This window comes from Pseudomonas sp. BIGb0164 (assembly GCF_024810135.1).
GTDB lineage: Bacteria > Pseudomonadota > Gammaproteobacteria > Pseudomonadales > Pseudomonadaceae > Aquipseudomonas.
The window spans coordinates 115,344-346,029 of sequence record NZ_JANUEA010000008.1 but is presented as its reverse complement, the minus strand read 5'-3'; the positions used below and the strand labels follow the sequence as shown (position 1 = coordinate 346,029).

Annotated in this window: 203 protein-coding genes, 1 tRNA gene and 5 pseudogenes (1 of these 209 running past the window's edge); 82 read left to right on the top strand and 127 right to left on the bottom strand. The window is 62.2% G+C overall.

Annotated features, from left to right (window positions below; genetic code table 11):
• The 3 genes in view from gspL to gspG are tightly spaced (at most 8 nt apart) and all read right to left on the bottom strand, a layout consistent with a single transcriptional unit that may run on beyond the window.
• Positions 1-850, bottom strand: partial view of a type II secretion system protein GspL gene (gene gspL, locus M2394_RS22280; RefSeq protein WP_259174609.1) — the 5' portion only. The gene continues 221 nt to the left of window position 1, outside the view; the window shows 850 of its 1,071 coding nt (coding positions 1-850); it begins with the start codon at positions 848-850; its stop codon lies off the left edge, out of view.
• Entirely contained in the window at positions 847-1,737 is an 891-nt protein-coding gene (gene gspK / locus M2394_RS22275; RefSeq protein WP_259174608.1) for a type II secretion system minor pseudopilin GspK, read from the bottom strand. The genes gspL and gspK overlap by 4 nt, the downstream gene beginning before the upstream one ends.
• A gap of 8 nt (positions 1,738-1,745) precedes the next feature.
• Positions 1,746-2,195: a type II secretion system major pseudopilin GspG gene (gspG, locus tag M2394_RS22270; protein WP_259174607.1), complete on the bottom strand. Its 450-nt coding sequence runs from the start codon at positions 2,193-2,195 to the stop codon at positions 1,746-1,748.
• Positions 2,196-2,343: 148 nt separating this feature from the next.
• Here gspG and gspI point away from each other — a divergent pair, with 148 nt between their 5' ends.
• On the top strand, positions 2,344-2,709 hold the full coding sequence (gspI, locus tag M2394_RS22265) for a type II secretion system minor pseudopilin GspI (protein WP_176997719.1): 366 nt from the start codon (positions 2,344-2,346) through the stop codon (positions 2,707-2,709).
• Here gspI and M2394_RS22260 read toward each other — a convergent pair.
• Complete coding sequence (locus M2394_RS22260) at positions 2,696-3,127, bottom strand: type II secretion system protein N (RefSeq protein WP_259174606.1); 432 nt, start codon at positions 3,125-3,127, stop codon at positions 2,696-2,698. The genes gspI and M2394_RS22260 overlap by 14 nt on opposite strands.
• 93 nt (positions 3,128-3,220) lie before the next feature.
• Here M2394_RS22260 and gspH point away from each other — a divergent pair, with 93 nt between their 5' ends.
• Positions 3,221-3,673, top strand: a complete 453-nt coding sequence (gspH, locus tag M2394_RS22255) for a type II secretion system minor pseudopilin GspH (protein ID WP_259174605.1) — start codon at positions 3,221-3,223, stop codon at positions 3,671-3,673.
• Positions 3,670-4,281 (top strand): type II secretion system protein GspJ, encoded by a 612-nt coding sequence (locus M2394_RS22250; RefSeq protein WP_259174604.1) that lies wholly within the window; start codon positions 3,670-3,672, stop codon positions 4,279-4,281. Before gspH ends, M2394_RS22250 begins: the two co-directional genes overlap by 4 nt.
• Before the next feature lie 6 nt (positions 4,282-4,287).
• Here the strand turns inward: M2394_RS22250 and M2394_RS22245 are convergent, their stop codons facing one another.
• Genes M2394_RS22245 through M2394_RS22235 form a run of 3 tightly spaced genes read right to left on the bottom strand, consistent with a single transcriptional unit; the run spans position 4,288 to position 6,438 of the window.
• On the bottom strand, positions 4,288-5,214 hold the full coding sequence (locus tag M2394_RS22245; RefSeq protein WP_259174603.1) for a FecR domain-containing protein: 927 nt from the start codon (positions 5,212-5,214) through the stop codon (positions 4,288-4,290).
• A 37-nt stretch (positions 5,215-5,251) separates the two neighbouring features.
• Positions 5,252-5,797 (bottom strand): RNA polymerase sigma factor, encoded by a 546-nt coding sequence (locus M2394_RS22240; RefSeq protein ID WP_176997714.1) that lies wholly within the window; start codon positions 5,795-5,797, stop codon positions 5,252-5,254.
• Complete coding sequence (locus M2394_RS22235; RefSeq protein WP_259174602.1) at positions 5,794-6,438, bottom strand: secretin and TonB N-terminal domain-containing protein; 645 nt, start codon at positions 6,436-6,438, stop codon at positions 5,794-5,796. The genes M2394_RS22240 and M2394_RS22235 overlap by 4 nt, the downstream gene beginning before the upstream one ends.
• Before the next feature lie 216 nt (positions 6,439-6,654).
• Between M2394_RS22235 and M2394_RS22230 the strand changes: the two genes are divergently transcribed.
• Positions 6,655-6,966: a hypothetical protein gene (locus M2394_RS22230; protein ID WP_259174601.1), complete on the top strand. Its 312-nt coding sequence runs from the start codon at positions 6,655-6,657 to the stop codon at positions 6,964-6,966.
• 3 nt (positions 6,967-6,969) lie between these two features.
• Here the strand turns inward: M2394_RS22230 and M2394_RS22225 are convergent, their stop codons facing one another.
• The 3 genes from M2394_RS22225 to M2394_RS22215 are packed head-to-tail and all read right to left on the bottom strand — an operon-like array spanning position 6,970 to position 11,055.
• A complete protein-coding gene (locus M2394_RS22225) occupies positions 6,970-8,298 on the bottom strand; it encodes an MFS transporter (protein ID WP_259174600.1) in 1,329 nt (442 codons plus the stop codon).
• A 42-nt stretch (positions 8,299-8,340) separates the two neighbouring features.
• Positions 8,341-9,873 carry a class I adenylate-forming enzyme family protein gene (locus tag M2394_RS22220; protein ID WP_259174599.1) on the bottom strand — a complete coding sequence of 511 codons (1,533 nt, stop codon included), beginning with the start codon at positions 9,871-9,873 and terminating at the stop codon, positions 8,341-8,343.
• A 3-nt stretch (positions 9,874-9,876) separates the two neighbouring features.
• Positions 9,877-11,055 (bottom strand): acetyl-CoA acetyltransferase, encoded by a 1,179-nt coding sequence (locus tag M2394_RS22215; protein ID WP_178919708.1) that lies wholly within the window; start codon positions 11,053-11,055, stop codon positions 9,877-9,879.
• Positions 11,056-11,185: 130 nt separating this feature from the next.
• Between M2394_RS22215 and M2394_RS22210 the strand changes: the two genes are divergently transcribed.
• Entirely contained in the window at positions 11,186-11,758 is a 573-nt protein-coding gene (locus M2394_RS22210; RefSeq protein ID WP_178919707.1) for a LuxR C-terminal-related transcriptional regulator, read from the top strand.
• 12 nt (positions 11,759-11,770) lie between these two features.
• Here the strand turns inward: M2394_RS22210 and M2394_RS22205 are convergent, their stop codons facing one another.
• A complete protein-coding gene (locus M2394_RS22205; protein WP_259174598.1) occupies positions 11,771-12,271 on the bottom strand; it encodes a hypothetical protein in 501 nt (166 codons plus the stop codon).
• A gap of 148 nt (positions 12,272-12,419) precedes the next feature.
• Between M2394_RS22205 and M2394_RS22200 the strand changes: the two genes are divergently transcribed.
• Together M2394_RS22200 and M2394_RS22195 are read left to right on the top strand one after the other, a co-directional pair.
• Positions 12,420-14,018: an SMEK domain-containing protein gene (locus tag M2394_RS22200; RefSeq protein WP_259174597.1), complete on the top strand. Its 1,599-nt coding sequence runs from the start codon at positions 12,420-12,422 to the stop codon at positions 14,016-14,018.
• Between the two features lie 27 nt (positions 14,019-14,045).
• A pseudogene (locus M2394_RS22195) lies at positions 14,046-14,192 on the top strand (hypothetical protein); the annotation flags it as partial.
• Here the strand turns inward: M2394_RS22195 and M2394_RS22190 are convergent.
• On the bottom strand, positions 14,189-15,256 hold the full coding sequence (locus M2394_RS22190) for an NAD(P)-dependent alcohol dehydrogenase (RefSeq protein ID WP_259174596.1): 1,068 nt from the start codon (positions 15,254-15,256) through the stop codon (positions 14,189-14,191). The pseudogene M2394_RS22195 and the gene M2394_RS22190 overlap by 4 nt on opposite strands.
• Positions 15,257-15,405: 149 nt before the next feature.
• On the opposite strand from M2394_RS22190, the gene M2394_RS22185 reads away from it, so the two are divergent.
• Positions 15,406-16,224: an alpha/beta fold hydrolase gene (locus M2394_RS22185; RefSeq protein WP_259174595.1), complete on the top strand. Its 819-nt coding sequence runs from the start codon at positions 15,406-15,408 to the stop codon at positions 16,222-16,224.
• A 153-nt stretch (positions 16,225-16,377) separates the two neighbouring features.
• Here M2394_RS22185 and M2394_RS22180 read toward each other — a convergent pair whose 3' ends face one another.
• Positions 16,378-17,253, bottom strand: a complete 876-nt coding sequence (locus M2394_RS22180; protein WP_259174594.1) for a LysR family transcriptional regulator — start codon at positions 17,251-17,253, stop codon at positions 16,378-16,380.
• Between the two features lie 160 nt (positions 17,254-17,413).
• On the opposite strand from M2394_RS22180, the gene M2394_RS22175 reads away from it, so the two are divergent.
• Positions 17,414-18,412, top strand: a complete 999-nt coding sequence (locus M2394_RS22175; RefSeq protein ID WP_259174593.1) for an NAD(P)H-quinone oxidoreductase — start codon at positions 17,414-17,416, stop codon at positions 18,410-18,412.
• A gap of 127 nt (positions 18,413-18,539) precedes the next feature.
• On the opposite strand, the gene M2394_RS22170 is transcribed toward M2394_RS22175, so the two are convergent.
• Positions 18,540-19,661 carry an alkene reductase gene (locus M2394_RS22170; RefSeq protein ID WP_259174591.1) on the bottom strand — a complete coding sequence of 374 codons (1,122 nt, stop codon included), beginning with the start codon at positions 19,659-19,661 and terminating at the stop codon, positions 18,540-18,542.
• A 79-nt stretch (positions 19,662-19,740) separates the two neighbouring features.
• On the bottom strand, positions 19,741-20,418 hold the full coding sequence (locus M2394_RS22165) for a type 1 glutamine amidotransferase domain-containing protein (protein ID WP_259174590.1): 678 nt from the start codon (positions 20,416-20,418) through the stop codon (positions 19,741-19,743).
• Positions 20,419-20,578: 160 nt separating this feature from the next.
• Between M2394_RS22165 and M2394_RS22160 the strand changes: the two genes are divergently transcribed.
• Positions 20,579-21,511, top strand: coding sequence for a GlxA family transcriptional regulator (locus M2394_RS22160; RefSeq protein ID WP_178919699.1), 933 nt, complete (start codon positions 20,579-20,581; stop codon positions 21,509-21,511).
• A 5-nt stretch (positions 21,512-21,516) separates the two neighbouring features.
• Here M2394_RS22160 and M2394_RS22155 read toward each other — a convergent pair whose 3' ends face one another.
• From M2394_RS22155 to M2394_RS22140, 4 genes are all read right to left on the bottom strand, one after another.
• Positions 21,517-21,783, bottom strand: coding sequence for a hypothetical protein (locus M2394_RS22155; RefSeq protein ID WP_256732825.1), 267 nt, complete (start codon positions 21,781-21,783; stop codon positions 21,517-21,519).
• 80 nt (positions 21,784-21,863) lie between these two features.
• Positions 21,864-23,285, bottom strand: a complete 1,422-nt coding sequence (locus tag M2394_RS22150; RefSeq protein ID WP_259174589.1) for an aldehyde dehydrogenase family protein — start codon at positions 23,283-23,285, stop codon at positions 21,864-21,866.
• Complete coding sequence (locus tag M2394_RS22145; RefSeq protein WP_259174588.1) at positions 23,282-24,577, bottom strand: aminotransferase class III-fold pyridoxal phosphate-dependent enzyme; 1,296 nt, start codon at positions 24,575-24,577, stop codon at positions 23,282-23,284. Before M2394_RS22145 ends, M2394_RS22150 begins: the two co-directional genes overlap by 4 nt.
• 12 nt (positions 24,578-24,589) lie before the next feature.
• On the bottom strand, positions 24,590-26,095 hold the full coding sequence (locus M2394_RS22140) for a serine hydrolase (RefSeq protein WP_259174587.1): 1,506 nt from the start codon (positions 26,093-26,095) through the stop codon (positions 24,590-24,592).
• Positions 26,096-26,236: 141 nt separating this feature from the next.
• Between M2394_RS22140 and M2394_RS22135 the strand changes: the two genes are divergently transcribed.
• Entirely contained in the window at positions 26,237-27,115 is an 879-nt protein-coding gene (locus M2394_RS22135) for an FCD domain-containing protein (protein WP_178919695.1), read from the top strand.
• Positions 27,116-27,261: 146 nt separating this feature from the next.
• Here the strand turns inward: M2394_RS22135 and M2394_RS22130 are convergent, their stop codons facing one another.
• From M2394_RS22130 to M2394_RS22105, 6 genes are all read right to left on the bottom strand, one after another.
• On the bottom strand, positions 27,262-28,545 hold the full coding sequence (locus M2394_RS22130) for an OprD family porin (protein WP_259174586.1): 1,284 nt from the start codon (positions 28,543-28,545) through the stop codon (positions 27,262-27,264).
• Between the two features lie 111 nt (positions 28,546-28,656).
• The gene (locus M2394_RS22125; RefSeq protein WP_259174585.1) at positions 28,657-30,285 is read right to left on the bottom strand and encodes an ABC transporter ATP-binding protein; all 1,629 of its coding nucleotides are present in this window, start codon (positions 30,283-30,285) and stop codon (positions 28,657-28,659) included.
• Between the two features lie 2 nt (positions 30,286-30,287).
• Entirely contained in the window at positions 30,288-31,142 is an 855-nt protein-coding gene (locus M2394_RS22120) for an ABC transporter permease (protein ID WP_178919692.1), read from the bottom strand.
• Positions 31,139-32,080: an ABC transporter permease gene (locus tag M2394_RS22115; RefSeq protein ID WP_259174584.1), complete on the bottom strand. Its 942-nt coding sequence runs from the start codon at positions 32,078-32,080 to the stop codon at positions 31,139-31,141. The genes M2394_RS22120 and M2394_RS22115 overlap by 4 nt, the downstream gene beginning before the upstream one ends.
• Before the next feature lie 12 nt (positions 32,081-32,092).
• Positions 32,093-33,649 (bottom strand): ABC transporter substrate-binding protein, encoded by a 1,557-nt coding sequence (locus tag M2394_RS22110; RefSeq protein ID WP_178919690.1) that lies wholly within the window; start codon positions 33,647-33,649, stop codon positions 32,093-32,095.
• 275 nt (positions 33,650-33,924) lie between these two features.
• Positions 33,925-34,431 (bottom strand): GNAT family N-acetyltransferase, encoded by a 507-nt coding sequence (locus M2394_RS22105; protein ID WP_178919689.1) that lies wholly within the window; start codon positions 34,429-34,431, stop codon positions 33,925-33,927.
• A 287-nt stretch (positions 34,432-34,718) separates the two neighbouring features.
• Here M2394_RS22105 and M2394_RS22100 point away from each other — a divergent pair, with 287 nt between their 5' ends.
• A complete protein-coding gene (locus M2394_RS22100) occupies positions 34,719-35,591 on the top strand; it encodes an undecaprenyl-diphosphate phosphatase (protein ID WP_178919688.1) in 873 nt (290 codons plus the stop codon).
• 19 nt (positions 35,592-35,610) lie between these two features.
• On the opposite strand, the gene M2394_RS22095 is transcribed toward M2394_RS22100, so the two are convergent.
• The 5 genes from M2394_RS22095 to M2394_RS22075 form a co-directional block, all read right to left on the bottom strand.
• Entirely contained in the window at positions 35,611-36,561 is a 951-nt protein-coding gene (locus M2394_RS22095) for a Dyp-type peroxidase (RefSeq protein WP_259174583.1), read from the bottom strand.
• 89 nt (positions 36,562-36,650) lie between these two features.
• The gene (locus M2394_RS22090) at positions 36,651-37,475 is read right to left on the bottom strand and encodes a sugar phosphate isomerase/epimerase (RefSeq protein ID WP_259174582.1); all 825 of its coding nucleotides are present in this window, start codon (positions 37,473-37,475) and stop codon (positions 36,651-36,653) included.
• 1 nt (position 37,476) lies between these two features.
• Positions 37,477-38,676 carry an NAD(P)/FAD-dependent oxidoreductase gene (locus M2394_RS22085; RefSeq protein WP_259174581.1) on the bottom strand — a complete coding sequence of 400 codons (1,200 nt, stop codon included), beginning with the start codon at positions 38,674-38,676 and terminating at the stop codon, positions 37,477-37,479.
• 2 nt (positions 38,677-38,678) lie between these two features.
• The gene (locus tag M2394_RS22080; RefSeq protein WP_178919684.1) at positions 38,679-38,999 is read right to left on the bottom strand and encodes a MocE family 2Fe-2S type ferredoxin; all 321 of its coding nucleotides are present in this window, start codon (positions 38,997-38,999) and stop codon (positions 38,679-38,681) included.
• 79 nt (positions 39,000-39,078) lie between these two features.
• Complete coding sequence (locus M2394_RS22075) at positions 39,079-40,167, bottom strand: fatty acid desaturase family protein (RefSeq protein ID WP_259174580.1); 1,089 nt, start codon at positions 40,165-40,167, stop codon at positions 39,079-39,081.
• A 241-nt stretch (positions 40,168-40,408) separates the two neighbouring features.
• On the opposite strand from M2394_RS22075, the gene M2394_RS22070 reads away from it, so the two are divergent.
• The gene (locus tag M2394_RS22070; protein WP_259174579.1) at positions 40,409-41,452 is read left to right on the top strand and encodes a LacI family DNA-binding transcriptional regulator; all 1,044 of its coding nucleotides are present in this window, start codon (positions 40,409-40,411) and stop codon (positions 41,450-41,452) included.
• On the opposite strand, the gene rtcA is transcribed toward M2394_RS22070, so the two are convergent.
• From rtcA to M2394_RS22055, 3 genes are read right to left on the bottom strand one after another with little or no spacing between them, the layout of a single operon-like run.
• Positions 41,449-42,462 (bottom strand): RNA 3'-terminal phosphate cyclase, encoded by a 1,014-nt coding sequence (gene rtcA / locus M2394_RS22065; protein ID WP_259174578.1) that lies wholly within the window; start codon positions 42,460-42,462, stop codon positions 41,449-41,451. The two genes, M2394_RS22070 and rtcA, sit on opposite strands and share 4 nt — an antisense overlap.
• Positions 42,463-42,473: 11 nt before the next feature.
• Positions 42,474-43,262 (bottom strand): nucleotidyltransferase domain-containing protein, encoded by a 789-nt coding sequence (locus M2394_RS22060; RefSeq protein WP_178919680.1) that lies wholly within the window; start codon positions 43,260-43,262, stop codon positions 42,474-42,476.
• 13 nt (positions 43,263-43,275) lie between these two features.
• Positions 43,276-44,502 carry an RtcB family protein gene (locus M2394_RS22055; protein WP_259174577.1) on the bottom strand — a complete coding sequence of 409 codons (1,227 nt, stop codon included), beginning with the start codon at positions 44,500-44,502 and terminating at the stop codon, positions 43,276-43,278.
• Between the two features lie 213 nt (positions 44,503-44,715).
• On the opposite strand from M2394_RS22055, the gene rtcR reads away from it, so the two are divergent.
• Positions 44,716-46,299: an RNA repair transcriptional activator RtcR gene (rtcR, locus tag M2394_RS22050; RefSeq protein WP_259174576.1), complete on the top strand. Its 1,584-nt coding sequence runs from the start codon at positions 44,716-44,718 to the stop codon at positions 46,297-46,299.
• 74 nt (positions 46,300-46,373) lie between these two features.
• On the opposite strand, the gene M2394_RS22045 is transcribed toward rtcR, so the two are convergent.
• Entirely contained in the window at positions 46,374-48,347 is a 1,974-nt protein-coding gene (locus tag M2394_RS22045; protein ID WP_259174575.1) for a sigma-54-dependent Fis family transcriptional regulator, read from the bottom strand.
• Positions 48,348-48,531: 184 nt separating this feature from the next.
• On the opposite strand from M2394_RS22045, the gene M2394_RS22040 reads away from it, so the two are divergent.
• From M2394_RS22040 to M2394_RS22020, 5 genes are all read left to right on the top strand, one after another.
• Entirely contained in the window at positions 48,532-49,551 is a 1,020-nt protein-coding gene (locus M2394_RS22040) for a Gfo/Idh/MocA family oxidoreductase (protein WP_178919677.1), read from the top strand.
• Complete coding sequence (locus tag M2394_RS22035; RefSeq protein WP_259174574.1) at positions 49,548-50,327, top strand: TIM barrel protein; 780 nt, start codon at positions 49,548-49,550, stop codon at positions 50,325-50,327. The genes M2394_RS22040 and M2394_RS22035 overlap by 4 nt, the downstream gene beginning before the upstream one ends.
• 19 nt (positions 50,328-50,346) lie before the next feature.
• Positions 50,347-51,273 carry a sugar ABC transporter substrate-binding protein gene (locus tag M2394_RS22030; RefSeq protein WP_259174573.1) on the top strand — a complete coding sequence of 309 codons (927 nt, stop codon included), beginning with the start codon at positions 50,347-50,349 and terminating at the stop codon, positions 51,271-51,273.
• Between the two features lie 99 nt (positions 51,274-51,372).
• Positions 51,373-52,215 (top strand): oxidoreductase, encoded by an 843-nt coding sequence (locus M2394_RS22025; protein WP_178919674.1) that lies wholly within the window; start codon positions 51,373-51,375, stop codon positions 52,213-52,215.
• Between the two features lie 173 nt (positions 52,216-52,388).
• Positions 52,389-53,081, top strand: a complete 693-nt coding sequence (locus M2394_RS22020) for a GNAT family N-acetyltransferase (protein ID WP_259174572.1) — start codon at positions 52,389-52,391, stop codon at positions 53,079-53,081.
• Here the strand turns inward: M2394_RS22020 and yghU are convergent.
• The 4 genes from yghU to M2394_RS22000 are packed head-to-tail and all read right to left on the bottom strand — an operon-like array spanning position 53,078 to position 59,705.
• Positions 53,078-53,914 carry a glutathione-dependent disulfide-bond oxidoreductase gene (gene yghU / locus M2394_RS22015; protein WP_259174571.1) on the bottom strand — a complete coding sequence of 279 codons (837 nt, stop codon included), beginning with the start codon at positions 53,912-53,914 and terminating at the stop codon, positions 53,078-53,080. The genes M2394_RS22020 and yghU overlap by 4 nt on opposite strands.
• A 2-nt stretch (positions 53,915-53,916) precedes the next feature.
• Positions 53,917-55,362: an efflux transporter outer membrane subunit gene (locus M2394_RS22010; protein ID WP_259174570.1), complete on the bottom strand. Its 1,446-nt coding sequence runs from the start codon at positions 55,360-55,362 to the stop codon at positions 53,917-53,919.
• The gene (locus M2394_RS22005) at positions 55,355-56,524 is read right to left on the bottom strand and encodes an efflux RND transporter periplasmic adaptor subunit (protein ID WP_259174569.1); all 1,170 of its coding nucleotides are present in this window, start codon (positions 56,522-56,524) and stop codon (positions 55,355-55,357) included. Before M2394_RS22005 ends, M2394_RS22010 begins: the two co-directional genes overlap by 8 nt.
• Before the next feature lies 1 nt (position 56,525).
• Complete coding sequence (locus M2394_RS22000; RefSeq protein ID WP_178919669.1) at positions 56,526-59,705, bottom strand: efflux RND transporter permease subunit; 3,180 nt, start codon at positions 59,703-59,705, stop codon at positions 56,526-56,528.
• A 273-nt stretch (positions 59,706-59,978) separates the two neighbouring features.
• On the opposite strand from M2394_RS22000, the gene M2394_RS21995 reads away from it, so the two are divergent.
• Positions 59,979-60,449 (top strand): MarR family winged helix-turn-helix transcriptional regulator, encoded by a 471-nt coding sequence (locus M2394_RS21995; protein WP_218646961.1) that lies wholly within the window; start codon positions 59,979-59,981, stop codon positions 60,447-60,449.
• On the opposite strand, the gene M2394_RS21990 is transcribed toward M2394_RS21995, so the two are convergent.
• The 4 genes from M2394_RS21990 to M2394_RS21975 form a co-directional block, all read right to left on the bottom strand.
• Positions 60,446-61,546: an agmatine/peptidylarginine deiminase gene (locus M2394_RS21990; RefSeq protein WP_259174566.1), complete on the bottom strand. Its 1,101-nt coding sequence runs from the start codon at positions 61,544-61,546 to the stop codon at positions 60,446-60,448. The two genes, M2394_RS21995 and M2394_RS21990, sit on opposite strands and share 4 nt — an antisense overlap.
• 183 nt (positions 61,547-61,729) lie before the next feature.
• Positions 61,730-62,806 carry an extracellular solute-binding protein gene (locus M2394_RS21985; protein WP_259174565.1) on the bottom strand — a complete coding sequence of 359 codons (1,077 nt, stop codon included), beginning with the start codon at positions 62,804-62,806 and terminating at the stop codon, positions 61,730-61,732.
• Positions 62,803-63,684 (bottom strand): N-carbamoylputrescine amidase, encoded by an 882-nt coding sequence (aguB, locus tag M2394_RS21980; RefSeq protein WP_259174564.1) that lies wholly within the window; start codon positions 63,682-63,684, stop codon positions 62,803-62,805. The genes M2394_RS21985 and aguB overlap by 4 nt, the downstream gene beginning before the upstream one ends.
• Positions 63,681-64,730, bottom strand: a complete 1,050-nt coding sequence (locus M2394_RS21975; RefSeq protein ID WP_259174562.1) for an agmatine/peptidylarginine deiminase — start codon at positions 64,728-64,730, stop codon at positions 63,681-63,683. The genes aguB and M2394_RS21975 overlap by 4 nt, the downstream gene beginning before the upstream one ends.
• A gap of 134 nt (positions 64,731-64,864) precedes the next feature.
• Between M2394_RS21975 and M2394_RS21970 the strand changes: the two genes are divergently transcribed.
• Complete coding sequence (locus M2394_RS21970; RefSeq protein WP_259174561.1) at positions 64,865-65,722, top strand: LysR substrate-binding domain-containing protein; 858 nt, start codon at positions 64,865-64,867, stop codon at positions 65,720-65,722.
• 1 nt (position 65,723) lies between these two features.
• Here the strand turns inward: M2394_RS21970 and M2394_RS21965 are convergent, their stop codons facing one another.
• The gene (locus tag M2394_RS21965) at positions 65,724-66,950 is read right to left on the bottom strand and encodes an MFS transporter (protein ID WP_259174559.1); all 1,227 of its coding nucleotides are present in this window, start codon (positions 66,948-66,950) and stop codon (positions 65,724-65,726) included.
• Between the two features lie 65 nt (positions 66,951-67,015).
• On the opposite strand from M2394_RS21965, the gene M2394_RS21960 reads away from it, so the two are divergent.
• From M2394_RS21960 to M2394_RS21950, 3 genes are read left to right on the top strand one after another with little or no spacing between them, the layout of a single operon-like run.
• A complete protein-coding gene (locus M2394_RS21960; RefSeq protein ID WP_259174626.1) occupies positions 67,016-68,014 on the top strand; it encodes an AraC family transcriptional regulator in 999 nt (332 codons plus the stop codon).
• Positions 68,011-68,544, top strand: coding sequence for a G/U mismatch-specific DNA glycosylase (gene mug, locus M2394_RS21955; protein WP_259174558.1), 534 nt, complete (start codon positions 68,011-68,013; stop codon positions 68,542-68,544). Before M2394_RS21960 ends, mug begins: the two co-directional genes overlap by 4 nt.
• 28 nt (positions 68,545-68,572) lie before the next feature.
• Entirely contained in the window at positions 68,573-69,169 is a 597-nt protein-coding gene (locus tag M2394_RS21950; protein ID WP_259174557.1) for a glutathione S-transferase family protein, read from the top strand.
• Between the two features lie 134 nt (positions 69,170-69,303).
• Here the strand turns inward: M2394_RS21950 and M2394_RS21945 are convergent, their stop codons facing one another.
• Positions 69,304-70,071, bottom strand: coding sequence for an SDR family NAD(P)-dependent oxidoreductase (locus tag M2394_RS21945; protein ID WP_259174556.1), 768 nt, complete (start codon positions 70,069-70,071; stop codon positions 69,304-69,306).
• Positions 70,072-70,208: 137 nt separating this feature from the next.
• On the opposite strand from M2394_RS21945, the gene M2394_RS21940 reads away from it, so the two are divergent.
• Positions 70,209-71,357: an aldose epimerase family protein gene (locus M2394_RS21940; protein WP_178919659.1), complete on the top strand. Its 1,149-nt coding sequence runs from the start codon at positions 70,209-70,211 to the stop codon at positions 71,355-71,357.
• A 116-nt stretch (positions 71,358-71,473) separates the two neighbouring features.
• Here M2394_RS21940 and araH read toward each other — a convergent pair whose 3' ends face one another.
• From araH to M2394_RS21905, 7 genes are read right to left on the bottom strand one after another with little or no spacing between them, the layout of a single operon-like run.
• Entirely contained in the window at positions 71,474-72,442 is a 969-nt protein-coding gene (araH, locus tag M2394_RS21935) for an L-arabinose ABC transporter permease AraH (RefSeq protein WP_178919658.1), read from the bottom strand.
• A gap of 9 nt (positions 72,443-72,451) precedes the next feature.
• Positions 72,452-73,954: an L-arabinose ABC transporter ATP-binding protein AraG gene (gene araG, locus M2394_RS21930; RefSeq protein ID WP_259174555.1), complete on the bottom strand. Its 1,503-nt coding sequence runs from the start codon at positions 73,952-73,954 to the stop codon at positions 72,452-72,454.
• The gene (locus M2394_RS21925; protein ID WP_178919657.1) at positions 73,951-74,955 is read right to left on the bottom strand and encodes a substrate-binding domain-containing protein; all 1,005 of its coding nucleotides are present in this window, start codon (positions 74,953-74,955) and stop codon (positions 73,951-73,953) included. The genes araG and M2394_RS21925 overlap by 4 nt, the downstream gene beginning before the upstream one ends.
• 36 nt (positions 74,956-74,991) lie before the next feature.
• Positions 74,992-75,855, bottom strand: coding sequence for an SMP-30/gluconolactonase/LRE family protein (locus M2394_RS21920; RefSeq protein ID WP_259174554.1), 864 nt, complete (start codon positions 75,853-75,855; stop codon positions 74,992-74,994).
• 36 nt (positions 75,856-75,891) lie between these two features.
• A complete protein-coding gene (locus tag M2394_RS21915; protein WP_259174553.1) occupies positions 75,892-77,472 on the bottom strand; it encodes an aldehyde dehydrogenase (NADP(+)) in 1,581 nt (526 codons plus the stop codon).
• An 11-nt stretch (positions 77,473-77,483) separates the two neighbouring features.
• The gene (araD1, locus tag M2394_RS21910; protein WP_259174552.1) at positions 77,484-78,473 is read right to left on the bottom strand and encodes an AraD1 family protein; all 990 of its coding nucleotides are present in this window, start codon (positions 78,471-78,473) and stop codon (positions 77,484-77,486) included.
• Positions 78,474-78,488: 15 nt separating this feature from the next.
• Complete coding sequence (locus M2394_RS21905; RefSeq protein ID WP_178919653.1) at positions 78,489-79,811, bottom strand: MFS transporter; 1,323 nt, start codon at positions 79,809-79,811, stop codon at positions 78,489-78,491.
• 192 nt (positions 79,812-80,003) lie between these two features.
• On the opposite strand from M2394_RS21905, the gene M2394_RS21900 reads away from it, so the two are divergent.
• Together M2394_RS21900 and M2394_RS21895 are read left to right on the top strand one after the other, a co-directional pair.
• Positions 80,004-81,740 (top strand): IlvD/Edd family dehydratase, encoded by a 1,737-nt coding sequence (locus M2394_RS21900; RefSeq protein ID WP_259174550.1) that lies wholly within the window; start codon positions 80,004-80,006, stop codon positions 81,738-81,740.
• Positions 81,741-81,788: 48 nt separating this feature from the next.
• Positions 81,789-82,511 carry a FadR/GntR family transcriptional regulator gene (locus tag M2394_RS21895; RefSeq protein WP_178919651.1) on the top strand — a complete coding sequence of 241 codons (723 nt, stop codon included), beginning with the start codon at positions 81,789-81,791 and terminating at the stop codon, positions 82,509-82,511.
• 171 nt (positions 82,512-82,682) lie between these two features.
• Here the strand turns inward: M2394_RS21895 and M2394_RS21890 are convergent, their stop codons facing one another.
• Entirely contained in the window at positions 82,683-84,800 is a 2,118-nt protein-coding gene (locus tag M2394_RS21890; RefSeq protein ID WP_259174548.1) for a TonB-dependent siderophore receptor, read from the bottom strand.
• A gap of 176 nt (positions 84,801-84,976) precedes the next feature.
• Here M2394_RS21890 and M2394_RS21885 point away from each other — a divergent pair, with 176 nt between their 5' ends.
• The 4 genes and pseudogenes from M2394_RS21885 to M2394_RS30535 form a co-directional block, all read left to right on the top strand.
• Entirely contained in the window at positions 84,977-85,666 is a 690-nt protein-coding gene (locus M2394_RS21885) for an SOS response-associated peptidase family protein (protein WP_259174547.1), read from the top strand.
• An 83-nt stretch (positions 85,667-85,749) separates the two neighbouring features.
• Positions 85,750-86,640, top strand: a complete 891-nt coding sequence (locus tag M2394_RS21880; protein ID WP_178919649.1) for a bestrophin family protein — start codon at positions 85,750-85,752, stop codon at positions 86,638-86,640.
• A 144-nt stretch (positions 86,641-86,784) separates the two neighbouring features.
• Positions 86,785-87,864 (top strand): annotated as a pseudogene (locus M2394_RS30540) (cache domain-containing protein); the annotation flags it as partial.
• 321 nt (positions 87,865-88,185) lie between these two features.
• A pseudogene (locus tag M2394_RS30535) lies at positions 88,186-88,728 on the top strand (methyl-accepting chemotaxis protein); the annotation flags it as partial.
• Between the two features lie 54 nt (positions 88,729-88,782).
• On the opposite strand, the gene M2394_RS21870 reads toward M2394_RS30535, so the two are convergent.
• Complete coding sequence (locus M2394_RS21870) at positions 88,783-90,153, bottom strand: APC family permease (protein WP_259174545.1); 1,371 nt, start codon at positions 90,151-90,153, stop codon at positions 88,783-88,785.
• Between the two features lie 138 nt (positions 90,154-90,291).
• Between M2394_RS21870 and M2394_RS21865 the strand changes: the two genes are divergently transcribed.
• From M2394_RS21865 to M2394_RS21830, 8 genes are all read left to right on the top strand, one after another.
• Positions 90,292-91,050, top strand: a complete 759-nt coding sequence (locus tag M2394_RS21865; RefSeq protein WP_259174544.1) for an autoinducer binding domain-containing protein — start codon at positions 90,292-90,294, stop codon at positions 91,048-91,050.
• An 81-nt stretch (positions 91,051-91,131) separates the two neighbouring features.
• The gene (locus M2394_RS21860) at positions 91,132-92,028 is read left to right on the top strand and encodes a proline iminopeptidase-family hydrolase (RefSeq protein WP_259174543.1); all 897 of its coding nucleotides are present in this window, start codon (positions 91,132-91,134) and stop codon (positions 92,026-92,028) included.
• Positions 92,029-92,238: 210 nt separating this feature from the next.
• Entirely contained in the window at positions 92,239-93,693 is a 1,455-nt protein-coding gene (locus M2394_RS21855) for a toxin-antitoxin system YwqK family antitoxin (protein WP_259174542.1), read from the top strand.
• Between the two features lie 24 nt (positions 93,694-93,717).
• The gene (locus M2394_RS21850) at positions 93,718-94,146 is read left to right on the top strand and encodes a DUF1810 domain-containing protein (RefSeq protein ID WP_259174541.1); all 429 of its coding nucleotides are present in this window, start codon (positions 93,718-93,720) and stop codon (positions 94,144-94,146) included.
• On the top strand, positions 94,133-94,618 hold the full coding sequence (locus M2394_RS21845; protein WP_259174540.1) for a hypothetical protein: 486 nt from the start codon (positions 94,133-94,135) through the stop codon (positions 94,616-94,618). The genes M2394_RS21850 and M2394_RS21845 overlap by 14 nt, the downstream gene beginning before the upstream one ends.
• Positions 94,619-94,640: 22 nt before the next feature.
• Positions 94,641-95,402 (top strand): NAD-dependent deacylase, encoded by a 762-nt coding sequence (locus tag M2394_RS21840; RefSeq protein ID WP_259174539.1) that lies wholly within the window; start codon positions 94,641-94,643, stop codon positions 95,400-95,402.
• A 200-nt stretch (positions 95,403-95,602) separates the two neighbouring features.
• Positions 95,603-98,011 carry a glucose/quinate/shikimate family membrane-bound PQQ-dependent dehydrogenase gene (locus M2394_RS21835; protein WP_259174538.1) on the top strand — a complete coding sequence of 803 codons (2,409 nt, stop codon included), beginning with the start codon at positions 95,603-95,605 and terminating at the stop codon, positions 98,009-98,011.
• 58 nt (positions 98,012-98,069) lie between these two features.
• Positions 98,070-99,335, top strand: a complete 1,266-nt coding sequence (locus M2394_RS21830; protein ID WP_259174537.1) for a carbohydrate porin — start codon at positions 98,070-98,072, stop codon at positions 99,333-99,335.
• 6 nt (positions 99,336-99,341) lie between these two features.
• On the opposite strand, the gene M2394_RS21825 is transcribed toward M2394_RS21830, so the two are convergent.
• The 11 genes from M2394_RS21825 to M2394_RS21775 all read right to left on the bottom strand — a co-directional run bounded on the left by M2394_RS21825 (position 99,342) and on the right by M2394_RS21775 (position 112,995).
• Positions 99,342-100,361, bottom strand: a complete 1,020-nt coding sequence (locus M2394_RS21825) for a fimbrial protein (RefSeq protein WP_259174536.1) — start codon at positions 100,359-100,361, stop codon at positions 99,342-99,344.
• Positions 100,358-101,083: a molecular chaperone gene (locus tag M2394_RS21820; protein WP_259174534.1), complete on the bottom strand. Its 726-nt coding sequence runs from the start codon at positions 101,081-101,083 to the stop codon at positions 100,358-100,360. The genes M2394_RS21825 and M2394_RS21820 overlap by 4 nt, the downstream gene beginning before the upstream one ends.
• 34 nt (positions 101,084-101,117) lie before the next feature.
• Positions 101,118-103,550: a fimbria/pilus outer membrane usher protein gene (locus tag M2394_RS21815; protein ID WP_259174532.1), complete on the bottom strand. Its 2,433-nt coding sequence runs from the start codon at positions 103,548-103,550 to the stop codon at positions 101,118-101,120.
• A 253-nt stretch (positions 103,551-103,803) separates the two neighbouring features.
• Positions 103,804-104,337: a fimbrial protein gene (locus M2394_RS21810; RefSeq protein ID WP_176997650.1), complete on the bottom strand. Its 534-nt coding sequence runs from the start codon at positions 104,335-104,337 to the stop codon at positions 103,804-103,806.
• Positions 104,338-104,642: 305 nt separating this feature from the next.
• Positions 104,643-107,153 carry a fimbria/pilus outer membrane usher protein gene (locus M2394_RS21805; protein WP_259174531.1) on the bottom strand — a complete coding sequence of 837 codons (2,511 nt, stop codon included), beginning with the start codon at positions 107,151-107,153 and terminating at the stop codon, positions 104,643-104,645.
• Positions 107,154-107,231: 78 nt separating this feature from the next.
• Entirely contained in the window at positions 107,232-107,972 is a 741-nt protein-coding gene (locus tag M2394_RS21800) for a molecular chaperone (RefSeq protein WP_178925893.1), read from the bottom strand.
• A 54-nt stretch (positions 107,973-108,026) separates the two neighbouring features.
• Positions 108,027-108,575, bottom strand: coding sequence for a fimbrial protein (locus tag M2394_RS21795; protein ID WP_178925894.1), 549 nt, complete (start codon positions 108,573-108,575; stop codon positions 108,027-108,029).
• Positions 108,576-108,834: 259 nt separating this feature from the next.
• The gene (locus M2394_RS21790; protein ID WP_259174530.1) at positions 108,835-109,899 is read right to left on the bottom strand and encodes a fimbrial protein; all 1,065 of its coding nucleotides are present in this window, start codon (positions 109,897-109,899) and stop codon (positions 108,835-108,837) included.
• Positions 109,900-110,054: 155 nt separating this feature from the next.
• On the bottom strand, positions 110,055-111,113 hold the full coding sequence (locus tag M2394_RS21785; RefSeq protein ID WP_259174529.1) for a fimbrial protein: 1,059 nt from the start codon (positions 111,111-111,113) through the stop codon (positions 110,055-110,057).
• Between the two features lie 172 nt (positions 111,114-111,285).
• The gene (locus M2394_RS21780) at positions 111,286-111,912 is read right to left on the bottom strand and encodes a response regulator transcription factor (protein ID WP_178925896.1); all 627 of its coding nucleotides are present in this window, start codon (positions 111,910-111,912) and stop codon (positions 111,286-111,288) included.
• 288 nt (positions 111,913-112,200) lie between these two features.
• A complete protein-coding gene (locus M2394_RS21775; protein ID WP_178925897.1) occupies positions 112,201-112,995 on the bottom strand; it encodes an SDR family oxidoreductase in 795 nt (264 codons plus the stop codon).
• A 123-nt stretch (positions 112,996-113,118) separates the two neighbouring features.
• On the opposite strand from M2394_RS21775, the gene M2394_RS21770 reads away from it, so the two are divergent.
• Complete coding sequence (locus M2394_RS21770; RefSeq protein WP_259174528.1) at positions 113,119-114,045, top strand: GlxA family transcriptional regulator; 927 nt, start codon at positions 113,119-113,121, stop codon at positions 114,043-114,045.
• Between the two features lie 285 nt (positions 114,046-114,330).
• On the opposite strand, the gene M2394_RS21765 is transcribed toward M2394_RS21770, so the two are convergent.
• Positions 114,331-116,865 (bottom strand): hypothetical protein, encoded by a 2,535-nt coding sequence (locus M2394_RS21765; protein ID WP_259174527.1) that lies wholly within the window; start codon positions 116,863-116,865, stop codon positions 114,331-114,333.
• A gap of 332 nt (positions 116,866-117,197) precedes the next feature.
• Positions 117,198-118,697, bottom strand: a complete 1,500-nt coding sequence (locus tag M2394_RS21760) for a CoA-acylating methylmalonate-semialdehyde dehydrogenase (protein ID WP_259174526.1) — start codon at positions 118,695-118,697, stop codon at positions 117,198-117,200.
• A gap of 109 nt (positions 118,698-118,806) precedes the next feature.
• Between M2394_RS21760 and M2394_RS21755 the strand changes: the two genes are divergently transcribed.
• From M2394_RS21755 to M2394_RS21670, 18 genes are all read left to right on the top strand, one after another.
• Positions 118,807-119,751, top strand: coding sequence for a LysR family transcriptional regulator (locus M2394_RS21755; protein WP_178925902.1), 945 nt, complete (start codon positions 118,807-118,809; stop codon positions 119,749-119,751).
• A gap of 491 nt (positions 119,752-120,242) precedes the next feature.
• On the top strand, positions 120,243-122,114 hold the full coding sequence (locus tag M2394_RS21750) for a 3-dehydroquinate synthase (protein ID WP_259174525.1): 1,872 nt from the start codon (positions 120,243-120,245) through the stop codon (positions 122,112-122,114).
• Entirely contained in the window at positions 122,111-122,995 is an 885-nt protein-coding gene (locus M2394_RS21745; protein ID WP_259174524.1) for a UbiA family prenyltransferase, read from the top strand. The genes M2394_RS21750 and M2394_RS21745 overlap by 4 nt, the downstream gene beginning before the upstream one ends.
• On the top strand, positions 122,992-123,675 hold the full coding sequence (locus M2394_RS21740) for an EboA domain-containing protein (RefSeq protein WP_178925905.1): 684 nt from the start codon (positions 122,992-122,994) through the stop codon (positions 123,673-123,675). The genes M2394_RS21745 and M2394_RS21740 overlap by 4 nt, the downstream gene beginning before the upstream one ends.
• Before the next feature lie 39 nt (positions 123,676-123,714).
• Complete coding sequence (locus tag M2394_RS21735) at positions 123,715-124,599, top strand: TatD family hydrolase (RefSeq protein WP_176997635.1); 885 nt, start codon at positions 123,715-123,717, stop codon at positions 124,597-124,599.
• Positions 124,596-125,816 (top strand): metabolite traffic protein EboE, encoded by a 1,221-nt coding sequence (gene eboE / locus M2394_RS21730; RefSeq protein WP_259174522.1) that lies wholly within the window; start codon positions 124,596-124,598, stop codon positions 125,814-125,816. The genes M2394_RS21735 and eboE overlap by 4 nt, the downstream gene beginning before the upstream one ends.
• The gene (locus M2394_RS21725; protein ID WP_259174521.1) at positions 125,806-127,251 is read left to right on the top strand and encodes an alkaline phosphatase family protein; all 1,446 of its coding nucleotides are present in this window, start codon (positions 125,806-125,808) and stop codon (positions 127,249-127,251) included. The genes eboE and M2394_RS21725 overlap by 11 nt, the downstream gene beginning before the upstream one ends.
• Entirely contained in the window at positions 127,221-128,360 is a 1,140-nt protein-coding gene (locus M2394_RS21720; RefSeq protein WP_259174520.1) for a hypothetical protein, read from the top strand. The genes M2394_RS21725 and M2394_RS21720 overlap by 31 nt, the downstream gene beginning before the upstream one ends.
• A 10-nt stretch (positions 128,361-128,370) precedes the next feature.
• Positions 128,371-130,734, top strand: a complete 2,364-nt coding sequence (locus M2394_RS21715; RefSeq protein ID WP_259174519.1) for a hypothetical protein — start codon at positions 128,371-128,373, stop codon at positions 130,732-130,734.
• A 62-nt stretch (positions 130,735-130,796) separates the two neighbouring features.
• Positions 130,797-131,714, top strand: a complete 918-nt coding sequence (locus M2394_RS21710) for a hypothetical protein (protein ID WP_259174518.1) — start codon at positions 130,797-130,799, stop codon at positions 131,712-131,714.
• 26 nt (positions 131,715-131,740) lie between these two features.
• Positions 131,741-132,991: a hypothetical protein gene (locus M2394_RS21705; protein ID WP_259174517.1), complete on the top strand. Its 1,251-nt coding sequence runs from the start codon at positions 131,741-131,743 to the stop codon at positions 132,989-132,991.
• A gap of 3 nt (positions 132,992-132,994) precedes the next feature.
• Complete coding sequence (locus tag M2394_RS21700) at positions 132,995-134,803, top strand: hypothetical protein (protein WP_259174516.1); 1,809 nt, start codon at positions 132,995-132,997, stop codon at positions 134,801-134,803.
• 12 nt (positions 134,804-134,815) lie between these two features.
• Complete coding sequence (locus tag M2394_RS21695) at positions 134,816-135,865, top strand: hypothetical protein (RefSeq protein WP_259174515.1); 1,050 nt, start codon at positions 134,816-134,818, stop codon at positions 135,863-135,865.
• A gap of 320 nt (positions 135,866-136,185) precedes the next feature.
• Positions 136,186-138,618 (top strand): TonB-dependent siderophore receptor, encoded by a 2,433-nt coding sequence (locus tag M2394_RS21690; RefSeq protein ID WP_178920818.1) that lies wholly within the window; start codon positions 136,186-136,188, stop codon positions 138,616-138,618.
• Between the two features lie 27 nt (positions 138,619-138,645).
• Complete coding sequence (locus M2394_RS21685) at positions 138,646-140,277, top strand: ABC transporter substrate-binding protein (RefSeq protein WP_259174514.1); 1,632 nt, start codon at positions 138,646-138,648, stop codon at positions 140,275-140,277.
• Positions 140,274-141,224, top strand: coding sequence for an ABC transporter permease (locus M2394_RS21680; protein WP_259174513.1), 951 nt, complete (start codon positions 140,274-140,276; stop codon positions 141,222-141,224). Before M2394_RS21685 ends, M2394_RS21680 begins: the two co-directional genes overlap by 4 nt.
• Positions 141,225-141,227: 3 nt before the next feature.
• Positions 141,228-142,121: an ABC transporter permease gene (locus M2394_RS21675; protein WP_178920821.1), complete on the top strand. Its 894-nt coding sequence runs from the start codon at positions 141,228-141,230 to the stop codon at positions 142,119-142,121.
• Entirely contained in the window at positions 142,118-143,776 is a 1,659-nt protein-coding gene (locus M2394_RS21670) for an ABC transporter ATP-binding protein (protein WP_259174511.1), read from the top strand. The genes M2394_RS21675 and M2394_RS21670 overlap by 4 nt, the downstream gene beginning before the upstream one ends.
• A gap of 89 nt (positions 143,777-143,865) precedes the next feature.
• Here M2394_RS21670 and M2394_RS21665 read toward each other — a convergent pair whose 3' ends face one another.
• From M2394_RS21665 to M2394_RS21655, 3 genes are read right to left on the bottom strand one after another with little or no spacing between them, the layout of a single operon-like run.
• A complete protein-coding gene (locus M2394_RS21665) occupies positions 143,866-145,266 on the bottom strand; it encodes an efflux transporter outer membrane subunit (protein ID WP_259174510.1) in 1,401 nt (466 codons plus the stop codon).
• Between the two features lies 1 nt (position 145,267).
• Positions 145,268-146,821: an MDR family MFS transporter gene (locus tag M2394_RS21660; RefSeq protein WP_259174509.1), complete on the bottom strand. Its 1,554-nt coding sequence runs from the start codon at positions 146,819-146,821 to the stop codon at positions 145,268-145,270.
• Entirely contained in the window at positions 146,811-147,905 is a 1,095-nt protein-coding gene (locus M2394_RS21655) for an HlyD family secretion protein (protein WP_259174508.1), read from the bottom strand. Before M2394_RS21655 ends, M2394_RS21660 begins: the two co-directional genes overlap by 11 nt.
• 136 nt (positions 147,906-148,041) lie before the next feature.
• Here M2394_RS21655 and M2394_RS21650 point away from each other — a divergent pair, with 136 nt between their 5' ends.
• Positions 148,042-148,956 carry a LysR family transcriptional regulator gene (locus M2394_RS21650; protein WP_178926033.1) on the top strand — a complete coding sequence of 305 codons (915 nt, stop codon included), beginning with the start codon at positions 148,042-148,044 and terminating at the stop codon, positions 148,954-148,956.
• A gap of 81 nt (positions 148,957-149,037) precedes the next feature.
• Here the strand turns inward: M2394_RS21650 and M2394_RS21645 are convergent, their stop codons facing one another.
• The 13 genes from M2394_RS21645 to M2394_RS21585 form a co-directional block, all read right to left on the bottom strand.
• The gene (locus M2394_RS21645; RefSeq protein WP_259174507.1) at positions 149,038-149,913 is read right to left on the bottom strand and encodes a DMT family transporter; all 876 of its coding nucleotides are present in this window, start codon (positions 149,911-149,913) and stop codon (positions 149,038-149,040) included.
• A 114-nt stretch (positions 149,914-150,027) separates the two neighbouring features.
• Complete coding sequence (locus M2394_RS21640) at positions 150,028-151,524, bottom strand: aldehyde dehydrogenase (RefSeq protein WP_178925745.1); 1,497 nt, start codon at positions 151,522-151,524, stop codon at positions 150,028-150,030.
• Positions 151,524-152,426: a dihydrodipicolinate synthase family protein gene (locus M2394_RS21635; RefSeq protein WP_178925746.1), complete on the bottom strand. Its 903-nt coding sequence runs from the start codon at positions 152,424-152,426 to the stop codon at positions 151,524-151,526. The genes M2394_RS21640 and M2394_RS21635 overlap by 1 nt, the downstream gene beginning before the upstream one ends.
• A gap of 37 nt (positions 152,427-152,463) precedes the next feature.
• Positions 152,464-153,795 carry an MFS transporter gene (locus M2394_RS21630; protein ID WP_259174505.1) on the bottom strand — a complete coding sequence of 444 codons (1,332 nt, stop codon included), beginning with the start codon at positions 153,793-153,795 and terminating at the stop codon, positions 152,464-152,466.
• A gap of 161 nt (positions 153,796-153,956) precedes the next feature.
• The gene (locus tag M2394_RS21625; RefSeq protein ID WP_259174503.1) at positions 153,957-155,276 is read right to left on the bottom strand and encodes an FAD-binding oxidoreductase; all 1,320 of its coding nucleotides are present in this window, start codon (positions 155,274-155,276) and stop codon (positions 153,957-153,959) included.
• A gap of 82 nt (positions 155,277-155,358) precedes the next feature.
• The gene (locus M2394_RS21620) at positions 155,359-156,081 is read right to left on the bottom strand and encodes a GntR family transcriptional regulator (protein WP_178925749.1); all 723 of its coding nucleotides are present in this window, start codon (positions 156,079-156,081) and stop codon (positions 155,359-155,361) included.
• 138 nt (positions 156,082-156,219) lie between these two features.
• Positions 156,220-157,233 (bottom strand): GlxA family transcriptional regulator, encoded by a 1,014-nt coding sequence (locus tag M2394_RS21615; protein WP_259174625.1) that lies wholly within the window; start codon positions 157,231-157,233, stop codon positions 156,220-156,222.
• Between the two features lies 1 nt (position 157,234).
• Positions 157,235-158,080 (bottom strand): proline/glycine betaine ABC transporter permease, encoded by an 846-nt coding sequence (locus M2394_RS21610; RefSeq protein WP_259174501.1) that lies wholly within the window; start codon positions 158,078-158,080, stop codon positions 157,235-157,237.
• Positions 158,077-158,925, bottom strand: a complete 849-nt coding sequence (locus tag M2394_RS21605; protein ID WP_178924122.1) for a proline/glycine betaine ABC transporter permease — start codon at positions 158,923-158,925, stop codon at positions 158,077-158,079. The genes M2394_RS21610 and M2394_RS21605 overlap by 4 nt, the downstream gene beginning before the upstream one ends.
• Positions 158,922-160,034: a glycine betaine/L-proline ABC transporter ATP-binding protein gene (locus M2394_RS21600; protein WP_178924120.1), complete on the bottom strand. Its 1,113-nt coding sequence runs from the start codon at positions 160,032-160,034 to the stop codon at positions 158,922-158,924. Before M2394_RS21600 ends, M2394_RS21605 begins: the two co-directional genes overlap by 4 nt.
• Before the next feature lie 89 nt (positions 160,035-160,123).
• A complete protein-coding gene (locus M2394_RS21595) occupies positions 160,124-160,972 on the bottom strand; it encodes a glycine betaine ABC transporter substrate-binding protein (protein WP_178924118.1) in 849 nt (282 codons plus the stop codon).
• A gap of 352 nt (positions 160,973-161,324) precedes the next feature.
• Positions 161,325-161,753 carry a tetratricopeptide repeat protein gene (locus M2394_RS21590; protein ID WP_259174499.1) on the bottom strand — a complete coding sequence of 143 codons (429 nt, stop codon included), beginning with the start codon at positions 161,751-161,753 and terminating at the stop codon, positions 161,325-161,327.
• A 48-nt stretch (positions 161,754-161,801) separates the two neighbouring features.
• Positions 161,802-162,404 (bottom strand): TetR/AcrR family transcriptional regulator, encoded by a 603-nt coding sequence (locus tag M2394_RS21585; protein WP_259174498.1) that lies wholly within the window; start codon positions 162,402-162,404, stop codon positions 161,802-161,804.
• A gap of 102 nt (positions 162,405-162,506) precedes the next feature.
• Between M2394_RS21585 and M2394_RS21580 the strand changes: the two genes are divergently transcribed.
• From M2394_RS21580 to M2394_RS21550, 7 genes are all read left to right on the top strand, one after another.
• Positions 162,507-163,247 carry an SDR family NAD(P)-dependent oxidoreductase gene (locus M2394_RS21580; protein ID WP_259174497.1) on the top strand — a complete coding sequence of 247 codons (741 nt, stop codon included), beginning with the start codon at positions 162,507-162,509 and terminating at the stop codon, positions 163,245-163,247.
• Between the two features lie 374 nt (positions 163,248-163,621).
• On the top strand, positions 163,622-163,771 hold the full coding sequence (locus tag M2394_RS21575; RefSeq protein WP_178924110.1) for a hypothetical protein: 150 nt from the start codon (positions 163,622-163,624) through the stop codon (positions 163,769-163,771).
• Between the two features lie 88 nt (positions 163,772-163,859).
• Positions 163,860-164,177 carry a transcriptional regulator gene (locus M2394_RS21570; protein ID WP_259174496.1) on the top strand — a complete coding sequence of 106 codons (318 nt, stop codon included), beginning with the start codon at positions 163,860-163,862 and terminating at the stop codon, positions 164,175-164,177.
• An 80-nt stretch (positions 164,178-164,257) separates the two neighbouring features.
• On the top strand, positions 164,258-164,779 hold the full coding sequence (locus tag M2394_RS21565) for a helix-turn-helix domain-containing protein (protein WP_259174495.1): 522 nt from the start codon (positions 164,258-164,260) through the stop codon (positions 164,777-164,779).
• A gap of 22 nt (positions 164,780-164,801) precedes the next feature.
• Positions 164,802-165,911 (top strand): HlyD family secretion protein, encoded by a 1,110-nt coding sequence (locus M2394_RS21560; RefSeq protein WP_259174493.1) that lies wholly within the window; start codon positions 164,802-164,804, stop codon positions 165,909-165,911.
• Positions 165,908-167,473 carry a DHA2 family efflux MFS transporter permease subunit gene (locus M2394_RS21555; protein ID WP_178924105.1) on the top strand — a complete coding sequence of 522 codons (1,566 nt, stop codon included), beginning with the start codon at positions 165,908-165,910 and terminating at the stop codon, positions 167,471-167,473. Before M2394_RS21560 ends, M2394_RS21555 begins: the two co-directional genes overlap by 4 nt.
• A gap of 93 nt (positions 167,474-167,566) precedes the next feature.
• Positions 167,567-168,028, top strand: coding sequence for a PaaI family thioesterase (locus M2394_RS21550; protein WP_259174492.1), 462 nt, complete (start codon positions 167,567-167,569; stop codon positions 168,026-168,028).
• 89 nt (positions 168,029-168,117) lie between these two features.
• Here M2394_RS21550 and M2394_RS21545 read toward each other — a convergent pair whose 3' ends face one another.
• Complete coding sequence (locus tag M2394_RS21545; RefSeq protein WP_259174491.1) at positions 168,118-168,960, bottom strand: SDR family oxidoreductase; 843 nt, start codon at positions 168,958-168,960, stop codon at positions 168,118-168,120.
• Positions 168,961-169,084: 124 nt separating this feature from the next.
• Between M2394_RS21545 and M2394_RS21540 the strand changes: the two genes are divergently transcribed.
• Complete coding sequence (locus tag M2394_RS21540) at positions 169,085-170,050, top strand: AraC family transcriptional regulator (protein ID WP_259174490.1); 966 nt, start codon at positions 169,085-169,087, stop codon at positions 170,048-170,050.
• Positions 170,051-170,148: 98 nt separating this feature from the next.
• Here the strand turns inward: M2394_RS21540 and M2394_RS21535 are convergent, their stop codons facing one another.
• From M2394_RS21535 to M2394_RS21505, 7 genes are all read right to left on the bottom strand, one after another.
• A complete protein-coding gene (locus M2394_RS21535) occupies positions 170,149-170,478 on the bottom strand; it encodes a hypothetical protein (protein ID WP_178924099.1) in 330 nt (109 codons plus the stop codon).
• Between the two features lie 21 nt (positions 170,479-170,499).
• Positions 170,500-171,846 (bottom strand): dihydroorotase, encoded by a 1,347-nt coding sequence (locus M2394_RS21530; protein WP_259174489.1) that lies wholly within the window; start codon positions 171,844-171,846, stop codon positions 170,500-170,502.
• Positions 171,843-173,099, bottom strand: a complete 1,257-nt coding sequence (locus M2394_RS21525; RefSeq protein WP_259174488.1) for a Zn-dependent hydrolase — start codon at positions 173,097-173,099, stop codon at positions 171,843-171,845. The genes M2394_RS21530 and M2394_RS21525 overlap by 4 nt, the downstream gene beginning before the upstream one ends.
• Positions 173,096-174,031: a dihydroorotate dehydrogenase gene (locus M2394_RS21520; protein ID WP_178924093.1), complete on the bottom strand. Its 936-nt coding sequence runs from the start codon at positions 174,029-174,031 to the stop codon at positions 173,096-173,098. Before M2394_RS21520 ends, M2394_RS21525 begins: the two co-directional genes overlap by 4 nt.
• Complete coding sequence (locus M2394_RS21515) at positions 174,028-174,861, bottom strand: dihydroorotate dehydrogenase electron transfer subunit (RefSeq protein ID WP_259174487.1); 834 nt, start codon at positions 174,859-174,861, stop codon at positions 174,028-174,030. The genes M2394_RS21520 and M2394_RS21515 overlap by 4 nt, the downstream gene beginning before the upstream one ends.
• A gap of 196 nt (positions 174,862-175,057) precedes the next feature.
• A complete protein-coding gene (locus tag M2394_RS21510) occupies positions 175,058-176,320 on the bottom strand; it encodes an MFS transporter (RefSeq protein ID WP_259174486.1) in 1,263 nt (420 codons plus the stop codon).
• Positions 176,321-176,505: 185 nt separating this feature from the next.
• Positions 176,506-177,366: a hypothetical protein gene (locus M2394_RS21505; RefSeq protein ID WP_259174484.1), complete on the bottom strand. Its 861-nt coding sequence runs from the start codon at positions 177,364-177,366 to the stop codon at positions 176,506-176,508.
• 348 nt (positions 177,367-177,714) lie between these two features.
• Between M2394_RS21505 and M2394_RS21500 the strand changes: the two genes are divergently transcribed.
• A complete protein-coding gene (locus M2394_RS21500; RefSeq protein ID WP_178924087.1) occupies positions 177,715-178,590 on the top strand; it encodes a helix-turn-helix domain-containing protein in 876 nt (291 codons plus the stop codon).
• A 213-nt stretch (positions 178,591-178,803) separates the two neighbouring features.
• Here the strand turns inward: M2394_RS21500 and M2394_RS21495 are convergent, their stop codons facing one another.
• A complete protein-coding gene (locus tag M2394_RS21495) occupies positions 178,804-179,100 on the bottom strand; it encodes a hypothetical protein (RefSeq protein WP_259174482.1) in 297 nt (98 codons plus the stop codon).
• Between the two features lie 313 nt (positions 179,101-179,413).
• On the opposite strand from M2394_RS21495, the gene M2394_RS21490 reads away from it, so the two are divergent.
• Both M2394_RS21490 and M2394_RS21485 read left to right on the top strand, forming a co-directional pair.
• Entirely contained in the window at positions 179,414-179,743 is a 330-nt protein-coding gene (locus M2394_RS21490; RefSeq protein ID WP_259174481.1) for a hypothetical protein, read from the top strand.
• Positions 179,744-179,756: 13 nt separating this feature from the next.
• A complete protein-coding gene (locus tag M2394_RS21485; protein WP_259174480.1) occupies positions 179,757-180,485 on the top strand; it encodes a hypothetical protein in 729 nt (242 codons plus the stop codon).
• A 217-nt stretch (positions 180,486-180,702) separates the two neighbouring features.
• Here the strand turns inward: M2394_RS21485 and M2394_RS21480 are convergent.
• The 7 genes and pseudogenes from M2394_RS21480 to M2394_RS21450 form a co-directional block, all read right to left on the bottom strand.
• A pseudogene (locus M2394_RS21480) lies at positions 180,703-182,415 on the bottom strand (tyrosine-type recombinase/integrase).
• Between the two features lie 236 nt (positions 182,416-182,651).
• Positions 182,652-182,727 (bottom strand) — tRNA-Gly (locus M2394_RS21475).
• A 60-nt stretch (positions 182,728-182,787) separates the two neighbouring features.
• Positions 182,788-183,348, bottom strand: coding sequence for a CDP-diacylglycerol--glycerol-3-phosphate 3-phosphatidyltransferase (gene pgsA, locus M2394_RS21470; protein WP_105700203.1), 561 nt, complete (start codon positions 183,346-183,348; stop codon positions 182,788-182,790).
• 32 nt (positions 183,349-183,380) lie between these two features.
• Positions 183,381-185,204: an excinuclease ABC subunit UvrC gene (gene uvrC, locus M2394_RS21465; RefSeq protein ID WP_259174479.1), complete on the bottom strand. Its 1,824-nt coding sequence runs from the start codon at positions 185,202-185,204 to the stop codon at positions 183,381-183,383.
• 1 nt (position 185,205) lies between these two features.
• Entirely contained in the window at positions 185,206-185,847 is a 642-nt protein-coding gene (gene uvrY, locus M2394_RS21460; RefSeq protein ID WP_003190387.1) for a UvrY/SirA/GacA family response regulator transcription factor, read from the bottom strand.
• 176 nt (positions 185,848-186,023) lie between these two features.
• On the bottom strand, positions 186,024-186,464 hold the full coding sequence (locus tag M2394_RS21455; protein WP_178924077.1) for a GNAT family N-acetyltransferase: 441 nt from the start codon (positions 186,462-186,464) through the stop codon (positions 186,024-186,026).
• Positions 186,465-186,466: 2 nt separating this feature from the next.
• Positions 186,467-187,216 carry a carbon-nitrogen hydrolase family protein gene (locus M2394_RS21450; RefSeq protein ID WP_259174477.1) on the bottom strand — a complete coding sequence of 250 codons (750 nt, stop codon included), beginning with the start codon at positions 187,214-187,216 and terminating at the stop codon, positions 186,467-186,469.
• 610 nt (positions 187,217-187,826) lie between these two features.
• Here M2394_RS21450 and M2394_RS21445 point away from each other — a divergent pair.
• Positions 187,827-188,894 carry a 3-deoxy-7-phosphoheptulonate synthase gene (locus tag M2394_RS21445; RefSeq protein ID WP_259174476.1) on the top strand — a complete coding sequence of 356 codons (1,068 nt, stop codon included), beginning with the start codon at positions 187,827-187,829 and terminating at the stop codon, positions 188,892-188,894.
• Positions 188,895-188,990: 96 nt separating this feature from the next.
• Here M2394_RS21445 and M2394_RS21440 read toward each other — a convergent pair whose 3' ends face one another.
• The 11 genes from M2394_RS21440 to M2394_RS21390 form a co-directional block, all read right to left on the bottom strand.
• Entirely contained in the window at positions 188,991-189,692 is a 702-nt protein-coding gene (locus M2394_RS21440; protein WP_259174475.1) for an NAD(P)H-dependent oxidoreductase, read from the bottom strand.
• Between the two features lie 9 nt (positions 189,693-189,701).
• Complete coding sequence (locus M2394_RS21435; protein ID WP_259174474.1) at positions 189,702-191,321, bottom strand: ABC transporter ATP-binding protein; 1,620 nt, start codon at positions 191,319-191,321, stop codon at positions 189,702-189,704.
• 2 nt (positions 191,322-191,323) lie between these two features.
• Complete coding sequence (locus M2394_RS21430; protein WP_259174473.1) at positions 191,324-192,151, bottom strand: ABC transporter permease; 828 nt, start codon at positions 192,149-192,151, stop codon at positions 191,324-191,326.
• 3 nt (positions 192,152-192,154) lie between these two features.
• The gene (locus tag M2394_RS21425) at positions 192,155-193,114 is read right to left on the bottom strand and encodes an ABC transporter permease (protein WP_178924065.1); all 960 of its coding nucleotides are present in this window, start codon (positions 193,112-193,114) and stop codon (positions 192,155-192,157) included.
• Between the two features lie 159 nt (positions 193,115-193,273).
• Positions 193,274-194,860, bottom strand: a complete 1,587-nt coding sequence (locus M2394_RS21420; RefSeq protein ID WP_178924063.1) for an ABC transporter substrate-binding protein — start codon at positions 194,858-194,860, stop codon at positions 193,274-193,276.
• Between the two features lie 19 nt (positions 194,861-194,879).
• The gene (locus M2394_RS21415) at positions 194,880-196,487 is read right to left on the bottom strand and encodes a 5-guanidino-2-oxopentanoate decarboxylase (protein WP_259174472.1); all 1,608 of its coding nucleotides are present in this window, start codon (positions 196,485-196,487) and stop codon (positions 194,880-194,882) included.
• A complete protein-coding gene (locus M2394_RS21410; RefSeq protein ID WP_259174471.1) occupies positions 196,480-198,585 on the bottom strand; it encodes an acetate--CoA ligase family protein in 2,106 nt (701 codons plus the stop codon). The genes M2394_RS21415 and M2394_RS21410 overlap by 8 nt, the downstream gene beginning before the upstream one ends.
• Before the next feature lie 18 nt (positions 198,586-198,603).
• On the bottom strand, positions 198,604-199,764 hold the full coding sequence (locus M2394_RS21405) for an acyl-CoA dehydrogenase family protein (protein ID WP_259174470.1): 1,161 nt from the start codon (positions 199,762-199,764) through the stop codon (positions 198,604-198,606).
• A gap of 27 nt (positions 199,765-199,791) precedes the next feature.
• Positions 199,792-200,583 carry an enoyl-CoA hydratase/isomerase family protein gene (locus M2394_RS21400; protein WP_259174469.1) on the bottom strand — a complete coding sequence of 264 codons (792 nt, stop codon included), beginning with the start codon at positions 200,581-200,583 and terminating at the stop codon, positions 199,792-199,794.
• 148 nt (positions 200,584-200,731) lie between these two features.
• Positions 200,732-201,370, bottom strand: coding sequence for a TetR family transcriptional regulator C-terminal domain-containing protein (locus M2394_RS21395; RefSeq protein ID WP_178924053.1), 639 nt, complete (start codon positions 201,368-201,370; stop codon positions 200,732-200,734).
• Between the two features lie 41 nt (positions 201,371-201,411).
• Positions 201,412-202,170, bottom strand: coding sequence for a class II aldolase/adducin family protein (locus M2394_RS21390; protein ID WP_178924052.1), 759 nt, complete (start codon positions 202,168-202,170; stop codon positions 201,412-201,414).
• Between the two features lie 164 nt (positions 202,171-202,334).
• Between M2394_RS21390 and M2394_RS21385 the strand changes: the two genes are divergently transcribed.
• From M2394_RS21385 to M2394_RS21370, 4 genes are all read left to right on the top strand, one after another.
• Positions 202,335-204,290 (top strand): FAD-dependent oxidoreductase, encoded by a 1,956-nt coding sequence (locus M2394_RS21385; protein WP_259174467.1) that lies wholly within the window; start codon positions 202,335-202,337, stop codon positions 204,288-204,290.
• Positions 204,278-204,856 (top strand): cupin domain-containing protein, encoded by a 579-nt coding sequence (locus M2394_RS21380; RefSeq protein WP_178924048.1) that lies wholly within the window; start codon positions 204,278-204,280, stop codon positions 204,854-204,856. The genes M2394_RS21385 and M2394_RS21380 overlap by 13 nt, the downstream gene beginning before the upstream one ends.
• A 122-nt stretch (positions 204,857-204,978) precedes the next feature.
• Positions 204,979-205,179, top strand: a complete 201-nt coding sequence (locus M2394_RS21375; protein WP_178924047.1) for a hypothetical protein — start codon at positions 204,979-204,981, stop codon at positions 205,177-205,179.
• Complete coding sequence (locus M2394_RS21370; RefSeq protein ID WP_259174466.1) at positions 205,167-205,994, top strand: hypothetical protein; 828 nt, start codon at positions 205,167-205,169, stop codon at positions 205,992-205,994. Before M2394_RS21375 ends, M2394_RS21370 begins: the two co-directional genes overlap by 13 nt.
• Positions 205,995-206,010: 16 nt before the next feature.
• On the opposite strand, the gene M2394_RS21365 is transcribed toward M2394_RS21370, so the two are convergent.
• The 3 genes from M2394_RS21365 to M2394_RS21355 form a co-directional block, all read right to left on the bottom strand.
• Positions 206,011-206,763: an outer membrane protein gene (locus M2394_RS21365; RefSeq protein WP_259174465.1), complete on the bottom strand. Its 753-nt coding sequence runs from the start codon at positions 206,761-206,763 to the stop codon at positions 206,011-206,013.
• A gap of 126 nt (positions 206,764-206,889) precedes the next feature.
• Positions 206,890-207,486 (bottom strand): DUF3455 domain-containing protein, encoded by a 597-nt coding sequence (locus tag M2394_RS21360; protein WP_259174464.1) that lies wholly within the window; start codon positions 207,484-207,486, stop codon positions 206,890-206,892.
• Between the two features lie 112 nt (positions 207,487-207,598).
• The gene (locus M2394_RS21355; RefSeq protein WP_178924041.1) at positions 207,599-208,297 is read right to left on the bottom strand and encodes a hypothetical protein; all 699 of its coding nucleotides are present in this window, start codon (positions 208,295-208,297) and stop codon (positions 207,599-207,601) included.
• A gap of 284 nt (positions 208,298-208,581) precedes the next feature.
• On the opposite strand from M2394_RS21355, the gene M2394_RS21350 reads away from it, so the two are divergent.
• Genes M2394_RS21350 through M2394_RS21335 form a run of 4 tightly spaced genes read left to right on the top strand, consistent with a single transcriptional unit; the run spans position 208,582 to position 212,601 of the window.
• On the top strand, positions 208,582-209,430 hold the full coding sequence (locus tag M2394_RS21350; protein WP_178924040.1) for a hypothetical protein: 849 nt from the start codon (positions 208,582-208,584) through the stop codon (positions 209,428-209,430).
• A gap of 30 nt (positions 209,431-209,460) precedes the next feature.
• A complete protein-coding gene (locus M2394_RS21345; RefSeq protein WP_178924038.1) occupies positions 209,461-210,339 on the top strand; it encodes a DUF3365 domain-containing protein in 879 nt (292 codons plus the stop codon).
• A gap of 10 nt (positions 210,340-210,349) precedes the next feature.
• A complete protein-coding gene (locus M2394_RS21340) occupies positions 210,350-211,789 on the top strand; it encodes a serine/threonine-protein kinase (RefSeq protein WP_259174462.1) in 1,440 nt (479 codons plus the stop codon).
• Positions 211,786-212,601 (top strand): PP2C family serine/threonine-protein phosphatase, encoded by an 816-nt coding sequence (locus tag M2394_RS21335; protein WP_178924034.1) that lies wholly within the window; start codon positions 211,786-211,788, stop codon positions 212,599-212,601. Before M2394_RS21340 ends, M2394_RS21335 begins: the two co-directional genes overlap by 4 nt.
• A 6-nt stretch (positions 212,602-212,607) precedes the next feature.
• On the opposite strand, the gene M2394_RS21330 is transcribed toward M2394_RS21335, so the two are convergent.
• Complete coding sequence (locus tag M2394_RS21330) at positions 212,608-213,003, bottom strand: carboxymuconolactone decarboxylase family protein (RefSeq protein WP_178924032.1); 396 nt, start codon at positions 213,001-213,003, stop codon at positions 212,608-212,610.
• Positions 213,004-213,238: 235 nt separating this feature from the next.
• On the opposite strand from M2394_RS21330, the gene dkgB reads away from it, so the two are divergent.
• The gene (gene dkgB, locus M2394_RS21325; RefSeq protein WP_178924031.1) at positions 213,239-214,057 is read left to right on the top strand and encodes a 2,5-didehydrogluconate reductase DkgB; all 819 of its coding nucleotides are present in this window, start codon (positions 213,239-213,241) and stop codon (positions 214,055-214,057) included.
• On the opposite strand, the gene M2394_RS21320 is transcribed toward dkgB, so the two are convergent.
• From M2394_RS21320 to M2394_RS21295, 6 genes and pseudogenes are all read right to left on the bottom strand, one after another.
• The gene (locus tag M2394_RS21320; protein WP_178924029.1) at positions 214,054-214,476 is read right to left on the bottom strand and encodes a chemotaxis protein CheY; all 423 of its coding nucleotides are present in this window, start codon (positions 214,474-214,476) and stop codon (positions 214,054-214,056) included. The genes dkgB and M2394_RS21320 overlap by 4 nt on opposite strands.
• 134 nt (positions 214,477-214,610) lie before the next feature.
• On the bottom strand, positions 214,611-218,219 hold the full coding sequence (locus tag M2394_RS21315) for a transporter substrate-binding domain-containing protein (RefSeq protein WP_259174460.1): 3,609 nt from the start codon (positions 218,217-218,219) through the stop codon (positions 214,611-214,613).
• 6 nt (positions 218,220-218,225) lie between these two features.
• Positions 218,226-218,852: a response regulator transcription factor gene (locus M2394_RS21310; RefSeq protein ID WP_178924027.1), complete on the bottom strand. Its 627-nt coding sequence runs from the start codon at positions 218,850-218,852 to the stop codon at positions 218,226-218,228.
• 300 nt (positions 218,853-219,152) lie between these two features.
• Entirely contained in the window at positions 219,153-219,869 is a 717-nt protein-coding gene (locus M2394_RS21305) for an MgtC/SapB family protein (protein WP_176997577.1), read from the bottom strand.
• Positions 219,870-220,451: 582 nt separating this feature from the next.
• Positions 220,452-220,583: pseudogene (locus M2394_RS21300) on the bottom strand (GNAT family N-acetyltransferase); the annotation flags it as partial.
• A 21-nt stretch (positions 220,584-220,604) separates the two neighbouring features.
• On the bottom strand, positions 220,605-220,949 hold the full coding sequence (locus M2394_RS21295; protein ID WP_178924025.1) for an FKBP-type peptidyl-prolyl cis-trans isomerase: 345 nt from the start codon (positions 220,947-220,949) through the stop codon (positions 220,605-220,607).
• A gap of 209 nt (positions 220,950-221,158) precedes the next feature.
• Here M2394_RS21295 and M2394_RS21290 point away from each other — a divergent pair, with 209 nt between their 5' ends.
• Positions 221,159-222,046, top strand: a complete 888-nt coding sequence (locus M2394_RS21290; protein WP_259174458.1) for a nitrilase family protein — start codon at positions 221,159-221,161, stop codon at positions 222,044-222,046.
• A 36-nt stretch (positions 222,047-222,082) separates the two neighbouring features.
• Here M2394_RS21290 and M2394_RS21285 read toward each other — a convergent pair whose 3' ends face one another.
• From M2394_RS21285 to M2394_RS21250, 8 genes are all read right to left on the bottom strand, one after another.
• Positions 222,083-222,703: a hypothetical protein gene (locus M2394_RS21285; protein ID WP_178924021.1), complete on the bottom strand. Its 621-nt coding sequence runs from the start codon at positions 222,701-222,703 to the stop codon at positions 222,083-222,085.
• Positions 222,704-222,844: 141 nt separating this feature from the next.
• Positions 222,845-223,306 carry a RidA family protein gene (locus M2394_RS21280; protein WP_259174457.1) on the bottom strand — a complete coding sequence of 154 codons (462 nt, stop codon included), beginning with the start codon at positions 223,304-223,306 and terminating at the stop codon, positions 222,845-222,847.
• Positions 223,303-224,187: a PhzF family phenazine biosynthesis protein gene (locus tag M2394_RS21275; protein ID WP_178924017.1), complete on the bottom strand. Its 885-nt coding sequence runs from the start codon at positions 224,185-224,187 to the stop codon at positions 223,303-223,305. The genes M2394_RS21280 and M2394_RS21275 overlap by 4 nt, the downstream gene beginning before the upstream one ends.
• On the bottom strand, positions 224,184-225,224 hold the full coding sequence (locus tag M2394_RS21270) for an ABC transporter substrate-binding protein (protein WP_259174456.1): 1,041 nt from the start codon (positions 225,222-225,224) through the stop codon (positions 224,184-224,186). The genes M2394_RS21275 and M2394_RS21270 overlap by 4 nt, the downstream gene beginning before the upstream one ends.
• 25 nt (positions 225,225-225,249) lie before the next feature.
• Positions 225,250-226,014, bottom strand: coding sequence for an ABC transporter permease (locus M2394_RS21265; protein WP_178924013.1), 765 nt, complete (start codon positions 226,012-226,014; stop codon positions 225,250-225,252).
• Entirely contained in the window at positions 226,011-226,829 is an 819-nt protein-coding gene (locus M2394_RS21260) for an ABC transporter ATP-binding protein (protein ID WP_259174455.1), read from the bottom strand. Before M2394_RS21260 ends, M2394_RS21265 begins: the two co-directional genes overlap by 4 nt.
• Positions 226,830-227,088: 259 nt before the next feature.
• Positions 227,089-227,892: an AraC family transcriptional regulator gene (locus M2394_RS21255; RefSeq protein ID WP_178924009.1), complete on the bottom strand. Its 804-nt coding sequence runs from the start codon at positions 227,890-227,892 to the stop codon at positions 227,089-227,091.
• A gap of 85 nt (positions 227,893-227,977) precedes the next feature.
• Entirely contained in the window at positions 227,978-228,946 is a 969-nt protein-coding gene (locus M2394_RS21250; protein WP_259174454.1) for a hypothetical protein, read from the bottom strand.
• 176 nt (positions 228,947-229,122) lie between these two features.
• Here M2394_RS21250 and M2394_RS21245 point away from each other — a divergent pair, with 176 nt between their 5' ends.
• On the top strand, positions 229,123-230,613 hold the full coding sequence (locus tag M2394_RS21245) for a helix-turn-helix transcriptional regulator (RefSeq protein WP_178924005.1): 1,491 nt from the start codon (positions 229,123-229,125) through the stop codon (positions 230,611-230,613).
• Positions 230,614-230,686: the final 73 nt, after the last annotated feature.

Sequence of the window (230,686 nt, the reverse complement as noted above, 5' to 3'; positions counted from 1 at the left end):
CCAGTTGCAACAGGCTGCTGAAGCGCTGGCCCGGCTCGCCCGCCGCACCGCTCTGCCGTGCGGCCAATTGCTGGCGGGCCTGCTGCAAGGGGTTGAGCACCACGGGCAATTCGGGGAATGCCTGGCGCACTTGCTGGCTGAGCATTGCCTTGATCTGTTGGCCTTCATCCGCCTGGCGGGCAGCGTACAGGTTCAGGCCAATCGTCCAGATCGCAGCGGCCACGCCAAGGCAGGCCAACGCCCTGCCCCATCCCACGGTAGACGGTGGGCTCAGGCGGCCCTGCAAGCCCCACGCCGGTGTGGCACCGCTCCAGCGCTGCGCCGCATCGACCCACTGCACGTCCAGCGCCGGCTGCCCCAAGGGATGCACCGTGCCCTGTTGCAGGGTGTCACGCGTCAACAGATACCCATCTTCCAGCACCGACGTGCCCACCGGCAGCGCATAAGGCGCCGGGTACACGCCGCGCAGCTTGAGCTGCGCCTGAGCCAGCACCTGGCTCAAGCGCTGCAAGCCGTCCTTGGGCACCCAGGCCACCTGCACGCGACCGTCGCTTTCACGTGGGCCGTGAGCGACTTGCATCTGCTCCACCGGGCCGAGGATCAATGCCTGCGCCACGCAAGCCACGGCGGCCTGGGTTTTAGCCGCCGGCAATGGCGGCAGTTCCAAGCCAGTCAGCAAGCTGTCACGCGGGTGCAGGAAACAGTCGACGGCCTGGCGCTGCTTGCCCAATTGCGCCAGGCGCTCCTGGCCTTCACTCACCACCACGCCCCGCTCCACCCAGGCAAAGGTCACCGGGCTGTCGGCGCTCAGTTGATCGAGGGGTGGCAAGCCAATGCGCAAACGCTTCATACGCCCACCCGCGACCAGATCACCCGGGGCTGGCGGTCTTCAGGGCGATGCAGCAAGGCATCGAGTGTCACCCGTCGCTGCTCGCGTCGCGCCTGGCCCTGCAGGCGGAACCACTCGCTGGTAATGCCCACTTCCACCGAATCCACCGCCACCTGGGGCAGGTGCAGGCGATTGACGAAATCCCCGCGATTGATAAACCAGCGCCCACTATCCCGCTCAGCCACCAGCCCCTGGGCCTGGGACAAACTCAGCTGAGGGACCACCGCGCTGAGTACTTCGGCGCTGGCGGTGTTGCCGTTGACCCAGGTATTGCCGGGCAGCACGCTGATAAACGCCTGCAGACGCTGCAGCAGCAGCGGGTCCAGGCCTTCCAGGCCACTGAGGTCATCGAGGCTGCGCAGCACCGGGTACTGGGCGGGCAGTGCGTCGTCCCCCATGCGTCTGTCATAGGAGCCAATCACCCGTTGGCTGATGCGCCGGCTCAGGCTCGGGTCGACGCCGATCAGGCGGCACAGCCGTTCGAAACGCTGCAGTTGCTCGACGTCCACCTGCTGGCGGTTGACCAGGTTGCGCAGGTTGAACTTGCCTTGTTCATCGGCCAGTCGCCCTTCAAATGCACCGCCCTGGGCGCGTGCCCACGGCTGGTCTAGGCGGGTCAGCACGTCTTTCTGGCGAGCGTCCCACAACAGGCGACGGCTCTGCTCCAGCCCGCCCTGCAACAGCCACTGGCCCTGGATGCGCAGCTGTTCGGCTTCCAGGCTGCGGGTGAACACGGTCTGGCGCGTGAGCATGCTGCCGGCGAGCACCGCTACCACTGCCGCGATCAGCAAGGCGCTGATGATCGCCATGCCGCGCTGCTTCGCCGCTGCGGGCGAATGCCGTTTCATGGCGTGCCTTACAACTGCCAGGAGCCGATATCGGCATTCACGCCGTCGCCGTCCGGCTTGCCGTCCGCCCCCAGGGAGAACACATCCACTTCGCCGTTGGCGCCCGGGTTGAGGTAGTGATAAGGGTTGCCCCACGGGTCGTTCGGCAGGCGGTCGAGGTAGGCGCGCCAGTTGCTGTTCTTGGCATCGGCCGGGCGCTCCACCAGCACTTTCAAGCCCTGGTTCATGCTGGGGTAGGTGCCGTGGTCGAGGCGATACAGCTTGAGTGCCTGCATCAGCCCGCCGATGTCCTGTTTCGCCGCCGTGGCCCGTGCCTGGTCCGGGCGGTCCAGCACCTTGGGCACCACCATGACCGCCAGGATCCCGAGGATGACCACCACCACCATGATCTCGATCAGGGTGAAGCCACGTTGGCCGCGGGGGCCTGGCAATGGGGCGTTCAGGGGCGCGATATCCATCTCGACATTCCTTGGCTGGGGTTCAATTCGTGGCGCAGTGTTGCAAGAACACATGTCAGTCGTATTGAAAATCCTCGGGAGGTTTGGTCGCCAATCGGTCAACTGCCGGCGCTAGTCTGCGGGCCTGTTTCCAGGGTTTGAGAGCGCCATGGTCGGCCGTCGCAACGCGCAAGGTTTTACCCTCATTGAAGTGCTGGTGGCGCTGGCGATCATCGCCGTGGCCATGGCGGCCGCCGTGCGCGTGGCGGGCCTGATGACCCAGAGCAATGGGCTGCTGCGCGACAAGTCGATGGCCTTGCTGGCGGCCCAGAGCCGCCTGGCGGAGTTGCGCCTGGAGGGGCACCTGCGCACCGGCAAGAAGACGTTCGAGTGTGACCAGGGCCGCTTGAAGCTGCGCTGTGAGCAGACCATCAACGCCGATGGCCGCCTGTATCAGGTCAGGGTGCAGGTGCTGGACGCTAGCCGCGAGGCGCCGCCCCTGGCCCGCCTGGACACCCAGGTCATGGCCGAATGAACGGCGCCAGTTCCGGGGCCGGCGCCAGCTTGTCGAGGTGGACCCGCTGCTTCTCGCCACCGCGCTCGATCTCTACCCCATCGCCTTCGATGGCCGTGAGACGCACGCCGGGACTCACCCGTTCACCCAACAGAAAACTGCGCGGCGGGCCGTCGTTGAGGCTGAGGATCGCCACCGCGCCACGTGCCCCGGCGAGTACACCCGAGACCTTGATCTGCACCGCCGTCGGCGCATTCGAAAACCATTGCAGCGCCGGGCTGTCACTGCGTGCTGCCAAGGCCTGGGGGGTGGCCTGGGGCGTGTGGGATTCGGCCGAGGTGAGCAACAGCGGTGTCCAGACCGCCACGCCCGTCAGGGCCGCCAACACGCCCAGCGCCTGCGCGCCATGGGCCAGGGTAAAACGATGTGCGAATGCCATGTCCAGGACCTCCTGTTTGTCCGTGGCACCAGCCTACAGGCCAATTCGCACGTTTTTATTTCACAACCTCTCCAGTTCCCCCGGTGCCTTGCGATGAAACAACGCGGCTTCACCCTGATCGAGCTGATGGTGGTGCTGGTGATCATCGGCATCGCCAGCGCGGCCATCAGCCTCACCATCAAGCCCGACCCGCTGCACCTGCTGCGCAAGGACGCCGAGCGCCTGAGCCAACTGCTGCAAGTGGCCCAGGCCGAAGCCCGCGCCGACGGCCGCCCCATCACCTGGCGCGCCGATGCCAAGGGCTTTCGCTTCAACCGCCGCAGCGACGATGGGCTGGGCGTGGAGACCTTTAAAAACGACGATTCGCTACGACCACGCCTCTGGGAAAGCACACCGATGCAAATCAACATCGAACCCCGGCAGACCCTGGTGCTCAACGCCGAATGGATCAACCCGCCCGTACGTGTGGTGCTGTCCGACGGGCAACACAGCCTCAGCCTGCAACGCGACGCCACCGGCCTGCTACGCGTGGTAAGCCTGCCATGAACGCTGCGCAAAAAGGCTTCACGCTGATCGAAGTCATGGTCGCAATCATGCTGATGGCCGTGGTCAGCCTGATCGCCTGGCGTGGCCTGGACAGCGTCACCCGTGCCGACCAGCACTTGCAGGCCAGCACCGAGCAGACCGAAGCGCTGCTGCGTGCGCTGAACCAGATGCAGCGGGACATCAGCCTGCGCGCCAGTGTTGAATTGACGACGCCCGCCACCTCCCAGGAAGAGACAGACAAAACCGGCGGGCTCGCTGCCGTGACCGTGCGCAGTTCCGACAGCAAAGGCTTCCGGCTGGACGTGATCCGCAGTGCGCCCGCAGCCGGTGACGGCTTGCAACGCGTGCGCTGGTGGCTCAAGGGCGACAATCTCTACCGTGCAGCCGCGCCAGGCCGGGACCGTTTCCCGCTGCCGGCCGCGAAAGACGGCGTTGTTGTATTGACGGGCGTCAGCGACCTGCAGGTGCGGGTCTGGGAAGCGGACAAGGGTTGGCGACAGTTGAGTGGCAATCGACGGGAAGACCCGCTGGGCATGGAGATCAGCCTGGTACGGCAGACGCCCCAGGGCGTGGAACGGTATCGGCAGGTGATGGGACCGTTGAACTGATGCAACCTAGCTCAACAGCACCACCCCACCCGGCAACTCGGTGCACTTGGCGCCGTAAGCATCACGAATCAACAGCGCGACACCCGCCAACTGTTGCAGATTGAACCGCGCCTGCACCCGCCGTTGGCCCAATTGCTTGTTGAGCAACACCAGCATCCCCGGTCGGTAGCGGTTGATCTCATCCACCACCGTCGAAAGCGTTGCGTTGTTGAACACCAGCACCTGTTCACGCCATGCCACCACCGCCTGGGTGTCCACGGACACCGGCTCACCGATGCCGGCCGCGCCGTAGGTCAGTTGGCGGCCACTGTCGAGGCGCACGCTGCGCCCGGCCACGTCCACCGACAACCAACCTTCGAGGCAGGTCACGCACACGCTATGGTCGGTGTTGCGCACATTGAAGCGCGCCTGCCCGGCACTCACCGAGCCCTCACCGGCCTGAACCTTGAGCGGTTGCGCCACCCGGGCAAGCACCTCCACTTCACCTTCGAGCAATTCGATGCCCTGCCCCACCCGGCTGATGCGCGTCTGGGTGTTGAGTTCCAGGCTCACGCCCTCGCTCAGGACCACCTGGCGCTGCTCGCCGACTTCGGTCTTGTAGTCGGCGGTCAAGCCGGCAAACCCGCCCGGCACGCCGACACGCACCATCACCACGGCGGCCGAGGCAGCAATCGCCCCGCCGAGGAACGCGCGGCGCCCAAAATGCCGGGGCGCAGCCGATTGCTCGACGGCGCTGCCCAGTTGCTGCCACAACCGCTTGGCCTGTTCGAACGCCTGGGCATGTTCCGGGCTCTGGTCGCACCAGGCGCGCAGCGCCTTGGCGTCGGCCACGGTGGCGCGGCCCGAGGTCAGCAGCAGCAGCCAGTCGCGGGCTTCATCGTGCAGGGGGCTGGCGGCGGATTGCCGGGCGGCGGAGAGGCTAAAAATGTTCAAGCGCGCAAATACTCACGGATTTATCAGGGACTCGACACTAAGACGGTTTTCCGGCCCCGGGACCGAACCGCTGAATCACTTTTCTTTCCAGACGCTTGGCGCAATGGCCCAGGGCGGCCTTGATTTCCTTCTCGACCATGCGCGTGGAGATGCCGAAACGCTGGGAGATTTCCAGGTGCGGCGCTTCTTCCAGGCGCGCCGCGATGAGGATTTTGCGCCGGCGTGCCGGCAACTCGTAGAGCGCCTTGACCAGGGACTGGATCTCACGCTGGCCCCCCACCACCCGCGACGGGTCCAGGGCTTCGTCGCCGGTCTGCAGCAGCTCTTCGACTTCGCTGCCGGTGAGCAAACGCGCGTCGGCCTGGCGGCGGTCGGCGGCAATGTTCAAGGCCATGCGGTACAGGTAGGCGTTGGGCTGTTGCAGGTTCGGCGGCACGTCCATGCGGTCGACCCGCAGATAGGTTTCGTGCAGGACGTCGTTGGCCAGGTCCTCGGAGCCCAGGCGCTTGCGCAAACGCACCTTGAAGTCCTCGTAGGACGCCAGGAACAAGCTGACCATCGTACTGTGCCCGGTGTTTTTCATCCGCCCGTGGCTCCTTTCCCTGCTGTGCATTCCATGCGCATTCCTGTTGTGTCGGGCATCAAAAGTAAGGTCACCGGCTGGCGCAGCGAGCTGGGTGCCGGACGCTCGACCCGGGCGGCGCCCAGGCCACGCACCAGGGCTTCGTCGCGTTGCGTGTCACCCGTGGAACTGACCAGCCGGCTGTGTTCAATCACCCCTTGCGGGTTGACCCACACCTGCACCAGCGCGCGAAAAGTCCCCGGGCGGGTCAGCGGTACGCGGCACAGGCTGGCTTCGATCGCCTGCTGCAACGCGGCGGCGTAGCTGCTGTTGAGCCGCGCGGCGTTGCGTGCAGTCACCCCGCGCGGCGCAGGGGCCTGATCGATGTCGGGGCGTTGCAAGGTGAACGCATCGTTGCGTGCATAACGTGCCATCAGGCCACTCCCTGTCAGCAACATCGCCAGTGCTTCTTGCGCCGTGTAGTGCCCACGCACACCGATGGAGCGCCGGCCCCGCGTCAACTCACGGTCCACCAGTACCGCCATGCCGGTGGCACGGCTGTACGCTTGCAGTGCGTGTTCCAGGTCTTGCGCGGGCAGGTCCAGAAACAACAGCGGCGACTCGGCGATCGCCGGCTGCGCACCTGCCAGCAGCCATAGCAAGACCAGGGCGCATGTGGCGCGCCTCAAGCTCCCCTGCCCACCCCCCGCTCTGCATCGCTGCACGGCTGACGTGTCCTTGAAAACCGTCATCCTGAGGCCAGTTTATGAACCTGATGTTACGGTGATAGCAAAAAAAACATCACGGTGACGGCAAGCCCGCTGCACTACACTTGCCAGGGTTGACGGCCCCCTTCGCGGGCCTGCCAGGAGGCCCCGATGAAGCGCTTTGCCCCCCTTGCCAGCCTGTTGCTGTGCGTCGTATTGCCATGGGTCGCCCACGCCGAAACCGCTGCTCCAAGCTGCACGGAAGTCACGGTGGATGGGTATAAGGCGCCCGACTATGGCTGCCTGAGCCAGCAGATGGGCAACACGCCGGACGCCGCCAAGGCCGCGCAGAAAAACCGCGAGGCCCAGCACATTCCGGTAGAGAAGCGGCCGCCGAACCAGGTGGGGTTATCCACACCGGCGGCGACCAGCATTCGCATGGGCAATACGTTCGGGACGTCGGTCAAGCCGCAACGTCCCTGAGCATCAGGCCGCGCTGGCCAGGGCCCCTGGCGCCTGCGTCACCGCCGGGTGGCTGCTGGCGACGAAGTCTTCCTTGCGCAACACCACCAGGGCAATCAACGACACCACACCGGTGGCCACGTAGAAGTACCACGGCGAGGTGATGTCGCCCGTCACCTTGATCAGCCAGGTGGAGATCAGCGGCGCGCTGCCGCCGAACACCGCCACCGGCACGTTGTACGCCACGGCAATCCCGGTGGAACGAATACGGGTGGGCAGCAGCTCGCTCATCAGCGCATAGGTGGACGACGCATACAGCCCGAACAGGATCGCCACCGCCATCAACGGCGCAAAGAACGACGCCGGTGTGGCCGTGGGTGCCGACTTGAACAGCCAGAACATCGCCAGGGTGGCCAAGGTGCCGACCACCATCAGGAACGGCTTGCGCCCGTACTTGTCGGTGAACGCACCCCCGAACGGCATCACAAACGCCGCCGAGAAACTCGCCACGAATACGTAGAGCAAAGTGGTGCCGCTGTCGAACTTGAGGATCTTGGCCATGTAGGTCGACGCGAACGTCAGCACCAGGTAGAAGATCGAGCTGTGCAGGGTGATGATGAAAAACACCAGGGCAATCGCCCGCTTCCACTGCCAGACCTCACGCAGCGGCGCGCGGGAGGTTTGCCCGGCGCGCTGCAGGGCGAGGAACTCGGGGCTGTCTTCAAGCTTGAGGCGGATGTACATGGAGATAAAGCCCAGCGGCGCGGCGATCAGGAACGGCACGCGCCACGCCCACTCCTGCATCACGTCGGCGCCCAGCACCCAGGTCATGCCATTGGCCACGGCGCCGCCCAACAGCAGGCCCAGCACAGCAGTGACCATCAGCCAGCAAGTGGCAAAGCCGCGTCGGCCAGGGCCGGCGTATTCGGAGATAAAGCTGGTAACCGTGCCGATCTCGCCACCGGCCGAGAAACCCTGCACGCAGCGCACCAGGATCAGCAGGATCGGCGCGGCGATACCCAGGGTGGCGTAGGTGGGCAACAGGCCGAGCAACACCGTGGAACCGGTCATCATCACCAGCGCCATGATCAGGGTCTTGCGACGGCCGATCTTGTCGGCCAGCGGGCCGAAGAACAGCCCGCCCAGCGGCCGGATGAAGAAGCTCAGGGCAAACGCGGCGAAGCTTGCCAGCAGGCTGGTGGTGGGGTCATCGGAGACAAAAAACGCCTGGCCGATGTACACGGCGAGAAAGCCGTAGACGCCATAGTCGTACCACTCGATCAAGTGGCCGGAGGTGGCACCGAGAAACGCACGGCGCCGCTTGCGGACCGTGTCTTGCGCGTGAATGCCCATTGCAGGGACTCCTTGTCTGTTATCTATCCATGGAAAACGGGTTCAGCGAACGGCGGCGATACTCCCTGCTTTCAACAGCTGTCGCAAGTCGGTCTTGAGGATTTTGCCGTAGCTGTTCTTCGGCAGCTCATCGCGGAACAGGTATTTCTTGGGTTTCTTGAACGAGGCCATGCGCTCGAGAAACCAGGCAGTCAATTCAGCATCGTCCAGGGCCTGACCGCTGCGGGTCACCACAAACGCCACCACCGACTCGCCCCACTGCGCGTCCGGTTCGCCCACCACGCACACTTCAAACACCTCGGGGTGCAGGGCCAACACTTCCTCGACTTCACGGGGGTACACGTTGCTACCGCCGGTGATGATCACGTCCTTGGAACGGTCCGTGAGGGTCAGGTAGCCAGCCGGGTCGAGAAAACCGATATCGCCGGTCAACAGCCAGCCGTCTACCAAGGCTTGCTCGCAAGCGTGGGGGTTGCGCCAGTAGCCTTGCATTACCGTGGCACCGCGCACGGCAATTTCACCCCGCTCGCCAGTGGGCACCGGCTGGTGCTCGGCATCCAGAATGCGGATTTCCACACAGGATTGCGCGTGACCGACGGATGCGGCCAGGGTCGCCCAATCCGGCCGCTGGCGGTCGGCGATCAGTGCGCGCGGCAGCACGCTGATGGTCATCGGGCTTTCGCCCTGGCCGTAGATCTGTACAAAGCGCGGGCCGAAGGTGTCCAGGGCTTCGCGCAGGTCCGCCAGGTACATCGGGCCGCCGCCGTAGACGACGGTCTTGATGCCCTCGCCGGTATAACCCTGGCGCCGAGCCTGTTCGACCATGCGCTTGACCATGGTGGGCGCGGCGAACAACGAAACGTTGCCCAGTTCAGCCGCGAGCCCGAACAGCTCGGCGGCATCAAAGCCGCCCGAGGCCGGCACCACGTGCCGGGCACCGCAGCGCACGTGGATGAAGTTGTAGAGCCCCGCGCCATGGGACATCGGCGCGGCATATACCACCGCATCATCGCCACTCACCGGGTCGACATCGGTGGGGTAACACAGCGACATCGCCATGAGGTTGCCATGGGACAGCATCACGCCCTTGGAGCGCCCGGTGGTGCCGGAGGTGTAAAACAGCCAGGCGAGGTCTGAGTCCTGGCGTGGCACCGGGTGTTCCAAGGTGGGCCATGGGCGTGTCGGGGGCAGCACGTGGCCGTCCAGCTCCTTGCAGCCTGTAGGCAGGTCGCGTGAGGCAAACACCCTGCCGCCATCGGTGAAGATCAGGCGCGCTTCAGCGTTAGTCGCGATCCACGCGGCTTCGGTCGGGTGCAGCTTGGCGTTGATCGGCACCGCGACCGCGCCCATCCACCAGATGGCGTAGAGCAACTCCAGGTAGTCGCCGCTGTTTTTCATCAGCACCGCCACCGCATCGCCGGGCCCCAGCCCGTACTGGTCCACCAGGCAGGCGGCGCGTTGGCGGGCATGGGCGGCGAAGGTGGCGTAGTCGGCGGTTTGCCGCGTACCGTCGAACAGTGCGGGGCGTTGGGGGTCGCGGCGTTGGGTGTCATGCAGCCAGTTGGCAATGTTCATGGTTCAGCAACGCCGCGCATGGAGGACCGAGGCATAGTTGGCCACCGCCATCCCGCCCATGTTGAACACCAGACCGAACTCGGGGTTGGGCACGGCCAGGCCGATGGGTTCGCCGGTGAGTTGGCGGAACGCCAGGGCATGCATCGATACCCCGGTGGCCCCCACCGGATGCCCCTTGGCCTTGAGGCCACCGGACAGGTTCACCGGCAAGCGCCCGCCGGCGCGCACTACGCCGCTGTCGAGCACGCGATGGCCCTCGCCTTTGGGCGCCAGGCCCATGGCTTCATAGATCAGCAATTCGGCGATGGTGAAGCAGTCATGCACCTCGGCAAAGCTCAGGTCGGCCAGGGTGATGTTCGCCCCGCGCAACGCTGCGTGGATCGCCCGCTGCGGGCCTTCAAACGCGAGAATGTCGCGCTGGGCGATGGGCAGGCAGTCGTTGACCTGGGTCATCGCGCAGATCTGCACGTCACGGCGAAAGGCACGGGCGCGCTTGGGCGAGGCCAGGATGATGGCGGCGGCGCCGTCGCTGATCAGCGAGCAGTCAGTGAGGCGCAGGGAGTCGGCCACAAACGGGTTGCTCGGAGACACGTTGTTGCAATGCTCGAAATCCATCACCCGGTGCATCTGCGCCAGCGGGTTGGCCATGGCATTGGAGTGGTTCTTGGTGGCGATGGCCGCCATCGACGCCAGCGGGCAGTGATAGCGCTCCGCGTATTGTCGGGCCGCACGGCCAAACAGCTGCGGAAAGCTCAGGCCGGCTTCTGCCGGGTCATTCTGGTAGCCGGCGCCGGCCAGGGCCTGAGTGACGGCCGCCGTGGAGGTGTGGGTCATCTTTTCGGCACCGACCACCAGCACCAACTCGGCGCTGCCGGACAGGATCGCGTTCACCCCGGCCTGGATCGCCGCCGAGCCGGATGCACAGGCGTTTTCGCAGCGCGTGGCCGGCTTGAAGCGTAGCCCCGGGTCGGCCTGCAGCAGCAGAGAAGAGGCAAAGCCGTCAGGCACCAGCCCCGCGTTGAAATGCCCGAGGAACACCGCATCGATCTGCGCGGCATCAATGGCCGCATCCACCAGGGCTTCACGGGTGACTTGCACGATCAGGTCTTCAAGGGTGGTGCCTTCCAGGCGACCAAAACGCGAATGACCGGCGGCAACAATGGAGACGCTTTGAGCAGTCATAATCAATTTCTTCTGTTTTTGGTGCGTACATTCCCTACAATGCCCCACCACTGGTCGCTCGCCAATTCGTGTAACTACTTACACGGATAAGTAGCCTCCAGGTGAGAAAAACAACGAGGCAGGATGCCTGATGACCGTGTTTACCCGGCAATTTCCCGACATCGAACGCCTGGCGTTCCAACGCTCCCCCGCACCGCAGCTGGTGACCAGCCACCGCGTGATGATCGACTGCAACGAAGCCTTCCTGCAGTTGTTCGGCTACCCGCGCGAGGCCCTGCTCAACCAGTTGACCCTGTTGATCTACCCGTCCCAGGCCGACTACCACGCCATCGGCAAGCGCAGCCACGACTGGCTGCTCGACAGCGACAACGGTTTCTACTCCGACGAGCGTTTCATGCAGCACAAAAACGGTGAAGTGTTCTGGGCCAAATCCCATGGCTACACCCTCACGCCCGAGGACCCGTTCAAGCTGATGATCTGGCACTTCGAACGCCTGGACCGCGCCCACCAGGGCACCGGCGACCTCACGCCACGGGAGCGGGAAATCGCCCTGTTGATCGTCAACGGCTACAAGTCCAAGGAAATCGCCCTGCGCCTGGCGATCTCCCATCGTACGGTGGAAGTGCACCGCGCGCGGTTGATGAAGAAGCTGCAGGCCAAGACGGTGGTGGAGCTGGTGTCGAAGATCATCCCGACCAACTGAGCGAACGGCACTTCAAGCGCGGTAGAACACGCCGCAGGACACTTCCTTGTAGAGGTGGTCGGTCCAGCCGCTGTTGTGTATGTAGATCTGCTGGCGGGAGCGGAATTTGTCGACGCCGCGCTTGTTCAGCATATTTTCGTGCCAGTTGGCGTAGATCAGCATGCCTTCGATGTCTTCGATGGTTGCCAAATCGTCTATACCGCTCGTAAAGGACGGCACGCCCAGGCAGATGCTGAAGGTGACGTCGGGATGTGCCTCCCGAAGCTCGGCCAAGCGCCGGATGTGATCGGCTTGTTGCAGACGTATCGAAACAGTCTGACGGTAGGTCATGCCGATGTAGTAAGGCAGCCACTCCCCGCCTTTCCTCGCGACGACCGCATAGAAATAGGCGTAGTCGTCCTCGGGGATCGCGCCGCAATACAACACGTCATGGGGCACGGGTTTTGTCCAGGCAACGTCGACATTCACGTCGAACCACTCAGGCCAGGACGCGTTAAAGGGGCTGTCTATCATGTCATTCCTTATCAGGCCGACCGGCCACAATCCTTAGGGTTGCAAACGCCAAAGGCGCAGCGAGGGCGAACCATAGCCAAATGCATGGCTATACGCTACCACCCCTGACAAAATCCATTCACCCCTACACATGGCACCCCTGATCGCGATGAATGATACGGACGACTCTCGCAACACCCAATTGGACCGACTGGCGCTGGCCCTGGCGGTCTTCAAGCAGTACGTCGAGATCAAGAACAAAAGCCAGTTCCAGGACAACAACCTGCTCGCCGAGTCGTTGATTGCCGATTTGCTGCCGTTGCTGAGTGATTGGGGAAACTTCATCAACCTCAACGCGCACAACCCCCAGCAACGTGGGATCGATCTGCTGTCGTGTGATGGGCTTACCGGCGTTCAAGTGACGGTGAGTCGAACCGCCGACAAGGTCAAACACACCCTGGACCAGTTCGCCAAACTGCCGAACAAACCCCGCGAACTGTACATCGTGATGATTTGCGGGCGCCTGGAAGACAGCCGCTACCGCTCGCTTGGTCCGAAGATTGAAAGCGCCGGCATCGTCTTTAACTCAACAGAACACATTCTTGACCTGCAGGGCCTGTTCCGCTTGGCGTCGAACAACAGCCAGGCACGCCTGGCAGACGCCATCGCACGGCTGGAAAGTGAAATGGGTAAACGCGCACTGGCCATGCTCGGCAGTTTCAACAAGAACGCCGACCGTGTTCTGCAGGTCAGGTACGCCCACGGTATCGGCGGCCCGCAGTTCAACAAAATACTGGGCCTTGACCCTAGGGCTGCACCGGGCGATCTCACCACGCCACAAGGGCTCCAACCTTGGCTAACGCCCACCCTTTGCGCGTCAATCGCCGAACAATTTAATGTACCGCTGGACTGGCTCAACGGCACCGACGACCGAACGGGCGATGCATACAACAGCTCCCCGTGGCGCACCTCGGGCGACGTCATGGGGCTGCTCCATGGCATTGCCGAACGCTACCGCGCGGCGCATTTCTACATTGTGACGCCTGAAGAAATCGGCAACCCATTCGATAGCCCCCAAGGCAGCCTGGTGCAGCGCGATGACATCCCCTTCCTGGTGTTCTACAAGGCCTGCGGCACCTACGGCGACGTGTTTGCACACTTGGGCATACAGCCATGGAACATCCCTCACCACCGTCAGGCGGCGTTGTTTCTAGGCACCGTTATCCGTGACTTTTCGCGGCAGGGGCTCGGGCACTTTTCCGTCAGTTGGGAGCAGTGGCCGCGCGACGCGATCCTGGCGAGTTGCGCCGGCACCTTGCTGGTTGAGCTGATGCAGCAAGACGACCGATTGCCCTTGGATGAGCGGGACGCCATCCGTTTCAACGGCCGCTGGGAATTCCAGGGGCAACCGGCAATGAGCGCTCAATTCAACGATGAGTTTCTACCCACAGTCGCCAAGGGATTTGAACACCTGCAGCAGATGGAACAGTGCTGCCGATTGCTTCAGGAACGGCTGGATACACAAGCCGCCTGGGACAACATTCCACCCCCGGCGCCCGGCGCCAAGCGGGTTGACGGCTACCTGGCCTGTGACATCGCACACCTCTGCCAGTCGCCGGTACGTTGCGCAGACGCACAGGGCAGCGAGTACGCGCTGAGCGCTGAGAGCGCCCGCACGTTGATCAGCGAGCAACTGGAGATGGCCGCCTCTGACCCGAAAAAGCGCTTCATCTACCTCGACATCCGGGTCGACCCTGCCGCCCTTTGAAAGCCGTTGACGGTTTTTTCATGGCGAGTGTCGGGCAAGCGTGCCGAGAGGGTCGGCGGCGTGGTGTTGATGCGGGTGGGTGCAACAACTTTGTACGAGCACCTGTCGGCCTGCCCCCCGCCTGGACGACTCTCCCCCTGCAGGAGCCGGCGCCTACAGGGGGGTGTGCGTTAGGCCGCGTGGCTTTCCTTTTTCAGGCTCTGCATGTCGATGACGAAGCGGTATTTCACATCGCCCTTGAGCATCCGCTCATAAGCTTCGTTGATGCTCTGGATATCGATCATCTCGATGTCCGAGACGATCTTGTGCTTGGCGCAGAAGTCGAGCATGTCCTGGGTTTCCTGGATGCCGCCGATCAACGAACCCGCCAGGCTGCGGCGCTTGAAGATCAGGTTGAACACCGCCGGCGACGGGTGCGGGCTGTCGGGCGCGCCAACCAGGGTCATGGTGCCGTCGCGCTTGAGCAGGCTGATGAACGCATCAAGGTTGTGCGGTGCGGCGACGGTGTTGAGGATGAAGTCCAGGCTGTTGGCAACCTTGGCCATTTCATCCGCGTTCTTCGACACCACCACCTGGTCGGCGCCCAGGCGCAGGCCGTCTTCGCGTTTGTTGGGCGAGGTGGTGAACAGCGTGACGTGGGCGCCCATGGCATGGGCGATTTTCACCGCCATGTGGCCCAGGCCGCCAAGGCCGACCACGCCAACCTTCTTGCCCGGGCCGACCTTCCAGTGGTGCAGCGGCGAATAGGTGGTGATACCGGCGCAGAGCAACGGTGCCACGGCCGCCAGGTTGGCATCGCCGTGGGAGATGCGCAGCACGAATTGTTCCTTGACCACGATGTTGTCCGAGTAACCGCCGAAGGTGTTCTCACCCCCGAACATCGGTCCGTTGTAGGTGCCGGTAAAGCCGTTTTCGCAGTACTGCTCTTCGCCCTCGGCGCAGGATGCGCAGTGCTGGCAACTGTCGACCATGCAACCGACACCGGCCAGGTCGCCCACTTTGAACTTCTTCACATTGGCGCCCACCGCCGTGACGCGGCCGACGATTTCATGGCCCGGTACCGAGGGGTACAGGGTGTTGTTCCATTCGTTGCGCACGGTGTGCAGGTCGGAGTGGCAGACCCCACAGAAGAGAATGTCGATCTGTACGTCATCAGCCCCCGGCGCGCGGCGCTCGAAGGTGTAGGGCTTGAGGGAATCCTTGGCGTTCTGGGCGGCGTAGCTGTAAGTCTTAGCCATTTCGTTCACCTGTGTGATCTGACGTTGGAGGTCAGTGGACCAGCATAGACGCTGAACCGTTCAACCGAGCACATCCGTACAAGCCCTTCGTCCGGTTTGGCGCAATAGTGCGACGTAATGCTTTCACCCCACCCTCCCAGGAGTTTTCCATGAGCACATTCGTTGCCAAAGACGGTACGCAGATCTACTTCAAGGATTGGGGCAGCGGCAAGCCCGTGCTGTTCAGCCACGGCTGGCCGCTGGATGCCGATATGTGGGAATACCAGATGGAATACCTGAGCAGCCGGGGTTTTCGCACCATCGCGTTCGACCGTCGCGGCTTCGGGCGTTCGGACCAGCCGTGGACCGGCAACGACTACAACACCTTCGCCGATGACATCGCCCAGTTGATCGAACACCTGGACCTCAAGGACGTGACCCTGGTGGGCTTCTCCATGGGCGGCGGCGACGTGGCGCGCTACCTCGCCCGCCACGGCAGCGCCCGCGTGGCCGGCCTGGTGTTGCTGGGCGCGGTTACCCCGCTGTTCGGCCAGAAACCGGATTACCCACAAGGCGTGCCCACCGCCGTGTTCGACGGCATCAAGGCCGGGTTGCTCAAGGACCGCGCGCAGTTCATCGCCGACTTCAACACGCCGTTCTTCGGGATCAACAAGGGCCAGACCGTCTCCGCCGGCGTGTTGACCCAGACCTTGCAAATCGCTTTACAGGCCTCGCTCAAGTCCACGGTGGATTGCGTCACTGCGTTCTCCGAGACGGACTTCCGCCCGGACATGGCGAAGATCGACGTGCCAACCCTGGTGATTCACGGCGATGGCGACCAGATCGTGCCGTTCGAGACCACCGGCAAGGTCGCCGCCGAGCTGATCAAGGGCGCCCAGTTGAAGGTCTACAAGGATGCGCCGCATGGTTTTGCGGTCACCCATACCCAAGCGCTGAACGAAGACCTGCTGGCCTTCCTTAACCGCTGATCCCCTGCCGCCACGGTGCATCTGATGCACCACGGCGCTCTTGTAGTGAGCGAGCTTGCTCGCGCTGGGTGGCGCAGCCGCCCCAACCCCTGCCACCGCGGTGTACCTGATGCACCGCGGCGCGGGGCAAGCCCGCTCACTACAAGCTGGGGGTCACACGCCGATGCCGGTAAACGCCGCGACGATTTCATCGATCACCACCCGCACCCGTGCGGTGTGGCGCAGGTCGGCGTGGGTCACCAGCCAGACGTCATAAGGCAAGGTCCGGGTCCGCTCGGGCCAGACGCGCACCAGCCCGTCGCGCTCGCCGGTGTCCACTGGCAATTCACCCAGGCCAATACCGGCGGCGATGGAACGGCGCACCAACAGGCTGGACCCCACCGCCGCCACAATGCGCCCACGTCCCAGCGGCTCGTTGACCAGCGCCAGGTCTTTCTGGCTGTGCAGGTGCGGGTGATAGACCACCAGGTCGTGGCCTTCAAACACGCTGCCCGGTTCAGGCACGCCGTGACGGTCGATGTAACCCTGGGACGCAAATAACCCCACCGGCCAGCGAGCGATGCGCCGGGCAAGCAGGTCGGGGTTTTCCGGGCGGGTGTTGCGCACGGCGATATCGGCTTCGCGCTTGGCCAGGCTGAGGATCTGGGTGGTGGCGTCCAACTGCACGCGCACGTCGGGGTGCTTGTCGTGCAGGCAGGCGATGGCCGGGATCAGGAAGTCGATGGCCAGGGAATCGGTGGTGCTGACCCGCACGGTGCCGGTCAGGCGGTCATCCAGGCCCTGGATCTGGCGCTCAAGTTCAATCGCCGAGCGCTCCATCTTTTCCACCGACAGCAGGGCCGCCTCGCCCACCGCCGTCAGCGCATAGCCTTCGGACGTGCGCAAAAACAACGTCGCGTTCAAGGACTTTTCCAAGGCGTTGACCCGTCGACCGACCGTCGCCTGGTCCACCCCCAACACCCGTGCGGCCCCGCGCAAGGTCGACTCGCGGCACACCGCCAGGAACACCCGCGCATCATCCCAGTTCATATACACCTCCCCCGCTGCATATATGCATCAGTGACTTGCCAAATCGCAGCATTATTGCATCAAAGATCGCCGTTATGCTGGGCGCCATGGAAACACCACTGAATCAATGACCGCGCCTTGCGGTCCCACCCCATACGTTCACCGTTACAGGATTCGCACCATGACCCTGCCAGCACAGATGACCCTGATTGAAATCACCACCCCGGGCGGCCCCGAGGTACTCAAGCCACGTCAGCAGCCCGTGCCCTCCCCGGCACCGGGCGAAATCCTGATTCGCGTGCACGCCGCCGGGGTCAACCGCCCCGACGCCTTGCAACGCGCCGGCACCTACCCGATGCGCCCCGGCATGAGCCCGTTTCCTGGGCTGGAAGTGGCCGGCGAAGTGGTGGCGTTGGGCGAAGGTGTCAGTGCATACGCGATTGGCGACAAGGTCTGCGCCCTGACCAACGGCGGTGGCTATGCGCAATTCTGCGCGGTACCGGCCGGCCAGGCCCTGCCCGTTCCCGACGGGATGGACTGGGTACACGCGGCCGCAATCCCGGAAACCTTCTTCACCGTCTGGGCCAACCTGTTCGGCTTGGGTGGCGCGCACAAAGGCCAGCGCGTGCTGATCCACGGCGGCACCAGCGGTATCGGCACCACCGCCTTGATGCTGTGCCGCGAGCTGGGCATCCAGGCCTTCGCCACGGCCGGCAGCGAAGATAAATGCGCGGCCATCCGTGCCCTGGGCGCCGAGGCCATCAATTACCGCGAGCAGGATTTTGCCGAGGTCATCGCCCAGAAAACCGAGGGCCAGGGTGTGAATGTGATCCTCGACATCATGGGTGGCTCCTACTTCAACAACAACCTCAAGGCCCTGGCCATGGACGGCCGGCTGGTGATGCTGGGCTTCCTCGGCGGCGCCCGGGCCAATGACGTGGACCTGTTGACCATCCTCGGCAAGCGCGCAGTCGTTACCGGTTCACTGCTGCGCCCGCGCACCGGCGAGGAAAAAGCGGCAATTGCCGCCCAGCTGCGTGAGCACGTTTGGCCGCTGCTGTCGGCCGGACGCTGCCTGCCGATGATCGACCAGGTGTTCGACTACACCGCGGCCGACCAGGCGCATGCACGGATGGAAGGTGGGGATCACATCGGCAAGATTGTGTTGCGGGTTATCTAACACCACCGTCACCCACCTGTGGGAGCGGGCTTGCTCGCGAAAGCACCCTATCAGTCACTCAATCACCGACTGATCCACCGCCTTCGCGAGCAAGCCCGCTCCCACATTGTTTTGAACATCTGTGCTTCTACAGGTAGGCGGGATAATCGGTATACCCCTGCTCCGAGCCCCCGTACATCCCTTCCACCCGCAGTGGATTCAACGGCCAGCCATTGAACAGCCGCTGCGGCAGGTCCGGGTTGGCGATGAACGGGCGACCAAAGCCGATCAAGTCCGCCAGCCCCGCCTCGACCAACCGCGCACCGCGCTCGGCGGTGTAGCGGCCGGCGTAGATGATCCGCCCGCTGAAGGTATCGCGCACATCACGGCGGAACGTGTCCGGCAGTTCCGGGGCATTGTCCCAGTCGGCTTCGGCGATGGACACGTAGGCGATTCCCGCCGCCTCCAACACCTTGATCGCTTCGAGGTAGGTGTAATGCGGGTCCTCTTCCACCAGGCCGATGTACACGCGGTCCTGGTCGGTGCCGCTGAACAAGGGCGAGCACCGCACGCCCAGGCGCTGCGGGCCGACCACCTCACTCACGGCAGCGACGATTTCACGCAGGAAACGCAGGCGGTTGTGCACCGAGCCGCCGTATTCGTCGTCACGGGTGTTGGCGTGCGCCGAAATGAATTGGTTGACCAGGTAGCCGTTGGCCGAATGAATCTCCACACCGTCAAAACCCGCCGCCATCGCGTTGCGTGCGGCCTCGGCATACAGGCGGACCAAGTCCTTGACCTCCTCAGTCCTTAGCGCGCGAGGAACCGGCGGTTGCACCAACTCCCCGGCCCCCGGCGCGGTTTCGATAAAGGCTTTGACCTGCTGGGGCTGGAGAGCCGACGGCGCCACTGGGGCCGCTCCCTCTGGCTGCAGGCCGTGGTGAGACACGCGCCCCACATGCCACAGCTGGGCAAAGATCACCCCGCCTTCGCTATGCACGGCATCCGTGACCTTACGCCAGCCCTCGACCTGCTCCGGCGTGTAGATGCCCGGCGTCCAGGCGTAGCCCTGGCCACGGGGTTCGATCTGCGTGCCTTCACTGACCATAAAGCCCGCCGTGGCGCGCTGGCGGTAATACTGCGCCATCAGGTCGGTGGCGATATCACCGGGTTGGGCGCTGCGTTGGCGGGTCAGCGGCGGCAGCACAATACGATTGCGCAAGGTATGGCCGCCCAGCGTGACCGGGGTGCTTAAAATGGGGTCTGTCATGGGAGGTTTTCCAAATCCTGGACGAGCAAAAGCATTGGCGACTCCTGGGAGTCGCCAATCAATAAGGGGATTAATTAAATTACGCGGTGAGTTTCAGCAGGGCCTTGGCCACGTCACTGGAGCTGCCAGGGTTTTGCCCGGTCACCAACGTGCCGTCCACGATCACGAAGGATTGCCAGTCAGCGCCCTTCTCGTACAGGCCGCCCAGTTTCTTGAATTCGTCCTCCACCAGGAACGGCACCACATCGGTCAGTTCTACGGCGGCTTCTTCCGAGTTGGAGAACCCGGTCACGCGGCGGTCCTTGACCAGCGGCTCACCGTTGGCGGCCTTGACATGGCGCAACGCACCCGGCGCGTGGCACACGAAACCGATAGGCTTGCCGGCCCGCTCGAACGCCTCGATCAGGGCGATGGAGGTGGGCGATTCGGCCAGGTCCCACAGCGGGCCGTGGCCGCCGGGGTAAAACACCGTGTCGAAGTCGGCGGCGCTCACCGTGTCCAGCTTCACGGTGTTGGCCAGGGCCTGTTGCGCAGCCGGGTCGGCGGCGAAGCGGTGGGTCTGCTCGGTCTGGAAGTCCGGCAGGTCGCTGACCGGGTCCAGCGGCGGCTGACCACCGGCTGGGGATGCCAGCACGATCTGGGCACCGGCGTCCTTGAACGCGTAATAGGGTGCAGCAAACTCTTCAAGCCAGAAGCCGGTCTTGCGGCCGGTGTCTCCCAACTGATCGTGAGAGGTCAATACCATCAATACTTTCATTGTCGAGTGCCTCGGGATGAGTGTGGGTTGAAGCTTAGGAGCCGGGGGGTGTTGCCACAACGTCATATCCGCAAGGTTTTCGGACATACCCGATGGCAGTTGCCGTTTGCCCACCCGCCGCCGACAATCCCCCTCTTGCCATGCCCCTTGGAGAATAACGATGCACAGTGTTGCGCTGCTGGTTTACCCAAATTTCGAATGCCTGAGCCTCAGCGTGGCCTCGGTGTTCGAATGCGCGAACCTGTTGCAGGGCGAGCCGGCCTACGAATTCCACCTGGTGTCGGAAAACGGCGGCGCAGTGATGACGTCCCAGGGTTTCTCGGTGAATACCACGCCGATCCGGCCACAGGGCTATGACACATTGATCGTCGGCGGCTACATGGAGTTCCGCCTGCCGGAGGCCAGCCTGCTGGAGCAGGTCAAGGCCGCTTCGGCCCAGTCGCGGCGCGTGGCCTCGCTGTGCATGGGCATCTTCGTGCTGGCCGACGCCGGCCTGCTGGAAGGCAAGCGCACCACCACCCACTGGATCCACGCGCCGGCCTTTCGCAAGCGTTATCCGCATATCCAGTTGGAAGAAGACAAGTTGTTCGTGGTGGATGGCCAGGTGTGGACCGGGGCCGGCATGAGCGCCGGCGTGGACCTGGCACTGGCCATGGTGGAGAACGACCTGGGCCACGACCTCGCCCGGCGCATCGCACGCAAGCTGGTGATCGCCCAGCGTCGGGGCAGCGAGCAGTCGCAGGTGTCGGCACTGCTGGAACTGGACCCCAGGTCCGACCGCGTGCAACTGGCCCTGGCCTATGCCCGCGAGAACCTCACCCACGACCTGTCGGTGGACGCCCTGGCCGATGTGGCGCGCTTGAGCCCACGCCAGTTCAGCCGGGTGTTCCGCGAGGAAACCGGGCAAACGCCGGCCAAGGCCATCGAGTCGCTGCGGGTGGAAGCCGCCCGGGTGCTGATGGAAACCAGCCGCCACCCGGTCGAGGTGGTGGCCCGCGAAACCGGCTTCGGTGATCGCGAGCGCATGCGCCAGGCCTTCCTGCGGGCCTTCGGGCAACCGCCCCAGGCCATGCAGCAGGTGTTCAGGAGCTAGAACGCCTAGCGGCAGTGGTAAGGGCTTTCGCTCTTGAGTTCTTCGCCGGTGTGGAAGTCGCGGATGGTCACCGTGGCTTTCGGGAAGTTGCTGCAGAACGCGTTGCGCGAGGAGTAGATCGCACTGCCATGGCTGGTCATTACCATCTTGATCGGCTGCCCATTGGCGTCCACCGCCGTGACGTTGTAATCGCCGGACATCGTCACGCAACCGCCCAGGGTCAACAACATCGCGGCACTGACAAGCATTTTTGGCAAAGGGAACAAGCTCATTTCGCTTCCTTGTGAAATTCAGGGCCAGAGCGGCCGACGAGTCTAGGAGCTAACAGGCTCGGCTAAGTTCAACCTTATCGTCAACCCTCTCCCGGCTGGTAGCCGAACAGCGACTTCACCTCCAGGTAATCCTCCAGGCCGAACACCCCCCACTCGCGCCCGTTGCCCGATTGCTTGTAACCACCGAACGGCGCGCCGTTGTCAGCCTTGCTGCCATTGAGATGAACCATACCAGTGCGCAAGCGCCGTGCCACGGCCTGCGCCCGTTCCAGGCTGCCGGCACTGACATAGCCCGACAGACCATAGGGGCTGTCATTGGCGAGGGCGATGGCGTGTTCTTCGCTGTCATAGGGGATGATCACCAGCACCGGGCCGAACACTTCCTCACGGGCGATGGGCGAGTTCGGGTCGACATCTGCGAATACCGTCGGCCTTGCGTAGAACCCGGTGGTCATACCTTCGGGCCGCCCCACGCCGCCGCACACCGGTGCAATGTCCACGCTACCCAGCAACGCCTGTACCCGTTCGAACTGCGCCTGGTTGGCCAAGGGGCCCATGGCGCTCCCTGGGTGGCTGTCGTCAAAGCAGATGCCAGCAGCGACGTCTCGGGCAATCGCCAACGCACGGGCCTGCAAGGCACGGGGCACCAGCATGCGCGTCGGCGCATTGCACGACTGCCCGCTGTTGCGAAAACAACTGCTCACGCCATGGCGCACAGCGGCGTCCAGATCAGCATCGGCCAGGATCAGGTTGGCCGACTTGCCGCCCAATTCCTGGGACACCCGCTTGACCGTATCCGCCGCTGCCTTCGCCACCGCAATGCCCGCACCGGTGGAACCGGTGAACGACACCATGTCGATACCGGCATGCCGAGCGATGCCGTCCCCGAGGGTCGGCCCATCACCGTTGACCAGGTTGAATACCCCCTTGGGCACGCCGGCCTGATGCAGGATGTCCGCCAGCAACATGGCCGACAGCGGTGCTTTTTCACTCGGCTTGAGTACCATGCTGCACCCCGCCGCCAGGGCCGGGGCGAGCTTGCAGGTGAGCTGGTTGAGCGGCCAGTTCCACGGTGTGATCAAGCCGCACACGCCGATCGGCTCGCGGCTGATCAGCGTGCTGCCGTGGAGTTGGTCGAAGGCATAGTCCTTGAGTACCTCATGGGCGCGCTGCAAGTGGCCCAGACCTGCCGGGACGTGCGCGCTGCGGGCCAGGGACAACGGTGCGCCCATCTCCTGGTGCACACACTGCGCCAGCGTTTCGCTGTGTTGGCGGTAGCCGTCGATGATGGCGGCCAGCAGGTCCAGGCGCTGTTCGCGGGACCACTGCGCGTAGCCGTTGAATCCTCGCCTGGCCGCCGTCACGGCACGGTCAAGGTCGACGGTAGTGCCCAGGCTGATGGTCGCGATGGTGCGTTCGGTGGAGGGATTGATCACCGGCAAGGTTTCACCGCCCGACGGTTTGACCCAGGCACCGTCAATATAGAAATCCAGGCTGTTCATCGGGTGGCCTCAAGGGCGTGGCCCAAGGTGTTGAAAACCAGCGCGACCTGTTCTTCGTCGATGATCAACGGTGGCGACAGCACGATGTTTTCCCCGGAAGCCCGCACTAGCACACCGGCGTCGAAACAGCGCTGCGCCACCTCGCCCGCCCTGGCGCCCGGGGCACCGTCGCGGGGTTTGAGTTCGACGGCACACAGCAAGCCGATGGCGCGCACGTCCTGCACCCACGGGTTATCACGCAACCCCAGTGCGGTGCGCTGCCACAGCGGCGCAATCTGCTGCACACGGGCATTGATGCCCAGTGCCCCATGCACCTCCAGGGTGGCCAAACCGGCCGCGCAGGCCAGCGGATGGGCGGAATAGGTGTAGCCATGCATCAGCTCGATGGCCTGTTCCGGGCCTTGCATGAAAGCCTCATACACCGTGCCGCTGACCAGCACACCGCCCATGGGCACGGCACCGTTGGTGAGCCCTTTGGCCAGGCACATCAGGTCTGGCGTCACACCGAACGCCTGGGCGGCGAACGAATGCCCCACGCGCCCGAAGCCGGTGATGACCTCGTCGAAAATCAGCAACAATCCATGGCGATCACACAGCTCGCGCAGCTTTTGCAGGTAGCCCAGTGGCGGTGCATACACCCCACCGGAACCGGTGACCGGCTCGACAATCACCGCCGCCACAGTGGCCGGGTCGTGGACCTCCAGCAGTTGCAGCAGCGCATCGGCATAGTGCGCACCCTGCTCCGGCTGGCCGGCGCTGAACCGCGAACCCGCGTCATAGGGCAACGGCAAGTGCGCTACGTCACCGAGCAACGGGCCGAAATCACGTTTCTGCCGGCCGATCCCCGACACCGACAACCCGCCAAACCCCATGCCGTGATAGCCCTTGGCACGGCCGATTAACTTGGTCCTGCGGCAATCGCCCCGGGCCTGGTGGTAGGCACGGGCGATCTTCAGCGCAGTGTCCACCGCTTCGGAACCGGAGTTGGTGAAAAACACCTTGTCCAGGCCGGCCGGGGCCGTGGCCACCAGGCGATCGGCCAGGGTCAGCGCGGCCGGGTGGCTCATCTTGAACGAGGACACGAAGTCCAGGCGCCCCGCCGCTTCACGAATCGCCTCGACGATCTGCGCCTGGCCATGCCCGGCATTGACGCACCACAGCCCGGCCATGGCATCCAGCACCTGGCGGCCTTCAGGCGTGGTGTAGTGCATGCCGGCCGCGCGGTCGAACAGCATCGGCTGGCGATTGAACGGGCGCATCGCAGTAAACGGGGCCCACAGGGATGAGGTCATGAGGTGTACTCCTTAAAGCTGGATGCGCGACCCGCTCAGGGTCGGACGTTGCAAGCTGCCGGCGTTGGTGTTGACGCCACGGTCGAAGCGCAGGCGACCGTCCTGCAGACGGCAGCTGACATGGTCACCGAAGGCCGTTTCGACAAAGCGCCAATCCATGATCAGCGCCCCCTCGGTGGACCAGCGTGCCTGGGCGATCACCGGGGTCTGTTCCGGCTGGTATTGGTGGTGCAGGTAGTTACCGGTAAGGCTGGTGAGCGTCTCCAGCGGCTGCTGGAAACCGGCGCGCACGTGGTGAGTGCCGCGATGATCCACCAGGGTGAAATCGCAGTGATCGCCCTGGAAATCAAAGGCGATTTCGCGCACGCCGTCTTCGTTTGGCTCCATGGCGAAACGGCCTTGCAAGCCCTGGCTGGCCGGCGAAGTTTTCAAACCCTGCAAGCTCGGCAAACGCAGGCCGTCGATCAGCGCCTCCAGTTGTGCCTGGCTGGCCTGGGCATCAATGGCCGTGCGGCCCAACGCCGGGAACAGGTGCTGCCACAGCGCCGCATGCAAGCGTTTCTCCCCCAGGCGCAGGCCACTGGTGAAGACAATCACCGTGTCCTGGTCCGGCAGTACCATGCAGTGCTGGCCAAACACGCCCGAGGCGTAATAGCCGCCGTGCTCGGTCATCCACCACTGGTAGCCGTAGCCTTCGCGCTGGGCCTCATTGGCCTTGTTCTTGTCACGCGGCAGGTATTGCTTGCCGTCGAACTCGCCCATCCACACGTCTTCCACCTGGTTACGCGTGGCATCGGCCACCCAGTGTGGCGATAACAGCTGGCGCCCCTGCCACTGGCCCCGGTTGAGGTGCAGCACGCCGAATTTCAGCGAGTCTTCACTGGTGCAGCTCAGGCCATTGCCACCCGAGTTGAAACCACCCGGGGCCAGGTCCCACTCCAGGTGGTCAAGCCCCAAGTCATCGAGCACGCGCTCCTGCAACAGCGCCTGCATCGTTTGCCCGGTGACTTGGGTCACGATGGCCGACAACATGAAACTCGACGCGCTGCTGTAGATGAATGACTGACCCGGTGGCTCATCCACCGGCTCATTGAGGAATGCCTCGACCCAACTGCTCTGCAGGTTGCGCCAGTCGCCGCCGGAGATTCCGCGAGAGTGACCGGTGCGCATAGTCAGCAGGTCTTCCACGGTCATTGCCGCAAGGTTGGCGCTGATGGGCTGCGGGCAGAGTTCGGGGAAGAAGCTGACCACCTTGGCATCCAGGCTCAGGCGGCCGTCGTCGATCAACAGGCCGATGGCGGTGGCGGTCCAGCTCTTGGTTGCCGAATGCTGCACGTGCAAGCGGTGGGCCGAATAGGGCTGCCAATAGGCCTCGACCACCACGGCGCCTTGGCGATACAGCAGGAAACTGTGCAGTTCAAGGCCGATATCGGCGACGGCCTGGAGGAAGTCGACAACACCGGCGGGATCGACGCCACGGTCGGCGGGCAAGGCCCTTGGCAGCGGGATGTAGGTCATGATGGATCCTCGAAAATGTTTTTATATTTCAAATAATGCAGATAAAGATTTATTCACAACGGCCCAGATGTATTTGAGCCCTCTATAATTCAGAATTTCCGGGTATCCTTGCCCTCCCTGTCACAGGAACGATCACGCGCCATGTCCCCACTCACTTCGCTGCAGACCAAAGTCGCCGGTCAGATCCTGGCCGCCATCACCAGCGGTGACCTGCAACCCGGTTTGCACCTCAAGGAAGTGGAGCTGGCCCAGCGCCTGGGCGTATCGCGCTCGCCGATCCGCAGCGCGCTGGTGTACCTGGCCGAACAGAAGGCCATCGAGCCGCTGCCCCAGCAGGGCTATCGCGTGCCGCTGGAAGCGGCCGATGGCCTGGTGCAACAGTTCACGCAGTTGCATAACGAAGAGGACGAGCTGTACACACGGCTGATTGACGACCGGCTGAACCAGGTGCTGCCCGATCAGATTTCCGAAAGCGACCTGCTGCGCCGCTACGGCGTCGGCAAAAGCGTGTTGCGCCGCTGCCTGCTGCGCCTGTCGGACGAAGGCGTGATGCAACGCAAACACGGCCACGGCTGGCAGTTCCTGCCGACCCTGAACAGCCCGCAGACTCGTTTCGAGAGCTACCGCTTTCGCATGCTGCTGGAGCCTGCGGGGTTGATGGAGCCGACCTTCAAGATCAACCCCGAACAATTTCGCCGCTGCCGCGAACGCCAGATGGAACTGCTCGAAGGCAAGGTCGATGGGCAACGCTTCATCGAGTACAACGCCGAGTTCCATGAACTGCTGGCGGCGGCATCGGGCAATGGCTACCTCCTGCAAGCCATCCAGCAACAGAACCGCCTGCGCCGCCTGACCGAGTTCCACACCGTCAACAACCCGGAGCGGGTCAAGGTGTCGTGCTGCGAGCATCTGGCAATCCTGGATGCGCTGGAGCAAGGGGATAACGAGTGGGCGTCGACGTTGTTGCACCGGCATTTGGATGTGGCGAGCAAGTTGCGGGTGGCCAGGAACAAGGGCTAATGACCTTGCCGTCGTGCGGGGAGACCGAGCACGCTGGCCGAACGCAGGTTTGACTGCAGCAACGGATACGCACACCGAGAGACCGTTATCGCAGGCAAGCCAGCTCCCACATTTGGACCGAGCACACCACATCCCGCCCGTCGTCATTACCAGAGCGCCACGGTGTAGCCAACAATCACCCGGTTCTCATTCATGTCCCGGAAATAGTTGGCCTTGCTCAACCCGTTGCGCCAGCGCAGCGACACCCCCTTGAGCGCTCCGGACTGAAACACATAGCCCAGGTCGATATCCCGCTCCCACTCACGTCCCTCCCCCGCAAACCCCTTCACCTCGGCCTGGTCGCCCTTGGCCCACCGCGTGGAAAACGTCAGCCCGGGCACCCCGAGTGCCGCAAAGTCGAAGTCATAGCGCGCATGCCAGACCCGCTCGTTGGTCTGGGAAAAGTTGCTCAACTGGTACTCGGAAAACAGGTAGGTGTTGGTGCCATCCACGTAGGTGAACGGCGTCTCCCCGTACTGTTCCTGATAGCCGCCACCGAAGCTGTGGCCCTTGTAGCTGAACATCGCCCGCGTACTCAGCGCACGGTTGTCCACCTTGCCGGCCAGGCCGGCGCCGGACTTGTCGGCGTCGAAGTAGCGGATATCGGTCTTGAGCGTGCCGCCGCCCAGGGCAAAGCTGTTTTTCACGCCCACGAAGTGCTGCTGGTAGATGTCTTCCAACTGCGCAAAGTGGTAGCTGAGAGTCATCCCCGGGGTGAGCTTGTAATCGCCACCGGCAAAGCGGAAACGATCACTCTTGCCCGTGCTTTTGTAGGCGCCGTTCTGGCTGGTCAGCGCCATGTCTTCGTAGTCGGTGGACTCGCGCTGCCTGGTCTGGTCGATCTGCCCGCCGATCAGGGCCAGCCCGGCGATATCGGTGGAGGTCACCTGGGTACCGCGAAAGGTCTGCGGGAACAGACGGCTGGTGTTGGGCTGCAAGGTCGGCAAGTCGGGCAGCAGGTAGCCGCTGCGCAGTTCGCTCTTGGCAAAGCGCACCTTGCCGGTCACGCCGTATTTGGAATATTCGTCATGGGCGCGCTTGGCGTAGCTCGGTTTGCCCGGCGTGGCGTCGTTGTCCCGGGACAACAGGCCCGAGCCGGAACGATCCGGGCTGGAGTCGAGCTTCAGCCCGAGCATGCCGACCACGTCGATACCCAACCCCACGGTGCCCTCGGTGAACCCCGACTTGAGGTTGAGGATGAACCCCTGGGCCCATTCCTCGCGCTTGGATTGCCCGGCGTCTTCACGGTAATCGCGGTTGAAGTAGTAGTTTTTCAGCTCCAGATCCGCCTTGCTGTCCTTGATGAAGTCCGCCTGGGCGGGGGCGCACAGCAGGCCCCCGCTCACGAGGCCGGCGCCCTTCAGGATCAGGTTGAGCGTGTTGTTATGCATGGTCTTGGCTCCTGGCAGTCGTTGGGAGTGAGTAGGTCTTATTGTTTTTCTGGGCACGACGTTCCCCATCGCGCAGGCTTCACGGCCTGCGCGCCGAGTGAAATCAGGGTTTTAAATGGCCGGGCGTATTCGGTAGCCGCCGTCCGGCAACTGTTCCAGCGGGCTGGCGGCGGCCAGCAACTGCCGGGTGTACGGGTGCTGCGGGTGATCGAAGATCTGCTCGCGCGAACCCACTTCCACCACATTGCCCTGGTGCATCACCGCCACCCGATGGGCGATGCGCTCCACCGCCGCCAGGTCATGGGAAATGAACAGGCAGGCAAAGCCGTACTGGGCCTGCAAACGCTCGAACAGCTCGAGGATCTGCTTCTGGATGGTCATGTCCAAGGCTGAGATCGGCTCGTCGGCGATCACCAGTTGCGGGTGACGCACCAGGGCCCGGCCGATGGCCACGCGCTGGCGCTGCCCCCCCGAGAGCTGATGGGGGAAGCGCTCGACAAACTGCTCGCCCAGGCCGATGTCCTTGAGGGTCTGCGTCACCCGCTCGCGGCGCTCGGCAGCGTTCAGGCCGGGCTCGTGACGCAACGGTTCGGCGAGGATTTCACCGATTTTCATCCGTGGGTTCAGGGACGAATACGGGTCCTGGAAAATCATCTGGCACTGCAAGCGATGGGTACGGTTGGCCGCCTTGAGGATGTCCACGCCCTTGAAGCGGATCGCCCCGGCGCAGGGCTTGATCAACCCCACCAGCGAACGCCCCAGGGTGGTCTTGCCCGAACCGCTGCCCCCCACCAGCGCCAGGGTTTCGCCGGGGGCGATCACCAGGCTGGCCGAATGCACCACACGATTGAACTGGCGCTTGCCCCAGAACGAGGTCGGCCCGGGGTGCTCGATGCACACCTGGTCCACCTCGACCAATGGCCCATTGCTCGCCGGCAGCGCTGCCAGCTCGCCACGCCGGGGCAAGGCTTCCAGCAGTTGGCGGGTGTAGTCGGCCCTGGGCGCCAGCAGGATGTCGTCGATGCTGCCCTGCTCCACCGCCTTGCCGTGGCGCATCACCACCACCTTGTGGGCATAACGAGCGACCAGGGACAGATCATGGCTGATAAACAGGATCGCGGTGCCCTGCTCGCGGGTCAGTTCCAGCATCAACTCGATCACGTCCAACTGCGCCAGGCAGTCCAGCGCGGTAGTGGGCTCGTCGGCGATCAACAACGCCGGGCGCAGCAGCATCACCGAGGCCAGCATGATGCGCTGGCGCATGCCACCGGAGAACTGGTGCGGGTAAGACTCCAGGCAACGTTCGGCCGCCTTGATGCCGATACGCCGCAGCATGGTCAGGCAACGTTCGCGAATCTGCGGCGGATCGAGGTCGGTGTGCAGCCTGAGCGCTTCACTCATCTGCTGGCCGATCTTCAACGCCGGATTGAGCGACACCATGGGCTCCTGGAACACCATGCCGATGCTCGCGCCGCGAATGCCGCGCAGCTCTTCGCTGCTCACACTGGCCAGGTCACGCCCCTGAAAATCCAGGCGCCCACCGCACACCTGCATGGGCAACGGCAGCAGGCCGATGGCGGCGCGGGCGGCCATGGTCTTGCCGCTGCCAGACTCGCCCACCAACGCCACGATCTCACCGGGGGCGATGCTGAAACTCAAGTCATCCACCGCCAACGGGCCGTGCTCACCTACCCGGATCTTCAGGTGCTCCACGTTGAGCAAAACAGGATTGGCCGACATGTTCACTTCCTCATCCGTGGGTCGAGGCGATCACGCAGTGCATCGCCAAACAGGTTGATCGCCAGCAACGTCAGGCAGATAAACAGCCCGGGGAATACGCCCAGCCAGGGTGCAGAGGCGATGTAGGGACGGCTGCTGGCGAGCATGTTGCCCCAGGTCGCGGCCGGTGGCGGCACGCCCAGGCCGAGGAAGCTCAGGGCACTTTCCGACAGCAATGCCCAGCCGAACATGCTGGTGGCGAGCACGCACAACGGTGCCAGGCAGTTCGGTGCGATGTGCCGCAGCATGGTGTACAGCTCGGAATTGCCGATGACCCGCGACGCTTCGATGTACTCCAGCTCGCGCAGGGACAACACCGTGCCGCGCACCACGCGCACCACCGAAGGCGTGTAGGCGATGCCCAGGGCCAACACGATGCCGTACTTGCTCGCGCCGATGATCGCCATGATGCCCAGGGCCATGAGGATGCCAGGGAATGCCAGCAGCGCATCGTTGAACATCATCAACAGGCGGTCGGTCCAGCCGCGCAGGTAACCGGCGAGCATGCCGATCAAGGTGCCGGCGATAACTGCCACACTCACCGTCAGCAGGCTCACCCACAGGCTGGTGCGTGCACCGATCAACAAGCGACTGAACACATCGCGACCGAACTCATCGGTGCCCAGCCAATGGGCGGCCGATGGCGCCTGGAAGCGCGACAGCAAGTCGATCTTCAGCGGGTCGAACGGCGACCACACCAGCCCCATCAAGGCCAGGACCACCAGAGCCACCAGTAACCCGCCGCCGATCAAGGCGTTGGCCGGTGCCCAGGCGCGGCGGCGCTTGGCCGGCGCCGACACGGCAATTGTCGAACTCATAACTTCACCCTTGGATCGAACAGCGGATAGAGCAGATCCACACATAGGTTGACCAGCACATAGATAAAGGTGATCAGCAACAGGCAGCCCTGTAGCACGGGATAGTCGCGGGCGAAAATCGCGTCCACCATCAACCGGCCGATACCCGGCAAGGTGAACACGGTTTCCAGCACCGCAATGCCCCCCAGCAGGTTGCCGAGGATCAGCCCCACCAGGGTCCAGGTGGGCGCAAAGGCGTTGGGCAAGGCGTGTTTCCACAGCACGGCACGCTCCGACAGACCCTTGGCCCGGGCATGGGCAATGTATTCCAGGCGCAGCACTTCGATCGTGCTGGCCCGCGCCATGCGGGTGATCGCGCCGACTTCCACCAGGGTCAGGGTCACCACCGGCAGCACCATGTAGCTAATGGCTTGCCAGGGAGCCTGTGCAAAACTCACGTAGCCCACCACTGGCAGCCAGCCTAGCTGGATGCCGAACGCATGCAGCAACAACAGGCCGAGCCAGAAGCTGGGGATCGACAGCAGCAAGGTCGCCACGGACACCAACCCCAGGTCGAGGGCGCTGTTCTGTTTCCAGGCAGCGATCAGGCCGATCGGCACCGCAATCAGCGTGGCCAGCAGCACCGCCACCAGCACGATGGTCGCGCTGACGCTGAACCGGTCGAGGATCAGCGGCAGCACCGCCTGTTTGGTGCTGATGGAAAAGCCCAGGTCAAAGCTCAACACGGCCTTGAACCAGATCAGGAACTGGGTCACCAACGAGTGATCCAGGCCGAGGGTGTGGCGCATGTCCGCCAGGCTTTGTGGGTCGGCCATATCGCCGAGCATCAGCAGTGCCGGGTCGCCGGGAATCAGCCGGATCAACGCGAACACCATCACCGAAATCAGCAACAGCGTAGGCACCGCCATCCCGAGTTTTTGCAGGATAAAACGCAACATGTTCAGGCCCTGTTACTGTGCCGCGAGGCTGACGCCCCACAACCGTGGCGATGACACCGGCCACGAGTGGAAGCCCTTGACGCTGTCGCGCAGCGCTGCGGCGACCGTGCCGTTGTAGATGATCACCATCGGCGTGTCGTGGATCATCATCGTGTGCAGTTGGTCGAACAACGCCTGACGCTTGGCCGTGTCGCTCTCACGCACTGCTTCGCGCAGCACCACCTGGGCCTGGGGGTTGTCCCAGACTTTGCGGGGTTCCTTGGTCTTGTCGCCCATCAGCGAGTCGAAGCTGGTGGCCGGGTCCAGGCGCGAGGAATAAGAAAACGCCATCATCTGGTAGTTGCCGCTCTGGTAGCGCTCCAGCTGGGTGCCCCACTCCAGGGTTTCCATCTGGATGTTCAAGCCGCTGGCCACCGCCATGGCCTGGCTGAGCAGGCCCATGTCGAACATCTGCGAGTAACGCTTGTTGACGATCATCTTGATCGGCTGGCCGTTGTAGCCGGCCTCTTTGAGCAGGCGCTGGGCCAGTTGCGGGTCGTGGTGGTAACCCTGTTTGGCGGTGGCGCTGTAGAACGGGCTGGTCTGCGGGATCGCCGAGTTGTTCGGCTCGGAGGTGCCGTTGGACAACGCGGTGACCATCTGCCCGTAATCAAGGGACGCAGCAATGGCCCGGCGGATGCGCACATCCTTGAGCAGCGGGTCGTTGGTCTGGAACAGCAAGCCACAGATGGCCATGATCGGGCTGAACGAAATCTGTACGCCCGGCGTGGCTTTCAGCTCCTCGGCATCGCTGGCACTGACGTTGGGCAGCAGGTCGATGTTGTTGGACATCAAGGCGGCTTTGGCCGACGACGGGTCGGGGATCACCATGAAGCGCAGGTCATCCACCAGCGCCTGCTTCTTGCCGGTGAAACCATCCGGCCCGGCTTCGTCACGCGGGCTGTAGTCCTTGAAACGCGACAACACCACGTATTGGCCGGGCTTCCATTCGGTGAGGCTGAACGGGCCAGTGCCCACCGGCGCCTTCCAACTGCCATCGGCCGACAGCGAGTCGCGGTGCAGGATGCCGCTGCCACCGCAGTCGGGGCGTGCCATCGAGGCCAGGAACAAGCCACTGGGCTGGTCAAGGTGGAACACCACCGTGAGTGGGTCCGGCGTGTCGATGCCGGTGATCTTCGCCCCGCCACGACCATCGAATTCGGCCAGGCAGCGCCATTGGGTCTTGGGGTTGAGGTAACGCTCCCAGGTCCACTTCACGTCCTGGGCGGTCAGGGTGGCGCCATTCTGGAAGTGCACGCCTTCACGCAGTTTGAAGGTGTAGGTCATGCCGTCGTCCGAGCGCAGCACCTCGCGGGCCAGCAATGGGCCGACGGAGGCGTCTTCACGGTGAGCCACGAGGCCCTCGACGATGTGCAGCATCACCGTGTCGGTGTTCTCATCACGGTTGACGCCCGGTTCAGTGCTGCGGATATCGGCGTTCAAGCCCACGCGCAAAGTGCTCTGGGCCTGCGCGAGGCCGGCGCCCAGTGCGAGGGTGACACATAGCGTTCCATTGAGTAAGCGATTCACGGGAGACGTTCTCCTTCGCTGAAAAGACCGGCCAGGGGCAGGAGCCGGCTTCAAGCCTGTGTTAGGTCGTTATTGTTATGGCCTGAGCGAGGTCATGGCCGCGGATGATTTTTGTTTTTTTAAATTCGCCGGGACATATTCACAGCATGCACCCTGCTTGTAAATGTTTTTTTATGCATTTAAAAACATTAAAGTCAGAGACAGCTACAGCGAATGGGCCGAAACGCAGACAAAAAAAAGAGGCCGAAGCCTCTTTTAGATGAACCCGCCAATCCTCAATGCAGCGCCACCCGCGTAATCAGGTAATTGACCAGCTGCGGGTCATCGTCCAGTTCCAGGGCTTGCACCGGGCGCGGCAGGTTGTCCAGCACCGTGCGCCAGAACGCCTGGGACACTTCGTCCTGGTCATAGAAACGCACCAGCCAATTGCGCTCGCCGCTGCACAGCACTTGGGTGGCGATGGCGCGGCCAATGCCTTTGCGCCGGTAGCGCTTGAGAATGAACAGATCGGCCAGTTCCAGGGCGTCGACACCCGGCAACTCGCTGCCTTCGATCAGCAGGAAGCCGGCGATGTAACCCTCCACCAGCAGCAGGTGGGCGCTCCATTGCGGGTCTTCCCAGTAGCGCACCAGGTGCTCGTCATGGATATAGAAGCGCCCGTCGGACTCGACATCTTCCTGTTCCCAGTCGGAGGACTCATAGGCGTAGTACTGGTAGAGATTGCGGATCAACTCCAAGGCGTCGGGGCCGGTCTGGATCAATTCGACGGTGGTTTCAGGCATGGGGCTCTCGGTCAAAAAACGCAGGGCGCCATTGTTCACAAAAGGCCTGCGCAGGCCAATACATTGCATAACCTTTCTGTTTGCTGAACCGATTGCGGATTTACCTGGCCCCGTCCAAAATCCTGAAACATTTAGAATAAACTTCCCCAAAATTGTAGTGAGCGGGCTTGCCCCGCGCGGCGCCAGACCAGGTTCCGGGTTTCTCCCATGAGTGTGCGGTGTCTGGACCGACGCGGCGCGGGGCGAGCCCGCTCACTGCATGGTTATTCATTTTAAGGACATGTATTTTGACCAACGTCTGTACCGCCGGCCTGGATGTGGGCTTTGCCTCCCTGGATTACCTGCAGATCTTCATCCTGGGCGTGATCCAGGGCATTACCGAACTGTTGCCGGTGTCGTCCACGGCCCACATGCGGGTGGTACCCGCCCTGCTCGGCTGGCAGGACCCGGGCTCGGCGTTTTCGGCGGCCATGCAGTTGGCGGCGCTGGCGGCGGTGGTCAGTTACTTCTGGCGTGATGTGCGCCAAGTGACCACCGGCAGCATCGGCGCGGTGCGCCGGGGCGACTACAACGACCGCTGGTTCAAGCTGGCGGTGGCGATTGTGCTGGCGACCATCCCGATCGGGATTGCCGGCCTCGCACTGTCCTCGACCCTGAACGCCTGCAACTCGCCGTTGCGTGGGTTGATGGTGATCGGCATTTCCTGCGTGGTCATGGCGGTGTTGCTGGCCGTGGCCGAAGTGCGCGCACGCCACACCCGCGAAGTGAGCGAAATGCGCCTGCGCGATGCGTTGATCGTGGGTATCGCGCAGATTGGCGCGCTGATCCCGGGCGTGTCGCGTTCCGGCTCCACCCTCACCGCCGCGCTGTTCCTCAACTTCAAGCGTGAAGAAGCCGCGCGTTTCTCCTTCCTGCTGGGCTTGCCAGCCATCGCCCTCGCCGGATTGAAGGAGCTGTGGGTGTTGTTGCATGCGGACATGCCGGCCCACGCCTGGCCGCACCTGATCTTCGGGCTGGTGGTGGCGAGCGTCTCGGCGTTCTTCGCGATCTGGGGCCTGATGAAGTTCCTGGAGCGGTTCTCCACCTGGCCGTTCGTGATCTACCGCGCGTTGCTCGGGGTATTCCTGATTGTGGCAGTCAGCACCGGCCTGCTGAGCTGACTCCTACAGGGGATTGTGGTTAGCGGTCGGCCAGCTCTTCGAGCAGGTCGGCCGAGGGCACGAAGAACAACCCGCCCGTGACTGCCGTGCTGAAATCCAGCAAGCGGTCGTAATTGCCCACCGGGCGACCGACGAACATGTTCTCCAGCATCAATTCCAACGGCTGCGGCGAACGTGCATACCCAATGAAATAGGTGCCGAACTCCCCTGCCCCCGGCCGGCCGAAGGGCATGTTGTCGCGCAGGATCTTCACTTCTTCACCGTTCTCGTCCGTGATGACGGTGAGCGCGCTGTGGGAGTTGCTCGGCTTGGCTTCCTCGTCCAATTCGATATCCGACAACTTGGTGCGCCCGATCACCTTCTCCTGGGCCTCCACCGTCAGGCCATTCCAGGCCGTCATGTTGTGCAGGTACTTCTGCACCAGCACATAGCTGCCGCCGCGGAACTCGCGGTCTTCATCGCCCACGATGGTGAAACCCTCGGCCTTGCGCCCCACCGGGTTTTCGGTGCCGTCGACAAAGCCGATGATGCTGCGCATATCGAAATAGCGGAAACCCTGCACCTCATCCACCACCTTCACCGCGTCGCCCAAGGCCGCCATGAGATGGGTGGCCAGTTCGAAGCACAGGTCCATCTGTTCGGCGCGGATGTGCAGCAGGATATCCCCCGGTGTCGACACCGCCAGGCGCCCTGGCACACCGAATTCGCGGAACGGGTGCAGTGCGGCCGGGCGTGGCGCGCCGAACAGTCGATCCCAGGCATCCGAGCCAAACCCGCACACACACGTGAGGTTGCCCGCTGGCACGCGCTTGCCCACCGAACGCACCAGCCCGGCGATGTCGGCGCACCAGCCACGCACCGTGTCTTCACTGCCGGGGGCAAGGGTGGCGACCATGAAGATGGCGCTGCTGGTGATGGGGTGGCAGACGGATTGCGGTTCCAGGGGCGGCTGAGCAGAGGATGTCGACATGGTGAGAGTCCGGGCTGGGGGCTAAAGACCCGGGCAGATTAGCAGATCCGATGGCGATTTTACGGGCGCCATCGCCGGTAAGCCGGCTCCTACGAGGTCTCGGTGCAGCGGTGCCATAGGGTGCGAACCAGCGCCTGCAGTTTCAAGGCTTCGGCCCAGCGATCACTGATCTCGTGGCCATCGGCGCCGGTGATCGCATAGGGCGGCGGGCCGAGTTCGCAGGTGAAGGACAAGCTCTGCGGCGTGTCGGGGCGCGCCAGCCAGTCGCTGATCCCGTAGCGCCACCACTCGGTAAACCGCTGTACCCAGGCCTGGTGCTGGGGGAACTCCAGCGAAACCTGCACCTGCTCGCTGCTGGCCACGCGGCCATGAAAGCCCCAGCTATGGCGCAGGATTGTGCGGATCTGTTCGTCGTCTTCAAGCGCGCCAGGTTCGGGCAACTCACGCCCGACCACGTAGTGGGACAGGTCGGCCAGCAGTTTCAGGTCGGGCATTTGCGCCAGCAGGTCGAGGGTGAACAGCAGGTCGTTGGTCAGGCGATAGCGATGGGTTTCCAGCAGTACCGGAAAGTCCACCTGCTCGGCCAATCGCTGCCAGCCTTCCACCAAGCGCGCGGCTTCGCTTTGGGTGCGCGGGCGCACGTCGGCTTGCAGCGTGAGGTGATGGCAACCATGGCGGCTGATCACGTCCAACGCTGCGGCCAGGTCGTCGACGCTTTGTGGGAACAGCTGGCCTTCGATCTGCAAGCCCCTGGCCGTGGCCGCCGCGTGCAGCCGGGCAACGTCGGCGGGCTTCCAGTAGTGGTCGGTGACGCCGTCGAAACTGGCAGCCTTGATGCGGTCGAGTTGCGCCTCCAGCGGGCCGGGTTCGGTTTGCATGGCCCATAGGGATTGGAATACCAGGAATTGGCGCATATCAGCCTCGCAGCAGGTGTTTGAGGGACTGCCCGGGATCGGCCAGCGTGGCGGCGTCGAGGGCAGTCCGTGCGGTGATCAGGCGTTCGCACAGCTTGATGTCCTTGGCCACGCCGTTGCCCGGGGCCCAGCCGCAGGCACCTTGCAAACGCTGATCGGCATCCAGGTAAAACAGCAGCATGCCGCCTCCCGCCAGTGGGCGGCTGATCATCAACGGCGTCAGCACCCCCACGGTCTGCAAGCCCCAGTCGTACTGATCGGACCAGAAACCCGGGATCGTTTCGAACGGCACTTCACGCCCCAACAGATTCAACGCCGCATGCCGCCCCTGAGCCTCGGCGTTGCGCCAGGTCTCCTGGCGCTGATAGAAGCCCTCCAGGCGAAACTCACACACATCACCCGCCGCATAAATGTTGGGCGCACTGGTACGCAGATAGTCATCGACACGGATACCCTGCCCCACCTCCAGCCCTGCGGCGGCGGCCAGTTCCATATTCGGCTGCATGCCAATACCGACCACGACGCGCTCGCAGGGCAAGCGTTGCCCGTCGACCAGCAACACGCCGTCGGCCTGGATGGATTCCAGCGCCACATTCAATCGCACCTCCACGCCGTGTTCTCGATGCAGGTCCAACAGCGCCTGCGAGATAACAGGGGGCAGCACGCGGCCCGCCAGCCGTGGCCCGGCCTCCAGCACCGTCACTTCACAGCCAAGCCCACGTGCGGTCGCCGCCACTTCCAGGCCGATAAAGCCGCCACCGACCACCACCAGCCGCGTGCCGGGGTTCAGCGCGCTGCGTAAGGCCAGGGCTTCATCATGGGTGCGCAGGTAAAACACATTGGCCTGTTCCTGGGGCAGACGCCGTGCCCTGCCCCCGGTCGCCAGCAACAGCCCGGCGTAAGGCAACCACTGGCCGTCAGCCAATTGCAGGCGATGTTGCGAAGGCTCCAACCGGCTCACCGGGTTACCGGCAAGATGCTCGATGCCCAATTCGGCGAGTCGCTCGCTATTGAGCAGGCTGCACCCGGCCAGGTCCGTGGTGCCCTGCAACAAGCCCTTGGAGAGTGGCGGTCGTTCGTAGGGCACGTGCGCTTCATCGCCGATCAGGATCAGGCGCCCGGTGTAGCCCTCTTCGCGCAGGGTCAGCGCCGCACGGCCACCGGCATGGCCGGCACCGACAATAATCAGGGGTGCATTCATTATCAGGCCATGACAGCGAGCAGCACTCGCCCCGCTTCGACCCGCACCGGGTAGGTCTTGAGGTTGACGCACACCGGCGCGCCCAGGGCCTTGCCCGTGCGGTAATCGAAGCGCCCGTTGTGCTTGGGGCACTCGATGATGTGGTCCATCACCAGGCCGTCGGCGAGGTGGATTTTCTCGTGGGTGCACAGGCCCGCCGTGGCGAAAAATTCATTGTCGGCCGAGCGGTACACCGCGTAGGTGTGCGGCCCGTGGTCGAAGCGCAGCACGTCTTCTTCGTCTATTTCGCCCACGGCGCAGACGTCGATCCATTGGTCGTTCATGATGGTTCCTGTAGTGAGCGAGCTTGCTCGCGCGGCGGCCGTAAAAATGCCGCAGAATTGTCTGGAAAACGCGGTGGCGTTATTGGGGCTGCTGCGCGGCCCAGCGCGACGGTTCGACGCCTCGACAAGCTCGCTCACTACAAGGGCTCGGGCGTTGGATGAAGTAATTCGGGTCGCGGCGCTGGCGCCAGATGGTCGGGAGGATTTCCTTGTAGGCCTCCAGCAGGTTGGCGTAGGGCGGCGGGCAGTCGTTGCGGATCTCGTCGTGCAACTGGGCCAGGGCGTGGTACGGAACCATCGGGTACATGTGGTGTTCGAGGTGGTAGTTCATGTCCATGTAGATAAAACGCAGCACGCGGTTCATGTAGATCGTGCGGCAGTTGCTGCGGTGGTCGAGCACGTCTTCGGCCAGGCCGACGTGTTGAGTGAGGCCAAACAGGTAGCCGAGCCAGGCACCGTAAAGGCTCGGCAGGCCCACCAGCATCAGCGGCAGCCAACTGTGCAGATACAGCGCGGCGCCGATGATCACGGCATAGATACCCACCCAGATCCGCGCCGCACGGAACACCTTGGGCCATTCGGATTCAGGGATGAAATCGGCCTCCTGGGCACTCATCTTGCCGACGGCATGGCGCGCCACGCCGCTGAAGGTTTTCCAGGCCAGGGGCAGGTTGAACAGGCTCAGGAACATCATCAGGAAGCTGGGCGGACGCGGTTCGACGATCTCCGGATCGCGACCCACCACGATGGTGTCGGTGTGGTGCCGCGCATGGCTCCAGCGCCACACATGGGGTTCGAAAATGCACATGAAGCTGGCGACCTGATACAGCCCGTCGTTCATCCAGCGCGTCTTGAACGCCGTGCCGTGGCCGGTCTCGTGCCAGCGCGGGTTGGAGGCGGTGCCGTACAGCACGCCATAGGCCATGAAGAACGGCACGCAGGCCCAGGTGCCCCAGAACCAGTAGCCGCCAAAACCGGTGGCGAACAGTGTGGCCATCCACAGGGCGGTGTCGCGCAAGGCCGGGCCGTCGCGGCGCTGCATCAGTTCCTTCATGCGTTTACGGGCAATCGGCGATTGGTACCAGCTCGCTGACACCAGGCCTTTTTCGGCCGCGCGGGCCGCTTCGGGGCCGGTGAGGCTGTAGTCGCGTCGGGTGGGTTGAGGCATTGTTATTGTTCTCCGCAAGCGTGGGTTTCAGGGGCTTTGCGAAACCCACGATAGAGAACGGGTAATTCACCCTCAAGGCCTTGAATCCATTCCCTATCAAGCTATCATCCAGGCGCGGTGGGGCTTGATAGTTTTCTATCACGTGGTGCTTGCACGCGCATTGGTATGCCTGGCGCCTCAAACTTGTCTGATACAACGCGGCGCGGGGCAAGCCCGCTCACTACAATCTTTGGGGGGTCAGATGAATAACAATAAACGCCCGACCATCGCCACCGTTGCTGCTCATGCGGGGCTCAGCGTGGCGACTGTGGACCGGGTGTTGAATGCACGGGCGCCGGTCAACCCGCAGACTGCCGAACAGGTGTTCCAGGCGGCCGAAGCCGTGGGTTATTTTGCCGCGCGGCTGATCGGCCAGCGCATTCGTGAACGTCGCCCCACCTACCGTTTCGGCATCTTGCTGCTGGCCACCGCCCAGGCGTTCTACGCCAGCCTGGCGCAGGCAATTGGCGAGGCGGCGCAGCGTCATGCCGGTGCCAACCTCAGCTGCCAGTTCGAGTACATCGTGGATCGCACGCCAAGCGTGATCGCCGCCCAGATCGAACACCTGGCCGTGCAATGCGACGCCCTCGCCGTGGTCAGCTTTGCCCACCCACTGATCAACGCCACATTGGCGCAAATCCGCGAAGCCGGCGTGCCGGTGGTGGCGCTGCTCTCGGATATCCACGAGCACGCCGCCGAACCCTACGTGGGCCAGGACAACCATGTGGTCGGGCGCACCATGGGCTGGTTGCTGGCCCGCACCTGTGGGGCGCGCAAAGGCAGCGTGGGGATTCTGTTAGGCGGCCATCGCTTCCTCGGCCACCAGGCGCGGGTCGAAGGCTTGCACAGTTACCTGGCCGAACACGCGCCGGGGCTCAAGCCACTGGAACCGCTGATCAACCTGGACAACAGCGACATCACCGAAGAGGCCACCCTCGACCTCATCACCCGCCACACAGACCTGCGTGGCCTGTGCGTCGTGGGTGGCGGTGGAGACGGCATCATCAGCGCCCTGGCGCAGTTGCCCAAGCGGCCGGCGCTGTGCTGCATCCTGCAGGAGTCCACCGACCTGTCACGCCAGGCGTTGCGCCAAGGCCTGATCGATGTGGTGATGGATTCACAACCGCGCCAGACGGCCACGGCGCTGATCGAATTGCTGGTGGATTTGCAGACCGCCGAGACCTTCGACCCGGTGCGGCACCGGATGTACATTGCACCGCAGATCGTGACCTCGGAGAACCTTTAAAGCGCGCGGCACTCGATTTTCAACCCGCCCTCTTCCAGCACATGGCTATCAATCGTCACCGGCAGGAAGCGCTGGATCACCTGCATATTGCTGTGCAAGTGGTCGCTCATGTGCGGCGTGGTAAAACTGCCGCCACCGGCCATTGCCATTGGCAGCAGCAGTTGATCGGCCAAATGTTCACCCACTGCCGTCTGCGTGCAACGCCATTCCTGCGCCTGCTCGATGGCCTGGTCAGCCACCTTTTCGGCACGCAGCCTGTGCATGCCGAAGGCGCTGAACACCTCGGTGACGTGTTCGTGCACATACTCCAGCATCAGCAGGTTACCGGGGCCTTGTTCCGGGTCGATGGCTACTGAAAGCAGTTGCGCGTCGTCGAACCCCAGGCGCTGGCCCACACGCTTGAGTTCACGCTCGCTGACCTCGGCGGGCAGTCCGGCGTTCAGGGCAATGGCGCGTGATTCCAGCAACTTGCCGCGCTGCATCAGGTGCAGTGGCGCGAGTTCAGAGGGCTGGATAAAGGCCTCCAGTTCGCCACCGCCTGCCGGGGCAAATCCATACCGATTCAGGCTCAGTTCAATGCGCGCCCCCATGCGGCGCAACAACGGCAGCCAGGCCCGTTGCAGGAAATCCACCGGCGGCGCCAATGGGTTGTGGGTGCCGCCGCAAATCGTCACGCGGCTGGCGGTCGGTGCGCGCAACAACGCTGGGAGCAAGGTTTGCAGCACCAGGGTGCAACTGCCGGCAGTGCCGATGCTGAAGCGGTATTCGCCGCCCTGAATCGCGCCCGGTTCAAAGCGCAGCGTCAGGGAGCCCAACTCGGCCCCTTCCACTTTGGCACCGCACACCTGGGCCGCCGCCAGCACGGCGGTCAGGTGTTGACGCATCAACCCCGGCCGACTGCGCTTGGCGCGGATGTTTCGAATGTGCAGGCCCTGCCCGGTGACCATCGCCAGGCTCAAGCCGCTGCGCAATACCTGCCCACCGCCCAAGGCGCCATCGAGCTCAATCATTTCGTATGTCCTTATGCAAAGTGTTTGACCGTGCTGCGCAGATAGTCATCCAGTTGTTGTGAGTCTGCGTGGGTGCGTGGCAATGACGGCACCTGGCGTTCCAGTTCACGCTGGATATAGGCATGCAATGCAGGGCGCCGTGGCCCGTAGGCCGCCTCGTCGGCATTGCGTTTCAACACCAGCAGGGCCGCTACTTCATCCAACAGTTGCGCGTCATCCACCGTGCCCAGGAGGTCGGCAAAGGTCATCGGCGGGCGGCCCAGGCCCAGGTCGATCCAACGCACCGCGAGTAACGGGCGCAGCACGTAGAAGTACTTCTTGAAACGCACCGAATCGCCTTGCAGGTAACCGCGAAAATTCTTCTTGGCCATCGACAAGTAATGACTGCGCGCAGCCGGCGGGCTGTAGAACGCCTCGGCCAACCCACGCAGTTGCGCAGTGGCGGTAGCGTCCTGGCGATACACCAGCGGCGAATCCAGCCATTCCAGCAATGTGGGATTGGATTTGCGCAGCAGCCCCAAGGTTTTGCGCAGTTCCCAACCGCTGATATCCAGCTCGTCATCCAGCGGGCGCTCGATCACGTCCCGTGGCGTGTCCACCTGCACGAACCAGTCGGGCTTCTCCACATAGACAAAGCGCACATCGTAGTCACTGTCGGTGGAGGCAAAGCCCCAGGCTCGGCTGCCGGACTCACAGGCGTACAACACCGTGACATTGCGCTCGCGCTCGATCCTTTCCAGCTCTTGCAACACCCGCGCACGCATGGTGTCGCAGAGTGGGTGACGCTCTTCCCTTTCCATCCTGATTCCCCTCTTATCCTTTGACACACACCACTTGGCGCAAGGTGTGCAGCACTTCTACCAGCTCGCGCTGGGCGTGCATGACCTGATCGATGTCCTTGTAGGCCATCGGTATTTCATCAATCACATCGGCGTCCTTGCGGCATTCCACATGGGCCGTCGCACGCACCTGATCGGCCACAGTGAAGGTGTTCTTCGCCTTGGTGCGGCTCATGGTGCGGCCGGCACCGTGGCTGCAGGAGCAGAACGACTCTTCGTTACCCAGGCCGCGCACGATGAAGCTCTTGGCGCCCATGGAGCCCGGGATAATCCCCAGTTCGCCTTTTTTCGCCGACACCGCGCCTTTGCGCGTGATCAGCACCTCTTCGCCAAAATGCCGCTCTTTCTGCACATAGTTGTGATGGCAGTTCACGGCTTCCAGGGCCACTTCAAACGGCTTCTTGGTCACCTGGCGCGTGGCCTGCACCACCGCGCGCATCATCAACTCGCGGTTCTGCCGGGCAAAATCCTGGGCCCAGCCCACGGCTTCTACGTAGTCATCGAAGTGCTGGCTGCCTTCTTCGAAATACGCCAGGTCGCGGTCCGGCAAGTTGGCGATGTGCTGGCGCATATCGGCCTGGGCCAGCTGGATAAACAAGTTACCGATCGCGTTACCGACGCCACGGGAGCCACTGTGCAACATGAACCAGACACGGTTGGCTTCATCCAGGCATACCTCGACAAAGTGGTTGCCAGTACCCAACGTGCCCAGGTGCTGGCGGTGGTTGGCGCGTTCCAATTGCGGGTACTTGTCGGTGATCGCCTTGAAGCGTGGGTGCAACGCCGCCCACACCTGATCCGCCTCGGCCGGTACATCTTCCCAGGCACCTTTGTCGCGACCTTTTCGGCTGCGGGTGCGGCCATGGGGCACGGCGGCCTCGATGGCGCAGCGCAGGCCAAACAGGTTGTCGGGCAAGTCAGCGGCCATCAACGTGGTGCGCGCGGCAATCATGCCGCAACCGATGTCCACCCCCACCGCCGCAGGAATGATCGCCCCCACGGTGGGGATCACACTGCCAATGGTCGACCCCTTGCCCAGGTGCACATCCGGCATCACCGCCAGGTGTTTGAAGATGAAGGGCATCTGGGCGGTATTCATCAATTGCTGGCGGGCCTCGGGTTCCACAGGCACGCCTTGGGTCCAGAGTTTGATCGGCTTGCCGTTGGCCACTTCCAGCAGTTGGTAGGTCTTCTCTTGCATGATCTCGATTCTTTTCTTGAAAGCCGTCACTGCGGCGTTGGTTGGGATATAGCAGCGGTCATGCCAGATATTCAGAAAGTTCACATAAAATTTTTAACTAATTGTTTTTAATAGATATTTCTATTTAACCGAGAAAGTTCTACGAAAAAGCCATGACAGGCCTTTAATCACATCCATATCCTTACCTATCGTTCCTTATATTTTGGTCTATCCATGAAGCACAAACGCACGGTCGCCATCGGGTTTATCGGTTCCAAGCTGGATCGCGTCGGCAAGGGCGCCAATCGCTGGAACCATTGGCGCCCCAGCGTTGGCTTGTGCCAGCAGGACGACCTGCAGATTGATCGCCTGGAACTGATCCACGACATCGACGCCCGCGACGTCAGCATTGCCGAGCGCATACGCGCCGACATCGGGCAAGTCTCGCCGCACACCGACGTGCGCCTGCACCCGATGCCGCTGAACAACCCCTGGGATTTCGAAGAAGTGTACGGCGCCCTGCACGACTTCACCGCCAACTACCGCTTCGACACCGAGCACGAGGACTACCTGGTCCACATCACCACCGGCACCCACGTGGCGCAGATTTGCTGGTTCCTGCTGACCGAGGCGCGCAACCTGCCGGCGCGGCTGGTCCAGACCTCCCCCACGCGCCGCCGGGATGAAACGGCGCCCGCCACCGGCACCCACACCCTGATCGACCTCGACCTGTCGCGCTACGACCGCATTGCCTCGCGCTTTGCCCATCAGCGCCTGGAGGGCCTGGCCTTCCTGAAATCCGGGATCGCCACGCGCAACAGCGCGTTCAATGCCTCCATCGAACAGATCGAACGGGTGGCCGTGCGCTCCACCGCGCCCATGCTGCTGATTGGCCCCACGGGCGCCGGCAAATCCTTCCTGGCCCGGCGCATCTTTGAGCTCAAGCGCAGCCGCCATCAAGTGCAGGGGCGCTTCGTCGAAGTGAACTGCGCCACCCTGCGCGGCGACGGCGCAATGTCGGCGTTGTTCGGGCATATCAAAGGCGCCTTCACCGGCGCGCAAAACGCCCGCGACGGCCTGCTGCGCGCGGCGGACGGCGGCATGTTGTTCCTTGATGAGATCGGCGAGCTGGGCCTGGATGAACAGGCGATGCTGCTCAAGGCCATCGAAGAAAAACGCTTCTATCCCATGGGTGCCGACCGCGAAGTGGCCAGCGACTTCCTGATCATCGCCGGCACCCACCGCGACCTGCGCGGGCGCGTGGCCGAGGGACTGTTTCGCGAAGACCTGTATGCGCGGATCAACCTGTGGACATTCGACCTGCCCGGCCTGGCGGGCCGACGGGAAGACATCGAGCCGAACATCGACTTTGAACTGGAGCGCCATGCCCGCGAACAAGGCCGCCGCGTGCGCTTCAACCTGGAAGCACGCCGCCGCTACCTGGCGTTCGCCAGCTCCAGCGAAGCGGCGTGGCTGGGCAACTTTCGTGAGCTGTCGGCGTCAATCACCCGCATGGCCACCCTGGCCGACAGCGGGCGCATCGATGAAGCCCAAGTCGAAGAAGAGATCCGGCGCCTGCGTTACGCCTGGGGACTGTCCGAACCGCAGGCCTTTGTGCCAGACGACCTGGACCTGTTCGACCAGTTGCAACTCAAGGCGGTAATCGACGTATGCCTGCAGGCCGACAGCCTCTCCGACGCCGGCCGCCGCCTGTTCGGCGTATCGCGCCAAGCCAAGGCCCAGCCGAACGACGCAGACCGCCTGCGCAAATACCTGGCGCGCTTCGGCATCGACTGGAAGCAACTCAAACCCCTGTAGGCGCCGACTTGCCGGCGATGGCGACCTCAAGGCATGCATTGAAATCAAGGGCCTCATCGCCGGCAAGCCGGCTCCTACGGGGTTGGGGCGCTTGTTCGGAAGTCGGCGGCGTTCAGGCCCAAACGGCTCATCTTGGTGTACAGCCCGCCCCGCGACACATTGAGCTGTCGCGCAGCCAAACGGATATTGCCCCCGGTGCTCTGCAAGGCCGCCGCAATCGCCTGCATTTCATGGCTGCTCAGGTCTTGCGCGGGCTGCGGCTCATAGGCGCGTGCCGGCGCCCGGTGGCGTGTCTCCAGTGGCAGGTCGCTCACCTGGATCAACTCACCCGTGGCCAGGTTGGTCGCCCGTTCGATACTGTTTTCCAATTCGCGCACATTGCCCGGCCAACCGTAGGCCGACAGCAGCGCCAGCGCCTGCGGCGCAAAACCCTGCACCGATTTGCGCAATGAGCGGGCAAAGCGCGCAAGAAAATGCCGCGCCAGCAACGGGATGTCTTCGCGGCGCATACGCAGCGGCGGCACCGTCAAGTTCAGCACACTGAGGCGGTAATAGAGGTCTTCGCGAAAGGCGCCCTCGGCCACCGCCTGGCTCAGGTTGCGATGGGTGGCCGCAATGATGCGCACATCCACCCGTCGCGAGTTTTTCGCACCCACGCGGGTGACCTCCCCCTCCTGCAACACCCGCAACAAACTCACCTGGGCATCGAAGGACATGTCGCCAATCTCATCCAGGAAGATCGTGCCGCCATCCGCCAACTCAAACTTGCCCGCCGAACCGCCACGGGTGGCGCCGGTGAACGCGCCTTCCACATGCCCGAACAGCTCGCTTTGCACCAGGTCCCGTGGGATCGCGCCGCAGTTGACCGCCACAAATGGGCCTTTATGACGGTCGCTGCCGTTATGGATCGCCTGGGCGAACAGCTCCTTGCCGGTGCCGCTTTCGCCGAGGATCAAGGTGGTGGAATCGCTGCGACTGGCGATGCGCCCCAGGTGCAAGGCGTCGTGAATGGCCCGCGAACCGCCCTGGATGGTCTCAAAGGTGTAGCGGGCCTGGGTGCCGATGATGCGCCGGGTAATCTCGCGGATACGCCGGTTCTCGCGCAGCGAGACGATCACCCCGCCCTGCTCCAGCGGGCACACCGAGACCAGGCAGGCGAGCTGGCTACGGTCCTGCAGGTGAAAAGTGCAATCGAGGTCGCGCACCGGCTCGGCCAGCACGTCGCTCAACTCGCTGCGGCCCAAACGCTGGAACGGGCTGCCGATCAGCTCCAGGCCCACGCCGAACAGTTGCCGCGCGTAACGGTTGAGCGCTTTGATGCAACCGCGCTCATCCAGCACCACCAAGCCTTCGTTGAGCACTTCGAGCACGGCTTGCTGCTCTTCCAGCAAACCGTGCAGCGCCATCTGCCGCGACACCGCTTCGGCTGCCGCCTGCACAGTGCCCAGGGTATGGAAGTGAAACCAGCCAGGTTCAGCGGTGAGGGTCAGCATCGCCAGGGTCTGGCCCTGGGCGTTTTTGATCGGCGCGGCGGCGCAGTGCATGCGGCGCTGGCGCAAGCCCGTGGCGAAGTTTTCTTCGGCCAACACATACACCAGACGGTCTTCGGCCAGGGCCAGGCCGGTGCAATTGGTGCCCTGCACCGACTCCAGCAGGCGGCTGCCGACCGGCGTGATATCCAGCCCGCAGAAGTACAAGGTGGTGCCGTGAGCATCGGTGAGGTTGATATGCCCGCGCGGGTTGTAGGCCAGCAGGCCGTGCATGACGTGTGCGGCGGCGGCGATCAGGACGCGGTGGGCGGCCAAGGTGGCGGCCAGGGTTTCATCGGCGACGAAGCGATACGCGCTGTCAGCCGGGTCGAGCCCCGCCTCGACACTGCGCCGCCATGAATCCCAGATGACCTGCCGCACCCCATCCGGGCGCTCAACCTCACCCGACAGGCACGCCAGCCACGCCTGCTCCAGGGCTGGAACGGGGCCGTCATTCAGCGCCGCTGGCCCCAGGGCCGTGAGGTAATCGAGGTCTTGTACGCTGAACGCCATGCTCATCCGGGGTACCCATGTTCATATTTTCGACATGTCAGTATAGACATGTCATTTAAATGAACACTTTTTGTTTATAACGATTAATTAATCTATAAATATCAGTAGCTTATGAGTTGGCACAGCCCTTGCTCCTACCTCATTGCCCATCAGGACTGTCCTGAGGCCAACAATAAGAAGGGGTCAATTCATGAGTACACAGAACATCCGCCTGGGTCTGATCGGTGCCGGTCGCATGGGCAGCTTCCACGGCCTGACTGCTGCGCGGCACATCCCCGGCGCCAGCCTGGTGGCGATTGCCGACCCTACTCCAGGCCAGGCCGCGCGCCTCGCCGCTGAATTGGGGGTGGCCAAGGTCTACACCGACCCGCAACAGTTGCTCGACGACCCCGACATCGACGGCGTGATCATCGCCGCCCCCGCCCGCAGCCATGCCGAACTGGTGATCAGCGCCGCCCGCGCCGGCAAGGGCGTCTTCTGCGAAAAACCCATGGCAATCACCCTCGACGAAGCCGACCGCGCCATCGCGGCTGCAGCCGACGCCCGAGTGCCGCTGCAGGTCGGCTTCAACCGGCGTTTCGCCAAGAGCTTTCGCACCGCCCACCTCGATGTCGCTGCCGGCCGTATCGGCACCCCGCAGTTGCTGCGCTCGCTGACCCGTGACCCGGCGCTGAACAATCCGGCTGCTTCGCCGCAGTGGGTGATCTTCCTGGAAACCCTGATCCACGACTTCGACACCCTGCGTTATCTCAACCCCGGGGCCGAAGCGGTGCAGGTTTACGTGATGGCCGACGCCTTGATCGCCCCGGCCTTCAAAAGCAAAGGTTTCCTCGACACTGCCGTGGTTGCGATCCGCTTCGACAACGGCGCCATCGCCACCGCCGAAGCCAACTTCCAGGCGGTGTACGGCTACGACGTGCGCGGCGAAGTGTTTGGCAGCGAAGGCATGTTGAGCATGGGCAGCCTCAACGATTCCGACCTGGTGCGCTACCTGGCCCAGGGCATCCAGGCCGACACCCAGCGCATGGACACCGACCTGTTGCGCGACGCCTACATCGCCGAACTCAACCACTTCGCCGACTGCCTGCGCACGGGCGCCAAGCCGATGGCCAGCGGCGAAGACGCCCGCGCCGCCCTGGCGATTGCTCGCGCTTGTATCGAATCATTCGAAACAGGCAAGGCCGTGGCCGTACAGGACGCCCGCCCATGATCCCTTTCAAGCTGGCAATCAGCGCCGAGATGGTCTTTCTCGACCTCCCCTTCATCGAACGCGTGAAGCGCATTCATCAATTGGGATTCAGTGCGGAAATCTGGAACTGGACCGACAAGGACATCAGCGCCCTCGCCGCCACGGGCGCTGACTTCACCTCCATGACCGGCTACATCAGCGGCACCCTCACCGACCCCGAGGGCATCCGCCAGTTGCTCGACAGCGCCCGCGAATCCATCGGCATCGCCGAGCAACTCAACTGCCCCAGCCTCAACTTGCACGGCACCGGCCTGGGTGAAGGCGGCCTGCCCGTGCAACCGGTCAGCCAGACCACCGGACGCATGTGGCTGAGCGCCTGCAAGACGCTGGAAAAAATCGCCCGCCTGGGCGAGGACGCCGACCGCGTGTTCCTGCTGGAAAACCTCAACACCGAGGTCGACCACCCCGGCACGCCCTTCGCCCGTGCCGACGATACCCTGGCGCTGATCGAAGCCGTGGGCAGCCCGCACTTGAAGATGAACCTGGACCTGTACCACGCGCAGATTGGCGAAGGAAACCTGATTGAACTGATCCAGCGCGCCGGCGATTCCATCGGTGAAATCCAGGTGGCCGATGTGCCGGGCCGCAAGGAACCCGGCACCGGCGAAATCCACTACCCGGCCATCGCCAGGGCCTTGCACACCATGGGCTACACCGGCGTGGTCGGCCTCGAAGGCTGGGCCAGTGGCGACAGCGAATTGGCCCTGGAGCGTTTCCGCCAGGCCTTCACCCTATAACAATAAAAGGACCACCCTCATGCATCGCTATTCATTGCTCGTTGCCACGCTGTTGCTGCTGTTCAGCCAATGGACCTTCGCCGCTTACCGTATCGGTGTGAGCATCGCCCGGGTCGACGATAACTTCATGACCTATGTGCGTACCGGCCTCGAAGCCGCCGCCAAACAGCAAGATGTGCAGATCCAGTTCGAAGACGCCCAGGGCGACGTGGTGCGCCAACTCAATCAGGTCGAAGGCTTTCTCAATCAGAAGGTCGACGCCGTGATCGTGTTGCCGGTGGACACCGCCGCCACCGCCAACATGACCCGCGCCGCCGTCGCTGCGAAGACGCCGCTGGTGTACGTCAACCGCCACCCGGATGAACGCACCCTGCCCAAGGGCGTGGTCACCGTGGCCTCCAACGACATCGAGGCTGGGCAGTTGCAGATGCGCTACCTCGCGGAAAAACTCGGTGGCAAGGGCAACGTGGCGATCATCATGGGCGACCTCGCGCAAAACGCCACCCATGACCGCACCGAAGGCGCCAGGCAGGTGCTCAAGGACTTCCCCGGGATCAAGGTGGTGGAGCAGCAAAGCGCGGAATGGCAACGCAACAAGGGCATGGACCTGACCAGCAACTGGCTGCTGGCGGGCACACAGTTCGATGCCATCGTCGCCAACAACGACGAAATGGCCATCGGCGCCGCCATGGCGTTGCAACAGGCGGGCAAGGCCAAGGATGACGTGGCGATCATCGGCATCGACGGTTTGCCGGACGGTCTGGCGGCCATCAAACGCGGCCAGCTTGCCGCTTCAGTGTTCCAGGACCCCAAGGCCCAGGCGACCCAGGCCGTGCAGGCAGCCATCCGGATGATCAAGGGTGAACCCATCGAGCCGGAAGTCTGGGTGCCTTTCGAGCTGATCAAACCCGAGCAAGTGGCGGTGTTTGAGCAGCGCTACAAGTAGGCATTGTGAAGCACGGCTTCAAAGCCTGAGCAGCTTCTGCCCGATTGTGTGCCTGGCCTTAACGGAGAAAGATTCCAGGCACACTCACGGGAGATCACCATGCCTGCACAACCCCAGAAAACCTGGCTTATCACCGGTATCAGTTCCGGCTTCGGCAAAGCCCTGGCCGAGGCCTTGTTGGCTGCCGGCGAGCGCGTCGTCGGCACCGTGCGCACGCCGGAGGCCATCGACGCGTTCGACCGGATCAAACCCGGCTACTCCTTTGCGCGCTTGCTGGATGTCACCGACAGCCTGTTTGTCCCGGCCGTGGTGGCCGAGATCGAAAAGAACGTTGGCGCGATCGATGTGCTGGTCAACAACGCCGGTTACGGCTTTGAGGGCGTGCTGGAAGAGTCGTCCCTGGACGATGTACGCCAGCAATTTGAAGTCAACGTGTTCGGCGCGGTGGCGATGATCCAGGCGGTGCTGCCGTTTATGCGCAAGCGCCGTCGCGGGCATATTCTCAACATCACCTCGATGGGCGGCTTGACCACCTTCCCCGGCCTGGGCGTGTACCACGGCAGCAAGTTTGCGCTGGAAGGCATCTCCGAGGCGTTGGGCAAAGAGGTGAAACCGTTCGGCATTCACGTCACCGCGATTGAACCGGGGGGCTTTCGCACCGATTGGGCGGGGCGTTCGATGATCAGGGCCGAACGCAGCATTGCCGACTACGACGCCTCGTTTGATGCCGTGCGAGCGGCGCGGCACGCCCGCAGCGGGCGACAGGACGGCGACCCGGCAAAAGCGGCCCTGGCGATGATGCAGGTGGTGGCAAGCGCCGAGCCACCGGCGCATTTGCTGCTGGGCAATGACGCGGTGGAGCATGTGACGGCCAAGCTCACAGCGTTGCAAGCCGAGATCAGCGCCTGGGAAAGCGTTTCCCGCGCAACCGACTTTGGATAACCCAACCCTGTAGGAGCTGGCTTGCCGGCGATGGCCTCGACTCGGTGTACCTGATGCACCGAGGCGCCTGCAGGTGATGGCGTGAATGGTCTCAATAATGGCGTTTGCGACAATAGCCGCAACAGCGCACGGGCCGTAGAGTTCACTCACCTGATCCCTGCAGAGCCCCTGCCATGACCCCACTGGACATCGCCTTGAACAACCCCGTGTGGCACAGCCTGACGGGGAGCCACGCCCACCTGGGCAATGCCGGCACGCTGGCGGCGCTCTATCATTGCGACGTCACGCCCTTTGCCGGCTTGGCCGAACCCTCGGCCGAAGCCTTTGTTCAATTGGCCAAGATGACGACACCCGGCCAAGTGGTGGCATTGCCCAGCGCGCAGGCGGTCCACCCCTCCTCCGAATGGCAGATCATCCACCAGACGACCGTGGAGCAATTCACCTGCTCGCAGCTCGTCACACCAGCGTTGGAAAACCGGGCGCAATGGATTGCCCTGGGCGCCGCCGACACCGATCAGATGCTCGCATTGGCAGCCCAGACCCAGCCAGGGCCGTTTGGAATTCGTACCCGGGAATGCGGGCACTATATTGGCGTGCGCGCCCCCGAGCTGGTGGCCATGGCCGGCGAGCGCTTTCAGTTGCAAGGCGCGGTGGAGATCAGCGGTGTATGCACCGCCGCCAGCCACCGCGGCAAAGGCCTGGGCGGCCGGATGGTAGTGGCGCTGGCCGAGCGTATGCTCGCACGTGACACCGTGCCGTTCCTGCACGTTGTCACCACCAACACCTCGGCCATCCGCCTCTATGAAGCCCTGGGTTTCAGCCACCGGACGACGCTGCAGTTGACCACCCTCAAGCGCAATGCCTAAACGTCGAAGTCACTCGCGGCGTGCCGCTCGCGCAGTTGCTCATGCGGTTCGCCGGACACCCGGTTGACCCTGCGCCCGCGCTGCACGGCCGGCCGTGCCTCGATGGCGTCCGCCCAACGCAGCACATGCTTGTATTCATGCACCGACAGGAACTCAGCCGCGCCGTACAACCGCCCCTTCACCAGGCCGCCGTACCAAGGCCAGATCGCGATGTCGGCAATCGTGTACTCATCCCCGGCAATGTATTCGCTCACGTCCAAGCGCTGGTCGAGCACGTCCAACTGGCGCTTGGTCTCCATGGCAAAGCGGTTGATCGCGTATTCCATCTTGCTCGGTGCATACGCATAGAAATGCCCGAAACCGCCGCCCAGGTAAGGCGCGCTGCCCATTTGCCAGAACAGCCACGACAGGCATTCGGCGCGCGCCGCCGGCTCGGTAGGGAAGAACGCACCGAACTTCTCCGCGAGGTAGTGCAGGATCGCCCCCGACTCGAACACCCGGATCGGCGTGGCGCCGCTGCGGTCCAGCAGTGCGGGAATCTTGGAGTTCGGGTTGACGCCCACAAAGCCGCTGCCGAACTGGTCGCCGTCGCCGATCTTGATCAGCCAGGCGTCGTATTCCGCGCCGCTGTGCCCCAGGGCCAGCAGTTCTTCGAGCAGGATGGTGACCTTTTGCCCGTTGGGCGTGGCCAGTGAATACAGTTGCAACGGGTGCTTGCCCACCGGCAATTCCTGCTCGTGGGTCGCTCCGGCGATAGGCCGGTTGATGCTGGCGAAAGTGCCGCCGCTTTCGGTGTCCCAGGTCCAGACTTTCGGGGGTACGTAGTCAGTCATCGTTACTGCTCCTTGGGTTGAATAGGGTTCGACGCCGCCAGTTGCGTCACGTTCCAGCCGCCACCCAGTGCCTTGATCAGGCCCACATTAGCGCTCAATTGCTGGGTTTGCAGTTGCAATACCGTGCGCTTGGCTTCCAGCGCCGCCACTTGGGCGGTCACGACATCGAGGTAGGCCACGGCGCCCTGGCGATAACGCGAGGTGGAAAGGTCCTCGGCATATTGCGCAGCGGCCGCCGCATCACGCTGGTCGTCCAGGGCGCTGCCCAGCCCGGCGATCTGCGAGAGGTTGTCTTCCACCTGTTCGAACGCCCCCAGCACCACACCTCGGTATTTGGCGGCGGCTTCATCGGTGGCGGCCTTGGCGATATCCACCTGAGCCTGGCGTGCACCGCCGTCGAACAGCGTGCCCACCAGTGACGGGCCAATGGCCCAGAACAGGTTCGGCGCGCTGAGCAGGCGCGCAAACTCATCGCTCTGGTAACCGCCCTGGGCGCTCAGGGTGATCTGCGGGAACCACGCGGCCTTAGCCACGCCGATGCGTGCATTGGCTGCGGCGATGCGGCGCTCGGCGGCGGCGATGTCCGGCCGGCGTTGCAGCAGGCTCGACGGCACGCCGGTGGGCACGTTCGGCAAGGCAATTGGCGCAACGTTGACCGCCACCGTATAGGTCGACGCCGACTCCCCCAGCATCGCCGCAATCGAATGCTCCAGCACCGCGCGCTGCACCAGGCTCTGGCTCAATTGCGACTTGACCGTGGACAGTTGCGTGCGCGCCCGTGCCACGTCGAGGCCGGAGACAATCCCGCCGCCGTGCAGGCCTTCGGTCAGGCCCAACGCTTTGGCGTACGCGTCACGGGTCTGTTCCAGCAGTTGGTTCTGCCAGTCGATGCCGCGCAGGCGAATGTAGCTGTCGGCCAATTGCGCCTGCAGGCTCAGGCGCACCGAGGCGAGGTCGGCCTTGGCCGCTTCGGAGTCGCTGGTGCCGGCGGCGACGGTGTCGCGCACGCGGCCCCACAGGTCCACTTCATAGTCGACTTCCAGGCCCAGGGTGGCCGAGTTGTAGACATTTGGCGAGGTGGCCGAACGTAGCGGTTTGGTGTCGGACTGGCGAATACGCTGGCCGTTGCCGATGGCCGACACTGTCGGAAACAGCCCCGAACGCGCCTGGGCCACATAGCCCTGGGACTGCTCGTAATGGGCCAATGCCGCACTCAGGTCGGGGTTGTTCTTCAGCAACTGCTGCTGCATCGCGTCCAGTTGCGGGTCGTTGTAGATGTGCCACCAGCCGTCACGGCTGGCCTGGTCGTCAGGCGCGCCGACGGTCCACGGGCCCTGGGTGTGAAACTGTGCCGCCACCGGCGTTTCTGGCACTTTGAGCGGCGGCGCCAACGAGCACGCCCCCAGGCTCAAGGTGGCGACCAGGCCGAAGAGAGTGCGCTTAGCCATGGGGCTTGACCTCGGCTGGAGCGGCCGCCAATTGCACCGCATCGTTGTCGGCCAGGCCATCGGGCGGTGTGTCGATCACACGTTCGTTCGCTTGCAGGCCGCTGGCAATTTCCACGCTGTCGCCAAAGTCGCGGGCAATACTGACGGTCTTGAAGCGCACGTGATCCGTGCTGTCGAGGGTGGCGACGCGCATGCCGTGGTCATCGAACACCAGGGCGCTGGAAGGCACCCGCAGCACATCGGCCTGCACTGGCAAGTCGAACTGCACGCTGGTGTAGCCGCCCGGCAGCAGGCGCCCGCCCGGGTTGTCCACCAGCAGTTGCACCAGGGTGCTGCCGGAAGCGGCATTGACCGCGTCGGCGGTGGCGATCACCTTGCCGGTGAAGGTTTCGCCGCGGTATTCCGGCACGCTCAGGCGCGCCGTGGTGCCTTCGCGGATCTGCGGCGAAAAGGTCTGTGGCACCTGCACGTACACGCGCAGGCGGCTGACGTCGGCCACCGCGAACAGCTCTTTGCCGGCAGCGCCACCGGCACTGATCAGTGCGCCCACGTCGGTGCTGCGGGCGGTGACCACGCCGGCAAACGGCGCCACCAGGCGCTGGAAGCCCTTGGTTGCCACCAACTGGTCGACATTGGCCTTGGCCGCCGCCACCTTGGCTTGTTTGGCGGTCAGGTCGCCGGTGCGTTCGTCCACGTCCTGGCGCGACACCGAATCGGTCGCCAGCATCGCCTGCCAACGCTTGGCGGTGGTTTCGGCAAGGTGCGCATCGGCCTGGGCCGAGGCCAAGGTGGCGCGGGCCTGCAGCAATTGCTGGTCGAGTTCCGGGGTGTCGATTTCAGCCAGCACCTGGCCGGCTTTCACACGGGTGCCGATGTCGACGTTCCAGGATTTGAGGTAACCATTGACCCGCGCAAAGATCGACGCACGGGAATAGGCTTCCATGCGCCCCGGCAGGTTGAGCACCGGGCCCTGGGCCTGCACCAACGGCTTGATCAGCTTGACGCTGGGCAGCGCCTGCGCGTCGGTCCAGGTCTTGAGGTCACGGGACTCATTGGCGCGCACGCCGATGCCCACGCCCACGATGGCAACCACCACCACCCCGCCGACGATCAGCCAGAGCAGCCCACGGGAAGACTTCGGTTTAGAAAGAGAAACGGACATGTCAAACCCCTTGGGTAACGGTGGTCGCCCGCGTGGCGTGCTGGCGACGCCCGTGGACAAGACTGAAAATCAGCGGAACCAGAATCAGCGTGGCGATGGTGGCAAACGCCAAGCCACCAATCACCGCACGGCCGAGCGGCGCGTTCTGCTCGCCGCCCTCCCCCAGGCCCAGGGCCATGGGCGCCATGCCGATGATCATCGAAATGGCGGTCATCAACACCGGCCGCAGCCGGGTAAAGCCGGCTTCCAATGCGGCCTGCACGGCATCGCCATGCACTGCCAGGCGCTCGCGGCAGAAGCTCACCACCAGGATGGCGTTGGCGGTGGCCACGCCCATGCACATGATCGCCCCCGTCAGCGCCGGCACCGACAGCGGTGTATGGGTGACAAACAGCATCCACACGATCCCCGCCAGTGCGGCCGGCAAGGCGGTGATGATCACGAACGGGTCGCTCCACGACTGGAAGTTGACCACGATCAACAGGTAGATCAGCACCACCGCCCCCAGCAGGCCGAACAGCAAGCCGCTGAACGCGGCGTTCATGGTCTGCACCTGGCCCTGCAACAGCACCTTGGAACCGGTGGGCACTTCACTGGCGTGGGCGGCGATGATCTTCTGGATATCGGCCGCCACGGCGCCCAGGTCACGACCCTGGATCGCGGTGAGCACTTCGACCACTGGCTGGATATCCGACTGGGTAATGACCGAGTTGCTGTGGCTGCGCTGGATATTGGCCAGGCCGCCCAGGGTCTGATCGGTGGCCGCGCCGGCACTGCCGCTGAGCGGCAGGTTATGCAGGGCCGCCAGGCTTTCCAGGCTGTACTGCGGGGTTTGCATGACGATCGGGTAGGAAATGCCGTTGGCCGGGTTCAACCAGAACGTCGGCGCCACCTGGCTGGAACCGGCCAGGTTGACCACCAGGCTGTTGGTCACATCGCGCTCGGTCAGGCCGACCAATTGCGCGCGGGTGCGGTCCACGTCGATGTTGAATGTGGGCAACTGCCGTGACTGCTGGATACGCGCGTCCACCACTCCGGGCACGCGGCGGATATCCCGCAGCAATGCACTGGCATAGGTGAAGTTGGCGGCCAGGTTATTGCCGGTGACTTGCACGTCCACCGGCGCCGATGAACCGAAGTTGAGGATCTGCCCGACGATGTCCGACGCCGGGAACGAGAACACCGCACTCGGGAATTCCCGTGGCAGGCTTTCACGCAGCTCACGCATGTACTCGGCGGTCGGACGATGGCCTTCGTTGAGGCTGATCTGGATGTCGCTGTCCTGGGAACCCACGGTGCCGGTGTTGTTGTACACCACGTTGATGCCGCTGATGGACAGGCCGATGTTGTCCACCAGGGCCTTGAGGTCTTCGCCCGGGATCTTGCGGCGGATCGAGTTCTCGATGTCGGCAATCAGGTGCGCATTGCTTTCCACCCGTGTGCCCACCGGAGCACGCACGTGCAGCAGGATCAGCCCGGAGTCGACCTCGGGGAAAAAGTTGCGGCCTAAAAACGGCACCAGCGCAAACGACACCGCGACAAACGCCAGCAAGCCCACCACCACGGCGCGGCGATGGTGCAAGGCGCTGTCGAGCACGCCGTGGTAGCGCTCGCGGAACGCTTCAAAGTGCCGCTCGAACCCACGCTGGAATTTCACCAGCGGGTTGCGCGACGGCGCATGCCCGTCTTCGCCGTGCACATGGGGCTTGAGCAGGTAGTTGGCGAGGGTCGGCACCAGGGTCCGCGACAGGATGAACGAGGCGATCATCGCGAAGATCACCGCTTCGGCCATCGGCACGAACAGGAAACGCGCCACGCCGTCGAGGAAGAACATCGGCACGAACACGATGCAGATGCACAGCAGCGAGACGAACGCCGGGGTCACGATCTGCGCCGCGCCGTCGAGAATCGCCGTCTCCACCGGCTTGCCCTGCTCCAGGTGCCAGTTGATGTTTTCGATGGTCACCGTGGCGTCGTCCACCAGGATCCCCACGGCCAGCGCCAGGCCGCCAAGGGTCATGATGTTGAGGGTTTCGCCCAAGGCCGAGAGCGTCGCAATCGAGGCCAGGATCGCCAAGGGAATCGACGTGGCAATGATCACGGTGGAACGCCAACTGCCGAGGAAGAGCAGGATCATCAGGCTGGTCAGCGCCGCCGCGATCAAGCCTTCACGGGCCACGCCGCCGATGGCCGAGCGCACGAACAGCGATTGGTCGCCGATCAGGTCGATGTTCAGGTTGGGCGGCAAGGCGGCTTTGTTATCGGCCAGCTTGTCCTTGACCCCGGCGATCACGCCCAGGGTGGAGGCCGAACCGGTCTTGAGCACGGTCAGCAGCACCGAACGGTTGCCGTTCACGTGCACGATGTTGGTTTGCGGCGGGTTGCCGTCGCGCACGGTGGCCACGTCACGGATCAGCACGGTGGTGCCGTCGGCGGTCTTGATCGGCAGGTTTTCCAGGTCATGGAAGTCTGACGGCGAGTTGTTCAACTGCAGGTTGAACTCGTAGCTGCCGATCTTTTGCGTGCCCACCGGGGTGATCAGGTTCTGGGTGGCCAGGGCGGTGGCGACGTCTTGCGCCGACAGGCCACGGGCTTGCATGCGCGCCGAGTCGAGGTCGATCTGCACCTGCCGGCTCTTGCCGCCGAACGGGTACGGCAGCGCCGCACCCGGCACGGTGGTGAGCATCAGGCGCACGGAGTTGATGCCGATATCGCCCAGTTGCTGCTCACTCAGGCCCGGGCCCGATAAGGCCAGCTGCACGATGGGCACGGTGGACGCGCTGTAGTTGAGCACCAGCGGCGGCACCGTACCCGGCGGCAGTTGGCGCAGGATCGCCTGGGACACCGAGGTCACCTGGGCGTTGGCGGTACTGATGTTGACCCCGGGCTGGAAGAAGATCTTCACGATGCCGTAGCCGTTCATCGACTGCGCTTCGATGTGCCGGATGTCGTTGACCGTGGTGGTCAGCACCCGCTCGAACGGCGAGGTGATGCGCCCCGCCATCTGGTCCGGCGGCAAGCCGGTGTACTGCCAGATCACGGCAATCACCGGGATGCGAATTTCCGGAAAGATGTCGGTTGGCGTTCGCCAGGCCGCCAGCGGGCCGATGATCAGGATGAAAATGGCCAATACCAGAAAGGTATAGGGGCGCCGCAACGCGATGCGCACGAGGCTCAGCATAGGAGGTGATCCAGACAGGGGGTTGGATGTTCAAGCCGGCAGGGCCGTGCCTTTTTTCCGCCTCGCCCCATGCGCTTCCTGGGGAATTTGCAACGACATCCGGGTCACAAAGAGGCATACGCCACGATATCGAATTTAGTGGCGTACGCAACTAATTTGTTTCAAGCTGTCTCAGTCTTCATCTGGAAGGGCATATTCGGCCGAAAAGCCTTGTCCTGAAGGGTTCGAACGGCATAATTGCCACGTCGTTTTTGTATCAGAGAGTATCCGCCCTTGAAAGCTGCAAAGCCTTGCTCCGAGAGCCCCAGCGCCTGTGTGAACGGTGCCGTGCGTCGCACGTCGCGCCGCCTGGGCCAGATCTATGACGAGGCGTATGCCCCCTGCGGTTTGAAAGCCACCCAGTACGCAGTGCTCAACCAGATTGCCAAGGCCGGCACGCCGAAGATGGGTGAGTTGGCACAAAACCTGGTGATGGACCTGTCGGCCCTGGGCCACACGCTCAAGCCGCTGGTGCGTGACGGGCTGGTGGAGTTGCGCGTGGACGAACTGGACCGCCGCACCCGCCGCGTGCTGCTGACCGAGGCCGGTGTGCAGACCCACGCGACGGCCCGGCAGGTGTCATTGAAAATGGCCGAACGCTTCGATCAGGCGTTCGGCCGCGAAGCCGCGGCGCAGTTGCGCCAGACCCTGGACTTCATCGCCTCCGACGAATTTGCCAGGGTGCTGCTGGCAAAGGACGACTAAGCCAGCGGCTGGTGGTTGGTCACGCAGTGAATGCCACCGCCACCTGCCGCGATCGCGTCGATATTGAGCTGCACCACCCTGCGGTTCGGGTAGAGCTGCGACAGCAGGTCCAGCGCCTTGCGGTCGGCCACCGCATCACCAAACTCTGGCGCAATCACCGCGCCGTTGATCACGAAGTAATTGATGTACCCCGCCGCGAAATCCTCATTGCCTCGGCTGAACTTGCTTTTGCGCGGGTTCAGCGGCGGCGACACGGTGTGCACGGTCAGCGGCCGGCCGTCGGCGTCGGTGGCGTTCTTGAGGATGTCCAGGTGCGCCAGGGTGACCTTGTGGTCGTAGGACTCAGGGTCGGTGTCGAGGTTGGCCAGCACCACACCCGGGGCGACGAAGCGCGCGTAGAAATCCACGTGGGCGTCGGTGATGTCCTTGCCCTTGATGCCGGGCAGCCAGATGATCTTGCGCAAGCCCAGGCGCTCCTTGAGTTCGGCTTCGACGTCGGCCTTGCTCCAGTCGGGGTTGCGATTGCGGTTGATCCAGCTGCTTTCGGTCATGATGCCGGTGCCCAGCCCATCCACCTCGATGGCACCACCCTCACCCACCAGTTCACTGCGAATGTGGCGCACACCGGTTTCTTCGGCAACCAGGGCCGCCACGTGCGCGTCGTCTGCGTGCTGCTGCTTGTTGCCCCAGCCGTTGAAGTTGAAGTCCACCGCCGCCTGGCCGCCCGTGCCGTCGATGACGAAATTGGCGCCGGTGTCACGCATCCAGATGTCGTCCAGCTCGGTTTCCACAAAGGTGATGTTGCGCGTACCGCAGTGCTGCTCGGCGAGGGCGCGCTCGTCTTCGCGGCAGAACACGGTGACCGGTTCGTATTGGGCAATCGCTCGGGCGATACGGCCCAGCGCGGCCTGCACGTCGGCGGTGAAGTCTTCCCAGATGGCGTCCTGGGCGCCAAAGGCAATGAACGCCTGGCGGTGTTTTTCACCCTCGTCGGGCATGTAGAAGCGGCCCTTTGTGGCGGCCCGCACGTGGGGAGTGAGCATTGTCATGGCGCAGACCACGCTGGCTTGTTTGATGAAGGTACGACGGGTTGGCATGGTGGTTCCTGCATACGGTATTGAATTGAAAAACGCTCGCTACGGACGCGACCAAACTCGCTTGTAGTGAGCGGGCTTGCCCCGCGCTGGCGGCGTAACGGCCCCACACAATCGGGAGAGCGGCGCACTCCGGCGCGAGCAAGCTCGCTCACTACAAACGTTCGCGCGTCCAAAAATGCGCGATCATTGCTGGGTTTTGAATTTAGTCCACACGCGCATCCGTGCACGCATGTCCGCCTGGGGAATGTCCTTGCCGGCGATCAACCGCTCGAACGTGGCCGCGTCCGGGTAGATGTCGGGGTTGTCGCGCATGCTGGCCTCTACATCCGGCCGGGCCTTGGCGTTGGCCGTGGGGTAACCGGTGAAATTGGTGATGGCGGCCATGTTCTCCGGGCGCATCACGAAGTTGATAAACGCGTAGGCGTATTCCGGGTGCTTGGCATCGACGGGAATGGCCATGGTGTCCATCCACACCGTCGTGCCTTCGCGGGGGATGTGATAACCAAAGGTCACCGGCTTGCCGGCCGCATCGGCGGCGCGCTGAGCCTGGGTCATGTCGCCGCTGTAGCCCAGGGACAGGCACAGGTTGCCGTTGACCAGGTCGGTCACCGGTTGCGACTGGAACTTGCGGATGTACGGGCGCAGCTTGAGCAACACGTCGCTGGCCGCGGCCAGGTCTTCACGCTTGGCACTGCGCGGGTCGCGGCCCAGGTAGTTGAGCACCACGGCCAACACCTCGTCCGGCGAGTCGATCAGCGAGATGCCGCAATCGGCAAATTTGGCCGCCAGCTCAGGCTTGAACAGCAGGTCCAGGCTGTTGACCGGCGCATTTGGCAAGCGCTGCTCGATCTGCCGCGTATTGTAGGTCAAGCCAATGGTGCCCCAGGTGTAGGGCACCGTGGCCTTGTTCGAATTGACGTAATGGGTGCGCAGCTTTTGTAAGCCCGGTTCGATATCACCCAGCGCGGTGAGCTTGGCAGGGTCCAGCGACTGAAGGCTGCCGGCCCGCATCAGGCGCTCGGCCACGGTGTCACCCGGGAAGATCAGGTCATAGCCGCTGCCGCCCGCCATCAGCTTGGCTTCCAGGGTTTCGCTGCCATCCATTACGTCGTAGATCACCTGGATACCGGTCTCGGCCGTGAACTTGGCCAAGGTGTCGGCGGCAAAATAGTCGGCCCAGTTGTAGAGCCTCAGGGTTTTGTCGTCGGCCAAGGCGCAGGCACTCGTGAGCATCAGTACGCAACTCAATAGACGTTTCATGATGGGCGCCCATCCAAGGTGAGTAGGCCGCTGTACATTTCCGGGCGGCGGTCGCGGAAGATGCCCCAGGTCAGGCGGTCTTCGCGCATGGCGGACAAGTCCAGGCGATGCACCCGCACGCCGGTAGTGTCGCGGTCGGCTTCGGCCAGCAACTTGCCTTTGTGGTTGCAGATGAACGAGGAACCGTAGAAGTCCATTTGCAGAGCAGAGTCGGTGCTCGCCACTTCACGCCCGACGCGGTTGGCCGCCACCACCGGCAACAGGTTCGCTGCCGCGTGGCCACGCATGGTCATCTGCCAATGGTCGCGGGAATCAAGGGTCGCACAGCCCGGTTCCGAGCCGATGGCCGTGGGAAACAGCAGCACCTCGGCACCCTGCAACGCCAGGCAACGGGCGGTTTCGGGAAACCACTGGTCCCAGCAGATACCCACACCGAGGCGCCCGAAAGCGGTATCCCATACGCGAAAGCCGGTATCGCCGGGGCTGAAATATTCCTTCTCCTGATAGCCGATGGCATTCGGGATATGGGTCTTGCGGTACACGCCGAGCAAGCGCCCGTCGGCATCGGCCACGCTCAGGGAATTGAAGAACGCATTGCCAGCTTGTTCGAACCAGCTCAACGGCAGCACCACGCCCAGTTCCTTGGCCAACGCAGCGAAGCGTTTGAGCACGCCGCTGTGCTGGTACTCTTCGGCCAATGCCAGATGCTTGTGATGCTGTTCGATACAGAAATACGGCGTGGCGAACAGCTCCTGCAACAGGATCACCTGGGCGCCCTGCGCCGCCGCCTCTCGCACCAACTGCTCGGCACGGTCGAGGTTGCCCGGCAAGTCCCAGGTGCAAGGCATCTGGGTCGTCGCAATCGTCAGCAGGCTCATGGCTGCACCCACTCAGGTTGTTGTTGGGTGATGCAGTGCACGCCGCCGCCGCCATGGGCCAGGTGGTTGATCTGCACCGGCACGATTTCGCGCCCCGGGAACGCCCCGGCCAGGACCTCGGCCGCCACTTGATCGGCGGCAATGCCATAGGCCGGCATGATGATTGCGCCGTTGGCGATGTAGAAGTTGGTATAGGACGCGCAGAACACTTCGGCCTCGGTGTCGACCGCGTCGGTGGCTTCATACAAGTCGATCAGCTCGAAACGCCGGCCATGGGCATCGGTGGCGAGTTCCAGGGCGCGGCGGTTTTCCCGCACCACTTCGGCGTAGACAGAGCCCTGATCATGGGTCGCATCGACCAGCAACACCCCGGGACGGGCGAAGGCGCAGACACCGTCGACATGGCCGTCGGTCATGTCGCCCGTGACGTAGTCCGGATCGCCGGGCAGCCAAATGGTCTTCTTGATGCCCAGCAGCCGCGCGAAGATGTCTTCCATCTCGGCCTTGGTCACGCCGGGGTTGCGATTGGGGTTGAGCAGCACCGATTCGGTGGTGATCAACGTGCCCTCGCCGTCCACGTGGATCGCCCCGCCTTCGTTGCTCAGCGGCGTACCGAAGCACTCCAGCCCCAGGTGATTGAGCACCCGGCGCGCCAGGCTTTCGTCCAGGTCATGGGCCGACTTGCCGCCCCAGGCATTGAAGCGCCAGCTCACCCCGGCCGTACCCAGTTGCGGGTGGCAGACAAAGCTCGGGCCGGAGTCGCGGCACCAGCTGTCGTTGACGGCCTGCTCGATCAGTTCGATGCCAGGACCGCACAGGGCCTTGGCGCCCGCGACTGCGGACGGATCGACCAGCATCTTCACCGGTTCGAAGCGGGCGATCGCATTGGCGACCCGCGCAAAATCCTGCTGCACCTGCACCAGGGTCACGCCCCAGGTGGTTTCCCACAAGGCGCGGTTATGTGGCCACACCATCCAGGTCGCCGCGTGCCGAGCCCACTCCGCAGGCATCCACCAACCATTGCTTTGCATTGCATTCTGCTGCATGACAAGTACCCTTCAGTTAAGTCATTGTGTTCAGTGAAAACTGCGCACGGAGTCTTGGCGTACATGCTATGGCGGGCTGCAAAGCCGGACAAACGATGGATTTTGTAGAAAACTGATTAGAGGAACTTATCAGCATGCTCAACCACTGGCCGCCCCTCGGCACCCTGCGCGGCTTTGAAGCCGCGGCCCGGCTAGGCAGTTTCCACAAGGCTGCCGAAGAACTGCACCTGACCCAATCGGCGATCAGCCAGCAGATCCGCAGCCTGGAGGCGTACCTGGAGCAGCCGCTGTTTTTTCGCAGCGGGCGCAGCGTAAGCCTGACCGACGCCGGCCATGACTTCCTCAGCACCACCCAGGCCCTGCTGCAGCAACTGGCGGTGGGCGTGCGGCGCCTGGGCCAGTACCGCAAACCCAACCAGCTGGTGCTCAACACCACGCCCACCTTTGCGCGTCACTGGCTGTTGCCACGGCTTGCGGATTTTCGCCGGCAACACCCGGAAGTCGACCTGTGGATCTTCAGCACCGACGAAGTACCCGACATGGCCAGCCAGACCATCGACCTGGCGGTGCGCGACGACATCAGCTCCCAGGCCGAATGCAGCTTCAAGGTGCTGCATGCCGATCGCTTGTTTCCCGCCTGTCACCCACGTGTACTGGAACAGCCCCGGGAGCAACGCACCACCCTGCACGGCGAGCGCGAAATGGATTGGAGCCACTGGGCGGTGGAAGCCGGAGTTGATGTGGGCCAACAAGACCAGGGGCTGAATTTCTCCGACCCTGGCCTGTTGCTGGACGCCGTATGTACCGGGCTGGGGATTGGCTTGGTCAGCCAGTTGTTGTGCCGCCAAGCGCAGCAAGACGGCCTGCTTGTGCCCTTGGTGGAGGCAACAATCCGTGGGCCGAGCTGGGCGCTGCTGACCCATCGCGACAGCGAACACGACCCGCTGGCGCGCAGTTTCACGGCGTGGCTGCTGGCCAACCTGATCAGCTAGCTCACAGGTGCAGCGCCACGCCCACGCCTGCTTCGGCGCGTGGTACCTGCACGCGTAGTGCGATCAACAAGGCAGCCAACAGCATCAGTACCCCCGCCCCCAGAAACACCCCGCTTATGCCACTGAGACTGAACATCGCGCCCCCACCGGCCGCTCCTGCCGCGATGGCCGACTGCACCGAAGCCACGACCATGCCACCGGCACTTTCAGCTTGATCCGGCACGGCGCGGGCTACCCAGTTCGACCACGCCACGGGCACTGCGCCAAAAGCCATGCCCCACAGCATCAGCAGCGCTGCCTGCCCTGGCAGGGACGCAGGCAACACCACCAGGGCGAGCGCCGCGACGCCCACCGCCACCGGCATCAACACCAGGGTGCCACGCGGAAAACGCACCAGCATCCAACCGGCCAACAGCGTGCCAACAAAGTTGGCTGCACCGAACCCCAGCAGCATCAGGGCAAGCCCTTCGGTGCCCACGCCCGTGGTGCTTTCCAGGAATGGCCGGATGTAGGTGAACAGCGCAAAGTGCCCGGTGTGTACCAGCACGCAGCCAAACATGCCGATGGCAATACCCGGGCGCAGCAACACCTCCAGTACCGTGCGCAGACGTGCGGCCCCCGTGGGCGCCAGGCGTGGCAGCGTGAACAGCTGGAACGCCAGCGTCACGCCACCGACGGCGGCGGCGGCAACGAACGCACTGCGCCAGCCATACAGCCCCCCGAGGTAGCTGCCCAGCGGCACGGCGACCACCGTGCCCACCGCAATACCACTGAAGATGATCGACAGCGCACGGGGCAGCAGTACCGCCGGCACCAAGCGCATGGCCACCGCGGCCGCCATGCTCCAGAAACCACCCAGGGCGATGCCCAGCAAGATGCGCATCAGCAGCAACACCGCCAGGCTTGAAGAGAACGCCACCAACAGGTTCGAGGCAATCATCAACACGGAAAAGCCCAGCAGCACCACGCGCCGGTCGATGCCCCGCGTGAGGCCGGGCACCAGCAGCCCGGCAAACAGTGCCACCACTGCCGTTACGGTCACGGCCTGGCCAGCCAGCGCCTCGGACACGCCCAGGTCCATCGCCATTGGCGTCAACAAGCTGGCCGGCAGGTACTCCGCCGTCAACAGCCCGAACACCCCCATGGCCAGGGAAAACACCGCCATCCAGGCAGGCGCATCGGGCTCCACCTGGGCAGCGTTAGCGGCTTGAGCGACACAATCATTCATCACACGACATCCTCGGGAAATTAGCGCGACGGCCAGTCTAGGTTCGCCCGTTAGGATGATCTATGATGCAGACCCTTGAGTTTTTGACCGAAACCCCGAACATGAGCGCAGCGGCCCCTTTCAATCTGTCTTCCGACCTGATCGACGAACTGCTGCGCGGCATGCGCCTGAGCGGGGTGCAGTACCGGCGCATCCAGGCCGGACCGAGCTTCGGCATGGGCTTTGAGGCCAAACCCGGACACGCCTACTTCCACTTCCTGGCAGCGGGAACGGCCACCCTGCGCACCGACGACGGCAGCCTGTTTGAGTTGTCGGCGGGCAATGCCGTGTTCATCTCCCACGGCGGCGCCCATGCGCTGTCCTCCGACGCAAACGCGCCTGTGCAAGACATTGGCGGCTTTGGCGCGACCCCGCTGGGCGAGACCGTGTGTGCCGTGGATGCATCTCCCGATAGGCCCCCCAACACCTTGCTGTTCAGCGCCTGCATGGCGTTCGAACTTGGCAGCCTCCAGGGGCTCGGCAGCCTGATGCCGGCCTTGATGCTGATCGATGCCCAGGGCCAGCGTTACCCCGGCCTGATGCCGATCCTGGCGGTGATGGAACGTGAAGTTTCCGCTGCCCGTATGGGCTACTCCGGCATCCTCGCGCGCCTGGCCGATGTGGTCGCTGCCATGATCGTGCGAGGCTGGGTGGAATGCGCCTGCGGTAATGCGTCCGGGTTAGTGGCGGCGCTGCGCGACACGCGATTGGCCGGTGCCCTGCTCGCGCTGCATCAACAACCGGGTCGCGATTGGCGCGTGGACGAATTGGCTGCGCACTGTCACACCTCGCGCTCGGTGTTCGCCGAGCGCTTCCAGGCCACCCTGGGCATCCCGCCCCTGCGTTACGTGACAGAGTTGCGCATGCGCCTGGCGAGCCAATGGCTGACCCTGGAGCGTTTGCCTATCGAAGAAGTGGCGCTGCGGCTGGGTTATACCTCCCAGGCAGCTTTCAGCCGTGCGTTCAAGCGCATTACCGGCCAACCACCTGGGGCCAGCCGTCAGCGCAGCAGGCGCTCGACATGAACGACCGCCTCGACGACATCCTCGCCGACCACCTGGACGTGCTGTTCTGCGGCATCAACCCCGGCAAAGGCTCCGCCGCCCTGGGCCTGCACTTTGCCAATCGCAGCAACCGCTTCTGGCGCACCTTGCACCTGGCCGGTTTCACGCCCCATGAACTCCGCCCGCAGGATGGCCCCATGTTGTTGCACCATGGCTGCGGCCTGACCACCGTGGTGGAGCGCCCCACGGCAAGCGCGGGCGAGTTGGCGCGGCATGAATTCAAGGATGCAGCAGTGGCGTTCGAACAGAAGATCCGCCGTAGCGCACCCCGCTTCGTGGCGTTCCTGGGCAAGGCCGGCTACAGCGCGCTGTCGGGCCAGCGCGACATCGCCTGGGGCTTGCAGCCACAGGCTTTCGGCGGCGCAGCGGTGTGGGTGCTGCCCAACCCCAGCGGGCGCAACCTGGCGTTCAATCTGGAGCAGTTGGTGGAGGCTTATCAAGCCCTGCACGCGGCCATTGCGCACGCCGATCCTGAGCCCTTACTCTCTTGAGCCCGTCACCGTAAGCAATGGAGGCTTTATGAAACTGATCGGCATGCTGGACTCGCCTTACGTACGCCGCGTGGCCATTTCCCTGGAGCTGTATGGCGTGGAATTTGTGCATGAACCGCTGTCGGTGTTTCGCACCTTCAATGAGTTCGCCCAGATCAACCCGGTGGTCAAGGCCCCGACCCTGGTGCTGGACGACGGCACGGTGTTGATGGATTCCAGCCTGATCCTCGACTACCTGGAAACCCTAGCCCCAGCTGACAAAAAGCTGCTACCCCAGGCGCCCGCCGCCCGCGCTCGTGACTTGCAACGGTTGGGCCTGGCCCTGGCGGCGTGCGAGAAAAGCGTGCAGATCGTCTATGAACACAACCTGCGCCCGGCCGAGAAACAGCATGCACCGTGGCTGGATCGGGTCAGCGGGCAATTGCTGGCGGCCTACTCGCTGCTGGAAAAACAACTGCCTGACAGCGAGGCACTGACCCAGGCGTCAATTACGGCCGCCGTCGCCTGGTCGTTCAGCCAGTTCACCGTGGCGTCGGTGGTCAGGGCGGATGCGTTTCCCAACCTGAAGCGCCACGCTGAGCGGCTGGAGGAGCACCCGGCGTTTAGGAAATACCCAATCGAATAATCACCCCCAAACTGAAGGAGCTGGCTTGCCCCGCGCTAGGAGGCGACGCCACCCCAACCTGAGCACCTCGGCCTTTCTGAAAGACCGAGGTGCCCCGGCGCGGGGCAAGCCCGCTCACTACAGAGGCAAGCTGCCTATACCCAGCCGCCGTCCACGATGAAGTTCTGCGCCGAGCACATTGCCGACGCGTCAGAGGCGAGGAACAGCGCCATGTTGGCGATGTGCTCCGGCAGCACACTGCCGGGCAGGCACTGGCTGCGGCTGATCAGTTCCTTGGCGGCATCGTCGACCCACATCGCCAGCTGCTTGTCCGTCATCACCCAACCCGGCACCAGCGTGTTCACACGGATCTGGCTCGGCCCCAGTTCCCGGGCCAGCGCGCGGGTCATGCCGTGGGCGGCAGCCTTGCTGGCGGCGTACACCGGGTAACCGGCCGAGGCCATCATCCACCCCACCGACCCCAGGTTGATGATTGACCCACCGCCTGCACTTTTCATCATCGGCACCACCGCCTTGGCGGCGAAGAACGCGTGCTTGAGGTTGACGGCGATGAGTTTGTCGAAGGTCTGCGAATCGACTTCTTCCAGGGTATGGCGCACGTCATTGGCTGCGTTGTTGATCAACACGGTGATGGGGCCCAGGGACTGCTCGAAGCGTCCGATCGCTGCCTTGTAGGCGAATTCATCGGTGATGTCGCCATGCACGAATTCCACCGTGTGCCCCTGGGCACTCAACAGTGCCGCCAGGCGCTCGCCCTGGCTTTGAGCACGGTCGACAAAGCCCACCTTGGCGCCCTGCGCGGCGAAAGCCCGCACCATGAACTCGCCAATGCCAGAGGCGCCCCCGGAAATCAGTACGGCCTTGCCTTTGAGGTCGGGGTAACTGGCCTGCTGCGTACTCATAAAATGCTGCCTCGCTTAATTAGTCTTATTTTATTTTGCAAAAACGGCTCTAAAGGCTATAAATTCGCTGTCGTATCGACAAAATATCGCACATTAGTAGAACTATTCCACTCAAAACAACAAAAGGAAGTTCGATCATGAAGCACCCTCGATACCTGCTGTCGGGCCTCGCCATGTCCCTGCTGATCGCCAGCGGCGGCGCCCAGGCTGGCGGGCTCACCAGCGAGCACAAACCCTTCGGTAAAACCAATGACGGCACCGCCGTCGAACAGTACGTGTTGCGTAACAGCCATGGCATGCAAGCCACGGTGATCACCTACGGCGGTGTGCTGCAGTCGCTCAAGGTGCCGGACAAGCACGGCAAGGTCGAAGACGTGGTGCTCGGCTTCGACGACGTTCAAGGCTACCAAAGCGGTACCGCGTTTTTTGGCGCGACCATCGGCCGCTTCGGCAACCGCCTGGCCGGGGGAGCCTTTGAGCTCGACGGCAAGCGCTACCAGGTGCCGCTCAACGATGGTCCCAACTCGCTGCATGGCGGCGCCCAGGGCTTTGACAAGCACGTGTGGAAGGCCGCGCCGGTCAAGGGCAAGGACTCGGTGGGCGTCACCCTCACCTACCTGTCCAAGGACGGTGAAATGGGCTTCCCCGGCAACTTGAAGACCGAGGTCACCTACAGCCTCAATGACAACAACGAACTGCACATCGACTACAAGGCCAGCACCGACAAACCCACGGTGCTGAACCTCACCAACCACAGCTACTTCAACCTTGCCGGTGCGGGCAACGGCGACATCCTCAAGCAGGTTGCCACCTTGCATGCCAGCCATTACACGCCGGTGAACGCCACCTTGATCCCCACGGGCGAACTGGCACCCGTCACCGGCACGCCGATGGACTTCCTCAAACCTACGCCTATCGGCCAGCACATCAAGGACGATCACCCGCAGCTGAAATTCGCCGAGCCTAAGCAGGGTGGATTCGACTTCAACTGGGCGCTGGACACCCAAGGCGACGTGAAGCAACTGGCGGCCGAGGTGCATGACCCTGAGTCCGGGCGGCGCCTGCAGCTGTTCACCACCGAGCCGGGCGTGCAGTTCTATACCAGTAACTTCCTTGATGGGACGGTGAAGGGCAAAGCGGGCAAGACGTATCAGCACTGGAGTGGGTTTACGCTGGAGACGCAGCACTTTCCGGATGCGCCGAATCAGCCGACATTTGCCTCGACCCGTTTGAACCCGGGCCAGACCTACACCCAGCACACCATTTTCAGATTCACCGCGGACTAAAACTGTGGGAGCGGGCTTGCTCGCGAATACGGAGTGTCAGGCCCTAATGAGTTGACTGATACACCGTATTCGCGAGCAAGCCCGCTCCCACATTTTGGTCTTCACATGGCTGGAAATCAGCGTTGTTTCATACGGTCGATGACCACCGCCAGCAACAGGATCGAGCCGCGAATCACGTACTGGTAGAAGGTGTCGATGTTCTTCAGGTTCATCGCATTTTCAATGATCGCCAGGATCAGCACCCCGGCAATCACGTGCCGGATCATCCCCACTCCGCCGCTCAACGACACCCCGCCCAGCACGCACGCCGAGATGACCGTCAGCTCGAAGCCTTGGCCAATCATCGGCTGGCCAGAGGTCATGCGCGACGCCAGGATCACCCCGGCCAGCGCGCCAATCACCCCATGCACGGCAAAGATCAGGATCTTGGTGCGATCCACATTCACGCCCGCCAGCAGCGCCGCTTCCGGGTTGCCGCCAATGGCCATGGTGTTGCGCCCGTAGGTGGTGTAGTTGAGCAACCAGCCGAAAAACAGGAAGCACAGGACCGTGATCAGGATCGGCACAGGCACGCCCATCAGTTGGCCGTTACCGAAGATAAAAAACTGATCCTGGGATACGCCCACCGCCTTGCCGTTAGCAAAAATGTACGCGAGGCCGCGCACGATCTGCATGGTCGCCAGCGTCGTGATCAGCGCATTGACCCGCAGCTTGGCGATGACGATGCCGTTGATCAGCCCCACCATCAGGCCCATCAGCAACGCGGCGCCAATCCCGAGCAGGACGCTGTCGGTGTCGCGCATCACAATCGCCGCGACCACGCCGGCGCAGGCGATCACCGAACCGACCGACAAATCGAAATGCCCGGATGCCAGGCAGAACAGCATGGTGCAGGCCGCAATGCCCACGGTCGAAATCGCCAGGCCCAGCCCGCGCATGTTCAACGGCGAGAGGAAGTTGTCGATGAGCAAGGCGCACAGCAAAAAGAGGCTCACGGCGGCCAGCAGCATCGCCCAGTTGTCGAGCAATGCACGCAGGTCCAGGGGCTTGCGCGCCGTGGGCAGCACGTTGTGTTGAGTGGTCATAGCGCTCTCTCAGTGGGCCAGGCTGCGTGGCAGGGCCAGTTGCAGCAAGTTGGATTCAGTGGCGTGCTCGCGGGTGTGTTCGCCGCGCATCGCGCCTTCGCACAGCACCAGGATACGGTCGGAGATGCCCATCACTTCCATCAGGTCGCTGGACACCACGATCACCGCAATACCCTGGGCCGCAAGGTTATGGATGATCTGGTAGATCTCGGCCTTGGCGCCGATATCAATGCCGCGGGTGGGCTCGTCCAGCAGCAGGACTTTCATCGGCATGGACAGCCAGCGGCCGAGAATCGCCTTCTGCTGGTTGCCGCCAGACAGGTACATGATCTTCTGCGCCGCGCTGGGAGTCTTGACCTTCATCGCCTGGATCTGTCGGTCAGCGTTGCCCTTTTCCCAGCCGTCACGCAGCAGCCAGCCGAAGGCGGAATGGGCGCTACGGGCACTGAGGTTGATGTTCTCGGCCACGCTCGACAGCGGGATGATGCCTTCCTTCTTGCGGTCTTCCGGGCACAGCAGCACACCCGCAGCGATGGCATCACGGGGTGACTGCAAGTGCAGCGGTTTACCACACAGCTCCAGTGTCCCGGCGCTCGCGCGTTCCAGGCCGCTGAGCAGCCTGAACAGCTCGGTGCGCCCTGCCCCGACCAAACCGAACAACCCGAGAATCTCGCCCTTGCGCACCTCAAAGCTGACGGGCTCACGCAGGCCGGGGCCCAACAGGCCATCAACCTTGAGTGCGACTTCGCCGTGCTGACGTGGGCGGTAGTCATAGATGTCCTGGATGTCGCGACCGACCATGCACGTCACCAGTTGGTCGTGGGTGAGCGCGGCCATGTCATCGAAGGTACGCACGTAACGACCGTCCTTGAACACGGTGACCGCATTGCAGATGCGGAACACCTCTTCCATGCGGTGGGACACGTACAACACCACTTTGCCCTCGTCCCGCAGGCGCGTGATGATCGCCATCAAGCGGTCGATCTCCCGCGCCGACAGGCTGCTGGTGGGTTCATCAAAGGCAATCACATGGGCACCACGGGACAACGCCTTGGCGATTTCCACCAGTTGGCGCTGGCCCAGGGACAGGCGTCCGAGCTTTTCCGCCGGGTCGATTTCATCCGCCAGGCCCTTGAGGCAAGCGAGGGCTTGCTGACGCAGCCGCCCTCGATTGACCACGCCAAAACGCGATGGCAAATGCCCGAGGAACAGGTTCTCGGCGACGGTCATTTCCGGCACCAGGTGCAGTTCCTGGTGAATCACCGCCACGCCGCTGGCGATACTGTCGGCAGCGCTCTTGAAGGCCATGACCTGCTCGCCAATCTGCAACGTGCCAGTGCTGGGAATGTAGGCGCCGCCGAGGATTTTCAGCAGCGTCGACTTACCCGCGCCGTTCTCGCCCATCAAGGCGTGTACCTGCCCGGGCTGGGCGCTGAAACTGATGCCGTCCAGCGCCTTGACCCCGGGGAAGGTCTTGCCGATACCGTCAAACCGCAAGGCGGCCGCTGTCATTGCCACAGCCCGATCTTGGTCAGCTCTTCCTTGAAGTTGGCGCGGGTGATCAGCGTCACTTCATCCATCGCCGTGTACTTGGCCGGCTCAGTGCCTTTGGTGACCCACTCGTACATCATCAGCGCGGTGTTGTAGCCCTCGATGTGCGGGCTAGGCAGCATCGAACCGAAGAAGCCGCTGTCAGCCTTTTTCAATTCGCCGATGGCGTCGGTGCCATTGATGCCGATGCCGATCACGTTGGCCGCCTTGAAGCCGGCGCTTTCAGTGGCGCGTACGCCGCCCAGCACAGTGTTGTCGTTCATGCCGCCGATGATCAGGTTTTTCGCGGTACCCGGCAGTTTCACCAAGGCCGAGTTGGTGGCGTCCATGCTGCCCGGAACGTCGAGGGTCTTGGCGGCGGTGAACAGGATGTGGTCCTTGGGAATACCCGCCTCTTCCAGGGATTTGACCGAGCCGTCGGTGCGCTTCTTGCCGGTGTCGAGTTCGTTGAAGGTGTTGATCACCGCGTAGGTCTCTTTCCAGTCCCAGCCGCGTTTCTTCGCTTCAGCCGCCATCGCCGCGCCTTGCTTCTGGCCGACTTCAAAAGCGGCCATGCCCAGGTAAGGCACGTCCTCCATGAAGTTGCCCTTGGCATCGACGAAGCGGTCATCCACGGCGATCACTTTCAGGCCGTTGGCCTTGGCCTTGGCGACAATCGCCGGGCCGAGTGACACGTCAGGCGGGCAAATCACAAACCCCTTGGCGCCGTTGGCGGCCAGGCTGTCGATGGCCGACAGGGTTTTCTCGCCATCGGGCACGGCGATCTTGATCACGGTGAAGCCATGTTCCTTGCCGGCTTTTTCAGCGAAGGCCCATTCGGTCTGGAACCACGGTTCTTCCGCCTGCTTGACCAGGAACCCGATCTTCACTTCTTCTGCGGCCAGCAACAGCCCGCTCAAGCTCATGGCCGAGACCGCCACAGCGGCGCAAGCCAGGGAACGCAAACCACGACGACGATTCATACGGGTGACTCCTTGTTGTTGTTTTTAAATGGGCACTTATCCAGCGAAGCGAGTGCAGGGTTTTCCAGGTACATCCACTTCAATCGCCAGCACGGCACCGTCCAAAGGATGATCCAAAGGGCTCGCGGCACTGGTGATGTAGAGGGTGGTGAGGTTCGGCCCACCAAAAACGCAGCTGGTGGGGCGGCTGACGGGCAGCTCGATAATGCGGTCCACGCTGCCATCCGGTGCTATGCGTAGCAGGCAACTGCCATCCCAGCGGGCATTCCAGATATAACCTTCGATGTCCATCGCCGAGCCGTCGGGGCCACCGCGCTCGTGTGGGCCGAACCAGATCTGGGCGGGCGCGAGTTGACCATCCGCTTGAATGCCATGTTGGTACAGCGTGCCATCCATGCTGTCACCAAACAGCACCTGGCTGCCGTCTTCATGCCACAGCAAGGTATTGGGAATGCCCAGGCCACTGAGCAACGGCGTGACCTGTGCATCGGCATCGATGCGAAACAGGCCACCTAATCGCCGGGTGATCGGCAGGTCTTCGCCGCGTTCGCCAATGTTGTTCTGCATGGTGCCCAACCACAGGCGGCCCCTGGCATCGCAGCGTGCTTCATTGCCACGGTTGCCGGGTTGCGGGTCGGCCACGCACAAGAGTGTCAGGGCTTCAGTGGCGAGGTCGAGGCGATACACGCCGCTGCTCAAGGTCACCAAGGCATCGCCGCTCTCACACGGAATGAAGGCCGAGACATGCTCGGGCAACTGCCAAACCTGCAACTGCCCGTCCATCAGGCGCAGCGCTTGTTTGCCGGCGATATTCACCCAATACAACGCTTGGGTCGGCCCATCCCAGAACGGACCTTCGCCCAATTGCGCCCGGTGCGGGGTAACGGCGATACACGACATGTTGCCTCCTGGATTGTTGTTGTTCTCAGGTGTGCGTTACAGCGGGTCGCGTGATGGCGTGCCATCCACCAGCCGCTGGATACGCAACGGGTTGGCGTTTTTCAACGCGTCGGGCAGCAGGCTATCAGGGTAATTCTGGAAGCACACTGGGCGCAGGAAACGGTCGATCGCCAAGGTGCCGACCGAGGTGCCACGGGCATCCGACGTGGCCGGGTACGGCCCGCCGTGCACCATCGCATCGCAGACCTCCACACCGGTCGGGTAACCGTTGAGCAGGATGCGCCCGACCTTCTGTTCCAGCAGCGGCGTGAGTTCGGCGAACTGCTGCAGGTCGGCGGGCTCGCCAATGAGTGTGGCGGTGAGTTGACCGTGCAGGCCGTGCAAGGCGGCGCTGAGCTGGGCCTGGTCGGCCACCTCGACGAACACCGTGGTGGGGCCGAAGACTTCTTCCTGCAGCACCTCATCGCCATCGATCAGCAGGCGCGCATCGGCCTTGAACAACTGCGGTTGTGCTTGGTTGCCGGCCTGTTGACTGCCCGCCAGGTGCTGGATGCCAGGATGGGCCAAGAGTTTTTCCAAGCCCTTACCGTAGCTGCCCAAGGTGCCTGCGTTGAGCATGGTTTGTGGCGGTTGGTCGCCGATCATCTGTGCCACTTGTTGGGTGAACGCGCTGAACTCAGGCGATGCAATCCCGATCACCAGGCCCGGGTTGGTGCAGAACTGCCCGCAGCCCTGGACCACCGAGGCGGTCAGGTCCCGTGCGATGGTGTCGGCTCGCGCAGTCAACGCCTGGGGCAGCACGATCACCGGGTTGATGCTCGACATCTCGGCAAACACCGGAATCGGCTGCGGGCGCGCCGCTGCCATGTCGCACAACGCACGGCCGCCCTTGAGCGAGCCGGTAAAACCCACGACCTGGATGGCCGGGTGCTTGACCAGCGCTTCACCGACGCCACCACCGAAGATCATGTTGAACACACCGGCCGGCATCCCGGTGGTTTGGGCTGCTTGAATGATCGCGTCAGCGACACGCTCGGCCGTCGCCATATGCCCGCTGTGGGCCTTGAACACCACCGGGCAACCTGCCGCCAATGCCGCAGCGGTGTCGCCGCCCGCCGTGGAGAACGCCAGGGGGAAGTTACTCGCGCCGAACACAGCGACCGGGCCGAGGCCGATGCGGTATTGGCGCAAATCCGGGCGCGGCAACGGCTGGCGATCCGGCAGTGCTTTGTCGATGCGAGCGCCGTAAAAATCGCCGCGACGCAGTACGGTCGCAAACAGGCGCATCTGGCTACTGGTACGCCCGCGCTCGCCTTTGATACGCGCAGCCGGCAGTGCAGTCTCGCGGCAGACCAGCTCGATAAAGTCATCACCCAGCGCGTCCAGCTCATCCGCGATTGCATCGAGGAACTGCGCACGGCGTGCTGCACTCAACCCGCGATAGGCAGGGTATGCCGCGGCCGCGGCCTCGGCGGCGGCGTCAACTTCTTGCGTGGTCGCCTGGAAAAAAACCTGGGACAACGCCTCGCCGGTCGTGGCATCGACGCTGTTGAGGGTGACGCTGCCGTTGGCGCTGCGTTGACCGCCGATGTAGTTGTGGCCGAGGAACTGAGTCATGTGGATCTCCGTTAAAGGGTGACGACGTTGCCGGGTTCAAAAGCGGTTTCGGCGCTGCCGACGCGGTTGATCAGCGGCGCGCCGAACTCGCCTTGGCTGATCTCGAACACGTCACCCGGCTGGGTCCGTATACCGTCGGCAAATGACAGGGTGGCGGTGCCGAAGAAATGAATGTGCACATCACCCGGCGTGAGGAACTGGCGGTATTTGAAATGGTGGTATTCGAGGTTCTCCAGGCTGTGGCACATATTGGCTTCACCGCTGAGGAACTCGTTCCGCCAGATTTCCGCGCCGTTGCGCAGGATGCGACTGGTGCCCGCCAGGTGCTCGGGCAACTCGCCCACGCGTAACTCGGGGCCATAGCTGCAACTGCGCAGCTTGGAATGGGCCAGGTACAGGTAGTTCTTGCGCTCCATCACGTGGTCGGAAAACTCGTTGCCCACGGCAAAGCCGACGCGATAGGGCTTGCTGTCCGGGCCGATAACATAGAGGCCGCCGATTTCCGGTTCTTCACCGGCATCCTCGGCAAACGGCGGCACCGGGAACGCGGCACCGGGGCGCACGACGATGCTGCCGTCGCCTTTGTAGAACCACTCGGGTTGCACACCCGCCTGACCGGCTGCCGGTTTACCGCCCTCCACGCCCCACTTGAAGATGCGCATGGTGTCGGTCAACGCCGTGTCGTCACCGGCCTGGTGCATTTTGTCGCGAGCAGCGGCGCTGCCCAGGTGGGTCAGGCCGGTGCCGCTGATCAGCATGTGGGCCGGGTCCGGGTGGTCCAGGGGCGGCAGGATTTTCAAGTCCGCCAGCAAGGTGGCGTAGTCATGACTGTCACCCAGGCCCAGGCTGTCGACCTGTTGCACCAGGCCCACGCCGGCTTCGATGGCGGCCAGCGCCAATTCGCGCACGCTGCGCGCCGCCTGGACTTCACGCACCTGAGTGCCTTGAACCACGCCGACGCGGCGCTCACCGTTGCGAGACTCGAACTGAACTAAACGCATGCCATTTCTCCTGGATTAAGTACGTGTGGCGCCACGGGCGCTGGCGGCGAATTGGTCCACGGGCAGCACGTGCTTGCGTTCCAGCAGGCGGTACACCACGCCGGTCAGCAACAAGCCGAACACCATCACCGCAGACAAGAAGTACAAACCCGACGCCAGGTTGCCGGTGTATTCCTTGAGCGCACCGATCACGAACGGGCCGATATAGCCGCCGAGGTTGCCCACCGAGTTGATCAAGGCAATGCCCGCCGCCGCACTGGCACCGGCAAAAAACCGCCCCGGCAAGGTCCAGAACACCGCCGTGCAGGAAAACAGCGCGAACGCCGCCAGGCACAGCGCGGCCATCTGCAGCACCGGCACATTGAGCCAGGCACTGCAGAACAGGCCGATGGCGCCCAGCACATAGAGCACGGCGAGGTGGCCGTAGCGGTCATTCAAACGGTCGGAACTGCGCGGGATGATCAGCAGGCCGATAATCCCGAAGAGATAAGGCACGGCAGAGATAAAACCGGTGACCAGATCAGTGCCGCCGAACTGCTTGATCAGCGTCGGCAACCACAGGCCGAGACCGTAGATGCTCAGGGTCACCGGCAAGTAGAACAGCGCCAGCAGCAGAACACGCTTGTCTTTGAGGGCATGCAGCGGGTTGCCGTGGCGGGTCTGGCCGTAGGCTTGCAGGTCTTTGGCCAGCTCACCGGTGAGCCAGGCTTTTTCGTCCTCGCTCATCCAGTTGACCTGCCTGGGGCCGTCCGGCAGGTAGCGCAGTACCGGCCAGGTCAGCAGGATCGCCGGGGTGCCGATTACGATAAACAACCACTGCCAACCGTGCAGGCCAAGCATGCCGTCCATGCCCAACAAGCCACCGGAGACCGGCCCGGTGATCATCATCGCAATCGGCTGGGACAGGATGAACAACCCCAGGATCTTGCCGCGATGGCGCACCGGAAACCATTGGGTGATGTAGTAGAGAACCCCCGGAAAGAACCCCGCCTCCGCCGCGCCGAGCAAAAAGCGCATCACGTAGAAGCTGTGCGGCCCCTGCACGAACGCCATGCCGATGGTGATGGCGCCCCAGGTAATCATGATGCGTGCAAACCAGCGACGGGCGCCGAAGCGGTCGAGCATCAGGTTGCTAGGGATCTCGAACAGGAAGTAGCCAATGAAGAACAACCCGGCACCCAAGCCGTACGCCGCATCACCGATGCCGACGTCGGCGCCCATGTGCAACTTGGCAAAGCCCACGGCAGAGCGGTCCACGTAGGCGATCAGGTACAGCAGGATCAGGAAAGGAATCAGTTTCAGCGTGATGCGCCGAATAAGCCGCAGTTCCTGGCTCATGGGGTCGATCTCCGATTGTTGTTTTTATAGAAGCTCGGGACACGCCTCTCGCGAAAAATCGCCAGGGCAATGCCTCAGTTGAGACGGACTATATAGTATGACTATTTGCAAAACAACACTTCCAAAGCTTCGATTTTGCGCTTATGTTTAGACGAAGATAGAACATATAGTCATACAATAAGAGAATCGATCATGCCCGATAAAAAGCCTGGCCTACGCTCCGCCCAGTGGTTTGGTACCGCCGACAAGAACGGCTTCATGTACCGCAGCTGGATGAAGAACCAGGGCATTGCCGACCACCAGTTCCACGGCAAGCCGATCATCGGCATCTGCAACACCTGGTCGGAACTGACGCCGTGCAACGCGCATTTCCGCCAGATCGCCGACCACGTCAAACGCGGCGTGCTCGAAGCCGGTGGCTTCCCCGTGGAATTCCCGGTGTTCTCCAATGGCGAATCCAACCTGCGCCCCACCGCCATGCTCACGCGCAACCTGGCGAGCATGGACGTGGAGGAAGCGATTCGCGGCAACCCGATTGATGGTGTGGTGCTGCTGACCGGCTGCGACAAGACCACCCCGGCCTTGTTGATGGGCGCGGCCAGCTGCGACGTGCCGGCCATCGTGGTCACCGGTGGGCCGATGCTCAACGGCAAGCACAAAGGCCAGGACATCGGCTCGGGCACGGTGGTGTGGCAACTGAGTGAACAGGTCAAGGCCGGTACCATCACCTTGGATGACTTCCTCGCCGCCGAGGGCGGCATGTCACGTTCGGCGGGTACCTGCAACACCATGGGCACCGCGTCGACCATGGCCTGCATGGCCGAAGCACTGGGCACGTCCCTGCCCCACAACGCGGCGATTCCGGCGGTGGATGCACGGCGTTATGTGCTGGCGCATATGTCGGGCATGCGTGCAGTGGAAATGGTGCGTGAAGACTTGAAGCTGTCGAAGATCCTCACCAAGGAAGCGTTTGAAAACGCGATCCGCGTGAATGCGGCCATCGGCGGTTCGACCAACGCGGTCATCCACTTGAAAGCCATTGCCGGGCGTATCGGTGTGGAACTGGACCTGGATGACTGGACGCGCATGGGCCGTGGCATGCCGACCATCGTCGACCTGCAGCCGTCGGGGCGCTTCCTGATGGAAGAGTTCTACTACGCCGGTGGCCTGCCAGCGGTATTGCGGCGTCTCGGTGAAGCCAACCTGATCCCCCATCCGAATGCCTTGACCGTCAACGGCAAATCCCTGGGTGAGAACACCCAGGATTCGCCGATTTATGGCCAGGATGAAGTGATCCGTACCCTCGACAACCCGATCCGCGCGGATGGCGGCATCTGTGTGTTGCGCGGCAACCTCGCGCCACTGGGCGCCGTGCTCAAGCCTTCGGCGGCAAGCCCGGAACTGATGCAGCACCGTGGCCGTGCGGTGGTGTTCGAGAACTTCGACATGTACAAGGCGCGCATCAACGACCCGGAGCTGGACGTGGACGCCAACTCGATCCTGGTCATGAAGAACTGCGGGCCCAAGGGTTACCCGGGCATGGCCGAAGTCGGCAACATGGGCTTGCCGGCCAAACTGCTGGCCCAGGGCGTGACCGACATGGTGCGCATCTCCGACGCGCGCATGAGCGGCACGGCGTACGGCACGGTGGTGTTGCATGTGGCGCCGGAAGCCGCTGCCGGAGGGCCGCTGGCCACGGTCAAGGAAGGTGACTGGATCGAACTGGACTGCGCCAACGGCCGCCTGCACCTGGACATCCCCGACGCAGAGCTGGCGGCGCGCATGGCCGACCTGGCGCCGCCGCAGAAACTCATCGTTGGTGGCTATCGCCAGCTGTACATCGACCATGTGCTGCAGGCCGACCAAGGCTGCGACTTTGACTTTCTGGTGGGGTGCCGCGGGGCGGAAGTCCCAAGGCATTCCCACTAATTGGGATGCTATGATGCGGCGAATTCAAGCCAGAGCCTCCCTGTAGTCATGGATCACCAGCCGTCCAAGCCGCGCAAGAGCCAGCATGCCCAGATCGTTCAGGACTTGGGCATGCACATTGTTTCCGGTCGCTTCAAGCCAGAAGAACGCTTGCCCATGGAGGCCACGCTCTGCGAAGAGTACAAGGTCAGCCGCTCGGTGTTGCGTGAGGCTACGCGGGTGCTCAGTGCCAAGGGCCTGGTGTATTCCAAGCCACGGGTGGGCGCGGTGGTGCGGCCACGGTTGAAATGGCACTTGCTCGACCCGGACGTGTTGTCCTGGTTGATGCAGTCCACGCCCCACAGCGAGTTCTTCAATACCCTGGCCGGTGTACGCCGCATCCTCGAACCGGAGATCGCCGCCATGGCCGCGACCACCGCCACCGATGAAGACATCGCCACCATCGAAAAAGCCTACCTGGGCATGGAAACCGCCAAGACCCACGAGGACCTGTTGCAGGCCGACCTGGACTTCCACCGCGCCATCGCCGACGCCACCCGCAACGACCTGTTGGCCTATATGTGCAACATGCTGTCGCTGCCGTTGCGCGAGTCGATCAACATCACCAACCGCCGCCCCGACATCCAGGGCCTGAGCCTGCCCCGGCACAAGGCAATCCTCACCGCGATCCAGAACCGTGATGCCTTGGGCGCTCGGCATGCCTCGCTGGTGCAGTTGGATGACACGCGGGTGGCGCTGGATACGGTGATGAATGTGCTGACGCCGCTGTAACGTGGGAGCTGTCAACCCAGCTCTATCAGGCGTAAATCGATCCAAATGTGGGAGCGGGCTTGCTCGCGAATACGGTGTGACAGTCAAAAGATTCAGCGACTGACACTCAGCTTCCGCGAGCAAGCCCGCTCCCACAAGGATTATGCGGTGCACCTGCCATCCTGCTATTGATTACAGGGTGTAGGCGATCCCGACTTGTACGGTACGCGGCGCACCTGGGTAGGCGTAGAAGTTACCGAACGCACCTTCTTCATAGTCGCGGTTGAACAGGTTCTTCACGTCCAGGTTGAGCCGCACCTTCTCGTTGACCTGGTAGTAGCCGAGCACGTCGACCACGGTGTAGGCGTCCATCGAGAACGGGGTGTTGGAGGTCTGGCCGACACGTTCATCGACATACTTGGCGCCCGCGCCCAGGCCGAGCCCTTTGAGCGCGCCCTCCTGAAACTCGTAGACGTTCAGCAGGCTGAAGCTGTTGCGCGGGATGTTGGCCAGGTGCGAGCCGACACGAATGCTGTTGTCCTTGGTGACTTCGGCGTCCACGTAGGCATAGCCGCCGATCACACGCCACTCAGGTGTGAGGTTGCCGGCGACGTTCACGTCAAAACCACGGCTGCGTACCTGGCCCGCTGCGACCTTGTAGTTCGAATCCGTCGGATCGGTGGTCAGCACGTTTTGCTTGTCGATCTGGTAGATCGCCGCGTCAACACTCAGTTGCTGGTCGAACCCCTCCCACTTGATGCCCATTTCGTAGGACTTGCCCTTCTCTGGCTCAAAGCCGGCACCCTCACGGCTGGCGCCGGTGTTGGGTTTGAAGGAGCGTGCTGCGTCGGCGTAGACCGCCAGGCTGTCGGTGAGGTCGTAGGTCACGCCGACACGGGGCGTGACCGCATTGTCGCTGGCCTCCCAGCTTTGCCCGCCTTTCACATACGTCTCGTACTGGTGCTCGAAACGCTCGAAGCGCGCCCCCGCCAGCACTTTCAGGCGCTCAGTGAGCGCCACCTGATCCTGGACGAACGCTGCGTAGGTCTTGAGGTTTTCCTTGTCATGGGTGGGCGTGCTGGTGAGTGCCGGGCGCGGCTTGCCGTACACCGGGTTGAAAATATCGCTGGTGTAGGCGGCGGACGAGCGCTGGATGATTGACTTGTAGTCGTAGTCTTCAAACTCGACGCCGGTGAGCAAGGTGTGCTCGAACCCGCCGGCGGAGAAATGCCCGGTGAGGTTGAGCTGGGTGTCCTTGTCGGTCCACTCCAGCTTGCGGTAGTTGAAGTTGCGGTTGAGCGTGTGCCCGTCAGCCGCCAGGCTGTTGGCCTCGATGGCGTTGCCCTGCAACGTACCGTCCAGCCACTGGAAACCACCGCCCAAGGTCCAGTTGTCATTGAGTAGGTGCTCAAAACGCAGCTGGGCCATGTTGTTGTCGTTGTGCAGCTTGCCGACGTCTTTATCGCCCCAGAACGTATCGCGTGACGCGGTGCCCTTTTGATTGGCAAAGCGCGTCAGGCCACGGTCCAGCGGGTGGTTGTTGCGCATGAAGTCGCCCTCGAAGATCACCTTGGTGTCCTCCGTGGCTTGCCAGCTGAGGACCGGCGTCACGCCATAGCGTTCGGTTTCGACGTGGTCACGGAAGGTGTCGCCGCCCTCGCCCACCACGTTCAAGCGATAGGCCAGGCGACCTTCTTCATCCAGCGGGCCGGAAGCATCCAGCGTGCCGCGCTTCATGCCTTGGTCGTTCAATTGGCTGCCCAGGGTCACGCTGCGCTCGGCCAGCGGTTGCTTGGTCACCACGTTGAAGGTGCCGCCGGGATCGCCACGGCCATAGAGCATGGTCGCCGGGCCGCGCAGGACTTCCAGGCGCTCGATGGTGTTGGCGTCGGGCATGTTCGGGTAACCGCGATTGATCGGAAAACCGTTGCGGTAGAACTCGCCCGTGGTGAAGCCACGCACGGTGAAGGTGGTGAGGCCCTGCCCGCCGAAGTTGTTGGCACGCCCAACGCCACCGGCGTAGTCCAGCGCGTCTTGCAGGCGGGTAGCGCCGATGTCTTCAACCACAGCCTTGGAGACCACGCTGATGGACTGTGGCGTTTCATGGATCGAGGTATCGGTGCGCGTCGCACTGGCCGAGCGCGTGGCGTGGTAGCCCTGCACCGGGCCTTGTGCGGTTTCAAAGGCCGCAGCACCCGTCACCGTGGTGGCTTGCAGTTCGAGGCTGTTTTTTTCGACCGTCTCCACTTCTGCCCAGCTGAAAGGGGAAAACGCCTGAAGCACACAGAGGGAAACCAGGGTACGACGCATGGATGAAGAACCGAGTAAATGAGCCAGAGAGGGTGGCATATCCGCCATTTTTTGTGCCGCGCAGGGTATACCAAAATACCAGCCATTGATATTTATTCTCATTTGTCATGTTTGAATTTTCTGTCGGTGTGCGGGTATCAGCGTCTACGCTCAGGGTTCAGCCGGAGGAAGCGGCCATGTGCGGACGACTGTCGCAGTACCGCGGTATCCATGACTTCGTGGCGGCGTTGAGCATGCCCAATGCCCTGGTCAACAGCGTGGGGGAGCAGCCGCTCGGGCGCTACAACGTGGCGCCCTCGACGGGGGTGGCGCTGTTGCACCTGGAGCAAGCGGTGTTGCATGCCGACCGTGTGCGTTGGGGCTGGCGCCCGCACTGGGCCAAGGACCGCGCCCCGCCGATCAATGCCCGTGTCGAAAAAGTCGCGAATGGCGCGTTCTTCCGGGCGATCTGGCCACACCGCGCCATCGCCCCGGTCGACAACTGGTTTGAATGGGTGGACGAAGGCGGCCCGAAAAAACAGCCCTATCTCGTTCGCCGACGCGATGGCGCGCCCGTGCTCTGCGCGGCCATCGGCCAATTGCCCGACGCCGATGAGGGCGCGGGCGAACTCGACGGGTTTGTGATCATCACCGCCGACAGCGCCGGCGGCATGGTCGATATCCATGATCGCCGCCCCGTGGTTTTGAACCCCACGCTTGCACGGGAATGGCTGGACCCGGCGACGACGCGCGGCCGCGCCGAACAAATGGTGCTGCTGCAGGGCGAGCCCCCGGACGCTTTTGAATGGTTCAGGGTCGACTGTGCGGTGGGCAACCCACGCCACGAGGGGCCGCACATCATCGAACCCTTGACGGCCGGGCAGTAGAACCGATTCAGCGGCGTCGAACCTTTGTGCATGAACCTGCGTCCGAGCTAAGGCACTGTTGCCAACCGCCGCGAGGTTCCCGTTTGAAAGCCGCCATCCTCAAGAAGTACCGCCTGATCATCAAGACCATGGGCTACGTGGGCTGGGCCCTGTTCTGGCTGTTGTTGTGGGACATCGCCGTGACGGTGGATTTCATGCTGTTCCTCAACGCCAAGATCAACTTGCCGTTGATGCCGTTGACCCTGCTGGGCTCGGCGCTGGTGGTGCTGATCAGTTTTCGCAACAGCAGCGCCTACAACCGTTGGTGGGAGGCACGCACGCTGTGGGGGGCGATGGTCAACAACTCGCGCAGCTTCGCACGCCAGGTGCTGACCCTGCTGGACGACCCCGGCAGCGAGGCCAACCCGGTCAAGGCCAGCCTGCTGCGCCGCCATGTAGCCTATGTGAACTGCCTGGCCGCCCACCTCAAGGGCCAGCCGTGCCCTGACGAAGTGCGTGCGTTTATTCCGCCAGAGGAGTTCGCCCGCAGCGGCGCGACCAACAACTTTGCCAACGACATCCTCACCGGCTCTGCCGCCTTGCTCGCCAAGGAATACAAGGCCGGCCACTTGGACAGCATCCGCCTGGCACGGCTGGAATCGACACTGGTGGACTTGTCCAACGCCCAGGGCGGCATGGAGCGCATCGCCAACACGCCGCTGCCCTACCCCTACGTGTACTTTCCGCGCCTGTTCATTTCGTTGTTCTGCCTGATCGTGCCGGTGGGCCTGGTGGAATCCCTGGGCTGGTTCACCCCGCTGGCCTCCACGGTGGTGGGCTTCATGTTGCTGGCCATTGAGCGCATCGGCACCGACCTGCAAAGCCCGTTTCATTCCAGCGAACACCAGATCCAGATGGAAACCATCTGCGAAACCATCGAGAAAAACCTGCAGTCGATGCAGCGTGATGCGCTGGGCGGCGAGCGTATCGTTTAAACCCGCCTTACGGCCTAAAGTGCGTACTCCCGCAGTCGATATACAGGGGGTACGCATGGGCCCTATCCCCTCAAAACAACACATGCGACGCTCGACGCTACTGTTTTCTCCTTGCCAAAATTATAAATACCCGCGGGTGAAGTCATGAATATCAAGCAAAAGCTGACCTGGGCGTTTGCCGCCATCGCGTGCGTCCCGGTTATTTTGGTCGCTGTGTTGGTTGTGCTGAACCTGCGCGAGGGGGCCCTGGCCAATTTCCTCGACAGCAGCGGCCGAGAAATCCGCCAGATCGACAATGGCATGAAGCAGTTCTTCGACGGCATCAGCCAAAACGTCGACTACGTGGCCAAGGACCCGCGCGTTGTCGCGGCCAAGGACCTCAAGAGCTACGCCGGCGCCGACGCCGCGCAAATCCCCCTCACCCCGACCAACAAGGCGCTGCTGGAGATTTTCGACCAGTTCGCCAAGAGCCACCCGAGCACTGCCTACCTGTCCCTGGGCTTGAAGGACGGCGGCTACGCCAGTTGGCCCGACGACACCAAACTGAACAACTACGACCCGCGCGTACGCCCCTGGTACCAGGCGGCTATCGCCGCGCCGGGCAAGACCGTGCGCACCGGCGCCTATTATTGGGCGCCGGACGACGTGACGCTGATCGGCACCGTGCACACCGTGGCCGATGCCAGCGGCAATATCCTTGGCGTGGTCGGCCTGGACGTGTCGCTCAAGCAACTGACTGAGCTGGTGCGCAACATCAAGCTCGGCGACAGCGGCTACCTGATGCTGGTCGAAGCCAACGGCAACGTGCTGGTGGACCCCAGCGATGCCAAGCACAACTTCAAGCCCCTGGCCGACCTCGGCGCCAATTATGCCGAGCTGGCCAAACGCGGCGACGGTGTGACCCAGATCGACATCAACGGCGTGACCTACATGGCCAACGTGGTCAGCTCCAAAGACCTGGGCTGGCGCTTTATCGGCCTGATCAAGCGCGATGAAGTCATGGCCCAGGCGGCGAGCCTCACCTGGTTGATCGCCGCCATCGCGGCGGTGCTGGCGGTGATCTTTGCGATTGTCGGCGCCAGTTTTGCCCGGGTGATCGTGCGCCCGATCCGCGGCGTCGCCGACGGCCTGCAAGAAATCGCCGAAGGTGAAGGTGACCTGACGCGCCAGCTCAAGGTCGAGGGCAAGGACGAAACCGCCAGCCTGGCGGGCTGGTTCAACCAGTTCCTGAGCATGATCGCCCAGTTGGTGCAGCGCATCGGCAACGCGTCCTCCGACCTGCAGACCGCCGCCGCCGACACCCGCGAAGTGGCGCACAACATGAACCAGGCGGCCGGGCGCCAGCGTGAAGCCGTGGAACTGGTGAGCACCGCGTTCAATGAAATGGTCGCCACCGCCAACGAAGTGGCCCGCTCCTGCAGCGCTGCCGCGTCGAGTGCCGACGAAGGCTACCGCGACGTGCATGACGGCCAGCAGCACATCGGCGAGGCCACCGGCAGCGTGCTCAAGCTGAGTGAAGACTTGCAGCGTTCGACCCAGACCATGCAGCAGCTGGAGCAGGACAGCAAAAACATCAACACCATCCTCGACACCATCCGCTCGATTGCCGAACAGACCAACCTGCTGGCGCTCAACGCGGCCATCGAGGCAGCCCGCGCCGGTGATCAGGGCCGAGGTTTTGCGGTGGTGGCCGACGAAGTGCGCGCCCTCGCCCGCCGTACCGCCGACTCCACCGGCGAGATCGACAGCCTGCTGGGCAACCTCGCCCGCCGCACCCAGGAAGTCACCCAGCAGATGCAGGGCAGCCTGTTGGTGTCCCACACCAGCGTGGAACGCATCCAACAGGCCCGCGACAGTTTCGACAAGATCCGCGGGTCGGTGGATTCGATCCGCGACCAGAACACCCAGATCGCCACCGCCGCCGAAGAGCAGCACCAGGTGGCCGAGGAGATCAACCGGCACATCGCGCAGATTCACGCCGATGCGCAGTTGGTCGAAGGCTTTGCCCATTCGGCGCAGACCGGTTCCGGGCGGTTGACGGATATTTCCGGTCAGCTCAAGGGGTTGGTGGGCCGCTTCAAGTTCTGACCTGGCGGGCGGTGGCGACCTTGCGGACGCCACCGCCGGCAAGGGCTCATGATTTCAACCCACTTGCAGCTCGGTGGAACGGCCAGTGGCCTTGAAGAAAGCCAGCACGGCAATGCCCAGCGCGATCCAGCACGTCCCGCCAACCTTGGCGTAGATATCGGAATTGACCAGCACGTAGCTGATGATCACAAAGCCGATCAGCGGCACCAGCCCATGCACCACCCGGCGACCGGCGCCACGGTAGTGCCAGGCCACGGCCACATGAAGCAGCAGGAATGCGGTCAGCGCACCAAAGTTGCACATGGACGCCAGCAGGTTGATCTGCCCCACAAAGAACAGCCCCAGCACCAGGCTCAAGCCCGCCACCAGCAACGTGGCGCGTTGCGGCACGCCGGTGACCGGGTGCACCTGGCTGAGAAACTGCGGCAACTGGCGGTCCCGGGCCATGGCGAACAACAGCCGTGAAGTCGCCGCCTGGGCCACCAACGAGTTGGCAATGGCCGCGCCGATGGCCACGGCCAGGGCGATCACCACCTGCAACCAGGGCCCGGCCACCAGGCGGCCGATTTCGTAGAATGCGTTGTTCGACGCATCGGCATCCGGGTACTGCACCAGGTTGGGCTGCAACAGCGCCGCCAGCCAGGTCTGCACCATGAACAGCGCCGCTACCAAGGCCAGCGCCCACAGGGTTGCACGCCCGACGGCGCGGCTGCCGCCACGGGTTTCCTCCGACAAGGTGGAAATCGCATCAAAGCCCAGGAACGACAGCACCGCCACCGACAGCGCACTGAAGATCAGCTGCAAGGAAAACTCGGCCGGGTTGTACAACGGCTTCATCGTCCAGCTGGCGCCATTCACGCCGTTGCTGATCGCGATACTCGCCAGCACCACAAACACCACCAGCACCACCAGTTGCCCATAGAGGAACAAGCGATTGGCACGGGCCGTGGTCTGGATACCGCGCAGGTTGACCAGCGTATTGAGTACCACGAAAAACACGATCCACAACGGCTGGGGCACCGAAGGGATCACGTTGGCCATGGCATTGGCGCCGATCACATACAGCAAGGTCGGCACCAACAGGTAATCGAGCAGGATCGCCCAGCCCGCCAGGAACCCCAACTGGCTGCTCAGCCCGCGCCCCACATAGGCATACACCGAGCCTGCCACCGGGAACGCATGGGACATCTGCTGGTAGCTGATGGCGGTGAACAGCATCGCGACAAACCCGATCAGGTAGGTCAGCGGGACCATGCCGTGGCTGGCGTCGAACACCCCGCCAAAGATCGAGAATGGCGCCAGCGGCACCATGAACACCATGCCGTAGATCAGCAGGTCGCCGAGGCTCAGCTGGCGCTTGAGTTGTTGGGTATATCCGAAACGCGCGAGGTCCGCGCTGTCACCGGGGGTGGAAGAGTCGATCATGATGGCGCTCCGCAAGGGTTGAACACAAAGCTCACTCTAGGGCGACGCAAGCCCGCGCTCTATCCTGAAAACTACTAGGTTTTGGCCTTGGCAGAGTGTTTGCTTGCAAACCTGCGCAGCCCAACGCCCGGAGGCGCCATGCACACCGACCTGATTAGATTCAGCGAACACCTCGCCCACACCACGACGCTGGACGCGTGCCTGGCCGAGGTTCAGGCCGCCACCCAGCAACTGGGTTTCAAGACGCTGATCTACGACTACGCGCCCGTACCCGTCAGCCATGAGGGCGCGCTGATCACACCGTCGGTGTTCAAGACCCTGGATGCGCCGAGCGACATGCACGCGCTGTGGTGCGAGCGCGGTTACTACCAGATCGATCCCGTGCAGCAATGCGCGGCACGCCGTACCACGCCGTTTGCCTGGTCCTTCAGCACCGACGCGCCCTGGAGCGGCACCCTCACCGACGCCCACCGCCCGGTGGCCCACTATATTCGCGACTACGGCCTGAGCACCGGGCTGACCGTGCCGTTGCACCTGCCCGACGGCGGCTTCGCCACCCTCACCGCGATTGTCGACGGCACGCCCGCCGATGCCGAGCGACAAGCCCAGCACAACCTTGGCGAGATGCTGGTACTGGCCCACGCCTTCCAGGCCCGGGCCAGCGAGCTGCTGGCGCCGGCCGAGCGCTGCTGCAGCCACATCCACCTCACCCGCCGCGAGCGCGAGTGCCTGCAGCATTCGGCCAAGGGGCTCACGGCCAAGGGCATTGCCGCCACGCTCCACCGTTCCGAAGCCACGGTCAACCTGCACTTGATCGGCGCGGCGCGCAAACTGGGCGCACGCAATCGCGTCGAAGCCGTGGTGCGCGGCCTGCATTACCGGTTGGTGGAAGTCTGAGAACCTAGCATTTTTGCCAGTGCCCTTGCCGCGCACTTTTGACTAGCCTGTACCTCATTGATCCCCAAGGAGGTACACAACATGCAGGTTCGCGAAGGTTATGCCGATTTCCGTGGCCATCGGACGTGGTTCCGGGTCACCGGCGACTTGAATTCAGGGCGCCTGCCCTTGATCGTCGCCCACGGCGGCCCCGGCTGCACCCATGATTACGTCGACAGCTTCAAAGACCTGGCCAGCACCGGCCGCGCCGTGGTGCATTACGACCAACTCGGCAATGGCCGTTCGACCCACCTGCGTGACGCCGCCAGCGATTTCTGGACCGTGGAGCTGTTTCTCGCCGAACTGAACAACCTGGTCGCCCACCTGGGCATCCGCGACTACGCCCTGCTGGGCCAGTCCTGGGGCGGCATGCTCGGGGCCGAACACGCGGTGCGCCAACCGGCCGGCCTTAAAGCCTTGATCATCGCCAACTCGCCGGCGTCCATGGACCTGTGGTGCGAAGCCGCCCACGAGCTGCGCCAGGCACTGCCGGCGGAGGTGCAGGCCACCCTGCTGCAGCATGAAAACGCCGGCACCACCGACAGCGCCGAATACCGCGCCGCCTCGGACGTGTTTTACGCACGCCATGTGTGCCGCCTCGACCCGGTACCCGACGATGTGGCGCGCACCTACGCGGCCATCGACGACGACCCCACCGTGTACCACGCCATGAATGGTCCCACCGAGTTCCACGTGATCGGCAGCATGCGCCACTGGAGCATCATCGATCGGCTGTCGCGCATCCAGGTGCCGACGCTGCTGATTTCCGGGCGCTACGACGAAGCCACCCCGGCGACCGTGCAGCCGTTTGCCGACGGCATCGCCGATGTGCGCTGGCAGATCTTCGAACAGTCCAGTCATATGCCCCACGTGGAAGAGCGCGAGGCGTGCATGGCGTGTGTGGCGGCGTTTCTGGAACAACCCCAGCTAGAAACGTGATGACGTCAGCTCATGTAGCAGATTAGTGAGCTTCTGGTATCAGCATGTCGCTGATTAAACTTCGACGAAAAAAATCAAGGGCAGTCGCCTTCGGTAGCCCTTGACGAAGAATGATATCAAATTGGAATCAATCATCCGATTTGCATTACACTAAACCCTTTTCACGCTTTCCTGATCGGCTGTTGCCGTACCGTGAATAGGGAGATTCTGGTGTCGTTCAACGTTCGTAGCTGCTTCGCCGTGGGCGCAATAAGCCTGGCGTCCCTCAGCCTCACCGGCTGCTTTACCGAAGAAATTGATTCCCGACAGACACGGGAAATCCAAGGGTTACTCTACAAAATCCACGCTGACGACCCATTCACCGGACGCATCCTCAATTACCCGATGTCTGTACTCGGTTTGTTCAACGTCGGCACGTGCACCGTCGATATTAAAAAAGGCTTGCCCGACGGGGAAATCCATTGTTCGGATAACGCCGGTAACCTTTTGGCTTCAGGCGAATTCAAGGCGGGTAAACGCGACGGCAAAGAAGAAAAGTTCGACGCCAAGACCGGCAAGAAGACCCTGGTTGCCCACTGGAAAAACGGCCTTCAGGACGGCATTGTCGAACAGTTCAACCCGCAGAATGGTGAGCGCGTCCTCGAAGTGCACTACGCCGCCGGCAAGAAGAATGGCAATGAACGCGCCTGGGACAATGAAGGGAATGCGCTGATCGCAGATTTGCAATGGGACAACGGCCTGCGCAGCGGTTTCGACAACCGTGGCACCCAGCACCACACTTACCTCAACGGGAAGCAACACGGCCCCCAGAAGGATTACGGCCTGGACGGTAATCGGTTCTATGTTTCGCGCGAGGAAAACTACGAGAACGGGCTGCAACACGGTATTCAGCGCAGTATCGATGCCCGCGGCAACGTGACTGAATCAAGCGTGTTTGAACACGGTAAGCTGCGTACGCGCATCGTTGACGAATACAGCTACGACGGCAAACACATGCATCACGTTAGCCGCGTGGCGCTCAAGGATGATGTCAACGAGTTCATCGCCAGCGATTTGAACAATGATGGGATCGAACAATACTGGGACGACAAGGGCCATCTGATTCGCGAACTGCAATGGAACAAAGGCAAGCTAGTCAGCGCGGTCGCGACGGTGTGGGTCGGTGACCGTCAGGAAAGCCAGTTCCAAGGGATCGGACGCGACAACTATGATCAGCAACAGATCGTGGTCAAGCAGGGTCAGGAGCGGTTGTTCAGTGACAAAGGCGATTTGCAGGCGATCATTGTCTGGAATGCAGGCGACGCCAGCCAGGTACTCATTACCCTTGCACCCGACCTGCAACAACAGCACCCAGGGAAAATGGGCGTGCTCGGTGGTTTTCAGCAATGGGCCAACCCGATAAGCGCCGAACGTGACTTCAACAAACCCAGCGCCTACGTGGGAACTGGCTTTGTATCGCGCTATGAACAACTGGTCGATATCCCTGCGCCTGGTCAAGCCATAAATATCAATCCCCCCCCGGAACAGGTCGCGGCAAGCCCCCAAAGGAACAGTGGCGACCGCGAAAGCTGCGTACAGCGCCAGGTCGACGCAGTGCATGCCGAAGATCCTGATGCGCTGATCCGCTCTGACATGCTCGAAGAATTCGAGCAGGGCTGCCTGTAGACGTCTCTTACGGAGGAATACCTGATGACTCAATCCCTGGAACGTTTTGTACAGGCTCAAGCTTCACACTATGAGCTCGCCTTGGACGAGCTCAAGCGCGGTCAGAAAGACGGGCATTGGATGTGGTTTATCTTCCCCCAGCTACGCGGCCTCGGCTTCAGTGAGAAGGCCACTTACTACGGCATTAAAGACGTGCAGGAAGCACGAAACTATCTGCAACATTCACTGTTGGGCCCACGCCTTGGGCTGACAACACAAGCAGTCATTGATGCAAAGGTGCCCTTGGAGGACTTACTCGGCGAAATCGATGCGTTGAAGTTTGCCTCTTGTATGACACTGTTCGCCGCGGTAGCCGGCGATGGATCCGTGTATGCGCAAGCACGGGACAACCTATGCGGTGCCGATAAAAAAACACTTGAGATACTGAGCGAGAAAGACAATGGAAACGAATGACTACAACCTGCTGGCCTCCGTGATCCAGGTATTCCTGGCGGTGCTCGCTTTAGTGTCCGTGGTGCTGGTGTTGCGCCAGATCACGATCCTGACTTCACAACTTAAGGCCACACAGCTCGCCTCCGAAGCACAGAGCATTATTTCGATTGTTGAGTTCCTGCAAACCAACGAAGCACGGGAAGCGCGGGAAACAGTCCGCGCAAAGTTGTCCGAGCTGCATCATGACGCATGGGATGAGCAACAAAACCGGCATGCGGCGCTGGCCTGCGCAAATTACGATGTGGTAGCGGCACTGTTGCGCGTGGATCTGATCAAGAACAAGCACGTCATCATCGAAAACTGGGCTCCCAGCATCATCCACTGCCACAGAGTGCTTTCCCCTTTCATCGAGAAAAAACGCATCATCGCCGGCGGTGACCGTAAATACTGGAGCAACTTCGACTGGCTACGCGATCAGTGTGCCCGCAGCTGAATACATTTTTTAAGGTGAGACGATGGATGCTGATTACCTTTTCAACCAGACGGTCGAATACCTGAAAACGGCCCAACATGTCGTTATTTCTACCGGTGCTGGCATTTCTGCCGAAAGTGGCATTGCCACTTTCCGCGCCCCCTCGACTGGCCTCTGGTCTCGTTACAAAAGCGGCGAACTGGCCACGGCCGAAGCGTTCAAGCGTAACCCCTCACTGGTTTGGGGCTGGTATACGTGGCGACGAATGCAAGTCGCAAATGCGCAACCCAATACGGCGCACAGGGCGGTAGCAGCGATGGCGCAATGCCTACCTCACATGACCCTCATCACGCAGAACGTGGACGATCTGCATGAGCGAGCAGGCTCTCAGGACCCGATCCATCTTCATGGGCACCTGGCCACCGCGCGCTGCTTTACCTGCAGCCAACCCTACCTCGACACCCTCCCCATCGTCGTCGATCCGGACGCCGGCCCCTTGGAACCGCCGCGCTGCCAACACTGCGAAGGCCTGATACGGCCCAATGTCGTCTGGTTTGGCGAGCGAATGCCTGAAAACGAGATGAAACGCGCCCGTATTGCAGCGTTTGACTGCGACGTCATGCTATCTATTGGGACCTCTGGGAGCGTAGCTCCGGCCGTGTACCTCCCAACAATAGCCGCAGAAAACGGAGCTTGGGTTGTGCATATCAATCTCGAAGCCGATTCGACAGCACCTGGAAACACCTTGATAGGTCCAGCGACCCACTGGCTTCCCAAACTTGCGCAAGCCTTGCTCAGCGCCTGAAAAAATCAAGTTGCGTTGTCGCTCACCGTCCCAACCGTGCGATGCAGGCAAAAAAAGCCGCATCGCACCCCAGGCGACATTTGGCCACACCGCATCATCGCATTACCTGTAATAGTCTATTGCGGAGCTAAATGTACTAACCAGTTACTTATCTTGCTAAAATCGCGTCTTTGCCCTCTCACCTTCGAGCATTTATCGATATGAAACGAGCATCGCGCGCCGCTGGCGTCTCTAGATTTATCCTGCTGGGCCTGGGCGTCGTTATCGCCCTGCTCGGCGTGGCGCTTGCCGTTGGCGGCGCCAGGCTGGTCAGCCTCGGCGGCTCCTGGTACTTCCTGGTCGGCGGCCTGGCCATGGCGATTTCCGGCGTGCTGATTGCCCGGCGCAAGCCTGCTGGGGCGTGGCTGTTTGCGACGTTCCTGGTGGGCACCGCCGTTTGGGCGGTGGCGGATGTGGGCCTGGTGTTCTGGCCGCTGTTTTCGCGCCTGTTCATGTTCAGCGTGATTGGCCTGGTGGTAGCGCTGGTTTACCCGCTGCTCGCGGGCAAGCCGGCACGCGGCGCCTATGGCGTTGCCGCCGTGCTGGCGGTTAGCGTGGCTGTCGCGGCGGGCAATATGTTCGTCGCGCACCCCAGCGTCGCACCCACCGGCGCAGGCCCGGGCGTAACGCCCGTGGCCCCGGCCGACGCACAGAAAGACTGGGCCCACTACGGCAATACCGAAGGTGGCAGCCGCTTCGCCGCGCTGGACCAGATCAACCGCGACACCGTCAACAAGCTCAAAGTGGCGTGGACCTACCACACCGGTGACGTGGCCATCAGCGACGGCAACGGCGCCGAAGACCAGCTCACCCCGCTGCAGATCGGCAACAAGGTGTTCATCTGCACCCCGCACAACAACCTGATCGCCCTCGACGCCGACACCGGCAAAGAGCTGTGGAAGAACGAGGTCAACGCCAAGTCGGCGGTGTGGCAGCGTTGCCGTGGCATGGCTTACTTCGACGCCACCGCGCCGATTGCCGCGCCCACCCAGCCCAACAGCTCGCCGATCATCGCCGCCAGCGTGCCAGCCGGTGCGCAGTGCCAGCGTCGTTTGCTGACCAACACCATCGATGCGCGCCTGATCGCGGTCGACGCTGACACCGGCAAGTTCTGCGAAGACTTCGGCAACCACGGCCAAGTGGACCTGAAAGCCGGCCTGGGCAATGTCCCCGACAGCTACTACCAACTGTCCTCCGCCCCGCTGATGGCCGGCACCACCGTAGTAGTCGGCGGCCGTGTGGCGGACAACGTGCAAACCGACATGCCCGGCGGCGTGATTCGTGGCTTTGACGTGATCACCGGCCAGATGCGCTGGGCCTTCGACCCGGGCAACCCCGAAGACAAGCAAGCCCCGGCCGCCGGCAGCACCTACGTGCGCAGCACCCCGAACAGCTGGGCGCCGATGTCCTATGACCCGCTGATGAACACGGTCTTCCTGCCGATGGGCAGTTCGTCCACCGACATCTATGGCGTGGAACGTACCCAGCTCAACCACAAATACGGCGCGTCCGTGTTGGCGCTGGACGCCTCCACCGGTGCTGAAAAGTGGGTGTACCAGACCGTCCACAACGACCTGTGGGACTTCGACCTGCCGATGCAACCCAGCCTGATCGACTTCACCCCACCGGGTAGCGACAAGGCGGTACCCGCGGTGGTGATCGGCACCAAAGCCGGCCAGATCTACGTGCTCGACCGTGCCACCGGCAAGCCGTTGACCGACGTGCGTGAAGTGCCGGTCAAGGCCGCCAACATCCCCAACGAGCCCTACTCGCCCACTCAGCCAAAATCGGTTGGCATGCCGCAGATCGGCGCGCAAACCCTGACCGAATCGGACATGTGGGGCGCCACGCCGTACGACCAGTTGCTGTGCCGCATCGACTTCAAGGGCATGCGCTATGACGGCCTGTACACCGCGCCGGGCACCGACAAATCCCTGAGTTTCCCGGGCTCCCTGGGCGGCATGAACTGGGGCAGCCTCTCCACCGACCCGGTGCATGGCTTTATCTTCGTCAACGACATGCGCCTGGGCCTGTGGATCCAGATGGTACCGTCGCAAAACAAAGCCCAGGCCGCCTCCGGGGGCGAAGCGCTGAACACCGGCATGGGCGCCGTGCCGCTCAAGGGCACGCCGTATGCGGTGAACAAGAACCGCTTCCTGTCGGTGGCCGGCATTCCGTGCCAGGCACCGCCGTTCGGCACCCTGACCGCCATCGACATGAAGACCCAGAAGATCGCCTGGCAAGTGCCGGTGGGCACCGTTGAAGACACCGGCCCCCTGGGCATCCGCATGCACCTGCCGATCAAGATCGGCCTGCCGACCCTCGGCGGCACCCTGTCCACCCAGGGCGGCCTGATCTTCATCGCCGGAACCCAGGACTTCTACCTGCGCGCCTTCAACAGCGGCAACGGTGACGAAGTCTGGAAAGCCCGCCTGCCCGTCGGTAGCCAAGGCGGTCCGATGACCTACGTGTCGCCGAAAACCGGCAAGCAGTACATCGTCATCACCGCTGGCGGCGCACGCCAATCCACGGACCGTGGCGACTATGTGATCGCCTACGCCTTGCCATAACCCCTTCTGTTTGCGCGGCGCCTCCCCCGGCGCCGCGCTTTTTTTTGGAAAACGTCGCATGACCCCCACTTCTCAGATTTCCCTTGGGCGCCTGTTGCTGGGCCTGGCCCTGGGCGCCGCCCTGCCCGTGCAAGCCGATGACACCACCTTGACCGGCGACTGGGGCGGCCTGCGCCGCGAACTCGACGAACAAGGCATTCGCTTCACCGGCGACTACAGCGGCGAGACCGCCTACAACGCCGATGGCGGCCTGCATCGCTCGGCGCGCTACTCGCAGAACATCAAGCTCGGCGTGCAGTTCGACCTGGGCAAGCTGTACGGTTTCAACAATGGCGACCGCATCCAGGTCACGATCAACGACCGTCGCGGCAACAGCGCTTCAGAGGACTTGGTGGGCAACCGCCTGCCGATCCAGGAAAACTACGGCGGCCTCTACACCCGCCTCACCGAGCTGAGCTACGAGCGCACCCTGTTCACCCCGGCGCTCAACGTCAAGCTCGGCTACATGGCCATGGGCAACGATCTCGGCGGCCTGGACAGCGGCATCCTGTGCAACTTCATGAACGCCGGCTTCTGCGGCCACCCGCTGAACATGTCCGGTGGCAGCGGCTGGACCAACTACCCGAATGCCCGCCTGGGCGCGCGGGTGAAATACGACTTTTCACCGAACTGGCAACTGCGCGTGGCCGCCTTCAACGTGGACCCGGACAGCAACGGCAACTCCAGCCGCGCCTGGCGCCTGGACCCCAAGCGCAACACCGGCACCGTGCTGCCCATCGAACTGGTCTACAAGCACGCGGGCACCCTGCCGGGTGAATACAAGCTGGGGTATTACTACGACAGCTCCGACGTGAAACGCATCGGCAGTAAGCAGGAAGTCAGCGGGCGCAGTGGGCATTACCTGCTGGTCGACCAGGCGGTGTGGGCCAGCGACACCTCCGCCGGCCGCGTGCTGCACGCCTTCGGCCAATACTCGGCAGCAAGCTTGGCCGCGTCACCCTTCACGAAGTGGTATGGCGCGGGCGTGGTGCTGTATAAGCCGTTCGAAGGCCGCCCGCGCGACACCCTCGCCCTGGGCTATGGCCGCGCCGTACCCAACCCGCGCAGCCGTGACGCGCAGGAACTGGCGGCGTTCAACGCCGGCACCGACTACCCCAACCTGAACAACGCCGAGCAGTTGATCGAACTCAGTTACGGCTACCAGGCCACACCCTGGCTGACCCTGCGCCCGGACGTGCAATACATCATCGAGCCCGGGGCGTTTTCCGGCAGCGACATCGACAATGCGCTTGTGCTGGGGTTGCAGATCAAGGCGAGCTTCTAAGGCGCCTCAGTAGTAGATGATCTGCACCACCATGATGGCTTCGAACGCCCCGACCTGAGGGTCCCCCTGGGCCACCACCGTTGCGCTGAACGGCACATCGATGTGGCTCACATTGGCCGCAAAGGTCGCCAGGGGGAACGGTTCGTTGATGGGCACCAATGCGTTACGCCCATCGCGCACCTGAATGCCGAACCCGCTGTCGGCCGTCGGCAACACCGTGTACAGGCCTTGCTGGTTGGCGGTCACAAAGGTGGCACCGACGTTGATGGCACTGCTGCACTTTTTCTCCAAGGCCAGGCTGAACGGCTTGGTCGGGCTGGGCGGAGACAGCCCGGTGGCGGTTTTCTGGATCACGCCGAAATCGACAATGCCCGGCTCCGGCGTCACCGTGACGTCGACCGTGCACGCCGTGCCGACAATGTTCTGCAGGCCGCTGAGCTTGAAGCGGAAGTTGTTGAACGGGTTGCCCACCCCACCGTTGAGACCGTACTGGCCGTCAAACTGGAACACGTCGTAGGTGTCCTGGGACGGGCGCTGCAAGGGCAGCAGCCCACGCTTGCGGATCACCACCTGAAACGCAATGTTCGGCGTGGCCAATGAACACGGCAGCATCTCTTCATTGTTGGTGGCCGCCGGGCAGCCACGGGACACGAACCCAGTATTGACGCCCAGGGTCGGGTCGGAACTCCAATCCCCATCCCAGGCCGTCACCTGCCGGTACACCAGGCCGAACTCGATGCCCCAGGCCGTCGCGTTGAGCCCCGCAGGGTTGCCGTAGAAATAGATCGGATCGTCTTCGTTGAAGTGCTGGTCACGCAGTTTCCAGCACTTGGCAGGCACCACGTGGGTTTGCGAGCGCCAGATGATCGTACCGTCGGGCACTGTGTCCGGCACCGACACCGGGCCAATGTATTCGCTGAGAAAATCGCCGTCGGACTGCGACTTGCAAATCAGCGCCCACGAGGCGCTGGAAAAACCCAGCATCAGCAGCGCCAGACCCACCCTGAGCAGTGGCTTGATGTTCACGGTCTCACTGCCTTGCACGCCTCGGCTGCGCACTGGAACAGCGTGTCGGTCTGGCCGCCGAAATCATTCATGTTCGACACCCGCAACTCACTGAGGGCGGTGGTGCTCAACGGCAACCGTGCACCGCTGAACGGCGCGATCATCACGGTCTCGACCGGCAGCTTGGTCATCTGCGGCCCGGCCAGCAGGCCCACCACGGTGATATGGAACGGTGACGGGTTGTCGATCAGCAGTTGCTTGCCGATGGGGTCGATTTTCAGGTTCAGCCGCTGGGCCAGGTCTTCACCGCGCTCACGCTTGACCGACGCCGGGCGGTAGAACAGCTTGATCTTCGATTGCAGGGCAATCTGCATCGCGTTGACCGCCTCGCTCTTGGGCGGGATCTCGCGGATGTTGAGGTAGAACACCGACTCGCGATCCTTGGGCAGCGCGGTCTCGGGCAGCTTCACAATGCGCAGCATGCTGCTTTCATTGGGCTCGATGCGTTGCAGCGGCGGCAGCACCATGAACGGCGAGCTGATTTTCTTGCCGCTGGCGTCTTCGATCCATGACTGCACCACAAACGGCAGTTGCAGGTTCTTGTTGCTCACGGTGACGCTCACCGAGGAGGCGCCCTCTTCAAAAATCACCCGGGTGCGGTCGGGGATCACCGCGGCCTGGGCCAGCAGCGGCAGGCAAAACCCCACCAGGGTGGCCAGGCGTTTAAAGGTCAATCGAGGCATCAGGAGTCTCCATGAATCAGGGGTAAGGGGTGAGTCACAAACACCGCACGGTGGTGGCGACGTTGGTGACGACGTCTTCGTCGGGCAGCGTTGCCAACGCGCAGCTGTGGCTGTCATCCCAGCGCGCCACCAGCTCGGCGCCGGTCTTGGCACCCAGCAGGTAAGTCACCCCTGCCTCGCCGACGATGCCCACTTCCTTATGGCTGTGTTTGTCCTGGACCGAAGCTCCGAAAGGCACCGGCTGGCCGTTCGGCCGGATCAACTCGATAAAGGCGTTATGGCCCTGGGCGGCGGCAAAGCTGACGTAGCCGATGGCGCCCTCGGTCAATGCCAGGCGCTGGATCGGGTTGCTCACTTCGGTGCGCAGCGGCAGCTTCTCCAGGTTGACCCGTGCTTCGTAGGCTTGGAACGACGGCAAGCCGTCCATCACCGCGTAGCCCTGGCTGTTGGTGCGCGCCCGGCCGGTGAAGGTCACGTCCGGCACGCCGTCGGTGGACACCAGCAAACGCGTGTCGCCGTTGGAACCATTGCCATGGGCCGCCACGCCGTAACGGGTCGCCACCAGCGAGCTGTCGAACTCGCCGGTGAGCGAGCGGTAGGTGCTGCCGTCGGTGGTGGCCGAGGCGTTGGCCCGGTAGGTCGCGGCACGTTGGCCGACGTAGGCGTTGACGTACTTGTTGTCGCCCATGCCGCCGTACACCTGGTAGTTCATGCCGTCACCGTCGTCATAGCTGTAGCCGACGTTGGTCGAAGACGCGCCAGCGCTTGAACGCTGCAGGTTGCTCGACATGATCGCGTTGCCCCCCAGCGGCACGCTCACGCCGAGGTAGAGCTGTGCGTCGCTGTGATGCGCGTTCTTGGTCTGGTACGCCGACAAGTTCAAGTTGATGTTCTTGACGTTGCCCAGGGTGAAGCTGCGCGCCAGGGTCAGACCGAACCGGTCGGACGGCGCGGCGTCCCAGAACGTGGAATGGTCGAAAGATAAGCTGGTCGACAGCCAGGCGAAGCGCTTGGCGAGCATCACCGAATAGCGTTGCTTGCCCGAGTTCAAGGCGTAGGAGTCCGGGTCGCCGACAAACTGCGAAAAATTGGTGAAGGTGCGGTCGGAAAAGCGATAGCCGAGAAAGCGCAGGTCGGTGCCGATGGCGTCGAAATGCTTGGAATAGTTGATGCGGTAGGAGTTGCCCACTGCCGTCTCACCGGTCCAGCGCAATTTGGCGCGCGAGGTGGTGACGTCTGCCGACACCGCGCCGAACACCCCCAGGTCGCGGCCCACGCCCACGGCGCTGGACACGTAGTCGGTGGCCGCCAGCATGCCGCCGTACACCGTCCAGTCACGGGACAAACCGTAGGCCAGTTCGGAGGCGACAAAGCTCGGTTCGGTGCCGCCCCTGCCCGTCAGGCGTGGCTGGCCCGCCGAGAGTTTGTAGCGCAGCTCGCCTTCGCGGGCGAGGAACGGTACGGCGGCGGTGGTGACGGTAAATTTCTGCTCGGTGCCGTCTTCTTCGCGCACGGTCACATCCAGCGTGCCTTGCACGCTGCTGTTGATGTCCTGGAGGCTGAACGCACCCGGGGTCACCGTGGTGGAATACAGCACGCGGCCTTGCTGCGACACGGTCACCGTGGCGTTGGTGCGCGCCAGGCCGCTGATCAACGGCGCGTAACCGCGCAGGTTCGGCGGCAGCATGCGGTCGTCACTGCTCAGGCTCGCGCCGCGCAGGGCGAAGGTGTCGAATACGTCGGAGTTCAGGTAGTCCTCGCCCACCGACAGTTTCGAGCGGATCGACGGCAGCGCCCGGTAGGCATACAGCCGGTTCAGTTGGAACGCCTGGCCATTGTTGCCGCCGCCCTGGTTACCGGTGACTTGCTGGGCCTGGTAATCGGCACGCAGCCGCCAGGCATCAACGTTCAGGCCTGCCGTGCCGTAGCTCTGCAACGAGGTGGAGTCGCCGCTTGACGCCGAGCCTGTGGTCTGGCGGCTGTTGGCGATGACCCGGTAATCGAGTAAGGCGCCGTCGAGCCCTTCGCTCCAGGCGGCCGGTGGAATGTAGCTGGGGTCGTCATATTCGAATGACGCCTGGGGCAGGCTGATCAACAGGCGCCCCAGGTTCTGGGCGTAAGTGACGTTGGCGTTTTCGATCACGCTCAGGTCGACACATTGGCCATCGGCAATGCGTGGCAGGCGCTTGTACAGGTCGGGCTTGAGCCCGAAGGTTTCGACCAGCGACGGCGGCAAACAGGCATAACTCTGTTGCGGTTGATCGCCGCTTTTGAATGCTATGGAGCGTGTTCCGAAGTAACGTTGATTAACCACGATATCCAATACGTAGTTGCCCGGCACGGTGTAATGCGCATGAGTAAATTGTCCGAGGCTGACGCCGTCATGACCGTCAATATTTAAAAACTCGGTATTAAACTCCAGCGCATAGGTATAACCCGCGCAAGGCAGTAATACGCAAGACAGCATAAGTGTGCGGCAGTACACGGGCATTACCCTTTTATCAGCACCGGATCAGACAATAAAAAAGGGGCTTGCGCCCCAAAGTGTTACAACACCAACAACGAACACCGATAGACAAAACTTGTAGTGAGCGGGCTTGCCCCGCGCCGCGCCGGACCAGCCATCTCATTCCAACTGGAGACACTCAGGGCCCGGGCTGGCGCGGCGCGGGGCGAGCCCGCTCACTACAAGATCAAGGACGAACTCACCCGCGCACGTATCAGTTGTAGGCGACGGTGAAGTTGGCAACGCTGTCGGCTTCACCGGTGGTGACGGAAGCCGCGGTGGCTTCGTACATCGCGGCGAAGGTGACGGTGTTGTTGCCGTCTTGCAGCACCACCGGTGCGACTTGCTCAGTGCCGTTATCCAGCATTTCGCCAGCGCTGGCCTGCAGGCGGATGCCGACGTTCTGGGCCAGACCGGTGGTGGCGAACAGGCCTGGAACCACGGGGTCTTGCACGCCGCTGAAGGTGAAGCGGGCGTTCTTCTGGGTGGAGGTGTCGCACTCGGTCAGAACGATGTCGAACTTGGTCGGCGTCGAACGATCACCAATGGCCTTGAACTGGTTCGACGGCACTTGGCCCAGGGACACGGTCTGGTCCAGAGAGTTGGCATCGATACCGCAAGCGCCGGAAACGATTTCACCAATGAAGCGCACGGTGCCCGGGTTGCCGGTGGCAGGCGTCGCAGCGTTGGCGAACGAAGCAAGACCCATAACAACAGTAGCGGCGGTAACAGCGACAAGCTTTTTCATGAGTACAACTCTTGGATTATTAATAGTGGGTTGCGCAAAGACGCTGAATCCTGAATACACAACAATGCGGCACGACAAGTTTCCCCACCAAACAACGTTCATCCGTTAAAACAACTCAAGCATCGACTTGAGTGTTCTCGTTGTTCAGTCAAGTGCAGCCAACATCATTGTTATTCAACAACTTCAACCATCTTTGGTGCGGGGCAAATAATGCGATGTATACCTGAGCCGAAATGTAAGCCCGTTCCGCCCAGGCTGTAGGAATTTTCCCCACAGCTTCCCTCACAGATTTGTCCTATTGCACCTCATGGCGCCGCACAGGTGGCCGCCATCACACGGTAGCCATCCACCGGTTCGGTCTTGCTGATATCCAATTCGAACGTGCAACGTTGCGCGTCTTTTTCGCCCCACTTCATGCTGAACCGGGTGCCTTCGCCCACCGCCATCAACACCTGCCCGGCCTGTCCGACCACGCCGACACTCAAGCCCTTGGCATCCAGCACCGAAGTGCCGAACGGTGGCAAGCCGCCGTCGGCGAGGCGCACCGTGGCCACGACTTTCTCCGAACGGCTGGCGGCGAATGTCGCCTTGACCACGGCACCGCGACGCGGCACCACGTTGGTCACGCCGTCCTCGATGTCCACCTGGCTGTCCAGTTCGCTGGTGTCCAGCGCCACACGGTTCTTGCGGTACGGCATCACGTAGGGCACCAGCGCGTAGCCCTTCTTGCTTGTCAAGGTGCCAGGGGCATTGAGCACCCCCACGTTCGGCGTGTCCTTGACCTCCACCAGGGCCACGGTTTCGCCCAGGCTTTGCCCGAACTCCACGCCGTCGCCGTGGGCCAACACCGAACCTGCGGCACTCACCGACGTCTGGCGGTAACCACTGCCAACGCTGACACCCGCGCCCAGCTGGGCAAACGGCGCACGGTAGCCGACCAGGGCCGAGCCGTTATTGCCGGCGTTGTCCGAGCGGTTGGCGTTGACGTTGTAAGTCATCTCGCCATCGCGCCCACTGAGGCCCGCGCGCTGGTCCAGGCTGCCGTCGGTGTTGCGTGTGACGGCATAGGTGGCGGTGCTGCGGGTCTGGCCGATCGGCATCGACACGGTCAACACCACCTGATTGTTCTGGCCGAAGTTGTCGGTCAGGGTCTTGCTGGCATAGGCGCCATAGGTCACGCCCTTGTACTGGCTGCTGAAACCCAGTTGCATCTGCTTGTCCTGGCGCGATGAGCCCCAGTAGTTCTGCTGGCTCATGTTCAAGTAGAACGAACCGGCACTGCCCAGCGCCTGGTTGATGCTCGCCTCGACCTTGGAGCGGCGGGACAGGTTGTAGTAGCTGTCGGGCTCTAGCAGGCGCACGGCCTCGTCAAAGTCCCGGTAGCCTTCGGTGGAATAGCGATAGCCGGCGAAACGCACCGAAGTGCCTGTCTCGAAGGCCTTGCCGTAGCGCACGCTGACACTCTGGCCATTCTGTTTGCCTGCCGGGTTGCCGGACGCCTGCGGCACCTCGGTCTTGGCTGCCGTCACGTCCATCGACACCGCACCCAGGCTGCCCAGGCTCTTGCCCATGCCGACCAGGCCGGCGTTGTAGAAATTGGCGCCGAGCAGGCCGCCGTACAGCGTCAGATCGAACGGCAAGCCGTAGGCCAGCGAGGCCTGGGCGAACGAAGGACGCTGGCCACCGTCGACGGCGTTGTACTCGCCGACGGTCATGCTGTAGCGCCAGGTCTTCTCGCGCAGCATGTTGCCCAGGGTCGCGTAAGGCTGGGTGAAACGTCGTTCGCGGCCGTCGGCCTCGGTAATCACGATTTCCAGGTCACCGCTGCCGGAGGCGGCGTTGAGGTCATCGATCTCGAACGCGCCTGGCGCCACATAGGTGGTGTACAGCGAGTAGCCGTTCTGGCGCACTTCGACCTTGGCCTGGGTTTCAGCGATACCGCGGATGATCGGCGCATAGCCCTGCATCGAGTCCGGCAACATGCCCATGTCCGAGGCCAACTGCACACCGCGAAACGGAATGCTGTCGAACACATCGCCCGGCGTGAAGCTTTCGCCCACGGTCAGCGTGCCTTTCATGGCCGTCACGTCCCGCTGTGCGTAGGTGTTGCTGCGCTGCCAATCCTGCTTGCCCTCCTCGTCCTGGCGGAACGACGAACTGGTGCGAAAGCGCCAGTCGCCCAGGTTGAAACCGCCATTGCTGTAGAGGTTGTATTGCGTGCCGCTGCCCCGCGCGTCGGATTGGGTCTGGGCCGCCGAGAACTGATAGTTGAGCATCGCAGCGTTGATCCCGTTGTCCCACTCCTGCGGCGCCACGTAGCCGGCCGCGTCACGGCGCAGGGCGATCTGCGGCACGCTGATGTCGAGGGCCAGGTGGTTGGCGTCGAAGCTGACCGCAGCGCCGTCCACCAGCGCCGCGAGGTCGATGCACTCGGGCAGGGTTTCGCCGGGCACCTGGAAGGCGTCCAGCTTGACCCCCAGCTCAGTGAGAAACGCTGCCGACAGGCACGCCCGCACTTCACCGGTTTTTTCGTCCTGGGTGAAGGTCATGTCGCGGCGATCAAAAAAGCTCTGGTTCAGGCGAATGAGCACCGGGTAGGTGCCAGGGCCAAGGCTGCCGCTGTTGGCAATCGCGTTCAGGTCCAGGTTCGGCCCGGCATCGGTGCCGCCAAAGGATTGCATGAAGCTTGAGTCAAACTTCACCGCGTCATCGGCCTGTGCCACACCGGCCATCAACGCAGCCAGGATGGCGGCGGACAGGCGCAGCGGGGCAAACGGCAGTGAAGACCAGTCGAAGTTCAGGGCATCGATTCGCATGACAATACTCAATGGGCCGCCATCACGTTGCCGCGTGGGCAACGTGGGAGCACCTTCGCAAGGACAAGAAAAGTGGGATTAGGGCGTGCTGGTCAGCGCGACTTTGGTCGGTTCGCTGTAGCCGCCGTAGTCATTGATGGCGGAGAACATCACCTCGCCGCCGCGGCCACTGAAGCCGGGCAAGGCATAACGCTGGCTGCTCATCGGCGCGACCATCTTCGGCTCTTCGACTTCCACGGTTTGTGCACCCGCCAACACCTTCACGCCGATGAAGGAGACGTGAAACGCCGACGGGTTGTTGACCACCAGCACCGTCTTGCCCTGCTCCTGCGCGAGGCTCCAGCGCAGTTGTGGCAGTGCGTCCAACGGGTTGCCCTTGAGGCCGGCCGGGCGATAGAACAGCTTGATGCGGGTACGCATGGCGATCTTCAGGGTGTTCTCGTCGGCCTTGCCGGCCACCGGGATTTCCTGGGCGTTGAAGTAGAACACCGACTCGCGGTCTTCCGGCAGCGCGCCTGGGACTTTCTGGATGCGCACCATCTGCTCTTTGCGCGGGTCCAGGCGAAACAGGGGCGGCGTGGCCACGAAGGGGGTGGCGCTGGTGTTGTCGTCAGCCTCGGTGTTGATCCAGGTCTGCACCGCATAGGGCTGTGTGGTGGTGTTGCCGACGCTGATGGACGCATCGCGCTTGCTGCCGTCGAACACGATACGCGTGCCGCCGAGCATCACACCGGCCTGGCTTGCGGTGCCAACCAGCGTCGTGGCGAGCAGCACGGCCAGCATCGCTGTGGCTTTGAATGGGGTCGCAAAACGTTTCATATCGGTCATCCTCTTGGCGCCCCAACCCGGCTGGGCTGGGGCGTGTCACAGGGCTTACTGGTAGTCGACGGTGAACGCGGCCTTGGCGTTGGCCGGGCCCGAGGTCGCAGCACCGGTGGCGATGTAGTTGGCGGTGAAGCGCAACGGTTGGGTCAGGTCCAGGTACGGCGAGGACTCCAGGCCCAGCTGCACGTCCTTGCCGGTGGCGTCCTTGATCTGTACGGCGACGTTGGTGGCCACACCCGGATCTGGGGTCAGGCCGATCCACTGGCCGCTGGCGCCGGCGTTGCCGCTCAGGGACAGGAACTTGACCACAGCTTTCTTGCCGCTGACGCTGCAGCCGGGCGCGGTGGTGTCGATGGTCAGGGTGAACGCACCGCCACCGGCGACTGCACCGGCGGTGGCCAGGGAGGTGGCCGGGACGCTGCCCAGGGTCACGTCACCTGCGCCGGCCGCACCGTTGAGGTCCGCCACCACCACCGGGCACGTGTTGTCGGTGACGCTGCCGATGAAGTTGATTTCGCCATCAGCGGCCATGGCCGCTTGCGATGCACCGCCCAGAACCAGGGCCAGGGTCAAACCTTTGAGAGCGTACTTTTTCATGATCACATCCACAGTTAAGAGAGGGGGTATCTGTGCACCTGCATCAGGCATCCAGACAAAGCGACGGGGCTACCCGACTGCGGGTCAGCGCGTTTCGTCTGGTGTCATTATTGGAAGTTGGAGGGGTACACCTATGTAGGAAACGTCCTCGTAGCTGTAGGAAATTTCCCACGAGCAGGCACCCTTCACCGGGCTGTAGAAACGCCAACGCCACAGGCGCGATGCACCTGTGGCGTTGGCGTTGTGGCGCTGGAACACCTCAGCGATAGGTCACGGAAAAACTCGCGTGGCCATTGGCGGTCCCCGGGGTGGGCGTGGGTCCGTCGGCGGTCTGGATGTAGCGCGCCTTGAGCGGCACCGTGGTGGTGCCGTTGACGATGCGCGTCAGGCGCACCGGCTGGCCCAGGTTCAGCGGCGTGTCGTTGGCCTGCAGCACCTGGATGGCCACGCCCTGGGCGGTGGAATCACTCGACAGGCTCAGGACGCCATTGGCCGCGTCCAGGATGGTCGAGGTCTTGTTACCGTCGACCTGGATGTTGGCGTAGTTGCCGTTGAAATAGCCGCTGCCGTTGTTCGGGTAGTTGCTGCCCGCGATGCACGAGTCCAGCGTGACGGCGAACGGCTGGGCGGGCGTGGTGGAGTGCTTGCCGTTGAACACACGCTTTTCCCAGGTGCCCATCGGCACATCGATCTGATTACCCGGCGCAGCCGGCATCGAACAGCCGGCGACCGTCACCGTGGCGGTAAAGGTCAGGTCGAAAATCGGCCCCCGATCAGACGTGCCCGTGGCCACCAGTTGATTGATGGTATGGGTGCCCGGCGGGATATCACCGGTCTTGACCAGGGCATAGCGCATCAAGGCCCCGGTCATGCCGGCGACGGCATAGGAAATATTCATGTTCAGCTCAAACGGAATGAATCGGCTGGGGTTGTCCGCCGACCCTCTCCACTCGGAAGCAAACCCGGTCATGTAGATGGCCAGGCCGATGCCGGGCACATTGGTTTGCAGCAACGAACTGGCGGGCACCCGCACCACATCCACCGGGACATCGGTGACAACGGGCCCGACCAGCGTGGTGGCGTAACGGGCGACCAGGCCACACACCAGGCGGTCGTTGAACGGCACCGTGCGAATCGGTGCATTGTTGTTGAGCGTGGTGCCAATTGGCACATCCCGCGGTGCGAACACCGTACCGGCGCCCAGCGTCAGTTGCTTGGGCGTGCCGTTGTTGGAGGCCCAGGTACAGGCCGCCATGGCGGGTGTCGCCGCCAGCGCCAGGGCGACGGCGGCAAGGCCGCTGGTGAGCAGTGAGCGTGCTTTCATGATTGAAGTCCCCGTAAGAGTAACTGCAGGCATGGACGGTCTTTGGCCTCACCAGAGGGATCAGGCACAAGAACCGGGTGAAACCTGATTATCGAAAACAGTCATCAGCTAACCCGTAGCCGATATCCCGCCAACTCGTAGGAAATTTCCTACGGTCAGCGATAGGTCACGGTGAAACTCGCATGCCCATCGGCGGTGCCCGGCATCGGTGTCGGCCCGTCGCCGATCTGGATATAGCGCGCCTTGAGCGGCACCGTGGTGGTGCCGTTGACGATGCGATTGAGGCGTACCGGTTGGCCCAGGTTCATGGGCGCGTCGTTGGCCTGCAACACCTGGATGGCCACGCCTTGGGCCGTGGAGTCGCTCGACAGGCTCAGGATGCCGTTGGCCGCATCCACGATGCTGGAAGTCTTGTTGCCATCAATCTGGATGTTGGCGTAGTTGCCATTGAAGTAACCGTTGGCGTTGTTGGGGTAGTTGCTGCCCGCGATACATGCACTCAGCGTGATGGCAAACGGCGTGGCGGGCGTGGTGGAGTCCTTGCCGTTGAACACGCGTTTTTCCCAGGTGCCCATGGGCACATCGATCTGGTTGCCGGGTGCGACCGGCATCGAACAGCCCGCCACGGTGATGGTGGCGGTGAACGTCAGGTCGAACATGGGGCCGATGTTCGTCGTGCCAGAGGCCACCAACTGGTTGATGCTGTGGGTGCCGGCCGGAATATCACCGGTCTTGACCAGCATGTAGCGGAACATCACCGAAGGCATCTCGGCGATGGTGCCCGAGGCATAGGTCAGGTTGAGCGGCACAAACCGGTTCGGATTGTCGGCCGGCCCGCGCCAACCGGCGGCAAAGCCGGTTATGTAGACCGCAAGGCCGACCCCGGGCACGTTGGTCTGCAACAGCGCGTTGGCGGGCACGTTGAGGTAATCCACGGGAATATCGGCGGCCAACGGGCCGATCAGCGCCACGTTGTAGATCGACGACGAACCGCACCGCAGCCGATCACCGAAGTTCACCGCACGGATCGGCGACGGGTTGTTCAGTGTGGTGCCGATCGGCACGTCGCGTGGTGAGAAGACAGCGCCGGCGTTGTACGTCAGCGCCTTGGCCGTCGTGCCGCCCGAGGTCCAGGTGCAGGCCAGCGCGGGGATCGCAACCATCGACAGGGCTGACAGCCCCAGGTAACACAAGAGCCTTGATAGGAATTGCATGGGTGTAATCCTGCTGAGCATGACTGCAGGCAGGAGTTGCCATCAGCCTGTCGGTTGATCGGGTTCGGGCACCAAGGCCCGATGAAGCGCGATTATGGGAAGCCGGCATCACCCAACGCGCAGCCGATTTCCCACCAACTTGTAGGAAATTTCCTCAGGATTATGTTTTCACTCACACCAGGTTGTTGCGCTTGGCAAAGTCGGCCAGGTACACCACCGACTTGACGTTGAGTTTTTCGATCAGGCGGGTCTTGTAGGTGCTGACCGTCTTGTTGCTGATCAGCATGGCATCGCCGATCTGCTTGTTGGTCATGCCCAGGGCCAGTTGCTTCAAGATGCTCAGCTCACGGTCGGACAGGCGTTGCACCAGGTCATGGTCTGAACGCTGGGTATCGCTGCGCCGCACGGTATTGCTGGCCAGGTCGGGAAAGTACGTGTAGCCGTTCATCACCGCTTCGACCGCCTTGACCAGTTCACTCAACTCGTTGCATTTGGAGACAAACCCCGCCGCCCCTGCCTTCATGCAACGCGCGCAATAGAGCAGCGCTGGCTGGGAGGTCAACACGAGGGCCTTGCTGGGGCCATTCGCCCCTGTGACCTTTGCAATCAGCTCCAGCCCGTCGAGCCTGGGCAAGGTGAGCTCAAGAATGATCAGGTCCGGCGCGTTTTCGCGAACGCGGCGAATCGCTTCAACCCCATCGCCGGCCTCGGCGATGACGGTAAAGCCAGCACTGGCCAGCAGCATTTTGACCGAGGAACGGATAAAGGGGTGGTCGTCCACCACTAATGCGCTAGACATAGGTTTCCTTTCTACAACACAAAGCGGCAGTCGGCTTTCCCTGCTGTTCGATGGGTGCAACACGCGAGAGAACGTCGATCGTCCTTCAATCATTGAGGAAGGTGAATGATGGGCACTGGGATTGAATGGTGGCGTAGGACTGATCCCTGCAAATCGTAGGATTTTTCCTGCCAACCATGAATGTTGTACGCCACGTTGCCTCTGTAGGAGCTGGCTTGCCGGCGATGGCGGCCTATCAGTTGACCTCTCGCTATCGCCGGCAAGCCGGCTCCTACAGGGGAGATGGGGTTATTTGAGGTAGCGTGCCGCAGGCCTGGCGTTGCCGAACTTGCCCGAGATCGCGCGGCGCCCGGCCTCCCACTCGTCCCACGCCTGGCCTTCATGCAGCCCAGGAATGGTGACGCGCTCGCCCAGGTCCAGCCCTGCCAATGCGGCGTCCACCAGGTCGCTGGCCGACATGGTGATCGGGCTCTCCTTCTGCGGTGCATAGCCGGCCACGTCCCAGAACTCGGTGGCGGTTGCACCTGGCAGCACGCTCTGGATGCGCACGCCCTTGTCGCCGAGGTCGCGTTGCAAGGCGTGGCCGAAACTCAACACGTAGGACTTCGAGGCGCTGTAGACACCGTTGAGCATCTCCACCGCAATGCCCACCACCGACGCGATATTAATGATCGTACCGCTGCCTCGCGCCACAAAGGCCGGCGCCACCGCGTAAGTCAGCCGCGTGAGGGCGGTGATGTTCAGGCCGATCATGGCGTCCATCGTTTCCACATCGCCGTCGAGCACGGACGCCACCGAGCCCACCCCGGCATTGTTGACCAGCACGCTGATGCTCGCGTCTTCCCGCAGCACGGCCTCGACCTTCGCCAAGGCGGTCTTGTCGTTCAGGTCGGCGACCAGCGTGGTGACACTACGCCCGGTGTCGGCGCGCAGCCTGGCCGCCAGGGTATCCAGGCGCTCGGCGTTACGGGCCACCAGGATCAGGTCATAGCCACGCTTGGCCAGACGGTCGGCATAGACCGCGCCGATACCGGTGGAAGAACCTGTGATAAGGGCCGTGCCCTTGGACGCTACAGTACTCATGAGGTGTCTCCAGGAAAATGAGCCGACAAACTTCGGTGATTGATCGTACGGCTTCCCCTGTACGTCACAAATGTCGTATATACACCTTTTTAGGACACGCCTTCCCAGAGAGCGGTACATGTAATGAAAACCATCGGCCTTGTGATCTACCCGGGCTTCCAGGTACTGGGGCTTGCTGTTTCAGCAGTCTTCGAAACGGCGAATGACCTGCACGGCACGCCCTATACGCTGACGGTGGTGTCGGAACACGGCGGCATCGTGCACTCCTCCCTGGGCTTCGGCATGGAGTCGCAGTCATTCAAGGGCGCGCACTACGACACACTGGTCGTGATCGGCAATAACCGCCTGGACGATGTGTCGCCAGGACTGCTCGACTACTTGCGCAACGCCACTTCACAGCGCATCACCGCGGTGTGCACCGGCGCCTTTGTGCTCGCCCAGGCGGGCTTGCTGGAAGGCCGGCGTGCGACCACCCACTGGGCCCACGCCCGGGCGTTTCGCGACGCCTACCCCGGCGTGCGGATGGAAGAAGACCGCATCTTCGTGATCGACGGCGCGCTGTGGACCTCGGCCGGCATGACCGCCGGCATCGACCTTGCGCTGGCGATTGTAGAGAAGGATTTGGGCACCGAGATCGCGCGCAGTGTTGCCAAAAAAATGGTCGTGCACCACCGTCGTTCGGGCGGGCAATCGCAGTTTTCGACGCTGTTGGACCTCGACCCGAAAACCGACCGCATCCAGAGCACGCTGCTTTACGCGAAAGAACACCTGGATGCCGAGCTGTCGGTGGAAGAACTGGCCGAGATCGCCCACCTGAGCCCGCGCCAATTCAGCCGGATCTTCAAGGAAGAAACCGGCCAATCGCCGGCCAAGGCCATCGAGCACCTGCGGGTTGAAGCGGCGCGGATCATGATGGAGGAAGGCCGCTACTCTCTGGACGTTATCGCCCGGGAATGCGGGTTCGGCGAACGGGAGCGGATGCGTCGATCGTTTTTGCGGGCATTCGGCCAATCGCCCCAAGCAATCAAGCGCGTCACACCGCAACTGTAGGCGCCGGCTTGCCGGCGATGAGGCCCTTGATATGAGTGCATATCTTAAGGGTGCCATCGCCGGCAAGCCGGCTCCTACAGTGGACGATGGCGTCGGATTATTGGGAGACCGGCATGGCGAACTCAGCGCTTTGCTCGATGCTCTCCAACCAGCGCTGCAGACCGACGTGCGCTGGGCATGTCGATGCTGCATGTGGACAGTTACTGGCAGATAAGTGATATCAAGTTTTTGCTATCAGAAGTCGCTCTAAAACCTCGAAGGGGCCTGAGCTTGGCGCATACCCAATCAATCAGCGATCTCCCCATCAAAGATATGGTTAACACTCTTTGGCTTCGTGGTAGGCGACGAAAGATATACAAACAAGGTTCCATCCGACTCCTTGACGGCCATAACTTTCATAAACTCATTAGGGCCTATTGCGAGATGATCCGGCATTTTTTCCGTGGCCAAATTCATTTTGGGTACTGACTCATCAAATACATAAACCACTTTCTGGGTCGTACCTTTTTCTTTGTTTGGTTCAGTCTGCGCCCAGGCATCCAAATCAACTAAACCCTGCAGAGTCGTCGCGGCAGATTGCACACCGGAATCTTGCAATACCTTGCCAACACTATCCTTGATCCTTTTTGCCGCTTCTGCAGTGACAAACGTTGAGCGGTAGGCTTTTTCCTGAGATACGGTCATCTGGTAGAATTCCTTAAGGAAATTTTCTATTTCTGGGGAGGTTCTACCCGATCGCAAAGGTCCATTGACTGTATCTGAGCCTGCCTCAACATAGCCCTCTACCAAAGGGTACTGATCGGCATTACTTCCCTCCAAAAGATTCTTAAATTTTTCAGTAAGCTTTAGCTGCTCTTCACCCGAGAGTGGGTGTAATCGCTGTTTATAGTTAGCAGCAACTTCCTCCAAGGAGTCGCGCGCTTGCAAATGTTTTTTTGAAAAGTATCTTTTTATTCCGTCGACCCCGACCATACCGCGTTCTTTCCAATCGCCCTTTTTATCAAGCCCAGCAATGATATAGCTGCTTCTCAATTTCTCCGGATTCTTAGTGTCTCGCAGATACAATATAAAATGGACACCGTCCCCTGCATCAGGGTGCTCAGCGGCAAAATAATGATTACCCCGTATCTCGACCTCGCGCATTCCCGAAAAAGAGGTAGTTCCCTCAGGCGTCGGGACTACATCAGGCATGTGCGGTTTTGAAATCGGCGCTTCATCATCCAGAGTTTTATACTTTGGCAGGGTTTGTAGCTCAATTTCATTCGTACGCGAACTGCGCCGCCACGTGTACTGCTCAGTCTGGGAACGGTTGATCGTCGGAACCGGTTCACCCGGTTCAACCTCGCCGCCTACTGGCAGAATTTCGTGCGCCAACTGTAAAGCCGAGATAACAGCCGCAGCACCACCACCCACTCGGTCGTCGGCGGTCATGCCATCAATTGCATCGTGTATGCCAAATACAACGTTGCCGAGGTTGCCAACGATAGGCACGTAACCGAACGTATTACTCCACAGTTCCTTCGCGGCTTTCCAACCTTGCTGCGAGGAGCCAAAGACTTCTGTCTGGTCAGACCAGAGGGCATTTTTGGCATTCACTTCCTGGAATTTGGCGGCAATACCAGCATTCAGGTCACCGAATTTCAACCGGTATTCGCCCCCTCTCGATTCGGTATAGTTGAAGGTTTCCCCTACCGGCACCTCTTTATCTTTGACTAGGTTTTGATACCCAGGGTAAGTCGCATTGCTACCTGCAATCAGTGTGTCAAGTACATCGCCGGCTTTCGGCCAATGCGCATCTTTGCCGCCTTGCTTATCGCTGGCATTGAAACTATTCAGTATATGGTCGCGGTTGTGTTTCGCCCAGTCGGCAAAATCAGCGTCGCTGTGAATTTCACGCGCACTACCGTTCTTCAAATCAATGATCACGCCCTTGTTGGGCCTGTTCGCGTAATTCCCATCAAATTCGCTAAAGGGAATAAAGGCATACCCCGCCATAGGGTAGCCATAGATATTTGGAATAATAACTTGCCCATTTTTTTGCAGCGTACGGTTGATCGCCGCCAGCCCTTCGGCACTTAAAAGTCCCGAGGCATCATTATTATTAACCAGACTTTGCAATGTGCCACGAACGACATAAGCGTCCGCTTTTCCTGAGCGACTCGCCAATCCCCCCGAAGCGTCGCGCATGGGCGTGGCAACGTCCTCTTTCCAATGGGATTGGAGGCTGTCGCCGAGCGACTCAAGCTCGTCGATCGTGCTCCGATCTTTCGGTTCGATATGCATAAATTGGAAATTGATCGGGCCACCACGCGGAACCTTATCGTGCTGAAGAGCACCGGCTGCGATCTCCCAGGCAAAATAGGTGCGTTCTTCGGTGCCGGTCAATGTATCTGGCGATCCTCGTCCGGTATAGCTGCGGAAGGTCACCGTGAACTTTTCATGAGGGTCACGACCTGCCGCCAACAGCCCGCCGCTGAAGTAACCCGCCGGCTCCAGAAACTTACGAATCTGCTGAAACTTGACATTACGTTCACCTTCGCTGCCACTTTCGATGTTCTTTATATGCGTCACCACTCGCTCGGAATACGCTTTTATAAGTTCCATTCGTTGTGACAACGTGTAATATTTGGTAGGTGGCAATGCGAAGTCAGAATTATAAATAACCGAATTATAATAATTCGCCAGTGGCGCAGGACCAGTGTGTTCACTGATCGCAGGCGCGCCAGCTAGCTGGCTGAAACTGGGGCGCAATTGAGCGACATTTGAGATGCTGTCTCCACGTAGCGAAACCGACGGCAGGGAGGGAGAATAAACATTCATGGGCGACGTCCTTCTTCAGGCGACTACAGTTAAACAACTCATTCACGGAATATAAACTTGGATTGAGCGTCCACTGCTCCCGTTCAAACACCGCATTAGTGGTTTTTGAATAGACTGCTGTAATTTTTCGTACTCAAATTACGAAACAACCCTTACATTAGTCGCTGTATAAGTCGCCCCAGAAAGTAAATGAGTTCCTTAAACAAGAAGGGCGGTTGTTACACGCTATTTTCACAGTACACCCTAGGCCACATCCTCAAATTCCTGAAACACAAGTAAAAATGTGGGAACGGACAAGTCCGTTCCCACATTGGATCCAGCACAATATTGAGTTACTTCGATACCGGCATCGCGAACTCCGCACCCTGTTCGATACTCTCTGACCACCGCTGCATGATCGATTTCTGCTTGGTGTAGAAGCGCACGCCTTCGGTGCCGTAGGCATGCATGTCGCCAAACAGGCTCTTCTTCCAGCCACCAAAACCATGCCAGGCCATCGGTACCGGGATTGGTACGTTGATGCCGACCATGCCCACTTCAATGCGCCGTGCAAACTCGCGGGCGATGTTGCCGTCGCGGGTAAAGCAGCTCACGCCGTTGCCGAACTCGTGGTCGTTGACCAGCTTCACCGCTTCGGCGAAGTCGGCAGCGCGCACGCACGCCAGCACCGGGCCAAAGATCTCTTCGCGGTAGATGCTCATGTCTTTGGTCACGTGGTCGAACAACGTCGCGCCGAGCCAGAAGCCATTTTCCAGGCCCGCTTCAGCAGGCACATAGTCACGGCCGTCGAGCAGCAGTTTGGCACCGGCTTGCACGCCTTGTTCGATATAGCCACTGATGCGCTCCAGCGCGGCGCGGGACACGATCGGTCCCATCTCGGCTTTCAGGTCGCGGCCGTCAGTGATGCGCAGTTGCTGGGCACGCTCGGTCAGGGCCGCGATGACCTTGTCACCCACATCCCCCACCAGCACCGCCACCGAAATGGCCATGCAACGTTCGCCGGCACTGCCGTAGGCCGCGCCCATCAAGGCGTCGACGGTTTTTTCAATATCGGCGTCGGGCATCACCACCATGTGGTTCTTCGCGCCGCCCAGGCCTTGCACGCGTTTGCCGTGGCGGGCGCCGGTCTCGTAGATGTACTGGGCGATCGGCGTGGAGCCGACAAAGCTCACCGCCTTGACATCGGGGTGTTCGATCAGTGCATCCACCGACTCCTTGTCGCCCTGCACCACGTTGAACACCCCTTTGGGCAGGCCGGCTTCGCGCAGCAGTTCAGCCATGAACAACGAGGCACTCGGATCGGTCGGGCTTGGCTTGAGGATGAAGGTGTTGCCCGCCGCGATGGCGATCGGGTACATCCACATCGGCACCATCACCGGGAAGTTGAACGGCGTGACACCGGCCACCACTCCCAGCGGCTGGCGCAGGGTCCAGTTGTCCATGCCACGGGAAACCTGGTCGGAGAACTCACCCTTGAGCAGGTTGGGAATGCCACAGGCAAATTCGAGGATGTCGATGCCACGGTCCACTTCACCCTGGGCGTCGGTGAACACCTTGCCGTGCTCGGCGACGATGATGCGCGCCAGGTCGTCCTTGCGCTCACGCAGCAGGTGCAGGTATTCGAACAGCACGCGGGCACGGCGGATCGGCGGGGTGTCGGCCCAACCGGCGAACGCGGCCTGGGCGGCAGCGACGGCTTCGGACACGGTCTGGCGGCTGGCCAGCGCGACGCGGCCGGTCTTTTCGCCGGTGGCCGGGTTGAAGACATCCTGATAACGATCATCGCGGGACACGCGCTGGTCGTTGATGTAGTGCTCGATGGTCGTGGTCATGGCAGTGGTTCCCAGGTGGGTAGCGATGGGAACCACGATAGGCTTTCGGTTTGTTCCAAACCAGAGCAGAATCCAGAACTTATTGTCCACCTATGCGAACAATACTCCCATGGAAAAAGCTGAGATCGAAGGGCTGTGGACCCATATCCACTGGCTGTCGGTGCTGGAAGAACAAGGCACCTACACCGCTGCGGCGGCGCGACTGGGCGTGAGCAAATCGGCGGTCAGCCAGCGCATTTCCGACCTGGAAAAAGCCACCGGCACCCGGCTGGTCACCCGTACCACGCGCAGCGTGCGGCTGACGGATGCCGGCCTGTCGTTGACCCGCGAAGTGCGCAGCGCCTACGAACACATCGCCCGCAGTTTCTCGTCGGTGCGTGACTCAGTAGGCGAGATTCGCGGCCTGGTGCGCCTGACGGCGCCGGTGGCGTTCGCCCGCCAGCAACTGGTGCCGCACCTGTCGGCGTTCCTGCAGCAATACCCGCAGGTGCGTATCCAGCTGGACGTGTCCGACGCGCTCAGCTCGCTGGCGGCCGAAGGCTATGACCTGGCGGTGCGGCACGGCTTCCAGGTACCGGAAACCCACGTGGCCTGGAAACTGTGCGACACCGCCTCGGTGCTGGTGGCGACCCGGGAATACCTGCAACGCCACGGCGAACCCCGCGAGCCTGGCGACCTTACTGCGCATAACTGCCTGTTCTACCCGCGCGGCACCGATCAGCCGGCGTGGACCTTCGAGCGCGGCATCAAGAAGGTCAAGCGCCTCACCGTGCCCATCGCCGGCAGCTTCGCCACCAACAACAGCGAAGCCCTGCGCGACTCGGCCCTCAACCACTTGGGCATCGCCCTGCTCCCGGATTTCAGCGCCCATGCCGCGCTGGCCAGCGGCAAGCTGGTGCAGGTGCTCAAGGACTGGACGCTCAAGGGGGTGTTTGCCGATGAGATCTACTTGATCCGGCCGTATTCGCCCCATGTGCCGAAGTCGGTGAGTGTGTTGGTGAGTTATCTGAGGGACGCGCTGTCGGGTGGCTTCAGTGTTGTTACGCCACTTTAGGCACGCACTTCTGTGTTCGAGCAAAAAACCTGTCACTAGTGACAGGTATTCGCTTCATACAACGGGCCAAGTAAACCCCGCCTAATTACTTTAAGCGGAATCATTCTCGACAACTAAGCTCTTCCCCGTTACTTATAGCCAACCGCAATAAATCACGCGCCACAGGCAACAACATTGCAATTAAACCGGCACTTTCTAACCCCGCTACCAACGGCTTCTTGACGCCCATTGAAAGACCATACAACTAATTGTAATTATTGAATTAATGCGCGCAAAAACCCTCGTCTACACGTCCCTTTTGAAACTCCTTACTGCACCCGCTTGCAAAACAACCACAACCGTCTACGTTCATGAATACCGTAAAAGCCATCAGCCACTATTGATAAAACCACCCTGCCGGGCGAGGGATTTTATTGCACTGAAAAAAGACCAGACGCTGCTTTAACTCAAGACACGGAATTTAAGTCTTAACTCTCAGAAGGGATGCTTTGATGAAGCGCAGCCAGTGGTACCGTGCGTTCTCGAAAAAGGGGCCAGCCGATCATTTCTGGCTGTCGTTGCTGTGCTTTTGCGGCCTGGTCATCGCCAGCTTCCTGTTGTTCGAGCAACAGATCCAAGACTTCCTCGCGCACCTGAACCTGTACCAACCTTCGACGCCCGCGCAAACACTCAACCTCGCCCTGTTGCTGGTCGCCCTGCTCGCGCTGGACGTGGTGCTGCCGGTGCCGTCGAGCGTGGTGGCGCTGCTGGCGGTGGCGCTGTTCGGCAGCCTGGGCGGTTACCTGGTGATCTTTATCGGGCTGTGCCTGGGCGCCGGCTTGGGGTATGCGCTGGGGGCCGGGTATTTCCGGTTGTTGTCCAGCCGCCTGGGCCTGCATCAGCGCCAGCCAGGGCAGCTGGGGTATCGCTTGGGCACGCTGTCGCTGATCTGCCTGCGCGGCGTGCCGGTGCTGGCGGAAACCTCGGTGGTCGCGGCCGGCATGCAACGCTATCCGCTGCGAGCGTTTTTGCTGATCACCACCCTGGCCAACGCCGGGCTGGCGCTGGCCTACACGGCCATCGGCACCTTCCTGATCGAACAGAACGCGCTGCTGGTGACGGTGCTCGCCAGCATGGTGTTGCCGCTGCTGTTCGTCGCTGGCTACAGCCTGCTCAAGACCCTGCGCAAACCCGCCAAGGATCAACTGCTGCACGGGCGCTTTGAGGTGAGCTACGACTACCCGGTGGTGTTCACCGATCACCTGTTCGACCCACTCAACCCGTGCCTGCACGGCCAGCTCACCGCCCACCACGCGGGCCCGGTGACGGTGATGGTGTTTGCCGACGCCCAGTTGCTGCAAAGCGCTCCGCAATTGGGTGAGCAGATCGACGCGTATTTCGCCGCCCATGACGACCTGCACCTGCAAACGGCCCCTGTCGCAGTGCCGGCCGGTGAGTTGAGCAAGACCGCCCAGGTGCTCGAACAGCTCTACCGCGACATGTTGAACCACGGCCTGGATCGGCACTGCTACGTGCTGGCCCTGGGCGGTGGCGCGGTGCTGGACGCCGTGGGCTACGCCTGTGCCACGTTCCACCGAGGCATCCGCCTGATCCGCCTGCCCAGCACGGTACTGGCCCAGAATGACGCCGGTATCGGCGTGAAAAATGGCATCAACGCCTTCGGCCAGAAGAACCTGCTGGGCGCCTTCTACCCCGCCACCGCCGTGATCAATGACTTCCAACTGCTCACCAGCCTGACACGCCGTGACCAGATCGCCGGCCTCGCCGAGGCGGTCAAGGTGGCACTGATCAAGGACCAGGCCTTCTTCGAATGGATGGAACAGCACGCCGACGCCCTCGCCCACTTCGAACACAGCGCCAGCCGCTACGCGATTCGCCGCTGCGCCGAATTGCACCTGGGGCACATCACCGGTGCCGGCGACCCGTTCGAACGCGGCAATGGCCGGCCGCTGGACTACGGGCACTGGGCCGCGCACAAGCTGGAAAACCTCAGCCACCACCGCTTGCGCCATGGCGAAGCGGTTGCCGTGGGCATGGCCCTGGATGGCCTGTACGCCAACGCCCTGGGGCTGTTGAGCGATGCCGACAGTGAACGGGTGATGAACCTGCTGCGCACCCTGGGCTTCAACCTATGCCCGGCGGAACTGGGCCTCAAGGACAGCCAAGGTCGCTCGCAGGTATTGCTCGGCCTGGAAGAATTCCGCCAGCACCTGGGTGGGCAGCTGTCGATCCCCATGCTCAACCGGATCGGCCAGTCGGTGGACCTGCACGAGATCGATGACGCGCACATGGAAGCCGCCCTGCAACGCCTGATGGCCAGCAGCGCGCGCCCCTTGCCCCTGCACGAGGGCTACGCCAGATGAGCCAGGCCGACGTAAAAACCTGGCTGACCCTGGGCCGCGTGTCCAACCTGCCCACGGTGTGGACCAACACCCTGGCTGCCGCCCTGCTCGCCAGCAGCGCCGGAGCCCTGGCGCCACCGTCGTCGCTGGTGTGGCTGCTGTTGCTGTGCACGCTGTCGCTGCTGTACCTGGCCGGCATGCTGCTCAACGACTTGCTGGATGCCGATTGGGACGCACAACACCACAACCCACGCCCGATCACCCTGGGCCTGGCCAGCCGCCAACAGGTGGGGCGCGCCACGGCACTGTTGCTGACCCTGGCCGCCGTGGCGGTGCTGGGCCTGAGCCGGTTGATTGACCAGCCCCATTGGCTGCTCGGCGGCGTGGTGCTGCTGGTGGGCTGCATCTTCGGCTACAACCTGCTGCACAAGAAATACGCTCACAGCGTGTGGTTGATGGGCGCCTGCCGCTCGGCGCTGTACCTCACCGCCGCTGCCAGCCTGGCGGTGCCACCGGAGCCGATCTGGCTCTGCGCGATGTTGCTGGGCGTGTACATCAGCGGCCTGACCTACCTGGCCCGCCAGGAACACCGCAACAGACTGATCAGCCGCCTGCCGGTGCTGCTGATGCTCAGCCCGCTGGCCCTGGCGCTCTACTCCAACAACCTGTGGTTCTGGCCGGTGCTGGCGCTGTGGCTGGGCTGGTTGGGCTGGCATTACGTCAAGCACCTGGCCAACCCCCAGCACCGCCAGGTGCGGGCGTTTATCGGCGCGGGCCTGGCGGCGTTGCCGCTGTTCGATGCCCTGGTGCTGGCGGTGGCTGACCAGCCGTTGGGCAGCCTGCTGTGTGTGCTGGTGTTTTTCCTGCTCCCCCACTTTCAGCGCTGGATCAAACCCACATGAACATGCGCCCCGAATGCCTCACCGAACAGCATCACACCCTGGCCCAGCAACTGAATGCCGCCGAGTTGCACTGGTGGCAGCAGGCACAAGAGCAACTGGCCCAACAGCCAAGCGCGACCACAACGGCGCTGTTGAGCGGCCAATGCAAACGCCACCTGAACGCCGCCGTCGTTGACCGGGCACGTGCCTTGTTGCTGAGCCAGCTACTTGAGCAGGCACCTGTCGACGAACGCCCGGCGCTGCTGCGCCAGCTGTTCCTATGGGGCGATGACCACGAAAAAGTCGCCACCCTCAAGGCCCTCGACTGGCTCGACAGCGAGGGTGTGTGCCTGGAACTGGCGCTCCAGGCCGGGCGCACCAGCAACCCCCAGGTGTTTGCCGCCCTGGCGCTGGACACTGCCTACCCGTCGCGGCACTACCCCGAGCGCGCCTTTCACCAGTTGGTGCTCAAGGCCCTTGGCATGGGCCTGGACATCACACGCCTGGTCGGCCTGGAACAACGCCAGGGCGTCACGCTCAATCAGCTCGCCCTCGACCTGCTGGACGAGCAACTCGCCGCCGACCGCCCCGTGTCACCCGGACTGCCCCACGCCATTGCCTTCCACCTGCTCAGCCCCGCGCAACGCCAGCGCCTGGGCGGCCTGCGCCTGCCGCAGGAGTGGCAGGCCTACCTGAATTGAGCCCCACCGCCAGCCCCTTTCCCTTGACGAGGATTCACCATGCTCAAGTACTTCGATCCGCATATCCACATGGTCAGCCGCACCACCGACGACTACCAGAACATGGCCGCCGCCGGCATTACCGGGGTGATCGAACCTGCGTTCTGGCAGGGCCAGGCGCGCACCAGCGTCGGCAGTTTCGTCGACTATTTCGACACACTGCTGGGGTGGGAGCGCTTTCGCGCGAGCATGTTCGGCATCCATCATTTCTGCACCATCGGCCTGAACCCCAAGGAAGCCAATGACCTGTCGATTGCCAATGAAGTGCTGGAGATCCTGCCGCGCTACCTGGTCAAGGATGGCGTGGTGGCGGTGGGTGAAATCGGCTATGACGACATCACCCCCGAAGAAGACCGCTTTCTCGCCGCGCAGCTGGAGCTGGCCAAGCAATTCAACCTGCCGGTGCTGGTACACACCCCGCACCGCGACAAAATCGGCGGCACCAAGCGCACCCTCGCAGTGGTCCGCGAAGTGGGGATTGCCGAACACCTGGTGATCATCGACCACCTCAACGAACTCACCCTGCCCCTGGTACTCGATAGCGACTGCTGGCGCGGCCACTCGATCTACCCCAACACCAAGATGTCCGAGCAACGCATGGTGGCCCTGCTCAAGGAATACGGCACCGAAAAAATGGTGGTCAACAGCGCGGCGGACTGGGGCATCAGCGACCCGCTCAAAGTACCCAAGACCGGCCAGGCCATGCTGGCAGCAGGCTTCAGCGAAGCCCAGGTCGAGCAGGTGCTGTTCCACAACCCCGTGGACTTCTTTGCCCAGAGCGGCCAGTTGGACAAGGCCCTGGTCAGCACCCCATTGCCCATCGACCAGCGCAAGCAGTGGCAGGAAAACTCGGCCCTGCGCGGCCAGGAACCGGTGGTCAAATGAGTGCCGCCAGTGGCTGGACGGCCGCCCAGGTCGGCTATTGCAGCAATGTGCATCCCACCCGTGACCTGGCCGGGCTCAGCGCGTCCATCGCGCAGCATTTCCAGGGTGTGCGCAGCCTGCGCGGGCTTTTGGAACAGGACAGCGGCCTGTGGATCTGCGCCCGCGCTGCCGAGCAATTGCGCGACGCCTCGGCACGGGCGCACTTCCTCAAGCTGCTGCACACCAGTGGCGTGCGCCTGACCTCGCTGAACGGCTTTCCCTACGGTGAGTTCCATCAGGGCGCGGTGAAAGCCGAGGTCTACCTGCCGGACTGGGCCGACCCGCAGCGGCTGGACTACAGCCTGGACCTGGCGCGTATCCTCGCCGAAGCCTTGCCGCCCGGCTGTCGCCAGGGCGTGATTTCCAGCGTGCCGCTGGGCTATGCCGCCACCTGGACGCCTGCCTTGCAACGGCGGGCTGAAGAGCACCTCAACCGGCTCACCGCTGCCCTCGCCGACCTGCACCGGGAAACCGGCAAGAAGATCGTGTTCTGCCTGGAGATGGAACCGGACTGCGTGCTGGAAACCACCGAGCAGGCCATCGCGTTCTTCCAGCAGCGGCGCGTGACCGACCCGAACCACGCCTACCTGGCGCTGTGTTTTGACGTGTGCCATCAGGCGGTGATGTTCGAAGACTGTTATCAGTCCCTGGACCGCCTGCGCCAGGCCCGGGTACCGGTGGGCAAGATCCAGCTGTCCAACGCCATGATCTGTCGCCTGCCGTCGCAAGGCGACGCGCAACGCCAACCGGTACTCGACACCCTGGCGACCTTTGCCGAAGCGGTCTACCTGCATCAGGTCAAAGCCCTCGACGCGCAAGGCCGGGTGGTCGCCTGGCCGGACTTGCCTGCCGCCCTGGCGGGTTGCGACCGTTTTCGCGAGCTGCGCATTCACTTCCACGTGCCGCTGTTCAGCGAACACTTGTTGCTGCCCGAACTGAGCGGCAGCCAAGTGGCATTGGCGCAAACCTTCGATTACCTGGCGGGCCATCCCGAGTTCCGCCCGGTGCTGGAGGTGGAAACCTACAGCTGGGGCGTGCTGCCCGCCGAGCTTAGGCCCGCCTCCGAGCAGGCCCAGTTGGCGGGCATCGCGGCCGAGCTGACCTGGGTCGAGACGCAGCTGCGCCAACGCAACCTGCTGCGTTCCCCGGTGCAGGAGGCTTACGCCCATGCCCTCTGATCAACCGTTGTTGCTGATCAATGTGGTGGGGCTGACGCCCGCGTTGCTCGGCGAGGCCACGCCGCATATCAATGCGCTGCTCAAGACCGCGCAGATGGCCCACTTGCAACCGGTGTTCCCGGCCGTCACGTCGACGGTACAGGCCTCGATCCTCACCGGCGCACCGCCATCGGCGCACGGCATCGTCGGTAACGGCTGGTACTTTCGCGACCAGGCCGAGGTGAAATTCTGGCTGCAACCCAACGCGCTGATCCAGGGTGAAAAGGTCTGGCACACCCTCAAGCGTGCACTGCCGGGGTTTCGCTGCAGCCAGCTGTTCTGGTGGTACAACATGTATGCCGACGTGGACGCCGCCATCACCCCGCGCCCCCATTACCCCGCCGATGGGCGCAAACAGTTCGGCCTGTATTCGTCGCCGCCCGAGCTGCACGCTCAGATCGAAGAGCAGATCGGCGAGTTTCCGTTTCCCGGTTTCTGGGGGCCAGCGGCGGGTATTCGCTCCAGCCGCTGGATCGTCGATTGCGCCATCGCCGAATTCCAGATCAATCGGCCGCACCTGCAATTGATCTACCTGCCTCACTTGGACTACAGCCTGCAACGCGTGGGCCCCGACCACCCCTCGATTGCCGATGAAGTGCGCGCCATCGACCTGGAAGTCGGGCGTTTGCTGGCATTTGCCGAGGATCAGGGGGCGGCAGTGATGGTGCTCTCCGAGTACGGCATCGAAGCGGTCGAGCAGTCGATTTCGATCAACCGTGTGCTGCGCAGCGAAGGCCTGTTGCAGGTGCGCCAGTCCCTCAGTTGGGAGCTGCTCGACGCCGGTGCCAGTGCGGCGTTCGCGGTGGCCGACCATCAAATCGCGCATGTCTATGTGAAGCAGGCGCAGGACATTCCCCGCGTCAAAGCGCTGTTGCAGCGCCAGCCGGGCATTGAGCAGGTGCTGGATAAAACCGAACAATGCGCCTGGCAACTGGACCACCCGCGCAGCGGTGAGCTGGTGGCGGTGGCCGCCGCCGGGTATTGGTTCGATTACTACTACTGGCTGGATGATCGCAAGGCACCGGACTTCGCGCGCACCGTGGACATCCACCGCAAGCCCGGCTACGACCCGCTGGAGCTGTTTGTCGACCCGGCCATCCGCTTCCCCCGGCTGAAAGTGGCGCGCCGCCTGCTGCAGAAAAAACTCGGCTTTCGCTACTACATGGACCTGATCCCGCTGGACACCCGCCTGGTCCGTGGCAGCCATGGCCGCCTGCCGAGCAGCGTGCAGGGCGGCCCGTTGCTGATCACCAATTGCGACCTGGCGTTGCCGCAGCAGCTTGCGGCGACGGCAGTCAAGCAACTGCTCCTGGAACACTTCCTGGGGCGCCCCCACACCAAACTGGCCACAGCCAAGGAGCTTCCATGCGGCGAGCCTTATCAATCACTGTCCTGAGTGCACTGGCCGGATTGGCCCAGGCCCAGGCCCCCAGCACCTTCGATTGCAGCAACTTCCTGCAGTTTGGAGGCAACCTCAATGCCACCCGAACCCTCTTCACCCAAAGCCCCGAGACCCTGGCCTGGAACTGGTTCGCCTGCCTCAACCAACCCACGGCCGCCCAAAGCCCGGACCGGGTCTGGGAAACCCTGAAACCGTCAGACCAGGTCTACCTGAAAAACGGTGCCCAACCGCTGCCGTACGCCCAGCGCGTGCCGGTACCCGCCGCCGTGCTCACGCAGGCCAAAGCGCTGGGCATGAACACCAGCCGTCTGTTTCACAACCTCAACGCCACGCAGCAGGTGGACGGGCTGATCCTGCAAATGGGCGGCCAGGTGCCGGCAGCCGAGAAAGGCCAGGCCGTGCGCTTTCAGCTGTTGATGGGCCAGGACACGTTCAATTACATCGTCCAGCAGAACGTCTACAACGTGAACGGTCAGGCGGCGCTGACCAGCGACCTGAACTTCCCCTCCACCGCCTGGGAGCTAAAGGCCGCCTGGCTGTGGATCGGCAGCGACGCCACCTATCAACAGCAACTGGCCAACGACGGTTACTACATCGCCCAGGCCTACTACCAGCAAGGCAGCACGTACCAGGTGGGTTACGCCGCGTTGAGCGGTTTGCACGTGATCAACAAGCTGAACCCCAACTGGGTCTGGACCACCTTTGAAAACGTCAACAACAGCAAGTACACAGTGACCAACGCGACGCCGGCCACGCCCATGACCAACAGCACCGGCCCGACTGCGGCGGCGCAACCGGTGAACACCAGCTTCCAGGCGGCCAACCCGACATTGGCGCAGTACGAGTTGATCGGCGTGCAGTCGGAAACCAACCCCACCCTGTTGGCCAACTCCCAACTGGAGTCGGCGTTCCAGAGCGAATCATCGTGTTTTGCCTGCCACGGCACGGCGGCGTACTCACCCAAGCAGGGCTACTTCAATTTCGCCCTGAAGCAACAGGGCGGCATCGTCTACCCCACCGCCGAGTTGCCGGCCGCCGACTTCGTCGGTTACCACAAACTGGACTTTGTCTGGTCGCTCAAACGCGCCCAGTGGCAACGTTAAGGAGCCTGACATGAGCGTATTGAATTTTCCTCGGATCTACGTCAAAGGCCACATGTTCTGGAACCCGCCAACGGCCAATAACAACGACATGTTCCCGGTGTATGACGCGGTGAAGATGCAGATGAACTGGCCGTTCCTGGAGTCCTTTGGCATTACGCCACTCAATGCGGCCAGCACACTGCTGCCCTGGACGATTGCGCCGCTGCCGGTCAACCAGATTCCTGACTATGTGCTGCAAGTACCGGGCAATGCCCCACAAGTGACCACGCCGATGATCCCCGGCGAATGGAACCTGTTCGGTGACAATGCTTGCGGCACCGTGAGCTATCAGCAGACCCAATCGGTGATCAGTGGCGGTGAACTGCCTGGTGGCGGTTACGTTGCCACTGACTCGCTGATCAACCAGCCCTACCAACTGGTGGGCAACCCCTTTGGCGGCGCAGGCCCTACGGCGGCGCGTTTTGTCGACGTGAGCCCGTGGCAGAACACCTTCACCGCGCTGTACTTCGACAAGCTGGTACTGGGCACTCCGCAATGCGGCCTGACCCTGAACCGCGAGCACCGTATGCTCGACCGATTGCTGAACTTCAACTGGGCGGGCCTCGGCGGCCTGAGCTACGTCACCACGACCTGGCAGACGTGCTTCCCGAAAGAAAACCTGGCATGGGCGGTGGGCGACTCGGCGCTGCTGCAAAACCTGCAAGCGCAGATGCAGCAACAGAACGCCAAGGGCCTGATGTTCCGTTTTACCACCTACCTCACGTGCTACGACAAGAACGGCATCCTCAACGACTTCCCGCCCATCGACACCCACTCCTCCACCCCGGAGGCGCTGGCCAAGGTGCAAGCCATGTACCAGCAGGGGCTGGACAACGTCGGCGATATTTTCTTCAACCCGGCCTACAGCCGCACGGTCGGCACCCTCGGCCTGTGGTTCGAGGATGAGTTCCCCACCGCACCTGCCGGCATGCGCCTGGTGCCGGCCGCCAAAGTGCCGATTCACATCACCCCAGGGGACAGCCCAAAACAGGTACAGCTCGGCGTGACCTCGGCGCAGATCCATGGCAACACCTTGTCGCTGGACCTGGGCAACACGTTTCCGTTCTATCCGGTCGACAAAAGCGCCCCAATCCCTGTGGCCGCCAAGTACCTGGCGGGCGACTATGCGATTGGCATCCGCCAGGGCACGCAGTTCAACGAATTGGCCCGCTTCGGCTATGCCGATTACCAACAGGCACAGTTCGACAAGCGCTCGGGCATCCTCGACCTGCCCTTCACCGTGGCCGCGCAGACCCTGCTGCAAAACGGCACGCTGGAACTGCAGTTGCAGGGTAGCCCGAATGTGGTCGCCGCGACCCAGCAACGATGGACCGCCGAGGTGGTGGAGAGTGGCAGTTTCATCGATGTAGGCGCCACCCAGACGCTGCAGATCATGGTGCAATGCGACGGCCAGCCGGCACCGAAGGGAACCACGTTGTGGATCGCGGAATACGGCAATGCCTACATGCTGTGCACCACCGACTACTACCTGGCGTTCAACAACTCGGCCGACTTCAAGCTGTTCGACAGCTTCCCTCCCACGTTCCTGCAAAACACCGCTAACCTGCCGCAATTCAACGGCGTTGCCCCGCTGCTTGGCCAAGTGACCGAAGGCACCGGCCGCCAGTTGGTGTCCATACGGCTGGCCGACACCAATGCCACATCGGTGCCCGTGACGTATCAGGAATACTTGAAGACACCTGCATCTGTCGCCCTGAGCCCGACGCTGGAGTTCGCCAACCCGATCAACCGGCAAGGCACGCTGCGTGACGCGTCCAACAGTGTCGTGCAATACAGCGTGACCCAGATACAGACCGACGACCAAGGTATCGCCTACCTCACGGTCACGGGGAAAGCGGCGGGGTTTCCGACCCTGCGTTTCTTTGTGCAAGAGGGTCAGCAAGCGCCGGATATCCCGTTCAGCTTCGCGCTAACCCAGGCCTACACAGACTTCCTCGCACCGCTGCGGGTGTTGCCGCTGGAGCCCGAGTTGCAGAAAAACTTCGTCGATACCTGGAACCGCGTGTACCAGCGCGAGGACGCCGGCGTGGTGATCTGGGAAACGTTCATCTTCCCCTTCATCCTCAAACCCTATTACTACCTCTACCCGATCATGAACAAGTTCATGCCGCTCAATTCCCTGACCCGGATCGAAGGCGCCATCGACCAATTGATCGTGCTGATCAGCAAGGAGTACCAGGAAGAAAGCACCCTGGCGATGCCCATCACCCGCGACATGCCGCAAAGCCGTCGCGCCGTGCTGGAGCTGTGGGCGCAGGCCTTGGTGAAACGCAATTACCCACCCGTGCCGCTCAGCATGAGCGACTACCAATAACGCTGTAACGCCAGGACCACCGGGTGACGCCTGCGTCACCCGGCACTGCACAGGAGTGTCATATGAACGCCAACTTCTTGCGTCGATTCTTGCTGCTGGTGCTGCTGCTCAGCCCCGCAGCGTTTGCTGCCAGTGACAGCGGCGCGGTGTACTTCACCAACGGGGTGCACAACACCGAAGGCTGCAACAAGAAAAATGGCAACTGCATCGCCAAGCGCACCGCCAGCGACCCATCCGACCCGTTCTTCCCGGCGCAATGGATCAGCGACTGGACGATGTACCGGGTGATCCACAACTACCAGAAAAACCCGCCGCCCTACAGTGACCCGCCTTCCACCCTGACGCCGGCCGACTACACCGTGTCCAAGGGCACCAGCTACTACGACACCACCTATATCCCGGCGGACGGCGACGGTTACGGCGCGATGATGGAGCACTACGAGAAGTACTGCCTGCCGATCTTCCCGATAGAGGACAACAACTACACCTGCACCTTCGTGTCCCTGGGCAACAAGGCGTACTTCCTCACTTATCCGGAAGACCGCCCGAAAGACATGCCGGCCTGCTGCATGTTCTCGCCGATGAACCATCCGCCACGGCAGAGCTTCATCGAGCACCTGCCCTATAGCGCCGAGCGCAGCAAACACCTGGGCGGCAGCCTGCAAGCCTATGCCATGGACTTGAAGTCTCCCGCAGGGCCGATCCTGTTTGGCTACGCCTTCAACAAACAACCGACCGGCAGCCCGCCCTACCGGCAGCCGCAGTCGTTCTTTTTCTCGGGGGATACCAGCGTCGCCAACGCGCCCATCGTGAGCCAGAACTACACCAACTTCCGCATCGCCACCCCCGACCCGAAGGACACCTGGGACCAGGTGGCCGACATGTGCCCGGCGAACCCGCCGCCCTGCCAGCTGTTCGTGCCACCGGCAGGCGTGAGCAACGGCCACAAGGCGCAATGGAACCAGCTCATGCAACCCTGACCCCGACATCAAAGGAAGGATCCGCCATGAAAACCCTCGTGTGTTTTTCCATGCTGTTACTGGGGCTGGCAGGCCTGCCGGCCCAGGCCAGGGAGGCGACCCAGCCATCGGCCCTGGCCACGTCGCTGAGTTGCCAACTGCCCGGCGCCGCGCCGGCTGCTGGCGCCGGCCAGACACCGTTTGATGAGTACAGCTGGCAGCTGTTTGTCGCCTTGAACTGGCCGGCCAAGGACGGGCAACGCGGCAGCCCCGACTGCACCAAACAGCCCGGTGGCAGCGGTTATACCGTGTGGCAAACCTACAAGAGCGTGGAGGAAATCTTCCTGCCGAATGCGGCCAACCCCGGCCCCTGGAACAGCGTGCTGACCGCCAGGAGCCTGGGCCTGATCAATATCGCCGCGCTGAAAAACACCAGCCTGCAGAACCACGTCGACCAGGCCATCGGCGGCTGGCTGATCGACCAGGCGGGCAACCCGACCTACTACGACATTGCTGCCAACGAGACCTCCTATAACTACATCGTCGCCAACAACTTCTACAACGCGGACGTGGTGTCCAACGCCAGCAGCATCAAGTTCCCCAACGGGGTCATCGAGGTCAAATCCAGCTGGCGCATCCTCACGTCCAAGGACAATGCCAGCCGCTACCTGAACATGATCGCGCAGGTGACCACGTTCGACGCCCAAGGCAAGCCCAACGGAGTCGCCCAGCAACTCCTGGGGCTGGTGGGGCTGCACATCATCACCAAGCCCGTCGGTTACCCGCAGTGGGTGTGGTCGACCTTCGAGCAAATCGACAATGTGCCGGCCGACCTATCAACCAACGGCAGCTACTACGACCCGGCCGCCACCACCGTCAACCAATCGCCGTGCAACTGGAACACCCAAGGGGCGCATCCGGTGTGCGTGCCGGTGAACGGCACCACGTTCCAGACACCCGACCCGCTGACCCGTGTCACTGCCATTGATAGCGCCACCGACACGGTCAACGCCACCTACCGCGCCGACCCTGGCCTGCAAAACAGCCCGTTGAAGTACTACAAGCTGATCACCACCCAGCGGCCGCTCAACCCCAACATGATCGGCAACCCGATGGGCACGCCCACCCCCACGCTGTCAGCCAACGTGACCATGGAAAGCTATATCCAGCCCACCAGCAGTTGCATGGCGTGCCATTCGATGGCGACGCCGCCCAAGAGCGCGATCAAGTCCGACTACTCCTACCTGTTCAAATTCGCCCAAACACCGGGCGCCACCCCTTCCCAGATCAAGGAATAGATCATGAGTATCCTCAACGGACCCCGCCTGAATTTCTGGGGCGGTATCACCACCGACGTCAGCGTGTCGAACAACACCCCGTGCCTGCCCCAGAACGCGGACAACGGTTGGCCGGTGTTTGACCTGGCGCGTTCTATCGTGGCCCCCCAGGCCGAGGCTTACAGCGATGACGAACTGAACGCCATGATCGATACCCCGAGTGCGGTGCGCTATACCCTCGGCGGCTGGAACCACTTCGGAGACCATCAGGTCTTCATGGAAAACGCCCTGGTCAGCTCCCAGGGCAGCCCGGGCAGCGTCAGCACCAGCGGTGACCTCGTTGGCCAGCCGATCGGCCTGCTTGGATCGGTGGACCCGGTTACCGGCCAGGGGCCTTTCACCGGTCCGATGATGGTAGACCTGGACCCGACAGCGTCGACCACCACCCAGATCTTCGTCGGCGGCCTGCAAATAGGCACCGATGACGACCTCCAGTTACTGATTCACTGCAACACCGTGTGCAGCAGTTTCGACGTGCAGACCCGAGTGCTCAAGCCAAACACCATGGACGCACCCGGCTCGTTCCATGCCAGCGGTACGTTCCAGTTGACGTTCCCGCTGAGTAGCATTGTCCAATGGAACCGCAACAGCGCGGGCCTCAAATCGATCATCGAGGCACCCGGGGCGACGGGGATCGTGCTGCGCTTCGTGATGTTCGAAATGTGCCCCAAGATGACCACGGCCGAACTGAACGCCGACTATGCGGCCAACAAAAATGACCCCAACCCGAGCATCGGCCGGGTCATCGGCACACTGGCACCGGCGTTTGCCAATGAGCCGTTGAACTGTCAACCCGGTCGCCAATTGATCAACCAGGACACGGACAATGCCGCCTATGCGGAGCTTGCCAGCAACGGCCTGCTGAGCATCGACATGGTCAACCTCATCCCCAAGCAAACCTTCCGCGCTGACCGTACCGACATCACCAGCCCCATCGGGCCGAATGCGAATTACGGCCCTGTCAGCATTACCGCTGGCACCACTCAGCTCACCACGCTCGACCCAACGAGCAGCCCACTGGTTGACTACTACGTGTATGGCGGCATCGTCGACCTGCCCCTGAGTGCCACCCAGCAGCAAGCTGCGCAGACGTCGGCCCTGGCGGTCAATGCCCCGGGTACCGTCGATGATTCGACCCTGCAGGCCCTCGAATCGGAGTACCGGGTGTACGGCGATCTGCGTAACGTCTACCTCGAGGACTACCCTGACGGCCTGTCGATCACGTTGCAGGTTCGCTACCTGGGCGGTCCGGTGCCCGCTGCCACAGCGATCAGTATTGAACAATCGCCACCGGCGCTGTACACCGCCCCGCAGGACTACGAGTTTCTCGATTTCCCCGCCACGCTGACGGTGGAGGCCGGCCAACGCTCGATCAGTGTCCCTGTGGCCCTCAAGCCGGGTAGCGAAGCCCAGGCGGGTTTCGTCGCGTTGAACTGCACCGCCAACGGGCTCGACAGCAGTGGCTACTTCACCAGCTTTCGCAAATACGCCCAGACCGACTTCGGTATCCCGGCCGGTACGCTCATCACCTGGGACATGGTCTACCCCCACGTCCTGCGCTTTCACTACCTGGCCTTCCCCGCCATGTCGCGCTACGTCGCATTGAACAAGCCGGATGCGGTCATGGGCGCGAAAAACGCGATCCTCGCGCGCATCGCGGATGTGTACAAAGGCACCACGCTGTACATGCCGGTGGTGCGTTCGATGTCGCCGTCACAGCGCGCCCTGTTGAGTGCCTACCTCACCCAAACCCCTTGGCAACCGCCGCAGTAGGAGGACACCGCCATGACGCTACGTATACCCGCGCAGCCCAGCGAAACCCTGCGCCCCAGCACGCTGATCGCCGAAGGCCTGCTCAACCCCCGTGGCCTGTGCCTGCAACCCGACGGCAGCCTGTTGCTGGCCGAGGCCGGCTCGGGCTTGCCGGACCAGACCTTCAGTGGCCGCATCAGCCTGTTGCACCCCGACCCTGAACGACCCGGCGCCTACCTTCCGGGGGAGCCCCTGGCCCAGGGCTTTCGTGCGATGAACATGCAGGCGCGCATGCTGCGCGATGAAATCATGGGCCTGTCGGACATTGCCTGTGGTGGCGGGCGTTGCCTGGCCAGCCAGACCGATTACATAGGCGGTTCCAAGTTGCTCGACCTGCAATACAGCCCGCCCGAACCGGTGTACCACAGCCGGGGCAACCTGAATGCGCTGTGCTACCACCCGACCCGACGCAGTTGGCTGGCGGTCAAGCCCGATACCAACCAGCTGGTGGAATTCGGCGACGGTGAAGACGAGCGTGTGCGGGTGCAACTGCCTGGCCTGGACCAGGGCCAGGAAGCGGTGCCCGTCACCCTCGTGTATGAGCCGCAGACCGACGCGGTGTTGATCAGCCTGTTCTCCGGTGAACTGCACGGCGATCCGGCCCGCAAGGGCATCGACTTTGCCGACCACGCCGGCCAGGTGATCCGGGTACACCCGGCCAGCGGGCAGATCGAGGTGCTGATCAGCGGCCTGCAACTGCCCACCGGCCTGGCATTGTGCACCAACGGCCATGTGCTGGTGCTGGAGCTGTGCAGCCACCTGCAACAACCGTTGCCGCCTGACTGGAACGGCGAAACCCTGCATGGCGGCTTTACCCGATTCTCGGGGCGCCTGCTCGACTGCGACCTGCACAACGGTGACGTGAAGGTGCTGGCACGTGGGCTGGATACACCGTCCAACCTGTGCCTGGTGCCCGGTGGAGTGGTGGTGAGTGAAGGCATGGGATTGACGGGCCGGCCATTACCGACCCCGGATGGCAACGTTGTGCCATTAACCGGAAGACTGCGCCGCATCGACCTCTGATTGTAGTGAGCGGGCTTGCCCCGCGCGGCGGTGTGTCAGCCGAATACAAGGCGCCAGGCAGACCGCAGCCCGCGCCGTGGTGTGTCAAGTAATGTGATGTGCCTGATACGCCGCCGCGCGGGGCAAGCCCGCTCACTACAAGGTGATTGATAATAAAAATATGTGATTTTATAAAAACATAAAATCACATTAATTAATAATTAGCTTATTCCAAAAAAGACTTTCACTCGAGTTTCTTATAGTAATACTTTCATGTCACACCGTTTCCCAGCTGCACCCGCACCAAGGGCCAGTGCCAATCCTGATGGATTACTCCTGACATGCCCGATCTCGCACGCCCTCTCCCCACCCGTAAATTCCACCTGTCACTGCTGACCAGCTCCCTGTTGCTCGCGGCCCCGCTGCCGTTTGCCGAGGCGGCCACCGAAGACGCCAAGCTCGACACCGTCACCGTGATCTCCACCGGCCTGCGTGGCCAGGAACGCACCGTGGCTGACAGCCCGGCACCGATTGATGTGATCAACAGCGAGCAACTGCTCAAGACCGGCCGCGCTGAACTCTCCGAAGCCATCGCCAAGCTGCTGCCGTCCTTCAACTTCGGCACCAACATTGCCGGCTACAACTCGGTGACCCGCCCGCTGAGCAACCGCAGCCTGGGCCCGGCCTACACCTTGGTGCTGGTCAACGGCAAACGCCGCCATAACGGCGCGACCGGCCAGCGCGGTTCCATCGATAACAGCGGCGCGAATGCCGTGGACATCGACTTGATCCCGGTCAGCGCGGTGGACCATATCGAAGTGCTCAAGGACAGCGCCGCCGCCCAGTACGGCTCGGATGCCGTGGCCGGGGTGATCAACATCATCCTCAAGTCCGAGGCCAGCGGCGGGCACCTGGAAAGCAGCTACGGCCAGTTGTATTCCGGCCAGGGCGAAACCATCAAGGTGGCCGGCGACCAGGGCTTCAAACTGGGTGACCGGGGCTTTTTCCATTTCTCGGCCGACGCCCGCAAACGCGGTGCCGCCTCGTGGAACGACAAGGCCGACAACACCGTGCGCGCCTTCAGCGACCCGGCCAAGGAAGCGGCCTGGGACCGCGTGGCGATCAAGAACGGCGATCCCGACCTCAAGGCGTTCAACCTGGCCTACAACGCCGAACTGCCGCTGGAGGACGTGACGCTGTACTCGTTTTCCACCTACGGCGAACGCGACGCCGAGGCCGCCAACTACTTCCGCCTGCCCACCGGCACGGCGGCAGTGCCCGAGGTGTTCCCCAATGGCTACTTCCCGCTGAACAACATCAAGGACCGGGACTACCAGTTCCTGTTCGGCGGCAAAGGCGAACTCGCCGACTGGAACTGGGACTTGAGCACCACCTACGGGCGCAACACCGTGCACCATTCCAGTGACCTGAATATCAACCCGTCACTGGGCACGGCATCGCCGACCCAGTTCGACAACCTGGCCACCTTCCGTTTTGACCAGTGGGTGAACAACCTCGATTTCACCCGCCGCTACGACAGCCTATTCAACCTGACGCCTCCGGTGCAGGTGTCGGCCGGCCTGGAACATCGCTGGGAGCGTTTCAGCACCTTTGCCGGCGAGCCCGACGCGTATATCACCGGCACTTACCCCGCCGCCTCGGGCGCGCAGGCGGCGGTGACAATTCGCCCGGAAGATGAGGTCAACCTGGTCCGCAACAACTATGCGGGCTACCTTGACCTGGGTTTCGACCTGACCGAGCGCTGGTTCCTCGATGTGGCCGGGCGCATCGAGCATTACGACGATGACTCAGGCAACACCTTCGGCCTGAAAGTGAACTCACGCTATGAACTGACCGACACCGTGGCCGTGCGCGGCACCGTCGGCACCGGGTTTCGCGCGCCATCGCTGACGCAGATCGGCTACACCGTCGCCGACAACCGGGTGGCCATCGACGCCAACGGCAACGTGGTGCCCGCTGTCACCCGCCTGACGCCGTCGGGCAGCAACCTGGCCAAGGCCCTCGGCGGTGATGACCTCAAGCCGGAGAAGTCACGCAACCTGGGGCTGGGCCTGACCTGGGAGCCCGCACCCCGTACCAGCATCACCGCCGACGCCTACCTCATCGATATCGATGACCGCATCGCCCTGACCAGCAACATCTACGACCGTGGCAACGGCGTGATCAACAACATCCTCACCGCCCAAGGCGTGCCGAGCGGCACCTGGGTCAACTACTACACCAACGCCTTCGACACCCGCACCAAAGGCCTGGATGTGGTCGCCGACCACACCACGCCGCTGGATGCCTGGGGGTCAGTGCGCTGGAGCCTGGGCTTCAACTGGAACAAGACCACCATCGAAGGCACCCGCGACACTCCCGGCGCGCTCGCCAACTCCGGCGTCACTTTGGTGGGCCGCGATCGCGAGGGCGACCTGACTGATGCCACCCCCAAGACCAAGTGGATTCTGGGTGCTAATTGGAAGGTCGATGACCTCGCGGTCAACCTGCAAACCAGCCGCTACGGCGCGGTGAAGACCCTGGCGGTCAACCCCACGGGCGACCGCAGCTTCGGCGCCAAATGGATCACCGACCTGGACGTCAGCTACACCTTCGTCGACCACCTCACCGTGAGCGTCGGCGGCACCAATATCTTCGACGTGCGCCCCGACCGGCACGCCGTGTACAGCAACTTGGGCCTGGCGCCTTATGGCAACCCGCCGTTCTATCCGGGCGGCGGCTATTGGTACACCAAGCTGGCCTACGACTTCTAAGCGCAATCGCCACGTGAGGGCATCCCTTTGACGAGATCCACTGTACCGAGCCGCCTGCTGGCGTCCTGCGCCCTGGCACTGAGCCTGGTGGGCTGCTCACCTTCGGGTGACCAGGCCCAGGCCAGCAAAACCCTGAGCATCGCGTTTTTTGGCGACAACACCACGTTGGTCAGCGTCGATCCATTCCAGGTCTACTGGCTGGAACACCGGGTGCTGCTGCGCAATGTCGCCGAGTCACTGACCGACCAAGACCCGCAGAGCGGCAAGATCATCCCCTGGCTGGCCAAAAGCTGGGAGGTGAGCGACGACGCCCTGACCTACACCTTCCACCTGCGCACGGACGTGACCTTCAGCAATGGCGAACGCTTCGATGCCAAGGCGGTGAAAACCGCCTTCGACAGCGACAAGGCCCTGGCCACCGAGCTGCCGGCGACGTTCGGCGCGACCTACCTGGCGGGCTACGACCACGCCGAAGTGGTTGATGACTTCACCGTCAAACTGGTGCTGGCCAAGCCCAACGCGGGGTTCCTGCAAGCCACCTCCACCACCAACCTGTCGATCCTGGCGCCCGCCTCCTATGCCCTCAGCGCCAAGGAGCGCTCCCTGGGCAAGATCATCGGTACAGGGCCCTTCGTGCTCGCCAGCTACACCCCCGAAGTCGGCGCGCACCTGACCAAACGCAAGGGCTACGCCTGGGCGTCGGCCAACATGAAGAACCAGGGTGAAGCCCATCTGGATACGGTGGACGTGAGCTACATCCCCGAAGAGAGCGTGCGCAACGGCCTGTTCCTGCAAGGCAAGGCTGACATCCTGTGGCCGCGCAACCCGTTTTCCGAAGTCGACCTCAAGCTGTTCCAGTCCAAGGGCGCGACCATCCAGAGCCGTTCGCTGCCGGGCCCGGCGCTCAACCTGTACCCCAACACCCGGGGCGAACGCCTGCTCGCCGACAAGCAAGTGCGCCTGGCCGTGCAAAAAGCCATCGACCGCAAGAGCTACGCCAGCACCGTGTACAACGCCGAATTCCCGGTGGTGGACGGCATCTTTGACGTGACCACGCCCTACTTCAAAAGCCAGGGCGCCAAACTGGCCTACGACCCCCAAGGTGCCGAACAGCTGCTGGACGCGGCCGGCTGGGCCAAGGGTCCCGACGGCTACCGCCAGAAGAACGGCAAGCGCCTGAGCCTGAGCTATAACATCAGCCCCGCCGAAACCGCCGGCGATGTGCTGATCCAGGACCAACTGCGCAAGGTCGGGATCGACCTGAAGCTCAGCGTCGTCACGCGGGCCGAGTGGATCGCCAACAACTCGTCAGGCAACTATGACCTGTCGATCAACTACATGACCCGCGCCGACCCGATCATCCTGCAAACCATCCTCGACCCGCGCACCGCCAACAGCGCAACCCTGGCCACCAACATTTACGAGCCCCAGGTGCTCGACAAGGCCAAGGGCTTGTTCGACGCCGGCATTACGGCCACCCAAAGCTCGCAACGCGCTGCGGCCTACGGTGACTTGCAGGATTTGCTGATCGACGAAGGCGCGGCGTTCCCGGTGTACGAACGCGTGTGGCAGGCCGCGACGTCGCCACGGGTGAAAAACTTCCAGTGGACCGCCGAGGGCTTTGCGCTGCTGGGTGATATCGAGGTCGGCCAGCCATGACCCGCTACCTGATCGGCCGCGTGGGCCAGGCCATGCTGGTGTTGTGGGGGGCTTATAGCATCACCTACTTCATCCTCTATCTGCTGCCGGGTGACACGCTGTCCATCATGCTCAGCGCGTCGGGCATGGAAGCCGACGCGCTGTCGGTGGAAGACCTGGCCAAGGCCCGCGCCTATTACGGCCTGGACAAAGGCGTGTTCGAGCAGTACTTCAACCTGCTGCTGGGCGCCTTGCACGGGGATTTCGGCCAGTCGCTGTCGCTGAATCGCCCGGTGGCCGAACTGCTCGCCGAACGCCTGCCGCAGACGCTGTCCCTGGCAGGCCTGGCGATTGTGTTGTCGCTGGTCGGCGGCATCGGGCTGGCTTACCTGGCGGCGTATGTGCGCTGGCGGCCGTTGAAAGTGGCGTTGGCGCGGTTGCCATCGCTGGGGTTTTCGGTGCCGGTGTTCTGGATGGGCTTGCTGCTGATCCAGGTGTTCGCCTTTGGCCTGGGCTGGTTCCCCGCCACCGGCAGCCGGGGGGTCGAGAGCCTGGTGCTGCCGGCGGTCACCCTGGCGATTCCCAGTGCGGCAGTGTACGCGCAGGTGCTGCAGCGCAGTTTCCAGGGGGTGTGGCAGGAGTCCTACATCACCACCGCCTACGCCAAGGGTTTAAGCCGGGCTCAGGTGCAGGCACGCCACGGGTTCAAGAATGCCGCGCTGCCGATCCTCACGCTGATCGGCCTGCAGGTGGGCAACACCGTGTCCGGCGCGGTGCTGGTGGAAACCATCTTCGCCCGTTCTGGCATTGGCCGCCTGGCCCAGGAAGCGGTGTTGCGCCAGGACATTCCGGTGGTACTGGCAATTGTCGCGGTGTCCGCCGCAGCCTTTGTGCTGGTGAACCTGCTGGTGGACTTGCTCTACCCCTGGCTCGACCCGCGCATCTCCCATACACCCAAGGTGTCCTAGACCATGACTATCCTCCAGCACAACCTGGGTCACACCGGTATTCCCGCGCCCCTCTGGAGACGCCGCAGCCGCCTGCAACGCGTCACCGCCGTGGTGCTGCCACTGCTGCGCCGGCCGGGGTTTACCGTGGCGTTGCTGATCGTGATATTCGCGTTGGTCGCCGCCGTGGTGCCGCAATGGCTGACGCACTTCGACCCTTACGCCACGGCCCCAATCGACAAGCTACGCGCGCCGAACCTGACTCATCTGTTCGGCACCGATGAGCTAGGCCGCGACCTGTTCACCCGGGTGGTCTACGGCGCCAGCCTGTCGGTGCAGGCCGCGTTCCTGGCGGTGGGTATCGCCCTGGTGGGCGGGCTCGGGCTGGGCATCTTCTCGGGTTTTGCCGGGGGCCGCATTGACGCGGTGATCATGCGCTTTATCGACGTGCTGCTGGCCCTGCCCGGCCTGCTGCTGGCCTTGGCCATTGTCACGGCCATCGGTTTTGGCACCGTGCCGGTGGCCATTGCGGTGGGCGTCGGCATCATCCCGGGGTTTGCGCGCACCACCCGCGCCGAAGTGCTGCGGGTCAAGACCCTGCCCTACGTGGAAGCGGCCCGCCTGGGCGGCGCCAGTTGGGCGCGGACCTTGCTGCGGCACATCCTGCCCAACGCCTGGGGACCGGTGGCGGTGCTCGCGACGCTGGACTTCGGTGCCGCGATCCTCGCCACGGCCGGCTTGAGTTTTCTTGGCTTCGGCGCGGCGCCTCCGGCAGCAGAATGGGGCACCTTGATCGCCAACGGCCGGCACTTCCTGATCACCGCCCCCTGGGTGTCCCTGCTGCCCGGCCTGTTCCTGGTGGCGGTGGTCTTCAGCCTTAACCACATTGCCCGCACGTTTGAGGAGCATCGCCGATGAGCCCCCTTCCCCTGTTGATCGATGTGCGTCAGCTCGACGTGAGCTACCACTCAGGCGGCCAGGCCAACCCGGCCGTGCGCAACCTGTCGTTTGCACTGGCCCAGGGCGAGACGGTGGCGATTGTCGGCGAGTCGGGTTCGGGCAAGTCGACCCTGGCCAATGCCATCCTCGGCCTGTTGCCGGACAACGCCCGCATCACCGACGGAGCGCTGTGGGTGGACGGCCACGATTTGACCCGCGCCAGCGACCGCCAGAAACGCCAACTGCGCGGGCGCACCATTGGCCTGGTGCCCCAGGACCCGATGGTCAGCCTGAACCCGACCTTGCGCATCGGCCAGCAGATTGCCGAGGCCGTGATCCTGGCCAAGGGGCGGCGCTACCCCGGCGTGGATGCCGACGTCGTCGATCTGCTGCAACAGGTGGGCATCGACAAGCCGGTACTGCGCGCCCGCCAGTACCCTCACGAGCTGTCCGGGGGCATGCGCCAGCGTGTGCTGATCGCCATCGCCCTGGCCGGCAACCCGCGCCTGATCATCGCCGACGAACCCACCAGCGCGCTGGACGTCACCGTGCAACGCAAGATCCTCGACCACCTGCAACGCCTGGTGCGTGAACGCGGGATTTCCTTGTTGATCATCACCCATGACCTGGGCGTGGCCACCGACCGCGCCGACCGGATACTGGTGATGAAACAAGGCGAGTTGGTGGAGCAAGGGCCGCCGCGCCAGATCCTGCAGGCGCCCCGCCACGACTACACCCGCGCCTTGATCGCCGCCGCACCGGCCTTCGCCAGGCGCCGCGAGCCGTTGCCCAGCGTGCCTCATATCCAGGCGCCGATCCTGAGCCTGCGCAACGTGGCCAAGACGTTCAGCCTGCCGAAGGTCAAAGGTGAGGCCGCGACGTTCCTGGCGCTGGAAAACCTCAGCCTGGACGTTTACCCCGGCCAGACCCTGGCCATCGTCGGCGAATCCGGCTCGGGCAAAAGCACCGCGCTGCGCATCGCCCTGGGTCTGGAGAAACCGACCCGGGGCCGGGTCCTGTTCGAGCAGCAGGATGTGACCGACCTGAGCTGGCGTGACTTCCGCCCGCTGCGCCAGCGCATCCAGCTGGTGCAACAGAACCCATTCGCCGCCCTCGATCCGCGCTTCACGGTGTTCGACAGCATTGTGGAACCGCTGGTGTCGTTTGGACGGCTAAAGGGCGCAGCCCTGGAACAGGCCGCGCGCGAACTGATCGACCGGGTGCACCTGCCCGTCAACTTTCTCGACCGCCTGCCCCGCGAGTTGTCCGGAGGCCAATGCCAACGGGTCGCCATCGCCCGCGCACTGGCGCTCAAGCCCGACCTGCTGCTGCTCGATGAACCAGTGAGCGCGCTGGACGTGTCGGTGCAGGCGCGCATTCTTGAGTTGCTGGAAGAACTTCAACGGGAGATGGGCATGGCCTACGTGCTGGTGTCCCACGACCTGTCGGTGGTCGCCAACTTTGCGCACCGGGTGTTGGTGTTGCGCCATGGGCAGGTGGTTGAACAGGGGTCGGTGGAGCAGATTTTCAGCCACCCTACCCATGCGTACACCCGTGAACTGATTGACGCGATTCCCGGACGCCCCCGCCCGCCAGCCGAACAACCATTGCGCCCGTACGCCCTCGCTTTGTAGTGAGCGGGCTTGCCCTGCGCGACAGTGTGTCAGACGCATCGGGGTTACCTGACACACCGCCGCGCGGGGCAAGCCCGCTCACTACAGTCTCAGGCATGACCACCGCCCAGGACCAGGAACAGGTTGACGGTCTCCTGGTACCTGTTTCCACGGGCTTGCACCCACCTCAGTTGCGCCAGTTGTTGAGTGCGCTGGGCCTGCACCACTTGCAGCAGGCCAGCGCTGCCCACGTGATACGCCTGTTGGGTCAGGCGCAGCGCAGCAGTCGCCGAGTCGAGGGCCTGTTGCTCGGCACGTGCCTCATCCGCGGCGTTTTGCAGGCCGTGGAGGCTGACGGCGACCTGCTGGAACGCACGCAACACCGTCTGCTGATACGCCGCAAATGCGCCCTGATAGGCGTCTTCGGCCGCCCGTTGGCGCGCCGATAACGTGCCGCCATGGAACACCGGGCCGGCCAGCCCGCCGAGCAGGTTCCAGGCAGAGCTGGCGGGGCCGGAAAACAAGGCTTCGTCACTCAGGCTGGCGCTCAGGGTCAGGTGCGGGTACAGGTCTGCCGTGGTCACCCCGACCCAGGCGTTGGCCGCCTGCAAACGGGCCTCGGCAGCCCGGATATCCGGGCGCAGGCGCACCAGCTCGGAAGGGACGGCCACCGGGACATGCTCGGGCAGTTGGAGGGAGGCCAAGTCAAAGTCCGGTGCGGTCCAGCGCGTTTCGGTGGCACCGACCAGTGTGGTCAACGCGCCGCGATTGACCGCCAACGTCTGGGCCAGCACCGGCAGGCGTGCGCGGTCTCGGTCGAGCTGGCTTTGCGCCAAACTCACATCCAGGGTTGAAGCCACGCCAGCCTTGGCCGCCTGTTTCACGCGGTCGAGGGTCTGCTGATCGGCCTCGATCACCGAAGTGATGGCCTGCACCTGCCCGTTCAGCACGGCCATGCGCAGCGCGGCGCCCACGCTGTTGCCGGCGACTTCCAGGCGCGCTGCTTTCAGTGCCTGTTGTTCTACCTGCACATTGGCCGAGGCCATTTCCACTTGACGCCGCTCGCCGCCGAACAGGTCCAGGTCATAGGTCGCGCTCAGCCCGCCGCCATAGGCCGAGAACAACGGGAAGTCTTCGGCCTGTGGCCCGAACGCCGTGGCGCCGACCTTGGTCCGACCCGCACTGGCGCCGGCATCGACCTGCGGTAATCGCCCACCGTCGGCCATCGCCACGCCTTCCCGGGCTTTGGCGAGGTTGGCGCGGGCGATCACCAGCGATCCGTTCTGCGCCAGGGCGCGGTCGACGGTGCGGTTGAGGTCGGGGGAGCCCAGCAAGGTCCACCAATCTTCACGCAGCGCTTGGCCTTCATTGAGTTGCGCTTCCTGCCGAGGATCGGCGAGGTAGTGTTGCTCTTCGGGTGGCTGGGGTGCCGAGTAATCCGGGCCGACCGTGCAGCCGGCCAGCGCCAGGCTTAACAGCAACAGGGTGTAGGGTGTGAAGGAAGTATTCATGTCAGTGCGCCTCGCCGGTGTTGCCGGTTCTGGTTTTTTTCAGCAAAAGCACGGCGAGGAAAGCAAGCCCCAACAACGCACTCTGCAAAATGATGGTGTCGCTGAACGCGAGGATCGACGCCTCGCGGCGGATCAACCGGCCCACCTCGACGATGGCCTGGTGCCGCGCCAGTTCCGGGTCGCTGATGCCGCGCGCAAGAAACCACTGGGTCAACGCATCGAGCCGTTGTCGGGTGGCGTCATTGAGCAACGACACCTGCGGGGTGATCACGTCGGAGTGGTACTTGCCGCGGTTGCTCATGAAGGTCTGCAACACCGCAATGCCGATGGCGCCGCCGAGGTTGCGGGTCATATTGAACAGCGCGGCGGCGGAGCCTGCGTGTTCGCGCTCGATCCCCGCCACGGCGATGGCCGACAGTGGCGTCATCACCAGCACCTGGCCCAGGGCGCGGATCAGGCTGGAGGCGATGAACTGCGGGCCGGCAAAACTCATCGACAGGTGGGTGGCCAGCAAGCTGCCGCCGATCAGGATCAGGTACCCCACCGCCACCAGCTTGCGCGGGTCGAAACGCCGCATCAGCGCGGGCACCAGCGGCAGCATCAGCAATTGCGGGATGCCGATCCAGATCAGCACATAGCCAACCTGCTCGGAGTTGTAGCCATGGATACGCGCCAGGTACAGCGGAATGATGTACACCCAGGTGTACATCGACAGGCCAAAGAAGAAGTTGGCCATGGTGCCCAGGCCGAAGTTGCGCCGCGCCAGCAGGCGCAATTGCAGCAGCGGATTGCGCCGACGCAGTTGCACGCACACAAACACGCTCAGGGCCACCGCTGCGATCACACTCAGGCGCACGATAAAGGGCGAGCCGAACCAGTCGTCTTTCTCGCCCTCCTCCAGCACCGTTTCCAGGCAACCCAGGCCAATCGCAATGCTGAGGATGCCCCACCAGTCACCCGTGCGCAGCAGGTGCAACTGGCGCGGTTCGGCGTCCAGGGCAAACCACAACAGGCCGAGCATGATCGAGCCGGGCAGCAGGTTGACGTAGAAGATCGACTGCCAGCCGAAGGTCTGGTTGAAGTAGCCGCCGATCACCGGCCCGATGGAGGGGGCGAAGATCGCCGAGACCGAATAGATCGACAGGCCGATCGCATGCTTGGACGGCGGCAGGCGCGTCATGATGATGGAGAACGCCAAGGGAATCAGCACGCCCCCGGCGAAGCCCTGCATGGCCCGCACCACGATCATCTGCCCGAGGTTTTTGGTAAAGGCGCAGGCCACGGTGAGGATCAGGAACAGCACGGTGTTGGTCAGCAAGTACGTGCGCGTCGAGAACACCCGCGCCAGCCAGCCGCTCATGGGGATCACGATGATTTCGGCGACCAAGTAGGCGGTGGTGATCCAGCCGCCTTCATCCGAGCCGGCACCGATGGCGCCCTGGATATCGCTCAGGGACGAGCTGACTATCTGGATATTGAGGATCGCCAGGAACGCGCCGAGCGCGGCGCCGACCACCGCCACCCAGGTGCGCAGGCTCACAGGATCATGGTTCATGGCGTGGCGCCCGGGTATCGATGGCGGCGGTCACGGACATGCCGGGACGCAGGCGCCCAGCCAGTTCACCCGCGTCGTTGAACAGGATTTTCACCGGGATCCGCTGCACGATCTTGGTGAAGTTGCCCGTGGCATTGTCCGGTGGCAGCAAGCTGAATTCCGCGCCGCTGGCCGGGGCCAGGGTGTCGACGGTGGCGCTTAGATCATGGTCGGGAAAGGTGTCGACACTGACCCGCACCGACTCGCCGGGGTGCACATTGAGCAACTGGGTCTCCTTGAAGTTGGCGACCACATACACCTGTGCCAGGGGCACCAGCGCCATCAACTGGGTGCCCGGCTGGACGAATTGCCCGGTGCGCACGCTACGCGCCGCGACGGTGCCATCCACCGGCGCCACCACGCGGGTGTAGCTCAGGTTCAGTTCGGCCTGGTTACGCTGGGCTTGGGCAGCGTCCCGGCGCGCCACTGCACGCTCTCGCTGGCGGGCAAGAACATCCACGTGCTGGCGGGCACTCAGCGCAGCAGCCTGCAACCCCTCCAGGTTGGCGGTCTGCGCCTTGGCGTCGGTAGCGGCGTTATCGGCCTGTTCGTTGGAACCAAAGCCGACCCGGGCCATTGCCTGGCGTCGCGTGTCGTTGCGCCGCGACAGGCTCAACGTCGCCGAGGCAGCCGCCACGCGGGCGTCGGCCTGGCGAATCATCGACGCCTGCGCGACCACCTGGGCGTCCAGTTGCGCAACGGCCGCCGTTGCCGCCGTGACGTTGGCACGGGCGTCGTCGAGGGCGTTGCGCAGGTCGCGGTCGTCAATGGTCGCCAGCAGTTGGCCAGCCTTGACCGGCTGGTTGTCGTTGACCGGCAGCGCACTGATGTAACCGCCGACCTTGGGCGCGATCACGGTGGAATCGGCCTTGATGTAGGCGTCGTCGGTGCTTTCGATAAAGCGCCCATTGCGCCAGTAATGAAACCCTTGAAGCAGCACCAGGACGATGATTACAAAGGCGACCAGAAACAGCGCAAGGCGCGCCCATTGTTTGCGCCCAGTGGAAACAGAAGTGTCTTCGGAGTGAGAGTTGAGATGGCTCACGGTGAGGCTCGCTAGATGAACAGAATCGGGCTCAAGGCTTTGCTAAGAGCGGGTTTGGTGGCAGTCTGATGAGCACGCGAGCGGCTGAATAGCCGTTAAAAAATCAAGGCATCCTTGCAAAAACAGGAAGGAAGGTATGGCGGACGAGATCAGTGACCTGCGGTTGTTCGTGCGCATCGTGGCGGCGGGCAGCCTGTCGGAGGCGGCGCGGCGCCTGCACAGTTCGCTGCCTGCCGTGAGCCGGCGCCTGGCGGGGCTGGAAAGCCGCCTGGGGGTGCGGTTGATCAACCGGGGTTCACGGCATTTCAGCCTGACGGAAGAAGGCGCGCTGCTGCATGAGCGCGGGCTGTTCATTCTCGACGAGCTGGACGCGGCGGTGGCCGAAGTGGGCACACGGCTGGAGACGCCCCACGGGCATATCCGCGTAGGTGCGCCCCTGGAAATCGGCCGACGGCGAATTGCACCGCTGATTGCCGAGTTTTCCAGACGCTACCCGCGTATCACCGTAGAACTGCTGCTCTCCGATTCACCCGCCGACGTAGCGGGTGACGACTTGGATGTAGGCCTGTTGACCGACAACCCCAGCGACACCGGCATGGTCAGCCGCCGCCTGCTGTCCAGCCGCCGCGTGGTGTGCGCGTCACCTGACTACCTGGCGCAGCACGGCACGCCGCAGACGCCCCAGGACCTGCTGCACCACGACTGCCTGCGCCTGGTGCGTGGCCGGCGTATCTTTGATCGCTGGACCTTCCAGGAAAACGGCCATGGGCTGGAGGTGCAGATCAAGGGCACCCTGCTCAGCAACAACGCCGAGGTGATCCATGATTGGGCGGTGGGCGGCAGCGGCATAGTGCTCAAGGCGTTGTGGGATATTCAGGACGACCTGCGCGACGGTCGCCTGATTGCCCTGCTGGAGCCTTATGCCAACGACTACCTGTTTCTCAACGCCGTGTTCCCCAGCCGCCGCCACCTGCCGCCACGGGTACGGGTGTTTCTTGATTTTCTGGCGGATGCGCTACAGCAACAGGATGCCAACCCCGAGGGCTTGTAGTGAGCGGGCTTGCCCCGCGCCGCGGTGTGTCAGATGAACCTTAGGCGTCAGGTACACCGCGGCGCGGGGCTAGCCCGCTCACTACAAGTTGGGGGTTGGGTGGGACTTTTCGGCCTGGGCGGATAGCACTATTGCCAGCACAATCAGCGCGGCGCCGGCCAGCATCCGCGAAGACGGCGCTTCATGGAACAACCACCAGGCACAGGCAATGGCGTAGACCGGCTCCAGCGAGATGATCATGCCGGCGCTGCGTGCGTTGAGGCCTTTGAGGCTCTTGACGAACAACGCCTGGGACAGCGCCGTGCACAGCACGCCCAGGATGGCGAGGTTGAGCCAGTCGAGCGAGCCGATGCCCGGCAGGTCGGCGAGGGCAAACGGGGCCATGACCACGGCCACGGTTGTGTTTTGCCAGAACACCACCTGGACACCGTTGCGACCATCAGTGGCACGCCGGTTGGTGATCGCCAGCAAGGCAAACGAGAGTCCGGAGGCGATGCCCCACAACAGCCCGACGGTGCCCTGGTTGGCCACCTCGAACGAGGGAGTCACCAGCACCAGGCCGAAGGTCACCAGCAGCAGCAACAGCGCTTCGGCCAGGTGCGGTCGATCACGAAATACCGCCATGTCGAGCAAGGCGATGAACGCCGGGAAGCTGGCAAAACCCAAGGTGGCGACGGCAACGCCGCCCACTTTGATCGCGATGAAGAACGTCACCCAGTGCGCGGCCAGCATCAGCCCCGAAAGTCCGTAGACCAAGAGTTTCCTGAGGGTCAGGCCGCGCAGCAGCGCACGGCCTTGCAAGCGCGCAAACAGCCCCAGGGCCAGCATGGCAAAGGCCGCGCGACCAAAGGTGATGACGCTGGCGCTGGCGTGGATCAGCGCGCCAAAAATACCGGTCAGGCCAAACAGAATGGCAGTGACATGGGCAGAAGTCAGGGCAGTACGATAGGCAGTCATGAAAGGGCTTCGAGAAAACGAGCAGGGCCGTGGACTTCTTATTGTTGACCCGGTTGAAAGGAAGGCGCCCCCATCGCCGCTTGCGTGGAGCTTTGTAAAGGGGCGCCTGTTTTTTTAACTTTCGGACACGTCGATCCAGATGGTCTTGAGTTCGGTGTACTGGTCGTGGGCCCAGATGGACTTGTCACGCCCGCCGAACCCGGACTGCTTGTAGCCACCAAACGGTGTCGAGGCATCGCCTTCACCGAAGCAGTTGACGGTGACAATGCCGGCGCGGATCGCACGGGACAGCTTGATCGCGTTGCGCAGGTTGTCGGTGTACACCGACGCGGCCAGGCCGTAGATGGTGTCGTTGGCCAGGGCGATAGCCTCTTCCAGCGTGGTGAAGGTGGTGACGGTCAGCACCGGGCCGAAGATCTCCTCCTTGAACAGCACGCTGTCTGCGCCAACCCCATCGACCACTGTGGGTTGCACGTAGATGTCATCCTCGGTCTTGCCGCCGAAGACCACCTGCAGGTTCTCGTTGCCGGCCTGCACCAGGTACGAGCTGACTTTGTCGAAATGCGCCCGGCTGACCATCGAGCCCAGGCGGTTGTCCGGGTCCAGCGGGCTGCCCATCTTCCAGCCTTGCAACTGCACGCCAATGCGCTTGAGCAGCGCGTCCTTGATATCGGCGTGGACGATCAGGCGTGACGACGCCGAGCAGTTCTCGCCCATGTTCCAGAACGAGCCGTTGACGATGTGCCCCGCCACCAGGTCGAGGTCGGCCACGTCGTTCATGACCACGGCGGGGTTCTTGCCCCCCAGCTCCAGCACGATGCGCTTGAGGTTGGATTCGGCCGCGTATTGCAGGAACAGACGGCCAGTGTCGGTGGAGCCGGTGAAGCTGACCATGGTGACGTCCATGTGACGCCCTAGTGGCTCGCCCACTTCACGGCCACCACCGGACACCACGTTGAACACGCCGTCCGGGATGCCGGCCTGGGACGCCAGCTCGGCCACGCGCAGCGCCGTCAGGGTGGTTTCCTTGGCCGGCTTGACCACGATGGAACAGCCAGCGGCCAGGGACGGCGCGATTTTCCAGGCCAGCATCAGCAGCGGGAAGTTCCACGGCAGCACCAGGCCGACCACGCCGATGGCTTCGCGCACCACCAGGGTCAGCGCGTCATTGCCCACTGGCGCGGTGTTGTCGTAGATCTTGTCGATCAGCTCGGCGTGCCAGCGGATCATGTGGATGGTTTCCGGCACGTCGGTCAGCTGGCACTCACGCACCGGCTTGCCGCTGTCCAGGCTTTCGAGCACGGACAGTTCGTGGGAATGCTGCTCCAGCAGGTCGGCAAAACGCAGCAGAACTTTCTTGCGCGTGCCCGGGCTGAGGGTGTGCCAGCGCCCATCGTCAAACGCCTGCTTGGCCGAGGCCACGGCGTAGTCCACGTCGTCGCTGTTGCACGCGGTGATTTCAGCCAGCACGTCACCGGTTGCCGGGTTGGTGGTGGTAAACGTCTTGCCCGAACCCGAGGTATGGGCCGCGCCGTTGATGAAGGACGTGGTCGGGAACCGGATGTCCTGGGCAATGGCCGCGTATTCGGCGGCGCTGAGCAGATGGGTCATCATGCACCTCCGACAATGTGTGCGACGTTACGCTTGAGGTCGGTAATGACGGTCTCCAGCGCGTGTTTCTCGTTTTCGAACAGCGGTTGCAGCGGCGCACGCACGCTGCCGGTGCGCAGGCCGTTGAACGCACACCCGGCCTTGATCGCCTGGACGAATTTGCCGCCTTCGAGGAAGTCCATCAGCGGCATGAACGCGCCCATGATCCTGCGGCCTTTGTCGAAGTCTTTTTCGACCACACACGCCTCGTACAGCGCGATGTGTTCACGGGGCACGAAGTTGGAGCCGGCACACACCCAGCTGCGGGCGCCCCAGGCGAAGAACTCAAGGGCCTGGTCATCCCAGCCGCAGGACAGCGCGATGTTCGGGTATTGAGTGGCCAGGCGATGGACCTGGCCCATGTCGCCCGAGCTTTCCTTGATGGCCACGACGTTTTTCGAGGCGGACACGGCCTTGAAGTACTCGTCGCCCATGCTCACGCTCATGCGGCCCGGGTAGTTGTAGAGCATGATCGGCAAGCCCGCGGCCTGGTCCACGGCCAAGGCGTGGATGGCGTTTTCCTGTTCGGTGGGCAACGCGTACGGCGGCGAACCGACGAGGATCGCATCGGCCTTGATGGCGCGGGCAGCCTTGGCATATTCCACCGAGTCTTCGGTGCGGATGGCGCCGGTGCCGACGATCAGCGCAACGCGGTTGCCGATGACTTCCTTGGCGTGGGCCGCCAGGTCGATGCGCTCCTGGGCGGTGTGCGCGTAGTACTCGCCGGTGGAGCCACCGATAATGATGCCGTGCACCTTGGACTCAATCAGGTATTCCAGCACGTCTGCGAAGGCTGCGCTGTCGATCTGGCCAGTGGCGGTCAACGGGGTGATTGCCGGGGTGTAGATGCCTTCAAATTTCATGGGTGTCTCTCCAACTGTGAATATGAGGTTTTTTCGCTCAACTGCTTAAAGCCGCTGCGTCGCGCAAGTTCAACGCGCGTGTTTCCGGGGCCATGGCCCAGGCGGCCGCGAGGCCGACGAAGGTCACGCCGGCCGCGACGTACATGGTGTTGCCGATGCCGATCGAGGCCAGCGACAGCGGCACCAGGTAGGTGCCCACGGCGGCGCCGACCCGCGACAGCGAGGTGCCGATGCCGACGGCAAAGGCGCGGATTTCGGTGGGGAACAATTCGTTGGGGTAAACCAGCTGCAGCACTTGCGCGCCGCCGATGAACACGGCGTAGGCGCCGAACAGGCACAGCACCAGCAGCTCATGGCGGTTGGAGAATGCCGCCAGCAACAGCAGGGCAAGGCCCGACCACAGGAAACTGTGGATCAGCATGCTGCGTCGGCCGATGGTGTTGATCAGCCGTGTAGCGAGGACGCAGCCCACCACGAACAGCAGGGTGATGAACATCGAGCCGTAGGAAGCCCACTCCCCTTTCAGGTTCAGGGCTTGCAACACCTTGGGGGCAAAGGCGTACACGGCGAACACCGGGATGATCGAGCAGGACCAGAACACCGAGACAAAGAACAGCCGCTTGCCGTAGCCCGAACGCAGCAGGTCGCGGAAGGTCATCTTGCGTTCGTCAGGTTGCTCGGGCAGGTCGCGCAGCGAATAGTGTGGCCCGTAGACGCGCTTGATCACCTGCTCGGCTTCGGCCTCACGCCCCTTGCTGAGCAGCCAGCGCGCGGATTCCGGAGTGCCCAGGCGCAGCACGAACAGCACCAGCCCGATCACCGAGGCGCTGGCCAGCGCATAGCGCCAGGCGTCATTGGCGCCGGTGTTGATGATGGCGTTGCCGACCACATAGGCAAACGCCGCACCGGCAAACCACAGAATGGTCAACGCCGCGAGCCGTGGGCCCCGTTGTTTCTTGGGCAGGAACTCCACCAACAAGGAAGTGGCCACCGGGTATTCAATGCCCACGGCCAAACCGATGATGAAACGGAACAAGAACAACGCCCACGCCGATTCAACCCAGAATTGCGCCAGGGAACACACAATAAATAACGAAGGGCCAATGAAATAAACTTTCTTGCGCCCCAACTTATCGGTCAACCAGCCGCCAATAAAACCGCCGAAGAACACACCGATCAAGGCAGACGCGGCAATCAGCCCTTGCCAGAACTCGATCAGCGCCAGGGCGCCGGTCACCTGCATCATCGCGATGCCGATAATGCTTAATACATAACCATCGACGAATGAACCACCGCCCGAACGGGCCGTGAGCAATCGGTGAAAGTTATTGAGCGGTATATCCTCAATTGAGGCATTCGGACTTGTCATTATTATCTCCTACTTCGCTTCGTTCATTTGCCGGAGTACAACGCACACTTGAAATCCAGGCGAATGAATGCCGTCTCAATCAGAAACCGCAGTCGCGCAAACGCCTGCTGTTTTCCAATCAATAGATTAAGTTCGGTATTACGTAACTAGCGTGTTGCGGGTCAGCTTTCCTGGCCGGCGCGACTTTGTCCCCATAGCAAGTTCATGTTTACACCCGCTGAAAGCAGCGGCTCCGGTGGGTTTCTGCTCGGGCCCGGGGACGTCAACAGGAAGTCCACCAGGTGATTGCTTTTGCCCGCCAGCCACTCGGCCAGCAAGGTGCCGGTGACGGTGCCGCGGGTGACGCCCAGGCCGTTGCAGCACAGGGCACCATAGACGTTCTTGGCCAGCTCGCCGAAGTGCGCCATGTGGTTGCGCGACAGGCTCAGGGAGCCACCCCAGGTGTAGTCGAACGTCACGTCACGGTGCAGCGGGAAGCGGCGGTCGAAGGAGGCTTTGTGGCGCTTGACGAAGCGTTGCAGGTACTTGGGGTTGCTGCGCCCGTCGGCGTTGAAGCTGAAGCTGTTGCGCACCAGCAAACGGTTGTCGACGGTGCGGCGCAAGGTGGTACCGAAGGGATCGGCCGGGATCACGCCCCAGAATGGGTTGCCTCCCAGGCGCGCCTGCTCTTCTTCGTCCAGCGGACGGGTCAGGCTGGCGTAGGTGAAGATCGGCAGCATGCGACTTTTGAGGAAGCCGAAACTCATGGCGAAGGCGTTGTTGGTGAGCACCAGCTTGTCGGCGACGATGCGGCCGTTCTTGTGGCTGAGCACGGTTTTGTCACCGTACTCCACGTCGGTGATCGGGGTGTTTTCGTACAGGGTCACGTTGGATGGCAAAGTGTCTGCCAGCCCTTTGACCAGCGCCGCCGGTTGGACCAGGGCCGTGCCCGGGGTGAACAGCGCCTTGCGATAGAAACCCGTGCCGATGCGGCTGGGCAGTTCGTCGGCTTTGATCACCTGGTAGGCCTGGCCGAGCTTGTCGAGACCGCGCTGGTAGGCGTCCAGTACCGCGATGCCGCGGTCTTCGACAGCGGCCTGGTACTTGCCGCAATCGCGCCACTGGCAGTCGATGCCGTGCTGCGCAACCAGCGCACGGAGCATCGATTGCCCGGCGAGGTTGAGCTCCATGCTGATTTTGGCGGTGGCAATGTCGCCGATATAGTCTTCGGCGCCGATGTCGTGGGGCAAGTCGATGGCAAAGCCGGCGTTGCGCCCGGAGGCGCCGTAGCCGACTTCCTGCGCCTCGATCAATACGATCTCGTCATCCGGAAAATTCAGCGCCAGTTGGCGGGCCGCCGCAAGGCCGGTGAACCCCGCCCCTACCACGGCCCAGCGCGCCGAGCGAATGCCACTGTGTGGCGGGCGGGCCACGCGCGGTGGGCTGAGATGAAACCAGCCGCAGGTTGAATCGTCTGCCGGGGTGTTTCTGATGAGTGCCATGTTCGCGACCTGGGTTCTTTTATAGTTGTTAGAGCTAACAGCCACCCGTCTGCATCGCGTCACACTGCCCAGCCTCAACCGGTCAGAAGGTAAGCGCTACATCCAGGCCTTCGGGCGCCGCGTACTCGGACATCCGCCGACGGGACAGTTCGAGGTGGGCCCGCACGATTTCCCCGGCCAAGACCGGGTCGTGTCGTTCAATTGCGTCGATCATGTCGTCGTGCTGCTGGGCGGCCACTTCCAGGTCTTCCTGCATATCCACCGTGGTCGGATGGCGGTAGAAGATCTTGCCCAGACGGGCGTGGTCGATCAGCAAGCGCTGCAAGCTCGGCATCAGGTAGGCGTTGTGGGCCATCTTGCCGATCTGCAGGTGAAACTCGTCGTTGTACAACACTCGGTTCTCGACATCTTTTTCATCGATGGCCGTGCGGAACAAACCTTGTATCCGCTTCAATTCCTCAACTTCAGCCGGCGTCGCGTGGGAGCAGGCCAACTGCGTGGTGGCAATGTAGATCAGCGGCGCCGCCAGGAAAAAACTGCGCAGCGACTGGTAGCTCATCGCCGACACCCTTGCCGCGCGGTTGGCTTCCAGATCGATGTAGCCCTCCGCCGCCATCTGCCGCATCAGTTCACGCACCGGCGGGCGCGACAAACCGAACTCATCACACAGCGCCAACTCATCCACCACGGCACCCGGTGCCAGTTCCATGCTGAGGATGCGGCGCCGCAGCGCATCACCCAAGACCGCCTTCCGGTCGATGGTTGGCTCGACGGGAGCCGGGGTGCTGAGTTCTTTGGTAGCCATGGTGAAACCTTCCTAGTAGTAAGTGCACACGGTCTACTACCTGTATTCGCACTATAAAACAACAATATTCTTATTGTCTACAATTAATATACACAACGTAAAACGAGACTATGGCCCAATGGCTACGGGCTTAATCAGTTATTTGACGAGGCGGATTTCCTTCGAAGGCCGATGCCCGAAATAGGCGCTGTAGCACTTGCTGAAATGACTCGGCGAGACGAAACCACAGGCCACCGACACCTCGACGATGCTCAGCGAGGTATGCTGTAACAACCGCCGCGCCTCGGTGATGCGCAGGTCCATGTAATAACGCTGTGGCGAAGTGCCGAGCTGTTCCTTGAACAGGCGCTCGATCTGCCGTCGCGAGCGGCCGGCGTACAGGCACAGGTCGAGCATCTGCAACGGTTCTTCGAGGTTGACGTCCATCAGGTTGATCACCTCACGCAACGGTCCGCTGATCGACAGGTTCAACATCGGCTTGATACGCCTGAAGCGTGACGCCTCGAACGCCAGGATGTCCTCGATACCATCGGTGAGGCTTTTGCCGTGCAGGCTGCGGATCCACTCCAGGGCCATATAGAAGGCACCCGTCGGGCTCGATGCCGTCAGCCGATCACAATCCACCACGTAGGCTTCACTCGTCACTTGGGTAAGCCGGGCTATCTCGGCCAATGCTGGACGGTGCTCCGGATGCACCGCGCACCGGTACCCGTCCAACTGCCCTGCCCGCCCCAGAAACCACGCACCGTTCCATATCCCGGCCAGCGTCACGCCTTGCTCCACCGCCACTTCCAGCAACAGGCTCAGTTCATCGTTGTAGCGCAACGGCGTGCGATAGCCGCCGCAGATCACCAACAGGTCCAGTTCGCACACCGCATCGGGTGTCAGGCGCTCGTCCGGCCGGATCACCAAGCCCAGGTCGCTGACGATTTCGTCGGTGCCGAGGCCAAAGGTTTTTGTCGCAAACACTGCCGGCCGCAACAGGTTGGCGGTGACGATGGTATCGAGCGCCTGGGTGAAGGCCGGCAGCGAAAAATGTTCCAACAGCACAAACCCCGCCCGCGCCCTGCGCACCTCCTGGCTCGGCTGAGCGTCGAGATAGCGCAGGTTCTTGCCCTGCATCGCACCGCAGAATTGCCGTCGCTCCACCACCTCAGGCACGCCGAGCCTGGCGCTGCAACGCACCGCGTGACAGGCGATCGAGCAACAGCGCCACCGCCACGATCGCCAGGCCGGCGCGCAGGCCCAGGCCCATTTCCATGCGGGTCAGGCCGCGCGTCACTTCGGCGCCCAGCCCCCCTGCCCCCACCAACCCGGCCAGCACCACCATCGCCAGCGACAGCAGGATGCACTGATTGAGCCCGACCAACAGCGTGGGCGCGGCCGTGGGCAACTCGATCTTGAACAGGATGTGCCGAGGCGACGCACCCATGGCCTGGCCCAACTCCAGCAGGTCCTTGGGCAGTTGCTTGAAGGCCAGAGTGGTCAAGCGCAACATCGGTGGAATGCCATACACGATGGTGGCGATGATCGCCGGCACACGGCCCAGGCTGAACAGCATCACTGCCGGGATCAGGTACACCCACGGCGGCACGGTTTGCATGATGTTGAGGATCGGCAGCAGCGCCGCGTCCACGCGCTTGACTCTTGCGGCAAGAATGCCCAGGGGAAACGCGACGCTGACAGAAATCAGCACCGCCACCGAGACCAGTGCGATGGTCTGCATCGACGCCACCCACAGCCCGGCGAACAGGCAGAACGCCAACATCAGCCCGGCAAACAGTGCCACGCGCCACTTGGCCAGGCCCCATGCCGCCAGCACCACCACGGCAATCAGCCCATACGCAGGCGGCGCGAGCAACACCGTTTCGATGGCGCCCAATGTGGCTTCGATGATCTTGCTGATGATCACGAACAGGCCGTGCAGGTTTGCGTTCAACCAATCGATGGCCGGTGCCAGGAATGCGCCCGGGGAAAAACGGAAGTCCGTCACGTTCATTGGCTGGCTCCCTTGCGCGCCTGGGCAGCAGCCTGCGCGAGGCGGTCGAGAATCATGGTAAGAATAACGATGGCCAGTGCGGCGTTGATCGACTTGGCGATATCCAAGGTGCGCACCGCGCCGTAGATGGTTTCGCCCAAGCCCCCGGAACCGACGATCCCGGCGATGACCACCATGCCGAACGCCATCATCAGGCTCTGGTTGACCCCGGCCATGATGCTGGGCATGGCGAACGGCAGGCGGATCTTGAAGAACATCTGCAGGCCGGTCACGCCGCTCGCGTCGCCGAGTTCGACGAACTCCTTGGGCGTCATGCGAATACCCAGCGAGGTCAGGCGCAAGGCCGGCGGCACCGCAACAATAAAGGTCGCCAGCAACGCGGTAGCGGGGCCGTACCCGAGCAAGGCGATGGCCGGCAGAAGGTAGATATAGGGTGGCAACGTTTGCACCAGGTCCAGGCACGGGTCGACCACGCGGTCGAACGCCGGCGTCAACCCGGCCAGCACGCCCAGCGGTATCGCCACCAGCAGTGCCAGCAAGGTGGCGGTGAGCACCAGGGCCAAGGTGCCGACGGTTTCCGGCCACAGGCCGATAAAACTGCACACCAGCAACGCCATCGCCGACAGCAGCGCAAACCGTGCACCCACCATGCGCCAGCCCAGCAGGCCGACCGCCAGGGCAATCACGTAGAACGGCGGCGCAGCGAGACACCACTGCACGGCCTTGAACACGCCAGTCAGCGCGGTATTGGCCCCCTCGAAAAACGCCTCGCCGTTGTCCTGCAGCCACATCAGGCCCGCGTCGACGGCCGCATCGAACTGCACCGAGAAATCCGGGACGCTCATGACGAAGTCTCCAACACGGGAGCCAGCGCCTGGGCGTCGTTGGGGATGCCCTGCACGCCGCGCAACAGGTCCTTGGCGGTGATCACGCCGACCACCACGCCGTGCTCGACCACAGCCAGGGGTTCAAGGTCGGCGTTCATGGTCAACCCGATCAGCGCATCGATATCCGTGTCGGGGGAGGTCTGGGGCAATCGAGAGAAATCGCACAGCGGGAACGCTCGTGTGTAGAGCGCAATCGGCGTCATCACCGAATGGGCCTTGACCAGGTGCAAGCGCGAGATGCCCGCGACGAATTCGGCGACGTAATCATCGGCCGGGTTCAACACGATCTCTTCGGCGGTGCCGACCTGGATGATCACCCCGTCCTTCATGATGGCGATGCGATCACCGATGCGGATCGCCTCCTCCAGGTCGTGGGTGATGAACACGGCGGACTTGCCCAGTTCCTTGGTGAGTTGACGGAACTCGTCCTGCAACTGGCGACGGATCAACGGGTCGAGCGCGCTGAACGGCTCATCCATCAGGATAATCTCAGGGTCAGCAGTCAGCGCACGGGCCAGCCCGACACGCTGCTGCATGCCACCCGACAATTCGCTGGGGTAACGCGAGGCCCAGTCGGTCAAACCGACCTTGGCCAACGCACGCTCCGCCACCTTGTAGCGCTCAGCCTTGCCGACGCCCTGCACTTCCAGACCGAAGGCGGTGTTTTCCAACACCGTGCGGTTAGGCAGCAACGCCACGCTCTGGAACACCATGCCAATGTTTTTCGCCCGCACATCCCGCAACTGCGCAGGCGATAGGGCAGACAGATCCTTACCCTTGACCAGCACCTTGCCGGCGCTGGGGGTGATCAATTTGTTCAGCAAGCGGATCAGGGTCGACTTGCCACTGCCGGACAAGCCCATGATGCAAAAAATCTCACCGCGGCGAACCTGCAGGCTGACATCCGAAACCCCTACTACACAGCTGAAATCCTGCAACACCTGGGTCTTGCCGAGCCCCCTGCTGACCACCGCGTCCATCGCCGCCTTGGCATTCTGACCGAAGATTTTCCAGACCGACTGGCAATCCACGAGCACTTCGTTGGTGTCTATTTTGACCGTTGTCATCTTTGAGCCTATTGAACCAGTCGGGCTGGTTTTTCTAATGGATCAGAACGCGTTATCCGTACCTGGCAGTGGCAAAAAAAGGTCGATGCTTATTGTTTGATATTGGCCCAGCGCTTCATCAGGTCTGCGTGGTTGTCGGCCCAACCGGCGACCGCTTCATCCATGGTCTTGCCGTCCTTGACCACACCGTTGATGGCGGTGATATCGGCCAATGGCACGTACACGCTGGCGATGACTTCACGGGCATGGGGGTATTCGGCGGCAAAGCCTTTATGACCGATCCAGTAGTAAGCCTGGGGCGGCGCGAAGGAGCCTTTTGGGTCCTTGAGGAACTTGAGGTCGAACTTCTGGGCCATCCACGACGGCTCCCAGATCGTGACCGCGACCCATTCCTTGCGGTCGACCGCCGACTTGAGCGCGGCGGTCATGGCGGCGGTGCTGCCTTCGAGCAATTGCAGCTTGAGGCCATAGTCCTTGACGGCCTTGTTGGCGTCGCTCATCAAGCCCGAGCCGGGTTCGATGCCGACGATCTTGCCGCTGAACTTCTCGGCGTTGTCATTGAGTTGGTCCAGGGAATCGATGTCGACGTACTTGGGCACCGCGATTGCCTGATACAAGCCGTAGGAAACCGGAGAGAGTTTTTCCAGGCGGTTCTTGTTCTTGTTCCAATAGTCCTGGGTGGCGTAGTCGGTCTGCGAGGCCAGTACCTGCACATCGCCTTTGGTCAACGCGGCATACGCGATGCCGATTTCGGAAAACTCGACGACCTTGACGGTGTAACCGGCATTCTCCAGGACCTTCTTGGTAATGCCGGTAATGGGGGTCAAGTCCTCCCAGGACATCGTTCCAACCGTGATGGTTTTTTCTTCTGCCTGCACCGGAAGAATCACCATCCCCATCAGTGCAACCGCACAAACCGTTTTCCAAAGTTTCTTCATGGCGTGCCTCGATCTCATTTTATTTGTAGTGTCGGACCTCTGGTTGCCAGAGGAAGGAGTGACGCGAAAACAAGGGGTTCAGCGCTGAAAAAGACTGCCGGGCGAAGCCAGACTGGCATGGGGGAAAGTGCGGGTCAATAGGATGTATTTTCTGTGTATACAAATAGAATTCACACAGAACACAAAATAAATAATATTTTTTTCACTTAAATCAGATAGTTACAGAGGTACGCCTCGACAGCAGCAGGTCGCTTACAGGAAAGTATCGGGTCGTTTTTGGAATGCCGTTGCGTGGGGAAGAAAGGGTGGTTGGAGGGGCAGCCGCCAATGGGTAACAAGCGTTACCCAGTCGTCACAACGTTGCCCGGGCTTTTAAGAAACTTAAGTAGTGCGGACTTTCATTGGCAAAAATGTCTGCCCCAGCGCCCATGTAGGCCCGCATCAACTCGTCTGCCGCACGGTCCTCTTGCCCTTCATCGAGATAAACCTGCCCGAGCCGCAAGTGCAGAAAGGGGTTGCCAATGGCACCAGGACAGGTCATCGCATACTGCAACGCATCACGCGCAGAACCCTTGTAGCCCGACAGAAAACAGGCGTCGGCTATTGCCGCCAGAATCCAGGTTGACGCTTGCCAGTCGTTTTTTGGCTCAGGCACCAACTGCCACGCGGCGTTATATTCGGCTATTGCAGCCTCGTATTTTCCTTGTTCAGCCAACGCGTCACCCACGCGTGAATGATGTTTTATTTGCTCGTGCAGGGCGCTATCGAGTTCAGTGCTCATATCCAAATCCCTCTAGAAAATCACAGGACACCAGACCTACCCGTTGAGTCAGTCTTGACTACACACCGGCCAGACCGTCATCGCCATCCGCGCCACCTGCTGCAGACTTTCGCGGGAGGCCCCATCCCGAGCCTGCACCGACATGCCCTGCTGTACGCCAATGATGAACCTGGCGAAGGTCTGAACATCGGTGTCGGCAGGCAACTCTCCCTCGGCAACAGCCTCGGCGATTCGCTCTTCAAGTTTCATCACACCAGTTTGACGCAGATCCTGCACCCAGCAGCCAAGGGATTGCGGCCCTTCACTGCCGACGTTTGACAGGGTCACCATGCAGCCACCGGGCCGGCCTTTCAACGTGAGCACGTCGGCGGATTCCATCAGGAACTGCTCTACCGCCTCACGCACGGGTGAAACCTCATACACCGGCTTCCAGATCGACGGGGTGACGACCTCCCGATAGCGCGTCACCGCCTCGACGTACAGCGCCTCCTTGCTGGTGAACGCGGCGTACAGGCTGGGGGAGCCGATGTCCATGGCGCTGCACAGCTCTGAAATCGACGTTGCGCTGTAGCCTTTTTCCCAGAACAGCGTCATCGCGGCATCAAGCGCTTGATCACGGTCGAAATTGCGTGGACGACCTCGGGTAGACATGGATAACTCCTATTTCTGTATCGATCACCACAGTAATTGATTGACAGCCCTGGAACAACCTCAGCATATTTATATAACGATCAACACAGAAAGGCAGTTCACATGACCACTCTTAACGGAAAACGCGCCCTGGTAACGGGCGCAAGCCGTGGTATCGGCAAGGCGATTGCACTGGCACTGGCAGCAGAAGGTGCCGACGTGGTGATTACTTACGAGCGCTCGCGGGAAAAAGCTGAAGCCGTTGTGGCGCAGATCAAGGCGACCGGGCGCAACGCCTTCGCCTTGCAGGCCGACAGCGCCGACGCGCAAGCGGTGAAGAACTCGGTAGACCAGGCTGCAGAGGCGCTCGGCGGGTTGGACATACTGGTCAACAACGCCGGCATTTTTCAGTACGGCACGCTCGAAACCCTGGACTTGGCCACGCTGGACGCGGTGATCGACGTCAACATCAAGTCCGTCATCCTCGCCAGCCAGGCCGCGCTGGCGCACCTGCCGGACGGCGGTCGCATCATCAACCTGGGCAGTTGCCTGGCCGAGCAGGTTCCCGCAGCCGGCTTGAGCATTTACTCCATGAGCAAATCCGCGCTGATCGCCTTCACCCAAGGCCTGGCCCGCGACCTGGGGCCGCGCGGCATCACCGTCAATATCGTCCACCCCGGCCCCACCGACACCGATATGAACCCCGCCGACAGCGAGAAAGCCGCCGCCAGCAAGGCCGGCATCGCGTTGGGCCATTACGGCACCAGCGAAGACGTTGCCGCGGCGGTCACCTTCCTTGCCAGCCCTGGCGCCAAGCAGATCACCGGTGCAGGTCTGCTGGTCGATGGTGGCGTGAACGCTTGAGGCGGATGCGCGCTGTGCATCAGAGGTTTCTACGAAAACAAAAAAAGACGCCAAAGCGTCTCCTTCCATAAATCGCAGGCAAAAAAAAGCCACTCGTTAGAGTGGCTTTTTTCGTAATGCTTGGAGCGGGAAACGAGGCTCAGACTCCCGCTCTATTTCCTTGAAATATCTATAGTTTTTTTCAAAATCAGCGGTTTCGATGTACGCAATTACGTACTCACTCTTTTAAGCTGGCAACCCCCCTCCCGATGGAGGCGCTGCACGCCCTACCAGCCTCGCGTGTCAGTCACGTCTGAGACGCTTGTGCGGTGTCGCCGACAGCCCGTTCTGAAAACGCAACACCAGGCGAAAAAGCCCAGGCCAGCTGCAGGCAAATGCGCTATGTAGTCACCCGTACCGACGCGTTCGGCCGCGACCTGTCAGACACCGACCGCGTGGCCACCCGCTGCCTGCTGCAAGCGTTGCAACGCCCTCGGCCAGAGCTGGCCCGCCAGCCCCAATCGGCCACGCCCGCCGAGGCCTAGGCAAAACCATTTACGTCCCGGTCACTTTACCTGCCCAATGCCGCTCACCAAGGATGGATCACGCAGGCGCACACAGGGACGTACCACGATGACGATCGGCGCACGCTTACGTGAAAAACGACTACGCCTGACACTGTCCAAGCGCGCCTTGGGGGAGGCCGGCGACGTGGAAACCAATGCCCAGCGGCACTACGAGGATGCCAGCCGGTCGCCCAAGGCCAACTACCTCGCTGCGATTGCTGCTGTTGGGGTGGATGTGCTGACGGGAGAACATCACCTCCCGCGACTGAGCCGCGACAATCTGGCCCAGTCTCACCACGACCTGTTGCGCTACCAACGCCAACTCAGACAGTTACAGCGCCGCTCAGAGGGACTTCTGCAGACGCTACATCAACGTAACAAATAATTTCTCAAGTGACTTTCATTATGAAAGCCACCATGCAATATTATGGATGTAATATTGCTCATTTGGTGCGGGTGATCATGATGAAAAAAGCCAGTTTCCAGTCCATGCCTTGTCCGGTCGCCCGTGCTCTGGAGCACATTGGTGATGGCTGGAGCCTGTTGATCCTGAGGGACGCGTTCTACGGATTGCGCCGCTTCGATGAGTTTCTTGCCAGCCTCGGCATCGCTTCAAACACGCTGACCCGCCGCTTGAACACGTTGGTGGCCAACGGGTTGCTGGAGCGGCACTCGTACCAGAACAACCCGCCGCGCCATGAGTACCACCTCACCGAATCCGGCCGGGACCTGCGGCAAGTCATCCTCACGCTGATGGCCTGGGGTGCGCGGCATGCAGAGGGCTCGAACAAGGTGTTTCTCGCCGACGAAGCCACTGGGCGCCCCGTGGCACTGGGGTTAATGGACACCAACACTGGCAAACCCATCACCCGCGATGGCCACCGAGTGCATGTTGCCGACGATGCCGAGACGTTGACGCTATGGCGCGCGCGAACCGGCCGCGCCTATGCCGACAAAGATCAATTGGTCAGCCCCTTCCCCCACTAATTTTGAATGAGGTCATTTCGCCATGGACGCTCCAGTCAGCGCTGTGCCCGAACCCGCAAAACCATCCCGGCGCAAACAGGCAGTGCGGCTGGGTTTGCTGACCCTCGCTGTGGCGGGCGGCGTGTGGTACGCGAGCCACTGGTGGCTGGTCAGTCGATTTGTTGAAGACACCGACGATGCCTATGTGGGCGCGGATGTGACGGTGATCAGCGCCAAAGTGCCCGGCTATATCAGCGAAGTGACGGTGCTGGACAATCAGTTCGTGCATGCTGGCGACGTATTGGCGCGCATCGACGTGCGCGACTACCGCACCGCCCTGGCCAAGGCCGATGGCGCCGTGGCCGCGCAACAAGCCAGCCTGGCCAACCTGGATGCCACCGAACAACTGCAACTGGCGGTGATCAACCAGGCCAAGGCACAAATCGACGCCACGGACGCCGAGTCGCAACGGGCCGGCGATGATCAAACGCGGTACCAGAACCTGGTGCGCAGCCAGGCTGTGTCGGTCGAAAGTGCACAACGGGTCAACGCGGTGTGGAAGACCGCACGCGCCGACCACTCCCGGGCGCAAGCCGGGTTGATGGCCGCACGCCGGCAAATCGACGTGATTGAAACCCAGCGCGGCCAAGCGCGTGCGGCACTGCAACAGGCGCAAGCCGAACGCGACCAAGCCCAACTGAATATCGGCTACACCGAACTGCGAGCACCGGTGGACGGGTATGTGGGCAACCGCCGCGCCCGGGTCGGAGCCTACGCCGCGGCCGGCAGCCAACTGATCTCGGTGGTACCGGCAAAAGGGCTTTGGGTAGACGCCAACTTCAAGGAAGACCAGTTGGGGCGCCTGCAGATCGGGCAAAGCGTGAGTATCCGCGCCGACATCCTCCCCGGCCGTGAATTCCACGGGCACATCGAGAGTCTGGCTCCCGCCACCGGTGCGCAGTTCAGCGTGTTGCCGCCAGAGAATGCGACCGGCAACTTCACCAAAATCGTGCAACGCGTGCCGGTACGTGTGCGGCTCGACAGCAGCGACGCCGAATTCGGCGCCCTGCGCCCAGGCTTGTCGGTGATGGCCAAGGTCAACACCCAGGAGGTGTTCGACGACCAGGCCAGCGCACTCAAGGCCCAGCTATGAGCAGCCCGTTACCCACCCTCAGCACCGCGCAAAAGGTCGCGGCCTTCGCCACCATGTGCGTGGGCATGTTCATCGCCCTGATCGACATTCAGATCGTGTCCGCCTCGCTCAAGGACATCGGCGGCGGGCTGTCTGCCGGAGCGGACGATACGGCGTGGGTGCAGACCGCCTACCTGATCGCGGAAATCATCGTGATTCCCATGTCGGGCTGGCTCTCACGAGTGATGAGCACGCGCTGGCTGTTCGCGGCCTCGGCGGCGGGGTTTACCCTGACCAGCCTGCTCTGCGCGCTGGCCTGGAACATCCAGAGCATGATCGCGTTTCGCGCCTTGCAGGGGTTTCTGGGGGGCTCGATGATCCCGTTGGTGTTCACCACCGCGTTCATGTATTTCAACGGCAAGCAACGGGTGATCGCCGCGTCTACCATCGGCGCCATCGCGTCACTGGCGCCCACACTGGGCCCCGCAGTGGGTGGCTGGATCACCGATATTTCCTCCTGGCACTGGCTGTTCTACATCAACCTGCTGCCCGGCCTGTTTGTGACGTTTGCCGTGCCGATGCTGGTCAAGGTCGATCGCCCCAACCCATCATTGCTCAAGGGCGCCGACTACATCGGTATGGGCTTGATGGCGGTGTTTCTCGGCTGCCTGGAATACACCCTCGAAGAAGGCCCGCGCTGGAACTGGTTCAGTGACAGCACCATCGCCACCACTGCCTGGATCACCGCCATCAGCGGCGGCCTGTTTATCTGGCGCTGCCTAGAAATCAAGGAGCCGATTGTCGACCTGCGCGCTCTGCGGGACCGAAACTTCGCCCTGGGCTGCCTATTTTCGTTCATTACCGGCATCGGCATTTTCGCCACCATCTACCTCACGCCGCTGTTTCTTGGCCGAGTGCGTGGGTATGGCTCGCTGGATATCGGCCTTGCAGTGTTTTCCACGGGGGTGTTCCAGTTGCTGGCCATCCCGGTGTACGCAGTGCTGGCCAGCCGTTTCGACTTACGCTGGATCCTGATGTTCGGCTTATCGCTGTTCGCCCTGTCGATGTGGGACTTCTCCCCCATCACCCACGACTGGGGCGCCAGGGAACTGCTGTTGCCGCAAGCCATACGCGGGTTCGCCCAACAAATAACCGTGCCACCCGTGGTGACCCTGACCCTCGGTGCACTGGCCCCCGACCGACTGAAGCTTGCCTCAGGGCTGTTCAACCTGATGCGCAACCTCGGCGGCGCCATCGGCATCGCCGCTTGCGCTACGGTGCTCAACGACCGCACCAACCTGCATTTCCTTCGCCTGGCCGAGCACCTGAACATCCAGAACGAATCCATGAATGTCTGGCTTGACCAGCTTTCGGGTAACGCTCAGTTGCTTGGGCAAAACAGCCTGGATGCGAGCCAGTTCGCACTGCATCAACTGTGGGCGCTGACATGGCGTGAGGCGCAGACGCTGACCTATGCCGACGCGTTCCTGATGATCATGGCGTGCTTTGTTGTCGCGGTGTTGCTGGTGCCGTTGATGCACAAGGTGCAGCCACCGAAGCAGCCGTCCGCGAATGCCCATTGAGTTTAAACGACAGGAGCCGCCACGCATCAGGCGCTCAGTAACGTTGCATCGTCCGGCCAGCGAGAACGCTGCGGCCCAAGTGGAGAAATATCAGTGAATCTAGTCAATGAAGTTGCACCCGGCCTATCCGGACTTGAAACCCTCCAGGCTTTGATTTCAGCCGGGGGACGACCGCCGATTGGCGATTCGCTCGACTTCACGTTTGTCGAGGCAGGTGACGGGTGGGCGGTCTTTACAGGCACGCCCGGCCTGCATGCTTACAACCCGATCGGCACGGTCCACGGCGGGTATGCTGCAACGCTGCTCGACTCGGCATGCGGGTGCGCCGTTCACTCAACGCTTTCAGCCACCCAGGCCTACACAACCCTTGAACTGAAAGTTTCATACTTGCGCCCCATTACCACTGAGACAGGCCCGCTGCGCGCAGAGGGCCGTGTTATCTCGGTCGGCCGGCGGGCGGCGTTTGCCGAGGCTACCTTGAAGGGCCCCGACGAACGCATCTACGCAAGCGCTACCTCCACGTTGCTGGTGATGGATCGCCCACAAAAAGCATGATGATCGGGCACTGGTCGCGGTGGCGAATGCTGAACTTCATGATCGCAACCCTGATCGACATCCGGCTCCGCAAAGACGCTCCCGAAAAATCATGCGCTGGCCAGGACGTCCGTCGAAGCAGCGAGATCCTTCTGAGCCGCGACCGCCGCTAACCGATCAGTCAACGCCTTGAAGAGGATGCCCCAAGAGTCGGAGCCTAGAACAATCCGTTTCGGTGCAGGTTCGTGATCGACACTGGCGAGGATTATTTCCGACATCTTCGCCGGGTCTCCGAGAGGCTGGCGCGAGGTATCTTTGATCATCACATGCACCATCCCGGCCGGAGTGTCCTGGTAAGCAGCTAGAGGCTTACCGAGCTGTGCCCCCCCGAAACGGAAATTGGTGCGTGCGCTGCCGGGCTCGATAATCGTGACGCCAATGTTGAAGGGTGCAAGCTCGATGGACAAAGAATCCAGAAAACCCTCCAGCCCCCATTTGCTTGCGTGATAAAGCGAGCCACCGGGCAGCACTGCCTGCCCGCCGAACGTCGAAAGGCCGATGATTCGGCCACCCCCTTGTGCACGCAAGTGAGGCAAGGCCGCGCGAATCAACATGATTGGACCAATCAGGTTTGTCGCCAGTTGATGGTTGACCTGTTCGTCACTCAGCTCTTCCGCTGCGCCAAACAAGCCATAGCCTGCATTGCTGACAATGACATCGATCTTGCCAAGCGCCCCGAAAGCGTTGCTCACCACTTGTTGGATGCCGACGGTGTCCGTCATATCCAAGTGGGTGAGCCACAGTTGATCGCCATACTTGGCCTTGAGATCGCTCAGTGCTTCCATCTTGCGCGTGGTACCTGCCACCCGATCACCGCGGGCGAGCAATTGCTCTGTCATGACGCGGCCGAAACCGCTGTTGACGCCAGTAATAAACCAAGTGCGCTGTGTCATGGGTGCCCTTTTAGACGAGTAGTCGTTCAATGAGTAGGCCCACCGCAATCATCGCGAAGGGCGTGTTGTCCGGTGGCTCTCCCCCGGTACACCTGCAAGATAACGCTCTAACTCCAGATTATTAATGCTTGATCCTCTGCATTACTTGCGTCATCGTCTGAGCATGCACAGCGATCCCCTTTCAGAGTTCCTACATTTCGTGAACGCACGATCCGTCATGTCCGGCGGACTGGTGGCAGGCGGTGCCTGGGCGATAGCCATCCCAGCGCCGGACACGATCAAGTTCTGGGGGGTGGCTCGCGGCAGGTGCTGGCTCTCGTTCGATGACGAAGCGACGCCCATCCTGCTGGAGGAAGGTGATGTGTTTCTCTCTTCGAGGCCTCGCTCGCTCACCCTCGCCAGCGACCTTGGCGCACCGCGAGTGGACCTCGGCGATGTGATCAAGAATCGCGTAGGCGCAACGGTCCAGCTTGGCAGTGGTGATGACTGCTATGTGATCGTTGCAGGTGTGGAACTTAGCTCTGACTACGATCGCCTGTTTCTGGACGCCATCCCGACAACCATTCACGTGCGGGGCACGTCGCGTCAGGCACTAAAACTTTCCTGGTTGATGGATGAACTTATCCAGGAGCGCGAAGACAATTCACCGGGCTCTGGCGTTGCCTCTGCACAGCTTGCCCACCTGATGTTCATTCAGACCCTGCGCGCTCATTTTGCTACCGAAGCCCCCCTGAGCCCGGGGTGGCTGAGGGCCGTGACCGACAAGCGTATTGCGCCGGCGCTTCGATTGATGCACGGCGATCCCGGCTATCCCTGGCAACTCGAAGCATTGGCGAAGGCAGCCGCCATGTCGCGAGCGACGTTCGCATTGCACTTCAAAACGGTCGCCGGCGTCGCGCCAATGAGCTACCTGACCCACTGGCGCATGCGACTCGCAGAGCGTGCACTGCGCGAGACGCGTGCCTCCATCGGGGAAATTGGACGGTCTTTCGGTTATACATCCGAAAGTGCCTTCAGCAGCGCCTTCAAGCGCGTCACCGGCCGGTACCCTCTACATTTTCGACGACTAATGACGCAACAACAGGCTTGACCTTGAGTTCTGGGCCAAAGCGCCCTCGAGCCCTAGCAGGTGAGTGATGAGAGCCAGGTCAATCACCTGGCCCTCAGACAGGCACGCGTCGCAAAACCTTAAACCAACCCCCTCTTACCCGCATACGCGACCACCACTTGATTCAACGCAGCACTCAGCGTGCGTTCATCCGCACTGCCTAGCGCCACTTCAAGGCTGTCCATGTAGCCCAGCAGTTGGGACTTCACCTGATGGGCGAACTCCGGACTCACCTCCTGATCCTCATAAAACAGCACGTAGGCACGACAAAATTCGCCGATCACAAAACACATCGCCGCCTGCTCGGGAACATTACGGATGATCTGCTCGCACTGCACGCGCACGCGCTTGAAGGCGTCGGTGCCTGGCAGTGCCTGGCGGAACTCTTGGACCGCGGTTGAGAAATTCATTGGGGCACTCCTTGAGCGTGATTAGCGATCGAATGACAGACGTTGACCAAGACTTTGCGGCGCGATTTCACGGCCATCCCAGACCCGCTGCCCGTTGACGAACGTGCCGACGATACTCGATGAGAAGGTACTGCCTTCGAACGGACTCCAGCCACATTTGGACAACACCTCAGCGCGCTGCACCGTATACGGCTGGCGGGGATCGACTAAGACCAAGTCCGCGGCAAACCCTTCACGCAGGAATCCGCGAGCGGCTACGTCGAACAGTTGCGCCGGGGCATGACAGACCGCCTCGACTACGCGTTCCAGCGTCAATTCACCCGCGAATACCCGCTCCAACGCCACTTGCAGGGCGAACTGCACCAGCGGCACGCCGGAGGGTGCTTTCTGGTAAAGGTTGTTTTTCTCTTCCAGTAAATGCGGTGCGTGGTCGGTGGCCAACACGTCGATGCGTCCTTCGGACAGTGCCTGGACAATCGCCCGTCGATCGCGCTCGGACTTGACTGCCGGGTTGCATTTGAGCCGCATCCCCAAGCGCTGATAGTCGCGATCGTTGAAGTGCAGGAAGTGCACGCAGGTTTCGGCCGTAATGCGCTTATTCTTCAGTGGGCCGGGTTCGAACAGGTCCAGTTCTTCAGCGGTGGAAATGTGCAGCACATGCAGGCGTGCGTTGTGCTTGCGGGCCAGGGCAATGGCCAGACGGGTTGACTTGATGCACGCCTCGCGGGAGCGAATCAACGGATGCAGGCCTGCGGGGATATCCTCCCCGTAAGTGCCCAGGGCTTTTTGCAAGTTGTCTTCGATCATCGGCGAGTCTTCGCAGTGTGTGATGATCATCACAGGCGAGTCACGGAAGATGCCGTTCAACACCTCAGGATCGTCTACCAGCATGTTGCCAGTGGACGCGCCCATGAACACTTTGACGCCCGGTGTGCTCTTGGGGTCGATGGCGCGGATGGCCTCCAGGTTATCGTTGCTCGCGCCCATGTAGAACGCATAGTTGACCACCGACGATTGCGCCGCGATCGCATATTTGGCTTCCAGGGAATCGCGATCCAGCGCCGGCGGCCGGGTATTCGGCATTTCCATGAAGCTGGTGATGCCGCCCGCCGCGCAGGCTCGGGATTCGCTGGCGATATCGGCCTTGTGGGTCATGCCCGGTTCGCGAAAGTGTACCTGATCGTCGATCATGCCCGGCAGCAGCCACAGCCCAGTGGCGTCGATCACTTCGTCCTCTGCGCGCGGCTCGATCGTCGGCGCAATCTGCGCGATCAAACCATTCTCGATGCGCAGGTCGCTGCAAAAGCGCTGACCTTCGTTGACCAGCGTGGCATGGCGAATCAGCCAGGATTGAGATGAACGGGTCATAGCGTCAGCTCCTGCAGGGTGTGGTAAAGCACTTCGCTGGCCTCAATGAAATCGTCCAGCTCCATCGCCTCAAAAGGGTTGTGCGAACCGTGCTGATTACGGATGAAGAGCATGGCGCTGGGGATTCCGGCGTTGGCGAAAACCGCAGCGTCATGCCCCGCACCACTCGGTGTCAGGACCCCTTCCCATCCGTGCTCGCGGGTCATGCGCGCCAAGGCGTCGACCCACGGTTTATGCATGGCCGCCGGCTGCGTATCGATACGTTTGTCGAATTCGAAGCGCACCTGGCGTTGGCCCTCTATCTGGCGAATTTCGGCCAGGATCAAGGCGTGGAAGGCTTCCAGCGTAGGTTGATGCAGGCTGCGGATTTCCAGGCTAAAGCTGACTTCGCCAGGGATCCGAGAGACCGCATGATGGGCGGCGTTGGTGCCCAGGGTGCCGACCGTGACCACCAGATCGCGGCCGTTCTCCAGCCATTCACCCCACAATCGATCAATGCGCGCGACCAGTTCGCTGACCGCAAACACCGAGTCGTGACGATCCTCCCGGGACACCGCACCCGAGTGGCCGTCCTCGCCCAGACACCGCACCAGGTTGTGCCGCAGGTTGCCGCGAATACCGGGCACGACGCCAATGGCCTGGCCCATTTTCTCCAGGGACTCGGCCTGCTCGATGTGCACTTCCAAGTAGCCGGCGAACTGTTCGCGCTCGATCAGCCATTGCTGGGAGCGAATCGCGTCGAGATCGGCGCCCACCGCCTGCATCGCCTCGCCGAGGGTCCGTTTACTGAAGCGATTGGTCAGCGCCAGATCGGTCGCTGTCAGCCCGCCCATCAATGCTCGCGAGCCCATATAGGATTTGCCGAACCAGGCGCTCTCCTCACCGCGCAGGCCCAGCACCCGGATGGGTCGTGGGGTTTGTACTTGCAACTGATCGAGGCGGCACAGGCACAACAGTCCGGCAACAACCCCGGCCAGGCCATCGTAGTTGCCGCCCTGTGGCACCGAATCCAAGTGCGAACCGATCCAGATCGCCGGTTGGCCATCGTCATCGGCACGCTGGTAAATCACGTTGCCGGCGCGGTCTGCGTGGACGTGTAAACCATTGTCGAGGGCGAATTGCGACAGGTAGGCAATCGCAGCGTTTTCCCCGGCGCCATAGCTTTCGCGAGTGATGCCGATTTCCGGGTCACGGGAAACTTCGGCAATTTCACTGAAGATCCGCTGCGCCTGGTGTTTCCAGAGGGTGCTCATGGCAGTGCTCCAAACGCGGCGGCCGGGGAATCATCGAGGCTGCCGATCAGTGAGCTCAAGCGGTTGATGCCTTTGCGCCGACAGAACACTTCCAGCTCATTGACCATCAGGTTCATGGTCTTGGGGTGGATGAACGTCGCGGTGCCAACCTGCACCGCCGTGGCGCCGGCGTAAATGAATTCCAACGCGTCATCGGCGGTGGCGATGCCGCCGCAACCAATTACCGGAATCTGCAAGGCCTTGGCGCATTGGTAGGTCAAACGCACCATCAATGGCTTGATCATCGCGCCGGAGATCCCGCCCATGAAATTGCCCAGGCGTGCCCTGCCCTTTTCGATGTCGATCGACAGCCCAAGCAAGGTGTTGCCGACGACCACCGCATCCGCGCCTTCGTCCTGGGCCCCAAGCGCAATATCGACGATCTCACCGCTGTTGGGGGTTAGCTTGACCCACAGCGGCAGCGAGGTGTTGGCGCGCATCAGCTTAACCACTTGCCGCGTGCTGTCGGCGTGCATGCCGAACGACTCACCGTGGGCTTCTAGGTTGGGGCAGGAAATATTCGCTTCAATGCCGGCAATGCCCGGTACATCGCTCAGGCGCGCGGCCAGCTCGGCAAAACCCTGGGCGGTTGGCGCAGAAATACTGACGATCAGCGGCGAATCGAAATCCCGATAAAACGGCACTACCTTATCGATGAACAGGTCCGCGCCTTTGCTCGGAATACCGATGGCATTCATCATGCCGTCCGCCAGTTCACAGACCCGGGGCATCGGGTTGCCCGTGCGTTTTTCGCTGGTGATAGTCTTAGTCACCAAGGCGCCCAGACCGTTGAAATCCAGCAGATGGGTCAACTCCTCGGCGAAGGTGCCCGAGGCCGGCATCACCGGGTTCTTCAGGCGCAGACCGCCAATGTTTACGCTTAGATCGATCATTCCAGCACCTCCGCCAGGTCGAACACCGGGCCTTCCAGACACACACGCTTGCCGATTTTCAAACCATCGACTTCAAACACATCGACGCAGCACTGGCACATGCCCAGGCCACAGACCATTTGCTGTTCCAGGGCGACTTGCCCGGCCAGCCCCAATTCGCCCGACAAGCGCTTGAGCAAACGGGTCAGGCGTTTGGAGCCACAGGTGAACAATGCGTTGCTGCCTTCGCGGGCAATCACCTCGCGCAACACGGATTCAATGTTTTCCAGGGAGCTGCTGCCATCCTCATCCAGGACGGCGATGACGTCAGCGCCCAGTGAGGCGAAACGCTCCCGGGACAGCAGGCTCTTTTCACTGCGGGCGCTGAGCACGGCGGTCAACTTGATGCCCAATGCGTGAGCCGCTTCGGCGAGTGGCGCCAAGGTCGCGAGGCCGACACCACGGGCCACGATGGTCATGTGCCGCCACTGCGGGTCGAGGTCGAAGCCCTTGCCCAACGGGCCGAGGATTTCCAGGGTTTGTCGTTCGGTCAGCGTTTCCAGGCCGAAGGTGCCCTTGCCCGTGACCTTGTACAGAAACTCGACCTGGCCACTCACCGGGCTGGCTTTATAGGTGCTCATGGGGCGGCGGAAAAAGGGTTTGTGCTCACCTTCGCTGGGGCACAACAGGTTGAAAAATTGCCCTGGCTGCGAATGGCACGCCGCGCCATCGGCCTGCAGGACCAGGCGTTTGTATTCGTCGTTGACCCATTCGTTGGACAGCACCACCGCCAAGGTATCGTTCGGCGGGGTGACGGCGATGACCTTGCAGCAGCTGGAAATCCCGATCATTTTGAAAGCCCTCAATGTTTCTGTCTAATTTTTGATACAGGCAAGTCAAAAGAGAAGCGACGCCGCCCGTGTATCCGGCAGCGTCGTGGTTTTCTACTTCATTTAGACCTTGACTCTACGACATCAAAAAACACTTGTCTAATTATTGATACAGCATATGCACTACTTTTTTGGCATTACCACGCCGACTGACGCCTTACTTGGGTTGTGCTTCGAGGGGACTCGCCAACGGTACTTCACCGCTGTCGCCCTGGCTGCGCGGCAACAGGAACAGCGTGGCGGCCATGGCCAGCAGGTAAATCGACGCCAACAACATGATCGCCGCCGAGAATGAATACGCCAGGGCAATGGCGCCCACCACCAGCGGCCCGAAACCACCGACACCGCGTCCGACGTTAAACAGGACGTTCTGGGCCGTGGCCCGAACCTGGGACGGATAGAGATCGGAGATCAACGCACCGTAGCCGCCAATCATGCCATTGACGAAGATGCCCATCACCACGCCTGCAAACAGCATGCTGATCGGATCCGTCAGGTTGGCGTAGATCAGCACCATGACCGCGGCGCTGGCCTGGTACAGCAAAAAGATCCGCCAGCGACCGAAGCGGTCGGCCAATTGGCCGAACAACCAAATGCCGAAGGCCATCCCCACCACCGTCGCCGCGGTCCACGTGCCGGACGCGGTCAGCGTGAAACCGAACTGACGCGACAGGTAACTGGGCATCCAGATCATGATTCCGTAGTAACCGAAGTTCTGCACTGAAGTCAGCACCATCACGCCGATGCTTGCCTTGGCAGTCGGCACATCCTTGAACAGTTGGCCGAAGCGCCGCGTAAAAGAAATCGGATTGACCGAAGCCTTGATGAACTCTTCTGGCTCACCCATGGTGTGGCGAATCACGAAGGACAGCAGCGCCGGTACCAGCCCGACCAGGAACATCCCGCGCCAACCGATATGCGGTAACAACAATGGCGTCAACAGTGCAGCCGCCAATACCCCAGCCTGCCAGCCCATGCCGACGTAGGAAGAAGCGCGATTGCGTTTGTTGGCGGGCCAGGTCTCGGCGATCAGCGCCATGCCAATGCCGAACTCACCGCCCAGGCCAAACCCGGCGAGGGTGCGGTAGGTCAGCAAATCCCAGTACCCCTGGGCCAACGCACATAAACCGGTAAACACGGAAAACACCAGGATGCACACGCTGAGCATCTTGACCCGGCCGTAGCAGTCGCTGAGCTGGCCGAACACCAGGCCACCGGCCACGGCGCCGAGCAAGGTCCAGGTCACCAGCGAACCGGCTTCGGAGGTGGTCAGCCCCAGGCCGAGGGTGATGGCTGGCAACATGAAACCGAGGATCAACAGGTCGAACCCGTCCATGGCATAACCGGTCACGCTGGCGATCAACGCCTTGCGCGGTGATGCGTCCGCCTTGGCGGTGCTTGAGTCGTTGTGAGTCTTCACACTCTTTACCTCTTATTGTTATCACGGGTTGAGGTGATGGCCGTGATCCGGCTTCACCACCTGACTCATCCCTGGAAGGAAACAGCGCCGTCCTTATCGCCTGGGCGATGGGCTGAGTCTACGAACAAATGAGACAGCCTGTCTAATTATTGATACAGCACAGGCGAAAAATAACGATCTCCGGTCTACAGATGCCACTCCAGATTGATGGATAACGCATCGACGTCCGTGCCTGGCCCCTTCTCGTTGCCGAATTTGTTGCGCCAGTACTCGTAACCCGGACCAACCCAAAACACGTTTTTTTCGCCCCAGACCATCTGGCCGACATCCAGCATCAACGAAGTGCGCATCAGTTGCTCGGCGCCGGTGGGCTTGTTTTGGTAGTCGTCGCCCTTCTTGCTGCTGAAGGTGTAGTAACCCTGGAACTTGAGCGGCAGCGGGCCCGCCGTGAATGGCACGCCCCAGGTGAGATTGAACTGGAAGAACGGGTCGAACAGCAGGTCAGTGTGGTTGCCCGGTTTGCTGCACACGTCCAGGCCACAGTGGTTCCACTCCCGGGCGTAGAGCACGCTGGCATCGAGGAAACCGGCGGGCAAAGCGAACTTGAGCGTCGGGCCGAGCACCAACAAGCGCTTTTCCGAGGCGAACTCGTTGTTCTTGGTGTTGTAGTCGAGCCCGGCAGTCAGCGCGACGTCCTTGACCGGGCCGAATGCCAGCGGCTTGTCGAAGAACTTGCCGTACTGCAGCTGGTTGCGATACGTCAGGTAAAACTCAGTGGCGCCGGTGCCGCCGCCCTTGGCCGGATCGTTGCGATCGGACTTGAACACGTCCAGATTGACGAAGTTCTGACCCAGCCGGTAGCTGCTGACATGAGTGATTTGCAGGATGTTCTTGGCCACATCCTTGGTTTTGCCCGGGTCGGTGTAGTGATCGCTGTAGCGATAGCCGATCAAGGTGTCGCTGAACCCCGGCGCAGCCAGTGCGCAAGGTGCCAGGACGGCCAGTGACAGCGCCACCAGCGCAGTTGCAACAGGTGAATGTCCCATCGTGTGTTCCTTATTTTTATAAATTTCAGGGCATAAGAGATCGCGCCGCCCTGGTCGGGAGCGACCGGATACAACAGCGTTTGATCAATATCGGAGGACGTGATTGTTGCCCGTCATCCCGTAGACAAGCTCGGCACGGGGATTCGGAGTGGTATATACATGGACATAGCCGCACCATTTTTGTATTTTTTAGACGACAGAATATCTTTCGTCTAAATATTGATACAGCGAAGTCACAACGAGGTCAACCATTTCCTCGATCGAGTCGCCTCAACGGGGTGCGTTCTCGACTCTGGAAAGAATGGAGCAACACTCTTCACCCCACAGACACAGTGTTTCGGAGTTGCAGTGAACCAAATCGACTACCAGGCCATCGGTGAACGCCTTCGGGCCTACCGCATCGGTCGCCAATTGAACGCCGATCAGGTGGCCGAAAAACTCGATATCTCCCGGGCGGCGGTGTATCGCCTGGAGCTGGGCAAGATCGTCAAGCTCGAGACCCTGGAGCGCCTCGCGCAGTTGCTCAAGGTTTCATTGACCAGCCTGCTGGGCTCCGACACCGAATATTTCGATAATGCCCTGGGTTACTTCGAACGCATGCGCCAACTGGAAGCGCGTTCAATCAGCATCCAGTCGTATTTCGATCCCTTCTCCTATCTCCTGACGTCGCCCGCCTACACCGAGTTGTTCAAGACCATGCTCGACGAAGCCCGGCCGAAGGACTTCACCGCCAGCCAAGAGGCGATGCAAACGCAGATTCTGGAGATTCTCAACGAACGGAAAGCGATATTTTCCAAGCAGAAATTCGAAGTGCAATCGATCATCAGCCTGCGCCAGATCGAACGCTACCTGCACATCGGCCTGGTCGGGCGCCTCGACTTGCCACCGAGCGTAAGAATGGAACGGTCGCTCCTGGCCCGGCGCGAAATCGAAAACCTGATCGACAAAATCGGCAGCGAAGGCTCGCGGTTCACCATCTACCTGATCGACGAAACCCTGCCCAGCGCGACGTTCCAGATCTTCGAGCAAGCCCACACCAGCTATGTCGCGGTCAGCCCCTATCGCCTCGGCGAACTGCCGAACATCCATACCGGCATCGCCACGGTGACTTCCTCCCCCGAAGCAGTGGCCATGTACAAATCCATGACCCGTGGGTTGCTTGAACGTGCGCATTCGGGTGAGGCGGCGAGAGATGAACTGAGCAAGTTGCTGGCGAAACTCTGAGCTGGCTCTCTATTTTCCAATTTTGGCCAAGCAGGCTCGGCGCCTGGGTGTGTGAGATGGCAGCACCAAACTGTTGACGGAAGCAGTCGGTAAACGCCTCAGGGGATGGTCGTTGGCCTTTCCAGCGTTTGATTTTTGCTGCCTGCTACTACCGTCAGCCTGGGGTCGTTAACAGTGGGTTACGAGCGGCAGCTCTCGGCCAAAAGCGGTCATCTAGGTTGATGATGCACCCGGATTGATTTTGTCTTCGACGTCAAATCTACTCAACAATTCGGCTCCATCCGAAACACCAAGAACCTGATCAATTGCGCATATTTTCTGGGTCGCACATTCGAGTTGAAAATCAGCGTTGCCGTATGCAGCTTCCGCCTCATTGTGGAGCGCATAGGCCAAATGGGCCGCGACACGGACGCTCATTGGAGCATCTACATCACTGCCCAGATAATCAGCAAGCAACGTCCTGATCTCTATTAGTGCAAGCGCGAGTAGCCTGGTTTGAGCAGTTTGCATAAAAGTATCCCGGATACTACAACGAATTTGCGAACGGATTTCGCGAGGTTATATAAGCTGTCAATTGTCAAAAGCGAAAGGCCGTTATGGGTCGATTGCGGTGGGCGGTGAAAAGCAGCAATCGGCCAAAAGCGGCCTCTCCCCCCCTCCGAGTCTCCTCTGCAAGAATCGGGAGGTCAGATGAGTGGAAGCTATAGCAAATAAATATATGATCTGCCTACAAAAGGAGACTCGATTCAGGCCTACGACTCTTCAATATCCACCGGTGTGACCAGAGGACGGCAGGGTGATAAGTGATTCGGATTTGGCCGAAATGGTTCCTTCCACGCTAACGGGTGTGACTGTCGGGATCGGTTCACAGGTCCTGCTTTTTGGTGATATCGCTAGCGTGTTAATTCAGTGCCCATTCGTCAGTGATATCAATAGGGTATGCAAGAGGGGACATGGTGAAGACGCTACTACAAGCCCTTTGATTTTTGAGTTTTTAAACCTCGATGTGGAAGCTTTTTCAATTGATAGTTTTGGGGTGTTGACCATCACCTTCAGTGCGAAAATGATCTTGAAAATCTTTCCTGAGAAAAACGGATTGGAGTCTTATGTCGTAAATACCCGGCGCGATATATTTCCCATCCTGGTGTGGTAGCCAGAAAGACGCGATGGCTCTCAGTAGCGAATACAGCACGAGCCCAGATATCGGCCAGAAGTCACTGGGGCAATCGCAGACACCAATGGATGTCCTGTATACAGACGGTCTTGGAGCCGCGACTCTGATTGCTCAAGCCTCAGGCTCCAAGTTACCTTTTCTGCTTCGAACACGCAGGCGCAGCTTACAAACCATGTCTACTTGCTATTCCGTTCAAATCACGCCAGAAGGACTTTTACCGGACTTCTATAGCATTGCTGAACATCTATGGGGAATCGGATGCAATGTTGACTCTGAGGGTGATTGCACGCGGTCGGATCGTCGCCAATGGACGGAGCTGACATTGTCGCTTCGCGGCACATCAGGAGAACGCATCGACATTGATCCGCTCTCGCTCAAGCCTCTAACCCTGGTAATCCGCTCATCGCACGCTACCCTCTGCCAAAGAGTGGCCGACTACATCGTATCTGTTTCCGGATGCATCGAACCCTGCCCACGTTGTGGGTCCCTCCAACACGTCAGATCGAAAGCAATGTTGATTGGAGCAGCAAGCCCGAAAAAACGCTTCGATGGGGAAGAAAAAGTCGGCTACCAACGCTTGGATCAGCTGGCAGTTTATGAATGTAAGCCCGCTCTCCTGAATGCATCACCGCTCGAGCAGCTAGTCGATGGTTTTTACTGCGATCATTGCGCAGTGGGGTTTGTAACAAGCGACCTTGTAAAAGATGTCGAACCATCGTGAGTGGCCGGATCTAGCCGTTAGTTAATTCTCACTCAAGGCAGCTTTAGGTCTATAGCGGCCTCGCGTGAATGACAGCTTCTGGCCGATAGCAGCCCATTCAGGCAGTGCCGTTATCACTGTTCTCTAATCCAGTTTACTGGTGCTGTGATAGAAATGCGTAAGGCTCGAAACCGCTGCCCTCCCCCCAAAAAAGTTGGGTGAACAGCCAAACATGCTGTCAGGCAAAGGCAAGTCGCTTCGAGATAACCCAGTAGGCATCCCAGGGCGCCTCCACTGTCATCAGCACCCTCTGCGTTTGCACTAACCAAGGCGCGTCGAGCTGCCAATCCGGTAGCCGCAATCCTCGATTCCCCAAACTAATAGCCAATAACCGCCCTTCCTTGATATCCCGACTCACCTGCTCCCTCGACACGCCCGCCAATCGCGCAAACTCTGGCACTGTCAAATTGGTAGGTGCTTCCTATGCCGCCAGCATTGCAAGGCGCTGCCGTTGTATTGCAGAAACGGGCATCTCCACCAGGCCCCTCTCTGGCGTCACTGTGGTCGCAACGAAACCTTGATCCACATGCTCAGCCCCTTTCCGCTTAGACTCCACCTCATATATCAACGAGGCAGTAGCCGCTGCCACCGCTCCAGCGACTGACACCGCACCCTCCAACCGAATCGTTAGCGGCGAACTCGCTGCGTCATGCTTCCCCTGAGCCCAAAGGTCCAATCGGTTGGCCCAGCCCTGCATCATGGTCCGCCGCTGTTCCACATATCGGGCATGGTTATAGGTCGCACTCACCTGATCCGGATCAGCATGAGAAAGCTGCGCGTCAATCCAATTCTTGGGGTACCCGATCTCGTGCAGCGCAGTAGAAATTGTGGCGCGCATACCATGGCCCGTTAACTGATCAGCCAAACCCATTCGATGCAGGGCATTGTTTAAGGTGTTTTCGCTGATGCGTAGCTGCAGGTTGCTGCGATGTGAGAAAAGAAAACGCTGTGCAGGTAAGACCTGATCGAGCATATAGCGCACGATTTCCAGTGCCTGCACCGAAAGCGGGACGATGTACGGAGGCACCTGACCACCAGCCCTACCCGGCTTGCGCATCTGCGCCTGGAGCTGTTTGACGACCTCCGGTGGAATCACCCACAGCTGCTTTTCCAGGTCGAACTGATCAGGCGTGGCATAACGTAACTCGCCTGTTCGCACGCCGGTCAACAGCAGCAAACGCAGCCCCAATTTTGTCTGTAGGCGACCACCGTAATTGCGAATTCTCGACAGTAGTTCCGGCAGTTGGTCCATCCGCAAAAATGGGTCGTTCGTCACCGGAGGTTTGGGTAGCGCCACCACATCCAGGTCCGAAGCCGGGTTCACTTCGAGCCCTTCGACTTTTACCAAAGCATAACGAAACAGCTGGTTGAACCAGGTGCGACATTTCTCGGCCATCGTGAGGGCGTTGCGCTGTTCGATGACACTGAGAACGCCCATAAGGTCGTGACGGGTAATGCCTTTGATGGGGCGCTCGCCCAAGGTGGGCAGGATGTCTTTTTTGAAGACCCTGAGGATTTGCGAGAGTGTGCTTTGCCGCCCTTCTTTCAGGCTCAACCGCCGGAAGCTGACCCACTCGTTGTACACCGCTTCAAAGGTTTGCTTTTCAGCAACTTCAGCCGCATGCCGCTGTTGCTTGCGGTATTCACAGGGGTTGATGTTGTCCGCTAGTAATCGCCGCGCGTCATCACGCCGAGAGCGTGCTTGCTTGAGGCTGACCTCAGGGTAGGCACCAAGGGACATGCGCTGCTGACGCCCCTCCCAATAATAGCGAAACAGCCACAGCTTACTGCCCGCCTTGGTAACCCAAAGGGATAGGCCGTCAAAGTCGCCGAGGGTATAGTTTTTACCGGTGATTCGGGCATGCCGAATGGTGAATTCCGAGAGTGGCATGGTGAGCTCCTGTGAGAGAGTCAGCACCAGATGCTCGTCTGGAGACCCGAGGGGAGCCAGTCAAAATACGAACTCGAACGAGCCCGTAATGTTGTACTTAATCCTGTACTTGTTCGTACTGGACTACCCTGAGTCTCAATGGTTTTTGCAGAAACAAAAAAAGACGCCGACGCGTCTATTCCATAAATCGCAGGCAAAAAAAAGCCACTCGTTAGAGTGGCTTTTTTCGTAATGCTTGGAGCGGGAAACGAGACTCGAACTCGCGACCCCGACCTTGGCAAGGTCGTGCTCTACCAACTGAGCTATTCCCGCTTGGTGATGCGCATTCTATAGAAATCTCAGAACTCGTCAACCGCTTGATTCAAAAAAGTTTTATTTCTTTTCAACGGTGGTGCGCAGGTGAGGCCAGGCAGCGCGCAGATATTGGAGCATGGACCACAGTGTCAGGCCGGCCGCGATCAGCAGCAACGCGTAGCCGATCAGGACCCAGAAGGAGAAGTCTGACGGGTTGGCCAGCAGGATCACCAAGGCCAGCATTTGCGCAGCGGTTTTCCACTTGCCCAGGTTGGACACGGCCACGTGGGCGCGGGCGCCGATTTCGGCCATCCATTCGCGCAGGGCCGAGACGACGATCTCGCGGCCGATGATCACGGCGGCGGGCAGGGTCAGCCACAGGTTGCCGTGTTCCTGCACCAGCAACACCAGGGCGACGGCGACCATGAGCTTGTCTGCCACCGGATCCAGGAACGCGCCGAAGGGCGTGCTCTGCTCCAAGCGGCGGGCCAGGTAGCCGTCGAGCCAATCGGTCGCGGCGGCAAATGCGAAGACCGAGCTGGAGGCGGCATAGCTCCATTCGTAAGGCAAATAGAACAGCAAAATGAAAATCGGAATAAGCAGGACGCGTAGAACGGTGATCAGATTAGGGATATTCATCGGCACAACTGGCTACGAGGTGGAAAGGCATTCTATTCGCTGTGCAGATTGGCATAAATCAACTCAGCGAGCTTTTTACTGATACCGGGTGCTTTGGCTATTTCGTCAATGCTGGCACGGGATAGCTCTTGCAAGCCACCAAAATGTTTAAGCAAGTCACGCCGCCGCGTCGGCCCTACCCCTGCCACCCCTTCCAGGGTTGAGGTTCGTCGGGTTTTACCACGGCGGGCGCGGTGGCCGGTAATGGCGAAGCGGTGGGCTTCGTCGCGGATCTGCTGGATCAAGTGCAGCGCCGGTGAGTCGCCCTTCAAAGTGAACTCATGGGCGGCATCATTCAAGTACAACGTCTCGAAACCGGCCTTGCGCGTGGCGCCCTTGGCCACGCCGAGCAGGATCAGGTCGGGCACGGCCAGCTCGTTGAGCACATCACGGGCCATGGACAACTGGCCCTTGCCGCCGTCCACCAGCAGGATGTCGGGGAGCTTGCCCTCCCCGTCCTTCAGCTTGCTGAAGCGTCGCGTCAGCGCCTGGTGCATGGCGGCGTAGTCATCGCCCGCCGTCACACCTTCAATGTTGTAGCGCCGGTAGTCGGCCTTGATCGGCCCTTCCGGCCCGAACACCACGCAGGAGGCCACCGTGGCCTCGCCGCTGGAGTGGCTGATGTCGTAGCACTCCAGGCGCTGAGGTGGCTCGTCCAGGTTGAGCACTTCGGCCAGCGCATCGAAGCGCGCAGCGACGTGCTGTCGGTTGGCCAGCCTCGCGCCCAGGGCCTGCTCGGCGTTGGTCACCGCCAACTGCTGCCAGCGGGCCCGGGTGCCGCGCACGCGGTGGCTGATGTCCAGCTCGCGGCCCCGCAGTTCGTGGATCGCCTCGATCAAGGTGGGGAAGTCTTCATGCACCACGTTGACGATCAGCTCCGACGGCAGGTCGCGCTCGGGGCTGCTGACGTAGTACTGGCCGAGAAACGCAGCCATGACTTCGGCCACGTCCTCGTCGATCCCGGTCTGCGGGAAGAAATTCTTGCTGCCCAACACTCGCCCGCCGCGCACGCTGATCAGGTGCACACAGGCACCGCCCGGGTTGACGAAGGCCGCGATCACGTCGACGTCGCCGGTGCCGCCTTCCATGCTCTGCTGGTCCTGGACGCGACGCAGCAAGGAGATCTGGTCGCGCAGTTCTGCTGCCCGCTCGAAATCCAGCGTACTGGCCGCCTGTTCCATGGCGCCCGACAGTTCATCGGCGAGCGCATTGCTGCGACCTTCGAGGAACATCACCGAATGGCGCACATCCTCGGCGTACTCCGCCGGTTCAACCAAGCCCACGCACGGTGCCTTGCAGCGTTTGATCTGGTATTGCAGGCAAGGCCGGGTGCGGTTCTTGTAGAAGCTGTCTTCGCACTGGCGCACAAAAAAAGTCTTTTGCAGCAGGCTCAGGCTTTCGCGGATCGCTCCGGCGCTGGGATACGGGCCGAAATACTTGCCCTTGAGCTTCTTCGCGCCCCGGTGAATGCTCAAGCGCGGGAAGTTGCCGTCGGACAAATACACGTAAGGGTAGGATTTGTCGTCGCGCAGCAGGATGTTATAGGGCGGCCGCCATTCCTTGATCAGCGTCTGCTCAAGCAGCAGCGCCTCGGTTTCATTGGCGGTGATGGTGGTCTCGACCTGGGCGATACGCGCCACCAAGGCGGCGGTCTTGGGCGCAAGACCGGTCTTGCGAAAATAGCTCGCCAGGCGGTTCTTCAGGTTCTTGGCTTTACCGACATAAAGCAGGCGTGCCTCGCTGTCGAACATGCGGTACACGCCAGGGCGGCCACTGCAGGTTGAGAGGAAGGCACTCGGATCAAACGGTGTGGTCATGTCAGGCGCTGGCGTCCACCATGCCGTGGCGTACCGCGAGCAGGGTCAATTCAACATCACTGCTGATGGCGAGCTTCTCGAAAATACGATAGCGGTAGGTGTTGACGGTTTTGGGCGACAGGCACAGCTTGTCGGAGATTGTCTGCACCTTCTGGCAACCGACGATCATCAGGGCGATCTGGATTTCCCGTTCCGACAGCGCATCAAACGGCGAGTCACTGGTGGGCTGGAACGACTTAATGGCCAATTGCTGGGCAATCTGTGGGCTGATGTAGCGCTGGCCGGCAAAAACCAGGCGAATGGCTTGCACCATCTCCGCCAGGCCTGCGCCCTTGGTCAGGTAACCCGCCGCGCCCGCCTGTAGAAGGCGTGTAGGAAACGGGTCTTCCTCGCACACAGTCACCACCACGACTTTGATGTCCGGATGGCTGCGCAACAATTTGGTAGTGGCACCAAGACCGCCGATCCCAGGCATCTTGACGTCCATCAAAACCACATCGGGTTTCAACTCCCGGGCCTTGATCAGGGACTCCTCCCCCGACTCGGCCTGGCCGACTACTTGCAGGCCATCGATGTCAGCCAGCATTCGTGTAATGCCTGTACGAACGAGATCATGGTCATCGACTACTAGCACCCTAATCAAGCAGACACCTCGCGATATGGTCTTATAGGTTGCTGAACACCTTAGCAAAAAACCTAGGTACAGACCTAGCTGCAAGCGTCATATATATAGAGTTTGCGTGCGATATCGGCCACCGCCGACTCGCAGCCGGCCTCTTATACTGAGCAAAAGGTCAGCTTTACTCTGGCGCCAGTGCGCTACGCCTCCAGAACACGAGGACATTCGCGCTCCATGCGCCAGAAGCAATCCTCCTCGCCAACGATGCTCAAGCCGAGCCGCTGATACAACCTTCTCGCCGGATTGGTCTTGAACACCGTCAAGCGCAAAAGCCCCTGCGCCTGGGCCTTGAGCGCCATCTGTTCGAGCACCCAACTGCCCGCGCCGTGTTTGCGACAGCTCTCCAGCATGTGCAGCTCGCGGATATACAGCGCCCGGCTGTCACGGCTCAGGCTGATAAACCCCATCACCGTGTCATCGTTGCAAATCAGCCAGTTCTCGCGCCCCGCCCAGGCGACGTCGAAACCATCGTCAGACCACAACAACCCATATTGAAGGTAGTAGCGGCTCATGGCTTCGCGGGTGAGCTTTCGCGCAAACACACGATCCTCATCCGTCGCTGCTCGCAGGTGAAACGCCATGGCTAGAGGACGACCACTTGGCCAGCCCACCGCGAGCCCTCGCGGCGGGCGATCACCAAGGCGTCGCCAACGCCAGGGGCGGATGCGAGCAAACGCCCATCAGCCGCCCAGACAGCACTGCGACCGGCACACACGTAGCCGCCCGAGGGGCCACCATAGTTGGCCATCAACACCACCAAGCCATGCTCCGCGGCGTATCCCTGGAGCAACGCGCTGTCATTGGCATAACCACCTTCGCTGATCAGTACACCTGCGGCATACACCGTGGCCCCCGATTCAGCCGCTTGGCGTGGATGGCTGGCGTGGGAAAAGTCCGCGCATACCGCCAGCGCAATACGGTCACTGCCCCGTTCGAGCGCTTCACCGCCCTGCCCCGGGATAAACGCCACCTCTTCGCCCGGGTGCAGGTGCTGCTTGGAATACACCGCGAGGGAGCCGTCCGCCCCCAACACCAGCGCACCGATCAACACGCCCGCTTCGGGCGCCAGGCGGATCGGCATCCCCACCACCGCCGTCATGCGCAGCTCCCGCGCCATCTCCCGAAGTGGCGCCAGCACCGCGTCATCCGGCGCAATCGCCAGGTTGGCCGCCAGCGACGGCTCATACCCGGTCAGCGACAACTCTGGAAACACCAGCACCTGCACGCCGTGCTCGGCGGCGACGTGCATCAACCGCACATGCCGTTGAATATTGGCGGGCACGTCACCCGCGATGGAGACAGATTGAGCAGCAGCAAGGGTCAAGGCAGTCATGGTCGCGTCCAAGCAATAAGTATCAACGTGTTATCAGCATATCCCGACCGATAGCCTTCAGTACCCCTGCGCGATAGAAATTACCGATTGAATCCTCCTGCGTGCCTCTAGTAAGCTCACCCCCATCATTTGGAGACATAACATGTTGCAACTCACCCACACTCAGGTTTGCCCTGCTGCCAGCGCCCCGCGCTCGGTATCGGCTACCCGCGTGAACGGTTCGAGCGCAGCTGTAAGCTTTTATTTTGGGTATTGGTTTAGCCACTGGCGCGCCTGATACCTGAAATCGGCGGCCACTACTCAAGGGGTCGCCTGCCAGAGAAATCTAACCCCCGGTCGGCTCCCCGACCGGGGGTTTTGTTTTTTCAGGCCCTTAACTTTTTTGAAGAACACTTAAAGGAATCACACCATGAACTACGCCACCTATTACCGCTACGACACCAGCCCAGCATGGCGATTTAGCAAGCTCCGTTCGGGACAGCCTGCCGCCTCCGATCGGTCACCTATTGGTGGCAACCCAACACACGTCGCCGATACGGCCAATTGTCGAACACCCCAGTAGGGCCGAGCGTGCGGGAACAGCCCGCCGCTTGCCCAGGAAGCCTTGAATATGAACTCTGCCACCGCCGCTCTGCCTGTTGCCAACCTGTCCAGCGCCAATGAAGCCCTGACCCAGCGCCTGCCCAGCTCCCTTGAGCTCAAGCATCAGTTGCCCCTCAGCCCGTTCCTCAATGAACAAGTCCACGCCCATCGCCAAGCCGTGCGCGCCATCCTCAATGGCGAAGACTCACGTTTGCTGGTGATTGTCGGCCCGTGCTCGATCCACGACCCCGAGTCGGCGATGGAATACGCGCGCAACCTGAAGAAACTTGCACTCGACGTCAGCGACCAGATGCTGCTGGTGATCCGCGCCTACGTCGAAAAACCGCGCACCACTGTCGGCTGGAAAGGCCTGGCCTACGACCCGCACCTGGACGGCAGCGATGACATGGCCGCAGGCCTGACCCTGTCCCGCGAACTGATGCGTGAAATGCTGCGCCTGGGCCTGCCGGTTGCCACCGAACTGCTGCAACCCATGGCCGCTGGCTACTTCGATGACCTGCTCAGCTGGGTGGCGATTGGTGCACGTACTACCGAGTCCCAGATCCACCGTGAAATGGCCAGCGGCCTGGGCATGCCCGTGGGCTTCAAGAACGGCACCGACGGCGGCGTCGCGATTGCCTGTGACGCGATGCGCTCAGCATCCCACCCGCACCGCCATTTTGGCGTCGATAGCCAGGGCCATCCGGCGATCATCCAGACCCCGGGCAACCCCGACACCCACCTGGTGCTGCGCGGCGGTCACCGTGGGCCGAACTACGACGCCCAAAGCGTGGCTCAGGTGAAACACGACCTGGCAAAGTCCAAAGTGGCGGCGCGGATCATGGTCGATTGCAGCCATGCCAACAGCGGCAAGGACCCGTTGCGTCAGCCGGCAGTATTCAATGACGTGCTGGAGCAACGCCTGCAGGGCGACACCTCGCTCATCGGCATGATGATTGAAAGCCACCTGTTCGAAGGCTGCCAGCCGCTGAGCGCGTCGATGAAATACGGTGTGTCGGTGACTGATGGTTGCCTGGGTTGGACGGGGACTGAGCAGTTGTTGCGCAGTGCCGCAGAGCGTCTTCGCGCTTGCTGACCTCTGTAGGAGCTGGCTTGCCAGCGATTGCGGTACATCAGCTACAGATGTGTAGCCTGACACAATGCAATCGCCGGCAAGCCGGCTCCTACAGTTTCAGGAGAGGGGATACAGCGCCTCATCAAACTGCGCCAGCTTTGGGAAGACCAAGGGCTGCTCATCCGCCAGCCCTTGCAGCCGCTGTTCATACGCCACCAGAAAGTCCCGCCGCGCCTCATCACTGATGTACGGCACATGCCAGGCTACAAACGGCGCCAGCACGTCATAGCCCACATACGCCAGCGTCCCGCGCAGTATCGGGCGCAGCATGTCCTCCAGCGGCCCATGGATCGCACCTTCCCCAAACATATGCTCACGCCCGCCCAAGGTCACCGTGACCATCGCCCGCTTGCCCGCCAGGCCGCCCTGATCGTAAAAACGCTTACCGCCGTAGCACACCCCCGACACCAGCACCCGGTCGATCCAGCCCTTGAGCATCGCCGGCGCCGAGAACCAGAAGATCGGGAAGTTGAGGATCAGCAGGTCCGCCCACAACAGCTTGTCCAGCTCGGCCTGGATATCCGCCGCAATCGACTGCTTTTTCACCCCCAGCCGCTGCTCCAGCGCGTACACCAGATAGTCAGGGTTTTCCCGCGACGAAAAGTCCGCCGCCGACGCCACCGGGTTCCAGTGCATGGCATACAAGTCGCTGACCTGCACCTCATGCCCCTGGCCTTGCAACGTGGCAATCGCCTTGTCGCGCAAGGCGGCAGTGAACGACTGCGGTTCAGGGTGAGCGTGAACAATCAAAACCTTCATGGGAGTTCCTCAAACAGTGGGGGCCGCCCGTTGGGCCAGCAAGTGGTCGAGCCAGTCGGGGTCCATTTCCGGCTCAGATGAGAACAGCAGGCCGGTGTAGTCCTGGTACGGCGGGGTGAAAATCGCACTGCGGCTGCCCTGGTCCACCACCCTGCCCCGCTGCATCACCACCACCTCGTCGGCGATGGCGCGCACAGTGGCGACGTCATGGGTGATAAACAGGTAGGCCACGCCGAGTTGCTGCTGGATCCGGTTGAGCAGCTTCAGCACGCCTTCGGCCACCAGTTGATCGAGGGCCGAGGTGACTTCGTCGCAGATAATCAATTGCGGGTCAGCCGCCAGGGCGCGGGCGATGCAGATGCGTTGCTTCTGCCCACCGGACAACTCCCGTGGCTGGCGCTCCATGAACACCGCCGGGTCCAGCTCGATCATCTCCAGTAGCTCGGCAACGCGGGCGCGCAGGGCCTTGCCTTTGAGCCCCAGGTAAAACGTGAGCGGGCGGCCAATGATGTCGACGATGCGCTGGCGCGGGTTCAGCGCGGTGTCCGGGATCTGGTAGATCATCTGGATGCGCCGCAACTGCTCCTTGCTACGCCGCCTAAAATCCACCGGCAGCGCTTCGCCGTCGTACACCACCTGCCCGGCCGTGGCCGGCAGCAAACCGGTGATCAACCGCGCCGTGGAGCTTTTGCCGCTGCCGGACTCGCCGATCACTGCCAGGGTCTGGCCGCGATACAGCTTCATCGACACGTCATGCAGCACCGGCTGGTGCCCATAACTGGCGCACGCCTGGCGCACCTCCAGCAACGGCACCTGCTGCGTCGGGCAGGCCTTGGGCTCAGTGCGGAAACTGCGCACCGCCCACAGCGACTTGGTGTAGTCCTGCTGCGGCTGGCTGAGCATGCTGCGGGTATCGGCCTCTTCCACCAGCTTACCGTGGCGCAACACCATGATGCGGTCGGCCATCTGCGCCACCACTGCCAGGTCATGGCTGATGTACAGCGCGGCGCTGCCGAAGGTTTTCACCGCATCTCGGATGGCAGCCAGCACTTCGATCTGGGTGGTGACGTCGAGGGCGGTGGTGGGTTCGTCGAAGATGATCAGGTCCGGGTGGCAGGCCATGGCCATCGCCGTCATCACCCGCTGCAACTGCCCGCCCGAGACTTGATGGGGGTAACGCTGGCCAATGGTTTCCGGGTTGGGCAGGCGCAGCACGCGGTACAACTCCACCGCCTCGCGCTCGGCTTGGGCACGGCTGATGCCGCCATTGATCACGGCGGTTTCCACGTGCTGATCGATCAGCCGGTGGGCCGGGTTGAACGACGCCGCCGCGCTCTGGGCCACATAGGCGATACGCAGGCCGCGCAGCTTGCGCAGGGTTTCGGGCTTGGCCTGCAGCAGCTGGATCCCATCAAAACACACCGAGCCACCGGTGATGCGGCAACCGTCCCGCGCATAGCCCATCGCGGCCAGCCCAAGGGTGGACTTGCCCGCCCCCGACTCACCGATCAACCCCAGCACTTCGCCGCGCTGCAAGGTCAGGTCGATGCCCTTGATCAGCGGGTGCCACGCGTCTTCGTAATGCCCTTCGATCTGCAGGTTGCGGATTTCCAGCAATGGCGTGTCCATCCTCAACACTCCTTCAGGCCGCTGGATTTATGCAGCATCCAGTCGACGACGAAATTCACACTCACCGTGATCAACGCCACGGCTAGCGCCGGCAGCAACGGGCTGATGTCACCAAAGGTGATCAGCACCGCGTTGTCACGCACCATGCTGCCCCAGTCGGCGGTCGGCGGTTGGATGCCCAGGCCGAGGAACGACAGCGCACTGATAAACAGAAAGACAAAGCAGAAGCGCAGGCCGAATTCAGCAATCAACGGCGCGGCCGCGTTGGGCAACACTTCGCGGGTGACCAGCCACCACAGGCCTTCGCCGCGCAAGCGGGCGGCCTCGACGAAGTCCTGCACCACCACGGTCATCGCCACGGCACGGGACAGGCGAAACACCCGGGTCGAATCCAACAACGCAATCACCAGCACCAGCGAGGTGGCGTTGGTGCCGACCACGCTGAGGATCAACAGCGCGAAAATCAGCTGCGGGATCGCCATCAGCACGTCCACCACCCGCGACAGGCCCTGGTCGATCCAGCCGCCCTTGATCGCCGCCACTAAACCACTCAAGCCCCCCAGCAAAAACGCGAGGGTGGTGGTCAGAAAAGCGATGCCCAAGGTGTTGCGCGCGCCGTATACCAGGCGGCTGAACATGTCGCGCCCCAGGTTATCGGTGCCCAGCAGGAACTGGCCGCTCCAGGGCGCGAAACCCTCGCCCACCACCTGGGTTTCGCCATAGGGCGCCAGCACCGGCGCAAACACCGCCACCGCGATGTACAACACAATGATCAGCAGGCCGAACTTGGCGCTCAACGGCGCCCGGGCCACTTGGCTCAACAGGTTCATGGTCTACCCCTTCGGATGCATCAGGCGTGGGTTGCTGGCGATGGACAGCACGTCCGCTCCGGTATTGAGCAGGATGTAGGTCGCGGCAAAGATCAGACTGCACGCCTGTACCACCGGGATGTCGCGCTTGGACACCGAGTCCACCAGCAACTGGCCCAGGCCTGGATAGACGAACACCACTTCGACCACCACCACCCCCACCACCAGGTACGCCAGGTTCAGCGCGATCACGTTGACGATGGGCGCCAGCGCGTTGGGCAACGCGTGCTTCCAGATAATCCGCGACTGGCTGATGCCCTTCAGGCGCGCCATCTCGATATACGGGCTGGCCAGCAGGTTGATCAGCGAGGCGCGGGTCATGCGCATCATCTGCGCGATCACCACCAGGCTCAGGGTGGCGACCGGCAACACTGAGCGCTCCAGGATCGTGCCCAGGGTGGCGTCCGGCGCCAGGTTGGACAGGCTGGGGAACCAGCCGAGTTTCACCGAGAACACCAGGATCAGCAGGTAGGCGACAAAGAACTCCGGGAACGACACCGCGCTGAGCGCCGAGGTATTGAGCAGGCGATCGAACCAGCTGTTGCGGTACAGCGCCGCCAGCATGCCCAGCACCAAGGCGGTGGGTACGGAGACCAACGCCGCCAGCGCGGCCAGGCTCAAGGTGTTGCCCAGGCGCGCGCCGATCAAGTCGGCGATGGGTCGCTGGTTGGCCAGCGAAGCGCCCAGGTCGCCGTGCAACAGGCGCAGCAGCCATTGCGCAAAACGCGTAAGCGGCGGCAGGTCCAAGCCCAGCTGCGCCCGAAACGCCGCCACGGTTTCCGGCGTGGCGGACTGGCCGAGCATGGCCTGGGCGATATCACCGGGCAGCATGCCCACGGCGAGAAAGATGATCACCGAGACGGCGAACAGTGACAACACGCCTAGGGCGAGGCGCTGGAGGATTAATTTGAACAGGCTATTCATGGACGATTCTCATGAGGTGAATAGGCTCGTCGAGACTGCACCCATCTAATGTGGGAGCTGGCTTGCCTGCGATGGCGGCCTTAAGGCTTGCAGCGAATGGGCGGACCTCATCGCAGGCAAGCCAGCTCCCACATTGGATATTCATTGGCTGGAGGATCTCTACGCCTGCCACCACCGCTCGATCAGCCGCAGCCCATCCAACTCGCCATACGGTGCGGTCTGCGCGCCATGGGCCACACGGTTCGAGCGTGCCGCCACGGAGCTTGCAAACAACGGCACAATTGCGCCGCCGTCATCCCGGCACAGGGCCTGCATTTCGTTGTACATCTCCTGGCGCAGCGGTGCGTTCATCTCACCACGGGCAGCGGTGAGCAATTGGTTGAAGCGCGGGTTGTCCCAGTGGGTTTCGTTCCAGGCCGCGCCCTTGGCGTAGCCGATGCTGAACATGCGGTCGGCGGTCAGGCTGCTGTACCAGAACGAGGTGGTGAACGGCTGCTTCATCCACACATTGGAGAAGAACCCATCCGCCGGCTCGCGCACCACGTCGATATCGATACCGGCCTGGCGCGCCTGCTCCTTGAACAACACCGAGGCATCCACCGCGCCGGTGTAGGCCGCGTCGGACGCTTGCAGGCGCACCTTGAGCGACTCCACGCCGGCCTTACGCAGGTAGAAGCGTGACTTGTCCGGGTCGTAGGTGCGCTGCTCCAACGCGGCGTTGATAAAGCGACTGCCAGGCTGGATCGGGTGATCGTTGCCCACCAGGCCATAGCCGTACAGTACCGACGCCAGCAAGCTTTCGCGGTTGATGGCGTGCTTCATCGCCATGCGGATGTCGTTGTTCTTGAATTCGTTGCTGTCGCAGAGCATCGGGAAGGTGTAGTGCTGGGCGCCTTTGGTTTCCTCGATCACCAGATTGGGGTTGCGCTTGAGCAGTGCCACGGTCTTCAGGTCGACCTTGTTGATCACGTCCACTTGCCCGGTGACCAACGCGTTGACCCGTGCCGCCCCGTCGGCAATGGCCAACAGCTCGGCGCTGGCGAAGTGCGCGCGGTCCGGCTTCCAGTAATCGGGGTTGCGCTCCAGGTCCATGCGCACACCGGGCTCAAAGCTTTTCAGGCGGTAACCGCTGGTGCCCACGCCGGCTCTCCAGTCGGCCACGCCGTCCTTGGCAGGCATGATCACCAGGTGGTAGTCGGCGACCACATAGGCGAAGTCGGCGTTGCCCGAATGCAGCTCGAACACCACCGTGTCGTTGCCCTTGGCACTGACGCTGGCGACATCGCCGAGCACGGTCTTGGCCGCCGAGGTGGAGTCTTTGCTCAGGTGGTGATTGATCGACACCACCACGTCTTCGGCGGTCAGGCCTTTGCCGTTATGGAACGTCACGCCCTGGCGCAGGGTGAAGGTCCACACCCGCGCATCCGGAGTGGACTCGAACCGCTCGGCCAGTTCGGGGATGGCGGTGCCGTCGACGGCAATTTCCGTCAGCGTGTTGTACACCGCCGAGAAGCCGACGAAGGTGAAGGTATCGACCCAGGAGCCGGGGTCGCGAGAATCGGTGGTGCTGCCCCCGGCCAGGCCCAGGCGCAGCACGCCACCGGGCTTTGGGGTGGCGTCTGCGGCAAAGGCCGAAAACGGCAAGCCCATGGAGAACGCGGCGGCTACCGCACCCGCGACAGCGCTGTGCTTGAGGAAGTCCCGTCGGTGCATCGCTTGAGTCATTTTGTTGTTGTTTTCGCTCATGGTCTTGTTCCTCTAAAGGTCAACAGGCATAGGCATGTTTCAGCTCGATCAAGGTCACGCCATTGCGTTTGAAACCATTGCGCAAGTCCGTCTGCAATTCATCCAGGTTGTGTGGCTGGTTCACGGTGCAGCCGAACGCCTGGGCGAACAGCGCAAAATCCGGGTTGCGCGGCAGTACGCCGATGGGCTCGATGTCGAGGCTCAGCATGTCATCGCGAATCTGGCCCAGGGCGTCGTTGTTCCACAGCAGTACCACCAGCGGGCTGTCTAGTTCTTCGACCGCGGTGGCCAGTTCCTGGGCGGTGTAGAGAAAACCGCCATCGCCCACCAGCACCAGGCCCGGCCGCTGCGGCGCGCCGAACTTGGCGCCGATGCCGGCCGGCAAACCGTAGCCGAGGGTGCCGTAGCCCGTGGGGTGCAGCCAACTGCGCGGCGCTCGGCTCTGGTAGGCGTAATTGCCGGTGTAGGCCAGTTGGGTCATGTCGCTGCTGATGAACGCGTTGGCCGGCAGCTCGGCCGCGATGCGGTCGAGAATGGCCTGGTGAATCGACTGCAACGGACCATGCCCAAGCTCGACGGCCTGCAGCAGTGTCGCAACTTTTTCAACCGCCTCGGCGGGGTCACGCGATATCGACGGCAAGCGTTCCAGCAACGCCAACAGCGTCTGCTGGGCATCACCGCGCAACGCCACCGCGCAGGGGTAGAAATCATTGAACTTGCGCGGGTCGATATCCACCCGCAACAGCTCTCCGGTGAGGGGCAAGCGCTCGCGCCAATAATCGGTGTCGGCCATTTCCGTGCCGACGGCCAGCACCACATCCGCCTCACTGATCAGTTGCCAACCGGGTTCCACGCACAGGGTCGAACCGGCATTCAGCGGGTCATTGATCGGCAACAGCCCCTTGCCCGCCACACTGGTGAAAAACGGCGCGGCCAATTGCGTGCTCAAGCGCTGCAAGGCTTCACCGGCACCCAGCGCGCCGCCACCGGCAATGATCATCGGCCGTTTGGCCGCCGCGAGCTTGGCCACCGCCTGCTCCAACGCCTCGATCGATGGCAGGCCGCGCCCCGGGCGGCGGACTACCTCGTTGCTCCAGTCACGCTTGATCGGCGCCGCCAGCACATCCAGCGGCACCGAGATGTGCACCGGACGCGGCCGTTCGCCGTCGAACACCGCGTAGGCCCGGGCGACCAGTTCAGGCAAATCTTCGGCGCTCAACGCCACCGCCGAAAATGCGGTGATCGGTGCCGTAATCGCCCGTTGGTCCTGGGTTTCATGCAGGATCCCCCACCCCTTGCCAAGGCTGGCGGTGCTGTTGACGCTGGAGATCACCAGCATCGGAATTGAATCGGCATAGGCCTGGCCGATGGCCGTGGCAGCATTGGTCACGCCGGGGCCGGTGATCACGAAGCACACCCCCGGCTTGCCGCTGACCCGCGCATAGCCGTCGGCCATGAAGCCGGCCCCCTGTTCGTGGCGTGTGAGCACATGGCGAATGCCACTGCCAGGCAGGCCCCGGTACAGCTCCAGGGTATGAACGCCGGGAATGCCGAAAACCGTGTCGACGCCGTAGTTGGCCAGCAGCCGCACCAGGGCCTGGCCACCTGTCATCGTCTTGTCAAACATGTTCACCTCCCAGGCGGATCAACGCATCGACCGCCGTGGCGCCGTGGGCGCTGACCAGCAGTGGGTTCACATCCAGTTCCAGCAAGCGCCCGGCGTTGGCACAGGCGTAATCGGCCACCGCACGGATCGCTGCGACCACGCTTTCGATGTCCGCCATGTCTCGCCCACGAAAGCCTTGCAGCAGGGTCGCACTGCGCAGGCTGAGCAAGGCGTTGCGGATTGCATCATCGGTGGTGGGCAGCAACAGGCTGCGACTGTCCTTGAGCAGTTCCACCAGAATGCCGCCCGCGCCAATGACCAGGGCCAGGCCGAAATCGTTTTCGCGCTTGATGCCCACGATCAACTCGGCCAGCGGTGGCGTGGCCATGGACTCCAACAACAACTGATCGAACACCACTGTCGGCGCGTACGCGGCGATGTGCTCACGCATCAGCGTAAGCGCAGTGCTCAGCGCGACCCCGTCCTTGAGGTTGAGCGCCACGGCGCCCGCTTCGGTTTTATGCGGCAAATCTGCACTGACCGCCTTGAGCACCAGCGGGTACCCCAGCAACTCGGCATCGCCCACGGCCCGCCCCGGCGTGCTCAGCACCCCGGCTGGCGTGGCCAGGCCAAAGGCGCGCAGGGCTTGCTTGGAAGCCCATTCGTCCAGCGCCAATCCCTGGCCGTCCAGGGCTTGCGGGCAGAGCGGTTCAAGGATCGATTCGCCACGCTCCAGCAAGGTACGGCGGGTGGTTTGATACGCCGCAATCCGCCCCCAGGCCGCGAGTGCATCCTCGACCCCTTGCAGCGCCGCAATGCCCTCGGCATGCAAACGTTGGCGGGCATGGGGCGGCAACAGTTCAGGAAACGCCGAGGTGACAAACCCGGTCTTGCCATGGCGGCCCAGGGCGTCGCAAAACAGTTCCAGCAAGAGGTCGCATTCCTTGCGCTCGCCGGTGAACTCGGCCGGGTAATCCAGCACCAGCATGGCCGCGTCGGCCTCGGTGCGCAGCGCTGTGTCGAGCATGGCGTTGAGGGCTTCACGGTCGCCCCAGATGGCGGTGGTGAAGTCCAGCGGGTTGACCAGGTTGGCGTAGCTGGGCAGCACCTGGGCCAGTTCGCCACGCTGGTCTTCGTCGAGTTTTGGCAGGGTGAGATGGTTGCGCTCGGCGTAGTCGGCAATCAGCCCGGCATCGCCACCGGAGCAGGCCAGTGCGATCAGGCTATGACCCGCAGGCAGGTTGCCGCACGCGGCGGCCTTGAGGGTCTCGACAAAACTCACCGGCCCGCTGACGCGAATCACCCCCAGCCGCGCAAACAGGCTGTCATACAGCGCATCGGAGCCGGACAACGAACTGGTGTGACTCAGGGCCAACTCGGCACCGATCTGCGACACGCCGGTTTTCAACGCGATGATCGGGATGCCTTTTTCCAACGCCTTGTGCGCCGCACGAGCAAAACCCGGCACATTCTTCAAGCCTTCCAGGTGCAAGCCGATAGCCGTGACGCGCGGTTCATCAAGCAGCACGTCCATCAATTCGGCAACGCCCAACTGCGCCTGGTTGCCCACCGACGCCATGTACGCCACGGGCAACGAGCGGTCGCTCATGGACAGGTTATAGGCGAAGTTGCCGCTCTGGGTCAGCACCGCCACCCCCTTCTCCACCGCCTTGCCGCCATGGGCCACCGGCCACAGCGCCGAGCTGTGCAGGTAGTCGAGCAGGCCGTAGCAGTTGGGACCGAGCAAGGCCATGTCGCCCGCAGCGGTTAACAGTTGTTGCTGCAGGGCCGCGCCGCTGGCCCCCGTTTCGGCAAACCCGGAGGCGTAGCAGATGGCGCCGCCGGTGCCGATGGCGGCCAGCTCGGCGACGCAGGTCAGCGTCAGTTCTCGGTTGGTGGCGATAAACACCGCATCCGGGCCGCAGGGCAAGTCCGCAACCCGGCGCACACAGGGGATGCCATCGAGGCTGTCGTGCTGCGGATTGACCAGCCACATCGGCCCGTCAAAACCACCCTCGGCACAGCGCTTGAGTGCGCGAGCCATGCTGCGTCCGCCCACAAAGGCCAGATGCCGGGGCGCCAGCAGGCGCTTGAGGTTGTCGCGAATAGCCTGGGACATAAGCGTTCTCCGCGCCGATCAGCGCAACAGTGGCCGCAACAGTTCGCGGGCGATGATATGGCGCTGTATTTCCGAGGTGCCCTCCCAGATCCGTTCGATCCGCGCGTTGCGCCAGATGCGCTCCACCGGACCTTCGTCCATCAAGCCCATGCCGCCGAAAATCTGCACGGCTTCATCGGCGACCTTGCCCAGGGTTTCACTGGCAAACAGCTTGGCCATGCCGGCCTCGCCGTCGGTCATGCTGCCCTGGTCCATCTTCCAGGCGGTGTGCAGGGTCAACAGCTCGGCGGCGCGGATTTGCGTGGCCATGTCGGCCAGCTTGAAGCTCACGCCCTGGTAGGTGCCGATCGGCTGGCCGAATTGCTTGCGGTCAGCCGCCCATTGCAGCGACACATCCAACGCCCGCTGGGCCTGGCCGACGCAATTGGCGGCGACCATCACACGGCCGGCCGTCAGCCAGGCATTGGCCACGTCCCAGCCCTTGCCGACTTCGCCCAGCACCTTTGACGCGGGTACGCGGCAGTCGTCGAAAAACATTTCATAGGTGTGGTAGCCACGGTTGCTCACGCACTTGGGGCCACGGCGGATGGTCATGCCCGGCGTACCGCGATCCACCAGGAACGAAGTCACTGCATTGCGCTGCCGGCCGTTGTGTTCGTAGGTGTCGGTGACCGCAAACACGATGGCGAAGTCGGCGTGCCCGGCATGGCTGATGAAGTGCTTGCTGCCGTTGATCACAAAGTCATCACCACTGCGCACGGCGCGGGTCTTGATGGCGTTGGCGTCAGAGCCGGCCCCGGGTTCGGTGAGGGCAAAGCAGTCGATCTTCTCGCCCCGGATGCACGGCAACAAATAGTCCTCGATCTGCGCGCCGGTGCAGGCCATGAGGATCTTGGAGGGGCGCGCGACAAACACGTGCAGCGCCCACGACACCTTCGACAACTCGCGTTCGATCAAGGCCTGGGACAAGTAGTCGAGGCCGCCGCCCCCCACCTCTTCCGGCATGTTGAAGGCATAGAAGCCGGCAGCAATCGCCTTGTGGCGGATCTGTGCGGCCAGTGCCGGCGAAACTTCGTCGGCGCGGTCCACGGCCTCTTCATGGGGCAGCAGTTCCTTGGCGACAAAACTGCGTACCGCGTCCACCAACATGTCTTGTTCTTGGCTGAGTTGGAAATTCATGGCGCTACCTGTTCGGAGGTGTTGTTGTTATTTGCCGCTGAAAATCGGAAGGCGTCTTTCCAGGGAGGCGCGCAAGGCTTCGGCACCGTCGGCGCTTCGCCCGCACAACAGGCCTGCGGCCAGTTCCGCCTGCAATTGCTCGGGCAGGCCGCGGTCGGCGCCCTCGCGGATCAGGGTCTTGGTCTGGGCGAAGGCGAAGGTCGGGCCGTTGGCCAGGCGTCCTGCCAGTTCAAGGGTGTGGGCCTGCAGTTGGTCATCGGCGACCACTTCGCCCACCAGCCCGGCAGCCAGCGCACGGTCGGCGCTCCACAGCTCATCCAGGAACAACAGGCGCTTGGCTTGCTCGCTGCCGATCAGGCGCGGCAAGTGCCAGCTGGCACCGGCGTCCGGCGAGTAGGCCATGCTGGTGTAGCCGGCCTTGAAGCGTGCTGATTGAGCGGCGACGCGCAGGTCGCAGCACAGGGTCAGGTCCATGCCGGCGCCGACGGCGGTGCCGTTGATTGCGGCAATCGTGGGTTTGTCGAGGGTGTGCAGGCGGGTCATCAGGGCGTGGGCGGTCTCGGTCCAGCCGTAGGTTTCCAGGGCGCCACGGGCTTCGGCATCGGCCCATTCCGCCAGGTCGGCACCGGCGCAGAAGCTGCGGCCACTGCCGGTCAACACCACCACACGCACGCTGGCGTCGGCATTGAAACCGTCAAGCAAGGCATGCAGGTGCTTGAGGGTGGGGATATCGAGCGCATTGCGCTGGGGCCCACGGTTGAGGGTGATCCAGGCAACGCCTGCTTGCACGGCGGTGAGCACGGGCGAATCGATCGTCATGGCTTCCTCGAATTATTTTAATTGGCTTGAGGGGTGCGACATGGCGAGATACTAAACGAGTGTTCAGTAAGGTGGCAATCGGCAAACTGCAAATATTTTCAGAGGGGAGATGCCAGCCCGGACAGTGCGCCCAGGCGGCAAGGAGGGCTCAGGGTTTCAGCTGATAGCGCTGGCGACCGGCGCCCTGCAGGCCGTCGACCCAGGCCTCGCAGATCTGGATGCCCTGCTGCGGGGTAAAGGTGCCGGGGTTGAGCCCCGACTCCAGCCACAATCCGTCAAGCAAGGCGCTCAAGCCGATGGCGGCAAGGTCGGCATCGAAGTGTTCCCAGCCCTCCTCCCTCGCCATGTCGGTCAGTGCCGAACGCATGATGGTGCGGTACTCGCCATAGGAATGTTCGTGGGCCAGGTTGATGGCAGGCGCGGTCTTGACCGCGCCCCAAAACACCAGCCAGGCATCCAGCAGGTGCGGGTCGAGCAGCTCCGGGGAAAACGAGCCACGGAACAGCGCCGACAATCGCTCCCGCGGGTTCGGCGGCGCCTTGGCCATGGTCTCGCGCAACAGGCTCATGACCTGGTCCGTGATGGTGCGATAGGCCTCGGCGACCAGCTCATCCTTGCCTGAATAGTGATGGCTGATCAGCCCCACCGACACCCCGGCCTCGGCACTGATCTTGCGAATCGACGCGCCCTGGAAGCCGTCGCGCTTGAGGCACGTCAGCGTGGCCTGGACCAGATTGGCCTTGCGCACTTCCGGGTCCATCCGGGAAAAACGGGATTCCTGGGTCATGCGGGGGTTTCCTGCAGTTGAGTCGGCAGCCAGACTCTACATCAGTCCCGGTAACCCGGCGACACCCGATCCAGCATCCGCAGCAACGCCGCCCAGGCCAATTGCATGGCGTCCAGGTCAACCAGTTCGCCCTCCTCCCGTGGCCGGTCAGGGTTGTTGAATTGCTGTTCGGTGTAGGCACATACCTCGGCAGACGGCAGGATCAGCGTGCCGCAGGCCTGGGCGGCGATCTGGATATCGCAGGCTTTCTCCAGGTAGTACATGCGCAGGAACGCCTGGCTGACGGTCTCGCCCACCGTGAGCAAGCCATGGTTGCGCAGCATCAGCACCGGTTTGTCACCGAGGTCGGCCACCAGTCGCCGCTGCTCGTCCATGTCCAGGGCGACGCCTTCGTAGTCGTGATAGGCAACCTTGCCGTAGAACTCCATGGAGATCTGGTTGACCGGCAACAGCCCGCACTCCAGCGCCGCCACCGCGCAGCCCGCACGGGTGTGAGTGTGCAGCACGCACTGGGCGTCTTCACGAGCGCCATGGATCGCACTGTGGATGACAAAACCAGCCGGGTTGACCGCATAGGCCGAGGGTTCCACCGCACGCCCATCCAGGCCGATCTTCACCAGGCTGGAGGCGGTGATCTCATCGAACATCAGCCCGTAGGGGTTGATCAGGAAGTGATGGTCCGGCCCGGGGATGCGCACCGAAATGTGGGTAAAGATCAGGTCGCTCATGCGGTAGTGCGCAATCAAGCGGTAGCACGCTGCAAGCTCTTCACGCAGTTGCTGTTCGGTGGAGTGAGTCATTTTTATGCTCCGGGCGGGGTGGGTGGTGCCGACGCTAATCCACTCTTCAGTAGAAAAACAAGCACCTCTGAAAAACCAGCTCCAGTAAAAAAACAGGTTGATTTTTTACTGGCGCTCGCCTCCTATAGAAAAATAACAATAATCGCGCCTGGAGTATTCGCACCATGTCGCACACTGCCTTTCCCCATCTGTTCGAGCCCCTGCAACTGCGGGGAAAACGCCTGAAAAACCGCATCATGTCCAGCGGGCACGACACGTCGATGCCCACCGACAACCGGGTCAACCCGCAGTTGATTGCCTACCACCGGGCCCGCGCAGCTGGCGGCGTGGGGCTGATTGTTTTGCAGGTGGCCGGGGTGCACGACAGCGCGCGGTACACCTCCCATGTGCTGATGGCCACGGACGATGCCTGCATCGACGGCTACCGCGAACTGGCCGAGACCTGCCATGCCCACGGCACGGTGGTGTTGTCGCAGATCTTTCACCCGGGCCGCGAAATCATGGAGTCGGCCGATGGCCTGCTGGCAGTGGCGTACTCCGCGTCAGGGGTGCCCAACGAACGGTTCCGGGTGATGCCTCGGGCGCTGGACCAGCCGATGATCGACGAGATCGTCGCGGGCTACGCGGCAGCAGCCTCGCGGTTGCATCAAGCGGGGATCGACGGCGTGGAAGTGGTTGCGAGCCATGGGTACTTGCCGGCGCAGTTTCTCAACCCACGGGTCAACCGGCGCACCGACGGGTACAACGGTTCGCTTGAGCAACGGCTGAGGTTTCTGCGGGAAATCATCGCCGCCGTGCGGCAAGCCACCGACATGCACTTCATCATCGGCCTGCGTATTTCGGCCGACGAGCGCGATGCCGACGGCCTCACCGAAAGTGAATCCCTGGAAGCGGTGCAGAGCCTGCAAATGCAGCTGGATTATGTGCATATCGTCGCGGGTACGTCGGCGTCGCTGGGGGGCGCGATTCATATCGTGCCGCCCATGGCGATTGCCGCCGCGTACCTGGCAGATGAGGCGGCCGCGTTCAAGGCCAGCCTGTCGATTCCGCTATTTGTCACCGGGCGAATCAACCAGCCCCAGGAGGCCGAGTTGATCCTGGCGCGAGGCCAGGCCGATGTGTGCGGTATGACGCGCGCGCTGATCTGCGACCCGTTGATGCCAGCCAAAACCCTCGACGGTCATGCCGAGGATGTACGGGCATGCATTGCCTGCAACCAGGCGTGTATCGGTCACTTTCACAAGGGGTTGCCGATCTCCTGCATCCAGCATCCGGAGACCGGCCGCGAGCTGCAATTCGGCGACCTGCGCCCAGCGATGACGCGCAAGCGCGTGATGGTGGTCGGCGGTGGCCCGGCCGGGATGAAAGCAGCGGCCGTGGCGGCGCAACGCGGGCACGCGGTGACACTTTATGAAGCCAGTGGGCAATTGGGTGGCCAGGTGCTTCTGGCGCAGTTGCTGCCACGGCGCAGCGAGTTCGGCGGCGCCAGCACCAACCTGCAACGGGAGATGGAGTTGGCGGGCGTACGCGTGGTGCGCAATACGCGGGTTGATCGCGCCCTGGTGGAGCGGGAAACGCCCGATCACGTGATCATCGCCACCGGCGCCGAACCCTATTGGCCCGCCTTCGAACAAGGGGGCGAGCTGCAAGTGGTCGACGCCTGGCAAGTGCTGCGCGGCGAGGTTGAACTGGGTCGTTCGGTGGTGGTGGTCGACTGGCGCTGCGACTGGATCGGCCCTGGCATTGCCGAACGTCTGGTGCGCGCCGGCCACGCCGTGCAACTGGCGGTCAACGGTACGCATTGCGGGGAAAACTTGCCGCTGTATGTGCGCGATCAGCTGGCCGGCGAGCTGCACCGCCTGGGCATCCCGATCATTCCCTACGCCCGCCTCTACGGCTGCGATGACAGCACCGTGTACCTGCAACACACCGCCAGCGGTGAGCCGATGTTGCTCGAATCGGTCGACACCCTGGTGTTGTGCCAAGGCCATCAGCCGGTAGACACTCTGGGCGCACAATTACATGGGTTGGTGCCCTTCGATCGCATCGGCGATTGCCTGGCACCGCGCACCGCCGAAGAGGCGATCTATGAAGGACTGAAGGTAGCGTGGACGCTTTGAACGACGAATCAGCGCAATTGTTTCTGGGCACCCGTATTCGCGGCCTGCGCAAGGCTCGCGGCCTGACACTGACGGACCTGGCACAGATGAGCGAATTGACCGCTGGCTACCTGAGCCAGCTGGAGCGCAACCTGGCTTATCCGTCGATCCCGGCACTGTTTAATATCGCCCGCAGCCTGGGGGTGACCATCCAGTGGTTCTTCGCCAGCGAAACCGTGCCGGCAGCGGAGGACGAAGGTTATGTGGTGCGCAGGAGCAACCGCCAGAGCATTCGCTACGAAGACGGCATTGTCGACCAACTGCTGACGCCGTTGCCCAATCACCAGCTCGAAATGCTGCACTCGTGCTTTCCTCCGGGCACCTACAGCCAAGAGAGCTACAGCCATGAGGGTGAGGAAGCCGGGTACGTACTGAGTGGGCAGTTTGAGTTGTGGGTGGGTGAGCGGCGCTTTTTGCTGGATGAGGGTGACAGTTTCAGCTTTGCCAGCAACGAGCCCCATCGCTACGGCAACCCGGGCAAGGTGGAAACCGTGGTGATCTGGGTGATAACACCGCCGACATTTTAAGCCGTTGATGGGAATGGAGACCTTTCCTACGGGAACCGGCGACAGTGGCGTGACGGCCATCAGTGGTGAAGGCCTGGGAGCGCTTGCTATAAAACTGGCTACTTCTTTTCGAGGTTGTGGCTATGTTTGGATTGCATCTGCTGTGCAGTAAACCCACCCCGGATGAACTGGCGACCGCGAAGGCCGTCAAGTCGCTCAAGACCTGGAAGATCACGGGCAGGTACATCTCGCTGGACCCCGTCGAGATCATGTCCTCGCAAAACTATCGGAATGCGATACGCCAGATCCGCAAAATGGAGACTGACGAATCATGGGCCTGCTAATCATTCTGCCACTGCTGGTCAGCGGTTATCTGGTCTGCATCAAACACCCCTATTACTACTGCCGCCTGCATCGCTTCGATGGGCAGTTACTTTATCTGCAGGTAGCGCGACTGGGAGTCGCTTGCCTGCTTGCAGCCACCTTCTTGAGTGCTCTAGTACTGGTCGTGTCAAAACAGAACCTGTACGCGGGCGGTAGGTTGGTCCCGACCGACTACAGTGACTATCTGGGTTCCCAGTTGGTGCAACTCGATATTGCCAATGAAAAAAACTGCACGCTCTGGGTGTTCCTGCTGCAAGTCGGGCTGACATCGATGCTCATGCCTTTTTGCTGGGCAAGGTTGTATGTCCTGTCCAAAAGCAGCCGCCTGAGTCTCGAAAATGCCACGCAGTTGGACTGGCAGTTGACCCTCGGCATTCTTGAAGGCACACCGTTCAAGACGTTGCTCAAGGAGTCGATTCAACAACAAGTGCCGTGCATGTTCAGTTTCAGTGACCGAAAAGTGTATGTAGGCATTGTTGCCGTGGTTGGCGGGCCGACTGAGTCGGACGGTGTGGACCACGCCTTCACCCTGATCCCCCTGCTCAGCGGCTACCGCGACAAAGACACGCTCGAAGTCACGCTCAATACCCACTACGCAAACGTGATCACACCGGCCCCCATCATGCTTATCCAGGAAAACGTCGTCTCGGCCACGCGCTTCGACTTCACCACCTGGAACACCTTCCAGTCCCGCAAACACCGCAAGGCGCGCCAGGGTCAGTTCTACCAACACCGACCGGCGCGCCCATTGAAAGCCTCACGCGCCTGCGCCTGAGGCCCTGTGCAGCACGTCAATCAAACTTCCAGTTCAGCCCCACGCGTAGCATCTGCCCATCGTTCTTGAACTTGGAATCGTACCCGGTGCCCGCCCCGCCACTGCCGGGAATCACCGCCACGTTCAGCTTGTCTTCGCCCAGGTCGTAGTACAGGTATTCGGTCTTGAACGACAGGTTCTGGGTAACCGCCTGTTCGATACCGGCGCCCACGGTGTAACCCATCTTGAAGTGGCTTTGATCACCGCTGAACTGGGTATTGCCGGTAGGGCCGAACATGTCGACGCTCTGGCTGGTTTCACCGTAGGCCAAACCGGCCGTGCCGTAGATCAGGGTGTGGTCGAAGGCATAACCGAAGCGGCCGCGCAGGGTACCGAGGTACTTGATCTTCGATTCGAATTTATTGTTCAGCGCCAAGTGAGTGTTGAGTTGCGAGGTGCCGATAGTGCGGCTGTCTTGCAGGTCGGTGTGGGAGATATCGGCCTCGATGCCGGCAACCCATTGGCCAAACTGGTAGTTGTAGCCGATCTGCGCACCGCCCAGCAGGCCATTGCGGTCCAGGTCGACCCGCCCCGGGCGGGCGCCACCGTTGATATTGGCGATGTTCGGTGCCGCCTGGCCCTTGGTGTTGACGTCACCGTCGCCACCAAAGCCGTAGCCGGCACTCAAGCCACCGTAGAAACCGGTCCAGTCGGTGGGGCCTTCGGCCGCTTGGGCGCAGGCGCAAGCCACCACAGTGAGCGCAGTAACGGCGAGTAAACGAGTGATCATGTAAAAGCTCCTGGTTTTTTTGGTTGATTGACAGGCACAGCGTTGCCGCACGCCGAATGGGATCGGCGCAAAGCGTGAATCCAGATAAGGGGTTGTCAGTACCGAACCGAGCGGTTCGGGGTGAAGCTATTGGCCGAGGAAGCGGTAGTCGGCGCTGTAGGGTTCCACGTGCAGTTCACCGGCTTGCTCGCAGCTGCCACTGAACACACCGCCCAACGTATGCAAGCGCTCCACGGCAACCACCTGCGCCAGCCCACCTTCGCCCTGATGGTCGACCACCCCCAGGCGCAACAGCGGGATGTCCTTTGGGCCGGCCCCCGGGGCCTGGGCAAGCACCTTGCCCACTACCGCACTGCGGTCATCCAGCTGCCAGGTCGGCCCGGCGAAATGCCGGCCGACGGTCTTGCCGTTGATCATCAACGTGGCCAGCGGCTCGCGAAACTGCCAGCTCAACTGACCGTTGCTGTCCTTGGTGCAGGTGTAGATCTGCACACCCGTGGCCTGCACGGTCATCAGCACATGTTTCGCTGCCCCCGCGGCCGATTCCGGGAGGTCCTGGGCCTGGGCACGCTGTGCGTCAATCGCACAGAGCACCAGCACCACCAGGCCAATCACCTGCAGTGCCATCAACGCCAGGCGATTGCGGCGCGCTACAACGTCGGGGTCGGTGTTGCTCATTGTTCGTCTGCCGGAAGAAGGGTCGAGAAGGGTCTGGTCAATCATTTTTGGGATCCATCAGTAGTCGATCGCGGCGGGTTATCAGCGTCTGCAGGATGAACAACCGACCCGAAGTATTTATTCCCGATTTTTTCCAGACCCGGCGAAAACGCCTCGCCTACCAGACCTCCACCTTCAGCTCCGCACGTTGGCTGGCGGGCATCGGCAACGGCTTGCCGCTGTGCACCACGCCATGTCGCGGCGATTCACGCTTGAGGTTCGGCACCGGTATCCGCCCCCCGCCGCGCACGGTTTGCGCACCATTCATCTGGAACTTGCCGTACGCAAAGTTCAGCCCCACACCGTTCTGACGCTGGAAGTAAATCCACCAGCGGCCCTCTTCGAACTTCATGAAGGCAAAGCCTCGTGGGTAGGCATCTTCGCCATAGTCATCGAATGTCATTGCGGTGGCGAAACCCAGGCCATGCCCATCAAAACGGCTCAGGTACTCCTTGTTCAGGTAATCGCTGCCGCCCTGCACATGGAACACCCGGTAGGTGGTGTCGTCGATGTGGTCGATCAAGATCGAACAACCGCTGAAATCCGGCGTGAACACGTAGCCGGTCGCGCCAGGGTTGGCAGGAATGTCACAGAAACTGCCCTGGGGTACCCAGTGCCCCATCAGCGGCCGCTCGACCTTGCCGTACTCCCCCGGTTTATCCAGGGTCGCCAGGCGAAAGCCACCGGCTTTGTGATCGTTGACGTCAAACACATTCAGGCCGGCAACCAACCCGGAAGGAATACGCTTGGCCGTCATGAAGTTCTGTTGCAGAAAGGTCTTGGTGGATGAAAACGCGTTCATGCATTTAGTGGACATAGGGGCTCCGGGCAGAGGGCCAAGCAGTTGGAAAACGCAGGCGTGTCGCCGCTTCTTGAACAGCGTTCGAATCACGGGAAACCATCAAAAGAACACCCTCCCCCGACGCTTTATTCCATGATTTCGCTTAATCGAAATCAGCGATTTCCATGCAGATAATTGTCTTCTTCCTTCGCCCTTCCAGCCGGTAGCCTTCGGCCCTGCGATGCCTTGCGCACGCATGAACACCGGCTGTACCCACAGCATCGGTGCCTGACCCCAAGTGTTCGATAGATGGCGCCAACGTGAAGAAACTTTCGATTGCCCTACTCCTCACCAGCCTGCTGCCCCTTGCGCTGGCACACGCGGCGCCGGCCAGCATTGCCGTGATCGCCTACGCGGAAAAACCGCTGAAGCTGATCCGCGCCACTGCGCTGTATACCGTCGGCCCCGGCACCCGCCTGCAAGGTGGCGACATCCTGCAAACCGGCGCCGCCGGCATACAGATAGAAGGGTTCGCCGCAGCGACCCTGGCACTCGGGCCCGACACGCGCATCCTCATTGCGACCAACAGCAATGCCGCGCAGATCAACCTGCTCAATGGCTGGTTGAAGCTGCAACCCGTCGCGGGCAATAGCCACGGGAACCTGGCAGTCACCACCGGAGGGCTGGCGTTCAACCTCACCGGCAGCGCCAGCGTGATCCATGTAGGCAAGCACCAGACCGAGATGTTCGTCGAGGACGGCAGCCAAGTGGTCAACCAGCTCGACAACCGTGGCAAGGCCGACCGCAGCGTCACCCTGGGCCACGAAGACTTTGCCCAGCGCGACGGCGACGGGCCGCTCAGGAGTGTGCCGCGCCCCGAACAGGCGTTTATCGACGCCTTGCCGCCCCAGTTCCTCGACCCATTGGTGCCCCTCGGCAAAAAGGTTCCCAAGGCGGCTGAGCCTAAAAAAGAGCGCGACGTCACCTATGACGACATCGCGCCCTGGGTGGTCAGCCCGCTGAACCTCAGCCAGCAGATGCTCGCCAGCCGCTTTGCCCCGCGCCTTAACGACCCGGCGTTCCGCCAGGCGGTGAAGGTCAACCGCGGCGGCGTGCTGGAGTGGGAGCTGGAACTGCTGCGCCTGGAGCGCCGCAAGAATGCGCACTGATCCTCACCACGCCTGTACCTGAAGGTCCTTATGAAACTGTCGCTCGCGGTCAAATTCAACGTGGTGTTCCTGGCGGTGTTCATCGTCGGTTTTATCGCCACCAGCCTCTCCACGAACTACATGCTGCAGCAGAGCGCGCGCCGGGAAACCCTGGAGACTGCACGCATGCTGATGCGCTCGGCCTCGGCCGCCAGCACCTACACCGCCGAGCAGATCGTGCCGCTGCTGGAGAACCGCCTGAAGTTCCAGTTCCTGCCGCAGTCGGTGCCGGACTTCGCCGCCATTTCGCACCTGCAGGAGCTGCTCAAGTCCTACCCGGACTACGCCTACAAGGAAGCCACCCTCAACCCCACCAACCCACGCGACCTGGCCAATGACTGGGAAAAAACCCTGATCAACAGCCTGCGCAGCCAGCCGCAGACAGACGAGATGGTGGGCGAACGCACCGACGACAAAGGCGCCGCGCTGTACATCGCGCGGCCGATCCAGATCAAGGACGGGGCTTGCCTGGCGTGCCACAGCACACCCGAGGCGGCGCCGAAAACCATGGTCGACATCTACGGCGCGAGCAACGGCTTTGGCTGGAAGCTCAACGACACCATCGGCGCACAACTGGTCACCGTGCCACTGGACCTGCCGCTGCAACGGGCCAGGAGCCTGCTGCACAGCTACATGCTGTCGATGCTGGGGATTTTTGCCGTGCTGTTCGTGGCCTTGAACGTGGCGGTGCACCTGTTTGTCACCCGTCGCCTGCGGCAGATGTCGGCGCTGGCCGACCGGGTCAGCCTGGGTGAAACCGACGTGCCCCCCATGGACGTCAGCGGCAGCGACGAATTGGCACGCCTGGGCCAGTCATTTGGCCGCATGCGCACCAGCCTGGTCAGTGCCATGAAGATGCTTGAGGAATAGGTTCGCGATCATGCTTGAACAACTTGGCAAGTACCGCATCGACAGCGTACTCGGCAAAGGTGCCATGGGTACGGTGTACAAGGCGTTCGACCCGAACATCGCGCGTACCGTGGCGCTCAAGACCATCCGCAAGGAACTGTTCGGCGACAGCCAGCACGCCGAGCTGGTCAGCCGCTTCAAGAATGAAGCCCAAGCGGCCGGACGCCTGATGCACCCCAATATTGTCGGCGTGTACGACTACGGCGAGGATGAAGGCTCGGCGTACATCGCCATGGAGTTTGTCGAGGGCACGCCGCTCAACACCTTGCTCGCCGCACAGACACCCCGCGACCTGAGTCACAGCCTCGGCTGGATGCGCCAACTGTTGTCTGCCCTGGAATACGCCCACTCCAAAGGCGTGGTGCACCGCGACATCAAGCCGGCCAACCTGCTGATCACCGCCGATGGCCAGGTCAAGGTCACCGACTTCGGCGTCGCTCGCCTGGACTCTTCTACCCTCACACAAACCGGTTCGATGATCGGCACACCCAGCTACATGTCGCCGGAGCAGTTCTGCGGCGAGTTGATCGACGGCCGCTCCGATGTGTTTTCCGCCGGGATCGTGCTGTACCAATTGCTCACGGGCGAGCGGCCGTTCTCGGGCTCCGCCACCATGGTCATGCAGCAGATCCTCAACCAGACGCCCGTGGCACCGTCGAGCCTCAACCTGGCGCTGGACCCGGCGCTGGATGCCGTCATCGTGCGCGCCCTGGCCAAACGTCCGGCCGAGCGCTACCCCTCGGCCCAGGCGTTTCTCGACGACCTGGAAGCCCTGCTGGGCACGGCGACCGGCACCTGGACCAACGCCGAAATCGACGATGACCGCACCGTCTTGATCCGCCCCAACCAGCCCCTAAGCAGTGGTGTTACTCCACTGCCAACCGGCACGGCGGCAATCACTGAAGCGGTGGAAACCCTGACGCCCTGGAAGCTTGCGGTGATGCCGGAACTGGAGTCGCTGCTGTCCCACCAGATCGGGCCGCTGGCACGCTTCCTGGTGCGCAAGAGCCTCAACGGTGCAGATGACTTCGACGCCATCTGCGCGGCACTGCTGCCCCACATCCCTTCCGAGCGTGGCCGGGAACAGTTCGCCAGTGCCAGCCAGTCGCTGTTCCTGCGCCTGAACCCGCCGACCGCGCCTGTGGAGCCACCCCGTGAACCCACGGCGATCGAGCCGCCCACCGAGGTCACCCGCACCACCGAAACAGTGCCCGCGCCCCTTGACCCGGCCTTCTCGCAGATGGCCGAAAAGCGCCTGGCCGTGCTGATCGGCCCCATCGCCCGCATTGTGGTCAGCCGCGCCGCGCGGGCCACTTCCTTGCGCCAACCGTTCCTGCAACTGTTGGCCGAGCACATTGAGAGCGAGGCCCAGCGCCTGGCATTCCTCACCAGCTTCGAGTCTCTCCCATGACCGATACCCCACTCAGCGCCTGCGGGCCTCATCAACTGGCCGCGGCGGTTGCCTATGGGGTCAGTGATGTCGGTTCGGTGCGCCAGAGTAACGAAGACAACTTTCTGGTGGAGCCCGCCCTGGGCCTGCTCGCCGTGGCCGACGGCATGGGTGGCCACGAGGCCGGCGCCCTGGCCAGCGCCGAAGCGTTGATCAGCCTGCGCGAGGCCCTCAAGGTTCACAGCGTCGACCCGGCCCACGATGGCCTCGACCCTGACGCCACCTGGTCCGACCCGCAGATGCAAGCCGCCAGCCTGTTGCACAACGCCATCGACCAGGTGAACCAGTGCGTCTATCAGCAAAATGTGGCCCGCCACATGAGCGAAGGCAGCGGCATGGGCACCACCCTCACCGGCGTGTGGCGCCCGCAGTTGGCCGGGCCATTACTGGTGTTCCACGTGGGCGACAGCCGCCTGTACCGCTACCGCGAGGGCGAACTGAGCCTGCTGACCCGCGACCAGACCTGGTACCAACAAGCCCTCGAAGCCGGCAAAGTGGACCGGCTGCCGGCGCGCAACCTGTTGCTGCAAGCCATCGGCCCCGGCCCCCGGGTCGAACCCCAGGTGCGCGTACACCCGGTGCAGCCCGGCGACCTGTTGATGCTGTGCAGTGACGGCCTGCACGGCTGCGTGCCGCACCAGGAAATGCTCCAGGTCCTCGCCGTTGCCCGGCGCGACACGCTGGACACCGCGTGCCGTCGGCTGGTCAATCTCACCCGCGAGTACGCCGGGCGCGATAACGTCACGGTATTGTTGGGGTGGTTCGACCGCTGAGTGGCCTCACGGCAACTTGAACGCCTCGTCCACCGGCACGCGGTAGCCGGTGGCCAGGCGGTTGGTTTCGTTGGCCATGCCGACCACCGCCTGCAACTCGCCAAACATCTCATCGGTCATGCCGGCCTTGCGCGCAGCAGCGGTGTGGGACGCAATGCAGTACGGGCAGTTGTTGGTCACGCTCACGGCCACATAGAGCAACTCCTTGGTCAGCGGGTCGAGTGCGCCCGGCGCCATGATCTCCTTGAGGCTTTCCCAGGTGCGGCGCAAGGTCGGCGGGTGCGCGGCCAGGCATTTCCAGAAGTTGTTCACCTGCTCGACCTTGCGCGTTTGCATGATGTCGTCGTAGACCGCGCGCACTTCGGGGCTGGCATCGGCGTATTCGGTGAGGTGTTGGGTCATGGCATATCCAGGGTGAAGGGAGAGTGTTCTGGAATACCGCGCAGCAGCGGTGGCTGGCAAGTGAAGCCGACAACGCCGACCTGACAAAGCTGATGAACGGTCATGTGGATGTTCAGAGAGAACACTGGCCATTCGTGATTTGCAGTAAAGAGTCCTTTTCGGGTTCGGCGGTTTTTCCGAAGGAACGACGGGCGGATACTCGACTCCATTGTTCACACCCCTCCAGGAGTTACCGATGTCTACCCCTAAGCACGCAGTTCCCGCCTTTGGCCTTGGTACCTTTCGCCTGCAAGGCCAAGTGGTCATCGACTCGGTGAGCACCGGCCTGGAACTGGGCTACCGCGTCATCGACACCGCGCAGATCTATGAAAACGAAGCCGATGTCGGCCAGGCCATTGCCAACAGCGGCATCCCACGCAGCGAGCTGTTCATCACCAGCAAGATCTGGATCGCCAACTTCGCCGAAGGCCAGTTGATCCCCAGCCTCAAGGAAAGCTTGCGCAAACTGCAGACCGATTACCTTGACCTGACCCTGATCCACTGGCCGTCGCCGGAGGACCAAGTGCCCGTGGCCGAGTTCATGGGGCAATTGCTGGAAGCCAAGCGCCTGGGCCTGACCCGTGAAATCGGCATTTCCAACTTCACCATCGACCTGATGAAACAAGCGATCGCCGCCGTGGGTGCCGAGAATATCGCCACCAACCAGGTCGAACTGCACCCCTACCTGCAAAACCGGAAAGTGGTGGATTTCGCCACAGCCAACGGCATCCAGATTACCTCCTACATGACCCTGGCCTACGGCGAAGTGCTGAAAGACCCGGTGATCCAGCAGATCGCCGAACGCCATCAAGCCACCCCGGCGCAGGTCACCCTGGCCTGGGCGATGCAGTTGGGCTATGCAGTGATCCCGTCGTCGACCCAACGGGCCAACCTGGAGAGCAACCTCAAGGCGTTGCAACTGACCTTGAGCGCCGCCGACATGGCGCAGATCGCCGGCCTGGAACGTGGCCACCGCCTGACCAGCCCCAAGGGCATCGCGCCAAAGTGGGACTAGGCCCCAGCCACCGGCTGGCGGGACAACTCCCGCAGCCACGGCAACACCCGCAGGCCCGTATTGGCCTGCGGCGGGTCGATGATATCCATGAAATGTTCGAGGTTGATGTTGTCCGGTACGCCGGGCAGGCGCACAAGTACGGCCGGCGTTGCGCCGGCCGGTGCCGCCAGGTCGAGGTGATCGTAGACCAGCACATGGCGAACCTGGGGTTGCGGCCCGCAGGTGTGGGCGGCGAGCCCCGCGTTGATGATGAGCACATCAAAGGGCTCGGCAGGGATGGCCGTCAGAATCTGGACTTCGTCGAACGTTTGCACCGGGACGATCCGGTGATACCCCAACTGGTTGAGCATTTTCTCGATGTACAAGCGTTGCAGATGCTGTTCATCGGCAATCAGGATAGTCAGTGCTTTGTTCGGCATGGCAAACCCCTGGGCAGGCAGTGCTCGTCAGTGAGCGAGGCCCATTTTCCAGACATATCCCGCAGACAAAATCAGGCTTATTCCCCCTTCATGTAGGAGTTCTCCCAAAACTCCCCAATACCCCTCAACCACGATCACGCCTGATTGCAGTAATGGCTCAGGCTGTGATGCAACTCATCGAGGGCCACCCTCAACTCATCGACCACGGCGCCCAGGCGTTCGCGTTCCTGCTGCTCGCAGGTGGCCTCCAAGGTTTCGCAACAGGTGATCAATCCCTGCGCCTTGACCATCCGCGCGCCGCCCTTGATGCGATGGGCAAGGTCATGCAGCTTGGCAAAGTCAGTCTTGCGTTGCAGCACTGGCAACAGGGCGCGGTCGGCGCCCAGGCTGTCGAGCAGTGGCTTGAGCAACTCGTTGAGGGCCGCAGGGTCGTCCCCCGTCAATGCAATCAATGCACCGAGATCAAACCCGGCTGCAGGCTCGGCCTCTGCAACCGTGCAGGCGGCCAGGGCTGCGCGCAGGTCATCCAGGCCTGTGGGTTTGAACAGGCAGCCATCCATGCCCGCGGCACGGCAGCGCTCGGTTTCCTCGGGCTGGGCGTTGGCGGTAAACCCCAGCAGCAGGCAAGGCGACAAGCCTTTTTCACGTTCCTGGGCACGAATGTCCTGGGCGAGCTGGTAACCATTTTTCAGGGGCATGTTGCAGTCGGTGATGACACAGTCGAAGTGTCCCGCCTGCCAGCGTTCAAGCCCTTGCACCCCCTCTTCTGCAGCAGTAATGCGGTGCCCCAGGAAGCTCAATTGCCGCGCCAGCAACAAACGGTTGGCCGGGTAGTCATCCACCACCAGGATGTTCAATACCCGTGCCGGTGGAAGGTGCGACTCCGGCACAGCAAGCGGTGCCGGCAAGTCCGTCGTAAGGGCCAGCGCCAACTGCACATCAACCCGCGTGCCTTGCCCCAGCACACTGCTCAGGTGCAACTGCCCGCCCATCATTTTGCACAGGCTGCGACTGATCACCAGCCCGAGGCCCGAGCCACTGCGTACCGATTGTTCGTTGTTGCTGCCCTGGATAAACGGGTTGAACAACCGCTGCTGGTCCTGTGCACTGATGCCAATCCCCGTGTCCTGCACCCAAAGCCTGAGTGTCAACTGCTCGCCGTCCAACGTGCCGGTCGCCCCCAACATCACCTGGCCCTTGGCAGTGAACTTGATGGCATTGCTCAGCAGATTGGACACCACCTGCTTGAACCGCAGCGGGTCGACCATGACCGCACGCTCAAGCAGTGGATCCAGTTCCACCTGCAAGACCAGGCCCTTGGCCCGCGCCAGGCCCTCGAACACACGCGCCACCGAGGCCAACTGTTCGTGCAGGTGGGTGGGTTCCAGCGTCAGGGAAAGGTGATCGGATTCTATCCGCGCAATGTCGAGGATATCGCCGATCAACTCCAGCATACCGCGCGAGGCGACCGAGGCCACTTCCAGCGCATCGCGGTCTGCCCGGCCTTGTTCGGCATTTTTCAGGGCCAGCTCGATCATGCCGATCACCGCGTTCATCGGCGTGCGTATCTCATGGCTCATGGTTGCCAGGAAGGTGGTCTTGGCGCGGTTGGCCGCGTCGGCGTCCTCCTTGGCTTCCTGTACCTGGCGCAACAGCCGCTGACGCTCACTCACATCCACCCAGCCGGCGATCATACCAACCACCTTCTCGTCGCCATCACGGTACGGCAGCATCCACTGGTAGATGGTCAGCACGTCACCGGTGGGCAACTTGAGTATCCGGTCGTGGATCTGCGGCTCGCCCGACGCCATCAACCGCAAGTAGTCCTCATGGAACGATCGGGCCTGCGGCGGGTTACCGGTGTCGGTCTCCACCACGGTCTTGCCGATCACGTCTTCCAGCTTGAAACCGAACACATCGAGATAAGCGTTGTTGCAGGCCATCAGCCGCCCCTGGCGGTCCCGCACGTAAATCGGATGAGGCGTGCCGTCGATCAAAACGCTCATGAAACGCATCTGGTCGCTCAACGCCCGCTCGGCCTGCACACGCTTGCGGATCAGGTTGCGCAGATACATCGCCCAGCCCAGGGCAAGCAGCAGCAACAACGCCGCCAGGCCGAAGCCTTGCAGGATCGCATCGCGATGACGCAACCAGTAGCTTTCTTCGATGATGACCTCACTGCGCCAGTGGTTGGTCAGCTCATCAAGCTCCTCAGGCGGGATACTCAGCAGCGCCTTGTCGAGAATCGAATACAACTCCAGCTGGCTACGGTTGACGCCGAAGGTGATACGCGCCGGTTCGGTGCCGACGGTGCTGGTGATCCGCAGGCGGTCACCGTAGTTCCGCGCGACCATGTAGCGTGCGCTGATGAGCGACAGCACCGTTGCATCGGCCCCCCCGGTGGCAACCTGCGCCATGGCCTGCTCCGGATTCTCGACGTCGACAAACGCAATGCTTGGATAATCCAGGGCTATCTGCGCAGCCAGGCTGTTTCCTCCAATGAATGCAAGACGTTTGCCCGACATGTCTTCCAGGGTAACCGTTTGCTTGTCGTCGTCGCGCACCACCAAAACGTACGGATTGGACAGATAGGGCCGAGTGAAACGGATCTTCTCGGACCGTTCGACACTGGGTGTGATCACCGCAACCATGTCTGCGCGGCCCGTGTTGACGTCGTCAATTTGTTGCAGCAGCGAACTGCCTGGCACCACATCGAACTTCAGGCCGGTGCGCAGACTGATCCGCGACAACACCTCGGCGCTGAGGCCTTCGAATTGCCCTTGTTCGTTGAAAAATGACAGCGGGACGAATTTGTCGAGGACCGCCACCTTGAGCCTTGGGTGTTTCTCCAGCCAGCGCTGTTCATTGGTGCTCAAGCGCAGCCGGTCAGCCTCCAGATAGCCGCCGCCGGCACTCCATCGGCGCAGGATTTCCATTTGCTGGTTGGCCGGAATCACCGCCAGTGCCGCGTTGATAATGTTCAGCAGCCGTGTGTTGTCACGGTTGAAAGCAAAGCCAAAGGGGTTTACCTCCAAGGAGGAAAAGTCCGCCATGCGCACGTTGTTCAGATGATTCTTGTTGATCAGGTAACGGCTGCTGATGGCGTCCCCGAGGTAGACGTCCGCCTGGCCGAACGCCACGGCGCCGATGGCTTCGAAGGTCGAACCAAACAATTGCAGATGGGCTTTGGGGTAGAAGGCCTGCACGGCATCGGGCTGCATGTAGTGATACAGCATGGCTACGCGCTTGCCGGCAAGGTCGGCGCTCAGCGCCTGGCTGTCGCTGGAACGGGTGACCAACGTCGGCTGATCGTTGGCATAGGAACGCGACAGCACCAACTGCGGGTCGACCGCCTCATACCCATTGGCCGAGCCGACAAAATCCACGGCACCCCGCTTGAGTGCATCGATCACTTCATCGCGTGTGTCATAACGACGAACGTCGACCGTGATGTTCAAGGCCTGGGCGATCAGCGCCGCATAGTCGGCCGTGATGCCCTCGAGTTCATCGTTGTTGTTGCTCAGGTCGAAGGGCGCGTAGTCGGGAGCGGACACGCCCATCAACAAGGTGCGCCGCTCCCGCAACCATCGTCCGTCAGCCTCGCCCAGTGACACGGAGCCCCCATCAAGGCTGGAGTGTCCGAGTAAACGCAAATGCTGGGGGTCGTCCAGGGCCATCGCCATCATGGGCAACAACCCCACCAGCAGGATCGGGCCCCATCTCAGCAGCCGGGGGGTGGTCATATCAGATCAGATCAGATGATTGCGCTGGGCGAACTTGGACAAATGCACGATCGATGACATGCGCAACTTTTCCTTGAGGCGTGTCTTGTAGGTGCTGATGGTCTTGTGGCTAAGCAGCATGTCCTCGGCGATCTCCTTGTTGCCCAAGCCCAAGGCGAGTTTTTGCAACACAGTCAGCTCGCGGTCCGAGAGCGCGTCCACCAGCTCCTGCTCGCTGGACTGCAAATCGTCTCGGCGTACCGAACTGGTCGGCAGGCTGGGAAAACAGCTATAGCCGGACATCACAGCCTTGATGGCTTTTTGCAGCTCATCCAGCTCACCGGTCTTCGCGACAAACCCCATGGCGCCAGCGCGCATGCAACGGGTCGAAAAGAACACCGCCAGGTAGGAGGTCAATACCAGGATTTTGCAAGGGAGGCCCAGGGCCTTGATCCGGCTGATCACTTCCAACCCACCCAGCTTGGGCATTGCCAGGTCGAGGATGATCAGATCCGGGCGCTCCTCGCGAGCGATCTGCATGGCATCGGCGCCATTGCCCGCTTCGTATAGGGTATCGAAGCCTTCTTGCTTCAGCAGAAAACGGACAGTGGCACGGATAAACGGATGGTCATCCACAATTAACGCTTTGCTCATATGACTCCCCTAGGAGGATCGGAACACTTACATATCAAGCGGGTCCCATCTACCTGTGAAAAGTAACAGTTCCGACAACCGGTACTGATTACTCTGCGTGACAACTCAGGCAGTTGGGCCCCTCCATTTGAAAAACACGACAACCACGTAAAGCCGCACCTTGGGTCCTGAACAGGCGCAAGCGCGCAACCTTAACAACGGAATGTCATTTCAGATGAAGGGATAATCCCGAACACATGTAGGACTTTTCCTCACATAAGCATAGCCAGCTTTACCAAGGCAAAGCCGGCCCCCAGGGGATTAGTCGGTAGTACTCGGGCTCCAGAAGGCCTGAACCACCAGGGTCGACGTGGAGATACGCGCCACCAGCGCATCCAGCTCGTCGCCGTCCACGGAAGTGACCGCCAGGGTCGCCTCGATCTCCACTTCTTCAGTGCCAAACGGCCGAACGTCTACGTCACTGGCCGGATAGTTGCACCGCGCCAGCTCAGCCTCCAGCAAAGCCAGGACCGCCTTCTGCTGGGTACGCCGGGCAATGACATAAAGAATGTTGGTGACCTCTGCCGAGACCACGTCCAATGGCTGGCGGTTGATGTTGTTGACGATCGGGCGTAGCAGTGTATTGGCAGCCAGCACAAACAGCGTCCCCAGCAACGCTTCGAGAATCAGGTCGGCCCCCGCACAGGCCCCCACCGCTGCCGAGGCCCAGAGGGTGGCAGCAGTATTGAGCCCGCGCACATTGCCTTCTTCGCGCATGATTACACCGGCACCGAGAAAACCGATGCCCGATACCACGTACGCCACCACGCGTACCGCGCCTTCTGCACCACCGAGCCGATTGGCCATGTCCACAAAGATCGCCGCGCCCACCGCCACCAGCACATTGGTGCGCAAGCCGGCCGTGCGCTGGCGGTACTGGCGTTCGAAACCGATCAGGCCACCGAGGATAAACGCGGCGGTGAGGCTGACCAGGGTATCGACCAGGGAATTGAGGTTGATGTTGTTGATTGCTTGCATGGATAGTGCTCCTGACGACGGGCTGTCCTTGTGAACACGGCCCTTGCCTGCCAGCTTGACTGGCAATTGTGAAAATCCATCCAGCCAGGTACAACCGGCTGCACCGCACCCGATAAACAGGCAAGGTCAGCTCGGCCCGCCCACCGTAAAAGGCAAGCGTGTCCGTAGCATCCCGATTGGCATCAGGTGCTGGTCAGCGTCAAATGAGAGGGGCTCAAAGCAGGTGCCCGGACGGGCCACTGCGGGATGCCGCTTCTCGCTCTTTCAGGCGAGACAACGGCATCGGAAGAATGCGCGTTACCTTGCCAAGTTGGTGCCGGTTACCGAAACCGGCCGACGACTGTCACTCGAACAAGTACCCACTGAGGGTCTCCGCTATTGATAAAAACGCCCGCAGCTTACGCCCCGAAGCCAGGTGAGTAAACCGTAGGAAAAAGTACCGCCACTGTATAAGCCCGTTCTTCAGGGTAAGTTCAGGAAAACTATCTGACACAACCGCTGTGGACGCTGGTTTGCCAGCGATCGCGGCCTGCCAAAATAAAATCAGCGCCTGACACGCTGCCATCGCCGGCAAGCCGGCTCCTACAAGGGCGGTGCCCAGTCCGGTCGGTCGCGCTCGACTCGCGCCAGGTAATCATCAACCTGCCCGTCGGCCAGTGCCTTGACCTGAATGGACACGGTGTTCACCTGCCGCCCCATCGTGATGCCTTCCCGCGGCGTCCATGTCCACCCCCCTCAATCGTCCCGTGTCAGTACTTCCAGCAACTCGATCTCGAAACGCAGATTGCTGTTGGGCTTGATGTGCGCCCCCATCGAACGCTCGCCGTAGGCCAAGTGCGCAGGCACAAACAAGGTGCGCACACCGCCGACCTGCATGCCTATCAAGCCCTGGTCCCAGCCCTTGATCACCCGCCCGGTGCCGATCACACACTGGAACGGCTTGCCACGCTCCCAGGAGGAATCGAACACCGTGCCATCTTCCAGCGTGCCGGTGTATTGAGTGGTGATCAGTGCTCCCTTGACCACGGCTTTGCCGGTGCCGGGGCGGATGTCGGTGATTTGGAGTTCTTCGGTGCTCATAGGGTGCTCGTAAACGTTACAAAGGGTGAGGTTTTCCCAGAACTGGGCGGGTTTGGCAAGGGCGAGAAGAGTCAGACCCGCAACCGGCTTGAGCGGCCAAGGGCGAGATCAGTGGGGAGCCAACTGACAACGTAAACGGAAGCACCTGATTTACGTCTCGCCGCCCGATCACCTTTTATGTAGAGCAGTTCCCATAAGAGTCCCCTGTCATGAACCCAGCTACCAGCTCTGTCCGTGTTTCTGTCGTGCAATTTGATCCCCAGGTCGGAACGGAACATCGCAACGCCAACCTTCGACAATGCCTTGCACTTGCAACAGAAGCTGCAAACGGCGGCGCCACGCTGATTGTGCTTCCTGAGCTTTCAAACTGTGGTTATTTCTTTACCAGCCGCCAAGATGCCTTTGATCATGCCGAAGCCGTTCCAAGCGGGAGAAGCGTGCAGGCCTGGATCGAATTTGCTTCCCTGCACCGGGTATATCTGGCAGCAGGCCTCAACGAACGCGACGGCATGCAGTTATTCAACACCAGCGTCCTGATCGGACCGAACGGTTTTATCGGCAAGTACCGCAAAGCGCATCTCTGGAACCTGGAAAAACTCTGGTTCACACCCGGAGATACCGGCTTTCCAGTCTTCGATACGCCCATTGGGCGTATCGGCATGCTTATCTGCTGGGACATCTGGTTTCCCGAAGTTGCGCGCATTCTCAGCCAGCAAGGCGCCGATATCATCTGCAGCCTGAACAACTGGGTATGGACCCCTCCCCCGTTGTTTGACGAAGCCGGCAAGTGCATGGCGTCCTACCTGACCATGACAGCAGCCCACGTCAATAACGTGTTCATCGCCGCAGCCAGTCGAATCGGTGAAGAACGCGACTCACGTTACCTGGGGTGTTCGCTGATTGCCGGGACCAATGGCTGGCCCATTGGCAAAGTGGCATCGGCCAACCGACAGGAGATTCTGTTTGCCGACATCGACCTCAGTCACGCACGCAGTGCGCCCATCTGGAACAGCCTTAACGACTTGCAAAGGGATCGGCGCATTGACCTTTATGATCAGACACTTGGATACGCTAAACACCCAGCACTCCCGCGCTAAGCAAAAGCAGCAAGCCACAGGGGCAGTTTCAGCACCTCAGAACCACCGCCAAAACCGACTCCAGAACCCCCGCCCCAAATCATCCTTGCACCCCGCATACTGCGCCGCGTACATCTGCGAGCGCGCCTGCACCTTGCTTGCCACCGGCGGCAACCAGGCTTTGCTGGCGTAGGTGCGCTGGCGGTAGCCGCCCCAGCCTTCGTGGTAGTTCAGGTATTGGCCGTAGGCGTCGTACTTGTAGACGCCGTTGATGGTGTAGGTCTTGTCCATGTACCAGCCGACGAAGTCGATGGCATCGTCGAAGTCCTGGCGGCTGGCGCCGGTGCGGCCGGTGCTCTTGCGGTAGTCGTTCCACACTTCATCCTTGGCCTGGGCGTAACCGGACGCGGTGGAGACGCGACCCCAGGGGATGATCCACAGCAGGTATTTGCGCGGGGTCTTGGCGTCCTGACGGAAGCCTGACTCCTGATACATGATCGCGAACGGTACCTGGATCGGCACGCCCCAGCGCTTTTGCGTGACTTTGGCGGCGTCGTACCAGTCGTCCTTTTCGCGGAAGATACCGCAGAGGTCATTGGGTGTGCGTGGCGGCGAGGTGCCGCACGCTGCCAGCATCGAGGTGAGTAGTAATAGTCCGACGGCTTTGCCTGCACTCAAGGGGCACCTTTGCGAGATACGCGTAAAAGGCCCGCATTCTGCCACAGGACCGGTAGGAGCCGGCTTGCCGACGATGGCGATGTTTCAGTCAGCACATCGGTGCCTGTTTGATCGCTATCGCCGGCAAGCCGGCTCCTACAGTTATGCGTTGGGTTTCACAGCAGCGACAACCTCCAGCTCCAGCAGGCCGCCACTGGGCAGGCCCGCCACGCCCACCGCCGAGCGTGCGTGCCGGCCGCACTCGCCAAACACGTCGATCAACACCTGCGAAGCACCGTCGACGACTTTGGAGAAGTTCTGGAAACCCTCCCCGCCGTACACAAAGCCACGCACGAATAAAATGCGCTCGATGTTCTCCAGGCCCACGGCCTGGTCCAACACGCTCAGGGCGCGCAGTGCGCAGGTTTGCCCAGCGTGCAGCACGGTTTGCGGCGGCGTCTGGTCGGTCAACGGGCCGCTGATCACGCCCTCACCCACTCGGCAAACCTGGCCGCTGACATAGGCCACGCCCGCGTGGATCGTCACCGGTACGTAGTCGCCCTTGGGGCGGGGTGTCTCGGGCAGCACCCAGCCCAAGGCGGTGATTCGCTCGCGCAGGCTCATGCCGGCACCTCGGCGAATTCCACATGCCCACCCAGCCAGCAGCCCTGCACCTGTCCCGTCTCATCGCGGCGAAAGCGCAGGGAAATCTGCGACGGCCGGCCCATCGCCCGCCCTTGGCGGATATGCACCGGGCGGTCATCGGCGGTCACCAGGCCGTTTTCCAGCAAGCCGAAGGACAAGGCTGCGGCGGCGATGCCGGTAGCGGCGTCTTCCGGGTAGCCCGAGGATTTGGGGAATTGCCGTGCGTCGAACTGGCGGCCTTCCAGGTCCGACGGCGCATACGGGTACAAACCGGTGGAGCCGATGCGTTCACACAGTTGTTCCATACGGCGAAAGTCCGGCTTGAGGCTGTCCAGCACCGCCACGCTTTTCAAGGCCACCAGGGTTTTCACGCGGCTGGTGCAAGCATTCTGGATCGGCAACGGCGCCAGCTCGTTGGAAGTAATGCCCAGCACCGAGAGGATTTCGGCCTCTACCAGCGGGTCATTCAAGGCTTCGACCTGGCCCTTGGGCTGGCTGATCTCCACCTGGATCTGCGGCGTTCCCGCGTCGGTTATCCGTGCGTCGACGCGCCCGCTCTGGGTCCAGAGTGCCAGGCGGTCCTTGTGCAACATGCCCAGTTGATCCAGCAACCACACCGCGCCAACGGTGGCATGGCCGCACATTTCCATCTCATGGTTGGGCACCCAGAAGCGCAGGGCAAAATCAAAATCGCTGCCGGCCGGCGCGGCAAACACAAAGCCGCACTCATGCCCGTAATCGCGGGCGACCTGCTGCATATCGGCATCGCTCATGCCATCGGCCACCGCCACGGTGGGGGCCGGGTTGCCGCCACGAGAGGTGGCGGGGAATACATTGACCAGGTGAACCTCGGGCGTCATTTCGCCTCTCCCTTGAGGGTGGAAACTGTCGGCGCCACAGCGTCGACGATGGAATTGGTGTAGACCTGTTGCGCATCGAGTGACACAGGCTCGTTCTCAACCGCGTTCATGAAACTGATGTTCTTTACGACACCGTCTTTTTCGATGCGCGGCGTCGCCGGGTAGGACGGCAACGAGGCGGTCCAGGCGGCATCAAAGATCGCCGCGTCGGTATGGGCGAAGTACGGGCGCACCGATTCGCGGGCCTTGGCCGGCTCGGTGGCGATCAGGTGTTCGGCCTTCCACAAGGCACGCACCAGCTTTTCAGCGGTCGGCTTGTTGGCGCTCAACCAGTCTTCACGGGCAATCATCGCGGTGAACAGGAAACCGTCCAGCGGCTTGTATTCACCCTTGGCCAGGTCCATCAACACAAAGCCGCCTTGCTGCCCGGCAGTGGTGATGGTCGGTGGCGACAGCGAAAAGCCGTTGATGCTGCCCTGGGAAAACGCCGCCAGCATGTTCGGTGCGCCGCCGATGGGCATGATGGTGAAGTCTTTGTCCGGGTTCAAACCGGCGTCCTTGGCCAGGTAGCGCACCAGCATATCGGTGGTGCTGCCGGGGCCGGTCACGCCGATCTTCAAGCCCTTGAGCGCCTGGGCACGGGCCGACACCGGCGAGGTGGCCGACACCCCGGCCTTGTGCGCCGACTCACCGTCGATCACCACGGTGCTGCCGAACTGGGTCTGCACGGCGGCGAAGGCCTGCACATTCTGGCCCTTGCTGCGGGCGCGCACCGCCACCGCAGGCAAGCCGACGTAGGCATCGGCATCGCGGCCCAACACGGCGGTCAGCGCGGCCGAGCCGCCTTTTTGAAACACGATCACGTCCACATTCAGGCCTTCTTCGGCGAAGTAGCCCTGCTTCTGCGCGACGTAGATCGGCACATACAGGAAGCCTTCGCTGGGGAATGCGAGGGTGACTTTGGTGAGGTCCTGGGCCTGGGCAGCCGGCAGGAAAGCGGCGCACAACAGGCTGGCAAACACGAAACGTTTAAGCATGATCAAGCTCCACGACTAAAGGGGGTTAAACCGCAACTTCACGTTCCGCTTCATTGGCTTTCCAGGGCATGAGCTTGCGCTCGGCCAGCTTCACCGCAGTATTGAGGATCAGGGCCAGGGCGATGATGCCCGCCAGCGCGGCGAACACGCCGGCGGTGTCGAACTGCGAGGCGGCATCGGACAGCAAGTAACCCAGGCCACGGTTGGCGGCGATGATCTCGCCCACCAGGGCTCCGATCAGTGCATAGGGCACCGACAAACGCAGGCCGGTGAACACCCAGGTGAACGCCGACGGGATCACCACCATGGTCAGCAGGTCGCGCTCCTTGGCGCCCATCAGGCGCAGGATCGTCAGTTGCTCGCGGGACACGTTGCGCACCCCGCTGTAGGTGTTGAGAAACACCAGGAAGAACACCACGGCGGCGGTCAGGATCACTTTCATCGGCAAGCCGATGCCAAACCAGAGGATGAACAGCGGCGCCAGCGCCACCTTGGGCAGGCTGTAGAACGCGGTGAGAAACGGGTCGAGGATATCCGCCAGCACCTTCGCCCGGCCCAGCACCAGGCCTGCGATCAAGCCCGCGAGGGAACCGAAGAAAAAGCCCAGTACGGCTTCCAGTGTGGTGATGCCGGCGTGGTAGAAAAACACCCCGTTCAACAGGATTTTCCACAGGCTCTGCGCCACCGCCGAGGGGCGGCTGATAAAGAACTCCACGCCGAACCAGCGCGACACGCCCTCCCACAGCAGCAGCAGGAACACCAGGAACAACACGCGATAAACCTGGATCATACGACCTCCAGTGAGTGAGCCAATGAAGCGGGATCGGCCGCGCCGGCGACGTCTGGCGCGAGGCGTTTCCACAGTTCGGCGCAGAGCGCCACGTAGCGCGGATCGGAGCGCAGTTGCACGAGGTTGCGCTCGCCCGTCAGGGGGATGTCGAGCACATGGTCGATGGTGCCCGGGCGCCCGGCGAACACCACGCAGCGGTCGGCCAGGGCGATCGCTTCGTCGACATCATGGGTCACGAACAGCACGGTCTTGTTCAGCTTGCGGCACAGACGCAACAGTTCGGTTTGCAGGGTCAGGCGCATCTGCGCATCGAGGGCGCCGAAGGGTTCGTCCATCAGCAGGGTTTCCGGGTCGCTGGCCATCAAGCGCGCCATGGCCGCACGTTTACGCATGCCACCGGAAAGCTGGTTGGGGTAGCTTTCGCCAAAGCCGGTAAGGCCCACCAAGGCCATCAGCTCTTCGACCCGCGCGTCGATCTGCGCCTTGGGCACGCGGCGAATCTGCAACGGCACCGCGATATTGCCGGCCACGGTGCGCCAGGGCAGCAGGTGGTCGGCCTGGGTCATGTAGCCCACCCGCGTGTTCACGCCTTTGACCTCGGCGCCGTCGTAATGCACCTGACCTTCGGTGGGCCCGAACAGCCCGGCCGTCATGTTAAGCAAGGTGGATTTGCCACAGCCCGACGGGCCGACCAGGGTGATGATTTCACCGCGCTGCACCTGCAGCGACACATTGCGTACGGCCACAAAATGGCGGCCCTCGACCTTGAAGCTTTTTTGCACGCCTGAGAATTGAATAAAGGGTGTTGCGCTCACCGCCCCTCCTCGTCCGGTACGCCGGACTTGTTCGTTGTTGGTGAACAGAGGATGAACGGATGACAGATTTGTGGCGCACGGGATCGGGCCGGATCACGCGCGGGATTGGGCCATCGATTGCTGGAAATCTAACTGCATGAACCGAATCAACTGTGGGAGCTGGCTTGCCTGCGATAGCGGTGGTGAATGACATACCGCTATCGCAGGCAAGCCAGCTCCCACAGGGTCCAGTGGTGTTAAGGCGATTATTGAGGAAGGGTCAGGCGCGGCGCCATTCATCCGGGGAAACGCCCACCACCCGGCGAAACACATGGGCCAGGTGCGAAGGCGATTCATAGCCGACGCTGTTGGCCACCTCCAGCACCGACATGCGCGTGTGTCGCAGCAGGGTTTGCGCACGTTCCAGGCGCAGGCGCTGGACATAGGCCAACACCGTTTCGCCCGTATGCTGGGCAAACAAGCGGGTCAGGTGACGACGCGACATATGGAACACCGCCGCGATGTCATCCAGCCCCGGCGCGTGTTCAAGGTTGCCCTCCACATAGGCCTTCACATCGCGCACCAGCATGGCGCCGTGACGCTCGGTGGAGGAGCGTTGCAGGCTCGGCTGGCTGAGGGAAATCGCCAGGCATTCGAGCAGCAGCAAGTGGTCGGCCTGGGCCAGTTGGCGGCTTCGGTCCACATACGGGTCGGGCTGGCTGAAGGCTTTTTTCGCCAGCAGCAAATGGTGCAGCGGCGCGGAGGTTTGCCAGATGCCCAGGGTGGGCACGCGCAACAGGCGATTGGCGTCCCCGGACAGGTCGCGCAGCGCGTAGTGCATGTAGTCGGGGTCGACGTAGAACGCCAGGTGGCCCTGGCTGGCGGTGAGTGACGAGGAGGAATGGCTGCACTGCGGCGGCACCAGCACGAACTGGCGGTCGACCACCGACGTGCTACGCCCGCTGTCTTCGTCCTTGAAGCGCAGCAAGCCGTGCTCGGGCACCATCAACATGAACTCGTCATGGGCATGGGCCGCGGTTTCATAGGCACCATTGGAATTGAAGACGCTGTAGATATCACGCATCGCCAGGGACTGCCGGTGGGGGTGTGAACCCTGACACTAGCATGTTTGGTGCCAGTGAAAAGCAGCATCCTTGCTGCAAACCCTGTTAAGCCAGCGGTACCCGACGGGTTGTCAGCGCTGTGCGCCCTACGAAGAAACTCAAGGCCGCGCCCAGCAACAACATGGCCAGGGTGCTCCAGGCCGCGCGGGAGAGCTGTTTGGCGGCCACATCGGCGGCTTCACGGGCCTTCTGTTCAGCCTGCTGTTTCAGCTCATCGACCTTCTGCATGGCTTGCTGATACGCCTGGGCATAGTTGTCGACGATCTGGGTTGCCTCCTCCTTACTCTTGCCGGTACGGGCCGCCACGATGTTCACCAGAGCATCTTTGTCCGCAGCGTTCAAGGCCGGCTCGCCGGAAGCTTTCACACGCTCGAACCACTGCTTCAACTGATCGCCCGCTTGTGCCGGGTTGGTTGCAGCCTCGGTGGCGACTTGCTTGCCGTCAGCGGCAGCCTGGTCGGTTTTTTGCTCGACGTTGGCCGGGTCCAATTCAGGCTTGCCGCTTTGCTTGAGCAAGGTGTCGAGTTGGCCTTGCAGGCTGTTCCAGTCCAGCTGGATGCCCTGCTCATTGAGCTGCTGCTTGACGCTGTCGCCAATGCCCGGCGCTGCAGCCGCGATGCCGCTACCCGCCACCGACAAACCTTTGCCGACTACATTGCCGGCCGTGCCGACTACGCTGGCCGCCAGCCCTGCCAGCAACCAAGTGGTGAGCAAGGTGGTGAGGGTCCAGGTCAGCACGCCGTGCAAGCCGCCACGATCAGGTGCGGTGCGCCCGGCGACAAACGCGCCGGCAGCAATCGCCAGCAAGGTCGAAACAAACAGCCAGATCCCGGCCCCCGTGCCAAAGCCGCGCAACGGGTTACCGGTTTCCAGCGGGTCCACTGCACTCGCGCCGATGGCAGTGCCCAGCACACTGAGCACCAGGTAGGTCACCAGCGCAATGGCACTCCCGGCCAATACCGAACTCCAGGACACGCGAAACAGCGAGCGATTAGTTTCATAGACAGTGGTCATGATCGATCCTTTGACAGTTTTTGACCGTTTCAGTCTGGCCAGCGCCCGCCCCCTTCGTCCCCGCTCAAATGCACCAGGCCGCCTGGTGCATTCGCACCCCGCCGCGGGCAATTGCTCTGCACTATCCTGAAGCCCGGGTGTCGTACCTTCCATGCGCCTCAAACCCCGGAGAACCTATGACCCAGGCCGTTCTTGCCAAAGAAACCAACCGCCGCCAACTGCAGCAAATCATCTCCGGGCTGTCCGACGGGATTATCCTTGCCGAAGTCGACCAGACCATCCTCTGGGCCAATGAGGCCGCCCTGGCCATGCACGGTGTCGAAGCCGTGATGGCCCTTGGCGCCAATACCCAGGAATACGCCGAACGCTTTGCCCTGCGCTATCGCAACAACCACCCGGTATTGCTGGAAAATTACCCCCTGGCGCGTGCGGCCACCGGCGAGGAGTTCACCGACGTAGTGGTGGAAGTCACCCCCACCCGCGACGAAGAACGGACCTGGGTGCACCGCCTGCGCAGCCTGGTGATCACCGACTCCCATGGCGAGCCGGAATTGCTGGTGCTGATCCTCAGCGACGCCACCGAATGGGCCAGCGCCGAGCAGCGTTTCGAAAAGACCTTCAACGCCAACCCCGCCCCCGCGGTGATTTGCCGCCTCAGCGACCTGCGCTACATCAAGGTCAACCAGGGCTTCCTGGAGATGACTGGCTACAACCGCGACCAGGTCATCGGCAAATCCGTGTATGAACTGGACGTGCTGGAACAGGCCGAACGCAAGGACCTGGCCATTCAGCGCCTGGGGGAAGGCGCAACCATCCCGCAAATGCAGGCCGAGCTGCGGTTGCCCGAAGGCGGTAGCAAGCTGGTGATCGTCGCCGGCCAGCCGCTGGACATGAACGAAGAGGACTGCATGCTGTTTTCGTTCATGGATCTGGAACCCCGGCGCAAGGCGGAAATCGCCCTGCGCCAGAGCGAGGAGCGCTTTGCCAAGTCGTTCCGCCTGACACCGGTGCCCACGCTAGTGTGCGGCGCCGCCAACCGGCAGGTGGTGGATATCAACGAAGCGTTCATGAGCATTACCGGGTACACCAGCGAGGAATTGATCGGCAAGTCCATCGAAGACATCGACTTCATCGACAGCCCCCAGGCCGGCAACCAGTTGTTCGCCACCCTGGAAAAGGCCGGCAACCTCGAAGGCCAGGACCTCAAGGTGCGCAAGAAAGGCAACGAGGTGATCGACTGTGTGGTCTCCGCCGACACCGTGATCATCCAGGACGTGCCTTGCTATTTGCTGGTGCTGATGAACATCACTGAGCGCAAGCGCTCGGAACTGGAACTGGTGGCCGCCATCGAGGAAGTGATGCAGGACGCGTCCTGGTTCAGCCAGACCCTGATCGAGAAGCTGGCCAACGCCAAGAGCGTCAACAGCCCCAACCTGCCGAACGTGGCCTTCACCGACCTCACCGCCCGCGAGCGCGATGTGCTGGGCCTGATCTGCGAAGGCCTGGCCGATAAGGAGATCGCTTCACGCCTGAAACTGGCGCCCAATACCGTGCGCAACCATGTGGCCACGGTGTACTCGAAACTGGGCGTGCACAGCCGCAGCGCGGCGATCGTCTGGGCCCGTGAACGCGGGCTGTTTGCCGGGGAACTGCGCCTCAAAAAGTAGGCACTGAAAGTGCAAATGCACTAGTGCCGCTAGTGCGAATTCGCCTTATTGCAGCGCAGACCAAGTCATACCC

Coding starts and splice junctions, on each gene's coding strand:
- M2394_RS21355 (WP_178924041.1), bottom strand. CDS start 208,297: ATGTCCACTAAATGCATGAACGCGTTTTCATCCACCAAGACCTTTCTG.
- M2394_RS21275 (WP_178924017.1), bottom strand. CDS start 224,187: ATGACGCCCGAGGTTCACCTGGTCAATGTATTCCCCGCCACCTCTCGT.
- rtcR (WP_259174576.1), top strand. CDS start 44,716: ATGAAGCACAAACGCACGGTCGCCATCGGGTTTATCGGTTCCAAGCTG.
- M2394_RS21450 (WP_259174477.1), bottom strand. CDS start 187,216: ATGACTGCCTTGACCCTTGCTGCTGCTCAATCTGTCTCCATCGCGGGT.
- M2394_RS21970 (WP_259174561.1), top strand. CDS start 64,865: ATGCTCAACCACTGGCCGCCCCTCGGCACCCTGCGCGGCTTTGAAGCC.
- M2394_RS21495 (WP_259174482.1), bottom strand. CDS start 179,100: ATGCAAACTGCTCAAACCAGGCTACTCGCGCTTGCACTAATAGAGATC.
- mug (WP_259174558.1), top strand. CDS start 68,011: ATGAACGACCGCCTCGACGACATCCTCGCCGACCACCTGGACGTGCTG.
- M2394_RS21700 (WP_259174516.1), top strand. CDS start 132,995: ATGAGTATCCTCAACGGACCCCGCCTGAATTTCTGGGGCGGTATCACC.
- M2394_RS21800 (WP_178925893.1), bottom strand. CDS start 107,972: ATGAAACGTTTTGCGACCCCATTCAAAGCCACAGCGATGCTGGCCGTG.
- M2394_RS21250 (WP_259174454.1), bottom strand. CDS start 228,946: ATGACCACTGTCTATGAAACTAATCGCTCGCTGTTTCGCGTGTCCTGG.
- M2394_RS21545 (WP_259174491.1), bottom strand. CDS start 168,960: ATGACACAGCGCACTTGGTTTATTACTGGCGTCAACAGCGGTTTCGGC.
- M2394_RS22000 (WP_178919669.1), bottom strand. CDS start 59,705: ATGCTGAGCCTCGTGCGCATCGCGTTGCGGCGCCCCTATACCTTTCTG.
- M2394_RS21375 (WP_178924047.1), top strand. CDS start 204,979: ATGTTTGGATTGCATCTGCTGTGCAGTAAACCCACCCCGGATGAACTG.
- M2394_RS21835 (WP_259174538.1), top strand. CDS start 95,603: ATGAAACGAGCATCGCGCGCCGCTGGCGTCTCTAGATTTATCCTGCTG.
- M2394_RS22070 (WP_259174579.1), top strand. CDS start 40,409: ATGAATAACAATAAACGCCCGACCATCGCCACCGTTGCTGCTCATGCG.
- M2394_RS22240 (WP_176997714.1), bottom strand. CDS start 5,797: ATGAAAAACACCGGGCACAGTACGATGGTCAGCTTGTTCCTGGCGTCC.
- gspI (WP_176997719.1), top strand. CDS start 2,344: ATGGTCGGCCGTCGCAACGCGCAAGGTTTTACCCTCATTGAAGTGCTG.
- M2394_RS21840 (WP_259174539.1), top strand. CDS start 94,641: ATGGATGCTGATTACCTTTTCAACCAGACGGTCGAATACCTGAAAACG.
- M2394_RS21705 (WP_259174517.1), top strand. CDS start 131,741: ATGAAAACCCTCGTGTGTTTTTCCATGCTGTTACTGGGGCTGGCAGGC.
- M2394_RS21990 (WP_259174566.1), bottom strand. CDS start 61,546: ATGCCAACCCGTCGTACCTTCATCAAACAAGCCAGCGTGGTCTGCGCC.
- M2394_RS22045 (WP_259174575.1), bottom strand. CDS start 48,347: ATGAGCATGGCGTTCAGCGTACAAGACCTCGATTACCTCACGGCCCTG.
- M2394_RS21315 (WP_259174460.1), bottom strand. CDS start 218,219: ATGACCACCCCCCGGCTGCTGAGATGGGGCCCGATCCTGCTGGTGGGG.
- M2394_RS22130 (WP_259174586.1), bottom strand. CDS start 28,545: ATGCATAACAACACGCTCAACCTGATCCTGAAGGGCGCCGGCCTCGTG.
- M2394_RS21345 (WP_178924038.1), top strand. CDS start 209,461: ATGAAACTGTCGCTCGCGGTCAAATTCAACGTGGTGTTCCTGGCGGTG.
- araH (WP_178919658.1), bottom strand. CDS start 72,442: ATGACCACTCAACACAACGTGCTGCCCACGGCGCGCAAGCCCCTGGAC.
- M2394_RS21890 (WP_259174548.1), bottom strand. CDS start 84,800: ATGCGTCGTACCCTGGTTTCCCTCTGTGTGCTTCAGGCGTTTTCCCCT.
- M2394_RS21560 (WP_259174493.1), top strand. CDS start 164,802: ATGGACGCTCCAGTCAGCGCTGTGCCCGAACCCGCAAAACCATCCCGG.
- M2394_RS21660 (WP_259174509.1), bottom strand. CDS start 146,821: ATGAACCATGATCCTGTGAGCCTGCGCACCTGGGTGGCGGTGGTCGGC.
- M2394_RS21290 (WP_259174458.1), top strand. CDS start 221,159: ATGAACCCAGCTACCAGCTCTGTCCGTGTTTCTGTCGTGCAATTTGAT.
- M2394_RS22155 (WP_256732825.1), bottom strand. CDS start 21,783: ATGAGCTTGTTCCCTTTGCCAAAAATGCTTGTCAGTGCCGCGATGTTG.
- M2394_RS21425 (WP_178924065.1), bottom strand. CDS start 193,114: ATGAATAGCCTGTTCAAATTAATCCTCCAGCGCCTCGCCCTAGGCGTG.
- M2394_RS21940 (WP_178919659.1), top strand. CDS start 70,209: ATGAAGCACCCTCGATACCTGCTGTCGGGCCTCGCCATGTCCCTGCTG.
- M2394_RS21280 (WP_259174457.1), bottom strand. CDS start 223,306: ATGAGCCTGCGCGAGCGAATCACCGCCTTGGGCTGGGTGCTGCCCGAG.
- M2394_RS22220 (WP_259174599.1), bottom strand. CDS start 9,873: ATGAACATTGCCAACTGGCTGCATGACACCCAACGCCGCGACCCCCAA.
- M2394_RS21520 (WP_178924093.1), bottom strand. CDS start 174,031: ATGATCGATCTAAGCGTAAACATTGGCGGTCTGCGCCTGAAGAACCCG.
- M2394_RS21775 (WP_178925897.1), bottom strand. CDS start 112,995: ATGAGTACTGTAGCGTCCAAGGGCACGGCCCTTATCACAGGTTCTTCC.
- M2394_RS21515 (WP_259174487.1), bottom strand. CDS start 174,861: ATGATCGGGATTTCCAGCTGCTGCAAGGTCATCGCCGTCACCCCGCCG.
- M2394_RS22095 (WP_259174583.1), bottom strand. CDS start 36,561: ATGTCGACATCCTCTGCTCAGCCGCCCCTGGAACCGCAATCCGTCTGC.
- M2394_RS21265 (WP_178924013.1), bottom strand. CDS start 226,014: ATGATCCAGGTTTATCGCGTGTTGTTCCTGGTGTTCCTGCTGCTGCTG.
- M2394_RS22190 (WP_259174596.1), bottom strand. CDS start 15,256: ATGGCTAAGACTTACAGCTACGCCGCCCAGAACGCCAAGGATTCCCTC.
- M2394_RS21850 (WP_259174541.1), top strand. CDS start 93,718: ATGACTCAATCCCTGGAACGTTTTGTACAGGCTCAAGCTTCACACTAT.
- M2394_RS21555 (WP_178924105.1), top strand. CDS start 165,908: ATGAGCAGCCCGTTACCCACCCTCAGCACCGCGCAAAAGGTCGCGGCC.
- rtcA (WP_259174578.1), bottom strand. CDS start 42,462: ATGATTGAGCTCGATGGCGCCTTGGGCGGTGGGCAGGTATTGCGCAGC.
- dkgB (WP_178924031.1), top strand. CDS start 213,239: ATGTCTACCCCTAAGCACGCAGTTCCCGCCTTTGGCCTTGGTACCTTT.
- M2394_RS21320 (WP_178924029.1), bottom strand. CDS start 214,476: ATGCCGAACAAAGCACTGACTATCCTGATTGCCGATGAACAGCATCTG.
- M2394_RS21815 (WP_259174532.1), bottom strand. CDS start 103,550: ATGCTGTCTTGCGTATTACTGCCTTGCGCGGGTTATACCTATGCGCTG.
- M2394_RS22020 (WP_259174572.1), top strand. CDS start 52,389: ATGACCCCACTGGACATCGCCTTGAACAACCCCGTGTGGCACAGCCTG.
- M2394_RS21485 (WP_259174480.1), top strand. CDS start 179,757: ATGGCTCTCAGTAGCGAATACAGCACGAGCCCAGATATCGGCCAGAAG.
- M2394_RS21790 (WP_259174530.1), bottom strand. CDS start 109,899: ATGAAAGCACGCTCACTGCTCACCAGCGGCCTTGCCGCCGTCGCCCTG.
- M2394_RS21965 (WP_259174559.1), bottom strand. CDS start 66,950: ATGAATGATTGTGTCGCTCAAGCCGCTAACGCTGCCCAGGTGGAGCCC.
- M2394_RS21370 (WP_259174466.1), top strand. CDS start 205,167: ATGGGCCTGCTAATCATTCTGCCACTGCTGGTCAGCGGTTATCTGGTC.
- M2394_RS22120 (WP_178919692.1), bottom strand. CDS start 31,142: ATGAGTTCGACAATTGCCGTGTCGGCGCCGGCCAAGCGCCGCCGCGCC.
- M2394_RS21665 (WP_259174510.1), bottom strand. CDS start 145,266: ATGAATACTTCCTTCACACCCTACACCCTGTTGCTGTTAAGCCTGGCG.
- M2394_RS22210 (WP_178919707.1), top strand. CDS start 11,186: ATGACCGTGTTTACCCGGCAATTTCCCGACATCGAACGCCTGGCGTTC.
- M2394_RS21635 (WP_178925746.1), bottom strand. CDS start 152,426: ATGAAATTTGAAGGCATCTACACCCCGGCAATCACCCCGTTGACCGCC.
- M2394_RS21760 (WP_259174526.1), bottom strand. CDS start 118,697: ATGACCACGACCATCGAGCACTACATCAACGACCAGCGCGTGTCCCGC.
- M2394_RS21725 (WP_259174521.1), top strand. CDS start 125,806: ATGCCCTCTGATCAACCGTTGTTGCTGATCAATGTGGTGGGGCTGACG.
- M2394_RS21310 (WP_178924027.1), bottom strand. CDS start 218,852: ATGAGCAAAGCGTTAATTGTGGATGACCATCCGTTTATCCGTGCCACT.
- M2394_RS21765 (WP_259174527.1), bottom strand. CDS start 116,865: ATGAATGTTTATTCTCCCTCCCTGCCGTCGGTTTCGCTACGTGGAGAC.
- M2394_RS21605 (WP_178924122.1), bottom strand. CDS start 158,925: ATGAGCGTCCCGGATTTCTCGGTGCAGTTCGATGCGGCCGTCGACGCG.
- M2394_RS22075 (WP_259174580.1), bottom strand. CDS start 40,167: ATGCCTCAACCCACCCGACGCGACTACAGCCTCACCGGCCCCGAAGCG.
- M2394_RS21580 (WP_259174497.1), top strand. CDS start 162,507: ATGACCACTCTTAACGGAAAACGCGCCCTGGTAACGGGCGCAAGCCGT.
- M2394_RS21340 (WP_259174462.1), top strand. CDS start 210,350: ATGCTTGAACAACTTGGCAAGTACCGCATCGACAGCGTACTCGGCAAA.
- M2394_RS21525 (WP_259174488.1), bottom strand. CDS start 173,099: ATGAGCACCCTCTGGAAACACCAGGCGCAGCGGATCTTCAGTGAAATT.
- M2394_RS21720 (WP_259174520.1), top strand. CDS start 127,221: ATGCGGCGAGCCTTATCAATCACTGTCCTGAGTGCACTGGCCGGATTG.
- M2394_RS21870 (WP_259174545.1), bottom strand. CDS start 90,153: ATGATCGACTCTTCCACCCCCGGTGACAGCGCGGACCTCGCGCGTTTC.
- M2394_RS21435 (WP_259174474.1), bottom strand. CDS start 191,321: ATGGACACGCCATTGCTGGAAATCCGCAACCTGCAGATCGAAGGGCAT.
- M2394_RS21810 (WP_176997650.1), bottom strand. CDS start 104,337: ATGAAAAAGCTTGTCGCTGTTACCGCCGCTACTGTTGTTATGGGTCTT.
- M2394_RS21715 (WP_259174519.1), top strand. CDS start 128,371: ATGAGCGTATTGAATTTTCCTCGGATCTACGTCAAAGGCCACATGTTC.
- M2394_RS22215 (WP_178919708.1), bottom strand. CDS start 11,055: ATGACTGCTCAAAGCGTCTCCATTGTTGCCGCCGGTCATTCGCGTTTT.
- araG (WP_259174555.1), bottom strand. CDS start 73,954: ATGACAGCGGCCGCCTTGCGGTTTGACGGTATCGGCAAGACCTTCCCC.
- M2394_RS21420 (WP_178924063.1), bottom strand. CDS start 194,860: ATGAGCGAAAACAACAACAAAATGACTCAAGCGATGCACCGACGGGAC.
- M2394_RS21845 (WP_259174540.1), top strand. CDS start 94,133: ATGGAAACGAATGACTACAACCTGCTGGCCTCCGTGATCCAGGTATTC.
- M2394_RS21395 (WP_178924053.1), bottom strand. CDS start 201,370: ATGACCCAGGAATCCCGTTTTTCCCGGATGGACCCGGAAGTGCGCAAG.
- M2394_RS22105 (WP_178919689.1), bottom strand. CDS start 34,431: ATGCCTGAAACCACCGTCGAATTGATCCAGACCGGCCCCGACGCCTTG.
- M2394_RS22040 (WP_178919677.1), top strand. CDS start 48,532: ATGAGTACACAGAACATCCGCCTGGGTCTGATCGGTGCCGGTCGCATG.
- M2394_RS21740 (WP_178925905.1), top strand. CDS start 122,992: ATGAACATGCGCCCCGAATGCCTCACCGAACAGCATCACACCCTGGCC.
- M2394_RS21625 (WP_259174503.1), bottom strand. CDS start 155,276: ATGGCACTCATCAGAAACACCCCGGCAGACGATTCAACCTGCGGCTGG.
- M2394_RS22125 (WP_259174585.1), bottom strand. CDS start 30,285: ATGTCGGCCAATCCTGTTTTGCTCAACGTGGAGCACCTGAAGATCCGG.
- M2394_RS21960 (WP_259174626.1), top strand. CDS start 67,016: ATGCAGACCCTTGAGTTTTTGACCGAAACCCCGAACATGAGCGCAGCG.
- M2394_RS22260 (WP_259174606.1), bottom strand. CDS start 3,127: ATGGCATTCGCACATCGTTTTACCCTGGCCCATGGCGCGCAGGCGCTG.
- pgsA (WP_105700203.1), bottom strand. CDS start 183,348: ATGAATATCCCTAATCTGATCACCGTTCTACGCGTCCTGCTTATTCCG.
- M2394_RS21780 (WP_178925896.1), bottom strand. CDS start 111,912: ATGTCTAGCGCATTAGTGGTGGACGACCACCCCTTTATCCGTTCCTCG.
- M2394_RS21795 (WP_178925894.1), bottom strand. CDS start 108,575: ATGAAAAAGTACGCTCTCAAAGGTTTGACCCTGGCCCTGGTTCTGGGC.
- M2394_RS22030 (WP_259174573.1), top strand. CDS start 50,347: ATGCATCGCTATTCATTGCTCGTTGCCACGCTGTTGCTGCTGTTCAGC.
- M2394_RS22225 (WP_259174600.1), bottom strand. CDS start 8,298: ATGGGCATTCACGCGCAAGACACGGTCCGCAAGCGGCGCCGTGCGTTT.
- M2394_RS21640 (WP_178925745.1), bottom strand. CDS start 151,524: ATGACCCATCTGCTCAGCGCCGCCGAATACGCGGCCATTGCCCAGGAC.
- M2394_RS21860 (WP_259174543.1), top strand. CDS start 91,132: ATGCAGGTTCGCGAAGGTTATGCCGATTTCCGTGGCCATCGGACGTGG.
- M2394_RS21620 (WP_178925749.1), bottom strand. CDS start 156,081: ATGGCTACCAAAGAACTCAGCACCCCGGCTCCCGTCGAGCCAACCATC.
- M2394_RS21755 (WP_178925902.1), top strand. CDS start 118,807: ATGGAAAAAGCTGAGATCGAAGGGCTGTGGACCCATATCCACTGGCTG.
- M2394_RS22145 (WP_259174588.1), bottom strand. CDS start 24,577: ATGACCTCATCCCTGTGGGCCCCGTTTACTGCGATGCGCCCGTTCAAT.
- M2394_RS21680 (WP_259174513.1), top strand. CDS start 140,274: ATGACCCGCTACCTGATCGGCCGCGTGGGCCAGGCCATGCTGGTGTTG.
- M2394_RS21630 (WP_259174505.1), bottom strand. CDS start 153,795: ATGACAAGTCCGAATGCCTCAATTGAGGATATACCGCTCAATAACTTT.
- M2394_RS21535 (WP_178924099.1), bottom strand. CDS start 170,478: ATGAATTTCTCAACCGCGGTCCAAGAGTTCCGCCAGGCACTGCCAGGC.
- M2394_RS22080 (WP_178919684.1), bottom strand. CDS start 38,999: ATGAACGACCAATGGATCGACGTCTGCGCCGTGGGCGAAATAGACGAA.
- M2394_RS21245 (WP_178924005.1), top strand. CDS start 229,123: ATGACCCAGGCCGTTCTTGCCAAAGAAACCAACCGCCGCCAACTGCAG.
- M2394_RS22165 (WP_259174590.1), bottom strand. CDS start 20,418: ATGAAAGTATTGATGGTATTGACCTCTCACGATCAGTTGGGAGACACC.
- M2394_RS21360 (WP_259174464.1), bottom strand. CDS start 207,486: ATGATTGACCAGACCCTTCTCGACCCTTCTTCCGGCAGACGAACAATG.
- M2394_RS21570 (WP_259174496.1), top strand. CDS start 163,860: ATGACGATCGGCGCACGCTTACGTGAAAAACGACTACGCCTGACACTG.
- M2394_RS21455 (WP_178924077.1), bottom strand. CDS start 186,464: ATGGCGTTTCACCTGCGAGCAGCGACGGATGAGGATCGTGTGTTTGCG.
- M2394_RS21255 (WP_178924009.1), bottom strand. CDS start 227,892: ATGCGTGATATCTACAGCGTCTTCAATTCCAATGGTGCCTATGAAACC.
- M2394_RS21565 (WP_259174495.1), top strand. CDS start 164,258: ATGAAAAAAGCCAGTTTCCAGTCCATGCCTTGTCCGGTCGCCCGTGCT.
- M2394_RS21925 (WP_178919657.1), bottom strand. CDS start 74,955: ATGAATCGTCGTCGTGGTTTGCGTTCCCTGGCTTGCGCCGCTGTGGCG.
- M2394_RS21490 (WP_259174481.1), top strand. CDS start 179,414: ATGGTTCCTTCCACGCTAACGGGTGTGACTGTCGGGATCGGTTCACAG.
- M2394_RS21675 (WP_178920821.1), top strand. CDS start 141,228: ATGACTATCCTCCAGCACAACCTGGGTCACACCGGTATTCCCGCGCCC.
- M2394_RS21905 (WP_178919653.1), bottom strand. CDS start 79,811: ATGAGCCAGGAACTGCGGCTTATTCGGCGCATCACGCTGAAACTGATT.
- M2394_RS21365 (WP_259174465.1), bottom strand. CDS start 206,763: ATGATCACTCGTTTACTCGCCGTTACTGCGCTCACTGTGGTGGCTTGC.
- M2394_RS21440 (WP_259174475.1), bottom strand. CDS start 189,692: ATGAAGGTTTTGATTGTTCACGCTCACCCTGAACCGCAGTCGTTCACT.
- M2394_RS21945 (WP_259174556.1), bottom strand. CDS start 70,071: ATGAGTACGCAGCAGGCCAGTTACCCCGACCTCAAAGGCAAGGCCGTA.
- M2394_RS21785 (WP_259174529.1), bottom strand. CDS start 111,113: ATGCAATTCCTATCAAGGCTCTTGTGTTACCTGGGGCTGTCAGCCCTG.
- M2394_RS21585 (WP_259174498.1), bottom strand. CDS start 162,404: ATGTCTACCCGAGGTCGTCCACGCAATTTCGACCGTGATCAAGCGCTT.
- M2394_RS21385 (WP_259174467.1), top strand. CDS start 202,335: ATGTCGCACACTGCCTTTCCCCATCTGTTCGAGCCCCTGCAACTGCGG.
- M2394_RS21735 (WP_176997635.1), top strand. CDS start 123,715: ATGCTCAAGTACTTCGATCCGCATATCCACATGGTCAGCCGCACCACC.
- M2394_RS21305 (WP_176997577.1), bottom strand. CDS start 219,869: ATGCAAGCAATCAACAACATCAACCTCAATTCCCTGGTCGATACCCTG.
- M2394_RS22025 (WP_178919674.1), top strand. CDS start 51,373: ATGCCTGCACAACCCCAGAAAACCTGGCTTATCACCGGTATCAGTTCC.
- M2394_RS22180 (WP_259174594.1), bottom strand. CDS start 17,253: ATGAACTGGGATGATGCGCGGGTGTTCCTGGCGGTGTGCCGCGAGTCG.
- M2394_RS21670 (WP_259174511.1), top strand. CDS start 142,118: ATGAGCCCCCTTCCCCTGTTGATCGATGTGCGTCAGCTCGACGTGAGC.
- M2394_RS21595 (WP_178924118.1), bottom strand. CDS start 160,972: ATGAAGAAACTTTGGAAAACGGTTTGTGCGGTTGCACTGATGGGGATG.
- M2394_RS21390 (WP_178924052.1), bottom strand. CDS start 202,170: ATGACTCACTCCACCGAACAGCAACTGCGTGAAGAGCTTGCAGCGTGC.
- M2394_RS21820 (WP_259174534.1), bottom strand. CDS start 101,083: ATGCCTCGATTGACCTTTAAACGCCTGGCCACCCTGGTGGGGTTTTGC.
- M2394_RS21650 (WP_178926033.1), top strand. CDS start 148,042: ATGGCGGACGAGATCAGTGACCTGCGGTTGTTCGTGCGCATCGTGGCG.
- M2394_RS21410 (WP_259174471.1), bottom strand. CDS start 198,585: ATGTCCCAGGCTATTCGCGACAACCTCAAGCGCCTGCTGGCGCCCCGG.
- araD1 (WP_259174552.1), bottom strand. CDS start 78,473: ATGCGTTTAGTTCAGTTCGAGTCTCGCAACGGTGAGCGCCGCGTCGGC.
- M2394_RS21690 (WP_178920818.1), top strand. CDS start 136,186: ATGCCCGATCTCGCACGCCCTCTCCCCACCCGTAAATTCCACCTGTCA.
- M2394_RS22205 (WP_259174598.1), bottom strand. CDS start 12,271: ATGATAGACAGCCCCTTTAACGCGTCCTGGCCTGAGTGGTTCGACGTG.
- M2394_RS21950 (WP_259174557.1), top strand. CDS start 68,573: ATGAAACTGATCGGCATGCTGGACTCGCCTTACGTACGCCGCGTGGCC.
- M2394_RS22170 (WP_259174591.1), bottom strand. CDS start 19,661: ATGACAGACCCCATTTTAAGCACCCCGGTCACGCTGGGCGGCCATACC.
- M2394_RS21805 (WP_259174531.1), bottom strand. CDS start 107,153: ATGCGAATCGATGCCCTGAACTTCGACTGGTCTTCACTGCCGTTTGCC.
- M2394_RS21415 (WP_259174472.1), bottom strand. CDS start 196,487: ATGTTTGACAAGACGATGACAGGTGGCCAGGCCCTGGTGCGGCTGCTG.
- M2394_RS21400 (WP_259174469.1), bottom strand. CDS start 200,583: ATGACGATCGATTCGCCCGTGCTCACCGCCGTGCAAGCAGGCGTTGCC.
- M2394_RS21540 (WP_259174490.1), top strand. CDS start 169,085: ATGCTTGATCCTCTGCATTACTTGCGTCATCGTCTGAGCATGCACAGC.
- M2394_RS21610 (WP_259174501.1), bottom strand. CDS start 158,080: ATGAACGTGACGGACTTCCGTTTTTCCCCGGGCGCATTCCTGGCACCG.
- M2394_RS21710 (WP_259174518.1), top strand. CDS start 130,797: ATGAACGCCAACTTCTTGCGTCGATTCTTGCTGCTGGTGCTGCTGCTC.
- M2394_RS22175 (WP_259174593.1), top strand. CDS start 17,414: ATGACCCTGCCAGCACAGATGACCCTGATTGAAATCACCACCCCGGGC.
- M2394_RS22150 (WP_259174589.1), bottom strand. CDS start 23,285: ATGAACAGCCTGGATTTCTATATTGACGGTGCCTGGGTCAAACCGTCG.
- M2394_RS21885 (WP_259174547.1), top strand. CDS start 84,977: ATGTGCGGACGACTGTCGCAGTACCGCGGTATCCATGACTTCGTGGCG.
- M2394_RS21695 (WP_259174515.1), top strand. CDS start 134,816: ATGACGCTACGTATACCCGCGCAGCCCAGCGAAACCCTGCGCCCCAGC.
- M2394_RS21405 (WP_259174470.1), bottom strand. CDS start 199,764: ATGAATTTCCAACTCAGCCAAGAACAAGACATGTTGGTGGACGCGGTA.
- M2394_RS21600 (WP_178924120.1), bottom strand. CDS start 160,034: ATGACAACGGTCAAAATAGACACCAACGAAGTGCTCGTGGATTGCCAG.
- M2394_RS22010 (WP_259174570.1), bottom strand. CDS start 55,362: ATGGCTAAGCGCACTCTCTTCGGCCTGGTCGCCACCTTGAGCCTGGGG.
- aguB (WP_259174564.1), bottom strand. CDS start 63,684: ATGAGCCTGCTGACGATTGCGACGACCCAGATGCCTTGCACCTGGGAC.
- M2394_RS21530 (WP_259174489.1), bottom strand. CDS start 171,846: ATGACCCGTTCATCTCAATCCTGGCTGATTCGCCATGCCACGCTGGTC.
- M2394_RS22115 (WP_259174584.1), bottom strand. CDS start 32,080: ATGTTGCGTTTTATCCTGCAAAAACTCGGGATGGCGGTGCCTACGCTG.
- M2394_RS22230 (WP_259174601.1), top strand. CDS start 6,655: ATGAAGCGCTTTGCCCCCCTTGCCAGCCTGTTGCTGTGCGTCGTATTG.
- M2394_RS22200 (WP_259174597.1), top strand. CDS start 12,420: ATGAATGATACGGACGACTCTCGCAACACCCAATTGGACCGACTGGCG.
- M2394_RS21335 (WP_178924034.1), top strand. CDS start 211,786: ATGACCGATACCCCACTCAGCGCCTGCGGGCCTCATCAACTGGCCGCG.
- M2394_RS21865 (WP_259174544.1), top strand. CDS start 90,292: ATGCACACCGACCTGATTAGATTCAGCGAACACCTCGCCCACACCACG.
- M2394_RS21895 (WP_178919651.1), top strand. CDS start 81,789: ATGGATCACCAGCCGTCCAAGCCGCGCAAGAGCCAGCATGCCCAGATC.
- M2394_RS22090 (WP_259174582.1), bottom strand. CDS start 37,475: ATGCGCCAATTCCTGGTATTCCAATCCCTATGGGCCATGCAAACCGAA.
- M2394_RS22005 (WP_259174569.1), bottom strand. CDS start 56,524: ATGTCCGTTTCTCTTTCTAAACCGAAGTCTTCCCGTGGGCTGCTCTGG.
- M2394_RS21750 (WP_259174525.1), top strand. CDS start 120,243: ATGAAGCGCAGCCAGTGGTACCGTGCGTTCTCGAAAAAGGGGCCAGCC.
- M2394_RS22185 (WP_259174595.1), top strand. CDS start 15,406: ATGAGCACATTCGTTGCCAAAGACGGTACGCAGATCTACTTCAAGGAT.
- M2394_RS21645 (WP_259174507.1), bottom strand. CDS start 149,913: ATGACTGCCTATCGTACTGCCCTGACTTCTGCCCATGTCACTGCCATT.
- eboE (WP_259174522.1), top strand. CDS start 124,596: ATGAGTGCCGCCAGTGGCTGGACGGCCGCCCAGGTCGGCTATTGCAGC.
- M2394_RS22055 (WP_259174577.1), bottom strand. CDS start 44,502: ATGCAAGAGAAGACCTACCAACTGCTGGAAGTGGCCAACGGCAAGCCG.
- gspG (WP_259174607.1), bottom strand. CDS start 2,195: ATGGATATCGCGCCCCTGAACGCCCCATTGCCAGGCCCCCGCGGCCAA.
- M2394_RS21915 (WP_259174553.1), bottom strand. CDS start 77,472: ATGACTCAGTTCCTCGGCCACAACTACATCGGCGGTCAACGCAGCGCC.
- M2394_RS21985 (WP_259174565.1), bottom strand. CDS start 62,806: ATGAAACGTCTATTGAGTTGCGTACTGATGCTCACGAGTGCCTGCGCC.
- uvrC (WP_259174479.1), bottom strand. CDS start 185,204: ATGACCACACCGTTTGATCCGAGTGCCTTCCTCTCAACCTGCAGTGGC.
- M2394_RS21920 (WP_259174554.1), bottom strand. CDS start 75,855: ATGTCGTGTATCGCCGTTACCCCGCACCGGGCGCAATTGGGCGAAGGT.
- gspK (WP_259174608.1), bottom strand. CDS start 1,737: ATGAAACGGCATTCGCCCGCAGCGGCGAAGCAGCGCGGCATGGCGATC.
- M2394_RS21575 (WP_178924110.1), top strand. CDS start 163,622: ATGCGCTATGTAGTCACCCGTACCGACGCGTTCGGCCGCGACCTGTCA.
- M2394_RS22060 (WP_178919680.1), bottom strand. CDS start 43,262: ATGGAAAGGGAAGAGCGTCACCCACTCTGCGACACCATGCGTGCGCGG.
- M2394_RS21900 (WP_259174550.1), top strand. CDS start 80,004: ATGCCCGATAAAAAGCCTGGCCTACGCTCCGCCCAGTGGTTTGGTACC.
- M2394_RS21330 (WP_178924032.1), bottom strand. CDS start 213,003: ATGACCCAACACCTCACCGAATACGCCGATGCCAGCCCCGAAGTGCGC.
- M2394_RS21975 (WP_259174562.1), bottom strand. CDS start 64,730: ATGCAGCAGAATGCAATGCAAAGCAATGGTTGGTGGATGCCTGCGGAG.
- gspH (WP_259174605.1), top strand. CDS start 3,221: ATGAAACAACGCGGCTTCACCCTGATCGAGCTGATGGTGGTGCTGGTG.
- M2394_RS21295 (WP_178924025.1), bottom strand. CDS start 220,949: ATGAGCACCGAAGAACTCCAAATCACCGACATCCGCCCCGGCACCGGC.
- M2394_RS21445 (WP_259174476.1), top strand. CDS start 187,827: ATGAACTCTGCCACCGCCGCTCTGCCTGTTGCCAACCTGTCCAGCGCC.
- M2394_RS21505 (WP_259174484.1), bottom strand. CDS start 177,366: ATGGGACATTCACCTGTTGCAACTGCGCTGGTGGCGCTGTCACTGGCC.
- M2394_RS21430 (WP_259174473.1), bottom strand. CDS start 192,151: ATGAACCTGTTGAGCCAAGTGGCCCGGGCGCCGTTGAGCGCCAAGTTC.
- yghU (WP_259174571.1), bottom strand. CDS start 53,914: ATGACTGACTACGTACCCCCGAAAGTCTGGACCTGGGACACCGAAAGC.
- M2394_RS21270 (WP_259174456.1), bottom strand. CDS start 225,224: ATGCTTAAACGTTTCGTGTTTGCCAGCCTGTTGTGCGCCGCTTTCCTG.
- M2394_RS22140 (WP_259174587.1), bottom strand. CDS start 26,095: ATGACCTACATCCCGCTGCCAAGGGCCTTGCCCGCCGACCGTGGCGTC.
- M2394_RS21770 (WP_259174528.1), top strand. CDS start 113,119: ATGAAAACCATCGGCCTTGTGATCTACCCGGGCTTCCAGGTACTGGGG.
- M2394_RS21590 (WP_259174499.1), bottom strand. CDS start 161,753: ATGAGCACTGAACTCGATAGCGCCCTGCACGAGCAAATAAAACATCAT.
- M2394_RS22035 (WP_259174574.1), top strand. CDS start 49,548: ATGATCCCTTTCAAGCTGGCAATCAGCGCCGAGATGGTCTTTCTCGAC.
- M2394_RS22135 (WP_178919695.1), top strand. CDS start 26,237: ATGTCCCCACTCACTTCGCTGCAGACCAAAGTCGCCGGTCAGATCCTG.
- M2394_RS22085 (WP_259174581.1), bottom strand. CDS start 38,676: ATGAATGCACCCCTGATTATTGTCGGTGCCGGCCATGCCGGTGGCCGT.
- M2394_RS21745 (WP_259174524.1), top strand. CDS start 122,111: ATGAGCCAGGCCGACGTAAAAACCTGGCTGACCCTGGGCCGCGTGTCC.
- M2394_RS22160 (WP_178919699.1), top strand. CDS start 20,579: ATGCACAGTGTTGCGCTGCTGGTTTACCCAAATTTCGAATGCCTGAGC.
- M2394_RS21830 (WP_259174537.1), top strand. CDS start 98,070: ATGACCCCCACTTCTCAGATTTCCCTTGGGCGCCTGTTGCTGGGCCTG.
- M2394_RS22250 (WP_259174604.1), top strand. CDS start 3,670: ATGAACGCTGCGCAAAAAGGCTTCACGCTGATCGAAGTCATGGTCGCA.